The organism is Shewanella sp. UCD-KL12 (genome assembly GCF_001957125.1).
Taxonomy (GTDB): Bacteria; Pseudomonadota; Gammaproteobacteria; order Enterobacterales; family Shewanellaceae; genus Shewanella.
On sequence record NZ_MPHJ01000001.1, the window covers coordinates 518358 to 749043 of the forward strand.

Here is a 230686-nt window from a genome sequence, read left to right on the forward strand (position 1 = left end):
AACGGTTGAAGCGCTGGCTGTCGCAAGCTTGCTCTGAATCGAGGCTTGAGCTGCAAGTGGTGTATCGACGATATGTTGGTAGATATCACGACCACCTAGAGTGACCTGCTTGAGTAGCTGGTGCTTAGCATCAGATTTAAGCTCACTGCTTAAGCGAGCTGTTAGCGCACTGTTTTCAGTTGAGGTTTGGCTGATTAATAGCTGAGAGATTTGATTCTCACTGCTATTAGCAACGATTGCCGCGCCCGCACCTTTATGCGAAAGGCTAAGCAGTCCATGGAGTAGGCTAGCCATACCTGCAGCAGCAAAGCTGTGACCCACACGCATATCGGCACTTGTGCTAACTGCATTGGGAAATAGCGTACTTACAGGTGAAGCCGCTAGGCTACCCGGTGCAATACTGGTTTCAACAACTTTAATTGTGTTGATATCAGCGCCAGCTCGAGTCAGCAAGTTATCGGCAACTAGGTTCGCTTCAGCAGCACGGCCAAAGGCTAACGAATTGATGCTGCCATAAGCGCTATCTGCATCAGCATCATCAGGCACAAGTACTACGGCACCCGCACCTTCACCGACATTCCAGCTGCCACTGTTTTGAGATGTAGAGTGCTGAGCGGCAGTTGCATCAATCGATACTGGCTCGACACTGTTTTTCAGTATTATCTGCTCGAAGCTACCAGAGAGATCAACCGCTGCGATAACGACCGCATCTAATGATTCACTGGCCATCATATTTTGCGCCACATCGATACAGCGACTCACCGACTGCTCGGCAGCAGAGATGGTAAATGCTGGCCCATGGAAATCCCATAAAGAGGCGATTCGAGAGGCCATGATGTTGCCGATAAAGCTGGTGTACTGGTTGAGCTTAGCTGCATCGAGCACACTATCCATAGTGATAGCTTCAAGGGCTTGGTACTCATCACTACTTAAAGTGACACCTAGCGCCGATAGGCTCTGCTCAAGTTGAGTGTGCAGATTCACTCGGCCGCGGAACTGGTGCAGTTCTAGCTCAGTTTCCATGGCAACCAGTACAGCCACTTTCTGACCGGCTTGAAGCTTAGCGTCACGAATCGCTTCGTCAGTCACCTTCATCAGCATCAGTTGCTGTGAGATCAAGCGATCATCTTCATTCGGCGGTAGCTTAAAGCGCAGGAAGTCCAAGTCGAAACTATCGACATAGGCACCCTTTGGCGCAGCCGTAAGGCCAAATTCTGCGAGCAACTCTTGATGTTTATCTAACCCTTTCCAGCGCTTCTTAGGCAGCGAGATAAAGCCATTGCTGTTTGATGCCACGGCATCGCTGAGCTGGTTTATGCTGCTAAGAGGACCAAAGTGAGAGGCAAGACCTGTGATCTTCATCGCTGCTACTTGAGTGATTGGCTTGCTAACCACTTGAACGTCAGCAGTGTCTTTTGAAGGTGAATAGCTCTCTAGCAATAGGTGCGCGTTACAGCCACCGAAACCAAATACCGATACACCAGCATGACGCTTATCGTTACCCGCTTTTACCGGCCAAGGTTGAACCTGATTCGGTAGCGTACCTGCATCAAATAGGCTATTAGGCGAGGATATTGCATCGCTAATATTAATACTTGGCGGCAATGCTCCCTCTTTCATGGCGAAAATCATCTTCATGATCCCCGGCATACCAGCGGCAGTGAGTAGGTGGCCTAAGTTAGATTTCGCTGAACCAATGAGCGGCGCTTTACTGCCGGCGAGCTTATCTTCGAAGAAGGTTTCCATCGAGGTCAGCTCAATCTTGTCACCTAACGGTGTGCCCGTTGCGTGACACTCAATCACTTCGATATCTTTTGGCTCGATATCACTGGCTTCATAGGCGCGCTCGAAGGCTTTTACCTGACCTTTAGGGTTAGGGCTCAGTACAAACTGTCCCTTACCATCGTTAGATAGGCCAACACCACTGACAACGGCGTAGATCTTATCGTTATCGCGCTCGGCATCTTCAAGACGCTTCAGTACAAGAACGCCAGCACCTTCTCCGGCAAACAGACCTTTACTGTCGCTATCAAAGGGCACTGAAACACCATGATCTGGGTAGGCGTGGAAGATTGAGAAGCCCATGTTGATAAAGAAGGGATCTGCGCCAGATACTGCACCTGCTAACATCACATCGGCTTTGCCAGCAGTGAGGTAATCACAGGCAAGCTTGAGTGAGTAGACCGAGCTTGCACAAGCGGCATCTAAGCTAAGCTGCGCGCCGCCTAAACCTAATGCATCAGCCACAACTTTCGAGGCGTTGTGGGCGATAGCACCATTGGCGTTATCCAGTGTTGCTTCACTTTGGGCACGAGTAGTGTGGGCGTTAGTTGGGTTTAGCTTAAATGCATTCGCACCTAGTTTATCCTGCAGCGCTTTTTCGACAGCGCTGTGATAGATAGGCAGAAACAGATCGTTTGAGCGAGTCGTTGGGAACGAAAGGGCACCCATGATGATACCCGTACGTTCAAGGGAGGCATTACCTAAGGTGATACCTGCATCATTGAGAGCCTTACGGCTAGTGTCTAGTGCCCAAAGGAAGCTGTCGTCTAGTCCGGTTAAGCTTTCGCTGGGTAGCTGATAGCCCGTAGCATCGAAGCTGAAATCTTCGATATAGCCGCCTTTATCACAATAAAAGCGGTCAGACTGTCCCTGAACTCCTTGATAGTCTTGGCTAGTCGCACCGAGCTTGTCATTGGTTAAGGTAGTACGTGAGTCTCGTTTATCGAGCAGGTTCTGCCAAAACTCACCTGGCGATTTAGCGTCAGGGTATAGTGTAGCAAGACCAACTATGGCGATCTTGCTTTGCTTAGTGGCCTGTTTGTCTGAAGAAGACATTAAACTTCCCCTTGTAGTGTTAGGTTCGGCATCTGTTCGCTGTTGCGCTGTGTCGTGCTAGCTGCTTTTTGTCGCTGAGACTGTAGTTGCGATAGTGCAATTTCACGATTCAATCCATCGATAAGAGGCTGAGTCGAGAGTGGAACACGATGACTAATGAGTTGGCCTAATGCTTTAAGCAAGGTAGTGATATCATCACCGCCCTTTGCATTGACGGGCACTGTGCAGCAAGGAAAGTCTGTTGACTCGCCGCCGCATTGGCGATCTTGCTTAGCGATTTTGTCGATAAGGGTGCAGTTTTGTCTATCTGCACCTAACTCAACAAATAACTTAGCACCTTGCTTTTGGGCACTATGAACAAGTGCGGTGAAGTCTAAGGTGTTGCAGAAGGTATCGGCAATTGAGTTGGCGACAACTTGGCTATCAAGGCCACCTTGGGGGCTTGATACATGAGTGTCACCAGATGCTGCACTGATAAACTTAATATCAGTTGGCAGTGACTCTTGCAGCGGCTGGTTGTAAAACAGCGCCACATTACCATGCTCTTCCATCGCAGGAGCCGTATGCATAGCTGTTACACGATTAGCGGCAATGCCACGTTTTTTCATCTGTGCTAATAACGCTCTGCATTGGTTCTCACAGCCTGCAATTACACAGGTATCACCCTGAACAATGGCAAGATAGGCGTGGGGGAACTCAGGGAGTAGCTCCTTTATGGGCGCTGCGGGAGAGCGAACCACAAAACTGTTCCAGACAATATCGGCATCGTTATTATCGAGCTGCCACGCCTTACGAACCGCAGTTAACTTGCCTGAAATTGCGCTAGTAAATAGCGGATCAGTCTTAGTTTTTTCAATCAGGGTATGTGGCTCTTTCCACACACCTAGACTTGCCCACATCGACGCTTCACCCATGGAGTAACCCAGAGCAAAGTTTGGCGTGATATTAAACTCTTTGACTAATAGTTGCGTCAGTAGGTAGCTGCTACCTACACCAGCAATTGCCAGATCCCCAAGCGGCATAGCAGGTGCTACCTTAGGGTCTAAATTATAGATGGCATCGGCTTGAAACATGGATTTCAAGTCACCTTCACGCTCAAGTTGAGAATAAAGTGATGGGAAGTAGCCATGTAGCTCACTGAACATATCGCTATAAACTGTGCCTACACCTGGGTAAACAAAGGCAAGGCCATTTTGAGCAGCTGATCCTAAAGGCTCAGCTGTAAAGTAGCTACCAGCAGGCGTTCGATACTGTTGTGAAAGCGCTTGGCCACTTTCAGCCATTATCTTAGACACAGTCACAGCCATGGCATCAAGCTCTTGTTGCATAGCTTCAATGGAGCTTGCCTGCAGCGTGATGGCATATGTGTTTGCGACGTTGCTTGCTTCAAAGGCAAGCAGGTTATCACGCATCAAGATCAGCAATGACTCGGTAGTTGCCGCCGCTAGCAGTTGAGTTTTTAGTGCACTAAGCGCATCAATAAGCCCTGCTTGGCTATCAGCTGAGAGCACAAGCTGTAACCGCTTAGTATCGATAATCGACTTGGGTGCGATAAAGCCAGTGCCTTGGGATACGATGAAGCTGATACAGCTGTGATTGTTAACGCATTCGCTTGGGCTGTGGGCACTTTCGCTTTGAGCTGTAATGCTATTAGTAAGGTTAATGGCCAGCACACGTGCTTGGTGGTGGTCGGTAAACCAGTAGTGGCTAGCGGCCTGTTTTGGGCCAATAGACTCAGTATCTCTATGGTGGGTACGGGAAGCAAGGTCTTTGATCTGCTCACATACGGCATCAAACTGCTCAGTGCTGTTAAGCTCTGGCAGATCAAAGCGCTTGCTGACACTCTCAGGCTTACGCTTTGCTTGGCTTAATGCGCTCTTCATACAAGACAGCATACAAGAGTCAGCAGAGGCTGATGAATCAGCCTCTGATTGGATCTGCATGGCTGCCAGTTGCGCGTGGGGATGAATGCGATTTTGCGCCGCTTTTAGTGCGTGCATCATCAACAGCGAGCTGGTCGGCGTTGAGATTTGCACTATCTTACCTTGCTCAATCGACTCGATAGTGGCAGTTAAGTTAGCTTCAAAATCATCGACCTTGATAGTGACAAGCTCAGTTGTCTCTAGCAATTTAGAGTGATACAGCTCAGGCATTAGCACAGAAAGCTGCTTAGCCGTCTCAGGTAAATCAGAAGCTGAGCTATCCTGAGACTCTTTCGCAGTACTTAAGTCCAGAGATACGGGAAGCACCAAGAGTGCGATGCGCAATGGCATCTCACTCTTGATAACTTGATCACTGACGCTCGCTGCTGAATTACTCACTGTAAAGTGAACAGGAGGTGTCGACTTGACCATTAGGACTTTCCTCCAGTGGCGCTCAAGGCTGCCTCTTTGCTTTCATTGAGAAAAGCGCTATTGAGCTTTTTGCTGATAGTGACTTTCGCCCCTTTCATCATTGCGCTTAGCTCACCATTTTCATGGTAAAGCGCGACATTAGCCTCAAGTGAACGGCTACTTGTCTTAACAACCTCTAGCGTTAGCACTGCTTTATCACCAAATGCTAAAGGCTTGTTTGAGATAAACTCGCCTATAGCTGATGGTAAGCTCGCTGCACCGTACTTAAGCCTTGCCCAAACCAGCATCGCCTGTAGCAGTAAATCTTCAGCAAATGGCTGACTACCACCGATATGCTGCGTGGCAACAAACTGGCCGCAATCACTGTCATCGACTTGTGGAAGCTGACAACTTGCCAGCAGCCCTGCATCATCAAAGCTAAACACCTGCTTTATGCCCTGCAGACGTGGCCCGTGGAATAGGGTTCCGTTGCTGTAGAGCTCAGCATCAGTTGTGACGGCTTCACCAGTTAAATCGAACGACTTAGTGGCAAAGGTCTCACTTGATACTGCAAGCGTCGCTTTGTATTGCGGACGACCTTGACTACTAATTAACGCACTCATTTTAAGAGCCGCTGAAGGCTCGCCATTTACAACTTCTGCTGAAGGCTCTGGCGTTAACTCAAGGGTCATCTCTTGAACATCCTTGCTGTCGAAGATGATCCCTTTAAGAAGCTTATAGTCGAGTACTTTAACTTGAGCGCCGAGCATCTCACTGGCGGCCTCGCGCATCCACTGTATTGCACATACAGTGGGAAGCACTGGATTACCGCTAATGCGGTGGTCTTGAATAAAGACCATAGCATTAGGGGTTAAGGCTCTTGTTAAAGAAACAGGTGCTAGCGGGCGCGATGCAAGTTGCACCTCACCCGCATTAAGCTTTTTTACAGAAGCGTCCTGTGTAGATGAGCCATCAGCGTCTTTGCTTGAGCCGTCGCCACCTTGCATAGAGGTACCAATAAGCAGTTGAGCGCCGGTCTCACTTAGCAGTTGGGTGGCAAACAGCTCAGCCCCTGCTTTTAGTGGGATAACGTAGACACCGCGCTCAGTAAACATCTTCTTAAGTGCATCGGTAACCATGCCGCCATCCCAAGGACCCCAGTTAAAGCTCATCACTTTAGCCTGTGGGTTGCGTGCAGTGAACTGCAGCGCCGCCTTGTTTAGGATGTCGTTAGACATAGCGTAATCGCTCTGACCTGTGTTGCCGTAGAAACCAGCGGCAGATGAGAACATAGCAAGTAGTTTCACCTTGCTTGAATCAAGGGCTGCAAGCAGGGCTTTAAGGCCATTGACCTTAGTGCCGTAAACGCGGCTTAACTCTTCGATTGTCTTATCTTGGATATGCTTATCGGCAAGTACGCCTGCGCCATGGATAAGGCCAGTGATCTCATTTGAGCGGCCTTTAAGTGCTGCTGTGATTGCTGTAGTGTCAGTTACATCCATGCTGACATATTCAGCACTTGCGCCAACCTCTGCAAAAGCATTCAGGGCTGTGTTGATCTCAATTGAGCTCTTAACAGTCCAAACTAACGCTTCAACCTGCTTAGGGGTTGGCTTACTACCTGTTGAGATAATATGCGCAATCGCTGCGGGCTTTAGCTCGCTAATTTGCTTACCTGTTGCCCATGCCGGGATAGCCAATAACTCGCTACGGCCTGCAAGGATAAAGTGAGACTGTGTACGCTTAGCAAGGGCTAGGGCACATTCAAAGGTCACACCTTTTGCTCCCCCGGTCACCAGTATTTTATCTGCACTGTTAAGGTCAGAACCAGCATGTTTACTGTTCGCTTCACCCGCTATAAGCGTTGTACGGACAAGGTTGCCTTTAGCGTCGAGTGAGATACCAGCCTCTGGTAGATTCGTTTCGCTATCGAACAACTCATTGGTGATCGCGTCGCTAAGATGGGTTGCATCTAGGTCAGTTGCAATGTCTAGTGCACGGCAGAAGACCGTTGGCCATTCATGGCTCAGTGTCTTAGTTAACCCTGCAAGTGCTGCTTGGTTTAGCTCAGCATTTTGTAGCTGCTTCGTGTCTAAGTAACCAAAACCACCATCGATACGGCTAACAGTGATGAAGCTGCGACGCTTATCACTTGATGCGTTAAGTTTTGGCTGTAGCAGCTTAGCCCAAAGGAAGGCTTGGCTCACGTGAGTGAAGCTTTCACTGCTCAGGTTTACAGCATCAGCAACATTGTCAGAGTTTGATTCTGGCTGCAGATGAATAAATCCACCAATTTGACCTAGTTGTTGCTCTATTTGAGCAATAACAGCATTGATTCCTGACTCATCAAGGCTCTTTGCTTGGAAGCTTGCAACATCACTGCTTAGCGGTGATTGAGCTGCGCCTTCAGGTAGACGTATAACGGCTACTTTAAGACCTTGCTTAGTGAGTTTCTCTGCTAGTACGCCTGCATTGTGACCATCATCGGTGATCACTAGGCTAGCGTCTGCGGCGAAACAGTTGTTGATTTGATCCGCCGCTTTAAGCTTTTTTAGCGCTACCTCGCTGTGAGGAGGAAGTTCTAGCGTAGAGGTGATTGTCTCAGCGACTGACTTAACAGCACCTGAAACAGCGGCACCTGCTGTAGAAAGTTTGCTGTTCATGTACGACACGATTTCGCCCAGTGTACGACACTCAGCAAGGTCTTCTGGGTTTAGCTCAGGAAGGCCTGGAAGCTCATCTTGAACAGTACCTAGAATTTCAACACGCTTGATTGAGTCGATACCCAGGTCAGCTTCCATATCCATGCTAAGTTCTAGCATCTCAGTTGGGTAGCCAGTCTTGTCGGCAACCACTGACATCATAGTGCCTTGCACTTTTTCTGCGCTAAGACCACTCATCGCAGGCGCTGCGGCGGCACTTGTGTTAGTCAGCTTAGAGTTCATGTAGCTTACGATTTCGCCCAGCGTACGACACTCGGCAAGATCTTCAGGGTTTAGTTCAGGTAAGCCTGGAAGCTCATCTTGAACAGTACCCAAGATTTCAACGCGCTTGATAGAGTCGATACCAAGGTCAGCTTCCATATCCATGCTAAGTTCTAGCATCTCTGTTGGGTAGCCAGTCTTATCGGCAACCACTGACATCATGGTGGCTTGGACTTTCTCTGCAGAAAGGTCATTAGTAACGGGAGCAGCAACTTGAGGCGCTGAAGCAGCAGGCGCCGCGGCGGCACTTGTATTAGCAGAGCCTTCAGCTGCACTGGTATGAGTCAACTTGCTATTCATATAGGTAACGATTTCGCCCAGCGTACGACACTCAGCAAGATCTTCAGGGTTTAGTTCAGGTAAGCCTGGAAGCTCATCTTGAACAGTACCTAAAATCTCAACACGCTTGATAGAGTCGATACCAAGGTCTGCTTCCATGTCCATGCTAAGTTCTAGCATTTCAGTAGGGTAACCAGTCTTATCGGCAACCACTGACATCATAGTGCTTTGGACTTCTTGCGCGCTCAAGGCTGTCTCTGCAGAGAGACCGCTTGTAGCAGCAACTTGAGGCACTGCGCCTTCAGCTGAAGCGCCTGCGGCGTCACTTGTAGAGAGTTTGCTATTCATATAGCTAACGATTTCGCCCAGTGTACGACACTCGGCTAGATCTTCTGGGTTTAGCTCAGGCAGGCCTGGTAGCTCATCTTGAACTGTACCTAGAATTTCAACGCGCTTGATAGAGTCGATACCAAGGTCGGCTTCCATATCCATTTCAAGCTCTAGCATCTCAGTCGGGTAGCCAGTTTTCTCGGCAACTACTGACATCATGGTCGCTTGGACCTTCTCAGCAGAAAGACCATTAGCAACGGGAGCAGCAGCTTGAGGTGCAGCGGCTACACTTGTAACAGTCCCTGAAGCTGGAAGCTTAGAGTTCATATAGGTAACGATTTCGCCCAGCGTACGACACTCAGCTAGATCTTCAGGGCTGAGTTCAGGCAGACCTGGTAGCTCATCTTGAACGGTACCTAGAATTTCAACACGCTTGATAGAGTCGATACCAAGGTCTGCTTCCATATCCATCTGAAGCTCTAGCATCTCAGTAGGGTAGCCCGTTTTCTCGGCAACCACTGACATCATAGTGCCTTGTACCTTTTCGGCACTTAAACCGTTTGAAGCTGGAGAAGTAACTTGAGGAGCCAAGGCGGCACTTGAGCCTTCTGCTGGAAGCATAGAGTTCATATAGCTAACGATTTCGCCCAGTGTACGACACTCAGCTAGATCTTCAGGGCTTAGTTCAGGCAGGCCTGGTAGCTCATCTTGAACAGTACCCAAGATTTCAACTCGCTTGATAGAGTCGATACCAAGGTCTGCTTCCATATCCATCTCAAGCTCTAGCATCTCAGTCGGGTAGCCAGTCTTCTCGGCAACCACTTCAAGCATGGTAGCTTGGACTTTCGCTGCACTTAAACCAGCTGGAGCTGCGGGTGCAGCGACGGCAACAGGCGATACTGTAACTGCTTGTACAGATGCAGCTTGATGGCTAACAGTCTGCTCTGGTTTAGCTACTGGCTTAACTACTGGCTTAGTTACGGGTGCTGGAGCAACTGGGGTAGCTGGAGCTTTTGCAACAGGTGCGCTAACTCTAGGAGCTGGAGCGGCTTGAACTGGTGCACTAACATAAACAGGCGCAGCAGCTGGTTGAGCAATAGGTGCGTTAACTCTTGGAGCCGCGGCGCTAGGAGTGCCGTTTAGCATGCTTAGTGCTGCAGTGTTACTTCCTGCTTGCATCTCAAGGAACTGAGTATGGCTTTGCAATGTCTGTGCTTGTAGCTGGTGGAACTGCTCCATTGAGCGTTGTAGGCTCTCTGGGATGGCAACGCCAGTGCCTGCAAGTTTTGTTTGCTCAGTCATCAAGGTTGTGAAGGTCTCACCATACTGCTGTGGGATCTCAAGGAACTGTTGATGAAGCTCAGCAGCTTGCTGCTGCGCGGCAAAGAAGTTAGTTAATGCATCATTGCTTACGCTAAGAGCCGCTGATGGCTCTCTGGTAGCTGAAGGCGCAACAGAATGATTTTGAGCGGTAGGCGTTTGGCCATTAGACGCTTGGTTATTAGACACTTGCGTATTTGTCATGGGTACAGCAATCTCCACAATCTTTTCTACTTCTACTATTTTTTCAACGACCTTTTCAACTTCAACGACTTTCTCTACCACTTTCTCAACTTCAACTATCTTTTCTTCAACGATAGTAGAGCTGGTGACAGTGCCTGTCTCTAGAGATTTAGCCATCTTAGCGCGCGTCGATTTGCTGATATGGTTAACAGCGTTTAGCGAGATGCTCATTGGAGACTTCTTCTCAGGCGCGGCTATATCGGCTTGGTATGGGTCGATGTTATCGAGCTTGATACCGGCAACCGCTAGCTGCATCGCAGCTTGCTTAAGTTGTAGGTCGCTATCGCCTTTAGGGCTTGGGTTGATAGCGATCGCAGTTACATCTGCTTTTGCTGCAAGTGTACCTTGAACCAGCTTCTGTAGAATGTTTTTAGGACCAAACTCAACAAATACACGTGCGCCAGCGTCATACATAGCTTCAAGTTCAGCGGTAAAGCGCACCGATTGAAGCATATGCTTCTTGAACGAGGCCTTAATCTTAGCGGCGGTGTTATCGTAAAGCTCACCGGTTGCGTTTGAGTAAAGTGCGCGGGTAGGCTTGTTGAACTTAGCGCCATCGATTGCTTTTGCAAAAGGCGCTTGGGCGTGACCAACAAGTTCAGTGTGGAAAGCGCCAGATACAGGCAGGTTAATTGCCTTGTAGCCTTGCTCGCTAAGTGCTTTAGCTGCATCAGCTGTTGAGGTAGTAGGGCCTGCAATGACCGATTGCGTCGGTGCATTGTAGTTAGCGACTTTTACACCATCGAATTTGGCAATTGTTGCTTCAACAGTTTCTAGGTCGCTAGCATCTTTTGTGATGATAGCGTACATAGCACCAGTGTCAGCTTCTACACCATCTTTCGCTGGTGCTTTAGTTGCCATGGCATCGCCACGGGCAAAGGCTAGCTTGTAGTAATCTTCAGTAGAGATAGCGCCAGATGCGCAAAGGGCACTTAGCTCACCGAAGCTGTGACCTGCAACCATATCTGCATTGAAGCCCGCAGCGGTAAACAGCTCGTACTGACCCATAGAGAGAGCACCGATTGCACTTTGTGCATTGGCGGTATTAGTCAAAATAGCTTCTTGAGCTTTAACATCATCTTTATTAAACACAGGCTTTGGATAAAGTGTCTGTGAAAGCGGAGTCTTGTCATTTGCGGCAAAGACTTTATCTGCAGTAACTAGCTGCTGACGCATCTCTGGGTAGTAACAAGCAAGGTCGCGACCCATGTTGAGGTACTGCGAGCCTTGGCCAGCAAATAGTGCGGCAACTTTACCTTCGATGGCGTTAGCGCGGTAGCTAGTGCCACCGGGTAGCTGCCAAGCGTCGTCTGTGCTGCTGGTTAGCTTTGCAATTGCTTGCTTGATCTGTGTTGCTAGCTCTTCGCCTGTATTAGCCACTAAGCCGATACGCGGTGCTTTGCTGTCAAGATCACGCAGTGCATAGTTAGCAGCGCTGTCTTTAAGAATAAACTCAGCTGTTGACGATTGAGCAGCTAGCTTGTTTAGCTCAGCGATTAGCGCATCTTTTGACGCTGCGCTGACTAGGAAGCTTTGGGCAACTTGGCGCTGACGGTACTTAGCTTTCTCGCTATCTAAACGGCTGTGCTCATTGTTGTACTCTTCTAGTACGAAGTGGAAGTTAGTGCCACCAAAACCAAATGAGCTGATACCCGCACGGCGCGGCGTGCCATCAACACGTGGTAACCAAGGGCGAGTCTCTGTGTTGAGATAAAACGGCGAGTTCTCGATATCTAGCTTAGGGCTAGGCTGGCTAACGTTAATCGTCGCCGGCAGTACTTTATGATGCAGTGCAAGCGCTGCCTTAATCAGACCTGCAGTACCCGCTGTTGATTTAGTGTGACCAATTTGAGACTTAACCGAGCCGAGTGCAATATGTTGCTTAGTATCATTACCTTCGCTGAATACAGAGCAAAGACCTGCAAATTCAGCTGCATCACCTGCTGCAGTACCTGTACCATGAGCTTCGATAAGGCCAAGTGTATGCGGTGCAAATCCTGCGTCATCATAGGCGCGGTTTAGTGCTTTAGCTTGACCTTCTGGGCGAGGCGCATAGATAGACTTGAACTTACCATCAGATGAAGAGCCGATGCCTTTAATCACTGAGTAAATTCTGTCGCCATCACGCTCAGCATCTTCAAGACGCTTCAACGCGATCATGCCGATACCTTCACCAATCATCATACCTTTTGAGTCGATATCGAATGGCTGAATAGTTTCATTAGTCGTGAAAGCAGGTGTCTTTGAGAAGCTCATGTACATAGACGGTGAGTTATCGGTACACACACCACCTGTGATCATCATCTCTGAGCGACCTTCAACCAGTTCGCTTAGCGCCATACGCATAGCGGCAAGTGAACCTGCACATGCTGCATCAACCACACAGTTCATACCACCTAAATCGAAACGGTTAGCGATACGGCCTGAGATAACGTTACCTAGAGAACCTGGGAACGAGTTCTCTTCCCAGTGAACATACTGGTCTTGGAACTTCTTGATTAGCATAGCGCTGTCTTCGTCACTGATACCACTGTTAGCAAACACTTTCTTAAGAACTGGGTACTGAAGACGTGCTGTTAAACTATGGCTGATCTTTTGACCACCACCCACACCCAATGTGATACCAATCTTATCTCTGTCATAACCCTCTGGCAGCTTAGCGTCCGCTAATACCTCTTTAGCTACAATTAAAGACAGTAGCTGAGATGAATCCGTTAACTCCAAGATATTTGGTGGCAGACCAAACTCCATTGGATTGAAATCAACATCAGGCAGGAAACCACCGCGCTTACAATAACTCTTATCTGGTGTGCTCTTGTTGGCATCAAAATACTCTTCTGGCTTCCAGTGAGTCGATGGCAACTCTGTAATTGCATCGATTTTCTCGCTGATCAAGTCCCAGAATTTATTCAGGTAACGAGAGTTAGCAAAGATACTTGCCATACCGACAATGGCGATAGGCATATCTTTAAGGCGTTTATTCAGGCGGCTATCTTCAGCAGTATTAGTCGCTTGGGTTTCTTGCTGTTGCTTATCGTTTGCTGCAGGTTTCTTTCCCTTAGCTGACGATACTTTCTTTGAAGGTTTAGAGGTCTGGCTCATTATGAGTCTCCACTGGGTGCCTGATTAGGCGTCTTGTTGTTAGTCTCAACGTTTTCTGTGACATGCCCATGACTAAGCTTGGCACCAGGAAATCGTTGCAAAAAGGTGTGGTAGTTGCGAACAAGCAACTTACGCAGATGAAACGGCCCATGCTTTAACACATAGGCGATGTATCGGTTTGTGGCTTGAGTATTGCCATCTTGATATATATCTAAGTAAATCCAGTCACTGCTACGGTCTATACCCAGCAGTATTGAACTTGGTTTTTCGTCGGTAAGCTGAGGTGGGATAGTCAAAGAGACTACCTGCAGCACATCACTGTTATCATCTTCAGCAATGGTTTTGGCCAATGTGTCAGGGTGCAAGGTATAGGTTTCGATATTGCTGCCTTGCACAATCGGCAACTGGTTAAAATAACGCTCAGGTACCTGCGGGCTTTTGATATCGCCGACTTTAGATACACCATAACGTTTAAGGCATCTCGCTAAACCTGAACGTGAAACATTAGGGTTGATAAATTTCTGTGTCACTTTTAGCAGCTTATCTAACGGAGTTTTAAGCTGGTATCTCAGGCCTACCACTACATATTCTTGCAACGGGGTTAGCGTGGTATTTAGGTGATGGGGGGTATTTGGCGTGTTTTCGACAGAGTCGCGCTTGCGCCACTTTCGCACAGTAGCCTCACTGATATTCAGCACCTTAGAAAGTTGACCCACTGTAAAGTCTGATTCTTGTATGAATCGACGCATCTCAGGAGTCGTAGTGGCATTGCTATGCCGAGTCTCTGTTGCTGTTTGCGTACGCTTAATCTGACTTTGGGTATCAGAGCTAAGATTTTTACGAGTATGCTCTACCATTAAATTAGCGGTGTTCCGTTAATAATGTACTGGGACTAAATGCGATATTATGACTGGAGGACTCTGCAGAAGTTCCCATTCTATCGTGATTTAATCAGTATTGTTTGGCCAATGGTTGAGCACATTACCTGAGCTTGGATAGCAATACAATCACCTGGGACTGAATAGTGCCTCTTCAGACCAGTTTGAGCGTACGCGTGTATGTTTTTTATGATCTGCATTAACAAATCCAAACAAAGTGAGCACATAGTGAGCATGTTTGTTGGAAATGTGTCATGGGTTATATCTGTGCTGCGTAAACAGATTGGTATCTCTTGTTAATTAAAGCAGGCTTTAAGTGATAAACAGTCGGTCTTAAAACCAAGCTTGCTAGTGCTTAAGTCTTAATAAAAAGGTATTAGTAGTAAAATAAACTGTACATTTAATGTTTTTAGCGTGAAACCTCTAAGTTGAGATGTTTGCAAACTAACTGATAGTGTGTAAGTTTGTTGACTGTTAAACCTTTTCTATTGTGAGGCATGAGATAGATTCATTCAGCTAGGAATAGAGAAGTAGGACCGAGAATTCATTTATATGGATTTAATTTAAGGAAGAGTTTAAATAAGGAGAAGTTAGTGTCTATATTAAAGTCCAACTTCATAAAATCAGGGGTTATGGCATCTATTATCTTGGCTGTAACAGGATGCAGCTCGGTTGCTGATGAACCGATGACTGAAGAGCAACGATTATTGAAGGAAAAAAATGATAAAATCCTTGCTGAATCTGGTTATCGTTGTAAAAAAGTAAAGCAAACTGGCTCGAGTATTCCTAAGAGGATCTGCAATACAAGACAGCAACGTGAAGATCGAAAACAAGATGCTCAAAAAATGGTAGATGACATTGTTAATGGTGCGCCACCGCCACAGTCATTGTGATTACCTTTCTTGTTTCTTAACATGGCATAAAGATAAATAAGTCATCTATTTATCTTTATGCTTTATCTATTTAGCCTTTTCTATTTAGATACAGGCCTGAAATCAGTCTATTAGATATTTGATGCTGCAGTTTTAATTCGCCCCAGTAACTCCCATCTAGATTTGTTCATAAAAATGACTCAGGTCAAATAATGAGCAAGCCATCAAGTCTATACTTTTATTACCAATCAGTATAAAGATGTGATCGCTCAGCGAGAGTTTAGCGCTTCAGAGGCAAGGTTATTAATAGCTCCTGCATTAATGACATTCAGAACATCCATGTTCTTTGCAGCGAGTGAAGGGCATAGTTATTCTACGTTCTAGCTCGTTAACACAGCATCTGACGTGCTAAAACTCGCCTTTCAGGAGTGTTTTTGACTGCCTACTTCTTCGTTGAATAGCTTCACAAGGGAATAACGATTCCATCAGCAATTCGCCTTGAATTAGTTGCCAAAATCACTCTGAGCAGTTCACTTTCTTATACTGATTGGTATAAGTCATTTGATTGATCTCACCTATATGGGCTGGTTCTGTCTATTTATTGATAAGAGTTTGCCCTCATAAGCTACAGGAGTTGGTTATGGCGGAGTTTCTTACGGAGCAGATCAGAAATATTGCAGTGTTAGGACATTCAGGGGCAGGAAAGTCGACCCTGATTGAGGCCTTGCTGTACAGGGCAAAAGCGATAACGCAAAAGGGCAGGGTGGATAGGGGCACAAATCATGCTGATTTCACTGCCCAAGAACAATCCCACCACCATAGCCTAGAACCTTCTTTTTTAAATCTTGATTTCAACCAACACCATATTAATCTTATCGACACACCAGGTTTACCGGATCTCTTTGGCCGAGCGCTGCCGCCCTTACCTGGGGTTGAGTCAGTATTATTAGTCATTAATGCTACAAGCGGTATTGAAACGATTACGCACAGAGCGTTTGAGGCAGCCAGAACTCAAGGCAAAGTGATTTTGATAGCAATCAACCACATTGATGGTAATCAAGAAAAACTGCCTGATCTGCTCGACGATATCCAAACTAAGTTTGGCGCTCGTTGCTTGCCGGTGAATCTACCGAGTGCATCACTTGATGACGTTGTAGATTGTTATTTGCACTGTGCAGATAAAGTAGATAATCAAATAGCGCCTCTGTTTCACTCGGCAATAGCGGCTCGAGATGAGCTGATAGATACCGTGCTTGAGGAAGACGAAGCGTTAATGGAGCTATATCTGGAGCAAGGGGAGCTACTAAGCCCTGAACAGCTTCATGAGCCGTTGGAGCTTGCCCTGCGTATGGGGCATCTAGTGCCAGTATGTTTTACCAGTGCAGAATCAGATGTTGGAATAGACGCATTATTAGAGGTGTTCACTAAGTTACTTCCTAACCCGCTAGAGGCTAATCCACCGCAGTTCGTTAATGGTTTTGGTGAAGCCATGGTGCCTGTCGATGTGACTCAAAAAGCCAATGACCATGTATTAGCCCATGTATTTTCTGTTTCCATCGATCCTTTTTTCGGCCGCATGGGGGTAATGAGGCTATATCAAGGCACTATGACGATAGGCATGAAACTATTTATTGGAGAGGGACGCAAGCCCGTTAAAGTCACTCATCTTTTTAAGCTACAAGGTGATAAACATGTCGGCATACCAAGGGCGGTACCAGGGGATATTATCGCACTAGCTAAAATAGATGAACTTGAGGTAGGCGCTGTGCTTCATGATAATCATGATGAAGATAAGTTTCATCTACCTGAAGTGAGTCTACCTCAGCCAATTTTTGCTTTGGCTGTTACGCCTAAGCGCCGCGGAGATGAGCATAAGATAGCTGAAGTACTCAATAAGTTAGTGGTAGAAGATCCTAGCTTGAACATATGCGGCTCTAGTTTGGGTAACGCAGGTTCAGGTCTTAGAGATACTTTAGGGCAGACTGTACTTCAAGGGCAGGGAGAGCTTCACCTGCAAATAGCGATTGAGAAGGCCCATGACTTATTTCATGTGGATATGGATACGGACAAACCCGCTGTTGCTTATAAAGAGACCATTACCGAACCTGGACAGGCGCGGTATCGACATAAGAAGCAATCGGGTGGTTCGGGTCAATTTGGTGAGGTAGAGCTAAGAATTGAGCCGCAATCAAGAGGATCTGGCTTTGAGTTTGTCAGCAAAGTGGTTGGTGGCTCAGTACCTGGCCAGTATATATCGGCGGTTGAAAAAGGAGTCAAAGAGGCTATGTTACATGGTCAACTCGCTGGATTTCCTATGCAGGATATCAAGGTGAGCTTACTTGACGGTAAGCACCACAGTGTTGATTCAAAAGAGATAGCGTTTGTGATGGCAGGTAAGAAAGCCTTCATCGAAGCAGTAAGTCAGGCTTCTCCAGTTATTTTAGAGCCCATAGTCGAGATGCAAATTTGTATTTCGAGTGAGCACGTGGGAGATATAACTGGTGATATCAGTGCGCGCCGAGGCATGGTGTGTGGTACGAGTGCTATGGGTGAGCAGAAGATTGAAGTGAGTGTCGAGGCACCTCTGGCTTCAGTTGATGATTATTCCACGCGGCTTAAGTCATTGACCGGTGGAGACGGTCAATTTTCGATGGCGTTTAGCCGTTATGACATTACGCCTGAGCATGTCCAACGACAGTTAGTGAAAGAGTTTTGTGTGTAATTGTATTAACTCCTTTAGTGTTGCTGGGTAATGTCTTATAGCACTGCCCAGCTTAATATTTTTACATGCTATTCATCCTTTATCGTACGTAGATTTATATTATTCAAATCACTGTTTCGCTTTTTGTTCAATCGTTTATAGTAGCTAATAGTTCGTTGATTGATTCAATCATCTACTGTGCTATGGGGACTTTATATGCGCGATTTATTGAACCTAAACGTTAGGCTTTATGCTGCTTTATTTCTGTTTGCTATTTACCTGTTTTCTGGGCTCGCAGAGGCTAAATCGGCATCTGAAATAGTGGCAGAGTCAGATAAACAGATGCGAGGAGATGCCAGCTATACAGTGGCGACTATGAATATTATTCGCCCCGATTGGACTCGCTCCATGAGCATGAAAAGCTGGACCAAGGGCCAAGACTTGTCACTGGTACTGGTGACAGCTCCTGCTAAAGATAAGGGGAGTGCATCGCTGAAACGTCAAAAAGAGATGTGGAACTGGATCCCAAGTATCGAACGTGTGATTAAAATAGCCCCATCGATGTTGAGTCAATCTTGGATGGGATCTGATTTTACCAATGATGATCTTATCAACCAGTCCTCTATCGTTGTGGATTATGACCATAAACTCATCGAGGAGCAGACTATTGATGGTGATGACAGCTATGTCATCGATGCCATTGCGAAAGCTGATGCGCCAGTGGTGTGGAGTAAAGTGAGATTATGGATCTCCAAAGAGAGTTACCTGCAGCGCAAGGTGGAGTTTTATGATGAGTTCGATGACTTAGTTAATACCATGGAGACTTTCGATGTAAAGCAGATGGGAGGCCGGTTAATCGCCACCCGCATGACCATGACGCCAAAAGATAAGCCAGGCAATAGAACTGAGATGATCACCCATGAAGCCCAGTTCGATTTTGATATTGGTGATGCCTTCTTCTCGCAAAGTCAGATGAAAGCGTTAAGGGATTAAGGTTTTAGTCACGAGCTACGAGCTACGAGCTACGAGCTACGAGCTTTACTCGCTACTCGCAGCTTTCTTAGCTCTATCTTGTACTCGTAGCTGATGTTAGGGAGATCTATGTTAATCAAACTTGCTTGGCGAAATTTGTGGCGACAGAAACGCCGGACGTTACTGACTGCAAGTGCACTGGCCTTAGCGTTAACTCTCTCTTTAGTTATGCGTAGCACCCAGGAGGGAAGCTATGCTAATAATATCGAAAATAGCGCTCGCTTTTCTACCGGCCTCATTCAGCTGCAACACCCAGAATTTGCCCAGACCCAGAGCATTGATGATCTACTGCCACAAAGCGATGCCTTTATCGATATCGCGAAAAATCTGCCAGATGTAGAGCGAGCTTTACCTCGCATTGAGTCATTTTCACTGGCCGCCGCTGCCGATAAGTCTAAAGGCGTTATGGTGTTGGGGGTCATGCCTGAGGAAGAGGATGATTACTCGGGGATTGCCAGTAAGCTGGTGGCGGGGGAGTTCCTTAAGCAAGATGATAAGCAAGTGATGATAGGTCAGGGCTTGGCTGAGTATTTTGAGCTTGCTGTTGGCGATGAGATCGTACTCTATGGCCAAGGGTATCGGGGGCAAACTGCTGCTGGGCTATACACAATTAAAGGCATCTTGCATTTTCCAATCTCTGGGCTCGATAACCAGCTTGTTTATATGCCATTACCACTGGCACAAACGCTGTTTAGCGCAGAGAAACAGGTGACGGCTTGGGTACTACATACCCATGAGCTTATCAATCTTGAGCGCACAGTGACCCAGCTAACCCAGGCCTATAATGAGCAAAGTGCTTCTGCGGGCTTTACTGGGCAAGTTAATGTACGGGATTGGAAGGCGCTATCTCCCGAGATGGCGCAGCAGATAGCCATGGATAAAGCGGGCGGAATTTTTATGATGTACCTGCTCTATGGCGTGGTGGGCTTTGGTCTGTTTGCCACTATCTTGATGATGACATTAGAGCGGCAGCGAGAGTTTGGCGTTATGTTAGCCACTGGACTGTTACGGCCAAAACTGCTTGTTTTAGTCATGCTTGAGTCGAGTTTTATCTCGCTTTTGGGGATCGTGTTCGGCTTACTTGTGGGCACCCCCATACTTGTCTGGTTTAACCTTCACCCAATTGAGCTAACTGGGGAGACTGCGCAGCTGATGTTAGATATGGGCTGGGAGCCGATTATTCCTATGATGCTCGCGCCATGGTTGTTTATCGACCAGATTCTGATCGTACTTATTCTGATGCTAATCTGCTTAATCTACCCATTATGGCGGGTTTACCATTTAGATTTGGTGACCGCGCTAAAGGGAGGTGAACATGCTCATTAAATTGGCTTGGCGTAATTTATGGAGAAACAAACTACGGACATCGATTATGCTCAGTGCCATGGTTTTTGGGCTCATTGGCGTGGTAACCATGATGGGCTTTATGACAGGCATGTACGGCAATATGATTGACAATGCTATTGCCTGGCAAACCAGTGATCTTCAAGTTCATAATCGGCAGTATGTTGATAATCCAGAGCTTAAGTTACTTATTCACTCCCCTGAAAATGTCACGGCAGCGTTAGCGAGTATGCCGGAAGTCAAAGCTTGGTCTTCACGGTTTTTGGTTGATGGCATGGTGGCATCGGCGCGCTCTAGTCGTGGGATCCGTATCAATGGTGTCGATATTGATGATGAAGCTAAGGTCACGCCACTTGCCAGCAAAATGATCGCGGGAACGTGGCTGCCGGCGAAGGGGAGGCACCCTGTGCTGGTATCTGAGAAAACGGCCGAACGGTTGAAGCTACGCTTAGGCTCAAAAGTCGTTTTAACCTTTAGCGATGTGAATAAAGATGTCACAGGTGCCGCTTTTAGAGTCGCTGGCATTTTCAAAACGCCATCGACAGGTTTTGATGATGGCAACCTCTATGTCAGACGAGGTGACTTGATGAAGATGGCAGGGCTTGATGGCGTGCATGAGATAGCCGTCGTGCTCCATCAAACTGACAACCGATTCTCAAATGAAGCAGCGCTTAAGGTGAAGCAACGGCTTGATGAACTAAGTGGTGAACAGGCCAATAGTGTTAGAGATTGGCAGCAGATCCAACCTATGCTGGCGACGATTATCTCTCAAATTGGCGTGAGTAATGCCATTGTGCTGGGCATTTTTATGTTAGCAATGGGCTTTGGTATTATCAATATTATGTTGATGTCGGTATTTGAGCGGACCCGCGAGTTTGGTGTTTTAATGGCTGTTGGTATGCAAAAGCATAAGGTGTTTATGTTGATCATCTTAGAGGCTGGGTTGCTAGGTGTTACGGGGGGAGTTTTAGGCGTTCTCGGCGCATCTATTTTAGTTAATATTTTACAAATTACCGGCATTGAGCTTGGGAGTATGGCTGAAGGTGTAGGAGCATTAGGTGTCGATACCACTTTGTATCCTCACGTCTCTGTGCTGGAGTACAGCGCTACATTCGCCACGGTCATTATTGTCAGCTTGTTGGCAGCGCTTTATCCGGCAAGACAGATCCTAAAGCTTTGCCCGGTTGATGCCATGGCTGAAAAGCATTAAAGACTCGTGGCAAGTTAAGACAAGTGAGGAAGGGACTAAAACTGTGTTGGTCAGTGCCTGTGTTTGTCAGTCGTTATAGAGTAAAGGGTAATTATGAGTATTCAAACAACTCAACTGTGCAAAATTTATAATCAAGATACCGACTTTCCTGTGCATGCGGTTAAGGTATTAGATCTCAATATTGAGCAAGGGGAGTTTGTAGCCGTGATGGGGCCCTCAGGCTCTGGCAAAACCACCTTGCTTAATATGATAGGCGGCATCGATGAGCCAACATCTGGCACGGTTATTATCGATGGCAATGATATCTGTCAGTTAAGTGATAAGGCGTTGATCGCTTTTCGCCGCGATCATGTGGGCTTTATCTTTCAGGATTACAGTTTGCTGCCAGTGCTTACCGCCCTTGAAAATGTCGAGTTTGTGATGCAGTTGCAGGGACATAGCGAAGCAGATTGCCGCGAACGAGCGGCAGATCTTCTTAAGCGTGTAGGGCTTGGTGAACACTTACATAAGGTGCCATCAAAACTATCCGGAGGGCAACAGCAGCGAGTGGCAGTGGCGCGCGCCTTAGCGCCAAGACCGCGATTTGTGATGGCCGATGAGCCCACTGCAAACTTAGATGCGGCTAGCACGTCTGAGCTACTGGATATTATGCAGCAGCTTAATGAAAATGAAGGCACCACGTTTATCTTCTCAACCCATGATCCCCGAGTGATAAAGCGTGCCCGCCGAGTGATTGTTTTTGAAGATGGCCAGTTAACCGAGGATAAGATGCAGTGAGGCTCACAGGCTTACTCATTTTCTCTGTGTTAGTGCTTGTTCAAAGCTTAGCTGTCGCGGCGCCAATTCCAGGGCTCGAGCCTGCTAAGAGCTGGGATCTTGATGGTTATGTGAAGTATATGGGCACGCTTTCCTACCCAGATTCATCATCAGATAGTGTTGACCATCTATTACATCAACGATTTAACTTTGAGTATCGATTCGATAGTGAGCTTAGATTTAATCTCTCGATGCGCAATAGAGTGTTTTATGGCGATAGTGCAAACATCCCGGGATACGGCGATCTTATCGGTTTAGATCCAGGTTACTGGGATATGTCGACGACCTGGTTAGACAAAAATGGTTGGGTCGGTAATGCCCAATTTGATCGCGCCTATATCGATTGGAAGCCCTGTGAACTTGCTGGTGGAGACTGGCAGGCAAGAGTGGGGCGTTTTCGTATTAATTGGGCGATGAGCACGTTGTGGAACCCCAATGATATTTTCAATGCGTATTCTATATATGACTTCGATTATGAAGAACGCTCAGGCGCTGATGCTGTACTTGTTAGCCGTAAACTTGGCTTTGCTAGCTCATTAGATTTTGTTTATAACCCAAATCAAGATAGTCAGTTAACTAGCTATGCGGCGCGTTATTTGACGAACATCGCTAGCTGGGATCTACAGTTTTTAATCGGTAAGTCAGGCTTTGATCATGTTATTGGGGCGGGTTTTGCGGGAGATATTGCTGGCGCAGGTTTTAGAGGTGAGGTGAGCTATTTTGACCCTCAATATGATTATTGGCCCATTGAGGAGGCTGCTCCAAATGGCGCGAGTACAAGCATTACGACTGCGATAAACCCTTTAGTGAATAGGGCGAGTTTATCTTCAGAACCGCAGAGACTAGAGGCAAGCAGTGTTGCCACACTCGAGATGGATTATAGCTTTACCAGCGCGAGAAACTGGATGGTCAGAGGCTCTGTGCTGCATATCTCTGCGCCCACTGAGTCTGATAGCGCGCTGCTTTATTTAAATCTTCCTCTGACTGCGAGAACCTTAAGCTTTACCAACTGGACCAGTTATCTTGAACTTGGCTTTGATATCTCACCACTGAGCCGAGTGACTGTTAGCGGCAGCTTTTATGATGATGGTTCCTATTTTTATGGTGCCAATATGAGCTACTCATTGGCCAACGACTGGACCATGCTGATGGTACTGCAGCGTTTTGATGGCCGCACTGACAGCTTGTTTTCACAGAGCGCATCGACGCTGGGATTTGTGCAGCTAAAATGGAGCTTCTAGCGTTAATGAATCTAAGTCATAATCCTATTTAGTCACGCATTCTCTTATCATTTTAGACCTATTAGTATTACATTCATCCCTTGATGCAGAAACTAGTACTTGACTAGATTAGTCGGAATTAATAACATGCTAAAAAAATGAATGTTTAAAATGATTTTCATAGGGGATCACAATGGCGATATCGGGTGTTGGTTTTTTTAAGAAGAAAGATGCGGCAGAAAAGGTGACTGAAACTGAGCTTGAGCCGATTCAAAGCTTGAAGCAAAGCACTAATGAAGCTGATGCCAAAGTTGAGGCAGATAGTAAGGCCAGTGATAAAAAGCCTAAGCATGGTGAGCCAGGAGTGTGCTGCGGTTCATGTTCATAGGGACGTTCAAAAGGGGGCGGCTCTGAGTGGCCTTAATGAAATCCTAAATGTGTAAATACATTTTAGCCAATTGACAAGCCTCGAGCCGTCGAGCCGTCGAGGCTTTTAATCGCTTAATCTTACATCACTTAAACTTAGTTAAAGCAATGCATACCTCATTTGAAAGAGAGTACTTGCTAAGCTAATGGCTTGTCACTTGAAGAGCTGATCACTTCATCTAAACATGCTTGCATCTGCTGGTTATTGTATTGATGAACAATATTTTGTGCGTTAAGCAATTGAGGTAGCTCAAGCAGGAATATCAGACCATAAATACCAAGCCCTATCCAAGGCGGCTCGACAGTGAAAAGTAAAATAAGCCCTAAAGTAAATAAGCTTAAGTTCACTGCAGCGCGGACAAACTTCTTAAGATAAAAATGATGAAAACCAGCAATAAAGCACCAATTAAGAACAGCATAGTTGTCTGGGTCTTTAATGCTTTTAAGCGTTAACTTATGATATTTTTGCCTTTGTTCATCACTTAATTGACGCACTCTTAGGCGTATGGCTTCCTCTTGCTCAACCAATGCCTCTTTAGATAAGAACATCACTTTTCCTTCAGTAAAGGATCATGGCGGATATTGACACAATCGGGCTCTGAACAGCGCATAATCCGCTTTAAGCCTATTGTGCAACCATTGAGCAAGCCATAATATTCGATGGCTTGCTTAGTGTATTCAGAGCAGGTCGGCGTAAAGTTACATTCTAGATTAAAGTAATGCTTAGAGCCGCCCTTGCGCTGATAGCGATTAATCATAGCGATAGCGAGCTTAGACAAACTCACTAGCTGTTGCGGCCTAGTGTGACTATCACGGCTTCTCGATTCCAAAATAACCAAAAGCGTTTGCGTTCGATCACCTGAAATACAACTTGCCAGCCTTCAGCGGCTTGCTCATTGAGCGTTACTTCCATTTTTTTTAGTGGCAGGCCGCTAGAGCCTAAGAATATTGTGCCGCAACCACCTTCGACAATATGTACTACCTTGTATTCTTTGTAAGCTGTCATTTTTTACCTGAAGATAAATTGAACTCTAATAGAGACAGTAACTTACATCAAATATTATCAAGCGTAAATGGAATTTACCCGATAATCCGTAGTGGTACTTTAGGAGGGGATCGGTTGCATTAATTTCAAACAATAAAGTTAACGTGCCATTTGGTGAGGTATCTCTATCGCCTTGGCTTTGATAAGATCGATTGAGTTTATTTCACCATTTCGGAGTTAGTTTGAGTCAAACCCATTCAGTCTTGGCGCATAGAAACAAAAACCTCAAGCTTTTCTTCTGTCCACTCGATCACGAATCTTTGACATTGAAGCAGGCAGACCTGATAAAAAGCTGGCTGCCTAAAGATGAGCTAACAAAAGTATCGCGTTATATTCAGCGTTCAGATCAAGAGAAAGGTCTGATGGTGAGAGGGTTTCTGCGTGGGCTCTTGTCTATTGTTGCTAAAGATAACCATGCAGATAAACAGTTATTATCTCCTAAATTTTGGCGCTTTGAATATGGAGACAAGGGTAAACCGCGTTTGACGAGTGAGCATGTTGCGAGCAGTGGGCTGACTTTTAATATCAGTCACAGTGGCGAGTGGTTGGTGATCGCTGTGCTAAGTGATACCCATTCACAGGTGAGTGAATTAGGGGTTGATATAGAGCGTTATCGCCAAAGCACTAACATTTATCCTATCTTGAACCACTATTTTACCCATGAGGAAACACAAGCGCTGCTGGCGCTGCCGAGTGCTTTGCAAAGGGACCGTTTTTTTGATTTATGGGCATTGAAAGAATCCTATATCAAGGCCAAAGGGCTCGGTTTAGCGCTATCTCTTAAGTCGTTTAGCTTTGATTTGTCTGAAATGAACAAGACAAAACTGGCATTATTTGAACAAGAGATGTGTATTGACGAATTGGAGATGAATGCAGGTATTCAGTTAAACCTTCATCAAGGGGATTTAGTTAAACCTGCTGATGACTGGACTGTGGTATTGGGTAAATTAAACCAAGATTACCGATTTGCATTAAGTGTGAATATGGCGGCAAACTTTGACGTGCATGCTCAAAAGATGGAGCTTAGCACTTTGTTAACAGGGGTTGAGTCGCGCTAGTTTAATGAAAATGAGTACAATGAAAAAAGAGCAGAGTGGCGATGATTTATCGCCATGTCTGCTCAAAAGGGAGCGAGAGATAAGTTAGTGCATAAGCAGGAAGCACTTAGACCAGAGCTTATCAATGCGCTTTATTGCTCATTTTCCGTTAGTATTTGGCTTGCAGAGTTAGCCATAGCTTATCGGTATCATTCGAGAAGCCATAACCTGCATCTGCGCCACTAAAGCTGGCGTATTTAACACCGACACTGTAATGCTTAGCAAATGGGTAAGTTGCTGCTACTCCCCACTCTTGACCCATGTCGATATCACCAAAATCTGACTCGAAGGTGTGATACTTGGCAAGTAGCTTAAGACCCGCAAGCTTAGCGGTAACAATAAGATGGGTATCTATTAAGCCATTTTCCCAGTTACCTTTACCACCGAATAAGAACTTATCTGTCCAACCGTTAAAGGCATGAAGTGTTGCTAGCGGAGTAATAAAGCCCGCTTTGCCGTCATCTGAGCCTAATACTTCATAACCGACCTTAGCTGTGAAAGCATCGAAGCCAATCCCTGCACCTAGCTTGTAGTAGTTAGCGGTATAGCTTGCCGGGTTATCTCCACCTTCTGATTGCTGTGCGTACTCAGCTTCATAACTGAGTTTTATTGCATCTAGTTTGAGCTTACCAGCAGCGCGCACACCGTAAGTGTCGGTTGAGAATGCGGCAACATCAACATTGTCGATGAGATAGGCGTAACCTGTGATATTGGCTATTTCGCCAGCTTTGTAATTTAGGTTAAGTAGGTTTGTTTCGTTCTTATGTTCATCTTTCCCTGAGCCTTCAGGGAAGATGCGATTAACATTATTGATGTATGAGTAGTACGCAGTGAAGTTTTCAAGGGCGGTATTTTTTACCGAGAAAGCATCGTATGTTTGCTCATTCTGACGGAAGCCTACACCACCTACAAAGCGCTGGTTATCAAGCAAGATACGTTGGCGGCCATATTTTACGAGCGTATCGGCAGGGCCTCTATAGCCTAAAAATGCTTGGTTGATCTGTGTGTATTCGTAATCGGCAATGAGTGCTTCATTATCGGTAGAGCGAACATCATCGACTTCTGTCAATGCGAACAGCTTGTAGATATCGCCAGTTTGATAAGTAAGGCGAGTTCTTAAGGTTGTTTGGTTTTGGCTGTCTACAGTATCGACATCCACATCTTCATAGCGTAATCGGAATTGAAGGTTAACCTTTGAATCATCAATAAAGGCTTTTTTAAGTGGATCAACAGTATCAGCTGTTACTGCAGATGAGGCCAAACTTGCGAGGATAGCGAGTGTTAGAGCACGAACTTTCATGATGTAATCCTTTTGTTTCATCATTGCTTTTGTGCTGTTATAGATGTGAATGGCTCTGTGTTTTTTGATCTAAAACAATGTTACGGATTGATTAATTTTTAGTGTGTTAAAATGTGATAAAGATCAATGGCTTGTACCTATAAAGGTATACCTACAAAGTGGTATTTGGTGTTGATTTTGATATTGATGTTAACAGTGGCATCGGTGTGGTGGATTTGAATTTTTGATTCGTTTGGCTATGAGATAACAGCATCGATTCACATAAAGCTAGACACTGTCGCGCAAAAGGAAAAGGGGCTCAGTGAGCCCCATAATAACCAGATAACACCTTATCTGCTATTTCCTTTTAGTGTTTGTTGTAAAAGTTAGCATCAACTTCGCTGCCTTTTGCTGGGCGAGGGACAATCTCAAAGCTAGTATCAAATTCTACAGAGGCTGCTTTTAGTTTATTTAGCACTTCAGGATCGCCACTTATTGATGCTTTGCCTGTTTTGCTGAGCTCGGCCAAACTAGCATTACCTAAGAGTATTTGAGTGACATCCGCCTTGTTGATAGTAAGGGTCGCATCTGCTTGCTTAACTTCGGTAACCAAGCCGTTGTTTAAGTTACCATTTGACATCTCTACGAAGTGGATCTCTTTAAGGTCTGGTATCACAACATTAAGCGTAAATGGCGTGTGCTGAGCGATACTTGAATCTACTTTAACTGCCATAAAGTCGAGTAAGTTGGTGATAGACATCTCGGCAATCACATCAGCTGACGCTGTTTTAGGCGTGCCAGGTAGTGTACCAACTCTTAGCTCCTGCGCACCGGTCAAATAGGTATTACGCCATCCCATGGTCTCAGACTGATAGCCCAATTGCTCGTAGGTATCTGCAAGCAGTGTACGTGCAGCTTTGTTTTCTGGCTCTGCTATCACGACTTTATTAAGCGCTGTGGCCACAAAGCGATACTCCCCTTGCTTATAGTCAGCTTGTGCTTTATTTAGAATCGCATTAGCGCCGCCCATATATTCGACGAACTTGGCTGCTTCCGGGTGGGTAGGAAGTGGGTTGAGATTGGCTGGGTTCATGTCGAAGTAACCCAGATACATGTTGTATACGGCACGGGCATTGTGACTGTATGAACCGTGGTAGCCGTTGGTATGCCAAGCTTGTTGAATAGAGTTTGGGAGCACTTTTACTATTTCATCGCCAATGTCTTGCATCACTACGCCTTGGTTGGCTAAACGCAACGACTGATTATGAACAAAGCCATAGTTATCTCGTTGTAGCTTCATAAAATCATTAATCTGGTCATTGCCCCAGATAGGTGATGAGTGAGAACCAAATAGGGTGTTTACTTCACCACCCCATGCGTTAATCATTTCGTTGATATCTTTTGACCACTTCAGGGAGTCACGTACTTTTGCACCGCGTAAAGTGTAGATATTATGCATGCCGTGGTACATCATCTCGCCGGTCCAAAGCGATTTCATACTTGGTATATAAGTTGCCATTCCTGCTGGCGCCTCAGTGCCTGCAGTATCGATAAATATCATCTCTAAACCATCGATGGAGATAGTTTCAAATTTACCGTTTTGGTTTAGCTCGTAATCTGGGATCACATAAGTTATCTCGCCTTTTGAGAGTGCTTTACCAAGACCCGCATCAACGATGCCGTGATCATGAGCCCCTAAGGTTGCCCCGTATTGATAGGCTGTACGGCGAGACATGGCATTACCTGCTAGTACATTTTCATCAATGGTCTCTTTAGTGATCCCGTTAGCGCCATAGACTTTGACCTCAGGAAACATCTCCTGAATGGCTCGTGACCCCCCAAAGTGATCAGCATGTGAATGTGAGTAGATCATGGCAACAATGGGAAGCTTATTTCCTTCAGGAACATTGTTAAAGAAGAACTCAGTAGAGGTCTTTGCCGCTTCTTTAGTGAGCAAAACATCGTAGACTATCCAGCCGTTGTCTGAACGGATAAAGGTGATATTGGATAGATCCGTTCCACGTACTTGATAAATACCTTCTCGTACCTCATAAAGCCCGGCAGCAGTCATATTGACCTGCGCTTGACGATATAGGGAGGGGTTAACGGTCGCAGAGACGCTATCTTGATCAATAAACCCATAGTCGTCGAACATAATGGCGGCTGAGGCTTTATCAAGTGGTGCGATAAGCCCGCGCTTATTGTTTTCGAAGGCTTGTCTGTTATCCCAATCTAAGGTTGCTGAAAAGGCTTGGTTTGTATCGAGTGTGGCTTGAGTTGCAGCCTTACCATTAACATTGAGATCACCATGAACGTGGTCATGATCATGTTGCGCTGCATTGGCACTAAATGTAAGTGTATTTAATGACAGTGCGGCGATGATAGATACAGCGAGTCGTGATGTTTTCATATGTTACCTCTATCGAACTGGGTTATTTCAGGCTCTTGTGGTAATAGTCTTAGTTGACTTGCGATGAGCGTGAGTCGATTTTCAAACTGTTGCGCTCAGTTTACCTGTCTTGAATTGATTAATAATTATGGTTAACCTGCAAGTTAATATTTATAATATAAATATTAGGCTTGTTAGTTTGGATGCTGAAATCAGTGTTTGGAGAGTAGATGCCACAGCAAAAAAAATTCGACCTTAACCTTTTACGCGTATTTACTACCGTTTGTAGAACCGCTTCTTTTAGTCGGGCCGCAGAAGAGCTGGATCTGACTCAATCATCGGTGAGCAATGCCATTTCTCGACTTAAACGCGCTGTGGGTGAGGAGTTATTTATTCGAGTTGGTCGCGGGGTTAAGCCGACTGCGGCAGCATTGAGTTTGTATGAGCAGTTTGATACGCCACTTGCGCATATCGAGCAGACCTTGTTAGGACTCGATAGGTTTGATCCACAAACGAGTCAAAGAATATTCCATATCTATGCGAATGAAACAATGATTAGTCTGCTGCACAGCGTAGCGGAGCAGATGTTTAGTCAAACTGGGGTCAAACTCATTTTTCAGGAAACCCCTATTGAAGAGCAAAAACTGCAACTTGACCTTCAACTTGAAGTTGTAGATTTAGCGATTGATATGATTAGGCCTAACTTAGCATCCTTTAAAACCCAGGAAGTTATGACTGATAAGCTAGTCTGCGTGGTGAGAAAAGGACATCCTAGGATCTGTGGCTCTATTACTCGTAAGCAATATTTTTCTGAACGACACATTATTCTTAATATGCGAAGAGGGAATTTAAGTGTGATGGATCTGCTTACCGATGAGGTGTTACCTGCACGAGAGATGTATTCAGAACAAGCATCAATACTTGCCATGCTAGCCACAGCATCAAACAGTGATGCCATTACTCTCGCCTCGAACTCTTATGCTAATCAATATGCAGAGCTGTTTGGTCTGCAAGTGTTACCTCTACCACTGGAGGTTAACCCTATTAAGTACCATATGGTCTGGAGTAGTAAGTTAAGTCGAAACCCAGCTAACCTCTGGTTAAGAGATACAATATTAAATTTGATAGAGTCAAGACTATGAACTTATATCTGAAAAAAGATGAGTGTTAACTCATCTTTTTAATGTGGTTGCTTTGATGTTTCTACTCTCTATTGTCTGGCTAAACGATGGCTCTCTGGCGGATTTTCAAAGTCACTGCGGTATGGATTTATATCTAAACCACCACGTCTTGTATACCTTGCATATACAGTGAGCTTTGCACATTGACAGAAACGTTTAAGGTCGACAAAAATTCGTTCGATACATTGCTCATGAAATTCATTGTGCTGGCGAAATGAGATCAGGTATCTAAGCAGTTTTTCTCTGTCGATTTTTGGGCCTTGGTAGCGAATCATTACGCTGCCCCAGTCCGGTTGAGAAGTAATTAAACAGTTTGATTTTAGCAAGTTAGAGTTGAGTGTTTCAGCAACCATCGCTTTTTCATCGGTGCTATTCTCAAGGTACTCAGGATTAAAGCTGTAATCATCGACTTCAATATCTAAATCATCGATACAGGTTCCAGGAAGCTCGACGATACGTTGAGAGGTAAATTGCTTTGGCTCAATCACCTTTACTATGACTTCACCCTCAGCACAATCTGAAAGATCTTTGGCTAACGTGGTTTGGACGTGTTCGATGCTATCGAATCGAGTCTGGTTAAACGTATTTAGATATAATTTAAACGATTTAGATTCGATTAAATTTTTACTATCAAAACTCAGGTAGAACTCAGCTATTGCGACAACGGGTTTACCTTTGGCGTTTAGCCAGGAAAGTTCATAGCCTGTCCAGATGTCAGTCCCATGGAATGGCAGAGCGTCAGTTAAGGCTATCGCATCACGATTGAGTTTACGCGGAACCCCTTGCAGCAAAGATGCATCATACTCAGCTTGATAGCCCGTTGCTTTACCAAGGGTTAATCCACTCAGTGCTTTTGCATTCTCATAAGGGTCATGAACTTGTGTCATCAATAGATATTCCATGTCAAAATAGACGCACATTATACTCAAATTTTGGATCTCTGCTAAGTGTCTTCTTTACCTGCACTCGATAATTTATTGAAAATATATCACCAAGCATATATGGATAAGCTAGGTGAATCACCTCGATACTATCCCAGAGGGGAAAACTCTGACTGCATTGAGGGGGATTATGCAGATAAAGTGAACTCAGATGATAATGATGATTTGTTGGTATTTTGGAAGCCGGTTAAGCGCGCTGAAGTCGGCAGCTTTGAAAATGTCGAGTCGGCGCTAGAATTAAAGCTTCAAGTTGATATTAATGAATTTTATGGGGCACACTTCTCGGCACCTTTGCTATTCGATAGTCAGTGGGGGGAGGGGGAGCTACTTCAGGCATGGAGTTTGACCGATTTTGAGTACCTCCAGCAAAATATTATCGGTCACTTGATGATGAAGAAAAAGCTTAAGCAACCACCGACTTGGTTTATCGGTGTACTAGGGAACGGTGAGCAGATGCTGACCGTTGATAACAGTGATGGTAGTGTCTGGATTGAGATCCCTGGAGAGGAGCAATCTGAAAAATTATCAGACAATTTAAATGACTTTATCAAGCAAGTCTCTCCTAGAGTCGCCCCTCCAGAACTTCATGTTGAGGAGCCTATGCCCAAGCTTGATCACCCAGGCATATGGAATCGGATTAAAGTCATGTGGAATAACTTAAAAAGATCTTAGGCTCAAGAATCTAAGGCTGTTATCACAAGTGATCCCATGAGATGTTTGACACTATTCTGCAGGTGTCACAGCGAAAATGAAACATATCGAGTAGTGGCTCATCGAGTAGCCACTCCTTATTGCCACATCGTGGGCATGGACGCATCTTCTCTGAGGCTAAGCTCTCACCGCCGACACGATAGAGGTAATAGTAGGTCGGTATTTTGGTCAGGTATTCCAGCCTGCCTCTGAGATCCCAACCACGGCGAAATAGGTCACTTTGGATTGATGTTAACTCATCTAATGCGGCGAACTCTGCTTTAGTACCCGCAGCCATCTGCAACTCATCACAGGCTTGCCACTCAGTCTGCCATCGAATAATTCGTTTATGGTCGCCGTTAAACGTAGCTGGTAGCTGATAAAGTGGGATCGGCTGAAGCGTATCGCCATTCCTAACTGGTGAGCACATATGTACATAGCTTGTGTATAGCAGTTGCCAGCTCGGCGCTTCAGAGCTGCTTACCTCTGAATTGATATCTTGGCCGATGTACTTCTCTCTAGGAGCAAGCAGCTTAGCATCGGTGAGCTCTTCTAAGGCTCGACTCACCCAAGGGCTGTTAAAGCGTTTCGCTAAGCTGCTTTTTTCAGGCATGAGCAATCTAACTTTGAACTCACCATCATTAAAGGCAACGGCAAACTCACGACCTAGTACTTGCCCGTTAGCCCGATAAGCCTCTAGAAGCCCATTGATTGCTTTTTCGGCTGCTGTAATTGTCGTGTTGTCAAAGCATTCAAACCTTAATTCAATAACGTGCATTACTTTTTTCCCTCAAGGTTCAAGGCTTCAAGTTTTGCTAATCGTTTACTCATCTGCTGATAACAGGTCTTTAGTTGAGCGAGTTCCAATCTTAACTCGTCTATTTCACTCTCTTTACCAGTTTTAGCAACTGGTTGTGGCTCAAGTTCAGATAGCTGCTTTATAGCATCACTGTCCATGGATTTGAACTGCTGCAATCCCTGAATAAGGATAGGCATAGGAAGGGTATTACCAAGTTTAGTTTTTATCAGTGCTAGCGTCGGCACCTTACCTTTACTGGCTATCGATTTAGCTGCTGCTAACACTTGCTCAAGAGGGCTCATAATTTGGTTAATCTTCTCATCTGTTTGTGATTCTAACCAACACTAGGCGCAAGTTAATCAGTTAAATTATATGCTTTACAATGTGTTAGTGTTTTGGCCTGTTATTTGCTTTATTCGCCATTAACTATAATAAAGAAATAGGATGTCATAGTGAAAACAAATTTAATTGGTTTAGTATTTATTGGCGCTGCTAGTTTAAGCTTATCTGGTTGTGTACTCAATATCGGTGATGGAGAGTCAGGTTGGAGTGGGCAAGAGGGCTGGGAGGAAACTCAAAACGTAAATAAGGCAAACCTTTCAAAACTCAGTCTAGGAATGACTCGTGAACAGGTTAGCATTTTAATGGGAACTGCAGATTTCAATGAAGCTTACATTGAGAAAGATAAGGAAGTGCATGTACTGTTTTATCGCACCCAGCGAACCAATGGTGATGGAAAGACCACCAAAGATGAGTGCACACCAGTTGTACTTAGTAATAATACCCTCGTAGGCTGGGGGGAGATGGCCTACAAAAATATATAAGCAATACCGATAATTTTATTATCTCAATAGGGCGTCCAAATGGTCGATAAGTTCAGACCATTGGGCATCCTCCTCTAAAGCTTCTTTTAAAAAACTTTTTTGAGCGTCATTCCAAAAATCAGCCTGAAATAGGTGTACGTTTTTCGGAATGCTATGGTTGCCGATAAAGCTTTCAATCCCTTTTTCACTGCTATCTAGACCTAGCTGCTCGAATAGGTGACTGAGATCTTGTGGTGTCGTATCCATATTCTTACCCTCTGATCATTATCTGAAAACATTCACTAGAATTAATATTAGCAGCATGAAAACTTATCGCCTAAGTGCAAGTGGCAAAAGGTGCATATTGTTTAATATTTACACTGCGGATCTTGCTTGTTACATTAGATGTTAATTGATCTAGATCAAAGGATGATAATATATGATGTCTGTGGATAATCCAATATCAGAAACTTATCGAGCTGTATATCTTACGGCTGAAGATCTCCGAGTTGCTGCCTCTATTCTTTATAACGCCTATCATGATGACCCATTTTTTATTGAAACACTTCATTCTGGTGATCTGGCACTTTATGAACAGAAATTACGTGGAGCAATAAGAGAGGAGCTTAACGAGCTATGGCAACAGGAGCAGACTTTAATAGGCTTATTTGAAGGTGAGCGAATGTTAGGGGTTGTATGTATTGTGACTCAGCAACTTCCTTTAGGTGAATCCCGTTACTGGCACTGGCGATTAAAAATGCTAATAAGTACTGGCTGGCAATCTACGCAGGCTTTAATAAACAAGGAGACCTGCTTACTTGAGCATTTACCGAGTTCTCGTTGTGGCATTTTGCAATTTATTGCTGTTTCACCGTCAGAGCAAAAGAAAGGCTTAGGAAGCCAGTTAGTTCAAGCTGTGACTAGTTGGTGTGATGAACAACCTGAAATGGACGGTGTCGCGGTATTTGCTAGTGAGCAAGCCCATGCACAAATTTTTAGTCTGCATGAGTTTGCGGTGCTTGAAAAATTGTTTATCGGTAAGGTCGAGGGTGAATTGCTTTATTACCATGGCGATAATGATTAGCCATACGCATCAGTTACTAAGGGATAGAATAAGATATGAGTGAGAAGAACTCCTGCAGATACCCTTCATTTAAAGCATTTTATCCGTTCTATTTATCACAGCATAGTGACCGTAAATGTAGAGCGTTGCATTATATTGGTAGTTTATCAGTGCTAGCGCTGTTTGCTTTTAGTGTTAGTTTTGGCTTATATCAACTTTTGCTTCTTTTACCCCTTGTAGGTTATGGCTTTGCTTGGATTGGCCATTTTGTTTTTGAAAAAAATAGACCTGCGACTTTTCAGTATCCGCTTTACAGTTTTTTTGCCGATTGGGTAATGCTAGCTCAATGGCTAGTAACTCTAGTTAAGCGTAAAAATGTTAGTTAATGGCTGAGCGTGTTAATCATAAAGACTAAACGCTCTGTGGGGACTTTAGCTATTCACATCACTGCTGCTAGGGCTTACAGTACTTTTAATTGTAAATGTATCGCCATTGTTACCATATGGTTGGTATTCGTCTAATAATTATCTGCTGTTTATGAAATAGCGTTAATCGCTATTTAACACGTCTTACTCTGCTTAAAATTAGACTGCGCAGGTTACTTTAGAAGCTTCTCTCACTTTTTGATCTTATTTTCTATTAAATTACAGCTAGCTAGAATGGAGATGGCTTCTGCTTATTAGGGGGGAACCATGGCTGTATAGCTAAGATTGTGGGGATGATAAAAGAGTGAATGTTGCTTTTTGTTGATATTAATGAAGTGAATTTATTAACATCTGAACAGTCATAATCCTAATTTGCTTGAGTGCGTGTGAGAGATCTCTTACAAGAATGTAGGACAAGTGGATTGTTTTCTTATGGTGAACCCTCACCCCTACACTTAACTCACTGTTTAGTATCATCTTTGTACGTTTTGTTAGCGACTGCATTCGTTATGGATAATGTTAATGTTTAGTATTTAGGCAAATATTTTATCAAGATCACCTAGAATTTAACTCGTACAAGGAAATGTATGAAAGGGATGGAAACAGTGGTCAGGAAGATCATATTGTGACAAAGGGATAGTCACAGAATGGATTCATTCAAGGAAGAGATATTCTAGGATTGAGTATCACTTGCTGATAGTAAGCAAAATTATCCAGGATGGACAGTTTGCAATCTGGAAGACTGCATACACGGAACGTACAGAAAGGAATCGACAGGGATGAAGTTTGGACACGCTTAAGGATGAGTTAGCTCGGTTAAAGGATTTATCGAGCAAAGGGATAACAATGGATCTGCATGGATGAACGTTGGACACGCTTAAGGATGAGTTAGCTCGGTTAAAGGATTTATCGAGCAAAGGGATAACAATGGATCTGCATGGATGGACGTTGGACACGCTTAAGGATGAGTTAGCTCGGTTAAAGGATTTATCGAGCAAAAGGATAACAATGGATCTGCATGGATGAACGTTGGACACGCTTAAGGATGAGTTAGCTCGATTAATGGACTATCGAGTAAATGGATAAATATATGGATATACATGGATGAACTTTTGGACACGCTTAAGGATGAGTTAGCTCGATTAATGGATTATCGAGTAAATGGATAAATATATGGATATACATGGATGAACTTTTGGACACGCTTAAGGATGAGTTAGCTCGGTTAATGGACTATCGAGAATAAGGAAATGTAACCTCAAATATTTTTATTTGTCGATACAGGGAGCTAAAAAGGATGTTACAAGGATGATGCAGGGAGCACATTGAACGCATGGATGGTGCAGGGAGCACAATAAATAGCAGGACTGCTTAACAAAAGAGACAGAAAGCGCGACTTCGATGAAGCCGCGCTTTTTCTTTATCTATAGGTTATCGATTGTGCTGCGCTTAGCGTTCTACCAACCTACTACTAAGGCCTTTATTAGCAGTTTTTCCTGTGTGATTTTATGAATATTTACTTATTCAGGTTGGTATTATTTACATTTACCTGTATTACAACTGCCGCGTGAGCCACAACTTCCACCAACAGAGCCTCTGGACTCTGGGGCATCTATCCACTCAGGCTCAGGGAAAATTGGCCAAGATACTTTAGTGACCTTTTTACCATGCATTGAGATATTAGCGCGAAATTGATTAATGCCATCAGTACTAAACTCAAGAATATATTTGGCTTTCCAAGTAAGCCCACTGCTACCACCTATGCTAGGTCTTGCTGACTCCATTGCAATGGCGAGGAGTTGTACTTTCTGCTTTTGACACTCTCGTTGAGCATAAACACGGCTCAACTCGGCCATTTGTCGTAATTGCCAAAAGAATGCTGCAATAACGACAAGTGCAACTATGAGTAAAAAATCTGTCATCATGATTTTATGACCTTAAATAAGCCACCGATAGCATTTGCTAATTTAGGGCTACGGTTCGGATTGCGTAGTTCTGATAGTATCAGAGTTCGCAACAATGGGATTGCCACAATATCAGCAAAAATTTGATTAAAAAAGTGCTGCTCTTGAGTGGCTAATGCTTCTAAGAAGAGTGTACGAGTTTGATCATGCTTTAACACTGTCCAGTTTCTCGCCGCAATAGTCAGTAAAGCATCTGCATCTAACAGGGATTTTTCATCGAGATGTGCAATCGCCTTTTGTGCTAGTTTATCATTCGATGCTAGAGCGCGCAGGAAAAATAGTTTATGGGTGTTGTCGGCACTAAGTAGTTGATTAAGTAGTTTTTCTGCGAGTTGTTCTTCTATATTTAAATGCTCTAAACACTGGCAAACTGCTATCTGTACTTCTATTGAACTGCTATCAAAACTGCTGATAAGGTGTGCATTATGATCGAGTTCGTTGGCCCGTACACAGATATCTGCAATACCTTGTAAGCCTACTTGTTGCCATTTATCTGCTTCAATCTGACCTGATAGATATTGATAGGCGAATTCATACTGAGGTGAAGCCGTGCCACTGAGTTGCTTTCTAACTAGCGCATTAAAGACTGCTAGCTTTTCAGATGAAGGTTTAAATGCGAAGGGGTGATTTGCAAGCTTTTGTTGCTCCTCTTCGGTGAGTGTTTTATTTGGATCTTTGCCTAAAGCTTCAATCACCATCTTGATAAATTGCGTTCTGGGAGCTGGAGACAGTAAACCACGTTCATCTAAAGGTAGTTTTAAAAACCAAATATAGTGTTGTTGGCTTTTATCCCAAAAGACAACAGCGAACTGTGCATGCCCCTGTATTGGAGATGGGTAAGGAGCTTCTAGGTTCTCAAATTGATGAAACGCCATTATATCTATGCTTTGTACTCTTCGACCCATGTCATACACTTGAAATTGAGTACTTGCTGTCGATAAAAATTGGCTGAGAGTAGTGATTTCTGTCATTTTGTTTTTATTGCACTGAGATCCGTAATGTAGTGACGACTATTATAGGGAGAAGTCAGTTGAGATGGTATTATTGTCAGCTAAATATGATGTGCTAATTGGATATTTCGGCTTTTTCGTTAAATATTGCCATCATTTTGTAAATAGAAGCTAACAGGTGAGAATTTATCTATGGTGCAGGATAGCCGATATGAAGCGACATCCCATATGCTATACAAAATTGAGAATGAGTTAAAAAATCACGCTTTATGGTCTGATCAAGCCCCCTCAATTGAAGCCATGGCTGATACATCGCCTTTTAGTGTCGAAACTATGCCTTTTGAAAACTGGGTTCAATTTATTTTCCTACCGAAGATGCGGTCTCTTATCAATGCAAAGCGTGAACTGCCTTCAAGTATTGCTATAGCACCTATGGCAAGCCATTTATGGAACCATAAAGCTGAATTACAGACGTTGATTACGGTTTTCGAAGAGCTGGACAAATTTTTAAGTGAATCTAGATAATGATAGTGAAACCAAGATGACAGAGTTAGAACGAATTGAAAATGCATCAGATAGTCTAGAAATAGATGAAGAGACAGCGCCAGAGATAGAGGTTTTATATGAAGACGAGGATATTGTAGCGATTCATAAACCGGCTGGGCTACTCGTTCACCGCTCATATCTGGCAAGGCGAGAGCGCTTTTTTGCTATGCAGCTCACTCGTGACAAGGTAGGTTGTCATGTCTTTCCTGTTCATCGACTGGACAGGCCTACATCAGGTGTGTTGCTGTTTGCCAAAAGCAGCGAGATGGCTAATGTCTTGTGTGAACAGTTTGCTTCGAAAACCATCGAGAAGGAATATTTGGCAATTGTCAGAGGCAATATGCATGATGCCGCGACATTAGATTATCCCTTAAAGCAGGAGCTTGATGATCATGGTGATAAAGATGTGGATCCTGATAAGGCAGCTCAAGATGCCGTAACCAGTTATCAACCTCTACTCAATACCGAGATCCCTTTTCCATCTGGTCGCTATGCAACGAGTCGCTATGCTTTGGTGAAATTAAAGCCTCATACTGGACGAAAGCATCAGTTACGTCGACATATGGCGCACTTAAGACATCCTATCATTGGCGATACCACTCACGGGGATGGTAAGCAGAATAAGTTTTTTAGGGAGCACTTTTCAGTCAACCGATTATGGCTAATCGCAAAAAAGTTGTCTTTTTCTCATCCGAGAACGGGGCAGCTAATCTGTATTGAAACAGAATTAGAGGAGCAATGGCTCACACTGTTTTCCGCTTTTGGTTGGGACGAGCAATTGTCGACTGAAGAGCCAGTGCTTATCTGCTAAAGCTAACCATTGCTTTTAGCTAATATGATTGAGTGGTCACGATGTTTCAGCTAATGGGGTTGGAACATCGCTTCTATCTTGATTACTCACATCCATACTTTTTTTCTTTTCAGCGATAAACTTTTCATTCTGAGTGGTTCTGAAATAGCACATTCTTCTGATATGAGCGGATCGGTGTACATGTTTCAGATGTCTCTGTCTACATGAGTGACGCATCAGTAAGGCCCTTGAAGTTTCAGCTGAATGAGTTGGCATGAAGCTATCAATAAAGTATGTTTGAAGTATAAATCGAAATTAGATAGAGGGCGATCTGAATCATGAAAAAAGTGAATCTGGTATTTGGAACTGTGTATGGTAATGCTCAGTTTGTTGCTGAGACCTTATCAGCACTGATGATTGAAGAGGGGAGAGAGGTATCATTGTTGTTAAATGAACAGCTTGAAGGCTTTATTCCTCCTGAAGATGAATTGTTATTAGTTATTTGTTCAACAACTGGACAAGGTGATGTCCCAGAAGACATACAACCTTGGTTTGAAATGTTAAAAAATAAGGCGCCCTATCTTCCAGGACTTAAGTACAGTGTGATCGCTTTAGGGGATTCAAGTTATGAAACCTTTTGTGGTGCCGGAGTTCAATTTGACGATTTGCTGAGTGAGTGTGGTGCTAAGCGAGTTGGTGAGTTATTGAAGATTGATGCGTGTGAAACTATGGAACCCGAGGTGGAAGCAAAAGCATGGCTGCAGAGTTGGAACGCGCTTATCGATATGGAAGTCGTTGCCTAAAATATATTAGTCAACATTGGTTTAAATTTGCTCAAAGGTTAAGTCAGTCCTTACTTATCCCTATTGCTATATTACCTGCAGCGGGAGTCATGATTGGCTTAGCGACTAATCCACTGCCTTTTATTCCCGATGCTGTATCTTTAGTCATGCTTGCTGTCGGCAAGCTGATTTTCTCTATGATGCCTATGCTATTTGCAGTGGCTATATCGATAGGGTTTTGTAAAGATCAAGGTATAGCGGCCTTTACTGCCGTATTCGGTTTTAGCGTTTTTCTGTCCAGTATGGCAGCGCTTGCGCAGGTTTATCACCTGCCGACTAGAATGTTGTGGGGAATAGAGACAATAGACACTGGAATTGCTGGGGGGATGTTTGTTGGCGCAGTAACGTGTTTGGCTGTAAGGCAGAGTGAAAAAGTCAGGCTTCCTGCTGTATTATCATTTTTTGAGGGGAGAAGAAGTGCGCCTTTATTAATGATCCCCCTATGTATATTACTCTCTTATCTCGTTATTCAAATTTGGCCCACGCTATCTCATCAAATAGAGCGATTTTCTGATTGGGTCGTATACCAAAAACCAGCACAAGCATTTGCACTCTATGGCATGGTGGAAAGGTTATTAATCCCTTTAGGCTTACATCACATTTGGAATGCGCCTTTTTATTTAGAGATGGGGCAGTTTCTCAAGGAGGGAGAGGTCGTAAGGGGGGAAGTTGCACGTTATCTAGCTGGTGATCCTCTTGCTGGCAACTTAGCAGGAGGGTACTTGATTAAAATGTGGGGCTTACCTGCTGCTGCGATTGCTATATGGCGCTGTGCAGACAAAGCTCAAAGAAATCGAGTGGCAGGCATTATGATATCTGCAGCTTCAGCAAGTTGGCTAACTGGGGTTACAGAGCCAATAGAGTTTGCTTTCATGTTTGTCGCTCCCTTGCTGTTTCTATTGCACGCTTTAATGACTGGACTTGCCTATGCGGTATGTATCTCACTTGATATTCATCACAGCATTGTATTTTCCCATGGTCTTGTTGATTTTACTTTACTGATAAGCAATGCCAAGAATAGTGAATGGTTTCTTATTTTAGGCCCAATTACAGCTGTTATTTACTACATCGTTTTTCGCAGCTCGATATTGATGTTTAACCTTAAAACACCAGGAAGGGTTGAGGGAGAAGACCAACCCAAAGCAAGCTTACTGACAATCATCAATGCGTTAGGTGGTAGTGATAATATATTAGATTTAAACGCATGCCTGACACGGCTTAGGTTGAGCGTAAAGCAGCCAAAACTTGTTGATAAATTAAGGCTTGAGCAACTTGGTGCTAAAGGTGTGGTGATTGTTGGCAATGGTGTGCAGCTTGTATATGGTACTAAAGCGGAAAGTTTACGTCGGCTATTACAAAGATATATGGATACCCGCTCTTGAGCACATAGCACTAGCGTTTGTAGTTTTAAACATTGAGGTAAAGTAATGGAAAGAAAAGTATTAATAACCGATTGTGCTGATGCGAAGGGACTGATCACAAAAATTACGGGCGTTTGTTTTAATCATCGACTTAACATTATAAAAAATAGTGAGTTTGTTGATAACTCTCAGGGGCGTTTCTATATGAGAACCGAACTTGAAGGCGACTTTAATGACCCGCAAATTTTGGCTGATCTCAATGAGGTGCTTCCCCATGAAAGCCATCTGAAATTGGTGAGTACGAGTAAGAAGCGAGTTGTCATCATGGTGACGAAGGAGGCGCACTGTCTTGGTGATATTTTGATGAAGGCCTATTATGGCGGGTTAGATGTTGAGATCGCGGCGATAGTAGGAAATTATGACTCGTTAAAACCTTTAGCCGATAAATTCGATATCCCGTTTCACTTTATTTCTCATCAAGGTATTAGTCGCCCAGAGCATGAAAAGTTGATGGAGGATGTGATTGAGAGTTACGCACCTGACTACCTAGTTTTAGCTAAGTTTATGCGCATACTAACCCCTGAATTTGTTGCACATTTTCCTAATCGGATTATTAATATCCATCACTCATTCTTACCGGCATTTATTGGCGCATCACCCTATCGTCAGGCATGGGAGAGGGGCGTTAAAATCATTGGAGCAACAGCTCATTTTGTTAATAACTGTCTCGATGAAGGGCCAATTATCAAGCAAGATGTCATACATGTTGATCACTCATTCAGCGCCGAAGACTTAGCTAGAAACGGAAGAGATGTTGAAAAGAGTGTGTTAAGTAAGGCGCTTCAATTAGTGTTACACGAAGAGGTGATTGTTTACGGGAATAAAACAGTGGTGTTCTAGGCAGTCGTTTTTAGCTAAAACTCTTCGCTGTAAAACAGGGAGTAGAGGTTGGCTCCCTCTACTCCTCAGCGTAATAAAGCCTAAAGTTAATAATGTATCAGTTAAAAGTTTACTGAATACTTAGTGTTATTCATGGCAATATCGGTAATTGACGTGCGGCCTTCAGTATATGGTGCAATTTTTTTGGCTACTTTTATCGAACCGTTCGATAGGGCAAAGTCATGGAAACTCTCGCCGTTACAAACTAGGTTGGGGAATATTCTCTTTTTATCAATTCGGTATTCATTCATCGTGCTATTAAATCTATAAATACTATCAGAAAGCGCTGTTTTACAAACGCTTATCAAGGTGTTTTCTAACTTAGGGTCCATTGCTGCACTGGCATTAAAAGTGAGTGAAGTCATTAAAAGTCCAGCTAAAGTAATTACTTTTTTCATCTGTCGCTCCTAGCGTTTAGTATTAACATGCTTGTTCTGTCTATATTAAAGCCAGTTTTTACTAGGAAAGCTGTATAGCAATTGTAGCTATCTGTATCAGAGTGTTGTTTAAGCTTCAGTGGGTTTCCAAAGGTAACAATGTATGTTTTATAGAGAATGAATAATGGATTTAATAATATTGTTAATCTCTATTTTTGTTCATTAATAAGAAAGGGGAACTAAATATAGCTCCCCTTTCTTATGTACTACGTTTTAAATATTAATAATTGATGTAAATCAACTCATCGGTATCATGATTCATAGCAATATCTTTAATCGTGACCTTACCTACAGTGTAGGGGGCGATCTTTTTCGCTGTTTTATCTGCTCCGTGACTAAGAGCAAATTGATGGAAGCTTTCTCCATTACAAACTAAACGGGGAAATATTCGCTGTTTTTTTATTCTATAACTTTTCATTGTATGGCTAAATTGATAAAGGCTATTACTGGCCCCGGCCTTACATACGGCAACTAGCGTGTTCTCCATATGAGAAGACATCGCTGCAGAAACAGAGAAGGCCATGGGACTTAAAGCTATGGTTGCAATTACGAGGAATTTTTTCATCATTTGCTCCGTGTATCATTCTTACAGGGGTGATCTGATTTAAGACTGTTTAGGCTCGTTTTGCTTTGTGGTTTTCACTGTTATATGTATCAAAATGTAGAGATGGGATCAGAGTGTTTCACTGAGTAATAATTTGTGTATTTGTTAGAGTTGGCATAAAAAAACTCCCACAAGGGGTGGGAGTTTTATATCATTTGAGTCTTAATTTTGTGGTGTTTAGTCTACAATTCTCAATAGTTCATTGATACTAACTTTACCACGGGTTTTGGCATCAACCTTTTTCACTATGATGGCAGCTTACCGGTTGTAAGTACCACACTTAGAAGGCAAGGTACCAAAAACGACAACTGAGCCCGCTAGAACAGTTATATTCAATGATAGTAGGGCTAGCTTGAAGCGGCTCTAGAACGCCACCAATGCCTACACCACCAGATAAATACACATTTTTACCTGTTTGAGCGCAAGAACCTACTGTCGCTTATGTGCCAACCATTGTCCCTTCATCACAATATTATTGCCTATGAATGAACCTTAGCTTGCTTATATTAGGCTGAAATTAATCAGCTTGTTTTAGTGCTTGAACTAAGTTCTCACTGAGGTTTTGCTGTTGCTCTTCGGTGAGTTGTTCGCCATCAGCATTTTGCAACATGAAGAAATCTTCAGCTCTTTCACCAATGGTGGTAATTTTTGCTGCCATTAATTTAATATCGCAACGATAAAGGGTTTCACCTATTTTTGCTAGTAAGCCTGGGCTATCAAGTGTGATAAGCTCCATCATGCTGGTTCCATGACGGCGTGAAGGTAAAAAGCTCACGTGAGTCGCCACTTTAAATGGCTTCATCTGCCGAGGTATTTTTCTAAATTTTGGCAATTTTGGTGTGTCTTTACTCAGGGCTTTAGTTAATGCTTTTTTTACCCCTTGAATGCGTGCTATCTGAGAAACAGGACTACCATCCTGCTCTAATATCACAAAAGAATCGAGTGCATAATCATCTTTAGACGTCATGACGCTAGCGTCATGAACATTAATATTTTTGTTATCAAGTACAGCCATCACAGTTGCAAATAACTTAGGCTTATCTGAGCCATAGACAAAAAGTTCAGTACCTCCACGAATGGTATGCTTAGAGATCAGCACGAGCGGCTCATTTTGTTTATGTTTGAGAATGGCTTCTGAATGCCAAGCAATTTGGTTGGGCTGATGCTTTAAAAAGTAATCGGCTTTAAACCTTTGCCATAAGCTCTCTAAGCTTTTTTCCTTTATTCCGCGTCTTAGTAGCTCTTTTTTGGCTTTAGCTTGATGCTCACGAACCCGGGCACGAATATCAACAGGCTTCTCTTTACCTCTGGCTAATACACGTTGTGTGGAAAAATAGAGATCTCGAAGTAACGAGCCTTTCCAACTGTTCCAGGTTTTCTCGTTGGTTGCACAGATATCAGCAACGGTTAGGCAATAAAGGTAGCTTAAGTGAACGGCATCTCGTACTTTTTCAGCAAACTCTGCCACCACATCTGGATCAGAGATATCACGCCGTTGAGCGGTGACAGACATGACCAAGTGGTTTTCAACAAGCCAACTGACGAGTCTACCATCATGGTTATTGAGTCCATGAAACTTACAGAAATTAAGTGCATCAATTGCACCTAGCTTACTATGATCGCCACCGCGTCCTTTACCAATATCATGGAAAATAGCAGCTAAGACTAGTAAGCCTTTCTTCGGAAGCTGATTAATGAGTACTGATCCTAGGGGAAATTCCTCTTTTTGCTCAGGCTGTGAGAAGCGGTCAATATTTTTTAGTAATCGGTGAGTGTGCTCATCGACGGTATAAGCATGAAAAAGGTCGAACTGCATCAAACCTTCAATATCCCGCCAAGCTGGCAGGTAAGCTGATAACACCCCATGTCTATGCATTAATGATAGAGAGGCTATTCCTCGCGGATGGCGGAGGAGCTCTAAGAATACCTCTCTGCAGTCTTCTTGCTCCATTAAGGGCTGTGTGAGCGCGCGTCTTGCTTCTCGTAAATCCCTTAATGTTGGCGCATATATCCCTTTAATGTTGGAGTTTTTGGCAACCAATAGAAAGAGCTTCATGATCTCTACAGGCTTATCAAACATCTTGACTGTCAAAGATTCAATAAAAGTGCCACGCAGCTGATAGTGGCTATTGATAGGGGTAATTGCCAATGCTTTGGTGTGGCCTAAAGTGGCTCTTTTAAAATGCTGTAGCAGCATTTGGTTAAGCTCCATTACTCGCCTAACCGTGCGGTAATAACGCTTCATCATCTGCTCAACACCGAGTTGAGTAGAATCTTCATACCCCATAATATCTGCGACTTGGCGTTGAAGATCGAACAGAAGACGGTTTTCATCACGACCAGCTATCAGGTGCAGAGCAAAGCGTAATTCCCAAAGAAATGACTGACACTCCAGCAGTTCTTCTAGCTCATCCGATTCAAGAAAACCATGAGCAACAAGATCTTCGGCTTTTGATGCATCGAAATATCGCATAGCGACCCAAGCAACGGTATGTATATCCCTTAGGCCCCCCGGACAAGTTTTTAGGTTAGGTTCAAGATCAAAGGCATTAGCTTTGGCATGACGAGCGAGCTGTTCATCTCTTTTAGCGAGGTAGAATTTATCAGCTGGCCAGAAATCATCTTGGCGGATAGCGCTGTAAAGGGCTTGATACAGGTTGTTAGGGCCGCAAAGCAGTCGCGATTCAAGCAGATTGGTTGCTATGGTGACATCTGCTTTTCCCTGATCCAGCGTCTGTTTAATGCTGCGAAAACTATGGCCAACTTCTAATCCCGCATCCCACAAAAATGCAATGTATGCACTTAATGCTTTTTCTGCAGCAGGGCAGGGCTCATCTTCACTTAAGAAGAGGAGGTCGACATCAGATTGTGGGTGAAGCTCTCCCCGCCCATATCCACCAACAGCAATCAGCGCGATGGGAAACTGCTCGAGCTCGTAGGATTGCCATTGTTGTTGAAGTAATCCATCAACAAATTGACTGCGTTCAGCGACGAGGTTTTGAATCGATGTTTCTTGGCGAAATCGAGCTAAGAGGTCATGGTTTTGAGCAAGAAGGGATGCTTTCGCGAGTCGAGCTGATTCTGTGGTCATTGTGATCCTTTATACAAAATGAAACCAACCTACTGTTGTAGATTGGCTAGTATCATTGCCCACAGAATGCAGTCACTAAGCCAGAGTTTAATTACACTCTAAGTGCTTAATGGTTAATAGCTCTTGGGAAGTCTTCTTCAGCACGAAGAGTTAACACTTCTACGCCTGTTTTAGTAACGAGCAAAGTATGCTCCCACTGAGCTGATTTTTTACCATCAGAAGTTGTCACTGTCCAGTTATCTTCTTTATCTAATATGCAAGTATGGCGACCCGCATTGATCATTGGCTCAATAGTGAAGCACATGCCAGGGCGTAGGACTGTCTTATCGCTATTTTTGTAGTGCATGACTTGTGGCTCTTCATGGAAACCTGCGCCAATACCATGTCCACAGTAATCTTTAACTATGCTGTACTTCTCAAGACCCGTCTTTTTAGTTTTTACAAATTTCTCAACAATAGTGCCAATCTCGCCAAGCTTCATTCCTGGGCGGACCTTACGGATACTGGCATAAAGGCTTTCTTGGGCGATACGGCAAAGACGCATATCTTTGGCACTTACATCACCAATGAGAAACATTTTTGAGGTATCACCATGGTAGCCATCTTTAATGACTGTGATATCTATGTTGATGATATCGCCATCCTTCAATTTACGGCCGCTAGGAATACCATGGCAGATGACTTCGTTGATTGAAGTACAAATTGATTTCGGAAATCCGTGATAATTCAGAGGGGCTGAAATAGCGTCATTCTCGGCGGTAAATTTTGCGCAGATATCATTAAGCTCATCGGTGCTCACTCCTACCTTTACAAAGGGAGCAATCATCTCTAAAACCTGAGCTGCAAGCTTACCTGCGGCGCGCATCTTCTCGATCTCTTCAGCTGTCTTTATCACTATACTCATTTAGGCTATCTCTTTTGTCTCAATTATTGAGGAATCTGCTTGCTATTTTTTGTGCAAATTCATCACTAAAATTTGTGTTTGCGCTGGTAATATGGTATAAAGCGCGCCGTTGTGTTTGACTCTATAGACTCTGGAGCTTTTACGAAGAAACACTTTATCAACATGATAGAGGCTCGAGTAAAAATAAAAGAGCTTAGAGCTTAGATGGCGGCCATTATACATGGCAAACTTTAAAATACTAAATCACACACGTGTCGACACATTCTCCGGGGTGCCTAATTAGGTCGGAGATATGGGATACGTGGAGGTCTAACCCCTAATTATTTAAGGTAATAAAATGACTACAGTTTCAATGCGCGACATGCTACAAGCCGGTGTTCACTTCGGTCACCAGACTCGTTACTGGAACCCAAAGATGAAGCCTTTCATCTTCGGCGCTCGTAATGGTGTTCACATCATCAACCTAGAGCACACTGTGCCTATGTTCAATGAAGCACTTGCTTTCATCAGCAATGTTGCATCAAAGAAAGGTAAAGTTCTTTTTGTTGGTACTAAGCGTGCTGCAAGCGAAGCTATCAAAGAATCTGCTATCTCTTGTGATCAGTACTACGTTGATCACCGCTGGTTAGGTGGTATGTTGACTAACTGGAAAACAGTTCGTCAATCAATCAAGCGTCTTAAAGACCTTGAAAGCCAGTCTGTAGACGGTACTTTCGACAAGCTTACAAAGAAAGAAGCGCTTATGCGTACTCGTGAGCTTGAGAAGCTAGAAAAGTCTCTTGGTGGAATCAAGAACATGGGCGGCCTACCTGACGTTATCTTCGTTATCGGTGCTGACCATGAGCATATTGCTGTTAAAGAAGCTAACAACCTAGGTATTCCAGTTGTAGCTGTTGTTGATACTAACTCGTCTCCAGACGGCATCAACTACATCATTCCTGGCAATGATGATGCGATGCGTTCTATCCGTTTATACACTGAGTCTGTTGCTGCTGCCGCTAAAGCTGGCCGTGGTCAAGACCTAGCTGTACAAGCTGAGCAAGACGGTTTCGTAGAAGCTGAATAATTTGGGCGGATGAATGTCATCCCCCCTCATTAACCAAGATACTTGATTGGTGAGCAGGGGCCTTCGGCCCCTGTTTTATATCAAACGAATTTGTAGAATTATCTGTAGAGGATTTAACAATGGCAATTACTGCTGCCCAAGTTAAAGAACTTCGTGACCGCACTGGCGCTGGCATGATGGACTGTAAAAAAGCATTGACTGAAACTGCTGGTGACATCGAGCTAGCAATTGATAACATGCGTAAGAGCGGTGCTGCAAAGGCTGCTAAAAAAGCGGGTAACATCGCTGCTGAAGGTACTATCCTTATCAAGAATGGCGAAGGTTTCGCTGCGCTTCTAGAAGTTAACTGTCAAACAGACTTCGTTGCTAAAGATGCAAGCTTCCTAGCATTCGCTAACTCAGTACTAGATGTTGCTTCTGCGTCTAAAGTGACGATTGAAGATCTTAAAGCACAGTTTGAAGAAACTCGTGTTGCTCTAGTTGCTAAGATTGGTGAAAACATCAACGTTCGTCGCGTTGAGTACATCGATGGTGCAAACCTTTCTTCTTACCGTCACGGTGAGCGTATCGGTGTTGTTGTTGCCGGTGAAGCTGATGAAGAAACGCTAAAGCACGTTGCAATGCACGTTGCTGCTTCTAAGCCTGAGTTCGTTAACCCTGAAGATGTTCCTGCTGATCTTGTTGCAAAAGAAGAAGCACTTCAGATCGAAATCGCTATGAACGAAGGCAAGCCTGAAGAGATTGCTAAGAAGATGGTTCTTGGTCGCATGAAGAAGTTTACTGGTGAGATCTCTCTTACTGGCCAAGCTTACATCATGGAGCCTAAGAAAACTGTTGGTGCAGTTCTTAAAGAGAAAAACGCTACTGTTTCAAACTTCGTTCGTTTAGAAGTTGGCGAAGGTATCGCGAAGAAAGAAGAAGATTTTGCTGCAGAAGTTGCTGCACAAATCGCTGCTACTAAGGCTTAATCTCCTTTTGTAAGCACATCTAAGACCGCGGCCTTTGCTGCGGTCTTATTGTATATTTTACCTATCGGCAAAACATCAGGACTATAAAAATGAGCACGAATCCTAAACCTGCATTTCGACGTATTCTTCTAAAGCTTAGTGGTGAAGCCCTAATGGGCGAAGAAGGCTTTGGTATCGATCCTAAAGTATTAGATCGTATGGCTCAGGAGATTAAAGAACTGGTTGAGCTTGGCATTCAGGTAGGTGTGGTTATCGGTGGTGGTAATCTATTTCGCGGAGAAGGACTGGCACAAGCTGGTATGAATCGTGTTGTTGGCGACCATATGGGTATGCTTGCGACAGTGATGAATGGCCTCGCGATGCGTGATGCGCTACACCGTGCATATGTGAATGCAAGATTGATGTCTGCGATCCCATTAAAGGGCGTATGTGACGATTACAATTGGGCTGAAGCAATTAGTTTGCTAAAGTCTGGCCGTGTTGTAATTTTTGCCGCAGGAACGGGTAACCCTTTCTGTACTACTGATTCAGCAGCATGTCTGCGTGGAATCGAGATTGAGGCTGAAGTCGTAATCAAAGGGACTAAGGTAGACGGTGTCTATTCTGATGATCCTGTTAAAAACCCAGATGCAGTAAAATATGATGAAATGGGTTACGATGAAGTACTTGAAAAAGAATTAAAAGTGATGGATCTTGCTGCGTTTACGATGGCGAGAGATCACGATATGCCTTTATTGGTATTTAACATGAATAAGCCTGGTGCCCTACGTCGTGTCATAATGGGTGAACAGGAAGGTACAATGATTAAGAGTTCTACAGCACCAGAGCAATAAATGCTGTAATATCCAGTCAATAACGAGTACATAGCGATGTACGACTGGCAGTACCTATGATTAAGAATTTAGTGATTCATTGAAAGGATATTTAACGTGATAAACGAAATCAAAACTGATGCTCAAACACGTATGGCTAAATGTGTAGAAGCCACTAAAACTCAAATGGCTAAAGTGCGTACAGGTCGAGCTCACCCAAGTCTTTTAGACTCTATTAAGGTGTCTTACTACGGCTCTCTTACCCCGCTTAAGCAGGTGGGTAACGTTTCAATTGAAGATTCTCGTACTCTTGCTATTTCAGTTTTTGATAGCACTATGATTCAAGCTGTTGAAAAAGCCATTATGACTTCGGACTTAGGTCTGAACCCTATGTCTGCTGGCGCAATTATCCGCATTCCACTTCCAGCGCTTACCGAAGAGCGTCGTAAGGACCTTATTAAGGTTGTACGTGCTGAAGCTGAAAACGGCCGTGTTGCGGTTCGTAACGTTCGTCGTGATGCTAACTCAGATGTTAAAGATCTTGAGAAAGAGAAAGAGTGTACGACTGATGATGTGCACCGTACTGAAGATGAAGTTCAGAAGTTTACTGATGCTCATATCAAGCAGATTGATGAGATCTTGTCTGCAAAAGAAGCAGAGTTGATGGAAGTCTAATCTCGAGCGAAGAAACTAGAGTTCAGACGCCGTGTAGCGGTATACTACACGGCGTTTGCTATTTTAAGGGTTGTAATAGATGTCAATCGGTTCGCAGTCGAGCACAGATTTTTCCTCTGAGGAGATAGCTGAGCTTGTTAAACAGTCAACACCAAAACATGTTGCTATCATTATGGATGGTAATGGGCGTTGGGCCCAAGCTCAGGGGAAACCTAGAGTTATGGGGCATAAGGCTGGTGTTAAGACCGTTAGACGTGCTGTCAGCACTGCCAGAGACATGGGCATTGAATCCTTAACATTGTTTGCTTTTTCAAGTGAAAACTGGCGTCGACCCGATAAAGAGGTCACCTTATTGATGGAGCTGTTTTTTACCGTGCTTCAGCGCGAAATAAAACTGCTTTATAAGAATGGCGTTAGGCTTAATATTATAGGTGACATCAGTCGATTCTCAGAGCGCCTACAAAAGCAAATTGCGGCAGCAGAACAAAAAACTGCCGGTAATTCAGATCTCATCTTAAACGTCGCAGCCAACTACGGTGGGCGTTGGGATATCATGCAAGCTGCACAAACATTAGCTAAAAAAGTAGAAAACGGTGAAATGAACAGCAGTCAGTTTACCGAAGAGGCTATAAGTGAGCATTTATGCATGCAAAACCAGCCTGAAGTTGATTTAATGATACGTACTGGCGGCGATTACCGAATCAGTAACTTTGTGCTTTGGCAGGCTGCTTACGCTGAGCTAGTATTTACCGATACCTTGTGGCCTGATTTTGATGAGAGTGCATTTAAACATGCGATTGCTGTTTTTGCGTCTCGTCAAAGACGATTTGGTTTGACTGGCTGTCAGATAGAGTCGATGCAGTCTGAGTAATAATTTTTTTGAGGGATAGTTTTGCTAAAACAACGAATAATAACAGCAATATGGTTAATCCCCTTGGTTTTGGGGGCTGTGTTTTGGCTCCCTACGGAATACTTTTCATGGGCATTGATCCCTGTATTCCTTATTGCAGCCAAGGAGTGGGGACAGATAATTGATAAGCGCTGCCAAATAACGCAGTGGAGTTTTACTATCACTATCGGTGTGCTTTTGGTGGCATTAAACCTTTTTGTACCAAGCGATGAGCTTTGGTTTAAAGGCCATCTTCATCCGGTATTGTTAGCCATTATCCTGATTGGTGCGTTGTGGTGGGCCATCTCGCTACTCTTAGTGATCACTTTTCCAAAAAGTTCGGCAATGTGGCAAAAGAGCCATATGTTTAAGTCGATGTTCGGTCAGTTAACCTTGATCCCCTGTTTTGCAGCACTCATTGTATTAAAAGGGCTAAGCTCACAAGCTGAACCTTCGTATGGGGGCACACTGATTTTCTTGGTTATGCTTGTGGTTTGGGCGACTGATAGTGGTGCTTACTTTGCAGGCAAAGCGTTAGGCCGCACAAAACTTATGCCAAACGTCAGCCCTGCCAAAACGATTGAGGGCTTAGTTGGAGGCTTATTGACTAGCATGATTGTAGTGGCTGGAGTGATGAGTGTTTCTCCTGAACAGGAGTTAGGTTTAGTTATTGCCGTAACCCTCTTCATCGCACTAGTATCTGCTGTTGGCGACCTCTCAGAAAGTATGTTTAAGCGCGTCGCTGATATTAAAGATTCAGGTACTATTTTACCTGGGCACGGTGGGGTTCTCGATAGGATCGATAGCCTGACCGCTGCACTTCCTGTATTTACGCTTATCTATATCGCATTTTGGATGTAATCTGATGCAAAAAATGGTCATTCTTGGCGCTACTGGGTCAATTGGAGCAAGTACATTAAGTGTCATTGCTAAAAACCCTGAGTCGTTTTCAGCTTATGCGTTAGTCGCTAATACCAACGTCGACAAGATGTTGTCTCTGTGCTTAACACATAAGCCTGAAGTGGCTCATATGGTCGATGCCAAGGCTGCAACTGAGCTTAAACAGCGATTACCAGCAACGCTTAACGTAGAAGTGACGACTGGTGAAGACCAGTTGTTTGATCTTGTTTCTTCGGCGAACGTTGATACGGTTATGGCTGCTATTGTCGGCGCAGCAGGCTTGTTACCAACTCTTGCCGCAGTTAAAGCGGGTAAAAGAGTGCTACTGGCCAATAAAGAGTCGCTAGTGATGTCTGGTCGACTGTTTATTGATGCAATGCAGGCATCAGGTGCACAAGTACTGCCCGTTGACAGTGAACATAACGCTATTTTTCAAGCTTTGCCTGATTCAGTTCAACAGAATATTGGTTTTTGCGAGCTTGAAAGTGCAGGCATTTCACATATCTTATTGACGGGGTCAGGTGGGCCGTTTCTTAACTCTCCTCTCGATTCCCTAAGCTCGATGACACCAGCACAGGCTTGTAAACATCCTAACTGGTCTATGGGGCAGAAAATCTCAGTGGATTCGGCCAGTATGATGAATAAGGGCCTCGAATATATAGAGGCTCGTTGGTTATTTAACGCAAAGCGTGAGCAGCTTAAGGTTGTTATTCACCCACAGAGTGTTATTCACTCAATGGTTCAATACAAAGATGGCTCAGTTATTGCGCAATTGGGTAACCCTGATATGCGTACACCGATAGCTCATTGCATGTCATTTCCAGAAAGAATCCGCTCAGGTGTTGAACCTTTAGACTTTTTTACAGTCGGACAACTTAGTTTCTTAGAACCAGACTTCAATCGCTTCCCCTGTTTATCTTTAGCTATTGAGGCATGTGCCCAAGGGCAGGAAGCAACAACAGTACTCAATGCTGCAAATGAGATATCGGTTGCAGCATTTTTGCAAAACAAGTTAAAGTTCACTGATATATCTAAAATTAATGAAGCATGCTTAAATTATGTTCCTGTGACTTCCCTTGGAAGTATTGATGATATTATTGCTTTGGATAACCAATCGCGTAGATACGCATTAGAGATGGTTGCAAAGGCTTAACGACCTAATAGGATGGTAATGATCGACTTTTTATGGAACTTAGGTTCTTTTGTAATAGCCTTAGGCATCTTAATTGCTGCTCATGAGTATGGTCATTTTTGGGTGGCTAGACGATGTGGTGTAAAGGTTGAGCGCTTTTCTATTGGTTTTGGTAAAGCTATCTGGCGCCGTGAAGGTAAAGATGGCACCGAATATGTTTTAGCTATGATCCCGCTTGGCGGATACGTCAAAATGCTTGACGAAAGAGTCGAAGAGGTACCTGAAGAGTTTAAAGAGCAAGCATTTAACCGTAAGAATGTCTGGCAGCGGATAGCGATTGTTGCTGCAGGACCTTTAGCTAACTTCCTATTTGCTATTGTTGCGCTTTATGCCATGTACCTGATTGGCGTGCCATCAATCAAGCCTGTTATTGATTCAACACGATTAAACTCACCTGCGGCTCAAGTTCAAATTAATGAACCTATGCTAATAACGTCTGTCGAAGGTAAGCCAGTAAAAAACTGGGAAGAGGTGACTTACGCCTTGGTGGGTGAGATAGGTGAGCCTAGTATTGATATTACGCTTACACCACTGAAATATAGTGATACTGTTTCAACAGGGCAAGGTAGAAGTTACACCTTAGATACTCGTGAATGGAAATTTGATCCAGATAAAGAGTCTCCTATTACTTCTCTTGGGCTTGAGACATTCAGACCTGAAATTACGCCTGTATTAGGGCTTGTCAGTGCTGATGGCGCCGCTGCCGCTGCTGGCATAGAGGTAGGTGATACCTTAGTTGCTGTCGATGGTATCGCTTATGATGATTGGGACCAATTTGTTGATAAGGTCAAGGCCTCAGCCAATAAGGCAATCTCGATTACTGTTCGCCGAGAAGGCGAGCAACTTGAGTACAAGGTCTATCCCGCTGAACGAAAAAATCAACAGGGTCAAGTTGAAGGAGTGATAGGTGTTGCCCCAACACAAGCACAGTGGCCAGAGAATATGCAATTGCAGCTTGAGTATGGTGTTTTAGACTCATTTGTTGTTGCTGCAGATAAAACATGGCAACTTATCGCTGTGAGCTTTAAGATGATTGGCAAGTTAATCACAGGTGACTTGTCTGTTAAAAATTTAAGTGGACCAATATCGATTGCACAAGGTGCGGGTAGTAGTGCGAATTACGGTTTGGTTTACTTTTTAGGTTTTCTTGCATTAATCAGTGTTAACTTAGGCATTATTAATTTACTGCCTTTGCCAGTGCTTGATGGGGGACACCTGATGTATTACTTCATAGAAGTGATCACAGGAAGGCCTGTACCGGAGAAGGTACAGGAAATTGGATTCAGATTTGGGGCAGCTATGCTGCTGATGTTGATGAGTGTAGCGCTTTTCAACGATTTCTCCCGACTCTGAGCAAGGACACACACATAATTAGAAGTGCTCTATGAGATTTAATAAACTTTTTGCCTCGATGGTATTAGTCGGTGCGTCTTTATCAGGGAACGGTTGGGCAGAAACATTCCAGCCTTTTGAAGTAACAGATATTCAAGTACAAGGGCTACAGCGTGTTGCCCTTGGTGCTGCCTTGCTGACCATTCCGGTCAAAGTAGGGGATACTGTTGATGAGTTAAAACTCCAACAAGCAATTAAAAGCTTATACGCCTCTACTAACTTCGAGCATATCGAAGTGAGTCGTGATGGTGGCGTGTTGGTTGTTACCGTAAAAGAACGTCCGACAATCAGTACTGTGACGTTTGAAGGTAACAAAGATATCAAAGATGAGCAGTTACAGGAGAGTCTTGATGGCTCTGGTGTGAAGGTCGGTGAATCACTTGACCGTACTATGCTTTCTGGTATCGAAAAAAGTCTACAAGACTTCTACTATGGCGTTGGTAAATATGGCGCTAAAGTTGAAGCAGAAGTCGTTAACCTTCCCCGTAACCGTGTAGAGCTTCAGTTTAAGTTCACCGAAGGTTTAGCTGCTGAAATCAAACAGATTAACGTCGTTGGTAACGAAGTATTTACTGATGCTGAACTTATCGGCATGCTCGAGCTGAAAGATTATGTTGCTTGGTGGGATCTCTTTGGTGAGCGTCGTTACCAAAAGCAGAAACTACAGGCCGATCTTGAGACTGTTAAAACTTTCTATCATAACCGTGGTTATATACGTTTCGATGTGACATCAACTCAGGTTGCCATGACTCCGGATCGTAAAGGCTTATACATCACAATCAATGTTGATGAAGGTGAGCAGTATACCGTTAAAGAAGTTAACCTTACCGGTGACCTAATGGGCCGTGAGAAGGTGATGAAGGCTATTCTTCCTATTACAGAGGGGGATATGTATAACGGTGCTGACGTAACTTTTGCTGAAGAGATGTATGGCAAGTACTTAGGTCGATTTGGTTACGCCTACCCTGAAGTTAAGACTTATCCTGAAATTAATGATGAGACTAAAGAAGTTAGCCTTAACGTTAATATCAAGCCAGGAAAACGCGTCTATGTACGTAGTATTAATTTCGCTGGTAACCAAGTTACAAAAGATGAGGTTATGCGTCGCGAGCTTCGCCAAATGGAGGGAGCATGGCTTAACTCTGCACAGGTCGAGCAATCAAAAGCACGTTTGAATCGTCTAGGGTATTTTGAAACCGTAGATACCGAAACCGTTCAAGTGCCTGGTACTGATGATTTAGTTGATGTTGCCTTTAATGTAAAAGAGCAGCCTTCTGGCTCATTTAACGCTGGTGTTGGTTATGGTACTGAATCTGGTCTAAGCCTGCAGTTTGGCGTACAGCAGAGTAACTTCTTAGGTACGGGTAACCAAGCAGGCGTAAACTTAAATACCAACAAATATTCTAAGAACGTTAACCTCTCTTTCACTGATCCTTATTTTACAAAGGATGGTGTCAGTTTAGGTGGCAGTATCTATTGGAATGAGTTTGATGCACAAGAAGCTAACTTAGAAGCCTATAAAAATAGCTCATATGGTATAGCGATCAACTCAGGTTTCCCAATTAACGAATATAACCGTATTAACGGTGGTATCGGTTATCGCTACAACTCAATCTCTGAGATTTCAGCGTATGAGCAAGCACTGAGGTTTTACAATATCTACCGTGATAGCGATGATCCGAATGCCGATTTAGCGTTTAATAACTTTGAAGCGAACTTAGGTTGGTACCGTAGTACATTAAACCGTGGTACTTTCCCATCAGATGGTTCATCACAGCGATTAAGTACTAAGATGACGATTCCAGGGTCTGATCTGCAGTACTTCAAAGCAGATATGGATACAAGTTTTTACTTCCCAATTAACCGTAGCCATAGCTTCGTATTACTGACAAAAGCTCGCTTAGGTTACGGTAATGGTTATGGTCAGTTTAATGATAATGACCAGATCTTACCTTTCTGGGAAAACTATTATTCAGGCGGAAGTAGTTCACTGCGTGGCTTTAAGTCTAACTCGGTTGGACCGCGTTCATTCTACCTATATCGCGGAAGTGAGCCTTGTTCACCCGATCCTTCTGGTGATGGTTGTTCATTGCCTGGCGATCCTAATAAGATTCAGGTCAATGATGGTCGTTCAATCGGTGGTAATGCTATTGCAACTGCCAGTATTGAGATGATTATACCGACACCATTCTTAGATGAAGCCTACACCAATTCGGTACGTACAAGCTTCTTCGTTGATGCGGGTAACGTTTGGGATACAGAGTTTGATTATGACTCTTACCGATACCTTCCTGCTCATGAGTTTGATAAACTCGAAGATTACGCTGATCCAAGCCGTATCCGTGCTTCTGCAGGTATGAGCGTACAGTGGTTGTCACCGATGGGACCTATGGTGTTCAGTCTTGCTTGGCCTATCAAGGAGTACGAGGATGATGAAACAGAGATCTTCTCGTTTAACATTGGTAAAACTTTCTAGACTAATATTTTAAAAATAGAATAGTTTAAATATAAAATCGGCAAGTTTTGCTGAACAAAGGAGTTAATTGTGAAAAAGATGTTTAATCGCGCGATGATGGTATTGGTTCTTCTTGGTGCACCGATTGCGGCACAGGCAGAGAAGATTGCAGTTGTTGATATGCAGGCCGTTTTCGAGCAGTTGCCACAACGTGAGCAGGTAAGCCAAACACTTAAGACTGAATTTGGCGACCGTGTTGCATCTGTACAGAAGATGCAAGAAGACCTTCGCGGAATGCTAGAAACTCAGCAACGTGATGGCGCTTTGATGAGCGAGTCTCAGAAAACTGAGATGGTTCGTAAAATGGAGTCTATGAAGTCAGAGCTGCAACTTAAAGGCAAGGCGCTTGATGAAGATATGCGTCGTCGCCAAGGTGAAGAGCAGAACAAGCTTTTAGTTAAAGTTCAGCAAGCAATCAACGCTATTGCTGAAAAAGAGAGCTATGACATGGTGCTTCAGCGTGGTGCTGTTATCTATGTTAAGCCAACGGCTGACATTAGCAGCAAAGTAGTCGATGCACTAAGTAAAGGCTAATTGCAAAGGCTAATCATAGATGAAAAGCTACACCTTAAAAGAGCTGGCACAGACGCTAAATGCAGAAGTACAAGGTGATGAGACGCAGGTTGTTTCCAGTGTCGCGACCTTAGAAAATGCGAGAGCCGGCCAGCTCTCTTTTTTAGCAAATTCAAAATACCGCGCTCAATTGGAATCAACCCAAGCGAGTGCGGTGTTGATCTCGGCTAAAGATGTCGAGGGTTACCCAGGTAACGCTCTAGTATTAAATGACCCTTATGTAGGTTTTGCCAGAGTAGCACAGCTGCTTGATACAACCCCAAAGGCGGCGGAAGGCATAGCTCCTTCAGCGGTGATTCACCCAACTGCCAAGTTAGGTGAGGGAGTAGCTATTGGTGCTAATGCGGTTATTGGCGAAAACGTTATTTTGGGCGAAAATGTGCAGATTGGCGCGGGTACTGTCATAGGCCAAGACTCTATCATAGGATCGGGGACTCGTCTTTGGGCTAATGTTACTGTCTACCATGATGTTCACATTGGCCAAGCTTGTATTATTCACTCAGCTGCCGTAATTGGTTCTGATGGATTCGGTTATGCTAATGAGCGCGGTCAGTGGATTAAGATCCCACAAACAGGTGGCGTGCGTATTGGTAACCGTGTCGAAATTGGTGCCAGTACAACAGTAGATCGCGGTGCGATAGAGCACACTGAGATACATGATGGTGTCATACTTGATAACCAAGTTCAGATAGCACATAACGATATTATCGGTGAGAATGCCGCAATTGCGGGTAACTCAACCATAGCTGGCAGTACGCAGATTGGTAAGTATTGCATTATTGGCGGTAACAGTGCAGTTGCTGGACACCTTAGTATTGCAGATGGTGCACATATATCTGGCGGTACTAACGTCACGAGTATCATTCGCAAGCCAGGTGTCTATACTTCTACTACCATTGCGATGGACAATAAGCTATGGCGTAGAAATACAGTCAGATTTAAGCAGTTAGATGAGCTGTTTCAGCGCGTTAAAAAGCTTGAAAAAACGAACCAAACAGAAGATTAACTGCCCATTGGCAGCTTAAGGAAAAACTAGTGTCAAATGAATTAAATACTATGGATATTAAAGAGATAATGAACTCTTTGCCCCATAGATACCCCTTCTTATTAATCGACCGTGTTTTGGATTACACCCCAGGTGAAACCTTGCATGCGATTAAAAATGTCACGATTAATGAACCTTTTTTCCAGGGACATTTCCCGGTTCAACCTGTGATGCCTGGGGTACTTATTCTTGAAGCTATGGCACAGGCTACAGGCTTGTTAGCATTTAAGACTCAAGAGACAGCTACTGACGATTCACTTTATTATTTTGCCGGTATAGACAAGGCGCGTTTCAAACGTGTTGTTGAGCCAGGTGATCAACTGCATTTTGAAGTGAAGATGGTTAAAGAGCGCCGCGGGATTGGGGTGTTTACAGGTATTGTTAAGGTAGATGGTGAGCTAGTTTGCTCAGCAGAGATCATGTGTGCTCGTAGAGAGATTAAAAAGTGATAGATAAATTAGCGTTTGTTCATCCTGATGCCAAAATTGGTAACAATGTTACTATCGGCCCTTGGACCTATATCGGTGCAGATGTTGAGATTGGTGACGATTGTTGGTTTAGTTCTCATGTTGTTGTCAAAGGACCTACTGTCATAGGCAAGGGAAATAAAATTTTCCAATTCGCTTCAGTCGGTGAAGATTGCCAAGACAAGAAGTATGCTGGTGAACCAACGCGATTAATCATGGGTGATAATAATATCATTCGTGAGTCTGTTACTATCCATCGTGGTACAACGCAAGATAAGGGCGAAACAGTTATTGGATCTAATAACCTGTTTATGGCCTATGTGCATATTGCTCATGATTGCGTAGTTGGTAATAACGTGATTATGTCAAACAATGCTTCTATTGCTGGTCACGTTCACGTGGGTGATTTCGCGATTTTAGGTGGCCTCACTGGTGTTCATCAGTTTGTGCATATCGGTGCTCATGCGTTTACTGCGGGTTGTTCATTGATACTGCAAGATGTTCCGCCGTTTGTGATGGCTTCTGGTCAACCTGGTATTCCTCGTGGGCTTAACAGCGAAGGGATGAAGCGACGTGGCTTCTCTAAAGAGAGCCAACTAGCCGTACGCAGAGCTTACAAAACCCTTTACCGTAAAGGCTTATCTGTCGAAGATGCTGTTTCGACAGTTTCATCTGAAACCGATGATGAACAGGTTAAGCTGATGATGGATTTTGTTGTAAACTCTAATCGTGGCATCATCCGCTAACTATCTGCGTTAAAGAGCCCAAATTTTTGGGCTCTCATATCTCCATACAAGATTAAGACTCGTTATCTATGAGCAATAATAAACAGATGATTTTTGCTATGGTTGCCGGAGAGATCTCTGGTGATATCTTAGGTGCAGGCTTAATCAAGTCCCTGCAAAAACACTACCCTGATGCGCGTTTTGTTGGCATTGGCGGCCCTCGTATGGAAGCGCTTGGCTTTGAATCAATATTCTCCTACGAAGAGTTAGCTGTAATGGGCATTGTTGAGGTGCTCTCAAGATTACCCCGTTTATTAAAAGTTCGTAAAACCTTAATAGACCAAATATGCGCCATTAAACCCGATTGCTTTATTGGTATCGATGCACCAGATTTTAATATTGGGCTCGAGTTAAAGCTTAAGGCTCGTGGAATTAAAACCGTGCATTATGTCAGTCCATCGGTTTGGGCTTGGCGACCAAAACGTATTTTCAAAATTGCTAAGGCGACAGATATGGTGCTGTCACTACTGCCTTTCGAAAAAGCGTTTTATGATAAACATCAAGTTCCGTGTACCTTTGTTGGCCATACTCTTGCTGATGATATTCCACTGGAAAGTGATAAGTTAGCTGCACGAGAGCTGTTGGGGTTAGAGCCTGAATCTGAGTACCTTGCTATTTTACCTGGTTCTCGAGGTGGTGAGTTAAAGCAACTTGCAGAACCTTTTGTAAAAGCTGCATGGCTAATTAAACAGCAGTACCCCGATATTAAATTTGTCACTCCTTTGGTTAATGCAAAGCGCCGTGAACAATTTGAGCAAGCGCTTAAACAGTTTGCCCCTTCTTTAGAGATCACTTTAGTTGAGGGGCAATCCCGTGAAGTGATGGCCGCTTCTGATTGCATCTTACTCGCTTCAGGTACAGCAACACTCGAAGCTATGCTAGTAAAGCGCCCTATGGTCGTTGCTTATAGAGTTAGCCCGATAACCTATAAAATTGCAAAAGGCATAATGCAGATAGCGCATTACTCCCTGCCTAACTTACTATCTGGTAAGGCGCTTGTGACAGAGCTTATACAGGAAGATTGTACTGAAGATAAAATTGCTGCCGCAGTAGCCGCCGAGCTCGATGGTGATTTTACGCCATCAAAAGCTGAGTTTATCGAACTTCATAAGCAACTTAAGTGTAATGCTAGTGAAAGGGCTGCAGATGCAGTGTTAGCACTAATTCGCTAACTCATTAATTTTTTTAGAGTACTATTTAATATGGCAATTTTTAAAGGTATTACCCCAGAGCAGGTTGAGTGTTTAACCTCTGGCTTATATGCAGGTGTCGACGAAGTCGGCCGTGGGCCTCTGGTGGGTAATGTTGTTACTGCTGCAGTTATTCTCGATAGCAACAACCCCATTGAAGGTTTAAACGATTCAAAAAAGTTATCTGAGAAAAAGCGTGAGGCCTTGTTTGCAGAGATACATGAGAAGGCCTTGGCCATAAGTGTTGGCTACGCCACGCCTGAAGAGATCGATGAACTGAATATTTTGCATGCCACCATGTTGGCGATGCAGCGAGCCGTAGCTGGATTAGAGATAAAACCAACGAGTGTGTTGGTTGATGGTAATCGCACACCAGTGTTTAGTCATGGTGAGGCAAATGAGACAATCTCTGATTGTCATGCCGTTATTAAAGGAGATGGTCTTATCTCTGGAATTAGCGCCGCTTCGATAATTGCCAAAGTTATTCGTGATCGTGAGATGGATCTACTCGATATGGAGCATCCTCAATATGGTTTTTCTAAGCATAAAGGCTACCCTACTAAGGCGCATTTTGAAGCGCTTGAACAGCACGGTGTATTGCCCGAGCATAGAAAGAGCTTTCGACCAGTAAAAGAGCGGTTAGCTAAGAACTAACCAGCTAAGAGTCAATTTTATCTCTCTCATCCATCGCTCTAGCTTGGTATGTTTGACTCTGTTAATCTTTCATAAGTTGCCACTTCCATCTTTATTACATTAAGTATTCAAAAATATGTCTGATCCAAGTTTTGTGCATCTACGTGTCCACAGTGACTTTTCTATGTCTGATGGCCTAGCGAAAGTTAAACCTATCTTAGCTAAGGTGTCAGAGCTAGGTATGCCTGCTGTAGCGCTAACCGATCAGACCAATTTATGCGGACTGGTGAAGTTTTACGGTGCCTGTCATGGCGCTGGGGTTAAGCCGCTCATAGGGGCAGATTTTTGGGTGAAAGTCCCAGGGTTTGATAAAGACCTTTGCTCGGTAACTGTACTTGCGATGGACAACGATGGTTACCTGAATTTAACCTTGCTTATCAGTGATGCTTACCTTCGAGGTCATATCGATGACAGAGCTGTTATCGACCATGAATGGTTAGCAAAGTATAACAAGGGGCTGATACTGCTCTCAGGTGGCCGCCATGGCGATATAGGCAGAGCACTACTAAAAGGTAATCAGGCACAGGTAGATTCACTGACAGAGTTCTACCAGACTCACTTTCCTGATCGCTACTATCTTGAGCTACTGCGCACAGGGCGCCCAGATGAGGAGAACTATCTGCATCTGGCTGTAGCATTGGCTGAAGAGAAAGGCCTACCTGTAGTCGCCACAAACCAAGTGGTCTTTAACAGTCCAGAATTTTTTGAAGCCCACGAGATCCGAGTAGCGATTTCTGACGGTTTTACCTTAGCTGATCCCCGCAGACCGAAAAAATACAGCGACCAGCAGTATTTTAAGAGTAGCGAGGAGATGTGCGAGCTTTTTGCCGATATTCCAGAGGCCGTTCAAAATACGGTAGAGATAGCCAAACGATGTAGTGTCACGGTTCGTCTCGGTGAGTACTTTTTACCTGATTTCCCCACAGGTGAACAATCCATTGAAGACTTCTTAGTCGCGGTCTCAGAGAAGGGGCTTGAGGAGCGTTTAGAGTTTCTGTTTCCCGATCCTGAGGTGAGAGCAGAGAAACGTCCAGAGTATGATAAACGTCTCGATGTTGAGCTGAAAGTTATTAACCAGATGGGCTTCCCAGGTTACTTCCTTATCGTGATGGAGTTCATTCAGTGGGGGAAAGATCAAGATATCCCTATCGGTCCTGGTCGTGGTTCAGGTGCTGGGTCTTTAGTGGCTTACGCCCTTAAAATTACTGACTTAGACCCTCTTGAATATGAGCTGCTGTTTGAGCGATTCTTGAACCCAGAGCGTGTCTCCATGCCGGATTTCGATATCGATTTCTGCATGGATAGACGTGATGAGGTTATTGACCATGTTGCTGAGCTATATGGTCGTGATGCTGTATCACAGATCATTACCTTCGGTACCATGGCTGCTAAAGCGGTTATTCGTGATGTTGGCCGTGTATTAGGTCACCCCTATGGGTTTGTTGACCGTATCTCTAAAATGGTACCTGCAGAGCCTGGGATGACTTTAGCAAAAGCATTTGAGGTAGAGCCAGCGCTGCAGGAGTCTTATGATGCAGATGAAGAGGTAAAAGATCTTATCGACATGTGTCGTATCCTTGAAGGGGTGACACGTAACGCGGGTAAGCACGCCGGTGGCGTGGTTATCTCGCCTACGACCATTACCGATTTCTCGCCGCTTTATTGTGACTCAGAGGGGCTTAATCCAGTCACTCAGTTTGATAAAAACGACGTTGAAACAGCAGGCTTGGTTAAGTTCGATTTCTTAGGGTTAAGAACCTTGACCATTGTCGACTGGGCGCTGCAGATGGTTAACCCGAAGCAGAAAAGACTGGGCAAGGAACCTGTGCGTATTGAGTCTATCCCTCTCGATGATCCTGCTAGTTTTAGGTTGTTGCAGCGTTATGAAACCACGGCAGTTTTTCAGCTTGAATCCCGTGGTATGAAAGATTTGATTAAGCGGCTCCAACCAGATTGCTTTGAAGATATGATTGCACTGGTAGCACTCTTTAGACCAGGCCCTCTACAGTCAGGCATGGTAGATAACTTTATTGAGCGTAAGCATGGCCGTGAAGCCGTTTCTTATCCTGATGCAGAGTATCAACATGAGTCACTGCAATGGGTGCTTGAGCCTACCTACGGGATTATTCTTTACCAAGAGCAGGTGATGCAGATTGCTCAGGTGCTCGCTGGTTACTCACTCGGTGGTGCAGATATGCTCCGCCGTGCTATGGGTAAGAAGAAGCCTGAGGAGATGGCAAAGCAGCGGGGTACTTTCGAAGAGGGCTCGATTAAGAATGGTGTCGATGGCGAGCTGTCGATGAAAATTTTTGATCTGGTAGAAAAATTTGCGGGTTATGGTTTCAACAAATCTCACTCAGCCGCTTACGCACTCGTATCTTATCAAACCTTATGGCTAAAGACCCATCACCCCGCTGAGTTTATGGCCGCGGTAATGTCTGCCGATATGGATAACACAGATAAGATTGTTATCTTGGTCGATGAGTGTGAACGCATGGAGATGCCACTTCTGCCGCCTGATGTAAATAAGGGCTTACTAAAATTTAATGTCGATGAAGAGGGTAATATCGTCTACGGCATCGGTGCGATTAAAGGTGTGGGTGATGGTCCTGTAGACTCAATACTTGAAGCTCGAAAAGATGGTCCTTTTAAAGATCTCTTTGATTTTTGTGCGCGAGTCGATCTGAAAAAACTGAATAAACGCATTATGGAGAAGCTCATCTGTGCCGGGGCATTAGACAGCCTAGGACCACACCGAGCCTCTATGATGGCGACATTGCCAGAAGCCGTACGCGCCGCGGATCAAAACGCTAAGGCTGAAGCGATAGGCCAGCACGATATGTTTGGTTTGCTTAATGATGATCCTGAAGATACTAAGCAGCAGTTTGTTCAGTGCACACCATGGCCTGATAAAGTTTGGCTTGAGGGTGAGCGAGAAACATTAGGCTTATACCTTACTGGTCACCCAATAAATCAGTATCTCAAAGAGTTAAAGCATTACACCTCTGGGCGCTTAAAGGATGTACATCCAACGGAGCGTGGCAAAACCATGAAAGCGGCGGGTCTCGTGATTGGGACTCGAGTGATGATGACCAAGCGTGGCTCTAAAATGGGACTGGTAACCTTAGATGATAAGAGTGCTCGTCTTGAAGTCATGCTATTCACCGAAGCATTCGAGAAGTTTAATCATCTGCTAGAGAAAGACCGAATTTTGATTATCGAAGGAGAGGTGAGTTTTGATGACTTCTCTGGCGGTAATCGAATGACTGCAAGAAATATCATCGATATGGCCGAGGCCCGTAATCATTTTGCCAGAGCTGTTGAGATTGATTTAGACAGTGATTTGATTGATGAATCTTGGTTAGTGCGCTTTAAAGAGGCTGTTGAGCCATGGAAAGCCGGTGCTGTGCCCGTGATTGTTAATTATGCTCAACCTCAAGCAAAAGCTCAGTTCAAGCTTGGAGAGAATTGGCGCGTAAATCCAACGGATGAGATGATGTTGGCACTAGAGACTTTGACTGGCGCTGGCAAGGTAAGGATCCTCTTTTAGTATGCCAACAAACGGCAAGGCGTTAAGCGGCTTCTCTGTTTATGACCTTATCGATGAGGTTGTAGCGCTTGCAAGTGTCAAGCAAGGCGCTAAGTTAGTCCTTGCTTACAGTGGTGGGGTTGACTCAGAGCTGTTAGCGAGAGGCTTATCAGAGTTTGCCAAAGTACATACTCAGTTTTCTTATCTGCTTATTCATGTACACCATGGCTTAAGTCAAAATGCCGATCTTTGGGCAGAGCACTGCCGAAATCAGGCTAAAAGCTATCGCTTACCTATCAAAGTTAGCTATGTTCATGTTGATACCGGTCCGCGCAAGAGTATAGAGGCTGAAGCGAGAACCGCTCGTTATAACGCCATTAAGGCAGAGATGAATGCTGGAGATGTGCTATTAACAGGGCATCATTTGGATGATCAACTTGAAACGGTATTACTTGCATTAAAACGAGGTCTCGGTCCAAAGGGCTTATCGGCTATGGGAAGCGTTCAGCGCTTCGATAATGATAAACTCATGTTACGCCCTCTACTATCTATCGAGCGTGAACAGATTGAGTCTCAAGCGCTATCACTTGCCCTTAAGCATATTAAGGATGAAAGCAATTTAGATGCTAAGTATGACAGGAACTTTTTACGTCTAGAGATTATTCCAAAGCTCAAGTCACGTTGGCCCTCTATTGCCACCACGGCCAGTCGTAGTGCTTCTTTATGTGCGCAGCAACAGGTTGTCATTGATGAGGAGGTGAGTGCTCGCTTACCCGATTATCTCGTATTGCGACAGGGTGACAGTGTTCAGGCTCTCGACCTAGAGCGGTTATCTAGTCAAAGCCCACATTGGCAAGCTTTGCTGTTTAGAGGGTTTATTGAGCATCTTGGTTTTGCCCCTCTGTCAGTGCAGCAGTTAGAACAAGCGTTATCTCAATTGCTTAGTGCTAAGCCTGATGCAAACCTTGAGTTTAGAGCGGGCGACCTTATCATCAGGCGGTTTAGAGGATTAGCTTATCTCAGCTCATTTCGACAAGAGCACCTTTCTCTTGACCAAGATATGCTTATAGAGCTCGATAGCGCTGCGGTTTTACACATGTTGGACGATATTGAAGTTGCTGTTTCGCCTGTCAGTCAACTGGTTATCTCTAAAACGACAAAGGCAATGGGAGTGCGTTTACCTAAATTGGCTGAGCAGATCTCTATTCGTTTCTCTGTGGTGGGAAGTACTCGGTGCCAGCCTGCTCAAAGAGCGAAGAGGAGGGAGTTGAAGAAGCTGTGGCAAGAGTATGGAATACCACCGTGGCAAAGAGCTCAGGTACCCTTTATCTTTTATAACGAGCAACTTGTCTGTGCTGTAGGCTACTGGGTCGAAAGTGCTTTTGTTGCTAATGACGGTGAAGCAGGTTTAGCCTTTAGCCAAACAGCGCGCTAAAAATTTTAACACTGATTGCTATTAGAGGCTGTTAGCCACTATTCACCGTCGGCTTTATAACAACGTCTTCCTGCTGCTTTTGCACGATAAAGTGCTTTATCAGCTCGTTCATACAAAGAGTTGGCCGATTCATCCTTACTCCATTGAGCGATCCCAAGGCTGGTTTGCACATCATGCTTGTCAAAAAGTGGCTGGCTTTGCATGGCTGATAATATGCGCTCGCACAAGACTTTGGCCGCACTAAGATCGCCACGGACTAAGACGACAAATTCATCTCCACCAACACGAAAAGCTTGATCAGTATCTCGAATCGCCTTTGTTAACAGCTGGCCAAACTGAGAAAGTACGTTATCACCAAATTGATGACCAAAGACATCATTGAGCTTTTTGAAATTATCAAGGTCAAGAATAATAATCGCCATTTTATTACTATGCCTGCTAGATGTTGCGATAGCTTTCTTTAAACTCTCAATATAATAATGTCTATTTCCAAGCCGAGTAAGTGAGTCATACATAGCTTGCTGAGACATCTCTTGATATTGGGTCGCGTTAAATAGTGGCAAAATAACTAAGGTCTGTAACAACTGTAATTGCTTGGCTTGCGACGGCATTAGCGGCGCACTAATACTGTACTCTAATCGAGCCGTTTTACCTTGATGCACTATCTGTTGCTTAATGCTAAGCCCTTGCTGTCTTCCCCAACAAAATTGATATTTGTTATATCTGAGCTTAATACCATCGATCGGCAAGTGTTGGCCCATGATCTTGCCAAAGCAGGCAAAGACTGTCCTTGGATCTAAAGATTCATGTAGCTGTTGGATGATCTGCACAAGATCTGGCTCTTGAGACTGAGAGCCAAGTATTTCTGGTTGATATCTCGGTTCATCAGAATAAAAATCTGTCGCTAGGCCAAAATCCATAATGAGTACTCCATTATCGCCTGTGTTACTGAGGTTAACTATCCTCGTTAATGTGTAATTACTAGCAAATACTGTGCCTAAAATAATGTTAATTAAATTTGTCTTTATTTGTCATTCAGTTAATCTTTCAAGTGTCACTTAAATAAAACCTATGCCAGATTTTTGACTCGGAGTTCAAATTTAGAATGGAACACAGTTTTCTTATTCAAGTTCTTTCGATGCTTGTCATCGCAATAATCTCAATAGCCATTCTGAGACGAGCAGGCTTGCCAGCTATTTTGGCTTACTTAGTTACAGGCGTGATCAGTGGACCTTCTGGATTCAACTGGTTTAGTCAACATCAGATGCAATCGGTGGCGGAGCTCGGTGTCGTACTTTTGATGTTTAGCCTAGGTTTAGAGTTTTCTCTTCCAAGGCTTTGGGCGATGAGGCGAACGGTATTTGGACTGGGTAGTGCTCAGGTCATAGTAACAACGCTTCTTGCTGGTTGTATCGCCTTCTTTAGCTCTTTATCTTTGGTTGAGTCTATTGTTGTGGGCTCAGCGGTGGCACTTTCATCGACCGCTATTGTACTTAAGCTGCTCAATGAGCAAGGCTGGCTAAGGCGACGACATGGTGAGCTGTCGGTCAGTGTACTTCTATTTCAAGATTTAGCCGTGGTGCCACTACTGATTTTGCTACCTTTGCTTGCATCAGGTGGTGAGCCACTCTCGCTTCAAAGTATCGGTTATGCGTTGGCTGAAGGTGTATTAGCCTTTATTGCGCTGATGGCGTTTGGCAAGTGGGGGCTGCCTAGGTTATTTGATGAGGTAGCCCGGTCACGATCAAATGAACTCTTTATGCTATCAACCTTAGTGGTAGCGCTATTGACTGGTGCGTTAACGCAATGGTTAGGCCTGTCTATGGCTCTGGGTGCCTTTATGGCGGGTATGTTGCTTGGAGAGAGTCAGTATAAAAGGCAGTTAGAAGCCGATATCAGGCCATTTAGAGATCTCTTAATGGGACTATTTTTTATCTCTATCGGTATGTTGATTGATTTCTCTTTAGTGCTGCAATTTTGGTGGCAAATTCTAATCATTCTGATCGCAGTCATAGTCGGCAAGGCGTTGGTGATTTTTGCACTGCTTAGATTAGCAAAAGAGTCGTTTAGAATCTCAGTCTCTACGGCATTGAGTCTGGCACAAGTTGGTGAGTTCAGTTTTGTGGTACTCGCTTTAGCCGTAAATTATCAGCTGCTTGAAATTGAGCTGAGTACTAAGCTTGTGATGGTTGCTGTTTTGTCTATGGCTATCGCCCCTTGGCTTGTTAGGCACAGTGTCGATATTGCGCGTCGAATGCAGGGGGTAAGATCTAAAGCCGAAAAAACGATGAAAATTGATCCTCAAGTAGAGCATCAAAATGATCTCGTGTTAATTTTGGGCTATGGACGCGTAGGGCAAACCATTGCACGTTTTATGAAAACCGAAGCAGTCCCTTTCTTAGTGCTAGATTTGGACCCCACAAGGGTCTCAGAGGCGAGAAAAGCTGGAGAGCCTGTTTATTTTGGTGATGTTTGTAAACGAAGTATTCTTAAGCAGGCCAAGATACGAGATGCAAAGCTAATTGTACTGACCTTCAGTAGTAGCCGAATCCTCGAAGAGGTGTTGCCTCTTTGTCGCCAGTTAGCGCCTGAAGCGAAGATATTGGTCCGTACGCGAGATGACACAGGTATGCAAGAGTTAGAGGAAGCTGGGGCGAGTCAGGTGATACCTGAAACCTTAGAGGGAAGCCTGATGTTAGTGTCACAGGTGTTGTATCAATGCGGTGTACCACTAACACGTATCTTGAAACGACTAGAGTATGAGCGCCGAAATCACTATCAATACCTACATGGTTTCTTCTCTGGGGCTGAAACAGACTTTACCCTAGAACACCTACATGCCGTTGCACTGCCAAAAGGGGCCAATGTTGTAGGGCAAACTCTCGCCGATATACCTTGGGATAAACTTAGGGTTGAACTCAGAGCGGTAAGGCGAAGTGGCGCAGAAGTAGAAAGCCCAGATCATGATTGGAGTATACGCTCTGGCGATACCTTAATTCTTTTGGGTAAGCCTCGTCGAATTGAAAAAGCGGAGATCTATCTGCTTCAGGGGTAATCGTCATGGAAGAGAGTCGAATATGCTCTATTATGCAGCGCTAACCTGTTTAGCGCCTTTGCTTGCAGTTCAAGGGCATAGGGTTAGAAAAAATACCCCTAGACTCAGTGAAGCATCAGGTGAGCGAAGTGGTACGACGGGGGATGGAGCAAAGATCCGTGTGCTCATTTTGGGAGATTCAGCTGCGGCAGGTGTGGGGGTTGAACATCAACATGATGCACTAAGTGGCTGTTTGACGCGCAGCTTAGCTAAGCAATGCCAGGTTACTTGGTTATTATTGGCAAAGTCAGGTAATAAAACCTCAGACTTGATTCGTTTGGTAAAGGCGCAGCCAAAGACTGATTATGATGCTGTTTTACTCTCCATTGGGGTGAACGATCTATTAAGTCCGATAACTGAGTATGAGTGGCAGAGGCAACAGCAGGAGCTGCTTAGTCTGATAAAGGCGCAGTTTCAATCACCGCATATTTTATTGACGAGTGTGCCACCTATGGAGCATTTTCCAGCTTTTCCGCAACCCCTTCGCTGGTGCCTAGGGCAAAGAAGTGCCGCTTTTAATCGGCGACTTAAACAGTTGATCTCTACTGAGACTCAATGCAGTTTAATCCAAATCCCACTTGAGCCTAAGCCTACTGATATGGCTATAGATGGTTTCCATCCTGGCGCCAATATCTACATGCTTTGGGGCAGCCATGCCGCGAATGAGATAGTAAAAAGTGTCAAGCTAGGTTAAGTCAAAGTTGACCTTTTCCTAAATTTCAAAAAATGCTCTTATCTCATCAATCTGACACATGGCATCTTGATAACCCAAATCAATGAGGGCGCTACAGTAAGCCTGTTCAAATAATAGGTAAGATACAATACTCGAATCTGTGTCCTGCTTTATGCCTATGGGTCTTAGCATAGCCTTTACGGCCATTGGCATAGCTTGGTAATACTGTGAGGCAAGCTGACTTAAGTCTTCACTAGGTTTAATGACTAAAGTGTCTATATGCGTTAAAGGTAAATTTTTTCGTTTATCTTCAGGGATCAACTTAAGGGTACTGTTAATCCTTTCTAGTCTTTCCAAGTCACTATTTAATGTATCAGAGAAGATAGTATCGAGCAGGTGACCGGTTATGGTGGCCGTTTTAGGATGATGCTCTAACTCTTGTGGTTGCTGTTTATGGGGGCTTTCTAGGTTGATCACCATGATCTTCTTTGCACCTAAGTGAATAGGACTGCTTAATGGTGCAAGTTGGTGGACTGAGCCGTCGCCATAATAGCCCTGATTGAGCTTTATCGATGGAAAAATAAGTGGAATAGCTGAGCTTGCCAAGAGGTGATCGGTATTAAGTTGAGTGCGTTGGCCGTTACGTCTATCTCTATGCCAGTCGGGAATATCTTGGCTGCCTTGAAAAAATGTCACAGACCGAGAGGTGTTATAACAGGAGGTATCTATGCTCAGTGCGTTGAGGGCACCGCTGGCAATATTTCTATCAATTCTGACGAAATTGATAAGCTGGTTCAGTAGATCCCTTAGGGGATCACTGTTAAATAAGCTTCCAGCATTGGTATTAACCCTGTCATCTTGAAGGCTCATCAGCAGCATTTTGCCTAAGTGGCCCAAAATACCTGATGCTGAAGATTTATATATCTTACTGGTATGGAAATTACGCCAAACCCATTCGAGTTTGCGTACCCCTAAATGAAAACAGGAAGCGTGGGTTGCAATTGAGGTGCCATTAATTGCACCTGCAGAGGTACCACAGATTATCTTAAAAGGGATGCCATGGTTGCGTGGGTAAAACTGCACAATCGCCTTAAGTACCCCTATTTGGTATGCGGCACGAGCGCCACCGCCACCTAGTACTAATGCTGTTTTTTCTGGCAAGATTATCTCCATCCATAAGTGACTTAATTAATTAAAGCCTCTTATCTAAAAGAAAATCAAGGATATTTTTAGAATAATTGGTGTAAAAAAACGCATACATAAATAATATGTACGCGTTTAATGCATTACTGTTAGCTTGGATACCCTACATGGGCATGCTGACTACTTAGCTGACTTTAGGAAGTCGACTATCTGATCGAATGGTACTTCTTGCTTTTCACCAGTGCGGCGGTTTTTGTATTCAAATACACCATTATCGATATTGCGATCGCCAATCACGACCACGTGAGGCAGACCAACAAGCTCCATATCGGCAAACATCACACCGGCACGTTCTTTACGGTCATCGAACAGTACTTCAAAGCCAGCCTCATTGAGATCTTTGTATAGCTGCTCAGCTTTATCTTGAACACGATGAGATTTATGCATATTCATCGGTAGGATCCCTACCTTAAATGGTGCAATCGCATCAGGCCAGATAATACCGCGGTCATCATGGTTTTGCTCAATTGCTGCTGCAACCATACGGCTAACACCCACACCATAACAACCCATTAGTAAGGTTTGTGCCTTACCATTTTTGTCGAGCACGTTTGCATTCATCGCTTCTGAGTAGTTGCTACCTAACTGGAAGATATGACCGACTTCAATACCACGAAGTAGGGCAATAGTACCTTGGCCACATGGGCTAGGCTCACCTTCTATAATGTTACGTAGATCAAATGCTTCAGCTTGTGGAAGGTCACGCTCCCAGTTGATGCCAAAGTAGTGCTTGTTGTCTTGGTTTGCACCAGCACCGAAGTCACTCATTACGCTTACGCCGTGATCGATAAAGACTGGGATTTCAAGGCCAACTGGACCGATAGAGCCAGGACCTGCGCCAATTGCTTTGCGGATATCAGCTTCGTCGGCAAACTCAAACGGTGTCAGTACTGCTGGAATTTTTTCAGCTTTAACTTCGTTAAGCTCATGATCGCCTCGGATAACTAGCGCTACCAGAGGTGCTTCTTCTGAATCACCTTTAACGATAAGCGTCTTAACTGTTTTCTCGATAGTGATATCATGCTGTTCAACTAGCTCGGCAATTGTCTTAGCATTAGGCGTATCGACCAGCGTCATTTCGCTAGTTGCTGCTTGACGCGTCTCAGTTGGCATCGGGGCTTCACATTTTTCAATATTCGCCGCGTAATCGCTATCGGTTGAGTAAGCGATTAAGTCTTCGCCGCTGTTAGCAAGAACATGGAACTCATGTGACATGCTGCCACCGATAGAGCCTGTATCTGCCATCACTGGACGGAAGGCTAGACCTAAGCGATCTAGAATATTGCTATAAGCTTGGAACATAGACTCATAGGTTTCATCCATGGTCTCTTGATCTAAGTGGAAAGAGTAAGCATCTTTCATTAGGAATTCACGAGAACGCATGACACCGAAGCGTGGGCGAACTTCGTCACGGAACTTAGTCTGTATCTGGAATAAGTTAAGTGGTAGTTGCTTGTAAGAGTTGACCTCTTTACGAACGATATCGGTGATCACTTCTTCATGAGTTGGGCCAAGCACAAAGTCACGGTTATGACGGTCTTGGAAGCGTAGTAGTTCAGGACCAAACTTTTCGAAACGGCCCGTCTCTTGCCAAAGATCGGCAGGCTGTACCATAGGCATTAGGATCTCAACTGAGCCTGCCATGCTCATCTCTTCACGAACAATCGCTTCTACCTTGCGCAATACGCGTAGACCTGTCGGCAACCAGCTATATAGGCCAGATGCGTTACGGCGGATCATGCCAGCACGTAACATTAATTGGTGACTGATCACTTCTGCATCTGCAGGTGTCTCTTTTTGTGTTGAAAGCAGGTACTTGCTAACGCGCATTACCGATATCCAGTTCAGAAAATAAATTGGCCGACATTTTATCACCTGAGAATATGATGTCACCAAGTTTATTGGCAGTAAAATGGCGCAGGATTATATTTTATCTAGAATGCTGACCTAGGAAACTTGACTGCTTTCTCATTCGAGAAGTACCACCTTGTGATACTTGCCCGAAATCTAACTCCTCTTTCTTGTTTGCAACTGGTTTTAGCTGAGTTTGAATCCTCCGACAACATCGTTGAGCTGTACATTGGCTTGTATTAGGCGCTGTGTACTTTCGACTGTATCTACGGCGTTATTACTTAGCTGACTGATCATTTCGTGTATTTCAATCATATTAATATTCACATCCTCAGTGACTACACTTTGCTCTTTGGCTGAAAATGCAATCTCTGTGGTGAGATCGTTGATACGCGTGATTGATGTTGTCATATTTTCAAGGGAAGTCATGACTTTTGACGTCGTGTCTACTGTATTGCTACAGCTTTTCTTAGTGGCGTCCATAGAGGTGACTACCACTTTGGTTGCCGAGCGTAGATCGCTTAGCATCCTATCAACCTCAGAAGTGCTCTGCTGTGTGCGTGCGGCTAATGCTCTGACTTCGTCAGCAACAACGGCAAATCCACGCCCTTGCTCACCGGCTCTTGCCGCTTCAATCGCCGCATTAAGTGCGAGTAAGTTGGTTTGCTCAGCAATCTCACCGATAACGCGGAGTACGGCATCTATTTTTTCAAAATCTTGGCTCATGGTACCAATTGAATGGGTCATACCATCAACCTGTTCCGCTAGCTGAGACAAACTGTTAGATGCCTGCTGTACAACGACTTTTGAACGCTCAGCCTCTTCGTTAGTCGATTGGGTAAACTCTGCCGCTCTCGCGCCGCTCTGTGCGACAGATTCAGCCGTGGCACTCATTTCATTAATGGCAGTTACAACTTTTTCAGTTTCTTGGGTGTGAGCATTTAATAGCGCTTTATTAGAGTCTGTTTTACCTGTTAGTTCATCAATCTCTTGCTGGATCCCTTGATTGGAATGAGAGACATCGAGCAGCATGCTTTGTAAGTTTTCGATAAAGCTATTTACTCCGCCAGCAATCTTACCCAGATCGTCCTGACTGTATACATCAAGTCGTAGGGTTAAATCAGCATCCCCCCTAGAGAGGCCAACAATGATGCTGCGAAGAGAGCTAAGGTGCTTGAAGGTGCCATTAATAATAAAACAGCTAACAGAGACTGTAATAATTAATACAATAAACAGGGCTAAAGTAATGCGTCTGCTTAAACTATTTGTGTTGTCAGAAATAATTGTGTTATCGAGATAGCTACAGAGTATCCATTTTTTATCCGCAATAATAATGGGATGGTTAAACGCTGTTAACTCACCATCAATTTTATTGGAATATAAAACCTGATTCATAGGGTCGCTAAGTTGGATATACTGACCATCAAGTTTCACTTTAGATAAGCGGTTTTGAATATTCGTCAACGCAATGTAGATAATATTTCCATTTCCATCACCAGTAGGGACTATCACACTTATTAGTGGGGTTTTATTTTTATAAAATATATCACTCACTGTGATGGTTTTATTGCGTGCAAGTAAGGCTTTGATTTCACTAGCATGTGTAGAGTCATTTACAGGCCCCTTATCACTGATTACTAAGCTGTTCATTACTCTGAATATAGAGAAGAAATCACCTGTTCTTGCGGCTTCAGTCAGTGAGGTTTGTTCGAGGTTGAGGCTTTTTGCAAGATATATCTTTCGGTTCAACGTGTCGGTTACTTGAGCCTCAATTAAACTGACATTCGTTGCCATACTTTGCCGTTCTCTTTCTAGAATATAACTGCTGATATAGTAGTTAATACTAAAAAATGAGGTTAATACTGTTGCAATTAATATAAGTAATAGGGTAGAGAGTATTTTTACTTTGAATGATAAGTTGTTGGCCATTATATATCCTTAAAGGAATTTTATTTTTTAGCGTCAGGTACAACCGATAAGCCAAATAAACTACAGAGTTGAATTTAAAATAAATGTCGGGTAGATCGATAAAATGGAAAATATTTGTTGCATAAAACATCAAAACAGTAGTGATTACTAAATATTTGAAAGCAATGGTGAAATTTATTCATAACAAATTAGGATGTGATTTTTACTTATTTTTCTTTGCAAAGTAATGCAGATTTTGGATGAGGTATTAATACTGTTTCTTATTTCAATCGGTTAGTTTTATGCTAGGGAGTGGGTTTGAGAGAGCGTACCTTCATCGTTACCTATAGGCAGCGGATTGCAGGTAAAGACAGTTATATTTACTCGATTACCTGTCTAAATTAGATACAGCTTGATAAACTTACTCATTAACGGATATTTTAAGGATGAAATATGGGCTATCTATTTTTAGGATCCTTTCTAAGAAGACTTTTCGGACGAATAGGACGGATAGAAAGAAAAGAACGGAGAGTGACCTTGAATAAACTGATCTCATTATCGTCCGCTACGATATTACTGGCAGGGCTGTCTGGTTGTGCAACTGAACCTAAGTCCACTGGGCAAGCATTTTATGATGGCATTGAAAGTAATATTGAGCAGAGGAAAAGAGAGGGAATGTATAGTACTCCGCCTCAATATGTTGATGATAATGTCAATAAAGATGATGTTGAGTCAGGCATCATTAATGCCGTAGCCCATGGTGTTGGCAGTTTGTTCTTAAAAGATTAAACCTTATCCCTTCTATCACCAATCACTTTTGCTGGGTTGCCTGCCATAATGGCATACTCTGGCACATCTTTGGTGATGGTGGCGTTCATGCCTATGACTGCACTGTCACCGATAGTGACGCCATCGACTATGGCTGCTTGCGCGCCAATCCAGACATCCTTGCCGATGATAACACCTTTCGAGCTAGCGCTTTGCTGGTAGATAGGTGTGTCTGGATGCATTCCATGGTTAAAGGCATAGATAGTGACATTGTTGGCGATTCGGGTTTGATCGCCTATGGTGATCCCCGCACTGCCGCCATCGAACGAGCAGCCATGGTTAATGGCGACTTCATTACCTAAGGTGATAGGTCCATGCATAAAACTGTCGGCAGCCAGCATGCATTGATCGCCAATGATGATACCACGAGTCGGCTCTGCAAATAGGTTAGTGTCAGGGGAGATGAAACAGTTTTTGCCAAAACTGACAGTTTCAAGAGCCATAAACTGCGCTTGAACTTCCTCTTGCCAGGGCTTCGCCCAAGCCAGTAACTTAGGCTTTAGCGTGAAGTAGAGCCAAGGCATATAGGAGAGACGTTTTTTATGCTGAGCTTGATACGCTTCTTGTGTCATCGGCTTAGCGCTAGTGTTCTGAGCTGGTTGATTTATTGTAGGCTCAGAAGTCACACGGAAATCCCTGCTCTTATCTCTTGTACCACTATTGTCTCTTTAGCATCAGCAGTTTCAGCTGAAACTCGCCATAGAATATCTAAATCATAGAGGGCTACTTGATAGAGCTTTGGATCCGCTTTGGCTTTTTTATAGGCTGGTCTCGGGTCTTGCGCTAGCACATCTGTGATTAACTCTTCTAGGTGCAGGTATTGCTCCAGGCGCTGATATTGGGTCAACTGTTGAAGCGCTGTTTGGCTAAATTCAACCTGCGTAAGCACGGGGGCTTCATGGGCTATACCACCTAAGGCCTCAGGTACTGAATCTGAAAAGGGTATATAGGGTTTAATGTCTATGATTGGTGTGCCATCAAGTAGATCCATCCCTGAGATCTCTAATGCTACATAACCTTTTCGCTGGTGTATCTTGTGCAGCTTTACGACTGACTGGCCTAGACCATTAGGCCTAAAGGTTGAGCGAGTAGCGAATACACCAAGTTTTTCATTGCCACCAAGGCGGGGAGGACGCACAGTGGTTTTCCAACCTTGTTCTAAGTTTTCATGAAAACAGAAAACTAACCAAAGGTGAGAGTATTGCTCTAACCCTCTGACTGTATCGATATGATTAAATGGCGCTTGAAGTTCGACAAAGCCACGAGCGGCACTCGCTAGGCCTGGCTGTCTTGGGATGCCGAACTTCTGTTTATATGGCGTACGGCAGTACGCCACAGCTTGAATTTGACTGCTAAAACTCATGAGTCACAACTTTGATGTCTTGTATTGAGGTTAAATAGTTAATCTTACTCTTGTTCTGTTTCTGGACTCTTAATTGCTTGGCCTACGCAAACCGCGCGGCTAAAGCAGCCTTGTCCTTGCTCCTCAAACACTAAGCATTTTTTGATAATAAGGCCATTAGCCCCTTTGTCTGCTGCGGCTCTTCGAGCAAGCGTGCGCGCTTCACTGATCGCTGCAGGTGCATCATTGGCTTGCTCTTGGCAAGTTTCACCTTCAACTAAACCAATGATTTCATAAGGAGGTTTAGGTGATAAGCTTTTATCATAAACAGTGACATCTGAGACTTTGAAATAGTCATCAATTGCTTCACCACTAAGGTTACTATTAAATTTGTATTCGCCTGCACAGGCACTAAGCAGTATTACGAGGGCTGGGATTAAAAGCTTATTCATTATTCGGGCCTGTGTTTATAAAGCATATGAAAAATGGCTAGATTTCAGATATTAGCCAATAAGAGTGACACAAATTAAATCAAGGTCACCACATGGATGACCTTGTTGCTGAGGGAAGTCTAGCGCTTTAGATACTTTTGATAAAGCTGTTGTTGACGATTATTTAGATCTATCTCTCGGCCATCGATATAGACCTGCTTAATCTTAGTTGCCATTGGATCTAATATGTCACCCTGAGAGAGCACTAAGTTAGCTTTAAACCCTACGGCTATAGCGCCCATATCATCAACCCCCAGCATTCTCGCTGCATCTAAGGTGACACTTTTAAGCGCATCTTGTTGAGTTAATCCATAAGCTACAGTTTGTCCTGCCGCTAATGGCAAGTTTCGGCTGTTCCAATCTGATGAGAAGCCTAAAGCAAACGGGATGTTAGCTTGTTTCAGTAGTGCTGGGATCTTAAAGCTGAGATCGATAGGCTCATCTTTACGCATAGGCAGGCTCAATGTGTGGGTGTAGATAACCTTTGCTTCAATCTCGTTGATAAGTTCAGCCAGACGCCAAGCATCATAGCCGCCAACAATAATCAGCTTAAACTGATATTGTTTGGCAAGTGATACGGCTTCCTCTATCTGTTTTTGTGTATTTGCATGTACAAATAATTGAGCCTGTCCAAGATAAAGGGGGAGAAGCGCCTGCCACCTTAAATCTGTTTTTTTAACTTTCTTTGCTTGGTGCGCCAAGAAGTATCGGTAGCCATTAGAAAAAGCCGTGGTTACAGCTTTCACTTGAGCGTTATATTCATCTAGCTGCTTTTTACGCTTCTCCTTATCTTGAGATAGGGAGCCTTGCTTGGGCCAGTAAAGGTGAAATCCTTTGGTTGAAGGAACTAATGCATCTTCAATCGTCCAGCTATCGAGTGACACCAGAGAAGATTGTCCCGCTAAACTGTCGCCTTGAGGGACGACTTGTGCATGAGTAATACCATTGACACGTATCGTTGGAATTATCTCAGAGTCTGGATTAAAAGCGGTAACGGCTTCAAGTTGCGGATTAATTTCGCCCACTTCATAGCTATCGTTACTTGCCCTCATCATCTCTACTTCAACTAAGCCTATGCTGGTGTCGAGTGCGATAAGCCCAGGATAGATATGTTGCTCTGTGGCATCGACAACAGTGACGTTTGGGGCAACAAGCGCGGTGCCTATAGCGGTTATTTTGCCATCTTCAATGAGAAGGTCGCTATTAGTTTTAACCCCATCGATTGCGGTGTGAATGGTGGCATTTTTAAATAATAATGCTTCTGACTGAGCTGGTGCTGGGATCATGTCGTGAGCATTAGCGGACATACAGACAGACAGGCTTAAGGCTAAAAGTAGCGTGCTTAGCTTATTCTGTATTGGCGCTGTCAGCTTGGTTATTAATGGGTTAATGGTCATTATTCTCGATCGCATATTCGTATTGTTGGCGCTGCTTATCGCTGTAAGTCGCTTCATAATACAGCTCCTGTGTTGTGCGCTTGATGCCAGATATCATATTGGGTATCACAGTGCCACTCTGGTTCATTATCGTCTTGGAGCAACTCTCCATCAGGAAGTAAACTCGGTGTTGATTCGTTAAGTAAAATCTTCTGAATTAAAGCGGCTCTCTCTTGGCTTACTGCAGCTTGAGCTTGCTTATCTGCTTGCCTATCAAAGTACCGCTTACCCTCAATCCAGGTGGCATCGACTTTAGCGTAAACAGACAAGGGAGAGCGATCCCACAATACGATATCGGCTTGCTTACCTCGGGTGATAGAGCCGACATAATCGTCAACGCCAAGTTGAATTGCTGGATTGATAGTGACCATGTTCCAAGCATCTTCAGCGCTCATATCACAGTACATCATAGATTTTGCCGCTTCTTGGTTTAGCCTGCGCTGCATCTCATAATCATCGGAGTTGATGCTGGTAAGTACGCCCTTGTTTTGCATTAGGCAGGTGTTTTGTGGAATAGCATCGTAAACCTCAAATTTATAGGCCCACCAATCAGAGAAGGTAGAGGCAAAAGCTCCATGTTTGGCCATTTCATCAGCCACCTTATAGCCTTCAAGGATATGAGTGAAGGTGTTCACTTTAAAGTCATAAGCTTCGGCAAGCCTCAGGAACATCAATATTTCAGACTGAACATAAGAGTGAATATGAATATCTCTTTTTTGAGCGAGTACTTCGGCAATAGCTGCTAAACGGTAGTTTGGCTTAGGTGCAACGCGTTTACGTTTATCACTGCCTCTTAAACCTTGGTAGTCATCCATCGCTTTTTGGTAAGCAATCGCTTCGTTAAAGGCTTCGGTAAATAGGGATTTAACTCCCATACGGCTTTGTGGAAAACGTCTGTTGAAGTTATCCCCCCAGTGACTTTGTTTAACATTTTCTCCTAAAGCGAATTTAATGCTGGCAGGTGCCTGATTGAATTTTAAATTTGCAGCGTTTTCGCCCCATTTCATCTGGATAACCTGAGCCTGTCCGCCAATCGGGTTAGCACTGCCATGCAGCAACTGAGCAGTGGTGACTCCGCCAGCTAAAGCACGGTAGATGGCGATATCATCTGGGTTAATTATATCGCCAATACGGACTTCTGATGTGATCACATCGGTTCCCTCATTGGTGCCACCATTGATGGCAATATGAGAGTGTTCATCGATAATACCCGCTGTGAGGTATTTCCCCGTTGCATCGATATGACGATAGCCCTGCGGTGTTTTAAGGTTTTTACCTACTCGCTCTACTTTTCCTCTAGAGATCAATATATCGCTATCAGTGAGCACGCCTTGCTCATCTGAGGTCCAGATTGTGGCATTGCTTATATGTAGCTTCTCGCTCTTCGCTTGCTTTATTCTGCCGTAAGCAACGTTAGGGCTGGTGAGTGTTGAGATCAGCTCAATTGACATTTTCTTTGGCTTTTCTAGGGCGTTCTCTACTGGTAAAGTCGCGTTTTGGCTTAATACACCAGCGACTAAGGTGAGGGCACCATCTTTATCTAACATTCTGCCCCTGAGCCCCTGCTCATCGAACCAAAGCGTAAAACGATTGACCCCATCGATACCAGCTTCCGTCATATCAACATTGAATGTTAAGCGCTTATTGTGGAATTTGACCTGAGAGAGGACTAGTTCCTGCTCACCACTTGATAGTGTTCCTGCTAACTTATCTTCTTTCGTTGAGATGATTAAGTCTAGAGCAAGCTGTCCGACATTTATCTGATAGCTAGATTCCAGTAGTAGGTTGTCCGGTTCGACGAGTCTTTGTTCGTCTCCCTGTAACCAGATGCTGTGGATCTTACCATTATCAAAGATATTGCCGTTTGTGATCACTAAGTCTGCAATAAAGCCTGGTTTTAAACGGCCACTAAATTCACTGGTACCAACCATTTCAGCAGCTTCAGTAGTCAATGCTGCTAACGCAGCTTCTTCACTGAGGCCATATTCAATGGCATGTTTTAATCTTGGCCAAAAGTCTTCAGTTTTTATGCCGTACTGGGTCAATGCAAAGGGAAGTTGTGCCTGTTCAATAGTTTGTAAGTTGGCAGGGGCTCTCTCCCAGTGGCGCATTTGGGCTAAAGAGATCTCCCTCTCGCTATCATCATCCCCTACCAAGGGGGCAGCAGGGAAGTTTAGGGGCAATATTAAGCCGTAACCGTAGGCCTTAAGCTCATCTATACGAGCATACTCTTTACCATTACCGAGTAAGTTGGCTTTGAAATCATGTTTGTTTAATAAGTGAGCAGCGCGTAATTGGTTATTTAAATTTTTGCTGTCGAACGTTATTTGCTCGTTCTTAATGTTGTCCAGTGCTGCAAGAGCACTATTAAATTCAATAATGTTCGTTTCGGATTTAGAGAAAGACTTAGACCTGTTCTCTTTATACCAGTTAGCATCTGCAAATGTTTGCCTAATAAGCGCGATACTTCCCATCAAGGAGCTAGGGTAATCTTGAGGAGAGCTGCCTTTATTGAATGCCAGAAAGTGACTTGAGTTCTCACGATAGATAATTTCATTTGCACGTTTATCAGCTAATGACAGTGTTACGCCTTGACCACGAAATATGCCATCTAAATAACTACTTTGCACACTGGTAAAACCATTATTAATCCATGCTTTTGCTTTATCTGAATTTGGGTATACATAATTAAACCATGTTTTTTCTGCGTGTATTGCACCATTATGTGCATTACCACCGATCCGTTTAATCTCGTAAACAGGCGGGATCACTTCTACATCGGGGTAATTAAACTCAATCGCGTAATCAGTATATGGGTCAATAAATCCTGGATAAATAGTATAGCCGTCAAGGTTAATCTCATACGCACCAGCAGGGATGTTATTACTTTTTATTATCTCTATAATTTTATTGTTTTTTATAAGTAGTGTGGCATTTTCAATTGTTTCACCAGGCTCGACCATCAGAGTGGCATGACTTAACGCTGTTAATTTTGGCGTATTATCAGTGAGTTGGTCGTTTGCTTGAACTTGAAATGTTGCAGTAGAAAATAATGCCGAAATTATTATTATCGTTTGAGTTTTGTTATGCATTTTTGACATTAACTAGTGGTGACGGGACATAACAGGAGATTATCTGAAATACGATGTAAATACCAAGCAGTAATTGTAATTTTTCTTATCAAAAATGCTATAAAAAGGATATAAAAAAACCGGCGTGAGCCGGTCTAATATACTACTTCTGCATGAGCGAAGTGATTAGATAAGGAAGTCTTCCATAGTACGACCTTTATCCAGTTGGTTCTTGAATACTGTAGGCATACGACCTTGGCCAGTCCAAGTGATTGTTTCACCATCGACATCGATAGTATATTTAGCTGGACGAGGAGCACGCTTTTTCGGTGCAGCTTTAACTTCGCTTGAACCTAGATCATCAATAGATAGACCGACAGCTTCCATCTGCTTACGAATTTCATCAATTTTAGCGTTTCTTTCTGCATTTGCCGCAGCTTCAGCTTCAGCTTGAGCATCTCTTTCAGAGATAACTTTATCAAGTTTTGCTGCTACTTCTTTTAAATCTTCAACTGATAACTCTTTTACTGCAGCTTTAAAGCGGCGGCCATGAGTAAGTATTTCAAGAAAATCGCTCATAATTATTTGGTCCAATGATGAAATTAGTGGGTTTTTAATTTATGCGACTAATAATAGGAATTATTAGTACAAGGATCAAATATTATTTTAAGTATTCCATTAATATATATTTATGTTGAATAAATATAAGCAAAATAGATTTTATTATATCGGTCTGTGAAGGTGTATTTCGTAGTGTACTAAAAAAAATACAAACAGGTGTTTGAAACTCTGTTGACGTTAACGTTAACAGCACGTAAAGTGGCTCTACTTTGTATAGGTATATAACCTATACTCAACTCCTCAAAATATGACGTAAGAAGGAAGCCCTATGAAAGTATTGGTGCCTGTTAAGCGCGTCGTCGATGCCAATGTAAAGGTCAGAGTTAATGCTGACAATACTGATATCGATACCGCTAACTTGAAAATGGCGATTAACCCTTTTTGTGAGATTGCTGTAGAAGAAGCTGTACGTTTAAAAGAAGCGGGCGTTGCTTCAGAAGTCGTTGTTGTGACTGTTGGGCCTAAAGCATCTCAAGAGCAGCTACGTACCGCTATGGCACTAGGGGCTGACCGAGGCGTTCATATTGAGACTGAAGAAACTTTAGTGCCTTTATCTATTGCTAAGTTGCTTAATGCAGTCCAGCAAAAAGAGCAAGCACAGTTGATCATCTTAGGTAAGCAAACTATTGATGGTGACAATAACCAAACGGGCCAGATGCTGGCTGCCTTGGCTAACTTACCGCAAGCGACCTTCGCATCAGAAGTTAAGGTTGAAGGCGATAAACTTGCTGTCACGCGCGAAATTGACGGTGGTCTGCAAAGTGTGGCAGTCACTCTTCCTGCGGTAGTCACTGCTGATTTACGCTTGAATGAGCCTCGTTACGCCAAGCTCCCCAATATTATGAAGGCAAAGCGAAAGCCACTAGAAACATTGTCTATTGATGATCTTGGTGTCAGCCTGAAGCAACATCAAACAGTATTAAAAGTGACTCCACCAGCAGAGCGTCAAGGTGGAGTGATGGTGGCTTCAGTTGCAGAGCTGGCCGAGAAGTTAAAAAATGAAGCGAAGGTGATCTAATGGCAACTTTAGTATTAGCAGAACATGATAATGCCAGTCTAAAACTGGATACCGCCAAGGTTGTTGCTTGTGGTCACGCCATTGGTGCTGAAGTCGACATTCTTATTGCAGGGCATGAGTGTGCGGCCGCTGTTGAGTCCGCAAGGCAACTTGCTGGTGTGAGAAATATTCTTGTTGCAGACTCAGCTCAATTTGCGCAGGGCTTTGCTGATAACGTGTCGCAACTTATTGTTGATCTTGCAAGTGACTACGAACATATTTTAGCTGCAGCCTCTAGCCAAGGAAAAGACACGCTACCACGTGTGTCAGCCTTACTTGATGTAGCTCAGTTATCTGAAGTTGTTGAAGTCATTAGTACAGACACTTTTGTTCGACCTATCTATGCGGGCAACGCCATGGCGACGGTTCAGAGCTTAGATGCGAAAAAGGTACTAACAGTTCGTTCAAGCTCTTTTGATGCAGTGGCTAATGATGGGGCTGCAAATGTTGTGGCTATCGATAAAGTCTATGAGTCATTGACTCAGTTTGTTTCACAAAGCCTGACTGAATCTGAACGTCCAGAATTAGGCGCAGCTTCAGTGGTTGTGTCTGGCGGTCGTGGTATGGGCAGTGGCGAAAACTTTGCCATGCTAGAGCAGCTTGCTGACAAGTTAGGTGGTGCATTAGGTGCTTCACGTGCAGCGGTAGATGCAGGTTTCGTGTCGAATGACCTTCAGGTTGGACAGACAGGGAAAATTGTTGCCCCAGATCTTTACATTGCGGTTGGTATTTCCGGTGCCATTCAACATTTGGCAGGAATGAAAGACTCAAAAGTGATTGTTGCTATCAACAAGGATCCTGAAGCGCCGATCTTCCAGATCGCCGATTATGGTCTAGAAGCAGATCTGTTTGAGGCCGTACCACAGCTGCTTGAGTTGATATAAACTCTGGTGTTAATGCTGTGAAAATGTAGATTTTTAGTAAAGCACTCGGCTTTACATATAAAAATTAACGTGATCTTGATCACGATGGGCGGCTTTGGGGTAGAATCCCCAAAGCCGCTTATGTTTTTATGAACTTCACGTTTTTCCTACCTAAGATGAATTTTATTTTACCTTAGTGTCGAAAAAGCGTCCTGAGAAGTAGAGGTGCATTAAAGATTAGTAATGATAGCCAGGGTGATACCGCTTATCTATCATGAAAGGATTTAGTGCCGAAGCAGTAATACATATCACGGTTTACTGCTGGGGCTGTATCGAATAGGTACAGCACTGCCATAGTATTTCTTATCTGGATGATAAGAAGATTTTATACCCTTAAATTAATGGTATTACTATGGAGCGCTACTGATAGGACAGGTGTTTTCAGATATCATCAATATCCCACCAGTTCAGCAGCCTCCATTCGTACTTAAAACGAAGATTATAACTAAATGACAACTTTAAGTTACGCCGACTCGGCACTTTCATTGCTGCCGCCTGTGGTTGCTATTCTTATGGCGATCGTTACTCGTCGTGTTCTACTTTCACTTGGATTGGGGATTGTACTTGGCGCGATATTAATTACTGACTTCTCAGCCTTAGGTTCTGGTCAGTATCTCGGTGAGCAAGTGGTCGGTCTGTTTTGGGATGACGGCGCGTTAAATGCTTGGAACCTATACCTTCTTGGTTTCCTCATATTCCTCGGTATGATCACAGCGCTTATTACGGTAAGTGGTGCGGCAAGTGCCTTTGCTGATTGGGCTCGTACTCGCATTAAAAGTAAGCGTGATGCAAAACTACTCACCATGTTCTTAGGTTGTGTGGTCTTTATTGATGATTACTTTAATAGTTTAGTGGTCGGCAGCGTTGCCAGACCATTAACTGATCGCTATTACATTTCGAGAAGTAAGCTGGCTTATTTGCTTGATTCAACTGCTGCACCTATCTGCGTTATTTCACCCGTTTCAAGTTGGGGCGCATACATTATCGCGCTGATTGGCGGTATTTTAACGGCTCATGGTTTTGCTGATACGGGGCACCTGAGTGTATTCGTACAGATGATCCCGATGAACTTCTACGCCATTTTTGCACTATTACTTCTTTTGTGTGTTGCCTTTATGGATCTCAATGTTGGTCCAATGCGCCAACATGAGCTTAACGCTCAGAAAGGTAACTTATATGATGAAAGCAAAGGTCTACCGCCAGGTGCAAATTCTGACTTACCAGAAGCTGATAATGGTAAGATCTTAGGACTATTCCTTCCTATTATCGTTTTGGTATGTGCAACCTTCTATTTTATGGTGAGCAGTGGTGGTGATGCATTAGCAGCGGATGGCAAGCCATTTAGCATACTTGGCGCTTTTGAAAACACTGATGTAGCCTCTTCACTATTCTTTGGTGCCCTCGTTGGTTTCATTGCAACTTTAGCGTTAGTTTTAGTTCAAGGACTCGACAAAGCGTACTTGATTAAAGGTTTAGTGGCTGGTGCACGCTCTATGTTACCTGCTATCTATATCTTACTGTTTGCATGGACAATCGCGGGTGTTATTGGCCAGTTAGAGACTGGGAAATACATGGCAAGCCTAGCATCGGGCAATATACCGTTTGCACTGCTTCCTGCGGTATTATTTATACTTGCTGGTTTAACCGCATTCTCAACCGGTACGAGCTGGGGTACCTTTGGGATCATGTTGCCAATCGCTGCTGATATGGCGATGGGAACCCATACTAATATGATGTTGCCTATGCTTGCTGCGGTTCTTGCTGGTGCGGTATTTGGTGATCACTGTTCACCAATATCAGATACGACGATTCTCTCCTCAACTGGCGCGAATTGTCACCATATTGATCATGTAATTACACAACTGCCCTATGCCTTGATTGTGGCTGGAATAAGCTTAGCGGGTTATACCGTAATGGGCTTCACTGAATCTCTGATGGCAGGCTTAGCAACGTGTAGCATCATCTTTGTGATCAGTGTGTTGATACTCAAGGTTAAGTCTTGCCAACGTAATGCCTAGTTAAAACAAGCTTGTTTTAGATCTTTATACCGCTCAATTGAGCGGTATATTTTTATCTTAGGTCTACCATGTGAGATCCATAGCTTTTGAGGCAAGATTTTTCTCTTAAAAAAGTGTTAAGCTATCCTCGAATTCATCATTAAGGAATATCAGTTTGGCACAGCTCTATTTTTATTATTCGGCAATGAATGCTGGTAAATCCACTTCGCTATTACAATCATCATATAATTATCGTGAGCGTGGTATGAACACCTTAGTGATGACTGCATCAATAGATGACAGGTATGGAGTCGGTAAGGTTGCATCGCGAATTGGTATCGAGACTGAAGCTCAAGTATTTGGTAGCGATGATAACGTGGCGACACTTATTGGCGATGCCCATAAGGCAGAGCACCTTAGCTGTATTTTAATTGATGAATCACAGTTTCTCAGTAAAGAGCAGGTCAAGCAGCTGACATATGTTGTTGATGTGCTTGATATCCCAGTGCTTTGCTATGGACTTAAAACAGACTTCCAAGGTGAGTTATTCACCGGCAGTCAATACCTGCTTGCGTGGGCTGATAAATTGGTCGAGCTGAAAACTATCTGTCACTGTGGTCGCAAAGCAAACATGGTAGTGAGACTTGATGGTGAAGGTAAGCCGATGCGTGAAGGTGAGCAGGTCGCTATTGGTGGTAATGAAAGCTACGAGTCTGTATGTCGCAAACATTTTCGCGAGTTTTTGTGGGACTAAGATAGGTTTGATGATTCTAGGTTCTAGGTTCTAGTGCCTAGGATCTGGCCCTATTCCAACTTCAACAATAACAGTCTTACCTCTTTCCTTGTATCATCAATCCTATCTATCACTTTAGTGACGCTGGTCTCATCATGGTTAATCGTATCCCAGTTTGTTTGCCAGCTTTGCTTTAAAGCGTGGGTTGCAGCTTGTAGGTCGGGCTCAGTGATCATACTTAAGTCCGCAATTAGATTTACTTTTATCCATCCTTTTCTTGGATTGCCTGCGACAGGGTCCTTATCGTAATAGGCAGCATAGATAATCCCTTCAAGCTCTGATAGCTGTAATAGCAACTCAAAACTTGCCGAGCGCATGGTTGAGTTGTACTCACTGACCTCCATTCGCCAGACATTGTAGCTAAAGCCGATAAGCGCAAATAGCATGCTAAAAATTGCCGTTATCTGAAAGATTTGCTCTCTTCTCTTGGTGAGTTTTCGCCGCATATTATCAATAATCGCTGTGTTATTTACATATTAAGATACATATAAAGATAGTGTAATTAGCCTAAATATTTCACAGCGCTTGAATATAAATAGCTCTGTAGGCGGTCTATTGCCATGTGTTTAATCAAATCATTTGATAACCCTTCTAATCAGTAAGAAAAGTGGGCATTAAGGAGTATGAGAATGAAGCATGGAAGAAGTTGGTCTGTATTAGACTGGTTTATATTGCTGTTTAACTTAATATTGATGGTTGCGATGTTTAGCGCCAATGTACTTGAGGCCAAAGAGGTAAGGTTTGCTCCTGATTTTGAGCTTGTTGATCCGCAAGGAGAGCTACATGCTTGGTCAGAATATAAAGGTAAGCCCACCATCATACATTTTTGGGCTACCTGGTGCCCCTATTGTAAGAAGCTGCAACCTGGGCTTGAAAAGTTAAGTGAAGAATACCGAGACACTGACTTACAGGTCTTAGGCATCAGCTTCAACGAAGATGAGGGCGCCCAGCCAGCACAAATGCTTAGAGCACGTGGCATTAACTTTCCAACCTTACTAAAAGGGGAGGGCGCTGCTAAAGCTTATGGGGTTGTCGGAACGCCTACGACAGTTTTTATTAATCGAGATGGTGAGATAATCTGGAAAACCAATATCTCACTGCCTGACGACCCAAAGTTATCTCAAGCAACTGATTATATTTTGAAGCACTAAGGTTTAATAAAACCTGTTGAATGAGATAGCTGGATTAAAAGCAATCATCTGTTACGGCGCGAGTATAATATTCAAATGCTGCAACAGGGGAGCGGTATTCTACGTGGCACTTGAAGGTTCCTTGCTGTATTTCAGCTTGCTTATTGGCAAACTTTTTTGGAATGATGGCAAAAGAGGAGGAGCTACCGATACCAAATACAAAGTCATCGTCAGATAAGCCCATTACTGTTTTATAGTTATCTTCAACAACAGTGTCGGACGATGAGGTCCCTGTAGCTTTCGGGTAGCCATTAGAAACATATAGGCGGGTACCTGAAACATCTATATAGAAGTAACCTATCTTGCTATCCCAATTAGGATGCCCGTTACAAATGCCATCACAATCTTGCTTATCTGCAATATCATCAACTTGCGTTTTTGAATGGACCAGTTGATTCATTGAAGCAATCGAGCCTGCGATACCTTCTAGACTTGCTGCTTGAGCATCACTGCTTAATGACAGGAATTTAGGGGCTGCAATAACCGCCAAAATACTAAGTATGATGATAACGACGACTAGCTCGATTAAGGTAAAGCCATTTTGATGTTTGTTTAAACGCACTGGATAAAAGTTCACTAACAAATTGTGCGCGGAATATACTTAAATCACACTAATCGATCAAGGGTGTATCCAGTATAGATACAAATAAAACTCAACTATTTTAATGTGTTAAATTTTGATTGCACCTTGTTTCTTGCTGGTTTCTATTTTGTGCTGCTTATGTTCGGCGCCTGTGGTTTTATTGTTTCGTGTTAGTGTGTGTTGCCTGATAATTAAGGCAGTACCTCTATACAGGCCGCATATTCAGCTGTTGTATCTGCTATGCTCCCAAGTGCACCCGATACCATATACACATCAGCGTGAGAGCCTCCCCCGACGTCTGTAATACTCCAATAATAATCAACATCAATGCCCCATCCTAAGCCTGCTGAAACGTGTGATGAGGGGATCCCCGGGAATAAGCTCACGATATGATCGTAATACTGCTTTAGCCCGAAAGCATCACTGGTATCACCAATACCATCTACAGTGAGACTGTAGCCTCTCTCAATACATTGAGTATTTGAATTAGGCCAAGTAAATAGGCCCCAAAAAACGCTAGTGCCATTTTCTGCTCTTTGGCTATCAAATAGAGGAGCTGCTGGCTGTGAATTATTCAGTATGCTGGTTTCTATTGTTGTAAGTGGCCTGTGTAAGCGCTTAGTGATCAAACCTATGGTGAGATCTGTATAAGGTATTGGTGCTACTGCCCTTTGAGTAATATTAAAACCTACATCAATAGCCATAGGCAGTCCACCAGTTACCTCAGAAGTATCGAACGATGAAGCCAATGAGCATAGCTCACCTTCTTCAGCTGTGGTTACGCACACTTCAATATCATGACCGACTAAGGCAAAAGCGGATTCAGTTGGCGTTGCTCTGGTTATCGTGAAACTGGTGCTATTGGTTGAGCGAGTGCTCGTATTGGCAGGATTAGTTGAGCGCCAAATCACGCCCAGATCAGTGTACCCTTTAATGTCTAAAGTGAGTGTTTCATCCAGCTGTAAGTTTCCAGTCACTAAAATTGCGGCAATATCGGTGACAATACAGGCATCACTGCCCGCTTTAGGTGTGCCAGTTATGGCAACGGGGGTGATGCAATAGCTTAAGCTTTTACCACCACTGTTGGCTGGTGGGGTATATGAGATATTTTGGCTAACCTCAACACCATCTAATTTCCAGCTATATAAGCTCACACCTTCGTTATCACCATCTGCATCAAGATAATCGTAGCTTACCGTTAAGAAGGTATTAGGTTTGGCAAAGGTATCCCAAGTTAAATTACTTGCTGTAGGTGCACTGCCAGCGTTGGGGTCGACATTTGCAGCAGCGGTACACACTTGGCTGCCTGTCGCATTTTGACCAAAGCTTGCTACAGGGGTGACACAAAAGGTTAAACTCTTACCTTCATCACTGGCTGTTAAGGTAAGGGTTTGGCTTGTGCTGACCTCGACACTGTCTAGCTGCCAGCTAAATAGACTGCTGCCTTCAGGGCGGTTGTTGGCATCACTAAACAGATAACTGCCGTTCAATAATGTGCCAGATACTGGAGTGGGTGTGATGAGTAAACTTGTCGCCGTTGGCGGGGGATAACTACCGATAATGGTTTGCGACAGACACACCTGCACGCCCTGTTTCGGCGAGCCGGTACTGGCTACTGGGGTAACACAAAACTCAAGGGACTTACCTTCACTGTCTATCGGTAGGGTAAAGGTTAATCCAGAGCCACTGTCGGTATTGTCTAGACGCCACTGTATGATGCTTATCCCTTCGATATCGCCATCAGCGTCACTATAAAGATAACTTGCTGTGATACTTTGCCCTGGTTGCAGGGGAGAAGAGAGGACTAAGCTAGTCGCTACAGGAGCGCTACCCTGTTTGGGTGAGATGCTGACAGCAGGAGTACATACTTGGGGTCCTGTTGCATTTTGACCATAACTTGCAATAGGGGTGACACAAAACGCTAAACTTTTCCCTTCATCAATGGCATTTAGGGTAATTGTTGAGCCTGTCATGATACTGATACCGTCTAGTTTCCAATTGAGTATGCTTTCTCCCTCTGTGCGACTCTGAGCATCACTAAATAGATAATTTCCGGTAAGAAGTGTGTTAGTTACTGCACTTGGGGTTATCAATAGATTAGCGGCTGTTGGAGGAGTATAGCTACCGATAATAGCTTTGATATCGCAAACTTCGGCACCTATTTTAGGCTCACCCGTTAAAGATTTTGGCGTGACGCAAAAACTCAGCTCTGCACCTTCTGAATCAATCGGCAATACCAATTGCTTACCTTGACCAACTTCTGAGGAGTTTAAACGCCAGCTCAATACGCTAGCTGCTTCGGCGTCATCATCTGCATCTAGGTATAAATAGGAACCCTCAACTTTATGTCCTGGTTGTAATGGAGAGCTTATAAGAACATCTTCAGCGACAGGAGCTGTGCCCAATGTTGGTAATATTAGCTGTGCGATGGAGCAGGTTAGCGCCCCGATATTGTTGTTTCCATGAGCTGCAATAGCCGTGACACAAAAGTGGAGCCACAGCCCCTCATGGTGCTTACTGGGGGTAAACGTACTACCATAGCTTTGCAACTGATTATCAAGATACCAACTTACTTCACTGTTTCCCTCCGGCCGGTTTGCTGCATCATTAAATTGATACAATGAGGTGACAAGCGTATCGACTTCAGCATCGGGTGAAATAGAGAGTTGTGTTGCAGTTGGTGGTGTGAAGGTTTCATAACTTGGAAAGCCATCACCTTCGCCACAACCTGTTAGCAGCAGAGAGCTAAGAATAACCATGAAGCTCAATAAATGGTTTGCGATGACTTGTGAAACAAGCTGCTGATAATCATTTATCTGTCGGACTAAGGTCACTTCATTTTCCTCATATGAGAAAATAATGGCAATGCAGTCGCATTGCTGAGTGATCCATCACATCCATTACTTTATCTATCACTAAACACAATAGTATAAGATATACAAAGAAGGCAATAAAGAAAAGCTGTCACTCGTCATTTATTTGACGTTTTATAGTGTAATTTAATTCTAGTCGATATTTTTATGAAGAAAAGGCCAGTGAGATTTCACTGGCCTTAGTATTGCGGTACATACTTTGACTAATTATGTTTTGTTAGTTTTTATCCATCATTGAATTGAGGATGTATTAACGACTAACTATTAAAAATGCATCTCTGGTACATGATCTGGAACGATCAACTTACCTGCCGTTTTCTCAACAATCTCTTCGACTGAGACACCAGGTGCACGCTCTAGTAGGTGAAAAGCACCCTCTTTTATCTCCATAAAGGCCAAGTCAGTTAGCACCCGCTTGATACAGCCAAAACCAGTCAGTGGCAGTTCGCATTTAGGCAGTAGCTTAGAGTTACCACGTTTGTCGGCATGCATCATAGTGACAATGATGTTGTCAGCGCCTGCGACGAGATCCATGGCGCCGCCCATCCCTTTGATGAGCTTACCTGGGATCATCCAAGAGGCGATAGAGCCTTGCTCGTCAACTTCAAACGCGCCCAATACGGTTAGATCTACGTGACCGCCACGGATCATGGCAAAGCTTTCACTTGATGAAAAGAATGAAGCACCGTCAACTGCGGTGACCGTCTGCTTACCCGCATTGATAAGATCTGCATCTATGGTCTCTTCAGTGGGGAACTCCCCCATGCCAAGTAGGCCATTTTCTGATTGCAACATGACATCTATTCCCTGTGGAATATAGTTTGCTACTAGTGTTGGAATACCTATGCCTAAATTAACGTAATAGCCATCTTTTAGCTCTTGGGCTACACGTTGTGCGAGTTGTTCTCTTGATAATGCCATACTGTCTCCCTCCTGCTTATGCGTCTGTTGTTGAAGATGGTTTTACTGTTCGCTGCTCGATACGTTTCTCGAAGCTGCCTTGGATCACGCGGTTTACATAGATCCCAGGAGTGTGAATATGGTCTGGATCGAGTTCGCCCGGCTCCACAATATGCTCGGCTTCTACTACGGTGATTTTACCCGCGGTTGCCATCATAGGGTTGAAGTTTGCAGCCGTTTTGCGAAAGACTAAGTTACCCATAGTGTCGGCTTTCCAGGCGCGCACTAAGGCAAAGTCTGCAGTGAGTGAAGGCTCAAGAACATAATGTCTGCCGTCGATTTCGCGTGTCTCTTTACCTTCAGCAACGGGCGTACCGTAACCTGTGGCGGTGAAGAAAGCGGGAATACCAGCACCACCTGCGCGGATCTTTTCGGCCAAGGTGCCTTGCGGGGTTAAAATGACATTGAGCTCGCCCGATAGCATCTGCTGCTCGAAGGTGGCATTTTCACCCACATAGGAGGCGACCATAGTATCAATTTGACGGCTTTTAAGGAGTAAACCTAAACCAAAATCATCAACGCCTGCATTGTTAGAGATAGCTGTTAAGCCAGTAACGCCGGTTTTTACCATTTGAGCGATTAGGCCTTCTGGAATTCCACATAAACCAAAACCACCTACCATCACAGTCATATCATTAGAGAGCCCCTTTAGAGCTTCTTCATAACTGTGTACGACTTTATTCAGTCCTGCCATTATTCTTATCTCCTTTGTATGAGGTACGAGATCTTAGGTTCTCGTATCTAGGATCTGCTATTAGACTTAATTCACTCTTAACTGAGCACTGCCTTATTTACTGATGGCTCTGGCAACTTTAGAGCCCGTTTCTCTGCCAAGCGCCTGACTGATGTTATTACCAGCTTGAGCCAGTAAGTTAAGATCTATGCCGGTTTCTATACCGAGCCCGCGTAACATATAGACCAGATCTTCGGTGGCCAAATTCCCAGATGCTCCCTTGGCATAGGGGCAGCCCCCTAGGCCGGCTACAGATGAGTCAATCACACTAACGCCTGTCTCTAAACAGGCCAAAATGTTGGCTAGTGCTTGCCCATAGGTGTCATGAAAGTGTAGCGCTAACTTTTCGACAGGGACTTTCTGGCTGACAGCTTCCACCATTCTACGGGCATTAGCGGGCGTGCCAACGCCTATGGTGTCACCAAGGGATATCTCATAACAGCCCATTTTGTAAAGGATTTCAGACACTCGAGCGACTTCGCTCACTTTTATCTCGCCTTCGTAGGGGCAACCGAGCACACAAGAAACGTAACCGCGAACACGGATGTTTTCTGCTAAAGCGCGCTCCATCAGAGGTTCAAAGCGTGCAATAGACTCCTCAATAGAGCAGTTAATGTTACGCTGGGAGAAACTTTCAGAAGCAGCGCCAAAGATGGCAACTTCATCGGCATTAGCGTCAAGTGCAAGTTCCAGCCCTTTCATGTTAGGGGTGAGCGCACTGTAGATAACATCAGTCTGTCGATGAATATTGCGCAGAACATCACCGGAATCTGCCATCTGAGGCACCCATTTAGGTGATACAAAACTTGCCGCTTCTATTCGTTGTAGACCTGCTTTCGCTAAATCTTCAATCAAGGCGATCTTATCTTGAGTCGTTACTGGCTTTTCATTTTGAAGCCCATCGCGTGCACCAACTTCAAATATGGAGACCTGTTTTGGCATCTTCATGCTTGTTCCTTCGATTCTGCTGGTTCAACCTCAACAAGAAGATCGCCATCAGAGACAAGCTCACCGGGTTCAAAGAAGAAGGCTGATACTGCGCCGTCAAATGGAGATTCAATGGTGTACTCCATCTTCATTGCTTCCATTACCATTAGGCCTTGGCCAGCTGTGACCTGGTCACCTTTTTGCACTAAGTGGGTCACAATCGTGCCGTTCATTGGCGCTTTAAGCTTATCTTCAAGGCACTCTTGCTCCTCTTCAAGCTCAGTCTGGATAGCTCGATAATGATAACTTGTGGCATTGATAAACAGCGTAAAATCATCGTCAACTTGGCTAACCGGTACTTTCACTTTATGCCCTGATGCCGTGACAGCTCCTTGATTGTCTTGGCCTGATTTGACGGTGATTTCGCTATGTAGCATTTCACCTATCAGCTCACCTTTTAGTTGGTAAGTGATGTCAGCGATTTCAACTTGATAAACCGATTGTCCAGCGATGGATATCTCTGTGACATCTAAGTGCTGAATCTCATGATTATCATCAAGCAGTGCAACTTGATGGGTGCTATCACTGTTTAGTCTAAATCCGCTCACTGTGCCCCAAGGAGAGTAGGGATCTTGCTTGTTTACACAGGCTTTAGCTGCGGCTTTTCGCGAACATAGCTGATATAAAGCTGCAAGGGCGAGAGCATTTTGCTCATCATTTGAAGCCGAAAGGCTACGGCCAATTAACTCATCGCCGTAACGCTCAATAAAGTCTGTGCTGAAGTTGGCCTCGCTAAAAGCTTTATGCTCAGTGATGTTGGAGAGAAATTCGATGTTATGTTTTAAGCCGCTAATTTGGTAGGACTCAAGTGAGTGCACCATGCGCTGTAATGCCCTAGGGCGAGACTCATCCCAAACTATCAGTTTAGAGATCATAGGGTCGTAAAAGTTACTGATCACATCGTTTTCACGGATCCCTGAGTCGATACGTACGAATTTACTCTGCTCAGGCTCACGTAGGAAGTTAAGTTTACCACTGGCTGGCAGAAACTCATTTTGCGGATCTTCGGCATAGATACGTACCTCAAAAGAGTGGCCGTGTACACGTACCTCTTGCTGACTTAATGGTAGTGGGCTACCACTTGCGACCATCAGTTGCCATTTTACTAAGTCTTGGCCTGTGACCATCTCTGTCACTGGGTGTTCAACCTGAAGGCGGGTGTTCATCTCCATGAAATAGAAGCTGTCATCGGTATCGAGTAGGAACTCCACTGTGCCGGCACCGCGATAATCGATAGCTTTTGCGGCTGCAACTGCTGCTTCGCCCATCTTTACTCTCAGCTCATCGCTTAACCCTGGCGCTGGCGCTTCTTCTACCACTTTTTGGTGGCGACGTTGAATAGAGCAATCACGATCGGAAAGGTAGATACAGTTGCCTTGGCTGTCGGCAAATACTTGCACTTCGACATGGCGAGGTTGGCGCAGGTAGCGCTCCATCAGGAGTTTATCGTTGCCAAAAGAGGAGATTGCTTCTCGTCTGGCAGAGTGGATATTTTCTAATACTTCATCACTGCTCTCTACGATACGCATGCCTTTACCACCGCCACCAAATGCAGCTTTAATCAGCAATGGAAAGCCCATCTGGTTAGCTTCATCGACTAACAGCGCATCATCTTGACCGTCACCGTGGTAGCCGGGGACTAACGGCACTTTAGCCGCGCCCATGATCTCTTTTGCAGCACTCTTACTACCCATTGAATCAATGGCATCAGAGCTTGGGCCGACAAAAATGACACCTGCTTGTTCGCACTTTCGGGCAAACTCTGCATTTTCAGAGAGGAAACCATAGCCTGGGTGTATCGCTTGAGAGCCTGAGCGCTTAGCGATATCTAAAATCAGATCCCCTTTTAGGTAAGAATCTGCTGGTGCGCTGCCACCTAAGTAGAAAGACTCGTCGGCTAAGGCGACATGGCGGGCATCGACATCTGCATCACTGTAGAGTGCAACAGTGCGCACTCCCATAGCTTTCGCTGTTTTAATAATGCGACAGGCAATTTCACCGCGGTTAGCGATTAATAGTTTTTTTATGAGTGATTGATTAGGCATTATTCTGTCCTTGCACAGGGAGCTCTTTTGCAGTTGAATCTGATATTTTCCAGTTAGGGCTGCGTTTCTCAAAGAAGGCATTGAGTCCCTCTTGGCCTTCATCGGAGACACGAATACTGGCGATGCGCTCACTGGTGTGATTGCGTGTTGCATCGTCGATAACCCCATCTTCAAGATGAGACAGCAAGGTTTTAACCCAAGCCATCCCCTGGGGGCTATTTGCGAGTAGGGCGCTGATCAATGGTGCTGCAGCGGTATCTAGCTCATCACTCACTTCATGAATGATTTGCAGTTCAAGTGCCTTTTCAGCGCTAAATCTCTCTGCGGTTAACATGTAACGGCGAGATGCGCGTTGGCCCATAGCGCGGACGACATAAGGACTGATAACTGCAGGAATAAGTCCAAGTTTTACTTCAGATAAGCAGAAGCTTGCGCGTTCATTGGCGATGGCAATGTCACAGCAACAGATGAGTCCCAGTGCCCCACCAAACGCTGCACCTTGCACTAACGCTATGGTCGGTTTAGGAAACTTATCTAAGTCAGACATCAGCTTCGCTAGCTCATTGGCGTCGGATAAGTTTTGCTTAAAATCCATCTTGGCTTGCTTACGCATCCAGTTAAGATCGGCTCCAGCACTGAAGTTTTTACCGTTCGCTCTAACGATTAACAGTTGGCAATTATCATTGTGGGCAAAATAAGCCAGAGATTGAATCATCTCGCTAATCATCACTTCATCAAATGCGTTGTGTTTATCGGCTCGATTGAGGATCATCTCTCCCACGCCATTATTCAGTTGGCATGAAATGTATTTAAAGTTTTCTATCAATTCATTGGTCATGTTCAGCACTCACTGCTTAGTCAATACCGCTATCGGTTAGGATGGCCAAAGCCATTACATACGGAATACACCGAACTTGGTCTCTTCAACTGGGGCATTGAGCGCCGCAGAGAGGGCTAAGCCGACAACGTCACGAGTTTGTGCCGGATCGATAATGCCATCATCCCAGAGGCGAGCACTGGCATGGTAAGGGTGACCCTCTTTATCGTACTGCTCAACGATCGGCTCACGGAATTGCCGCTCCTCATCATCGCTCCATTCAACGCCTTTGCGGGCTAAACCATCACGTTTAACTGTTGCTAATACGCCGGCTGCTTGCTCTCCGCCCATTACAGAGATGCGGGCATTTGGCCACATCCACATCATGGTAGGCTCAAACGCGCGGCCACACATGCCGTAATTACCTGCGCCATAGCTGCCGCCGATGATGACGGTAAATTTGGGAACGTTGGCACAAGATACTGCAGTAACCATCTTAGCGCCGTGTTTGGCTATGCCTTCATGTTCATACTTCTTACCCACCATAAAGCCGGTAATGTTTTGTAAAAACAGCAGTGGGATCTTGCGCTGACAGCACAGCTCAATAAAGTGCGCGCCTTTTTGGGCGGATTCTGAAAACAGGATGCCATTGTTAGCGACTATGCCAACGGGGTAGCCGTGGATACGGGCAAAGCCACACACTAATGTGCTGCCGTAGTTAGCTTTAAACTCATCGAAATCAGAGTCATCGACGACGCGAGCAATGACCTCTTTGATATCGAATGGCTTTTTAAGGTCTGTACCGACGATGCCATACAGTTCATTGATATCGAACTTGGGCGGCTTAACCTGACTCAGCTGAGCTTCGATGGTTTTTTGATGATTTAAACGGGTGACTGCTTTGCGGGCTAACTCAAGAGCATGCTCATCATTCTGTGCCATATGATCGGCCACACCGGATATTTTAGTGTGCACCTCGGCGCCGCCAAGTTCCTCTGCGGTAACCTCTTCACCAGTAGCCGCTTTGACTAATGGCGGGCCTGCAAGAAAGATAGTGCCTTGCTCTTTGACGATAATAGACTCATCGGCCATGGCGGGTACATAAGCCCCACCCGCAGTACAAAGGCCCATTACAACGGCAATTTGTGGGATACCTTTAGCAGACATCTGCGCTTGGTTATAGAAGATACGACCGAAGTGATCTCTATCGGGGAACACTTCATCTTGGCGGGGCAGGTTAGCGCCGCCTGAATCGACTAAGTAGATACAAGGTAGGTGACAACGACTCGCTATCTCTTGCGCACGTAAATGCTTTTTGACTGTCACCGGATAGTAAGTCCCGCCTTTTACCGTAGCGTCATTGGCAATGATCATACACTCCACGCCACTAACACGGCCGACACCAGCGATGATGCCTGCTGCAGGGACCACATCTTCATAAAGCTCAAAGGCTGCAAATTGTGACAGCTCAAGGAAAGGGGAGCCTGGGTCGAGTAGCTTTTCGACACGCTGGCGCGGCAACAGCTTACCGCGAGAAAGGTGACGTTCACGGGCAACGGCGCCACCGCCTTGTTCAATTTGATGTAGTTTGAGTTTTAAATCTTGAACAACGGCAGCCATGTCTTCATGTTTAGCTTTGAATTCATCACTGCGGGAGTTAATACGACTACTTAGTTGCGTCACGGTTTCAATCCTTTTGAAGCTAAAAACGAACGTTTCAATAGAGAGTTGAGCGCTGAATGACGGCGAATATTCACCGTCATTGGGCGCTTGCTTACTTAGACTCGTTGAACAGCTCGCGGCCAATCAACATGCGGCGGATCTCTGAGGTACCTGCACCGATCTCATAGAGCTTAGCGTCACGCAGTAGGCGACCTGTTGCGTATTCGTTGACATAACCGTTACCACCTAATAGCTGAATGGCATCGAGCGCCATCTTAGTGGCAAGCTCTGCTGAGTAGAGAATCGCTCCTGCAGCATCTTTACGTGTGGTTTCGCCGCGGTCACAAGATTTAGCCACGTTATAGATATAAGATTTTGCCGCATTCATACCTGTGTACATGTCTGCGAGTTTGCCTTGAACTAGCTGGAACTGGCCAATAGACTTACCAAACTGCTCGCGCTCATGAATGTAAGGAACAACGATATCCATACAGGCTGTCATGATCCCAAGCGGGCCGCCTGAAAGCACCACACGTTCATAATCTAAGCCGCTCATCAGTACCTTAACGCCATTATTCAGGCCGCCAAGTATGTTCTCTTCAGGTACTTCACAGTCTTCAAACACTAGCTCACAGGTGTTTGAGCCACGCATGCCGAGCTTGTCTAGCTTTTGTGCTGTGCTGAATCCTTTAGAGTTACGATCGACAATAAATGCGGTGATTCCGTGAGCACCTTTATCTAGATCTGTCTTGGCATAGATGACATAAGTTTGCGCATCAGGGCCGTTAGTGATCCACATCTTGTTGCCGTTAAGGATATATCTGTCACCCTCTTTACGGGCATGCAGTTTCATTGAAACCACATCCGAACCGGCATTTGGCTCACTCATCGCCAGTGCGCCGATATGCTCGCCGCTGACAAGCTTAGGTAGGTATTTGGCTTTTTGCTCTGCATTACCGTTACGGTTAATCTGGTTAACACATAGGTTAGAATGCGCGCCATAGCTCAATCCGATAGAGGCTGATGCTCGAGAGATCTCCTCCATGGCAACAACATGAGCGAGGTAACCCATATCGGCTCCACCATACTCTTCAGAGACAGTGACGCCCAGTAGTCCCATATCACCAAGTACTGGCCAAAGTTCATTGGGGAAAGCGTTATCACGATCTGTTTTTTCTGCTATTGGGGCAATTTCATTGGCAGCGAAGTGCTGTACTGCATCACGCAGCATGTCGACGTCTTCACCTAAACCAAAGTTGAGAGATGAGTAGAGTTGAGTCATTGCTTGTTGTCCTATCAATTTTTAAATTATTTTTGTGTCGATTGTTAACCATCGACTCTTAATTTTTCTGTTAAATTATTAAGTTACATGGTGCTTGCTCGTGGGCAGAAATGGCTTAACCAATGACTCAGCTTATCTTGCTGTTTTGTTGTCACCTCTATTCCTGCTTTTTATCTTAGCGAATGCCCCTTAGTGAATGTCCCTTAGTGAATGCATTGGTACATTGAACCTATAGTGGGTTTACTTCTCTTGCAGCTCGAGTGCAGCCCTACATTGTTGCTCTGCTGAGTTGAGCTCCATAAGGACAACTTTGATGTCATCCATCTGTTGTTGAAGTGACGATTTTTTCTCCTCAACGAGATCAAGCATAGTATGCAGCTGCGAGCTGCTGTTTTTATCGGCGTCATATAGTTCAAATAGACGACGAGTTTCAGCCAGTGAAAAGCCAAGTCGCTTGCCGCGTAAAATCAATTTCAGACGCACTCTATCTTTGAGGCCATAGATCCGAGTTTGGCCACGGCGCTTGGGCTTAAGTAAGCCCTGATCTTCATAAAAGCGGATACTACGAGTCGTAATATCGAACTCCTTTGATAGATCACTTATTGAGTAAGTCGTTTGTGGACTTTGATTTTCGCTCATTGAATAACACCATAAAATTTAACTTTTCCAGAACGATATATGAAGTTTACGTAAAGGTAAAGCTTGTGGCTATTTTGTCGGCTTAAATTATCTCTTTCTAGCAGAGGATAAATGTCAACGAAATGTGCCACCTTGCCTAGTGAGTCAAGCTGTACCGTCGATTACTCTAGTGTGGACTGCTAGATAAACCTATAGCCAACCTATCCCAAGGTCTAATGGGAATTGGCGCTACTCACTCCATAATGAGCCTATAGGTTGACTGTTTTATAAGCATTCAGCACGTGATGTTTATTACTTGTTGCTGGGGAGAGCACAATGAATAAGTCTGATTATGAAGAGGGATCTAAGTTAAATCTGGCACGACATAAAGCGTTATATCAACATGCCATAGACAATCCACAAGCATTTTGGAGCGATGCAGCTCAATCCATTAGTTGGAATAAACCATGGGAAAAGGTGCTTGATAGCTCGCAAGCTCCTCTTTACTCATGGTTTGAAGGGGCTGAGCTCAACACCTGCTACAACGCTGTTGATAGACATGTTGAGCAGGGGCGCGGGGAACAAATAGCCATACAGTACGTGAGCCCCGTGACAGAGGCTGAATACGGAATCACCTATAAAGAGCTGCAATCACAAGTGAGTCGGCTTGCGGGTTACATGGACTCAATCGGTGTAAAAAAAGGTGATAGAGTGATTATCTATATGCCTATGGTGCCAGAAACGGCCTATGCCATGCTCGCTTGTGCGCGCATCGGCGCGATTCACTCTGTGGTGTTTGGTGGCTTTGCTGCCAATGAACTGGCAAGTCGAATTGATGATGCTAAACCTAAGGTTATCCTCTCAGCGTCTTGTGGCATTGAGCCCTCAGGCGTGGTGCCTTATAAGCCGTTACTCGATGAAGCCCTAGTGCAATCGAGTCACAAAGTAGAAAATTGCCTCATCCTTAACCGTAGTCAATACAGTGCCGAGTTAACCCTTGGTCGTGATATTGACTGGCAACTTGCGATGAAGAGTGCACCGTTTATTGAATGCCAAAGTGTTGCTGCGACCGATCCTCTCTATATTTTGTATACCTCGGGAACGACGGGGCAGCCTAAAGGCGTGGTACGAGATAATGGTGGGCACGCAGTTGCACTGGCTTGGTCGATGAAGCACATCTACAACATAGGGCCAGGGGATGCGTTTTGGGCTGCATCTGATGTGGGCTGGGTGGTTGGTCACTCCTATATTGTCTATGGACCGCTTTTGGTCGGGGCGACGACCTTGATGTTTGAAGGTAAGCCAATAGGTACCCCAGATCCTGGGATTTTTTGGCGAACAATTGAGAAGTATCAAGTGCGTAGCTTTTTCACAGCCCCCACCGCTATACGCGCCATTAAGCGTGATGATCCTGATGGTGACTTTCTAAGAGATGTCGAGCTGAGCTGTTTAAACACCCTATTTCTAGCAGGTGAACGGTGCGATCCAGATACGCTTAAATGGGCGGAAGAGCAGCTGAAAAAGCCTGTTATCGATCATTGGTGGCAGACTGAAACTGGCTGGCCTGTGGCAGCAAACCTTATGGGCAGTGCGCCTGTTGCTGTTAAACCAGGGTCACCAGCACTTGCTGTACCTGGCTATCAGGTAGAGGTGCTCGATGAGATGGGGGAGAGTATTGAAGCCAATGCCTCTGGCAACGTAGTGATAAAGCAGCCATTACCACCAGGAACCTTAACCACCCTGTGGAATAATGAGCAGCGATACCGAGATAGCTACCTCACCATGTACCCAGGATATTATCTAACGGGTGATGCAGGCTATATGGATGAAGATGGCTACCTCTATATCATGAGCCGCATCGATGACATCATTAATGTCGCAGGTCACCGACTGTCAACGGGTCGATTTGAAGAGGTATTATGTCAACATGAGGCGGTTGCTGAAGTGGCTGTTATTGGGGTTGAAGATAAGTTAAAGGGGCAACTTCCTCTCGGGCTTGTGGTGCTCAAAAAAGGAGTAACGCTCAGTGATGAGCAGCTCTATGGAGAGCTAAAATCATTGATCAGGGAGCAGATAGGGCCAGTAGCTTCATTTCGATTAGTCAGCATGATCCAAAAACTACCTAAGACACGCTCAGGAAAGGTACTTAGAGGTACGATGCGAAAAATTGCGGACAATCAAAGCTATAAGATGCCAGCAACCATAGAAGATCCACAAACTTTAGAGCTGGTTCGAAATACCTTAACCAGAATGGGCTATGCCGATGCGCTCGTGTAGCGGGTGCAGGTAAGTCATAATCGCTTAACGGGTAACTTTCTGGTTTTTTCGCTGTAAACTTGGAAAGTTACCTACTTTCTGTTGCTACTTAAATCCTTTAACTGGCTAAAATAGCACTTATTTGCCAATAACCCCTAAAACCTAGTAATTAAGTTACAAAAGTCTGTATAATCCCCGCAAAAATATAATACCAATCAGTATAAGAAAGTGATCTACTCAGAGTTATTTTTGGCAAACTAATTCGAGGTGAATAGCTGAAGGAATGGTTATTCCCTTGTGAAGCTATTTAACGAAGAAGTAGGCAGCCAAAAACACTCCTGAAAGGCGAGTTTTAGCGCATCTGATGCTGTGTTAACGAGCTAAAACGTAGAATAATTATGTTCTTCACTCGTTGCCTTGCCTCTGAAGCGCTAAACTCTCGCTGAGCGATTACATCTTTATACTGATTGGTATGTCCTATCGACTATGCTGCGATATTGAGCAATAGCTAATAAATGGCTTGGCTAATATTGAATGTGATTTGACACATATCTTTATTAGAACCACGCTGAAGATAGGGTTTAAATAATCTCTGTGACCTGCGGAAAAATATTCAATGCAAAACCATACTCCTTTATATGATATAGGCGTTATTGGGCTAGGTGTGATGGGCAAAAACCTTGCGCTAAACATCGCTGACAACCAATACCGTGTCGCCGCTTTTGACCTCGATGAAAATAAGATCCAAGCAATTATCGAACAAGAGAAAACTGAGCGAGAAGCCAGCAAGCAGGCTGCGAGCCCTGCACGCGTTCTTGGGTGTAATAATCTTTCTGAAATGTTATCTAGTCTCGAAAAGCCGCGTGTAGTGGTACTTTCTGTCCCCGCTGGTGCGCCAGTTGATGGTGTATGCAGTGCGCTAATCGATGCTGGTATCGAGTCTGATGATATCGTTATCGATACAGGTAACAGCCTATGGACGGACACCATTGAACGTGAAGCGCGTTACGCGGGCAAGTTTAGCTTCTTTAGTTGCGCTGTTTCTGGTGGCGAGATGGGGGCTAGATTTGGTCCATCTTTGATGCCAAGTGGTGATGTTAAAGCTTGGGACAGAATCAAACCTATTTGGGAGGCGATTGCCGCTAAGGTTGACGCTAAAACAGGTTTGCCAATTGAGCGCCAAGAGCCAGGCAACCCTGTGACTGAAGGTGAACCCTGTACCACCTATATTGGCCCTGCAGGTTCTGGTCACTATGTCAAAATGGTACATAACGGCATCGAATATGCCGATATGCAACTGATTTGTGAAGCTTACCAGCTGCTTAGCGACGGCTTTAACATGACCGCTATTGAGATTGCAGAGCTGTTTGATACATGGAATAAGGGCAGTCTAAATAGCTACTTGATGGAGATCAGCGCCGAGGTATTGAGGCAAGATGATCCAATCACAGGTAAGCCATTAGTTGAGATGATCCTCGACAAAGCAGGGCAAAAGGGCACGGGTCTTTGGACTGCAGTAAGCAGCCTACAGATAGGTTGTCCGGCACCGACTATTGCTGAAGCCGTTTATGCTCGTGCTATTAGTACGCAAAAGTCACAGCGACAGGCTTTGAGCTCGTTGCTCAAAGGTCCACTGTCTGAGCAACCTAGCTTAGCAGAGCGTGAAGCCTTTATCGCTCAATTAGAGAATGCACTCTACTGCGCTAAAGTCGCATGCTATGCACAGGGCTTCCAGCTGATGGCGATGGCAGGAAAAGAGAAAGGGTGGAATTTAGACTTTGCTGAAATTGCTAAAATCTGGCGTGCAGGTTGTATTATTCGCGCTAAGTTTTTGCAATCGATCACTCACGCTTATCAGGCGGCCGAAACTAGCGGGGTCCAATTGGATAACCTACTTATGGCAGAAGCATTTAGCTCTGCATTGTCAGAGAAGCAACTTGATTGGCGTAAAACGGTATCAAGCGCTGTGATGAAAGGTATTCCAGCTCCTTGTATTAGTTCGGCTTTAGCCTATTACGATAGTTATCGCTGTGAAAACCTTCCTGCTAGCCTGCTACAAGGTCAAAGAGACTTTTTTGGTGCACATACGTTTGAGCGCACCGATAAACCAGCGGGTGAGAAGTATCACCTTAACTGGAGTAGTGCAGCGCGAGATCTCATTAAAGTGTAATGGCTTCAGTGAATCTTAATTAGCACCTAAGACATTATTGTTAGTAAAAGCTGTTAGTAAAAGCTGTCAGTAAAAAGGCTTCCCGCGGGAAGCCTTTTTCGTATCTATTACTTGTTATCAAATAGACTAGAAGTCAGCATCGACTTGAAAACTCATCGGCTCTTTTGTGATCGGGTGGTTTAGCGCTAACAGCTCTGCGTGTAGGTGCAGCCTATTGGTTTTCTTACCATAAAGATCGTCACCAAGAATAGGCATATTAAGCCCATCAGAATGTGCACTGTGAACCCTTAATTGATGAGTTCGGCCAGTTTTAGGGTACAGATAGACTTTAGTTTGCTTGTTTTTACGTTCGATAACCTGCCAGCGTGTTTGTGCAGGCTTACCATGTTCAAAGCACACGAGTTGTCTTGGCCTATCATCAAAATCACCTCGCAGTGGTAGAGTGATAACTCCCTCATCCTGGTTGAGTTCACCAGTTAGTAGTGCGACATAGCGCTTCTTAACTGTGCGTGAAATAAATTGCTTTTGTAGACTCTTATTCGATGCTTTATTAAGTGCAATTACCATTAAGCCAGAAGTAGACATATCGAGACGGTGAACGATTAACGGGCCAGTCGCCTTAGGAAACATCAGCTTGATGCGTGAATAGACTGAATCCTCAATATTTTTTCCTGGTACAGACAGAAATTCAGCAGGCTTATTGATCACCAACATATCATCATCTTGGTAGATGATATCGAGCTGTTTCCCCGCTGCCGGGTTGCTTAGTAATGGGTTTTCATCTGTGGGCAGGCCATCTAACATATGCCCTAAAATAGGCTGACATTTGCCCTGACAAGCACCATAAAAGTTCCTGTGCTGCCTAATTTCAGATTTTGGCGCCACGCCCCACCAAAATTCAGCCATAGCAAGAGGTGTCATGCCATTTTTAAAAGCAAAGTGAAGTAGCTTTGGCGCCGCGCATTCACCTGATCCTGCTGGTGGTATTTTATGTACCGTTCCTTTAAATATCTCTCCTAAGCTTTGCAGCTCTCCTTTGATATTCAAGAAGCAGTATTCATCAAATAGACGCTGCTGAAGGGCGGCTGACATGGTCTTACGTTGCTGCTTTAACTCTGTTAAGCGGCCACTGAGCCGCTCAAGTGAGGACTTTGCATCGGAGAGTCGTTCATCCCAATAGTGGTTAAGCGTCTTAAGTTGATTTTTGTCCTGCACGCTTTCACGACTCATTTGAATACCGAGTTGTTTGAGTGCCGCTTCATCGAGGGACTCACCTGCTGCTCGTTGCTGTTTTCTATGTTTACGGTTTTCTATCATCAAGGCGCGATGAGCGGCTATTTGCTCTTGTGCTAACAGTGTTTCATCGGCAAGTATTGATTCACGCTGCGCGAGCTCAGGGTCGGCTTTAAGCGTATTAATTTCAGCATTAATAAGGTTGATTTTGGCCTGCTCTGGTGGAAAGAAGCTTCCCTCTGCCAACATATCAAATACAGGTGGCACGAAGTGAGGCAGCAGGTTTTGATCGGCAAGCTTGCCAGAAAATGCTGATAGGTAGCCCAGCTCACCTCGGCTATTTTTAACCAGCAATACACCAAACATCTTACCCAATGCACCTGTTGCTCCAGCATCTAGGGTCAAGTCATTAGCTTCATGTAAACCTAAGCCTTTAGCTTCACATAAACCAAAGTCATGCTGCCACTCATTTTGAGTTTGTAGATGTTGTTGTAGCTCACTGGCTGCTAATAAACACAGAGGGTGAGGCTCATAATAGAATGGAAAGGTGAAGCGCTCCGGCAGGGTAAATTCTGAGGTCGGTGCTTTAAATGGTGTAAAACAATCTTCTGGAGAGTACATCTGCTGGTCTTTTGTCTGGGTAACTATGAACGTTTAGCGCTTGTAGTGCAGGCCTCATTAGAGCCCAATGCGTTCTATTGGCGATCAATGTCGATATAAAGTGAGCTGATTTTAACCTTTCGCCCATTAGATATCACCTTGCAATGGCATAAATTGCAGTTTTTGTTTTGGAGGTGTGTTTGAAGGTTATATTTCAGCGCAACCTGTCGCTTGCTTTGGGCTAATGTGTAAGAAACATATCGGTATGCTGACGCTTGGTTAAGTAGAACGTCTATTTGGGTCGATCATCGATTTCATCCATGAGGTCTACGCCTCAAGCTCACTTGTACCTGATTATCACTCTCTTCAATATGACTATATTACCTTAGAGTTAGGTTTTGCTATCGGCACTATCGGTATGGGTATTAATTAAGCATCTGACTAGCCTAATGAACGTATTCAAGCAGCTTACAATTTCTCACCCAATAAATACCCCTCATGTGTTTCAAGGTAAAGCGGGAATTTAGTCATCGCTTTTGAAAACAGTGGGCTATCTAAGTGATTTTTAAGCCAGGCTTGAAGCTTGGGATAGGGGGCTTGCAAATACCACTGACGGTCGACTTTGGCAAACTGACGCACAAAGGGGAGTAGGGCGTAATCAACTAAGCTTGGTGACTCACCAAAGATAAATTGATGTTGGTTTAAACGTGCTTCAAGCTGGACAATAAACTGTTCACATTCTTGCCTGTCATCTATTTCTGATGCTTTATGGTAGCGTTTGGCGTTTTTGTATTGCTCAAGCTGAGGCTTAAAAACTTTATCGTTGTGCTCAATCATTACGAGCATTTCAGCTAACAGCTCTGGCTGTTTAGCAAGTAGTAGATCCATGGGATCATTGATTTTTAACGCCCACAGCATGATATCTAGACTTTCATCAATAACTGATACCGTTGAAGAAAAGGCCTCAGTTGCAGAACTGTCAGCAATAACGAGTACCGGCACAGTGCCTTTTGGCGAAAGCTGCAGCATCTCTGCAGGCTTGGTCTTCATAACAATGGCCCGCACCATTACAGCTTGCTGCGCTAGCAACAAGCCGAGGCGAGCTCGCATGGCATATGGGCAATGTTGTAATGAATACAGTATTGGTAATGCCATGTTACATGTAACTCCTGTTTATAGCCCTTGCTTGTATTGTGCATTGGTCGATATCTCAACCATAGCCTTGAGTTGTGCGCTCGCAGGGGCAACTGATTGAACGCTTAAGGTTTCTCTCTGTTGAGGCGTATTGTCGAGTAGTTGCTCAAAATGCTCGATGAGCTGTGTTTTATCAAGTTTAGCCTTAGAGCCTGAACCGATGTCTGTGAGGTCGATAAAAAACTCATCGAATAGATCGCTGAAATCTTCAATCACATCTAGGTTTAAAAACTGCTCGTGGTTATAGATGCTTGGGTAACCGCCTTTTTGCTTATCAACAGCAAAAGAGACCCCTTTGACATTGGTAATCGTGGTCGCTTTCTCACATCGCTGCATACAGCCATCTTCGATGCTCGGTTTATTACAGCCCACAGTTTGCTGGAAGAAACACTGCCTGCTGGTCATCATCAAGATCGGATGATAGACACTATAGAGGAGCTTAAAGCCTTCGGGACGCTTGATATTGCGCATCTGCATTCGGTTGATCTCGTTAGAGATAAAAGCGCCGGCGCAGTTGAGCTCTTCTTGAAGTGTTTTAAGTGCGTAGGAGTTAGTAGTATTCAGCAGGGGGCCTGCAATCCACTCTATACCCATCTCAAAGGCTTTATAGGCAACGCCAGTATTATTACTGACTATACGTTTAGGCTGAAGTGCTTCAAGCAAACGTACTGCAGACGCATAATCCTTACCAATTTGAATCGCAGGAAACCAAGGGATTAGTTGAGGATTGCGCTGTAAAATATCGATAAATTTCGTGCAGCCGCGTTTATAGCTTTCGGGTAGCTTAAAGTAGATATCGGCATCAGTGTGCTCTGCTAGGTAGGCGTCACTTTCATCACTGATCAGTATTGATAATCTTGGCTTTGCAGTGACTTTTTCTTGCTGTTTTAACTTTGGCACATCAACAGGGGCTGCTATCTCTACTGAATTATTGAGCAGAAATGCCAGCTGGTTTTTGAGTGCTGTTAGTGCTTTAAACGGGATGCTTAAACCTAGGTCTAGCTCACTAAAGTCAAAAGCTGTAATGTCATAGTCTACGTTATTAATGTTTTTAAAGCGCTTCTCAAGCGTCTGTTGATCTAATGCTGATTTTTCTACTGAGATCAATGTAGCGCTTGAGCTTACCGTAAACACCTTATCTTTAGAAGATTGAGGGTCTTTAGGAGATTGAGAGTCTTCAAATGATTGTGGAGCATTAGATGCGATCGTTGCCGTGACTGTTAATGGTTCATTGAGCTTGGCTTTAAATGAAAGAGTCAAAGCCTGCTTATCGATATTAAGGTGCTGCACTTTATCTTTTAAGGTCAAGCCTAGCTCATTTTTATCGGCTCTAAGCTCTTGCCTGACTTCCTGGATCTGCACCACTGAAATGGCGTTGCTTTTGTCAATTGCATGTTTAACGCTGTGATCTCTAGGGTTATCGATAAACATCGATTTGGTCAGATCACCCTTTAAAAATGAGTTGGTGAAATCTCGGTTAAACACTTTATGAAGATTTGCGTCATCTTCTAAAAGCTGCCCTGTTTCAACAAAGCGGTTTATCTGTTTACGCCAGCTGTCGACTACTGTGTAAACATAATGGGCACCTTTAATGCGTCCCTCAATCTTAAGTGAGTCAACTTTTGCTTCGACAAGTTCAGGCAGGTCAAAATAGGCTGAGTTATCTTTGAGGTTTAATGGGTACTTGTTACCCGCTTCTGTTTCTTCATACTCATCACGGCATGCCTGACTACATCGCCCGCGGTTACCTGAGTTACCGACACTGACGGAGCTTGAATAGCATTGACCAGAAAAGGCGATGCATAGCGAGCCATGTACAAACACCTCTGTAAGTAGGTCATGTTGATGGGCAAGTGCAGTGAGAGAAGCCACCTCAGCTAAGTTTAATTCTCGAGACAAGTTCACTCGAGAAGCACCGACTTTTGCAAGAAACTCAATCTGGCCTTCGTTATGGGTCGTAAGTTGAGTTGAAGCATGAATATCTAGGGTAGGAAAGTGGTGCTTCACTAGATTAAACAGACCTAAGTCTTGAACTATGATGCCGTCTAGACTGGTATTAACCAGGTGATTGAGCAGCTTAAACAGTGCAGGCAGTTCTTGCTCTAAAATGACCACATTAATGGTCAGAAAAACTTGGCAATTGTGCTGGTGTGCTAATCTGAGTACGCCACAAAGTTGGTCAAATGAGAGGTTCGCTGCGCGGTTACGGGCATTAAAGGTGTCTAACCCACAATAGACGGCATTTGCACCGGCAACAATGGCGGCTTTAATGGCTTCGACATCACCGCCTGGTGCTAATAGTTCTATTTTCTGACTCATCTGTGACTCACTTTTGTGTACTGACTGCTTAATATGCTGAAATAAATATGCTGATATTTTTTTGAGGGGCGATTTTACCCGCATCCACTCAGCATTGCCATACATTAGGAGAGGACGATTTATCAGGGGACAGAAATTGGCTATCAAATAATGATTGGCTAACGAGGCTGATTTAGTCGCTACATCGTCATATCAAGGTGAATTATGGTCATCTTCATTGAAGGTATTTGATTTAGTGTGTGTGAGTGATTAGGTTCAATTTTGGATAGTTACAGACTAGGACTAAATAATACGCCGTGTGCCAGCGTAAGACTGTGGCAATACTTGGTCGTATTTGAAGCTAAGACGCATGACATATAAATTAGAGTTTAAACAGACCCTGACCCATGATGAACAACAAGTATTGTGGAGCGGTATAGAGCAAGCAACGAGCTCGAGTGTTGGTCACACAGGGAGAAATGAGCTGTGTTTCCTGTTGCGAGATCAGCATGGCGTTGTAATAGCTGGGGTACAGGGAAATTGTGACAACTGGGGCTGGCTTTGGATCGATTCATTGTGGGTGTGTGGGTCTCTGCGCGGGCAAGGTATGGGTAAGCAGTTGCTGCAGACTATTGAAAAGCGCGCGATAAGTCACGGGTGTACACATTCACACTTAACCAGTTTTACCTTTCAGGCAGTGGACTTTTATCTACGGCATGGTTATAGCATATTTGGTGAGTTGCCAGATTATCCTCCAGGTCATAGCCGCTGCTGGTTAAAAAAAGCCTTAGTTTAATTAAAAGGCTCCTGACACAATGATGCTCCTGTGAGCCTGTAGTGTAAGCGGTAATCTATGCTTCAATCTGGGCAGTCTGACTGAGTCGTTCGTTTTTCAGCCCATTGCCTTTACCTATCCTCTATCGCTTTCGGTACAGATATGAATGCTATATCATGCAGCGCTATTTTAGGTCGTAGGGTCATCAAGTTTGCAATCTTTAGCAGCATTAGAAAATGGGCAGTTAGCATCAGTAACACGTTTACAATTAGCTGAAAACCTCACTGAATTTCCACAGGCTATCTTTGAATTAGCCGATAGCTTGGAGGTGCTGGACCTTTCTAATAATTGTTTATCAAGCTTGCCTGACGATTTTGGCAGGCTTAAAAAGCTGAAAATCCTATTTTTATCTAATAATCTGTTTGAAACCTTGCCTAAGGTACTCGCTGATTGCCCTTTGCTTGAGATGATAGGGTTTAAGGCAAATAAAATAGTATCAGTTGCAGAGTCTGCTTTACCGATACAGACTCGCTGGCTTATCTTGACCGATAATAGAATCGAGTTTTTACCTGAGTCTATGGGGCAACTTCATCATCTGCAAAAGTTAGCGTTGGCGGGCAACAGGCTAAGCAGTTTGCCAAGCACTATGTCCAGTTGCAAAAGCCTTGAGCTAGTCCGGCTCTCTGCTAATCAATTAACGCACATCCCCGACTGGTTACTGCAATTACCTAAGCTTGCTTGGTTGGCGTTTGATGGTAACCAGCTGCAGGCCCCTGAAGAAGCCGCTTGTGAGTCATTAAACATGCTCAAAGTGAAGATGTCTGACATCAGTTTATCTGAACAACTGGGTGAAGGGGCATCGGGCATCATCTATCAAGGCCGTTGGCTACATCAGCCTACGAGTTTGCTTGGCACTAATACAGACGTTGCGGTAAAGGTGTTTAAAGGAGAGGTGACGAGTGATGGCTACCCTGCAGATGAACTTGCTTGTTGTTTGCAAGCGGGTGAACACCCAAACCTGATTAAAGTTGTGTCGCAGATAAACGAGCAAGATAAGCTTGGTCTTGTTATGGAGCTTATTCCTGCTAGTTTCTTTAATTTAGGCTTACCCCCATCTTTAGTGACCTGTACAAGAGATACCTTCAAGGCTGATACTCAGTATAGTGCTTGGACAATCGCTAACATTTCACGGCAGATGGCCTCGACCATGGCGCACCTGCATCAACAAAAAGTCAGTCATGGGGATCTGTATGCTCATAACACTATGATTAATACACAAGCAGATATGCTATTTGGTGATTTTGGCGCAGCAAGTGATCTGTCTGGACTTCCTTTGTTACAACAAGAGGCGATGGAGGCCATTGAAGTGAGAGCCTTTGGTTGTTTACTCGATGACCTACTCTCCGTATGTCCAGAGGGGCAGAGTCATCAAGCGATGAGTGGTGAACGAGGTGAGTCAAAGGTTCATTTAATTGACGCTTTAATAGGGCTATGCACGCTTTGTATGAATGATGAGATGGGGCTTAGACCTACTTTTTGGGATATAGAGCAGAAGCTAACCGCTGTATTAACTGCACACAATCAGACTACTCAAGCTTGTTAATAAGTCGGTAGCTAAGCACGATTAAGTGAATTGCGAGCAGCCCTGTAAAGCTGATGCAGAAAAAGAGTAGTGCGATAGACTCAACACTTTTAGTATGCCCACTGTAGAGGTACCACCACAACGGCCAACTAATAAGTGACAATATACAGAGCTGCCACATACAGCTCTTACAGCGGCCTATTTTTTGTTTAAATAGTGAGGTTTTACAATCAACACAAGCCATTGTTGCTCCTGTTGCCGCTCTCCCAGTCATTTGTTTTACACGAAGAGCGGTTATGCCAAGCTAGCTTGTTAGTTAAGGAGGCTAGACAAAAAGTAGCCCGAGACTAAATAAGCCGCTAAAGATCATCGTCAATTTAGCGGTTCGACCCAGAAGCGGATTTAATGCTTCTCCTGAGGTTACGCTGAAATCATTATTTAATCGACGAGCAAATATAAGTGCTAAGCCAGCAATCAATACAGGCATTCCTGGGAGAAAACCGAGAAAAAAGCCACCAATTATGAGCGCGAAAGGCATATAAACAAAGGCTTGATACAGAACTCTTGCCTGTCCAATACCGATACGTACAGCGAGTGTCTGCTTACCCGCCTTAAGGTCGGTGTCTATATCTCGAGTATTATTGACGAGCATTATTGCCGCATTGAGTGAGCCTATCGCGCAGCCTAAAATCCAGGCTGCGGTGCTGGTTTCTCCGGCTTGCAGAAAGTAGCTACCTACAACAGCAACAAGACCAAAAAATACAAACGCTGCAACTTCACCTAACCCATGGGAGGCGAGAGGGTAAGGACCGCCACTATAGCCTAATGCGCCCAATATCGCTGCAGCGGCAAGAAAGGCAATTGGCCAGCCACCATGGTAGATGAGTGATGAGCCGACTATCAGAGCCAGTATTAAACATAACACCATGGCATTACGAACTTTCTCTGGGGCTAAAAGTCCACTTTGTGTCACGCGAACTGGGCCAAGGCGCTCATCAGTATCTACGCCACTTTTAAAGTCAAAATAGTCATTAGCCAAGTTCACTGCTATTTGCAATAAAAGTGCACATAACATGGAGGTGCAAGCGATGATAAAAGTGAATTGCTCTAACTGTAGTGCCAGAATATTACCGACCAAAAGGGGCCCAATAGCCGCTGGCAGTGTACGTGGCCTAATAGCCAAAATCCAAGGGTTCATTTACTTGTTTCTTCAGGAGGAGCATCAAGACTAGAGATGCTCGATAACAATTATTGGCGGTATCATATCAAGTTTCTATACCACGATGAAGCCTTGTACAGCTTAGCAAGCCTTAACGTGACTGATATCAACTGGACTTATTTAAAACCTCTTAATTTTTCAGCGTTTTTTTGTGAGTTAGGTATAAAAAATCAATTTGAATTTGTTATCCAGTTCAAAGAATTAGCTGTATATTTATGTTTTTATAACTGTTCTTAGCAAGCTTGCTAAGCCAAACCGGTAAAGTATTGCTCTCACATATACATGCAAATTTATTTCATGTTTATCGCAGTTTGAGGCTATTCATTGAGGAAAAGTATCGATGCGTTTTGATAATCAAGTTGCTGTAGTGACGGGAGCAGGCTCTGGGTTAGGCCGGGCGTATGCATTAGCACTGGCCGAACGTGGCGCCAAGGTGGCATTAATTGATTCGGGCTGCGCAGAGTCTGAATGCCAACAGACATGCCCTAGTGGGCTAAGAGATAGCTATAAAGCCGTAAAAGCCTTGGGTGAGCCATCGCTAATGTTTCATCTTGATGTTTGTGATATTGAGGGGGTCAATCAAGCCATCGATGAAATTGTCGCCCTTTGGGGTAGAGTCGATATTCTCATCAATAATGCTGGTATTCATACCGCTTGCGATTTTGATAATTTAACCACAGATATGTGGCATCAACAGCTTAATACTGACCTAAACGGCAGCTTCTATATGACAAAGGCCGTGTGGCCCCATATGAAGCGCCAAGATCACGGGCGGATCATTATGAGCTGCGGTGCCAGTGGCTTGTATGGTGATATGTATGAAGCATCCTATAGTGCAAGCAAGATGGGGCTAATTGGCTTGGTGAACAGCCTCAGCTTAGAGGGGGTTGATTATAATATTATGGTCAACAGTATTACTCCCCATGCACTGACCTCAATGACAGAGCATCACTTAGCGACATCCGTTAGGCCACTTTTTTCTAAGCCCTCTATCACTGCTTGCATGATGTTTCTTTGTAGCTCTAAAGCGCCCAGTGGTCAGCACCTTCTCGCTGCTGCTGGGAGCGTGAGCCATGGACAGTTTGCCGAGTTTAAATCTTGTTATTTCCCCGGTGCCACATGTAAACCTGAAGCGATAGCGAGCAATTGGCAAAACATTCATCAAGCTCAGCCTGTAAAGTTACACAGAAGTGGAGAGGAGCAAGTACTCGCTTGGGCGCAAAGGGGGGCTGGAGAGCGTCATATTATGATTGAGTGATGGCGCTTATCTGATATTTTTTACAGGCATAACTCTAACTTTTGCTCGATTTTTGCTTGCTCTCATCTGTCTGACGGGTAAATCCCTAGCTTGAACCCTCCGACCTGAGTTAAGCTGTATTCTCATTGAGTACAGGGTGGTGATTAATTTGAGTCAGGTTTTAAATGATCTATTATCTTTGCTCTCTTTAGAGCAGATTGAAGAGGGCTTATTTCGTGGGCAAAGCCAAGATCTTGGCTTCGGTCATGTCTTTGGTGGTCAAGTGATGGGCCAAGCATTAAGTGCTGCCAAGCAAACCGTTTCAGCTTCCCGCCTGGTTCACTCTCTTCACTCCTATTTCCTTCGTGCTGGTGATGAAAAACTGCCGATAGTTTATGATGTTGAAGTGATGCGAGATGGCGGTAGCTTTAGTGCAAGAAGAGTAAAAGCGATTCAAAAGGGACGGCCAATATTTTATATGACCTGCTCGTTCCAAGAGGCTGAGCTAGGCTTAGATCACCAAGCCAAAATGCCCGAAGTTTCTGGCCCTGAAGGATTACTTAATCAGCAAGAACTGGCGATGACATTGCAGGATAAGGTTCCTCAAAAAATGTTAGAGAAGTTTATGGCGGATGCACCGATTGAGATGCGCTTGGTGGATGCGTGTAATCCTATGGTTCCTAAGGTCGTTGAGCCCAAACGTAATGTGTGGATTAGAGCAAATGGCAATGTTCCAAAAGAGCATTCTGCCCATGAGTACTTGTTAGCTTATGCTTCTGACTTTAATTTTCTCGTGACTGCTGCACAACCTCATGGCGTTTCAATCTTGACACCTGGCATGCGTATGGCAACCATAGATCATTCTATGTGGTTTCATCGACCGTTAGACTTAAATGATTGGCTGCTCTATAGCGTGGACAGCCCAAGTGCGAGCGGTGGCAGGGGGTTTGTTAGGGGGCAGTTTTTTAACCAGAAGGGAGAGCTGGTGGCCTCAGCAACACAAGAGGGCTTGATGCGCATAGTCTCATCAAGTTAACTTCATCAAATTAGTCTCAAAATTAATCCCATGAATTAAGTGGCATAAAATAGGTCTACATAAACAGGGAATAAGTTGAAGGCTCGCTTGAGCTATTTTTTTTGTGAATTTAAAGGTATTGAGATGTTAGTCATGTTTAAAAGAATACTCGTATTATTGGTTTGCGCTGTTTCGCTCTCGGCATGTGTCACTGTGCAGGAGGAGAAACCTGTTATCGTTAATGGTGCTGCTGGGTATTTAGAGAAGATCACCTTGCCGCAAGGGAGCTCTATTACCATAGCGATTATCGATATGGATACCCCGGGCGCCATCATAGCGCAGAAGAGTTTTGATATTGCCAGAGCACCTGTGCCATTTAAATTTATCCTACCTTCAGAAACGGTTGAAGATAAGGTTAACTATGGCGTAGTCGCTATGATCTTGTACCAAAATCAGGTGATCTTTCAAACCTATGACAGATTCCCAGTGATCACTAATGGTAAGTACACTACTGAAGTGCTAATGAAGGCGGTACGTAAGTAATACCAGCTTCATTAAACAGTAAACATAGATAAAAGGAGCTTAGGCTCCTTTTTTTATGGGCGAATAAACTTGCGTTCAACGGGAGTGTGAGCCAATTTCAACAACTTGTTACTTGATTGTGAATATTGTATGCAATATGCTGGTGTTAACCTATTCACATGGAGTGTCTTGTGCGATTTATTGGTAGTCATCAAATTATTAAAACTGAAGAATCATCAAACTGGCTTGAGGCTGAGCGTCGTCTGGAACAAGAGACGGGGGCCGAACCGGGGCTTAATCCGAGCATTGGTAATAGCTCTACTCAACTTAATATCGCCGACTCTCCCGAGCAATCTGTGACTCGAGAAACAAGAGTTACACCGCAAGACATTCATGCTCTATTATTGTTAGTTATTGGTTTGATATTTCTTATGATTAGTGGCTGTGAACTCGATAATCGTTCAGCTGTTCAGCCCAAAGAAATCGCCCCAACTAAAGCGCAACCGAAAGCGGTAAACCAGTTTAAGTCTTACTGGAAATTAAGTGAAAATGGCATCAAATGGTCAGTGAACTCACCTCATCACGATCAGCTAGAAATGAGTGGGTTACAAGTATCAGCCGTTATTGATTATGGGTTAAGTACTGAAGGAGCGCTCATTCTTGAGAAAACCTTAGTCTGGCCTATGCTGCGTACTTTGCCAAATGATACCCATGCGAGTTTGATCCGAAAATTTTCTAATCAGCTTATGCCCAATATCTACATTGATGGAAAGCAGATCCAAGCTCCCGCTCTTAAAGAGGTGATATTTGATGGCCAGTTGACACTTATTCAGATGCTTAGCCCTGCGGTAAAGTTAAGCCGTACGCTATCGGTTCACCCGAGTGAACCTGCATTTATCGAACGCTGGCAGTTTGACAATAATAGTGAAAAGTTGCTTGAGTTACGACTGACCGAAGTCAACGACTCTGAAGTTACTCCATCAGATCAAGGTGAGTATGGTAGTTATCAAATATCAGTAAACTCAGATGAGTTAACGACAAGCCTGCAACCTTTCGATGGTGAGGAGCATTTCATTGTTTACAGTGCGAAGCTTGTTGATGAGATGCTTTATATTGAGCCTGCGTCAGCCATTAATCAAAGAGCAGATCAAGTAGAAGCCTGGCGCAATGCGCTTAAGCTTGAAACGCCAGATGCAAAGATTAATCAGATGTTTGAGTTTGCAAAAATAAGGGCTACGGAGTCGATTTTTGCAACCCGTGGCGGCTTAGCACACGCTCCTGGCGGGACTCGATATTATGCGGCTATTTGGGCCAATGATCAGGCAGAGTATGTGAACCCTTTCTTTCCCTATTTAGGTGACAGGAGAGGTATAGAGTCTGCAATAAACAGCTTCAGTTGGTTCGCTAGATATATGAATTCTGAGTATAAACCTCTGCCGTCTTCGATTATTGCTGAAGGAAAAGATATTTGGGATGGCGCTGGCGATCGTGGAGATTGCGCCATGATTGCCTACGGAGCCAGTGATTTTTCATTGAGCCTTGGCGATAAAAATGTGGCAAGGCAGCTACTGCCATTGATCGATTGGTGTCTTGAGTATAATCGGCGTCAGCGATTGGAGAGTGGAGTTATAGCGAGTGATAGCGATGAGTTAGAGGGCCGCTTCCCAGCAGGCAAGGCAAACCTAAGTACCAATATTTTAGCCTATGGTGGCCTCATACGTGCCGCACGTGTAAAGGCTGCACTCGGTGAGCCCTCAGATAAACTACTTGAGGAAGCTGCATCACTTAAATCAGCCATTATTGAATACTTCAGTGCAGAAGTAAGTGGTTTTCAAACTTACCGGTATTTTGATGGCAATAGTAAACTCAGATCTTGGATTGCACTGCCGTTAGCTTTCGGTATTGATGCAAACAAACAGGGAACGATAGATGCGTTACTCTCTGAAAAGTTATGGACAATAGATGGGTTATTGACAGAGGAGGGCGATACAACCTTTTGGGATCGATCGACCTTATATGGTTTTAGAGCCTTAATGAAAGTCGGTGAACTTGAACGAGTCTGGCCCTACTTTGAGCATTATAGCTACAAACGTTTGACTGGTGAGCATGTCCCTTATGCTGTCGAAGCTTGGCCTGAAGGAGAGCAAAGACATTTATCTGCCGAAAGCGGGCTATATGCCAGGGTTATTGTTGAAGGCTTATTTGGTATTGAACCTATTGGGTTTAATGAGTTTCTGTTAGCGCCGCGCTTGCCGGCCCATTGGGATAGTATGTCCCTTCGAGAGATATACGCCTTTAATGGGCCGTTTGATGTTGAGATAAATCGTAATGGTAAAACCCTATCCGTTAGTATTCTGATTCAGGGAAATGTGGTACAAAGCTTTGATTGGGATGGCTCTTCTCCCATCACTGTAAAGCTTTAGCTTAACTCCTGAGGTGGGAGCGCTTTTGAAGCCCCCTTTATTGAGGGACAGCGAGTTTTTTGGGCTATAGATCCCACCTTTTCGATAGTCAACATTTAGCCTGGGGGTTACTTGGGAACAAGATTGGAACATGAGTATCAAATGGAACTGTGGCTGAAACAGGATCCATTGAGAATGGAAGCGGTTCATTTTGCGGCTCAGTTAAACCTGCCTCAGTGGTTATTGTCGGCGGGTTTCCTTAGAGATCTTGTTTGGGACAGACTACACCAACAAACGCCACAAGAACCGCCACAAGAATCAAGCAATCAACTTAATGATATCGACTTAATCTATTTCGATCCTGACGAGCTCAGTGAAGCCCAAGAGAAGATCTATGAAGCTCAGTTAAAGCTATGGTCACCGCACCTTCCATGGTCGGTGAAAAACCAGGCTAGAATGCATATCCGCAACCAAGATGAGCCATATATGAGCTGTGAGCATGCAATGAGTTTTTGGCCTGAATGTGAAACGGCGGTCGGCGTCCATTTTAGTGAGCCAGATAATCAATTTATTTGGGTGGCCCCATTTGGTTTAGACAGCCTGTTTAGCTTAGCATTAACCCATAATACTAAGCGGGATATCTCTCTGTTTAATGCAAGAGTGACTCAAAAATCATGGTTAACACGTTACCCTAAGCTGATTCTTCGCTAACTTTTCCAGCCTTTCTTCCTCCTTTATCCTCAGTTTAGCCTGTGAAAATGTATAAATTTCACATCCACACACCTCTTTTATTTGTTACTTAACTGTTAATCGTTATTGACGGCACTCTTTCATCTCCAGTTCAGCGCATTGGGTAAGCAGATTTATGTAAATGAGATGTAGGTCATAAAATCATAAGGTGCATTGTCAATATGCTTTATAAAAGTGTGACAGAGGTCAATACGCTGTACTCATTAGTGAGTATCTGTGTGGTTTGTTGATTTGGATCAATTTGTTGCGCGTTTGAATCTGGCAGGATGCCCGCAAATGTAAAGAAGTTAATAATAAAAAACGTATTTGTGTTGTATTGATGGAGTAGTATGATGAAAAAAAGTATCGTTTCAGGCCTAATCGCTGCCGCCCTACTATCGACAGGTTTCGCCTCTTCAGTTTCCGCTCACCAGGCTGGTGATTTTATCTTCCGTGCTGGTGCCGTAATGGTTACCCCTAACGAATCAAGCCAGAATATCATGACACCAGATCTAGGCGATTTAGGTGAGTTCTCTGTGAGTGATAATACTCAGATAGGTTTGAATTTCGGTTATATGTTGACTGATAACATAGGTATCGAGCTACTTGCAGCGACACCTTTCAGTCACGATATCTCAATCGCTGGTGTGGGAAAAGTTGCTGAAACTAAGCACCTGCCACCAACCTTAGTCGCGCAGTATTACTTCGGCTCTTCAGATTCAAAGCTACGCCCATATATCGGTGTTGGTGTTAACTTCACTAACTTCTTTGACAATGAAATTACTAATGATGTTGATGGAAGACTGTCTGATCTGAGTATGAGTAACTCATGGGGTGTTGCAGGGCAAGTTGGTATCGATTATCAAATTAACAGTAACTGGCTAGTAAACGCATCAGTTTGGTATGCGCAGATAAGTACTGATGCTAACTTCAACTATACTTTTGATGATGCTGGCACTGCGACAACTGTACCTGTAACAATCGAAACAGATATTAACCCTTGGGTTTACATGGTAAGCATCGGTTATACGTTCTAAGATTTTCTTAGTAGTAAAAAGATAGCTGTCAAAAAAGGAGCCAAATGGCTCCTTTTTAGTTTTAAGTGTTTAGTTAGCTTTCTTCGCCGCTTTTTCTGCTTGGCGTTCAGCTTTGGTCTTCCAGTGGCGGGTATTATAGATAAACTCAGGCAGTAACTTGGTCAACCAAGCAACCAGTCGCCAGCGTTTAGTCACATAGACCTTTCTCTTTGCCTTTTGCATCGCTTTAATTATTTGGCTGGCAACTTCACCAGGTGGTGATAACCAGAGTTTACTTTTTTGCATAGCCGCTTTATCAAGTAAGCCGAGCTGAATATCTGTGATGGTAATTGGTAACTTCAGACGCTGAGCATGCATGCTCAAGCCTTCAAGATAGTTTGTCGCAAAGGCTTTTGAGGCATGATAAGCCACACTAGGGCCGCCACGCAGTCCCGCAATAGAATTTATGGCGGCAAGTTGGCCATAACCCTGCTCACGAAATAGGTTGAACGCAGTATTACAGATCGCGGCATAGCCTTGTACATTAACAGTGATCATATCCTGCTCAGGCTGCCAAGGAAGCGCTGCATCGTAGCTATTTAAACCTGTATTAACGAGTAGCAAGTGTGCTCCGCCCATCTGCTGCCACACCTCATTAATGGTTGAGATAATAGCTTGAGGCTGTTCTATTTGCAGTGGGAACAGTTCGGCTTTAGTTGGCAGTGAGTCGGCAAACTCTTTCAAAGAGTCGGGGTTTTGAGCAAGCAACGCTAATTCAACACCTTGGTCGGCAAGTTGTTTAGCGATCTCACGGCTTAGTAGTGAGCTTGCGCCCACAATTATGGCTGTTGCTTGTGACATAGGACTGTTCGACTAGAATTGGGAGACCTATGATAGGGAGATATCTAATTTAGAACAAGATATATAGCGCAAAGCTGTGACTCTGGTAGGTAGAGTCAATGAGAAAACAGCATTACTTGCTTTGTGCTTGCCCTAAGGAAACAGTTCTTTGAGTAAAGTGTAGTTATTTTAGTATGGACGTATGGACATCTAGAGGTCTTGATGTATGATTAGGAGATATACAATGAAAAAATGGGTGAAACCGATCTTATCTATAGCCATAGCGGCAATGGCGCTAACAGGTTGTGCTACGCCAAATGCTGGCGTCGAGATCATGGGTGAGGTTTGGTATAGAGAGCGTATCGCTTTGCCACAAGATGCGGTGTTAACGGTACAAGTGAAAGATGTCTCTTTGATGGATGCACCCGCTGTTGTATTGGCTGAAATCGAGAGGGGTGGGGTAACGTCTCCAACACCATTTCATTTTTTGATCAACCGTGATCAGTTTGAGTCTGGGCATACCTACGCTATTGGGGCTCGCATCGAACACAATGACAAGCTGATGTTTATTAATACGCAAGCTTTTCAGATAGATTTAGGCTCAACAGAGCCGTTATCAATTAGGGTAGACAAGGTTAGTCGTTAAGTCAGTTAAGTCAGTTAAGTTTATCTGCGCCTAACTTCTTGTCAGTTGTTTAATGAATCAATAGATAGAGGATAAGGCGCAGTATGCCGGTTAAAATTCCCGATAATCTGCCTGCTGCAGGCATTTTAGAGTCAGAAAATATCTTCGTTATGTCCGAAACTCGGGCAGCTAATCAAGACATTCGTCCAATGAAGGTGCTGATCCTTAATCTAATGCCAAATAAGATTGAGACAGAGACACAGCTATTGCGTTTACTCGGTAATACCCCGCTGCAAGTGGATGTCGATCTACTGAGAATTCATGATAAAGAATCTAAACATACCTCTATCGATCATATGAACAACTTCTACCGTGACTTTGAGGCTGTTCGGCAAAAAAACTATGATGGCTTGATTATCACTGGAGCGCCTTTAGGCCAGGTCGAGTTTGAAGATGTGACCTATTGGGATCATATCAGGGAGATTATTGACTGGTCACAGCAACATGTTACCTCGGTGCTGTTTCTTTGTTGGGCTGCACATGCAGCGCTGTATCACCTTTATGGCTTGAACAGGAAGTTACTGACGGCCAAACGTTCAGGTGTGTTTGTGCATAGTCGAACCTGTAAGCACTTTCCGCTGCTAAGAGGGTTTGATGATGAGTTTCTCGCACCACACTCTCGCTTTGCTCAGGTCGATATTGAAGAGCTAAAAGCTCACCCAGCTTTGCAAGTGTTAACTGAATCAGAGCAAGCCGGTGCTTATATGGTACTCAGTACCAATAGCCGCAATCTATTTGTCACTGGGCATCCAGAATATCAAAAGACCACGTTAAAAGAGGAGTACTTGCGTGATCTTGCACAAGGGCTTAATCCAGATATTCCGCAAAATTACTTTAGAGACGATGATCCAGATAAAGAGCCTATTGCTCGCTGGCACGGCCATGGCAGTTTGCTTGTGAGTAATTGGCTTAACTATTATGTTTATCAGCTAACACCTTATAACCTAGACGATATGAGTGCGATAACCCCTTGGGAAGCTGATATATAGAGAAGTATGCGACTTATCTATCAGTTCACATCTGACAAAGGCAACATTTACATTTAAGCCAATTCAGCGCCCATAAAGCCACTGATTAGTATCAGTGGCTTTTATTTTTAGCCCATAGGGCTTTGGCCATTTAGTCCCTTCATTCTGCTGGTTCCAGCCCTGCTTGCCAGATTAAATTTGGCTGTGTAAATTTTGAGTGACAACCTGAGTTATTAGTTTCCAATCTTATATTACTATTTCCCCTTGCTTTACGTTCGCGTAAACGTCAGAGTGCTATTCTAAGATTAATAATATGAACTAGATCACCTTATTGGGCTGATAAACATAAAATGATGGAGTAGATAATGAGTACAGAACAGTTGAGCCAAGAGATTGTTATTGTGGCTGCAAAGCGTACCCCGATGGGTGGCTTTCAAGGATCGCTATCTACGGTTGCATCGCCAAAGCTTGCTGCTACAGCGATTAAAAGCTTAATCGAACAAACCGGTGTTGCCGCTGACGCTGTAGATGAAGTTTTAATGGGCTGTGTACTGCCCGCAGGTCTTGGCCAAGCGCCTGCACGTCAAGCAACCTTAGGGGCTGATTTGCCGCTTTCGGTTGGCGCTACCACAGTCAATAAAGTGTGTGGTTCAGGCATGAAGACCGTTATGTTAGCGCATGATCTGATTAAAGCAGGCAGCGCAGATATCGTTGTTGCTGGTGGTATGGAGAGCATGAGTCAGGCGCCATACTTGTTAGATAAAGCCCGTGGTGGCATGCGTATGGGACATGGCAAGGTGATGGACCATATGTTCCTTGATGGGCTAGAAGATGCCTATACTGGCGGCGCTATGGGAACATTTGCACAAAATACTGCAGATGAGTTTAAGCTGACTCGTGAGCAGATGGACGCTTTCTCATTAAGCTCTTTAGAAAAAGCCAATAAAGCGATTGAAACAGGCGCATTTAAAGATGAAATCGCCCCTGTGACAGTATCAAGCAGACGCGGTGACACAGTTATCGATACTGATGAGCAACCAGGTAATGCTCGCCCAGATAAGATCCCATCGCTTCGTCCAGCTTTTGCCAAAGATGGCACCATTACCGCGGCAAATTCAAGTTCCATCTCAGATGGCGCAGCAGCCTTAATGCTGATGACCGCAAAGCAAGCCAATGTACTCGGCTTGCCTATTCTTGCCACGATTAAGGGGCATAGCACTCATGCGCAAGAGCCATCGATGTTTACCACAGCACCCGTTGGCGCAATGAATAAGTTACTCGATAAGGTGAATTGGAGTAAGGATGATGTTGATCTATTTGAGATCAACGAAGCCTTTGCCATGGTAACCATGTTAGCTATCTCAGAGCTATCTCTAGATGCAGCTAAAGTGAACGTCAATGGCGGAGCTTGTGCGCTAGGGCACCCAATTGGCTGCTCAGGCTCACGCCTGCTCGTGACACTAATACATGCACTTAAAGCGAGAGGTCTTAAGCGAGGCGTTGCTTCATTGTGTATCGGTGGCGGTGAAGCTACTGCGATGGCAATCGAAGTATAGGGCGCTTTCTAGGCACTAGGTTCAACCTATAACTTAAACTTAGCGCCTAAATTCTAGACTGTGGTTTTTATGAGAAAGGGATAGCAAGATGACGACTCAAGTAAAACATTACATAGATGGTCAATTTATCGATGGCCTTGGCAATGTGCAGATTTCGGTGACAAACCCAGCTAACAACCAAGCTATTGCAACGATTAATGCAGCCACAGCTCAAGAGGTTGAAACCGCGGTAGCTAGCGCTAAAACAGCTTTTAAAACTTGGAAAGAGGTACCGGTATCGGAGCGCGCTCGGGTCATGTTCAGATACCAGCACCTGTTAAAAGAACATCATGATGAGCTCGCGACCCTATTAGCTGCAGAGACAGGTAAAACCTTTGAAGATGCAAAAGGAGATGTGTGGCGCGGAATTGAAGTGGCTGAGCATGCCTGTAATATCGCGACCCTGTTAATGGGTGAAACCGTTGAGAATGTCGCCAGAAGTATAGACACCTACAGTTACACACAACCATTGGGAGTCTGTGCCGGTATTACCCCGTTTAATTTTCCTGCCATGATCCCTTTGTGGATGTTCCCGCTTGCTATCGCCTGTGGCAACACCTTTGTACTTAAGCCTTCTGAGCAAGATCCCATGACGCCTCAGCGTTTAGTTGAGTTATTTGAAGAAGCTGGCGCTCCTAAAGGTGTGCTGCAGCTCGTACACGGTGACAAAACAGCGGTTGATGTATTGCTCAGTCATCAAGATGTTAAGGCTATCTCATTTGTTGGCTCAGTGGGTGTCGGCCAATATATCTATAAAACGGGTACAGATAACCTTAAGCGTGTGCAAGCGTTTGCCGGTGCTAAAAATCACTGTGTCATCATGCCAGATGCTAATAAACAGCAAGTGATTAATAACTTAGTTGGCGCCTCTGTCGGTGCTGCAGGTCAACGCTGTATGGCGTTATCGGTTGCTGTATTTGTTGGCGCTGCCAAAGAGTGGATCCCAGAGCTCAAAGAGGCGATTGCTAAAGTGAAGCCTGGACTTTGGGATGATAAAGATGCCGCTTACGGTCCGGTGATAAGCCCTGCAGCTAAAGCGCGAGTGCTGTCATTGATTGCTCAAGGTAAGGCAGAAGGCGCTGAGTGTTTGCTTGATGGATCTGATTTTACTGTACCAGGCTATGAGGCAGGTAATTGGGTTGGCCCGACTATGTTTAGCAAAGTCACTACTGATATGACTGTCTACAAAGAGGAGATTTTCGGTCCTGTTCTTTGCTGCATGGAAACTGAAACTCTCGAAGAAGCCATTAGTATCGTCAATGATAGCCCCTATGGTAACGGTACATCAATCTTTACCGCCAGTGGCGCAGTCGCGCGTAAATACCAACATGAGATAGAAGTGGGGCAGGTGGGGATCAATGTTCCTATTCCTGTGCCACTGCCATTTTTCTCTTTCACTGGTTGGAAGGGCAGCTTCTATGGCGATCAGCATGCCTATGGTAAACAAGCGGTGCGTTTTTATACCGAAACCAAAACCATTACAGCGCGTTGGTTTGAGTCGCAGATAAGTGATGCTGAACACGCTGAGCCCAATATGACGATTACGCTTAAATAGTCGAGCTAGCAATCGAGCTAGTAGTCGAGCGATAGTTACGTATTTAAGCTGGGTTATAGCCCAGCTTAAGTGATTAAAATTATGATACTTACAAAAGGCTGGCACACATTACAACAAAGCGCTTAGCGCTATTAAAAAACGTGCCGAAGGAGACCTAGAATGGATTTTAACCTCAGTGATGATCAGCGACAGTTTGCCGATTTAGCCCAGCAGTTTTCACAAGACGAACTCGCTCCCTTTGCGGCTAAATGGGATGAAGAGCATCACTTCCCTAAAGATGTCATACAACGCGCAGGAGAGCTTGGTTTTTGCTCCCTCTACTCTCCAGAAAGCGAAGGCGGCATGGGGCTTTCACGCCTAGATTCATCGATCATTTTCGAGCAACTCTCAATGGGCTGCACTGCAACCACTGCCATGTTGACCATACACAATATGGCGACCTGGATGGTGACCAGCTTTGGCTCTCAAACATTAAAAGATGAGTGGTCTGAGTCACTTACAACTGGACAAAAACTGGCATCTTACTGTTTAACAGAAGCTGGTGCGGGTAGTGACGCGGCGTCCCTTAAAACTAAAGCGGTGAGAGAGGGCGATGAGTATGTGATCTCTGGTGCCAAGATGTTTATCTCTGGCGCTGGTGCCACTGAAATGTTGGTGGTCATGTGCCGTACTGGTCAAGAGGGCCCTAAAGGGATCTCTGCTATTGCCGTGCCTGCAGATACGGCAGGTATCTCCTACGGCAAAGCTGAAGATAAGATGGGCTGGAATGCGCAGCCAACTCGTGAGGTGACTTTCGATCAGGTGCGTGTGCCTGTAACTAACCTTTTAGGTGAAGAGGGCCAAGGGTTTACTTTTGCGATGAAAGGGCTCGATGGCGGACGCATCAATATTGCCACCTGCTCAGTGGGAACAGCGCAAGCAGCGTTAGAGCGTGCCACACAATATATGAATGAGCGTAAACAGTTTGGTAAACCAATTGCTGCGTTTCAGGCATTGCAGTTTAAGTTAGCCGATATGGCAACCGAGTTAGTGGCGGCCAGACAGTTAGTGCGTTTAGCTGCATTTAAACTCGATACTGGTGATGCAGAGGCCACAGCATATTGCGCCATGGCGAAACGCTTCGCCACCGATATCGGCTTTCAGGTGTGTGATGCCGCGCTGCAGCTACACGGTGGTTATGGTTATATTCGTGAATATCCTTTAGAGCGTCATGTGCGTGATGTACGTGTACATCAGATTTTAGAGGGCACGAATGAGATCATGCGTTTAATTATTGCCCGCCGTCTACTCGATGAGAGTGCAGGGCAGATAGTGTAGTGCGCAACGGGCAAGCCGGAACTGATTAAAAAGGAAATAATAGATGACAGCCTTAATAGAAAAGATAGTAGGTAACACAGCAGTTATCACTATGAACAACCCTCCAGCGAATACTTGGACTGCAGAAAGTCTTCAGCTGCTTAAAGTTAGAGTTGAAGCCCTCAATGAAAACCCACAGGTTTATGCCTTAGTGATCACAGGCCAAGGTGAGAAGTTTTTCTCTGCTGGGGCAGATCTTAAGTTGTTTGCCGATGGCAATAAAGAGAATGCTGCCAATATGGCAGACTGTTTTGGTGAAGCGTTCGAAGCTTTGAGTGAATTTAATGGTGTTTCAATTGCAGCGATTAACGGCTATGCCATGGGCGGCGGTTTAGAGGTGGCATTAGCCTGTGATATTCGTATTGTTGAAACACAAGCTGTGATGGCCTTACCTGAAGCGACTGTCGGTTTACTGCCCTGTGCTGGCGGCACTCAAAACCTTGCCGCTCTAGTCGGAGAGGGCTGGGCTAAGCGGATGATTCTATGTGGTGAAAGAGTTGATGCTCTCAAAGCGGAGCGACTTAACTTAGTCGAAGAGGTGGTTGAAACGGGTGCTTCTCTTGATGCGGCAATGCAGTTGGCGAGTAAGGTCGCGAATCAAAGTCCAAGCAGTGTTAAGGCGTGTAAAACCTTGATCCAGGCGGGAAGAAGCATGCCACGTGAGCAGGCGCTGCCATTAGAGCGAGAGTTATTTGCCAATCTGTTTGACACCCAAGATCAAACTGAAGGGGTCACGGCATTTTTAGAAAAGCGTAAGCCAAGCTGGAAGAACTGCTAATGACGAATTCAGCCAATAAGAGTAACAGTGTGGTATTTCAAACCTTAGGTACAGCCTCGGGTAAGCAGATAGGGGTCATGACCCTAAATATGGAAAAAGCACTCAACTCAATTAATCTTGAGATGGTTCAGTCTATGTTTGCCCAGCTTAAGCTGTGGCAAAGCGACACGAGTATTGCCTTTGTGCTACTAGACGGTGCGGGTGAGAAAGCCTTTTGTGCGGGGGGCGATGTCCGTGCCATCTATCATGCTTCCATCGAAGCCCCTGGTGAATTAACTGAACAAGCCACTGATTTTTTTGAGCAGGAGTATCGCCTCGATCATCTTATTGATACCTATGCTAAGCCTATTCTAGTCTGGGGCAATGGAATTGTTATGGGTGGCGGCCTTGGGTTGATGATGGGCGCGAGTCACCGCGTTGTCACTGAGCATTCACGTATCGCCATGCCTGAGGTGACGATTGGTTTATATCCTGATGTGGGCGGTAGTTACTTTCTAAATCGTATGCCAGGTAAAACGGGACTGTTTTTGGGGCTTACTGCTTATAACATGAACGCCGCTGATGCTATCTATGTTGGGATAGGTAACCATTACCATGAGCATGATGACAAGCAGCCGTTGTTGGATAATTTAGCCACCTTGAACTGGAGTGATGAAGCTGCGAGTAATCATCAATTACTGACAGATGCGTTGAGCCTGATGGGAGAGCAAGCTGCAACGCCTCAGTCTAGTAACCTTGAGCGCTGCAGTGATGAGATTGATCAGCTTATGACGGGGTCACTCGATGAGATTGTTAGCAAGACCAGCGAAATGGGTCACTCAGAATCATGGTTGGCTCGACCAATAAAGACCATGTTATCGGGTAGCCCTATAAGCTTGCAGCTTATCTATCGTCAAGCGCAGTTAGGTACAGAATTGAGTCTAGCGGAAGTGTTTCGCTTTGAATTGGGGTTAAGCGTCAATTGCTGCGCTATGGGAGATTTCTCTGAAGGTGTTAGAGCCTTATTGATAGATAAAGATCGTAGCCCTAAATGGCAGTATCAAGGTATTCAAGATATACCTACAGAGCTGATAGACAAGATGATGAGTTCACCATGGAAGTCGCAGTCACACCCCTTAATGAACTTGAGCTAGCTTAAGCTTATTTTAGTAAAGGGAATATAGGCTTGGCGAGCAGAGATGCGGCAACACATTAAGTGTTAACAGGGATCACTTCAGATTTAAGGAGCATAAAGATGACAACAATTGCATTTATCGGTTTAGGACATATGGGCGCGCCAATGGCGGCCAACTTAGTAAAATCAGGTGCGACAGTAAAAGTGTTTGATCTTGTGCCTGAAACGATGAAGTCGCTGACAGACCTTGGCGCATTAAGTGCTCCGACGGCTTGCGGCGCAGCGGCAGGTGCCGATGTGGTGATAACCATGTTGCCTGCGGGTAAACATGTGCGCTCTCTCTATTTAGGAGAGGGGGGCACTAACAAGGGACTTGTCGAGGTTGTCGCTGATGGCACCCTGTTAATTGACTGCTCAACCATAGATGCTCAGAGTGCCAAGCAGGTTGCCCAAGTGGCTAAAGCGAAAGGATTGGAGTTTATCGATGCGCCAGTTTCTGGTGGCACAGCGGGCGCTGCAGCTGGTACATTAACTTTTATCTGTGGTGGCAGTGATACTGCATTCGAGCAAGCGTCTAAAGTGTTAACCCATATGGGGGCTAATATCTTGCATGCAGGCGGCCCAGGCGCTGGTCAAGTGGCAAAAATCTGCAATAACATGCTGTTGTCTGTATTGATGATAGGGACCAGTGAGTCTTTGCAGATGGGAATTGACCATGGTTTAGACCCAAAAGTACTTTCTGAGATAATGAAGGTCAGTAGTGGTGGTAATTGGACGCTAGATAAATATAATCCTTGTCCAGAGGTTATGGAGTCAGTGCCTTCATCTAACGGTTATCAGGGTGGTTTTATGGTCGATCTTATGGTTAAAGATCTCGGCTTATCCCAAGAAGCTGCGCTGCTCACAAACTCCAGTACTCCGATGGGAGCGCTGGCTCGAAGTTTATATGTGAATCATGCCCGTCAAGGTAATGGTGAACGTGATTTCTCTAGTATTTTTGAGCAGTTTGCTAATGCTCAACAGATTTCTAATACTCAACAAATTAAAAGCAAAGGGTAAGACAATGGATTTAAAAGATAAGGTAGTGGTCATTACTGGCGGCGCTGGTGGGTTAGGTTTGGCAATGGCAATGGATCTAGCTGAAGCAGGCGCTAAGTTGGCCCTTATCGATGTGGATCAAGAGAAGCTTGAGCGAGCTTGCGCCGATATCGGCGACAGAACTGAAGTTCAAGGTTATGCGTTTGATATTACTGATGAAGAAGATGTTGTTGCCGGATTTGGTTACATTTTAGAAGACTTTGGTCAGGTCAACGTGCTAGTTAACAATGCAGGTATTTTGTTCGATGGCATGCTAGTGAAAGCTAAAGACGGCAAGGTGACAGACCGTATGTCATTCGAGCAGTTCCAAGCGGTGATCAATGTTAACTTGACTGGTTCATTCCTATGTGGGCGAGAGGCTGCTGCTGCGATGATAGAATCTAAGCAAGAGGGAGTGATCATTAATATCTCTAGCTTAGCCAAAGCGGGCAACATGGGACAAACTAACTATTCAGCGTCTAAAGCGGGTGTTGCTGCTATGTCTGTTGGTTGGGCAAAAGAGCTGGCAAGATACAATATTCGTAGTGCCGCAGTTGCGCCTGGTGTGATTGAAACAGAGATGACGGCTGCGATGAAGCCTGAAGCCCTTGAGCGTATGGAGAAGATGGTGCCAGTTGGCCGGTTAGGTCAACCGTCAGAGATCTCATCTACGGTTAAGTTCATCATCGAAAATGACTATGTTAATGGTCGTATCTTCGAGATTGATGGCGGCATAAGAATCTAGGCTTAACGCTAGATTTTTATTTGGGTTTCTTATTTTAGCTTCTCAAAAATATGATTGTAATAAACGGGCTTAGGCCCGTTTATTGTTTTCAGCGCTAAACCACCTATTTCTGTAGGTGGTTATCATCGATAGGCTTTGTTTGAAGTCGTTAATGTCGCTTTTTTATGCCAAATGTTGTGCAGGTGCATGCTAGCTAAAACTCTCTTTCTGGGAGTAACTTTGAATCCCTCTTCTTCAAAAGGCGGATATTGACTTTCCGTAGACTATTTAAGAACCATAAAACGATCTGTATTAAACCCTTATTAACAGTGTTTAGTTATACCAATCAGTATAAAGATGTGATCGCTCAGCGAGAGTTTAGCGTTTCAGAGGCAAGGCAACGAGTGAAGAGCATAGTTATTCTACGTTTAAGCTTGTTAACAGAGCATATGAAACGCTAAAACTCGCCTTTCAGGAGTGTTTTTGGCTACCTACTTCTTCGTTGAACAGCTTCACAAGGGAATAACCATTCCATCAGCTATTCGCCTTGAATTAGTTGCCAAAAAACACTCTGAGTAGATCACCTTCTTATACTGATTGGTATTAGACTTACACAAGTACTTACATAACCGATGATGATAAGTGATAATGTTATTTGTATGCACCGGGGGGGAGTGAGTTGAGGTTTGATAAGAAGATGGTTTGGTTAGAGAAAGCGACTAGAAATTTAATGTTACTCGTTGGGGTATTTGGTGTTCTGGTCATCTACTTTGGATTTTTTTACCTCTTGTTTAGTGGACGAAATACTGCCGCTTTGCCTTGGTACTTACTCCTATCACCTTGGGTCTGTATTTTTTATGGGCTGCCAAGTGAGAAAAAGATTGAAGTGATTGAATGGTTTAGAAAAAAGTTTGTTAAAAAATAATAAATCTAAGTGCCATAACAGATTGGGAAGTGTGTAATGGAGCGTGTAATAAGATCCCCTATTAAGGTTGCCCATATTATCTATGGCTTGCTTCTAGTATTTCTTTGCGCCTGCGGCCAGCCTGAGCCTACCCAAAAACTGGATAAAAAAAGTGGCCGTCAGCTTGTTGAGTATGGCAGTTGGGTATCCCCTATTTCAGCCAAAGATGTTTATGGGCTTTCTGACAGCTTCGGTGAGCTACAAAGCGTTAATGGTGCACTCTATTTTATCGAGACAGATTCACAAGCTGCTGGGCGTGTCGGCATCAAGCGTCTTGCAACTGATGGCACAGTTGCAACTGCGGTGAGCTCAGCGTTCGATGTCCGATCACGGGTTCATGAGTATGGCGGGTCGCCATTTCTCGGTATCGGTCAGAGTATTTTTGTCTCAAAAGCTGATGACCAATTACTTTATCGAATCGCGCCAAATCAAGAACCTGTAGCGCTGACTCTGGATGGTACTCGCCATGCTGATTGCGCTTCATATCCTAAAGGCTCACGTATTATCTGTGTGCGTGAAGATCATCGAGAGGCTGGTGAGCCTGTTTCAAGCCTGGTTGCACTGAACCTGAATTTTGCTGATGAGGGAGAGGTGCTTAAACTCGGTGACGATTTTTATTCATCTCCTAAAGTCTCCCCTGATATGAAAAAGCTGGTTTGGCTGGCGTGGCAACACCCGAATATGCCTTGGGACAACACGGAGCTTTGGATAGGTGATATAGAGCCCAAAGGTGGCCTTCATAATGCGACTCGGTTACTTCCGGAGCTGGAAGGAGCGATTACTCAACCACTATTTAGTCCTAGTGGGGAGCTCTATTTTGTCGCCGATTTTGATAATTGGTGGAATCTATATCGCATTACTCCTGAAGGAACGTTGGAACAAGTGTTAGACAAGGATGCTGAGTTTGCAATCCCTGATTGGAAGCTTGGTAATCATAATTATGCCTTCGAATCAGATAATACCATCATAGCTAGCTATAGTGCTAAGGGCTTAGCTTCACTGATACGTATCTATCTTGATACGGGAATAGTGGAGGAGGTTGCAGTTGATTTTGGTGAAATATCTCAGGTAGTTAAAGGTGAAAGTGGTGTGTACTTTGTCGGTAACAAAGTAACGCCAGAGAAGGGCATTTATCGTGTTAACGGACGTGGTACCGAGCTTATCTACTCTCCGGATTTAACCGTCGTCGACCCTCGCTATATCTCTCGGGCCGAAAGTATCAGCCTAGAAACAAGCGATCATGAAACCATTTTTGGTTATTTTTATGGCCCTAGGAATCCAGACTATCTTGCGCCGAATGATACTAGGCCACCTCTGATCGTGATGTTACATGCTGGCCCTACAGCAAAGGCCAGCTTGGCATTTAGGCGTGATATTCAGTATTGGACTAGCAGAGGTTTTGCCGTACTGGATCTTAATTATCGCGGCAGTTCAGGTTTTGGGCGTGAATATCGTCAAAGTCTTTATGGGCAGTGGGGAGTTGCAGATGTTGAAGATGCGGTTCGTGCTGCCGGTTACTTGGTCAATAAAGGTTGGGTTGATGGCACTAAGTTAGCAATAAGAGGTTCAAGTGCTGGTGGGCTTACCGTTTTATCTGCCTTAGCTTTTTATAATACGTTTAAGGCGGGTGTGAGCTATGCGGGGGTGAGCGATATGGAGATTCTGAGTAAAGAAACCCATAAATTTGAATCAAGCTACCTTGAGTTATTAGTTGGCAAAAATACCGAAGAAAACAATGTCTATAGACAACGCTCTCCGCTGCATCATCTTGAAGAGCTGAAGGAGCCGCTATTGCTGATCCAGGGAGGGGACGACCCTGTAATATCAACTAAGCAGTCCATTAAAGTATTTAATGCACTTAAGGCGAGGGGCGTGCCTACCGCCTACCTAGAGTTTGAAGGGGAAGGGCATAGGTTAAGAGATCCGAGTAACAAGATGACTGCGCTTGAAGCTGAGTTGTCATTCTATGGCAAGGTATTCGGTTTCTCTCCTGCTGGGAATATTCAGCCACTTAAACTTGAAAACGCGCACCGATTAAAGAAACATTAAGGATATGTACTGAGTAAAGCGGCGCTACGTTTTGTCTCCAGCTAGTGGATACTTTTTGGGTTACAGCTTTTGAGAACTATTTGTTATAACTATGGCGTCTCGGGATCTTGGCTTAGACCTGACAATATAGCGCAATCGGGCTGATGTCCGCCACGACACTCTTTGATAAGACCTTTTAGCTGGCTCTCTAAGGTCTTTAGCTTTTTTACCCTATCACTCACGATTTTAAGGTGAGTCTTAGCTAATTGTTTTACATCTTCTGCACTTCTATCTTGATTCATCTTGAGATCGAGTAAAGAGCGGCAATCATCCAGAGAGAAGCCAAGCCCGCGACAGTGATTGATAAATTTAAGGAACTCAATCTGAGGTTCGTCATATTCTCGATAACCATTCTCACCGCGCGCAGCACAGATAAGCCCTATATCATGATAATAACGAATACTTTTTACTGTTAAACCAGTCAGCTTTGCTACTTCACCAATCTTCATTTGATATCTCCAGAGCTTATTCACATCGAAGCGCGAGGGTTTAAGTTCATTATTTTTTCAATAAGCGTTTGACTCTCCTATTAGGGGAGACATTAACCTAAGTGCAGTGGAATGGGAACAACCTATTTAAAGTCGTCTTGATCTAAACTCAATATCTTGAGTGTGGGGAGTCAATGATTATGAAAAGTAGCAATAGCATGACCTTGTATGTGCCTCAAATGAATTGCGCCAGTTGTGTCGCCAAAATTGAGGGTGCATTCGAAAAATTAACACTGCCTGATGGGGCTAATGTCAGCGAAAAAGTGATTGCACGGGTAAATCTGGCCGATAAGCAGGTACAGCTTCAAGGTGCGATAAACAGTGACCTTGCAATCAAAACGGTAGCCAGTGTTGGCTACGACAGTGAGCTCGTGATCGATGCTAAGGCCGCCATTGAGAATAAGTCGAAAACAGAACAGGCTGAATACCGCACTCGTATCATTCAGTCGATGCTAGGCTTGGGACTTGGTGTACCTATGATGTTATGGGGGCTATTGGGTGGTGAAATGATGGTCAACAACTCAGAGCAGCAGTTCGCTTGGGGCGCGATGGGCATTGTCACCTTTATCTTACTTGTCACTACTGGTGGACACTTTTATAAGGGAATGTGGCGTGCGATTAAGGCTCGAACTGCCAATATGGATACCTTGATTGTTCTCGGTACTACAACGGCATGGGCTTACTCTATGTTGGTGGTGATTATGCCAAGCTTTTTCCCCGCCGATACTCGCCATGTTTACTTTGAAGCCAGCGTAATGATTTTGGGTCTGATTAACTTAGGCCATGCGCTAGAGTTGAGAGCAAAGGGAAAAACCAGTGAAGCAGTGCAGCGTTTAATCGGCTTGCAGGCAACAACCGCTTTTAGGATCGCAGAGAGTGGCGATGAAGAGGTAGAGATTAGCGCCATAAATATCGGTGATATGTTGCGGTTAAAGCCAGGTGGACGAGTCGCGCTTGATGGCGAGGTGGTGAGTGGCAGCTCTAACCTCAATGAATCTATGCTGACTGGTGAACCTGTTCCTGTGTCTAAAGCTATTGGCGATACACTCAATGCTGGTACGGTCAACGGTAACGGCAGCATCATCTACCGTGTGACAGCGGGAGCCACCGATACGCGTTTATCGAAAATAATCAGCTTAGTGCAACAAGCACAAACCTCCAAGATGCCAATTGGGCGTTTAACAGATAAGATCTCAGCGTATTTTGTGCCTGTTGTTGTGCTCATTGCCATTACAGCCTCAATAATCTGGTTCTTGGCAGGACCTGCGCCTCAGATCTCCCATGCATTAGTCGTTTTAACCAGTGTGTTAATCATTGCATGCCCTTGTGCTCTGGGCTTAGCGACACCTATGTCAATTATGGTTTCTGTAGGACGAGCTGCGCAGATGGGCGTATTGATAAAAAATGGTGAAGCGCTGCAAACAGCCAGTAAAGTGACTACTGTTGTACTGGATAAAACGGGAACCATCACAGCCGGTACACCTAAAGTGACCTGTATGCAGTTAGTTCAAAATTTGGTTGGTGAAAACGCAGATCCAGCTTTAGATAACAGTACAGATTTGGATAGTTTAATGATTCAAATCGCCAGTTTAGAGCAGCACTCTGAGCACCCGCTTGCCCAGGCTATTCTTGATAAAGCAGAGGAAAAGAAACTCAGCTTAGTAGAGCCTGGAAGCTTTAACAATATTCAAGGGAGAGGCATTGTTGGTAACATAGATGGCGTGTCACTGGCGATCGGTAATATGGCGTTGATGGATATGCAAGAGGTATGTATTGCTGATATTGGCGCTGAGTATATTGCCTCACTATCACAAAAAGGCATAACGCCAGTGTATGTGGCAAAAGACAGCAGACTTGTGGCAGTAATGGGCATTAGCGACCCGATAAAGCCAGATGCTGTGGCTGCGATAAGGGCACTTAAAAAGTTAGGTAAACGTGTGGTGCTACTGAGTGGAGACAAGCAAGCAACGGTGCAAGCTGTGGCTAGTCAAGTTGGTATTGAGGAGGTGATAGCGGAAGTGTTGCCTGAACAAAAGCAAGCTCAAGTAGTAGCGCTAAAAGCTGAGGGAGAGATAGTTGCTATGGTTGGTGATGGTATCAATGATGCGCCAGCACTGGTGAGTGCCGATGTGGGGATAGCCATGGGGGATGGTACTGAGGTTGCGATAGAGAGTGCGGATCTCACTTTTCTTACAGGGCGACTCTCGGTATTAGCTGAGACCTTTGTCTTAGCGAATGCAGGAATGAGAAATATCAAACAGAATCTATTCGGCGCGTTTGTTTATAACACTTTAGGTATCCCCATTGCAGCTGGAGTGTTATTTCCTTTTACTGGAATGTTGTTGAGCCCAGTTGTTGCCGGCGCTGCGATGGCGCTTTCATCGTTGACCGTGGTGACAAATGCTAATCGCTTGAGGCATGTGAAGTTAACTCGGTAGTTTATCGCTAGTGTAATAGGTGCATGACATCCCAATAAAACCTAAATAAACCTAAATAAAACCTATTCGAGCTGTTATCTATCTATAGCTCTTTAGGTGATCCTGTATCCGCAGGTGTCATGTTCCCACTGACAGGTATGTTACTCAGCCCGGTAATAGCAGGCGCTGCGATGGCACTCTTATTTCAGTTAGCACCTTTGACGGTGGTCTCAGGTGCTAACTGATTGAGTTATTCCATTAAATAAGCATTTAAAATGCAATTACTAATAGGCAAAGTAGCTACTATAAAAGTCATTTCTTAAGTGTAAGTGAGCGTATTTGTAATGTCGCTAAACCGCCATCTTTATCTGTCAAACTTGGCGTTAAATACAGCGCGTTAACCTTCTCAAGTACAATGCCGTAATCTATAGAGTCCATTGGAGTCCAGTCTGGGCGTGCAAAGTCGTTTAACTCGACTTCTTGGGGGCGCCATTGTGAAGCTGCTGGTAGCTTTACTTGGTAATGGGCATAACTCTTATCACCTTGCTTACCATAATGGGTTTGTGACAATTTTATCAATAATGGAGTATCACATTTATAAGTAAGGGTAATTTTGTTTGTTCCCAATAGTAAAGCTGGATCTGGAGTGTAAATTACTTCTATCCATGAGTTACGCTGAGGATCAACGCGGGGGATACGGTTAAAGTTAATCCAAACCCCCTCTTCAGTGATTAATTTATTCTTAACCTTAGCTATACTCCCGTAAGGGTCAGTTGCATAACTCCATTGTGCTGCTTCTAAGGCCGGATACTGCTCGTTGGCATATAATGTGGTGGGGAATAGTAGGACGCACACTAAGTTAAATAGGATGGCTTTCATATATTTCGGCATAATTACCCTTGATAAATTAAAATGCACAAAGTGTTTAAACAACGTTTCGTTAGCTGGGCTATATAATAACAAACAGTTACTTGTGCCATTAAACTTAAAATTAGAACAAAGTTACTCTTAGAAAAGCAGACCTACCTATTTCAGTTAACTCAAATAGAGGAAAAGTGAGATAGTGGTAATTCACCTTGTAAAATAGGCTAATGAGAATGCTTGGTAGGGGAAAGTAGTCTAATAGTACAGGGAACAAATGGTTTGAAAACGAAGTCTTAATATGGGGTTCAAGTTGATAATTTGAGCTGAAATGCTATAGTACCGCGCTTAAAATTTTTGAGTAATGCCTCTATTCCTGGTGTTACTTAATCCAGTCAGCTTCAAATACTCAAAAATTGCTGAATTGGCTGGTTCTGTTTTATCTTTAAATCACTCGAATTTTGGAATTTTACACTTGATTACTACAGCTAATATCACCATGCAGTTTGGCTCTAAGCCACTGTTTGAAAACATCTCAGTCAAATTTGGCGGCGGCAACCGATACGGTCTGATCGGCGCTAACGGCTGTGGTAAGTCAACCTTTATGAAGATCTTAGGTGGCGAGCTTGAGCCGACAGGCGGTAATGTCTCTTTAGACGTGAACGAGCGCTTAGGTAAGTTGAGCCAGAACCAGTTTGGTTACGAAGAGTTCAATGTCGTTGATACTGTGATCATGGGTCATACCCAGTTATGGGAAGTCAAAAAAGAGCGTGACCGTATCTATTCACTGCCAGAGATGAGTGAAGAAGACGGTATCAAGGTGGCTGAGCTTGAGATGGAGTTTGCTGAGATGGACGGTTATACCGCCGAATCTCGTGCTGGTGAGCTACTAATGGGTGTAGGTATTGGTGTCGAACAACACTTCGGCCTTATGAGTGAAATTGCACCAGGCTTCAAGCTTCGTGTGCTACTTGCCCAAGCGCTTTTTTCAGATCCAGATGTACTGCTTCTCGATGAGCCAACCAACAACTTGGACATCGATACCATTCGCTGGCTACAAGAGATGCTGAACCAACGTAACAGTACTATGATCATCATCTCTCACGATAGATACTTCCTTAACTCCGTGTGTACTCATATGGCTGACTTGGATTATGGTGAGCTTCGTCTGTTCCCTGGTAACTATGATGAGTACATGATGGCTGCGCAGCAGTCACGTGAGCGTTTGATGTCAGATAACGCTAAAAAGAAAGCGCAAATTGCTGAGCTTCAAGGCTTCGTTGCCCGTTTCTCTGCGAACGCATCAAAAGCTAAGCAAGCAACGTCTCGTGCAAAACTTATCGATAAGATCAAGATTGATGAAGTAAAAGCATCAAGCCGTGTGAATCCATTTATTCGTTTTGAGCAAGAGAAAAAACTGTTCCGTAATGCGCTAGTGGTAGAACAGTTAGAGAAAGGCTTTGATGAAGGTCCACTATTCAAGGGGATGGATTTAATCGTTGAAGTTGGCGAGCGTATCGCTGTTCTTGGTGAGAACGGTGTGGGTAAGACAACATTACTACGTACTCTTATTCATGATATCCCACAAGATAGTGGTACGATTCAATGGTCTGAAAACTCAACCATTGGCTACTATGCACAGGACCATGAGTCAGACTTTGAAAATGATATGACCCTGTTTGACTGGATGAGTCAGTGGCGCAAGCCAGAAGATGATGACCAATCTGTACGTGGTTACTTAGGCCGTATGCTGTTCAGCTCAGATGACATCAAGAAGTCGGTTAAGGTACTTTCTGGTGGTGAGAAAGGTCGTATGTTGTTTGGTAAGCTTATTATGCAGAAGCCAAACATCTTGGTAATGGATGAGCCAACGAACCACATGGATATGGAATCGATTGAATCTTTGAACAATGCGCTAGAGCTGTATGAAGGTACATTAATCTTCGTCAGTCATGACCGTGCATTTGTATCATCGATTGCCAATCGCATCATTGAAGTTAGCAAAGATAGCATTAACGACTTTAAGGGCTCTTATGATGAGTTCCTTACTAGCAAAGGTGTTGAGGGATAGTTTTCTTAACATTTCTTTGAGTCACCATAATGAAAACCAGTTAGTTTGCTAACTGGTTTTTTTTTATAAAATATTAGCGAGGTGATAGCTATTGCATTAGCAGGCCTTCAAGATTAATTCTTTAACCATATAGATTGTGATTATCCAGTACTTTTTCGAGTAGCGAGCTGCGATGACTACGATTACTCTCTCCTGTTCAACTTAGCGCAACCTTCGCCCTGTTAGTCTCTGCGCAAGTATCACTCTCAACTTTCAACCCTAAATCTGGTTAATCAATGAAAATCACCGCAGTAAACCTCTCTAAACTTTCTTTATACAGTTTGTTTGTCACGTCAGTCGCTTCATCATTATGGTCAACTTCACTATCGGCACAAGAAAGTGAAGCGACTGAAGAGGAGCTAAGTGTCGAGGATGAAAAGCATATTGATGATCCTACCCGTATATTGACTCGCTTTGGTGTTGGTTATGATGGGCAACTGACCTTTAACGGCACACTTGGGCTTGATGAGACTCGAATGCTGCGAGTGCAAGTGAATGAAGATGCCAGTGAGTGGCAATTAGGTGGCTCGTGGTTGTTTGATAAAGGTATCGTTAATGTGTTTATGAATGGCCATGAAGAGCGCAATACATACAGTATAGGCACTTTTGTGCCTCTAAATAAGCTTGGATTCGATACCGGTAAATGGCAAGTGTTTCCTATGGCTGGAGCCAACTTTGTTGAAGGTAAAAAAGGTAACTCAAATAGTACTGGTGCCTATGTTGGTGGCTTTGTCATTCGTCCTATCGATGAACATTGGTCTGTTCTAGGCTACAGTGGGGTTTCAGTTGGCAGCAGTGACTACCTTGGTGTGTGGGGGGGAGTGGGTGGCAGCTATAAAATCACCAGCAAACAGAGTATTCGGTTAATGGCTAGCTATTCGGAAGATAGTTATCGAACTGACAATAAGCTAAGCATATCCTATAGCTATGAACTGTAAACGAGTTACTGCTAGACGTTAGAATAGAAACCTAGGGCTAAGCCCTAGGTTTCTCGCTTTAATCTTACTTATCGAAGCGTGTCTCTAGGTAGTCAAATACCGCACGAATACCGAAAGACTCACCACCGACAGGGCGACCTGGCAGTTTGCGGCTGTTCCAACCCATTACATCGAAGTGGCTCCAGCTGATATCTTCATCAACAAAGGCTTCGAGGTAGAGTGCTGCAGTGATAGCACCGCCTTGAGGTACACGGCCACAGTTGGCTAGATCAGCAATATCACTGCTTGTTAGCTCAAGGTATGGCTTATGTAGCGGCATACGCCAGATAGGGTCTTGTACGTTAAGCCCTGATTGAGTCATGTCCAGCGCCACTTGGTCATCATTACTGAAGAAACCTGGTAGCTCAGTACCTAGGGCGATACGCATCGCGCCAGTTAACGTAGCAAAATCAATCATCAGCTCAGGCTTATCATTACTCGCTTCGGCTAATGCATCACATAACACTAAGCGGCCTTCTGCATCGGTATTATCGATTTCAACTGTGATCCCTTTACGGGTTTTAATCACATCACCTGGGCGGAATGCATTGGCCGATACTGCATTCTCAACAGCCGGAACCAATACACGTAGTCGAATAGGTAAGTTACTGGCCATGATCTGGTGAGCAAGACCAATAACATGAGCGGCGCCGCCCATATCTTTCTTCATCAAACGCATACCTGCGCCAGGTTTTAGATCTAAGCCGCCCGAGTCAAAACAGACACCTTTACCGACCAAAGTCACTAGAGGCGCGTTTTCATCACCCCAGGTTAGATCGATAAGGCGAGGTTTATTCTCACTGGCGCGGCCTACCATATGAATCGTTGGGTAATTTTGTGCTAGTAGCTCATCACCGACGATTTGAGTCACTTGGCCACCAAACTCTGAGGCCAAGTTCTCCATCACCTCACCAAGATGCTGAGGCATCATATCGGCTGCGGGGGTGTTGATTAAGTCGCGTACGATAGAGACTGATCGAACCAGTTTTTGTGTTTCATCTACTTGCGCTTGTGTCGGTAATACAAGTTGAGGGTAGCGCTTGTCATTCTTCTTATAACGGTCGAACTTATATGCGCCAAGGCCCCAACTAAAAGCCGCTATTTTTACTTGTTCTTCGGTACCGTTAATGCTGAATTGTCCAGCAGGAAGTTGGTTAACTAGATCGCCACAAACCCAGTACGACTCGGTCTCTTTAGTGACAAAAATAGCTTGAGCCAGTTCACCACTGCTTGCAGGAATAAGACTTAAGCCTTTGCCGTCGAATTGAGTTGTCGACAACCAGTTGGTGGTTTGCTTGTCTTGTTCGGCTAACCAAGTTGAGTATTCATCTGTGTGTAAAATGGTAAGAGGGGTGCCAGAGACACCTGAGATCAATAGTTCAGTCATGTTGGAGTTATGCTCGCTGCTGCTTATTTTAATTTGAGATAGGGATGAAATTAACGCTCGTTCTTAAAACAAGTTATTACACTTTTATAAAAAATAGTGATTAAACTTGTTATCAAAGCTGATGCAACAGAATAGCAGGCTATGGGGTGAGGGGAAAGGCGAGGGGCCGTATAGGCTAAGAAAAGTGACGGTTTATTCGCTCTTACATTGAGCGCTATGAGCGATAATTTTGCTATGGCTAGTTTTCATTTTAGCTCGTTTCGTTTTAGTTGTTTTTCGTTTTAGCCAGCTTGGCAGAATCTCGCAGCCTTTTCTTCTCTGCCATATTGTTAAATGAGCTGGGCAGTACATCGACGCCGACTATCTTGCCAAGCTTAACAACTAAGGGAATAGTGATGGGCGCAAAAGGTAAAACGGCAAACACACCTAGGCCTAAGCCTTTGAGTAGATCGGCAAATTGCTTGTTGGCTTCTTTAAGATCTTCTCTACTCGCCTGCTTTTTGGTGTAACGCTTATAGGTGACCAACATATCTTTGGTCTCCTTCTTCTCTTGGGCTAATGCCTCTTTCAAGATCAGCATGTCGCGTTTTAAACGCATCGAAAAGCGCTTTCTTCCAATACGAAAAACGCGTATCGGTGCTTTATGTGTATGGTGGTAAATTTTCATGGCGCGGATTGTCTCATAGCCGTCCTTAGGGAGATAGGGGCGATACTGTTTTTGTTGCAAGCATTTGTCACAAGTTTTCCCAAACAATCACTTCTGCTTAACGATAGCCTAAAAAGTTAATAGCGTGTGTTTAATGTAAAGCTAGCTCTACAACTATTTTGTCGACAATCTGTCGGTTTTAGTTTGACCAAGACAATTTATATGGCTATATTGTCGACAATCGAATAAAAAAGAAGCACTAATTAAAGGTATGACATTTTTTAGCGAACAGCCAGTCACTGCGGCAGATAAGACCTTTATTCAATTACGAAAAGATATCGTTGAAGGTCAGATCCCGTCAGGCAGTAAGTTAAGTGAGACTGATTTGTCGACAAAATATGCCGTGAGCCGCGCTATCGTACGAGAAGCAATCAATCGCCTTGAGTCGTGCCATATTGTTGAGCGTAAAGCCAATGTGGGAGCCCGAGTCGTCTCTCTGACAAATGAAGGGTTAATTGAGCTTTATCAAGTTCGCGAATCGTTAGAGGGGATGGCGGCTAGGTTAGCCGCTAAAAATATGACAACTGCCGAGATTGATGACCTCAACGCGCTACTTAGCGCCCATTTCGATGAGGTTAAAAGCGGCGAGTCTTACTATCAAGAAGCTGGAGATGTCGACTTTCATTATCGCATCATCTTAGGCAGTAAAAATAAACACCTTATCTCTATGCTCATCAATGGCATCTATCACTTAGTTCGCATGTATCGGGTACAGCTCGGCATGGCAGGCCCTAGAGTCACCACAGCGTTTGATGAGCATAAACATATCGTACAAGCCATATCTAATCGTGATGAGGAGCTCGCAGAAATATTGATGCGACGCCACATCATGTACTCAAAAAATAACGTAGAGAAAAATTTAGCCGAAAGCCGTTAATTAGACGGTCAACGGGTTTTATCGCATTTGATATTCAACATGAATAAAGAGAGGGAATGATGAGCGCAGGTAAGAAGTTTCGTCAGGCATTAGCCGATAACCAGCCACTACAGATAGTAGGCACGATTAACGCGTACAGTGCCATGATGGCCAAGCAGATTGGTCACCAGGCTATCTACCTGTCGGGTGGTGGTGTGGCAAATGCTTCATACGGTTTACCAGATTTGGGCATGACGTCACTCAATGATGTGATTGTGGATGTGCAGCGCATCACCTCAGCGTGCGATCTACCTTTAATGGTGGATATTGATACGGGTTGGGGCGGGGCATTTAATATTGCCAAAACCATACGTGATATGGAAAAGGCCGGTGCTGCTGCGGTACATATGGAAGATCAAGTGGCGCAAAAGCGCTGTGGTCATCGCCCGAATAAAGAGATTGTTTCAACTGAAGAGATGGTTGACCGCATTAAAGCTGCAGTTGATGCCCGCACCGATCCAGACTTCTTTATCATGGCGCGCACGGACTCTTTTGCACAAGAAGGCCTCGACGCTGCAATTGAACGTGCTAAAGCTTATGTGGCTGCTGGCGCTGATGGCATATTCGCCGAAGCGGTAAAAACTGAGGAGCATTACCGTGCATTCTCACAAGCCCTTGATGTGCCAATTTTGGCCAATATTACTGAGTTTGGTCAGACTGAATTGTGGAATAAAGAGCAACTTGGGCAGTGGGGCTGCGCTATGGTGCTTTACCCATTATCGGCATTTCGCGCCATGAACAAGGCGGCAGAGATGGTCTACCAAACGATCCTTAGTGATGGCGATCAAAAAGCGGTCACCGATAAAATGCAGACCCGTATGGAGCTGTATGATTACTTAGGTTATCACGATTATGAGCAGCAGCTTGATAGACTCTTTAGCGAAGGCAAGAACAAGTAATCGTTGAATAATACTGTAAATATTACAGCTTAAGTTAGCAAGATAGCAGTCCGGCGAGTGTGAACACTTTAACTGCTTGCCGGCAAGTTAAGCGTCATAAAACCTTACAAAAAGCATGATAAAAATAGATGACCCGTTATCAAAACTCTGTGAAGGAATACAGAGGCGAGTGCGCAGAGACGAGGTCACAATAAACAAATTGAGGAGAGAGCAATGGTTGATAAGAAATTAAGTGGTGCAGGTTTACGTGGTCAAAGCGCAGGTGAAACAAGCCTTTGTACTGTAGGCAAGTCGGGCAGTGGTTTAACTTACTGTGGTTACGATGTGTCAGACTTGGCCGATAATGCCACATTTGAAGAGGTGGCTTACCTCCTGTTTAATGGCGAGCTGCCAACAGTGGATCAGCTGGCCACCTACAAGGCTGAGCTTAATACCATGCGCGATCTCCCTCAGGCATTAAAAGAGGTGTTGCAGCGTATTCCGCAAGATGCTCATCCTATGGATGTGATGCGCACAGGCTGCTCATTTTTAGGTAATCTTGAGCCAGAGAATGACTTCACTGAACAAAACCGAGCCGCTAACCGTTTGCTGGCCGCGTTTCCTGCCATCATGTGTTACTGGTACAAGTTCTCTCACGAAGGCGTCGAGATAGATTGTATTACCGATGAAGACTCGATTGGCGGACATTTTCTGCACTTGCTAAATGGCAGCACACCGTCAGAGCAGCATCGCCGCGTGATGGATGTGTCGCTCATTCTTTATGCTGAGCATGAGTTTAACGCCTCGACCTTTACCGCACGGGTTTGTGCATCAACCTTATCGGATATGTTCTCTTGCATAACAGGGGCTATCGGTACCTTGCGCGGGCCACTACATGGCGGTGCTAACGAAGCTGCTATGGATATGATCCAGAAATTTAGTTCACCTGCTGATGCTAAAGCTCAGATGGCAGGTATGCTTGAGCGCAAAGAGAAGATCATGGGCTTTGGTCATGCGATTTACCGCACTTCAGATCCCCGTAATGTGATCATTAAAGCCTGGTCTGAGAAGCTCGCTCAAGAGCATGGTGATACTAGCCTTTATGATATCTCAGTCGCTTGTGAAGAGTTTATGTGGGACAGCAAGAAGCTGTTTTGTAACGCGGATTTCTTCCACGCTTCGGCTTACCATTTCATGGGCATTCCGACTAAGTTATTTACCCCAATCTTTGTCTGTTCACGCCTAACAGGCTGGGCAGCCCATGTGATGGAGCAGCGCTCTAATAATCGTATTATCCGCCCAAGCGCCGATTATACCGGTAGTGAGCCACGTAAAGTGACCCCAATCGCAACAAGATAAACATCGGCAACTAAGGCCCTAATCGCTAGGGCCTTCACCCCTCTCTTTATCTTGCGCAAACTGAGTAAATAACCATGAACACCCAATTTCGTAAACCGCTTCCTGGCAGCACGCTCGACTTTTTCGATACCCAAGCCGCTGTCGATGCTATCTCTCCAGGCGCTTTTAGTAAGCTGCCATATTGCTCTCGTGTCTATGCCGAGAACCTAGTGCGCCGCTGTAACCCTGAGACACTAAATGACTGTTTAAGTCAGATCATTGAACGTAAACGCGATCTTGATTTTCCTTGGTACCCTGCGCGCGTAGTGTGCCATGACATTCTTGGCCAAACGGCCCTGGTTGACCTTGCGGGTCTGCGTGATGCCATTGCCGAAAAAGGCGGCGACCCGTCTAAAGTGAACCCTGTTGTGCCGACGCAGCTGATTGTCGATCACTCGCTTGCAGTGGAGCATGCAGGTTTTGAGAAAGATGCTTTCGAGAAAAACCGCGCCATTGAAGATAGACGAAATGATGACAGGTTCCATTTTATCAACTGGACAAAAACCGCATTTGAAAATATCGATGTGATCCAGCCGGGTAACGGCATCATGCACCAGATAAATTTGGAGAAGATGTCACCTGTTGTGCAGTCTCGAGACGGGGTAGCTTTTCCTGATACCTTAGTGGGTACTGACAGCCACACGCCTCATGTTGATGCACTTGGGGTGATAGCTATCGGCGTGGGAGGGCTTGAAGCTGAAAGCGTGATGCTTGGTCGTCCGTCATATATGCGTTTACCGGATATTATCGGTGTTGAGCTGGTGGGCAAGCGTCAGAGTGGTATAACCGCCACCGATATCGTGCTGGCCATCACTGAGTTTTTACGTGGTGAGAAAGTGGTCTCAAGCTACTTAGAGTTCTTCGGCGAGGGAGCAAATGAGCTCACCCTTGGCGATCGCGCTACCATCTCAAATATGACGCCAGAATTTGGCGCCACAGCAGCTATGTTCTATATCGATGATAAGACCATAGACTACCTTAAGCTGACTGGTCGCGACGATACTCAGGTGAAGCTAGTAGAGACCTATGCTAAGCAAGCGGGTTTATGGGCGGATACCTTAACCGAGGTTGAGTATGAGCGCGTGCTGCGCTTCGACCTTTCATCGGTTGGCCGCAACATTGCTGGGCCTTCAAATCCCCATAAGCGGGTGGCCACTAATGCACTGGCCGAAGCTGGGATCACTGGCGAAGTTGAGCAGCATGAAACGTTAATGCCAGATGGCGCCTGTATTATTGCCGCGATTACCAGTTGTACCAATACCTCAAACCCACGTAATGTGATTGCAGCGGGCCTTATTGCCCGTAATGCAAATGCCAAAGGGTTAACGCGTAAGCCTTGGGTGAAAACCTCTCTAGCACCTGGCTCTAAGGCGGTGCAGCTCTATCTTGAAGATGCCAAACTGCTGCCAGAACTTGAGCAGTTAGGTTTTGGTATTGTGGGCTTTGCCTGTACGACTTGTAACGGCATGAGCGGCGCACTGGACCCAGTTATTCAGCAAGAGGTGATTGACAGAGACTTGTACACCACCGCAGTACTTTCGGGCAACCGTAATTTCGATGGTCGTATTCACCCTTACGCCAAGCAAGCTTTCTTAGCCTCGCCGCCTTTAGTTGTGGCTTATGCCATTGCCGGTACGATCCGTTTTGATATCGAAAACGGTGTTTTAGGTCAAGATCTTCAAGGCAATGATGTCACCCTTAAAGATATCTGGCCATCGGATGAAGAGATTGATGCTGTGATTGCTCAAAGCGTTAAGCCTGAGCAGTTCCGCAAAGTGTATGAGCCTATGTTCGATCTGAAAGTCGACTATGGCAACAAAGCGGCAATCGATCCGCAATATGCGTGGCGTCCACAAAGTACCTATATCCGTCGCCCTCCCTATTGGGAAGGTGCACTTGCCGGTGAGCGCTCCATGAAGGGCATGCGTCCGCTAGCAGTGCTGGGCGATAACATCACTACAGATCACCTGTCGCCATCAAACGCGATTATGCTCGACAGTGCCGCTGGAGCGTATCTTGATAAGATGGGCTTACCTGAGGTGGACTTTAACTCCTATGCGACTCACAGGGGCGATCACTTAACGGCTCAACGTGCGACGTTTGCAAACCCTAAGCTATTTAATGAGATGGTTAAGGAAAATGGCGCGGTTAAGCAGGGCTCATTAGCCCGCCTTGAGCCTGAAGGGACGGTAGGACGCATGTGGGAAACCATTGAGACCTATATGGAGCGCAAACAGCCGCTGATCATCATCGCAGGCGCTGATTACGGTCAGGGCTCATCACGAGACTGGGCGGCAAAAGGCGTACGTCTTGCTGGGGTTGAGGTCATCGTAGCCGAAGGGTTTGAGCGAATTCATCGCACCAACCTTGTTGGCATGGGGGTGCTGCCACTTGAGTTTACCGCTGGCGAAACCCGACATACCTATGACATCGATGGTACAGAAACCTATGATGTTATCGGCGATTGCGCGCCGGGCGCAGCCCTGAGCTTAGTCATTACCCGTAAAAATGGCGAGCAAGTCACTGTGCCGGTGAAGTGTCGATTAGATACCGCCGAAGAGGTTTCTATCTATGAAGCGGGCGGCATTTTACAGCGCTTTGCTCAGGACTTTTTAGAAAAAGGCGGTGAGTGATGGCTATTCAGTCAAGCTTTGCGCCGCAGATAAAAGTACCTGCAACCTATATGCGTGGTGGCACCAGTAAGGGGGTTTTCTTCTCCTTAACGGATTTGCCACAGGCAGCTCAGCAAGCGGGGGCTGAGCGTGATGCACTCTTGTTGAGAGTTATCGGCAGTCCAGACCCTTATGGTAAACAGACCGACGGCATGGGCGGGGCGACATCGAGTACCAGTAAAACGGTGATCTTGTCGAAAAGCACGCAAGATAATCACGATGTGGATTATCTATTTGGTCAAGTGGCAATAGATAAGGCCTTCGTCGACTGGAGTGGTAACTGCGGTAATCTATCAGCGGCCGTTGGCGCTTTTGCGATTCATGCAGGCCTTGTCGATGCTGAGCGCATTCCTGAAAATGGTGTTGCTGTGATACGCATTTGGCAGGCAAACATCAGTAAAACCATTATTGCCCATGTGCCCATTACAAATGGTGAAGTGCAGGAAACTGGCGATTTTGAGCTCGATGGCGTCACCTTTGCAGCTGCTGAAATTGGGGTCGATTTTCTCGACCCTGCAGATAAGCCAAAAGCGGGTGAGCCGGGTATGTTTCCCACGGGCAACTTAGTCGATGAGATAAGCCTGCCTGCTGGTGTTTTTAATCAAGGCGCTGATGTAAGAAAAATAAAGGCGACCATGATTGATGCTGGCATTCCGACTATCTTCGTAAATGCCGAAGATATTGGTTATCGCGGGGATGAGTTGCAAGAGGCGATAAATGGTGATGCCAATGCAGTGGAGATGTTTGAAGCCCTGCGCGCTATCGGGGCGGTGCAGATGGGCTTAATTGGCCATGTCGATGAGGCTCAATCTCGTCAACATACGCCCAAAATTGCCTTTGTTTCGCCAGCTATGGATTACATCTCATCCAGCGGTAAGCAAGTTGCAAGCAGTGACATCGACCTTAATGTGCGCGCCCTGTCCATGGGGAAGTTACATCACGCTATGATGGGCACAGCGGCCGTTGCCATAGGCACGGCAGCAGCGGTTCCCGGCACCTTAGTGAATCTGGCGGCTAATAGTGGTTCTAGCGCTAGTAGCATCAAGCCACTTGATGTGGTTAATTTTGGCCACCCCTCTGGAACATTAAAAGTGGGCGCAGAGGCTGAGCAAGTTAATGAGCAATGGACAGTGACTAAAGCGTCGATGAGCCGCAGTGCCAGGATCTTGATGGAGGGATGGGTGAGGGTGCCCCAAGATAGTTTTTAACTTCGAATGAAGTTAAATGCTATTTTCTTGTTGCTGAAATTAGGTTGTATTGGTACTTGAACAATTGTTGAAGGCCATAGCTTCATTGCTATCTATCGCTTGCAGCGGGCTTATATGCACTCTTGTTTTGAGAAAGTTCTGCGAGACGCTGCAAGTCCGTCCATGGAAGCTCACAGCCGCACCTACATTTGGTTTTCCACAATAAGGTTCTATTTTTCTTGAGCCGGAATCCCGTCTTTAATGTAGGAGCAGCTTTAGCCGCGAATTTGTAAGTTTCAACAAGATCAGTATTATTATCTAAATCGACTAGAGTCGTGTTACGTTGTTAATGCCATTATCAATTTAAAAAGGAGTTAAAATTGAATATTAACGCGACATTAATTGGCCAAGTGTTTTTCTTTATATTATTGCTGATCCCACTGTTTGGGTTTATCTGCTACAAGCTAGGTAAGAAGAAAACCACCAACCCTAAAATGGTTGGGTTTATCGGAGCCGCTTTGTCACTTTTCCCGCCATTAAATTTTGTATTCCTTGCTGTGTTGGTGTTAAAAAATGATCTGCCTCTAGAGTTAAGTGATACTTGAGTCATAAAGGTGGTTGTTTAGAAACATGCTAACCAGCAGGGATGTGTCATGAAAATACTTATAGTTTCTGATATTTTTGGTAAAACAGATGCATTAGAGCAATTGGCTTTAGCGCTTAATTCTCCTGCTGAAATATTTGATCCATATAGTGCAGAAATGATGAATTTCAGCGACGAGAAACAAGCCTATGATTATTTCTCATCAGAAGTTGGGCTAGACAAATATACGCAAGCATTAGTTGAGCGTATTAGCGCATGCAGTGAGTCTTTATATCTTATTGGTTTTAGTGTTGGCGCTGCTGCTATTTGGAATATGTCGAATCTGAATATGGTCAAAAATGTCTCTAAAGCAACTTGCTTTTATGGATCTCAAATTCGTAATCACAGAGGCGTAAGACCAAGGTTTCAGATTGATTTAGTGTTTCCTATATCAGAGCTTCATTTTTCCGTGGATGAGCTTATTGCTGATCTTACTACTGAGCTAGCCGCTGATCACAGGGGAATCGATAAAGTATCAATCCGGCAAGTCTCCTTTCTACACGGATTTATGAACAAATATTCCAAAAACTATGATCAATCAGGTTTTGAACAGGAAATGTACCTATTGCAAGAAAGTATCATGTCACCAATAAGTTAGTGGCATTAAAACTGCTTCTCAATATCATGTTTTAGCCGAGTCCCTTAGTTTCAATTAAATCCATGGAGTAACTATTGAACCTATTTCAAGAGTATGAAAAACAGCAGGGCTGGAGAGATTGGGCGCGTTTTATTGCAGATATCCCATTAACTGCTAACGATACAGTTATCGATCTCGGCTGCTCGGTGGGTGATGTTTCTAACTTGCTCTCTCATAAAGTGAAGCATGTGGTTGGGGTTGATATCAACAGTGAGTTTATTGCGTTTTGTGATTCCAGAAAAACCTGCAACCAAAGCTTTGCAGAGAGTGACTTTCAAAATATCGATTATCTTGACATACAGCGTACTTTTGGCGGGGTGAACGGTGTTTGGGCGAGCTACTCTTTGTCCTACTTAAGCGATCCTCTCAGTTATCTAACATCATTATATTCGGTACTCAATGAAGGAGGCTGGATTGCCCTGCTCGATGTGTCCTGCTTTATCTCAGGTAACCTTGCCAAAGAGAGTAAATACTTTGACAGAGTGTTGGCGTTCGAGCAGGCATCATATCGCTCTGGTTTATATGATTTTAATTTCGGCGCTAAGATGCCAGGTATGTTACAGCAGGCCGGCTTTGATATTGTTCATCTTGATGAAGATGTCTTCGACCTTGAACTTAATTTCTCTGGCGCGGCAACCCTTGAGGTTATCGAGGGCTGGACAGCCAGACTTGCCAGAATGAAAAAACTACAAGCCTTTCTAGGTGAAGAGTACCCCAATTTTTGTGATGAATTTCTCGGGAACCTTAGCTGTGAGACTCATGAAAAACGCGGTAATGTCAGGTTTGTGGTAGCAAAAAAGTAGCTTATTGTCTTGTCCTCATAGGAAAGCTAAATATATGAATCGGATGTTACTCCTCATTATTGTCATTTACCTTGCTTTTGGTGCTCTGCTGTATTTAAAGCAGCGCAGCTTTATCTATTTTCCAACACAAGCAGTGGCACATAAGTTCGATGAGCTAACCTTTGATAACGCTGGTGTATCGACGACGAGTATCTTGTTAAATAAAGGCCAGAATAAGGCGATAATCTATTTTGGCGGAAATGCTGAAAATGTTGCCTTTACCGCCCCTGAAATTGAGCAGGAATTTGGCGCTTACTCGGTATATTTAGTCAATTATCGAGGTTACGGCGGCAGCGAGGGCTCACCAAGCGAAGCTGAATTATTCTCAGATGCCTTGACACTGTATGACCACCTGATGTTAACCCATGAGCGTGTATTCGTTATTGGTCGAAGCTTAGGCAGCGGAGTTGCCTCTTACGTGGCTTCACAGCGCCCGGTGGAGAAGTTGGTGTTAGTGACGCCATTTGACAGTATTCAGAGCATCGCTCAAAAACAGTTTCCGATTTACCCTATGTCCATATTACTCAAAGATAAGTTCAATTCAGTAGCGCGTGCTGGGAACATCAATTCAGATATACTGATTTTAGCAGCTGAGAATGACACCATTGTTCGTCGCCAGCACACTGATAAGCTAATAGTGTCATTGATTGATACTACTCCAGAGGTGGTCTTTATAGAAGATGCCGGGCACAATGATATTTCACAGTATTCTACCTATTATCAGTCAATGAGAGCATTTCTTAACGCTCGCTAATTGCTCTCTGTTTGCTCACTGTTGTGTCAGTTTAATAATTTATCTCTATGGAAAGAGTGCTGATATGGAAAGAGCACTGATGTTATTTGAACCATCTCGTCACATTCACACATTCAAACCGATGCCAGCTGACTAACAGTTCCAATGGATGTGCCATTAACCAAAAAGGAAAAGTCATGTTAATCGTAAGAGAAGCCTGCGAGAAAGATATCGATACTGTTTATGATTTGATCATCGCAATAGCGAGGCATCATGATCAGGCGCACTGTGTTGTCACTGATAAAAGTGAATTGCTCAAATCTGGCTTCAGTGAAACCCCACTGTTCGGCGTGTTACTTGCAGAAATTGATGGTGAAGTGGCAGGCTACGCCTCCTATACCTGGAACTACTCTATCTGGCTGGGAGCATCATACATGAATATCGATGATGTGTTTGTATGGGAGAGCTTTAGAGGCCAGAAGGTCGGTGAAGCCTTGATGCAAAAGGCGAGAAGTGTTTGCCAAGTCAAGGGCGTTAATCGAATGAAGTGGGAAGTGGAGCAAGATAACCTGCAGGCGATTAAGTTCTATGAACGTCTGGGGGCAAGTGTTGATATCAAAGGCGTGTGCCGATGGTCTGTAAATTGAGTCGATATTAATAAATACCTCTTTAATAAATCACAATTGCCTCTTTGTTTACACTCTGTTAACTCACGCATACAGCAGAGTGTTTTTTAATATTTAGCCATACCTGACTTCACCTTATGTTCATGCTTAAATAAAACTCAGCTGACATTTTATGCAGCAATAACTATTTCATAATAACAATTAGAAGATTAATAGGAGCTACCAGTATGAGCTGTCCGCACAATAACTATCGGGCCATGGAAGATGATATCCATACAGATTTTAAAGATGATATGTCCTATGGCGATTACCTTAAATTAAATCAGGTGCTAACGGCCCAGCAGCCTTTATCTAATCAACATGATGAGATGTTGTTTATTGTGATCCATCAGTCCAGTGAGCTATGGCTCAAGTTAGCCGGACATGAATTGAGTAGCGCGGTGAAAAATATTCAAGAGGGGGACTTTGGTCACGCGTTTAAAGTGATATCTCGGGTGAAACAGATCCTCAATCAGCTGACGCAATCTTGGAATATTCTTTCGACACTGACCCCAGTGGATTACCTTAAATTTCGTGATGCTTTGGGGCACTCTTCCGGTTTCCAGTCATACGGCTACCGCAAAGTGGAGTTTTTACTGGGCAATAAAAATGAATCTCTGCTAAAAGTTCATGAAAGCGATCCTGTCGTGCATCAGGAGCTAAAAGCTATTTTAGATGCGCCGAGCCTCTATGATGTGACCCTTAAGGTATTACATGACAATGGCCTTTCTATAGACGCAGATGTGCTAAGCAGAGATTTCAGTCAAGCCTATCAGAGTAATGATTCAGTGTTAAAAGCTTGGATAAATGTCTACCAAAATGCCGATGAGCATTTTCAGCTTTATGAACTTGCTGAAAAGCTGATTGATATTGAAGATAGCTTTCAGCAGTGGCGATTTAAGCATATGTACACGGTGCAGCGAATTATCGGTAATAAAATGGGCACAGGGGGGTCATCGGGTGTTGGCTTTTTGAAAAAAGCATTAGATATCAGCTTTTTCCCTGAGCTATTTGAGCTTAGAACTCATTTGTAAGCTCACGTATAACTCATTTATAAAAAAGCTTATTCACCATAAATAACAATGACACTCGCTTTGAAAGAGAGGAAAGTATGAGCCAAGATATCGCGCTAACCCTGCAGCCACACTACAGCCAATTTAACGTCAGTGAACGTATCTTGTTGTCGGGGCATTCTCATCAAGCTTGGCCCGATGTGGCGAAACAGGGCTTGTTAAATTGCTTTGATGACGCAGCAAAGCATATTGATGATAAGTGGCAGGCAGCTTTTGAGAAAGCTGACAGAGTGCGAGATTTTTATCGCTCTTTGCTCGGAGAGCCTAATGCACAGATAGCCTTAGGGGCATCCACCCATGAGTTATTACTGCGTTTTTTGTCAGATCTAAATTGCTTTAAACAGTCAATGGCTAGGCCAATTAAGATAGTGACTACCGATGGCGAGTTTCACTCACTGCGCCGTCAGCTTAACCGCTTAAAAGACCTTAATGTCGATATTGAGGTGGTGCCTGTTCAACCAAGCAGCACCTTAGCTGAGCGTATCAACAATAAGCTTGATGATAAAACCGATGCCGTCATGGTGTCCGCTGTGTTCTTCGGTACTAGTGAGATATTCAAAGAGGTGGGTTTAGTGGCAAAGGCCGCCGAAAGCTTGAATATTCCCTGTTTAGTCGATGCCTATCATGCGCTGAATGTGGTGCCCTTTAACCTTAAAGCGTGGCAGCTAGACTCAGCATTTGTGGTCGCTGGTGGCTATAAATACTGCCAAGCAGGTGAGGGGAACTGCATGCTTAGGATCCCCGAAAACTATCAAGGTAGCCCAATTATCACAGGCTGGTATGCCGAGTTTGATGTGCTCAATCAAGCGCCTGGTAAAGTCGGTTTTGGTCCGGGTCAGAGTGCATTTGCAGGCTCGACCTATGATCCAAGCAGCCATTACCGCGCCGCTGAGGTATTTGATTTTTTTGAGGAACAACACCTTAGCGATACTAAGCTCAGAGAGAGTAGTCAGCGGCAGATAAGCCTGCTATGGCAAGGGATTGAAGCTATGGGACTCAGTCAAGAATGTCTAGGCTTACCGTCACATGCTATTGCCGATAATGCTGGCTTTCTAGCACTGACTACAGCGAAAGCGAGTGAATGGGTGGCAGAGCTGGCTCAGCTAGGGGTTTTATGTGATAGCCGTGGCAATCAACTCAGATTTGGCCCAGCGCCTTATGTGACAACTTCTCAACTTGAGCAAGCACTCAATGTGGTTGAAGCTCTAGCAAAACGGATTGGCTAGCCGGTGTGCAGAATAGTTCAAACACTGTGTTAGGAGAAGGTATGCTTAAGTTTATTGAGTGTCAGGTCCCGTTAGATAAGCAAGAAGCATTTTCTGTGGCGCAGGGCTGTTGGCGTCAGACGATGCACAGCCCTGGTTTTATCAAACAATATGGTGGCTGGGACCAGAAAACGGGCCGCGCTATCATTCTTGCTCATTGGCAGAGTAGGGCGGCGTTAGATGAGTTTATGGCGAGCACCCATGACAAGATAGCCGAAGAAAACCAGCAATACCTCACATACGAAAGTTGTAAAGTGAGCTATTTCAAGGTGATTAACATTATGCCTAGCACTAACATGGCTAAAGTTAGTGAGGTCGGTTTTGTCAGAGTTGCAGGCTGTCAGTTGAAACCCGGTGGTGCGCCAGCATTTTTGCAAGATCAGGCTCAAATTTGGACGCCTGCAATGAGCCGTTGTGATGGGATGCTTGGTGGTTATATTGCTCTGTCGGTAACAGACCCCCTGCATTATAGGGTTATTTCACTATGGCGCGATGAGCAGAGCCACAGTGATTATATCAAATTGCAGTTTACATCAGCTCGTGCCCAGGTGAACCTTGAGGCCTATATCGATGAGCTCGTGGGTTATCAACTGCCGACTCTCACCGCATGGGATATAGACACGTTAGAGCGTTAGGCTAATAATTAGTTTTAGACACCTATAGCCCGGATCTGGTTAACGTTACGGTTCATTAGATGGCGCAGTAGGTAACGAAATAGGAACTTCTTCACACCAGATAAGTTACTGCCATATTGTGAATAAAAATCATCGGGTTGAATATATAGGCCAAAGTCATCGGCAATGCCTTCGCTTTGAATATAGGTATCTTGGCCGTTCCAATCGATATCTGGATTTGCTAGGCACTTAGTCGCTATACCAAAGCCTGAAAACTGTTGACACTGGTCACTGAAGCTTTGCTGTACCTGAGTCAGGTAGTCTCGGTCGATAATATAACCCTCTAAGTTTATCCAGCGGCCATCTAGCTCGACCTCTACCCAGCTATGGATGATACGCTTGGGGGCAATTGCAAAGAGGTAATTGGGGATGGCGCCGCGCTGCAGTTCATTAAAGATGGTAAACCCGTGGAAACGGCTTGGGATCCCAACGGCTCTTAACAGTGCCATAAGCAAGGTGCCTTTGGTATTGCATTGGCCGTAACCATCTCGTAAAACTTGGCTAGCAGAAAGCCTATCATCGGCATTATAGCCAAACTGAATGTCATCACGTACATAGTGATAGATAGCGCCAATAGCATCGTATTCACTTAACTTTTCCCAGCCTTGCTTCTCGATGAGTGCCCTAATGCTTGGGTGCTGAAAGTCTAACATTGCAGTGGTCTGTAGGTGTTGTTGGGTTATCTCAGTTTGCGTTGATGCTAGTGTGTTCATGGTTAACTCCTGATCCAAGCTGGTTTATCGCTTTGGCGTCTATCGATTAAGTGTCTATGTGCTGATAATAGGAGTTTGCGCGGTTGATAAATTGAATAAACTGGCTAACTTACGCGGAAATTGCGTTTACTGACTTTTGCTAGGTGAGGAGTTTTGCTAGGTGAAGAGTTTAGTTAGATGAGGACTTTAGTTGAAATAGGTTTAACGCGTGGCGAATCGTCATACCAAACTGACTCTTAAAGGTGCGGCTAAGGTGGGCACTGTCAGCAAAACCCGCTATATATGCAGCTTGAGTAGCACTCTCTTGTCGTCTCAACGCATTAATGGCACAAAACATACGACGCCATAACAGGTACGGACGCCAGGCTATACCCATCTGCTCTCGAAACAGATGCAGAAAGCGGCTTTCGGATAGGGCGAGTTGCTCTGCAACTTCTGCAGCACGCCAGCTGCTGGGTTTGATGCAGTTGCCATCGAAGCATTTGTCCAGTTGTGAAATCAGCGCCTTTATACGTTTGTCAGTGGGCTGACTCGTCCATCTGTCGGGATAACTGCCCTGGTCTAGCCGTTCAAACTGTGGCGATAACTGTGATGATAAGAGAGGCGATATCAATGACGATAATAGCGGTGATAACAGTGAGAAGGGCTGGCTGTCGTAGCTAGAAATTGATGGCATTACGGATGATTTGAGTGCTATTTCACACGTTGTGCGGCCAGCAAGTTGAGCTTGTAAGGTCTTGCCCCAGGCACTCAGCGGCTCAATAAGGAGTATCCAACCCTCCTCCATTGAGAGTTGGTGCTCGACGTCAGCATCGATGAGCAAAGCGCCAGTAGCGAGGTTGCCATTGAGTTGATAACTTGAGTCATTGCTTGGCCATATCAGCTGAATCGCATGGTGTTTATGGGCTGCAGCATCTAGGGCAGCGCCATAGATAATAAGCATACCTGGCTCAAGCCAAACCGTTGGGCGCATCTCTATCTCTTTCATTAACTTATAGATACAATCTATACCTTAATTGGTGTGCGTAAAAGTGCTTTGTTCACTTATTCTAAGGAGTGGTTATGGCGTGGAACTGCCAACATTGTCATATTGAGGTAGAGGATGACAGCTTTGAAATTTGCTGGAACTGTCAAGCGATTAAAGGACAAAGCAAACCCATAGCGGAACGTAAATCACATGCGTGCCTAAGATGCAAAACCCCGCTGAGCTTCGTGGGGAGTAAAGAGTTCCATGAAGGAATGCGTTGGGGGGCGTTAGGTAATCTTGCTGAGCTATTTGTCAGCAAGGAGCCTCTAGATATGTTTGCCTGTAAAAGCTGCGGGAAGGTCGAGTTTTTCTTATCAGGCTTTAATGAGTATTCAGGGCCTAAATTCAAGGATTAAATTCAGGGCGTAAGGGTTTACCTTGCACTTTTACTCTGGCGGTTCTCTTTTACACTGTCGATCCTGCCATTGTTGGTGGACTCAACTTTAAGTGGGTGTTTGATCTGTTTCCAAAATGCGACTTTTTTACCGATATTCACATGTTCAAATGTCTGCTGTGGATCTATCCCGGTTACCCCTAAAAAGTCAGCAAGTTGTTTAAAGCTACCGACCTTAGAGACATCTATGGTGAGGAGATCTTGCTCTCGTCCTTTAAAATACGCGATAGCCTCATTGTAGTGGCGATTATAGCAATCGAGAAGAAACGCATCTTTAGCTATGTTCTCAAGCGTCAATGGCGAGAATGTATGATTAAAGCAACGCTTCATAATGGGGTTTGAGCCGCCATCAGTGCGTTGAAGGTTGGGGTACATGCGCTCTAATAGCTGGCGAATCGAGGGTAACCACTTATCAAACTCTCGTGACAGATAGATAAATTTAGCCCCAGGGTATTGGTTATCGAGCTGCTGATAATCACAAAAAATAGGCGCGTCAGAGATAACCTGAGCCTCCTGCATCGCTTTTTGGGTGTAGGCGGTATGGGCTGTTTTAAAGCCTAAAGATAGCGTTGCGATACTGGTACTGGTAGTGGCTGTACGTGGTAGCCCGATAATAAAAACTTTTTGCTCTGTCACTGACATATTGCTCTTTCAATGGGAATGCATGAGATGGTAAAAGCGGTACGATTGTGCTATTTACTATTTCGCTCTAAGAGGGGCTATCCTGCTCTTAGGCTCAGAATCTCTGATAATACGATTGGATCTGGGTATCTACAAAACGCTTCATCTTTTTTATCGATGGCATAGATAGACATTCTGTCAGCGAGCTCGTTACCTTCAATACCGATATGGGCTGCTACATGAGAGATAACCAACCTCTCTTTTATCTCTTCATACAAGGCGTGTGATGCCTGAATGATATCTAGGTTCTTAATATCACCAGCAGTCTTTCGCTTCCAACCTTTGGTTTTCCAGCCATAGGCCCAATTGGTAATGCAGTTGATGGAGTATTGGGAGTCACTTCGAATATGTACGCTTTTGTTTTGAGCAAGGTTATCTTTAGCGATCAAAAGCGCTTGATGTAGGGCATTAAGCTCAGCAGAGTTGTTGGTGCCATAGCTGTTATATAAGCCGTACCAAAGCTCAGCAAGTTGATCGTCTCTATAAACTGCAACGCCGGAGCCCGCTTTACCTGGGTTGGGCTCGCAGCCACCATCGGTGTAGATCACCACATCATAGTCGGCGTTTGAAGCCGATGTTTTACCTGTTGGTGAGCTCTTACTTTTACTCGCACTAGACGTGCTTGATGATTTGGCCGCATAGGTTCGAGGCGCTCCACCAGAAAATGCGGCGTCGGCTTCGGCTTTAGTTTTAAAAGATTTGTACTTTGCCTTAGGGAATTTATCGACCTGGCGCTTAGCATCATCCCAAGTGGTAAAGATCCCTGTTTCACGTCCTACCCATACCACATAAAACTTTTTAGCCATTTGATACTCTATTTTTTAATCAAAGAAGTTGTTGAACAGAAGAAAATATATTCTGCCAAATACTACGGTTAGCCAGCGCAAAAGTCACTTAATCAGAGGCAAGAAGCGATAAGATTGGCGTGTTTGCGCAATCTTACTGCATTTTTATAGAGACAACGCACTTTCTTCAGCGGCTAGGTAAGGCCATTTATTCCTCTAGATTGACTCTGGTGAGAATAACTGTGAAATTAAGAGCACAAAACAGTCAGTTAGAAACAGTCGACTTGAGGATAAGCCATGCTCATAACCCGCGCCGTGACCAAAAAAGACATACAGCGTATATGGCAGCAATACCAGTTCCATTAAATAAGTGAGTATTCAGCGGGAATTAAAAATACTGTAGGCAAGTAAGGGGATTGAAGCTAATAGTTATTCTATATCGAGAACCGCTTGCGCAGGATAAAGTCTTTTTAAACCCGCACTACGTGAGCGTCTCAGGACTTCCACTTCTGCGTTGCATTATCTTAAAAGGGAATAACCATTTCTTCAACAATGCGCCTTGAATTTAAAGCCCTGAGAATGCTCTGAATAGGTCATAAATTTAATGGGATTGGTATTATAGGAACCGATGCCATCTTGCAGGGCTGTGCGAGTCATTATACCAAGTATGAATGTGAAACTTGGTCAGGCTCACCCATGCCGGAAAACTTCACTGAGATCTTGCTATCTCTCGGTGCAATTGTTGCTATCGAAACGCTTGAATCACCAATGGAAAAACTAGGCGCTAAGGGCTTAGAAGAAAGCGTTAGCGGTATTCAAGCAAAGGGGCTGGAGAGGATATTGGGTTTTGGTTTTATCGATACAGCCCGATGCCAATTAGAGGCAGCCTTTGTTGACCCTAAAGCCGTTGGTATGGGGATAGGCAAGTTGCTCGCGACCGAGCTCGAAGCGCAGGCTAAAAAAGCGGGTGTTGAAGCATTACGTTTATCATCTTCATTAAACGCGGTGGGTTTCTACCAAAAACTTGGATATGTCGCAGGTGATGAGACGCAATGGCAGCACCCCAGTGGCATCAAACTCATGTGCGTCCCTATGTGTAAATTACTGTGATCCACAAAGCTTTACATCTCCTTAGCTATTCAGGCTGTAGACTGACTCACAGAATTCCCCTTACTCTTAGGTAAACTCTTTTACCAGTTAGATTTATTGTATGACCACTTAGGTCCTTTTTTGAATTTTCAGGAGTAAATAGTATGACCCGTCGTCCCATTATCTGTGATTGCGATCCAGGCCATGATGATGCCATCTCCCTAATTCTTGCTTTCAGTACACAAGCTTTGGATGTGTTAGCTGTGACCACGAGTGCTGGCAATCAGACACCCGATAAGACACTCAACAATGCTCTGCGAATACTGACTTTACTGGAGCAATATGATGTGCCTGTTGCTGGCGGAGCCTTAAAGCCGTTGGCGAGAGAGCTGATCATCGCCGATAACGTGCATGGCGAGTCTGGCCTAGATGGACCTAAGTTACCCGATCCTGGGTTCGCTCCCGTAGAGCTTAATGCGGTGGAGCTAATGGCACAAAAACTTCGCGCCAGTGAAGTGCCTGTCATTTTAAATCCTACAGGCCCCTTAACCAATATAGCCTTGCTACTCGCCAGTTATCCTGAGTTGCACACTAAGATAGACAGTATTGTGTTAATGGGAGGCGCCGCGGCTGCAGGTAACTGGACACCCGCTGCCGAGTTCAATATTTTTGTCGATCCTGAATCGGCCGATATGGTGTTTAAATCAGGTATTCCTATCGTCATGTGCGGGTTGGATGTTACTCATCAAGCTTATATCGTACAGCAAGATATAGAGCGAATTCGCGCCATCGATAACCCTGTTGCTCAGTGCGTCGCAGGTTTGTTGGACTTCTTCATGATCTACCATCAAGACCCTAAGTGGGGACTTAAGGGCGCACCACTACACGACCCATGCACTATCGCTTGGTTGCTAAAGCCTGAGCTATTTACTGCCCAAGACGCTTGGGTTGGGATAGAGACTAAGGGGGAGTATACCCAAGGTATGACAGTGGTAGACAGGTATCAATTAACGGGCAATAAACCTAATGCCAAGGTGTTGTTCGATGTGAACCGCGAAGGTTTTGTCGACCTTATCGTCGAATGCCTTAAGGCTTACAATAACTAGTTTAAACACGGTATAAAAAAGCGAGCTAAGCAATATGACAAAACTTTTGGTCATTGGCAGCGCCAATATCGATCACGTGATGGAGTTTGACTGTTTACCCAAGGCGGGTGAGACCCTGATGAGTGAGGGGTACCGTATTGAGCACGGTGGCAAAGGGGCAAACCAAGCGGTGGCTTGCGCCAGACTCAAAGGCGATGAGGCTGAAGTGAGTTTTATCTGTGCTTTAGGCTGTGATGATGCCGCCGCTGCCATGATGAATAGCTGGCGCCTGGACGGTATCGCTCTGGAGCAGGTTAAGCAGTTTGACAATGTCGCTACCGGGAGTGCGATGATTTTTGTCGGTGGTAACGCAGAGAATTCAATCGGAGTTGCCTCAGGCGCAAACTCGCGTCTTTCAGCACAATGGATAGGTGAATGTGAGTCAGTGTTCGAAAGCTCTGATAGTCTGCTTATCCAGCTGGAAACCCCGCTGGAAAGTGTTAAAGCGGCATTGCAGCTGGCACGTAAACACAAGTGTAAAACCATACTTAACCCAGCGCCTGCTGCGAGGCTAGACGCAGGCTTGCTATCTTTGGTCGATATTATTACGCCTAATGAGACTGAGGCCGAAGCTTTGACGGGAGTGAGAGTGACCGATCTTGAATCTGCAGAGCGCGCCGCCGCAGCCTTGCATAGCGCGGGTGTTTCTGTGGTGATTATCACCTTAGGAGCTCAGGGTGCTTTTTTGAGTGAGGTCGGGGATCACGCATTTAAAGGTTTAATTAAGGGGTATGATGTAACGCCTGTTGATACCGTTGCTGCTGGAGATACATTCAATGGTGCACTAATGGTGGGGCTATCAGAAGGTATGGAGATGATAAAAGCAATCGATTTTGCCAATCAATCAGCCGCCATTGCTGTAACGCGTCATGGAGCCCAGCGCGGGATACCTAAGCGCAGTGAGTTAAGCGAAGTGAAATAGGCTCAGTGAGTTAGACTCAGTGAAATAAGCGCCATAAAGTCATAGGGAAAATAGCTAGACATAAAAATGGGCTGATGATCAGCCCACTTTTTATCTACCATTGATTCTCATCAAGTCATTATTTTACCCGTTACTTCTTCATGCATTCCGATAATAGCTTAGCGAAAAACTCACTGCCTTTGCGTTGGGAAAACTCAATATTACGTTCAGGAATGGTTTCTGGCTCATCATAGTCAGCCAAGGCTTGCTCCATACTTGCTTCACGTATGATATGCAGCACTGGGTGAGGTGAGCGGTTGGTATAATTTGATGGCTCATCCATAGGTTCACCGTCGAAACAGTAATCAGGATGCATACTTGCTAGCTGATACACACCTTCATAACCTTGGTCGATAAGCAGGTCATTGGCTAAATCGACTAAGTCCAGATAAGGATAGAAACCTTCAAATCCTCGTGGAATGATAAACAGGGTCGTTTCAACTTCTGGGTTTTCATCGAGCAACTTGCACTCGGTTATCAGGGCCTCTAGCACCATGTGCATTTTAGATTCATCAATCACAGCGTAGCGAATACTGCCTCGCTCGACTTCGCGGCGAGCAAATGGGCAAATATTATATTTCATGATGACACGCTCAACCCAATTTTGAGTCTGCTGGGCAATGAGTTGCAGTTCCTTGTCCTGTTCGTGTTGTGACATGATAGCTAGCCTTTTATCGATTAGTTGAAGCATTAATGGGACGCAAGGATAGGGAGGAATGCCTTGAGGTGCAAGTGCCTATTTTAGTCTCACTTTCCGTTAGCTTAACCCAGCCAAAACTCTAGCGTCCAAAAGCTATGGCAATATCATCGGAATAATGGACGCGACCAATAGTAAGGCCATAGTGACATTGAAAATCCTCTGTTGACGTGCATTTTTCAACAGGCGTTTTAAAGCGACGCCAAAACCAAGCCAGGTAATAGCACAGGGAAAGGCTACTGCGAGGAATACTAGCGCTATGGTAATAACTTGTGGCGTGATTGCGGTATCTACACTGGTAAATGTTGCAACAGCACCTACGGCCATTATCCAGCCTTTTGGGTTGACCCATTGAAAAGCAGCAGCCTGAAGAAAACTCAAAGGGTTGGCGTTGTCTTTGCCCTCCATTTTACTGCTACTGTTAGCGATGAGCCAAGATAGGTATAACAGATAGCCTATACCGATATATTTTATGATCGTATGTAGTACGGGGTAGGCCTGAAACACAGTACTAAGCCCTAGGCCGATGGCGAGTACCATACAGGGGAAGCCGATACAGATCCCAGTTAAGTGTGGCAGGCTGCGCTTAATACCAAAGTTCACCCCTGAACTCATCAGCATGACATTATTGGGGCCTGGAGTGATACCCGAAGAAAAGGCAAACAGGGCAATAGCAAAAATCAGTTCCATTGGTACCAACATTATTAATGAGACAAGAAGAGAGATGCAATTTGGCGAACAAAGCGATTCACTATTCTAATTAAAAATGTTTACTTAGGAATAGCTGATTGAGTTTTTCTTTTTTGGCTAATTGGCCTCTATGGGAATGTTTGTAATTATGGTTACTTATGAGTCAGCTTAGGTTAACCTTTGCTAGGTTATTGTTGAAGCATTGAAAAAATGTTGAAACCCTATCAGACGATATCGAAAAGGAACCTCATTATCAAAAAACTAATCTGTTTATGTATCGCGCTACTTTTGAGCGCTTGTGTCACAGTCGATGAAGTAGAAATAAGCCCTATGCGTACCACTATGGTCACAACAGGTGATCTAGGTTTCGTTTCTGAACATACAACTCGCTTTGCATGGCACCCTTCGTTGGCAAATGTGGTTGCGGATGAGAGAATTGACAGCGCAAAAGTAGTTCGTCATATGCAAGTCGCTTTAACTCAGGTGATGGAGTCGAAAGGCTATCATCTTGTTAATATTAATGAGTCTCCCGATCTTCTATTAGGTTTTGGCTTAGCACTTGAGTCAGATATGAGTGATGCTGAAATTCTAAAAAAAGCAGGTTTAGTGCCAGGCTTATCGACTGCTGGGCTGGATCCCGACCAGTATGAAAAAGGCTCTGTGCTTGTTGCGGTATTTCACCCTATGAAGCTTGAACCAAGCTGGCGTGTATTGGCCCAAGGGTTTACTGACTTTGAGCAGTCAGCCGAGGAGCGACAAGCGCGTTTTGACGAACTTATATCATTAATGCTGGGAGGTGTTCCTAGCGTGTAGTTTTAACTTATACCTTTTGGTCATAAGAGTAATAAGTGATTAGAGTTTCCACATTTTCAATAGCATATGTAAAAAAGGCGCCCTAAGGCGCCTTTTTCACGCTCGCGCTTACCGTTGGGGCGATAAGCATGAGCAAATTGCTTGTTGTATTAGAATGTCGCTTTTACGCCAAGGTTAACAGTTGTGCCAAGTCCTTTGGTGTTATAGCCAGAGTAGGTATAGGCTTGCGAGCGAGCCGAGTAATAATCTTCATTGAGTAAGTTTTCAACACCAAGAGAAAGTAACCAGTTGTCGATCTGATAGCTGCTGCTCAAGTTAACTAAGCTATAGCTGCTAACAGGACCTTGAGTGCCGACATACTTATCATTGATAGGTTCGAAGCGTTTACGGTCGCCAACATATAGGTAGTTGATGCCGATACTTGCTTGTTCAACGGGCTGCCAGTTAAGTGTTGCAGTAAATTTAGGTGCTGAAATTGTTTTACCGTCTAGATAGGTATCTTTATCGGTATTCTTGCCCTCTATCCAACTATAGCTAGCACTAGTACTTAAGTTATCTTGTATCTGATAATTGATCTGTCCTTCATAGCCCCAAATTTTTTGTGGCTCACGCACTGGCATATAGACGCCTGTTTCTTCGATATATTCGCTGCCTGTCCCTAGCTCTGATTCACTGCGATATGCAGCAATTTCATAGCTAAAATCGTCAAAGGCACCTGAAATTCCTATCTCGTAGTTGTCTACAATTGAGGCTTCAGTTTGAATTAATGAGATATCGTTAACCGTTGCTGTACGCAGTAAACGGCCAAGATCTGAGATGTCAGAGCCCTGGGAGAAGCTGACGAATGGGCTAAAGTACTCATTCATATTGTATCTAAGGCCGACATTAAATGTCGTCGTGTCATAGTCAATCGTGCCCCCAGTGACATCCATAGGCACAGAGCAGGTATCTGCATCGATACACATTTTGAGCGCCTGATAATCATCGACCTTAAGGTCTACACTGTCTTGACGAATACCGGCTTTTACAATCCAGTCATCATAGATCACTATTTTGGTTTGTAAGTAGGCGGCCAAGTTTGTCATGTCCATCTCTGGTACCCAGATCCGGCCATCATCTAAGGGTTGTGAGCTGACATCGTTGAGTGCATCTAATCCATAGATAAAGCTGACCTCGACATCGTCCCAATCGACTTGTGTATTGAAGTTAACGCGCAGGCCTTTTTTATCTGACTTAATATAGGATTGTCCGCCAGCATAACCTTCACTGGGATTTGATAGACGCGTCGAGTAGAAGAACATGTTTTCTATTATCTGCGCATAACCATCAACAGTCAGTTGTGTATTGCTAAACAGTTCATCATCAACATATTTGAGCATCAGGTTATGGTTGCCTCGCGGCCCCTGAGGCTCGCCTATTTTAGGTACCCCTGACGTATCTTTGATAGCATAAGTTTTAACCCCAGAGTTGACACTGCCGACCACATCAACATAGTCAGTTTCTTGCTGAGATTCGTAATAGTTGTAAGTTAACTGCAGGTACTTTTCTTCATCGAAAGCATAACCCAGCTTAGTAAACAGATTTTTTGATTGGGTTTCAGATAAACCATATTTAAGGCCGATAACATCGCCTTCTGCATCACGTTGCAAGCCCGTCTCTTCGATGGCACCACTGACGACATAACTGAAATCATCGACTGTGCCATCAATTGAGGCATCGAAACGATAACCGGGTGTATCTTCAAACTTCACCGCACTGAATTTGCTCGAAGCGCCCAGTTGCACTCTGGCTTCGTTATCGCTAGTGGCTTTTTTGGTGATGTAGTTGATGATACCGCCTGAAGCGCCGTTACCATAAATTGAGGTGGCGCCCTTAATCACCTCGATACGCTCAATCGTCGCAGCATCAATCGATCGAATACCTAACTGACCGTTTCTAAGTGGCGTAGATTGAGGCACACCATCAATCATGATCAATGCTTGGCGGCCACGCAGGGTTTGCCCTGAGTTACTAGAGGTGCCAGAGCTTGGCGCCATACCAGGAACGCGGAACGCCAGTATGTTCTGCAGCTCTGAGCTGACCAAGATATCTTGTTTAAGCATCTTTTCATCGATCAATGTGACCGAAGAGGGCACTTCATCGATACGTTCAACGCTTCGGCTGCCGGTGATAATCATCCGCTCCATCGAATTATCTGATGCGTTATGTTCATCGGCGATGACTGGCAGTGAGGGAAGTGCGAGGCAAAGCAGCGCGCAGCGTGTGGCGATGGCTGTTTTGCTTAAAGAAAGAGGCATTGTAAATCCTGACAATGTAAATAATGTGACGCGAATGATATAGATTATCAATCTCATTTGAAGTTTATTTACATTTGTTCTGTTTGTATCGCGCTTACTCTCTCTTTTTTAAGTTAAATTGTGCTGTAGGTCACACTTTTGTGCGAGCCAGATAGATGGTAAGTTATCTGAATTGTTTGTTGCCTCATACCAATCTGGACAGTTAATAGACTGAAATACTTGTCTCTCTGTTAATCTATTACCGAATAAAAGGATGTTTTCATGCTTAAGCTCTGTTGTCTCACTTTGCTGCTTGGTTCACTCTCCGTAAGCGCTGCTACCTCTAAAGATCTGATTAAATCGACTGAGTCATGGGATGGCAATAAGTTACCTGCCTACTCGTTAACTCAGCCAGAAGTGACCATTAAGGAGATTGTGATTGCACCAGGTGAAAAACTGCCTTGGCATCAGCACCCAGTGATCAATGCAGGCGTATTAATGAGTGGCGAATTGATGGTGTATACCAAAGAGGGGAAACGCAAACACTTAAAGGCGGGTGAAGCATTGATAGAGTTAGTGAATACTTCGCACTATGGCGAGAATATCAGTGAAGAACCTGCAAAAATAATCGTGGTCTATATTGCAGAAGCGGGAAAGAAAGTGACTGTTATAGAAGATTAATGTTTGCGGATCATCACAAAAAGCTTATGGATTTCATAAGCTTTTTGATTTGTGCCTGTCCCGTATTGAGTTACCTTGCATGAGTGTTATTCAGTATCACTTATCTTATTGGCGCTGAACTCTCACGCAGTTAATAGCGCAGTTATTGATGCAGTTAATGGCACAGGGATTGATGCAGTTATTAATACTTAGGCAATCTGATTTTCAATCAAGGTGACTAGGTAGACGCTTTTTCATTGCCTTAACATGCTAGCGGGCAGTAAGAATCATCCGCGCCATCGCATTATCTGGAATGTAAATTTTGTTTTATGGCTGCCTATGCACTCAGAGTTAATTGCTTTAAGGTAATGACACTATTTTTTAGGCTTAATAATTGATGTGGTGACATGAGAATAAGGGTAGAGCAGCGGATCATTATTGATTTCTCAACGAATAAAATCTTAGATTGTCCAACGGGCTATGAGAAAGAGATAGGCACCAATGAAGCCCTGTTACTTAAGCTACTCACCAGCCGACCAAACCAGTTATTGTCTAAAGAGGAGATCATCGCCTGTGTTTGGAAAGACAGAGGCATAATCGTTGAAGAGGGCAGCCTGCTGCAAAGTATTTCTGCTTGCCGCAAGTTGCTCGATGATAAATCCAATCAGTTGATTAAAACGGTTAGGGGAAAAGGCTATCAATTTGAAGGGGAGGTGAGTGCTGAGTCACCGCCTTTTGTTAAGCATTATCAGCAAGACAGTTCACTCGATGCCGAAGCACTAAAAACAGTAGCACCTGAATCAGTCGTGCCAGAATCAAAAGTATCTGAATCTGCAGTGCCAAAGATGTCTTGGGTAAAATCTGGCTTGTATTTTGTTCTCCCCTGTATCGGCGTTATTGTGTTGGGCATGGTTTTTATGCCGTCGACCTCCTATCTACCAGGAAAAACCTACCAGGAATGTTCTCTTGTGTTACCCGAGCAGGGGATTGCACAGCGTTTAACCTCACCTGTGATCTATGAATCTGGTAACTCTCAACTCTTGCTCAGCGAGCAAGGAGCTTACGGATTTAAAAAGGGCGTTGAAGGGGTTAGTTGCAGTGAATAAAATCATGCTTATTATTTTAGGTTGCTTGAGTGGCGGCCTGGCGCTGTTTTTTCTTGCAGAGGACACTCTACCGAGCGGCAGTTTCGAGTCTAATACTCAGGTCTATTTAAATGAGAAGAATACACGTCTGTTAGTGCCTACTTTCGTTAAAATAGAGTTTACAGATGACAGGTATCATCTTTTCTTCTTGCTAGATGGTCGAACCGGCTTTAATTCAAACGGCACCGTTTCTTTGTCCGGTGATCGGCTTAGATTTATTCAAGAAGAGCATCAGCGTATATTCCCAGAAAAAGCGGTGACGGTCACAGAGCAGGCGTTTATTCGCAACGGGGCTTTCTCTGATAGTTTCGAGTTGCAAGCTATCGATAAAGACGCATTTTTACTCAGCGGAGACTACTTAACACTCTATTTTGAAAGCATAGACAGCGATTAACTTTACCAGTTTGGCGACTATTTTACCCCTTGATAATGCAGGTCTAGCGTTATCAAGTCGCTCTGCTTCATTCATTGAATCACCTCTGTATAAACACTCGCACTCAATTTAAGCACTTGAATTTAAGTGTTTTATACTTTTGTTAACCTCCTCAATTAATTATCAATAAGGATCATTGATAAGTCATTTTTGTTAAATCCTCCTAATCTGCACAGCTCCTAAACATAAATTAGCAATAGGTAATACCGTTCGATATCAGTGTGCGGCTCACCGAGCTATCACCGCTTAATATCGATGCCTGTCTCGCTTATTTATCTGTGCTCTACCAATGAAAGAGGAATGGATTGTATGAAGACTAAGCTTTTAGCCCCTTATGCATCTGTGTTAATCGGCAGTCTATTAGTGACGGGCTGTGGGTCTGAAGAGAATGTGAGTGAGGCTCCGATTTCGGTGTATGTCCCATTTTCAATAAATGCGCTGCCAATGCCCAATGACGGCTATGGTCTTGACTCAGACCTGACCATAGCTTTACCCGGTGAAGACCAGCTTGAAGGTGCCGATAGAGAAAACTTTTACCGCAGTTCAGATACCGTCTTCGCCGCGCTAGATGGCTGGGGCTTATGTGTTGAGCCAATCAGGATCCCTATTGCAAGCATTGATGCCGATGAGAGGTACCCGCTAGATAGTGCCAGTTTAGTGAACAATATCATGTTGATAGAGGCGCGAAGCGCTCAAGCTGTGCCAACAGAGGTAACCGCCAGTGGCGAAGAGATTAGCATCGCCTGTCAGCAAGCCCTGAACAGTGAGAGTCGTTACTTTTTAGCGGTTAGCGATGGAGTGAAAACCCAATATGGTGAGCCGTTAATGGCCGATGCTAGCTTTACAAGCTTATTGTCGAGGGATGAAGACGAACTCAGTGAAACAGAGTTATTAATCAAGCAACAAATAACATTGGCCACTGAAGCTTATCAACAAGCTTCTGGGCAAGGCAATGTGATCTATGGGGCGCAATTTACCACTCAAAGTGTGTACCCGATCTTAGATTCAATCATAGAGCATGATGCCACGGCCTCCTTGGGGGAGCTGACGAAAATAAAGGATGCGAGAAAATATGATACCTATCAAGCCAGCTTAACCATGCCCTATTACTTGCCCTTTACCAAAGAAGATGAGGCGAGTTGTCTGGTCGATGAGTTCGATCCTATAGCAGCTTGTCCAGATCTCTACAGGTGGATGAAGCCTGAGTCCGGTGGTGAGCATTTAACTAAAGCCAATACCTTGCCTCAATCTACACCACTGGATGTTGTTGCTGACATTCACTCTCCAACGGATTGGGATGGCAAACAGCCGCTGCCTGTGGTGCTGTTTATTCATGGTATTACGGCGGATAAGAGCGCTGCTTCTTTGATGGTAAAAGATTATGTCGATCAAGGCTTCTTAGTTGCCGCCATTGATATGCCCTATCACGGAGAGCGGATCATGTTTGACCGAGAGGGCAATGAGATCAGCGCGCAAGTTGATAAGGCTAACTTCATCAATATTGCTTCACCGCTTACCTTGAGAGGAAATTTACATCAGGCGGTATCCGATAACTTAAGTTTGCGTTATGCCTTGAGCAAGGTCGCCTGGACAGATCCAACGAACATTCATTTAGTGGGCCACTCACTTGGTGGCATCGTCTCTGTGATGGTGAGTGAGATGTCTCAGCAGGTCGAAGCCCTGCATTTTAATACGGTTAACTTTGTTGTGCCGGGCCAAGGGCTAGTTAATCTGACGTTAACCTCTGACACCTTAGGTGAAGAGACCGAGCAAGCGATAAAGCAATCGCCAGATATTCAAAGAGGTATCGCAGAAACCTTAGTGCCTGAATCTTGCCAACCAAGCGATAGTAACGAAATCTGCATCTTGGCATTGCGAGAATTTGAGAGTGCCTCTGAGCACAATCAAATCACAGTGTCGGAACTAGAAGAGGATATCTATGCGCTGCTCCTGCCTGACTTTAAGCAAGGCATTCAAGCAAGTACCGACAGCGCAGACCCCGCCAACTTTGTTCAGAGACAAAACATGGCGATGCAACCGACGCTGCTTATCGAAGCGGTAGGAAATTGTCATGCTAGCTGCGAAGTGGGTGAGTACTTACCCGATTTTGTGGTGCCTAACGCCAGCCCCGATAATGTGATGACAGGTACGGATCCGCTCGTTTCAGCCTTAAATCTTAGCGTGATAAGAGACAGTGTAATAGATGACTCAGGCGAAGGGCTCAGAGTCATTATCAGAGCCACTGTTGGCGGTCACGGTACTTACCTTTTCCCCTATGAAGGCCCGATGGATGAAGAGGGCAAGCCGGGTATTCCCGATGCTGAAATTTTGGATGAAGTCTGGAATGCCACCGATACCCAGCAAGTTGCTGTCGCCAGTATGGTGGGCTCCAATGGCGGCGAGGTGATGATCAATAACCTAGATAATGTTGAGCAGGAGTCTGCACAATGAAACACTTTCCTAGAATATTTACATGTCTTACAACTCTTTTGGCTACTCATCAGGTGGTAGCTGCAGGGTTTCAAATTAATGGGCAATCGGCGACAGGCCTTGGCCGTGCCTTTGCCGGTGATGCGATAATCGCCGATAACGCTTCAGTGATGGCTAAAAACAGCGCCGCTATGTCATTGATTGAAACCCCTGAACTGTCATTCGGTGGCGTGGCTGTATTAAGCAATGTTGATGTATCTGAAGCACTTTATACCCCAATTGTGGGGGATACGGTCGATGCCAGTGTCGAGGATATTGCAGAAGATGCTTTTATACCGAACGCCTATTACGTTCACCCGATAGAGGGGACTGGGTTTACCTTAGGTGCGTCAGTGTATTCTAACTTTGGTACTAATATTGTGTTTCCTGAGGATTATGTTGCCAGTGAGTTTGGCGGCGAAACCTCGTTAACCAGCGTTAACTTTGGCATTGCGCTCTCCTATCAAGTGACCGAGCAATTAAGCTTAGGTGGCGGTATTGATGTGATCTATGGCGATGGCGATATCAAACGTAAAGGATTGCTCGATGTCGAAGCCGATGGCGTTGGCTATGGATTTAACTTAGGGCTGGCTTATGAATTTGACCAAAACAATCGTGTCGGCTTGAGCTACCGCTATAGTCCTGATATCGAAGCGAAAGGCGAAGTATCGATGGGCGGAGAGTCAGCCGATAGCATTAATATTCCTCTGCCCGATATGCTTGAGCTGTCTGGATATCATAAGTTAACGGAACAATTTGCGCTTCATTACAGTGTGCAATATGTCACATGGTCTGAATTTGATGCATTAACATCAGAGGCGCTTTCATCGAGTATTAAAGAGTATCAATGGGCCGATGCTGGGCATATCTCGATAGGAGGGACTTATTATCTGTCGCCTCAAGTTGAGTTAAGAGCTGGGTATATGTTTGATAAAGCCCCCACCGATAGCTTGAGTTCTTTGTCGATCCCTGATTCAAACAGACATTGGGTCTCTGCTGGAGCAAGCTATCATCTGTCGGATAAACAGAGTGTCGATCTTGGCGTGAGTTACGTGCTGGGGGAAGATGAGATAGTTGAAGAGTCATTGACTATAATTCCAGGCACGCAGTCGAGTATTCAGGCGCTCACAACAGCCCAGGCTTGGCTAGTTGGCGCCCAGTACACCTATCGTTTTTGATGTCCAAGATGCATTGGCGCAGAGCCAATTGAAGGAATAAAAAAAGCTCATGGTCGGTATGCCATGAGCTTTTTTATTGAAGCCATTTATCGTGTTAGCTTAGCCAACGCTTATTTCGTAAGAGGTGAACTTTCGCAAGTTAATCACGCCTGTATCGAAGATAAGGTACTGACCCTTGATACCAAGTAACACACCACTAACTACGGGCTCTTTATCGAAATTATGTGAACTGATTTTGGTTGGAAACTCGGTAACCGGGAAGCGAATATCCTGAATCTCTTCATCTAAACGCTCAATGGCATATTCACCATGGGCCATGCATATCTCATGAATTTTACTTTCGACTGCAGGCAGCAGTTCGGCAGCTTTAGCCTTGAGATCGATATCTTCTGCATTGCCTTTAAGCATAGTTCGCCAGTTAGTTTTATCGGCGATCATCTTAGCGAGTTCGACTTCAACAAGTCCTGAAATCTGTCTAGTAGACACTTTCAAAATAGGCAAGCCTTGAGTCGCGCCTTGGTCTATCCAACGTGTTGGCAGCTGGGTATGACGAGTGATACCTACCTTTAATCCTGAAGTGTTTGACAGGTAGACATAATGCGGCACGAAGCAGTTGGCTTCTCCCCACTCTGGCTCACGACAAGTCCCCTCGGCAAAGTGGCAAGTCTCTGGCTTCATGATACACATATCACAGCTGGCCAGCTTCTTCATACAGACAAAACAGTGCCCTTGTGAGTAACTTTTTTTGGTTTTCTTGCCACAATTACTACAACTAATTTTACCGGTATGGGTCAAAGTTACTGTGGTGCCGATGAGTGGGTTCATCTCTAACAGATCGTCACCAACGGGCAGTTTATACTGCACTTGCTGGTTATCATCCAGCGTAGCGCGCATTTTCTTAATGCTTCCTAACATAGTGGTTCCTAGCATGACTGTTTTAACCAATACCCATAACCACTGCCTATTCATCAATATTCATTGAATTAAGGGGCTTTGGTTGGGTTTAGCGTGACATTGACTTGATGGGATAAATTCAAAATCTACTGTTTTGATAAAATCCATCAAGTGGATAATTCCTGCTAGTCTAACAGATTGTTACAGGCATCTTTGATTGATTTTTCCGATTGTATGACTTAACAGCAGTTCACTTGGTATCGACTGCATTGAGCGGAAAAGTTGGCTGGCTGGGATCATGTAAAATGTAGATTGAGGGAGGTGAAACCCTCCCCGCAATAAAAACAATTAGACCTTGTCTAATACGACATCATCGCCAATGGCATAAAGCGCTTCTGTGAGTAGCTCCTCTTGCTCATCGTTTTGTAAACCTACTTCGAAGTTTGCTCTAAATAGGGCGATCCCAGTATGGCTTGCACTTTCATAACGGGTGCCAAAGTGTTCTATGTTGATACCAAGTGAGCTGATTTTATTAGATATATCATGCACAAGGCCTGGTCTGTCATAGGCCACGAGTGAAAAGTTTAACGCTGTTTGCTCATTGGCTTGCTTGGTGGTTTTTGCATAGGTGAGGCTTAAACCGTCGATACATTCTAAGTTCTCAATTAATGTATCCCAGTTCGCCGCCGGCACCTCTAATAACAAGATAGCAGCAAAGATCCCGTCGATATGGCGCAGCTCAGAATCTAACCAGTTTCCGCCATGGCGACTCACTGCATGGGCTATTTGTTCGACTAATCCTTTTTTATCTGCAACTTGCAAGGTAACTAAATACCGTAACATATTGATATTTCTCCTTTCTGTATTAAATCCTCTGCTGTAACACTAGTGTCATCTTTACGTCATATAATGCCACACATCAGAATAATGAGATTGAACCTAAACTATTGTTAGCATAGCAAATGGAACAATCACAGTTAAAAATTACTTGGCGATTTAATAAACGAGGTTCTAATGGAAACTCAGGCTGCAAAACCTGATTCTAAGGCTCAAAATATACTGATGGGTAGAGGGTCTAGTAGAAGGGCAATTACGGACAAATTGACTCAGGTTGGAGTGACATTAGGCGGGACAATGGTATTTGTCGCGCTGCTTCTGATCTTCTTTTATTTGCTTTATGTCGTCAAACCTATCTTTGATGCTGCCGAAGTAGAGCCTGTGATGAGTGTGCCATTAGCTGAATCGGTTCCAGCGCTTATGGTTGGCAGTGACGAACAAAATGAAGTCATTTATCGCGTCTCTCAAACAGGTCATGTCGATTTTTATGATGTTAGCGCATCAAAATTAATTGAAACTGAACAACTAAACCTACCTCAAGGAACCGAGGTAGTGAGCAGTTCGGCATCAGTACCAAGTGAACAACGCTTTGCTCTTGGTTTAGATAATGGCCAAGTGATTATTGCTGGTGTCGAGTTTTCAGTGACTTATCCAGACAACAAACGTCTTATCACGCCTAACTTACGTTTTCCGAATGGCAAGGCGCCGCTCACTGTTGATGCTGGTGGCAGTGGGATCCACAACCTAGCATTCGATTACAGCAGCGATAAGATGACGTTCGCTTACCAAAATGACAACAAGGTGTGGCAGCTCTCTCGTCAAGAGGGCGAAGAGAACATGATGACCGAAGAGGTCGAGTGGTTCGCCTATAACGGTACGATTAGCGATGCGCCTACCCAAGTTCAGCAGCAACTGATGACACCAGACCAACGCCAACTCTTGCTACGTTCTGACAATAAGTTGTTTATCTATAACATTCGCGATGTCGAAAGTATCTCGCTGCTGCAGGTGCTTGAACTTGGCCGTACTGGCGCCAATGTTACCAATGTGAGCCTACTTGCTGGGGCAAGCTCAGTACTCGTGAGTTATGACTCAGGCTTAGTGCAGCAATACTTTCAGGTGAACGGTGAGCAAGGGCGTCTTTATCAAGAGATCCGAGACTTTAAAAATGATGCGGGTATCAAGAGTGTTGCCTCTGAGTTTTATCGTAAAAGCTTCGTAACCATCAGCGATGATGGCTACCTATCTCTGCTTTACACAACCAGTCAAAGAAAACTATTTTCAGAAGATTTTAAGCTATCGAATATCGGTTCGATGGGCTTTAGTCCACGCTCAAATGCATTAGTCGTTGAAGCTGATAATCAGCTGCATCTCTTCAGTGTGGAAAATACTCACCCTGAAGTGTCATGGAGCGCGATGTGGAGCAAGGTGTGGTACGAAGGCTATCCTGAGCCTAAATATGTATGGCAATCGACTTCAGGCTCAGATGATTTTGAAGCTAAGTTGAGTTTGATGCCACTAGCTTTCGGTACGATGAAAGCGGCTCTGTATGCGATGATTTTTGCCACGCCATTGGCGATTGCTGGTGCCATCTATACCGCATACTTTATGTCGCCAAAGGTACGTTCAATCGTTAAACCTACGATTGAAATTATGGAAGCTCTGCCTACCGTTATCTTGGGCTTCTTAGCCGGACTCTGGTTAGCGCCGCTGATAGAGGAAAACTTGCCCGGTATTCTAGTGCTGCTTGTACTCTTGCCCTTATCAATACTGACCACAGCGTTCGCTTGGCACAACTTGCCAGAGAAGGTTAAACAGCGTTTACCTGAAACTTATCAAGAGTTGATGCTGTTACCTGTGATTATCTTTGTGGGTTGGTTCTCGTTTGCGATTAGTCCGACGATTGAGATTGCATTTTTCCATGGTGATTCACGCATGTTTATTACCAATGAGCTAGGTATCACCTTCGATCAACGTAATGCATTGGTTGTCGGTATCGCGATGGGATTTGCAGTTATTCCAACTATCTTCTCCATTGCCGAAGATGCGGTGTTCTCTGTGCCTCGCCACTTATCAAACGGAAGCTTAGCGTTAGGGGCGACTAACTGGCAGACCTTAATTCGGGTTGTGTTGCTCACGGCAAGCCCAGGTATCTTCTCAGCAGTCATGATGGGCCTTGGCCGGGCTGTAGGTGAAACCATGATTGTACTGATGGCGACAGGAAACACCGCCATTATGGAGTGGAGTGTATTTGAAGGTATGCGAACGCTCGCGGCTAACATCGCTGTAGAGATGCCTGAATCAGCTATCGGTAGTTCACATTATCGAGTCCTGTTCTTAGCGGCCTTTGTACTGTTTATCTTTACCTTCCTGTTTAACACCATAGCTGAAGTCGTTAGACAACGTCTTCGCGAACGTTATAGCTCACTTTAAATAGCGATGAACATGATGATTAGAAATATAAATTTAGATATGAGTGTTTTTTTGCAAGGTTTTAACGGTATGGGTGTAGGGAGTATGAGTCATGGGTAATTGGTTTAAATCTGGCTCTCCATGGATCTGGATGACAGGTGGTGCGGTGAGCATCAGCTTGATTGCCGTTTTAGGCTTGCTTTTAATGATCGCTTGGCGAGGCTTAAGTTACTTCTGGCCTGCTGAGATCTACCAGTGGGAGATGCGCGATCAGCAAGGTCAAACCTATAGTTTAATCGGTGAAATCTACGATACCGAAGAGGTGCCGACTGAGCAGCTAGAGTCTGCAGGGCATGTTTTTGAAACATCACCTGGTGACAGTGTAACCAGATATCTGGTTAAAACCGGTAACCGAGAGTTTGTAGGATTAGATTTTCGCTGGATTTTAGCAACCGATATTATCTCACGCCATAAGCCTGAAGGCATTGCCGTCATCGAGCGTACTAAAAATGGTGACTTTTACGGTTACCCTGTTGCTGTTGTTGAAAAGGGCGAACGTCTTGAGCTTGATGATGTTGAGTCTTCGCTGAATGTACATGTTGAGCGCGCGGTAGCACTCAATGATGAAGCGGTAAAATTGCAAAAAAGTGAGATCGGTTCAATTAACTATGCGCTTGAGAAGTTAAGGCTTCAAGAGCGACGTTATGAACTCGACGGCAAGCTGACGCAAGCGAGAAAAGATGAAATAGCAGCAAAGCAGGCGAGCTTACAGGCTGACTATTTGGTGCTAGAGAAACAGTTCTTTGGATTAAGAAGCGAAGCCGCACGAGACTCTTTGATTATCAAAGATATGCGCGGCGTCGAAGTGACACTTAAGCTTGATAGCATATTAGATGTGACCTACTCAAATCGACTTAATGTGTTGAGTAAAGTTGGGCACTGGTTTGTAGGTGTTGGCCGCTTTGTCAGTGACGACCCCCGTGAAGCGAACACCGAAGGCGGCGTATTTCCAGCTATCTTCGGTACGGTATTTATGGTGATGCTAATGGCCGTTATTGTGACGCCTTTTGGTGTTATCGCCGCAATATACCTGCATGAATACGCCAAAAAGGGCCCAATTACTAAGATGATCCGTATCGCGGTGATTAACTTAGCGGGTGTACCTTCGATTGTTTACGGTGTGTTTGGCTTAGGCTTCTTTGTCTATATGTTTGGTGGCACTTTAGATCAGCTCTTCTATCCAGAGGCGCTGCCTGCACCGACATTCGGATCTCCTGGTGTTATCTGGTCGGCATTAACCTTGGCCATTTTGACTTTGCCTGTCGTTATTGTATCGACAGAGGAGGGCTTGAGCCGTATACCAAGCTCGGTACGTCAAGGTAGTTTGGCGCTAGGGGCGACTAAGGCTGAAACTCTGTGGCGGATCATCATCCCTATGGCCAGCCCTGCAATTATGACCGGACTGATTTTAGCCGTTGCACGCGCAGCAGGTGAGGTTGCACCTTTGATGTTGGTGGGGGTGGTAAAACTTGCGCCGACACTGCCGGTAGATATGAACTTTCCCTTTGTGCATCTAGAACGTAAGTTCATGCATCTAGGCTTCCATATTTATGATGTGGGCTTTCAAAGCCCTAATGTAGAGGCAGCCAGACCTTTGGTTTACGCCACCTCATTCTTGCTAGTCTCTGTCATTGTGTCTTTGAACCTGACAGCTATAGCAGTTCGAAATCACCTACGTGAAAAATATCGCTCCCTTGAGCACTAAAATCTCGTTAGTGAACAGATTAAATCGGCTCATGAGTATTGTGAGCCGCATAAAACAGTTAAAGTGGTAGGAAATAAAATGATTTCGATAGATAAGTCTGCAATGAACACAAACCCAATCGATCTGAATAATTTGAGCCAGGAAGAAACTGCCCTGGAGATCCGCAACTTAGACCTTAAATACGGTGAGAAACAGGCACTGTTTGATGTGTCGATGAAAATCCCACAAAAGCAGGTGACAGCCTTTATTGGTCCAAGTGGTTGTGGTAAGTCGACCTTGCTACGCTGCATTAACCGTATGAATGATCTGGTTGATCACTGTCATATTAGCGGTGAAATCTTACTTCACGGGCAGAACATCTACGATAAGAAAGTCGATGTCGCCGCGCTACGAAGAAATGTCGGTATGGTGTTCCAGCGCCCAAACCCGTTCCCTAAATCAATTTATGAGAATGTGGTTTATGGGTTACGTCTGCAAGGGCTGAACAACCGCCGCGATCTTGACGAAGCCGCCGAGCGCTCTTTGCGTGGTGCCGCGATTTGGGATGAAGTAAAAGACAGATTACATGACAATGCATTTGGTTTATCTGGCGGTCAACAGCAGCGTTTAGTGATTGCTCGTGCCATTGCGATTGAGCCTGAAGTCTTGCTACTCGATGAGCCAACTTCAGCGTTGGATCCAATTTCAACCTTGACCATTGAAGAGTTGATCACTGAGCTCAAGTCTAAATATACCGTGGTGATAGTGACGCACAACATGCAACAAGCGGCGCGAGTGTCTGATCAAACTGCCTTTATGTATATGGGTGAGCTGATTGAGTACGCCGATACCAACACTATCTTTACTACGCCGCAAAAACGTAAAACAGAAGATTACATCACTGGTCGTTACGGTTAATACAGCACTCACTCCTTCGATAATGGGTGAATGGCACAAACAAGGGTTAAACTGATGGATAACGTAAACTTAAACAAACACATCTCAGGTCAATTTAACGCTGAGCTAGATGATATTCGTAACCGTGTGCTGGCAATGGGTGGCTTGGTTGAACGTCAACTTGAGCAGTCGCTTGATGCGATAGCGAGTCTTGATGCCGAGTTGGCACAGAAGGTGATTGACGGCGACCATAAAGTTAACGGCATGGAAGTGGCTATCGATGAAGAATGTACCCGTATCATCGCTAAGCGTCAGCCAGCAGCGAGTGATTTAAGATTGGTGTTAGCCATCTCTAAAACGATTACCGATCTAGAGCGTATCGGTGATGCGTGTGTGAAAATTGCCAATGCAGCACTCGATAAGCGTTTAAAAAGCCAGCAACCTTTGCTTGTTAGCTTAGACAGCATGGGGCGTCATGCAACCCGTTTTTTGCATGGTACCTTAGATGCATTGGCTCGCATGGACGCCGATGAAGCGTTTGAGCTACATAAAGAGGATGCCAAGTTAGACAGAGAGTATGAAGGTACGATTCGTCAACTGATGACCTATATGATGGAAGATCCGCGCTCAATCCCTGAAGTATTAGATGTACTTTGGGCGGCGCGTGCCATTGAGCGTGTGGGCGACCGTTGCCAGAATATCTGCGAATACATCATCTATTATGTAAAAGGTAAAGACGTTCGTCATGTCTCATATGAAGAGATGGAGAAAGATCTTAACCTCAGGAAGAGTAAATAGTATTTACCTTTCAAGTATATAAATGCAGCGTWWACGCTGCATTTTTGCTTTTAGCTTCCTCTTAATTACCTCGTAATAGATTAGTGCTATCTGCTACTCAGTTTTATTCATAATACTAGCGTATAGTTAACGTATCTTTGTGTGTACACAGATTGTATTTAATAGAGGCGAGCCTTCGCTTGTGCAGACTTGCGGAAGTTTGGTCACTATTCAATGGGATTTGTTGTTCAGTTTTTACTTCTGTATGAGATGCCCGCATCGAGTTGCGGACCTGTTTAGGTAAGAGCTTATGGGTGACTGCATTTGAAGCTAAGCCCCAAAGGGCTGCTAAGTCTTAAATAATGTGGATGAAAGGCCTGAGTATATAGCCTTTTGGCGTGCACAAATTGTGATTTCCGGCACAGATACAGATTAATAAAACTGTATGATGCCTCACCGTCTAATGTTGGCCGGGATCTCTTGTAGTTGAGTGAGTTGTATCAACTATTTGCTAATTTGCGAGAGTAATATGTCGATCAAATCCAGTATTAACCCCCCAGTTTTTTTCCCCTCCGTTATTTTAATTGCGTTAATGGTGTTTGTCGGTGCCGTTTGGCCTGAGCAAGCACAAGTGGTTTTTAAATCAGCTCAATCTTGGTTTGAGATGAAAACCGGTTGGCTCTACATCTTAGGTGTAGCCATCTTTTTGCTTTTTATCATTTTTGTTATGGTCAGCCGCTTTGGCGATATCAAGCTTGGGCCTGATCATGCAGAGCCCGATTACAGCTATAAAAGCTGGATAGCCATGTTGTTTTCAGCAGGTATGGGTATCGGGCTGATGTTCTTTGGTGTGGCAGAGCCTGTGATGCACTATTTAGCGCCGCCAGATGCAACGCCAGAGTCTATTCAAGCAGCGAAAGATGCCATGAAGATCACCTTCTTCCACTGGGGCATTCATGCCTGGGCTATCTATGCAGTGGTTGCACTGAGCTTGGCGTACTTTTCATACCGCCATAAGCTGCCATTGCTACCGAGAAGCGCACTGTATCCACTAATTGGTGAGCGTATCTATGGCCCGATTGGCCATGCCGTCGATACATTTGCAGTGCTGGGCACCATGTTTGGTGTGGCAACATCATTGGGTTTTGGTGTGCTGCAGGTCAATTCAGGCCTTAACTATCTGCTAGATGTCCCCGTCAATACTGGCGTTCAGGTCGGTTTGATTATAGGCATCTCATTGATTGCGACCATTTCAGTGTTTTCAGGTCTAGATAAAGGGGTGAAACGTCTCAGTGAGTTGAACTTAGGGCTTGCCGTTTTACTGCTGATATTTGTGCTTATCTTCGGCCCAACCGTTGAGCTATTACAATCCTTTGTACAAAACACAGGTGCTTATCTGAGTGATATCGTCGGCAAGACGTTTAACTTATATGCCTATGAGCAAAAGAATGATTGGATAGGGGGCTGGACGCTACTTTATTGGGGCTGGTGGATCTCTTGGTCCCCATTTGTCGGCACCTTTATCGCGCGCGTTTCACGCGGCCGTACAATCAGAGAGTTCCTTGTCGGTGTCTTGTTTGTTCCTTCGGCGTTTACTTTCCTCTGGATGACCGCCTTTGGTAACAGCGCCATCGATGCAATCATGAATCACGGTGCAACCTACCTGTCTGATGCCGTTTCATCAGATGTCTCAGTGGCCTTGTTTGTGTTTTTTGAGCATATGCCATTTTCGACACTATTGTCTGCTATTGCGCTTTGCTTAGTGATCACCTTCTTTGTGACCTCATCAGACTCTGGCTCATTGGTCATCGATAACCTCACCTCTGGTGGCGATCATGATGCGCCTGTGTGGCAGCGTGTATTTTGGGCGCTACTACAAGGTGTGGTGGCATCTGTGTTATTGCTTGCGGGTGGCCTGCAAGCACTGCAAACCGTGGCGATTGCCAGTGCATTACCATTTTTACTGGTGATGTTGTTGATGTGCTTTGGCCTGTATAAAGCACTGCAAGATGACTGGTTAAAAATCAACAGCGTACAGCAGCATAATACTAGCGTGCAGTTTACTAAAACCAACGTACATTGGGAAGATCATATCGATGTATTAGTGTCTCACCCCAGCCAAGCCGATGCTCAAAGCTTCCTTGATAATGTCGCCACGCCTGCACTTAACAAGGTGTGTGAGAGCTTCATTAGTAAGGAGATCCCAGCTGAGGTGATACAGTTCGAAAATCGCATTCGCTTTGTTATCGCCAATGAAGAGTATGACGACTTTGCCTACGGCTTAAGGGTACGCGCCTTTACCATTATCAACCCTATCGAGAGTGAAGTTGATGAGGGAGAGACGGATTACTACCGCGTTGAGGTGTTCCTAGAGCATGGTGGTCAACACTATGACGTGATGGGCTTTACCCAAGATCAGATATTGGCGGATGTAGTAACGCAGTATGAGAAGTATCTACACTACCTGCACTTGTCGAGCTCAGAGTATTTAGGCAGTGGGGTTGAGCGTTAACCGTTTAACGCCTTAGAACGTATTTATCGCTGGTTAGAAGTTAGCAGCCCTGATGGTTTCATCAGGGCTTTTTTATCACTTCGAGATGAGAGTGCTTCAAATGAAGCTGGTGTGCATTTCTTGTTTCATTGGGCTTACTTTGATGCTTGGAAGTTTATTTGAAGGTTGAACCTTCATTGTTATCTATCACCTGCAGTGGGCTTATGTGCAGGTGCTTCTGCGAGTCGCCGTGAACACTTCCATGTGGGCTCTACCAAAACATCCCTGTTTTGGAAGCTCGCAGCCGCACCTACACTTGGTGATTTACAGCAAGGGGGCTTCTTCGATTTGAGTTTTTTGATATAGGTGGTTTCACCCATTAGTTAAAATCAAAGTTGGTGAAAGTAAAAATTAACGGAATTGAATATTATCGTGCAGCTCTACTTTGTCGGCCTTCTATCAGCTAATTACGCTCATTGCTATAAAATAAATTCCATTGCAGCAATCACTTAGCCTTGATACTGTACAGATACAAAAATACGAAGCAGAACATTATCGAGCATGTCTGCTGTATAATAATCTGTTATATGGCCAAGGGAGTCGGCAATTGAAATCTAAAATTGACTTAATGAAAGACGAGTTAATAGAACTAAGAGAAAGAGGCCATCATCTATATTTATCTATGATGGATAATGTCAGAGGGTTGCCTGAAGACTTTAAGGAAGATCTAAAAAAGCAAGATATAGAACTACCCAACTTTAACGTTCATTACGACTCTTGGTATTCCGAAGCTTTAGTTGTCATAAAACAAATACTACCTGATCGAGTTGATGACTTTGTCAAACAATACAAGCAAGAAAAGCGTAAAGAAATAGACTTTCTGACATATAGCATTTCAGATTATATTCTGGGAGTACGGACAACAAAAGGGTATGAAAAAACAGTTGTTGCAGATCAATCTGCAGCAGTAGGGAAAATGGAAATACAAAACTCAATACTTTCAGCTGTTAGTAAGCGGTTTGAAAGTAAACTATTTGATATACAGGAAGTTTTGCAGTCTGATATTTTTGATAGCGAGCTCGATGCAGCTAGAGAACTTTCAAAAAAAGGCTTTGTACGGGGAGCAGGAGCAATAGCTGGTGTTGTACTTGAAAAACACCTTGGTCATGTATGTGAAATGCATAGTTTAAAGTCTAGGAAAAAGCATCCCTCCATTTCTGATTTTTATCAAATGCTAAAAGAAAATGAAATTATCGACACTCCTAAATGGAGGTTTATACAACACCTTGGAGATTTAAGAAATTTGTGTGACCATCCCAAAGATAGAGAGCCGACAAAAGATGATGTGTTGGAGTTAATCGAGGGTGTAGAAAAGGTAATTAAAACTGTTTTCTAAAGGCCTTATAACAAGTCGCTCAAAGTGGACGCAAAACAGTTGGCTTGCGCTCATTCTTCGCTAATTTTAGCCAACAATTTTGCGTCCGTTAGCGAGGCGTTATGCTGAAGTTTAAGCCTCGGAGTAAAGGATTATGATAAAACTTAATAAAGTTGGCGATTCTTGGAAGGATTGGGAGATCTATTTTAAAGGGATGAAATATAATATGGGTTCTGGTGCTGCAGTTGATAAAAACCTATATGATTTCCCTTCAGATTCAGAATTGAAAATATCAATCATGGATATTGATAAGCTATCTTTTCTTGATATCCCTCAAGAGCTATATATATGTTTGGAAAATGTAAATAATTCTCTAGGTTATGCAGTCCAAAGGTTATGGATTGATTGCCGATTTCAAAAGGTTAAATTAGTTTATTCTTGGTCTATAGAAGTTGAAGCTTGGAGTGACCCCCTTAATCCTGTTTTATTAAGGAATGAGGCGCATAAAATACTAGGAGAGAAATCAATTGATAATAAACTCTTATTGCATAAAATCGATGATATGGATGCAGGGTATGTCGATTTGTACTTTGAGTTTACTGAAAATATAAATGCTAACATCGGGGATACAATTGATACTATAAAGTTTTTATTAGATGAAACGTATGAATTAGCAAGACTTAAAGTAATCAATACTAGTTTTCCTGAGGCGTTACTTGCCAAGTTTTCATTTGATCCAGTAGTTCAAGATTCATGTATTAGATATTTACATTTCTTTATTGAATTCCTAAAAGATATGGGGATTCATGCTGACAGCTCCATCAATAAAAAAGGATGTGATGTTCTTTTTTCAATATCTCCTACAAGTAAAGAAGCTTCTTTATCAAAAATTAAAGAAGTACTCGCTATGTACCTGAATTTACCTGAATTTAATTTAGGGAATTATGACGTATCACTTCTAGATCCAGTTACCGAATTAAAAATAGAAAAAATTTCAGCAGAAATATCTCGTTTAAAAACTGATATAAAGTTAAACCAAGCTATTCTTAAATACGAACAAGCCGCAATCTCTTCTGAAAAGAACATTACATCTAAAGGTCTATATCAGAACCCTTCCCTGGGCATAACACCATTGACAGGGCTTGAAACAATAACAGCTGATAATAAAGTAGAGACTAAAGAAGAATTTTTAGGTGGTTTTATTAAATTAGGCATTTTCAAGAAAGCAGGAGTTGAATTTGACTGGGCAAAATTAGCTCAAAGATTAAAAAAGTAATGCGTACTTTCTGCATAACAAGTAGTTTAAAAGGACAAAAACAGTTGGCTTTTGCTCCTTCGTCGCTTATTTTAGCCAATAACTTTTGCCTCTTAACTAGGCGCTCCTCTTTTTCGTCACCTGTAGACCTATACATGAAAATAAAATCTAAATTAATATTCGTAGTTTGTTCTTTATTGATAGCTTGCTCTTCAAGCAACAGTATAGAGCCTAAAAATGTTGTACTTACTTTTGGTGAGTCGTCTGCTTCTGCTCAGATTCTCGATGGTAATGATATCGACGGTGAGGGCAGCGTCTTTCAGGGGAGCAAGGATGCAGAAATTGAGACTGTGGAGTTTTCTGGAACAATCCAAAAGCAAGACAATAGCTATGTCGTAGATATCAGAGCTGTCAGGGAGGCGAAAGATGGTAGTTATCGGCAAGCGTTGAATACAATTGTGCTGTTAAGCTTGGATGAAAAAATGGTTATTGGTGGCGTTAATGATGACTTAGTAAGCATCATTTTGAAAAAGTAACCATTAAATGATGCGAGAATTTTATTCACTTGCTGTACCCGCCAAAATGGTCATAAAATTTTATACACAAGCATGATAGATGATTAATAGCTGGCTTATTTTACAGAGTTAAAAACGGTTTTAAATTAATAGGGAATGTTGATGAAAATGGAAGTGTTGATTGCGGATTATTTAGATGAGCAGCATGGGAGAGATATTGGTTACCTTCTTAATAACTATGCTGAAGATCCTATGGGTGGGGGAGAGCCGTTAGCTGATTATGTTAAGCAGAATCTGGCTCATGAATTATCAAAAGTGCCCCATGCGTTTAGTGTGATCTGTTATGTAGAAGGCAAACCTGCGGGACTGATTAATTGCTTTGAAGCCTTTTCTACTTTTAAGTGTAAGCCGCTAATAAATATCCACGATATCGTGGTGGTTGATGAGTTTAGAGGGCTGGGGATTAGTCAGTCGATGTTGGCTAAAGTTGAAGAACTCGCGATAGAGAAAGGCTGCTGTAAAATCACCTTGGAAGTGCTCGAAGGTAACGAAATAGCACGCAACTCCTACATCAAATTTGGTTTTGACGGCTACGAGCTAGACCCCAACATGGGCAAAGCCCTATTCTGGCAAAAAGTGCTTTAACTCAAGCTCTATAAACCTAAGACAAACAGTAACGCTTCTTGTAAATAACGAGTGTGAACGCGGCTGTTACTTTCCGTGACAGGGCCAAAAATGTTCCCTCGGTAACTGCTCCCTGCGTTACTCTACCTTCTGAATCCTTTCAGTCGTACATTTTTCGGCATTCCCTATATCCATATAGGTCAGATGTCACGGTAGAGCTCACATCCCTCGCCGGGCAGGCGTTTGACAACAATTGTGGCTTCGGTGTTCAGCTAGCCACCTAAATAGCTACCTACCCCCAACTCTTAGCAACAAAACCAAAACAGCCCAATGACCCCACTACAGATATTTAAGTAACTTGTTATCCGACAAGTACGATACAATGACATTATTAATAAGCCACTCAACAGCAGTGGCAGATCAAATTGTGAGTAAAGAGGGCATATGTCTCAGAGTAAGTTAGATAGAGTGCTGGCTGAGGCCAGAGATTATAAGGCTAAGCGTGAAACGGGTTACCGTGAGCAGGCGCTAAAGCTATACCCTTGGGTATGTGGCCGTTGTACGCGTGAGTTCAATAACTCAAATTTGCGTGAGTTGACAGTACATCACCGCGATCATAACCATGATAATAATCCATCTGATGGTTCAAACTGGGAGCTGTTGTGTCTATTCTGTCATGATAACGAGCATTCAAAGTTTGAAGAGTTGATTCAATATGGCGCGACAACTGAGACTAAGGTTGATGCTGCGACCTATAACCCATTTGCTGATTTGAAGAGTATGTTGAAGAAGTAACTCGCGTCGTGCAAGTTCTCGTAGAGTGAAAGAGTTAGCTTGAAAGATAAGCTAACTCTTATCTGTAGTGGCTCAGACCTGATTAAGCTTCAGCAGTTTCCTTTACTGTTTCTTTCAAGTCAGCCGCGACCTGCTGCCAGCGCTCTTTACTGATCTTTTCGCTGTTCTCGCCTTTACCTAGCTCCGCTTTTCGCCCTGGGATCTTTTTCCACACGTCGGCTTTAAACGCATTATCAGCCTTACTCCAGCCTACAATCTCTTCGATACTGCGATAACAGCCCATGCAGATATCATCTTCATTTACACCGCACTTGGCTACACAAGGTGACTGGATCATTGCTTTTACTCATAGTTCTAATTTTTTGATGTGGCGATTTTAATGATCTAGATCAACTTTTTCAAGCTGTGATTATTTCGCAATGCAGTTTCAGTGTTATAGATAGCGACTAAAATATAAGCTCGACAGTATAAGTCGTGCTAATGATGGTAACCATGCTGAGTGATAGGTGATATTTACCGAAAATGTTAAACTTAAAGTAATCTATTTAATGGCTATATTTAATGACTAAGTGTTACTTTTCATAAGGATAATGAAAAGATTAGGGGAGTTTATGAAGTCACTGTTTCGTTTATCTTTTTTTATTGTTGCTGTCATGACAGTAACAGGGTGTTCACTGTTAGAAGTTAAGCTCGAGAGCGGAGTGGTGCCACTGCCGCAAGAGCAGCTTAATATGCGGGTCTTTAGCCGAGATTTCAGCCGAAGCTTTTATAGCCAAGTTGAGCAAACTGCCGATCAAATCGCCGCCTCAGAGAGCCCTGATGGCCAGGAGCTATATCTGAAGTCGAATGCGCTCATGTGGAAGATATACTCTGAGCAGGCACTGCAGCGCAGTATTTTTCAGGCATCCCCCGTGGCTGCCATGGTAGATACGTGGGCATTGACGGCGCAGATGACAGACTTTTACGAATCAGGCGCCGGAAAAGAGCTTTTTGGCGTGCATCAAGGGTTAGCCATAGAAACCAGTAAAGCACTTGAGGCTGAGTTTGAAAAAACAGCCAAGGGCTTTCTTCCTCGTGGTGATTTCAAAAAGAACCATGCATTTATCCAGCAATATGCGGCTGAGCACCCGATCATGGATATGACCTTTAGCCGTCAGTCTGCTTTTAATAATTGGTTAGCGTTTAGAGAGATTAACGAATTTGAGGCGGTGACGACTTTTGGATCTGTGCCTGAAGTGATGAGCGATATCTCCGACAGAATGGCGATGATTTCAGAGCAGATGCCAAAGATTTTAGGCTGGAAAGCTGAGCTTTATGCGCTGCATTCGAACATCAATGCCGATGAAGTGCAGGCCACGTTAGTGAGCATAAGTGAAACCTCGGCGCGTTTTCAGGAGTTGATGGCACAAAGCCCTGAAATGATGCAGGCACTCGCTGTCGATATGCGTCGAGAACTGAGCCCTCTACTGCAACAGCTTAGTGACTCGACCGACGATAAGTTAGCTCAATTATCTGTCGAGCGTAAGGCGTTAGAGTTGATGATCAAAAATGAGCGTCAGGCACTGGAAGAGATGGTGGCAAGAGAGCGGGTCGCTGCGGCGGCTAATCTTGATGATATCTCTAAGCATACGGTTGAGGTGGTATTTCAGGAGCTGACTAAGACACTCAAGAGCTTGATCCTCTACTTTGTGCTCTTCTTACTGGTTGTGTTTTTCGCGCCACTTGGTTTAGGTGTATGGCTAGGTAAGCGCATGGTTAAAAGAGAAAGCAGCGCCGCTAATTAGGAGCGAGGTTCTGTTTTCTTGCTCCCGTATCTGCTTTATACTTTCTGTATATTGCTAACTGTTCTCTTGAGTTTGAGGTAACAGTTAGCGCCTCTCATTTCTTCTTGTATTAAAGAGTAATAGCACCTTGCCACAAAGCTCTCCGTCAGATAAAGCGACACAACTCAATCAACTTAGCTTTAATCAACTTGGCTACAATCAACTTAGCCATTTAGCGCAATTTGAGCGACTCGATTCCCTGTTGATGAAGAGCCGTGCACTGTGGCAAGTGAAAGCATTTGAGTGTACTGAGTTACCGTGGGCTGACACATTTCCATCTTTAGCCGATAAAGTATGGTCCATCGATGATGCTGATATTGATGCACTCGACCAACAGCAAGAGAGGCTCAATGCTGAGCTATTACCAGCATTGCTTAATGATTTAACCAATCTTGATGACTCTGCAGCTAATGAATTCATTTGCCAATTGGCGTTACTGCAACAGGTGGAATCTCAGGTATCTACTCCCGCTGTAAACAAGGCGGGTGATGAGCTGTTACCAAGCCAGCAAGCCAGTCATTTTAGCGCGGGGATTAAAGGCCGTAAGTGGCAGCAAATCACCTCGTTTGCGGCTCAAATTAAGCCAACAAACACTGAAGTGTTAGAGTGGTGCGCAGGCAAGGGGCATTTAGGACGATTAATTGCTAAAGCACACGCAAGACCTGTTGTGAGTCTTGAGTGGCAACAGAGTCTCTGCGATGCGGGCACTGAATTTGCGCAGCAATGGCGCTTACCCCAAACCTTTATCTGCGCTGATGCCTTCGAGCCCCATCAATCAAAGTTACAAGCCAAGCAGCAAGCTGTGGCGCTGCATGCGTGTGGCGATCTGCATGTGCGTTTGTTGTATTTAGCGTCTAAAGCCAATACTGAGTCTATTGCCATCTCACCTTGTTGTTATCACCTGATACAGGCAAAGCAGTATCAAGCTATGTCTGCTGCCGCCAAAAGCAGCGGCCTTGTGTTATCAAGGCACGATCTGCAGATGCCATTGCAGCAAAGTGCTATCGCCAACCCTAAACAGAAAGCGTATCGTCACAGAGAGATTGCCTGGCGCCTTGGTTTTGACTCTCTACAAAGGGAGATAAATCAAAGCCAGCAGTATTTGCCTATCCCCTCAGTGAAGCAGAGCCAGCTCAATCAAGATTTTGAAACCTTCTGTCGCTGGGCAGGCGTTCAAAAATCAGTCCCCATACCTGCAGTGCTAGATTTTGCACATTATCAAGAATTGGGGATTGCGAGGCAGCGACTCACCCGACGCATCGATCTTGTGGCTCACCTATTTCGCAGGATACTTGAGCACTGGTTACTGCTCGATAGGATCTGTTTTTTAGAAGCGCAGGGGTATCACGTTAACCTAAGTCGTTTTTGCTCTGAGACGGTGACTCCGAGAAATTTTCTAATATTGGCTGAAAAATCTACAAACTAACATTTCTTATATAATTATTGCACTAAGTCATTGTTTACATAGCCTAGTTATTAATATTTATGTTTATTTTGTTTTACTGGCACTGAGAAAGTTTGAACAAACTTGTAGTTTATTAGTGAAAAAACCGCACTAGAGACGGTTTTTTATTGAATCATTAGCCTTTTCTTGCTCAAATGTCGGGTTAATACTAAATAACAATACTTATTGGCTGATGTCGCGCCGATACAGTGAGCGAAATAATACTGTTTCATGAAATATTCCCAAGTATTTATCAACAGCCTGGCTTATGAATTGGCCCCTGAAGTGGTGTCCACTTCTGAACTAGAATCTCGTTTGGCGCCGTTATATAAAAAGTTTCGTATTCCAATGGGGCAGCTTGCTGCACTCACAGGGATCACTGAGCGTCGTTGGTGGCCTAAAGGTCATCGATTATCTGACGGTGCATTGGCTGCTGCACATAAAGCCATTGATGAAACGGGTGTCCAGGTCAGTGATTTAGGCGCTGTGGTTTATACCGGCGTATGTCGAGATCAGCATGAGCCTGCGACGGCTTGTCGTATTGCGGCCGAGCTAGGCGTATCGAAAGATACGGCTATCTATGACATCAGTAATGCATGCCTTGGCGTGTTATCAGGCATATTAGATATCGCAAACCGCATTGAGCTAGGCCAGATCAAGGCCGGTTTAGTCGTGTCATGTGAGTCAGCCCGTCATATTGTCGATATCACTATTGATAACATGCTTGCAGAGCCAACGATGCAAAACTATGCCCAGTCTTTAGCAACCTTAACCGGTGGCTCTGGCGCTGTTGCTGTATTGCTAACTGACGGTAGCTTACCTTTGAAGGGAGACCGTCAGCACCAGTTGCTTGGCGCGAGTCATCTATCTGCGCCTGAGCACCATAACTTATGTCAGTGGGGCTTACAGGAAGCGGGCTTACAGTTATACCGTGAGTTTATGCGTACCGACGGTGTTGCACTGCTCAAAGAGGGTGTAGAGCTTGCTCGTCATACTTGGAGTCATTTCTTAGAGCAGCGTGACTGGGTGGTTGAGCAGGTCGATAAGGTCATCTGTCATCAGGTGGGCGCGTCAAATCGACGCCAGGTGCTTAATGCACTGAATATCCCCCATGAGAAAGAGTTTCCGACTTATCAGCTACTAGGCAACATGGGAACCGTTTCTTTGCCTGTAACTGCGGCGATTGCCCATGACCAAGGCTTTTTACAAAAAGGTGATCAAGTCAGCTTTTTGGGAATAGGCAGTGGTCTTAACTGCATGATGCTTGGAATCAAGTGGTAGCGAGTTAGTAGCAGGGTACGCCTCTATAACTGCTCTCATATCGGATGGGAAGCTAATGTCTTAATGCTTAACTGCGATTAGAACCTTAGTAACTTGCCCAAATCTCCAAAGAATTAACTTTATGCGCCGCTTAATCGCGGCGTGTTAATGATAAGAATATTTAGGAAGTGTCATGTTAGATACTCTGTTTCCCTTCAAGCGCAACTATCTCGATAGAAACGGCCATAAGCTTCAATATGTGAATGAAGGTCAAGGCGAGCCCGTTGTGATGGTGCATGGTAATCCGAGCTGGTCTTTTTATTACCGTAATGTCGTGTCGGCACTGAGCGCAAATCATCAATGTATTGTTCCGGATCATATTGGTTGCGGTCTGTCTGATAAGCCTGACGACAGTGGCTATGATTACACATTAAAAAATCGTGTCGATGATTTAGAAGCCCTGCTTGAACATCTTGATGTGAAAGAGAACATCACCTTAGTTGTACATGACTGGGGTGGAATGATAGGTATGGGCTTTGCGGCTCGTTACCCTGAGCGTATTAAAAAGCTGGTCATTCTGAATACTGGCGCTTTTCATTTGCCACAGAGCAAGCCGTTTCCATGGCCGCTTTGGATCTGCCGTAACACGCTACTCGGTACGGGGTTAGTGCGTGGATTCAATGCTTTTTCATCTATTGCTTCCTATGTTGGCGTTAAACGTAAGCCGATGGCAAAAGAGATACGCGAAGCCTATGTTGCGCCATTTAACTCTTGGGCGAACCGCATCTCAACCTTGAGATTTGTGCAAGATATCCCGCTTAAAGAGGGCGATAGAAACTATGAGCTTGTGTCGGAGATCGCCGCAAGTTTACCTAAGTTTGCTAATGTGCCGACAATGATCTGTTGGGGCTTAAAAGATTTTGTGTTCGATAAGCATTTCTTAGCGCAATGGAAAGTTGAAATGCCCCATGCAACAGTGCATGAGTTCGCCGACTGTGGTCACTATATTCTTGAAGATGCCAGTGATGAAGTTGTTGGTCATATCACTCAATTTATGAGTCGTGATTCGGTATCTTAATTCTCGCACAGAGTTGATAGCGAGCGGGGTAATCCCAATAGGTATAAATACAATTAAGCGGTCAAGATTGACCGCTTTTTTCATTTTTAGTGATAACAAAGGTCATAGACATGCCAGCTTCTTTTACGACCAACGATACTTCAAACGACCAAAACTCAAATGAAAACATGAGTGATTCTGTCGATATTCATATCGAACAGGGCGCTAATCTTTGTCGTCATCTTCATCATGCGGCGAATCATATTCCCGATGAACTTGCTGTGGCGGTACAAAAGGCTTCAGGCTCATTCTTCAGCGCCAAAACACTCAATTATCAAGAACTCAGCTTTTTATCCTTAGATAAGCAAAGCGATCGTATTGCCCATGGTTTAACTGCCTTTGGTATCAAGCGTGGTATGAAGGCGGTGTTGATGGTTACGCCGAGTGTTGATTTTTTTACGCTGACTTTTGCGCTGTTTAAAGCGGGTATAGTGCCTATCTTGGTCGACCCTGGTATGGGGGTTAAAAACCTTAAACAATGTTTTGAGGAGTCTCAGCCCGACGCTTTTATAGGTATTCCTAAGGCACATATTGCGCGTAAGCTGTTTGGCTGGGGTAAAGAGTCGGTCAAGTATTTGATTAGTGTTGGTGGTGGCTTGTTCGGTGGTAAGCAACTTGATGCGATAAAAGCATTGGGTAGTGATGCGCCTTACGAGATGGCTTGGCTTGATAAAAATGAGATGGCGGCCATCTTATTTACCAGTGGTAGCACTGGCACCCCAAAGGGCGTGGTCTACTCCCATAAGATGTTTGAAGCGCAAATTACTGCGCTACGGGATGATTATGGCATTAAACCCGGTGAGCGAGACTTAGCCACTTTTCCGCTGTTTTCACTATTTGGCCCCGCATTGGGTATGGCTTCAATTATTCCTGAGATGGATGCCAGTAAGCCGATTACTGCTAACCCTGAATACCTGTTTGCCGCTATTGAAAAGTACCAATGTAGTAATATGTTCGTAAACCCAGCTTTGATTGAACGATTAGGCCAGGCAGGCGTGCAGCAAGTCGATGATAGTGAGGTTCGTCTCCATAAGCTAAACAGTATCCAGCGAGTTATCTCAGCGGGCGCGCCTGCGACTATCGCGTCAATTAAGCATTTCAGTAAAATGCTCAATGACGGTGTAGAGGTGCTTAACTCCTATGGGGCGACTGAATCTCTGCCGTTAAGTAAGATGGGCAGCCAGGCGTTATTTAAGACCACAGAGGTGACAGATAGCGGCGGCGGGATCTGTGTCGGCGATGCCATCAATGGTGTTGATATTGCCATTATTGAGATCACCGAGCAGCCTATAGCACAGTGGAGTGACTCGCTGAGATTGGAGGCGGGGCAGATAGGCGAAATTGTTGTTAAAGGCCCTATGGTGAGTCAAAGCTATTACCGCCGAGATAGTGCAACAGAGCAGGCTAAAATTAAAGACGGTGAACTTAGTCGTCATCGAATGGGCGATCTCGGTTACCTCGACAGTGAAGGCAAGCTGTGGATGTGTGGCCGTAAAGCCCATAGAGTGGATGCCAGTAGCGGTAAACGTTACTTCTCTATTCCTGCAGAGCGAATATTTAATACTCACCCGCAAGTTAAGCGTTCGGCGCTAGTTGGGGTTGAAGTGCGTAATCAATCAGGTAGTGAAATCGTGCCGCTACTTTGCATTGAGCTTGAACAGTCTCTCTCTTGCTCCCTTGGTGCAGGGCTTTATGCTGAGCTTAATGCAATTGCTGAGCAACATAGTCAAACCGAGGGAATAACGCGTTTTCTTATCCATCCGGAATTTCCGGTGGATATCCGCCATAACGCTAAAATCTTCAGAGAAAAGTTGGCCGTCTGGGCCCAAAACAAGCATAAGGAATAGTCCATGACCGCTACACTCGAAACTTTGCAGCCTCTAGAGGCATTCGATGCTTTAGAGCAACAAGCCTTGCTCACTTTGAAGGCGTCGGCTAAGCAGGCATTTGTCACCGGCGCGGGCGGTTTTCTTGGTAAAGCAATATGCCAACGCCTTATCGCAGCGGGTATAAAAGTGACAGGTTTTGCGCGAGGTGATTACCCAGAGTTATCCGCTATGGGCGTGACTATGGTGAAAGGCGATATTGCCGATAAAGCGTGCGTACTAAACGCCATGCAAGGGTGCGACCTAGTGTTTCATGTCGCATCTAAGGCCGGCGTTTGGGGCAGTAAGCAGAGTTATTTCTCACCAAATGTTGATGGTGCGGCGAATATTATCTCAGCTTGCCAGCAGCTTAATATCGATAAACTGGTTTATACCAGTACCCCAAGTGTTACCTTTGCGGGTGTTGATGAGTCCGGCATCGATGAGAGTGCGCCTTATGCTGAGACTTATCTGAATTATTATGGTGAGTCTAAGGCGATTGCCGAGCAGATGGTGATTAAGGCCAACTCCAGCACACTGAAAACGGTTTCACTAAGGCCGCATCTTATTTGGGGGCCGCAAGACCCTCATCTTGTACCGCGTGTGATAGAGCGGGCAAAGGCGGGCAGGTTAAAGCTTGTTGGCAAAGAGGATAAGCTGGTAGATACCATCTATGTCGGCAATGCTGCCTATGCACATATTTTAGCGGCAGTTAATCTCTCGAGTGACAGTGCGACTGCTGCCGGTAAGGCCTATTTTCTGAGTAATGACGAGCCAATTACCATGGCAGCTATGCTGAATAAGATTTTGGCTTGTGTCGATCTGCCTGAAGTGACTAAGCGCGTGCCGTCAGGTGTGGCCTACGCTGCAGGTGTCGTACTCGAAAGCGCTTATGGGGTGTTAGGCAAGCAAGATGAGCCTATGATGACTCGGTTTGTCGCAAGACAGTTATCGACCAGCCATTACTTCGATATCACCGCTGCGAAAACAGATTTCGGCTATTCACCTATTATCAGTATTGACCAAGGGATGGTAAAACTGAGAGAGTATCTAACCTCTTAATTTAGTTGGGCATCTTAGACTTTATCTTAAGCTCGAGATGCCCAAGTTTCACCTCAAGGATGAAGTATGTCAGTTCGCTCCCTCTTTCGTATCACAACCCCATTGTTTGCGTTTTCAGCGTTAGTCTTACTGTTTACCGCTACAGCCAATGCCCAAACTAATGAGATTAACATCAACCCCTTTATCGGCAGCTGGCAGCTAGCGTCCGGCAAGTATCTCGATGATAAAGGGGAGTGGCAAGATTATGCGGCGCTTAATCTCAAGGCGATTAAAGTGATCTCAGCGTCTCATTTTAGCTTCACTACCATGAAGGAGGTTGAAAAGGAGGGGGTAACCAAACAAGAGTTTTGGGCGGCGGGTACCGGGCATTATGAGTTTACCGATAGCCGGTACATTGAATATCCTCAACTTAACTCTTTCGGCGTCGCTGAGGGAGAGTCATTTGCCTTCGAATATGAGATTAAAGGTCAAGAGCTACACACTAAGCGAGTTGAAAAGGACGTGCTAAAAGAGGTTGAAGTGTGGCTGCGGTTGGATTGAACCGATTGGTATAAAGACCACTGCCAAGCCCTAGAGCTTAGGCCTTAACCTCTGGGGAAGCTCGAACTCTTTCATATCACCTGTAATTGGGCAGGTGAACTTGAGGTAACAGGAGGTCAGTTGTAGGTTAACTGCTCCTTCTGTTGCAACGCCATGAAGTCTATCTCCCACGACAGGGTGACCCGTTGAGGCCATATGGATACGGATCTGATGCTTACGTCCAGACTCAATTTTAACCTGAACTAAAGAGCGGTTATTCTGTTCATCAAAGGCTAATAATGTAGCGTGTGAACGAGCCGCTTTACCATCGACATCAGAGTCTATGGTGACTGTTTTCTTAATCTCTGAATCATGAAGCCCTGAACTAAAGTGGCCTTCAACTATCACTTGGTAGTACTTTTCCAGCTCTCTTATTTCAAAGAGTCTTGCCAATGCAGCAGTGGTTTTTTTGCTGTGACCGATAAGGACCAAGCCACTTGCTGCTCTGTCTAGTCGGTGGATGATAAAAGCGGGTCTGTCAGGGCTGAGATGAGTTTCAGCATAACGATTTATAGTGGTGTGGTCGCCCCATTTAGAGCCTTGGCACAGCATGCCATAAGGCTTGTACCAGATACTATATTGGCCGCCATCGAATATGAGTTCTGCACAATCGACCTTGTGCTCAAGCACTTCCTGGTTGTAATACAGGTGAAGTTCATCACCTAACTTCAATGCGCGCTTTGCTCGACGTAGCCTCTGAGTTTGCTTACCGCGTGTCAGCCACACAGCGCCTTTGTTCATTGCCTGTTTAATTTGCTGCTTCGATAAGCCTGTCTCGGTGGCGAGCATCGAAGCTGCGTCAGTGTCGACGGATGTAATTGTAAGATGAGATTCGATCACAGTTGGGCTGATAGGCGGCATAAAATAAAGGCGTAGCTGATAATGTGCCGTTATTTTACATTAATTGCTTAAGAAGGCTCGCTTATTATATTGGCTGAATCAAGGTTGACGGCATTTCAGTATTCAACACAGAGATCCTGCATTCAGCACATAAGCTCTGCATTCAGTACATAAGTCCAATATTTAGCACGTAGGATCAGTATTCATATTGATTAAGGCGACCCCTATGACGATCAGTATCATGCCGAAAATAGTATCCATGTTAGGTATGCCTCCCTTAATCGCACCGATTAATGCAATCAGCACAATTCCCGCGCCACACCAGATAGCGTAAGCCACTGCGGTAGGAATATCTGTGGTGGCTAAAGAGAGAAAATAGAAGGCACTGGCATAGCCGATAGCGCAGCCAAGGGTTGGCAGTATACGGGTAAAACCATGCGTAGCAGGCAGTAAAGTGGTAGCGATAACCTCAGAGACGATAGCAATGCTGAGATAAAGGTAACTGTTCATCTTAAAGTCCTTTTTATTTCTTTTAATTGTCTATTGCTGGAGTGAAGCTGAAAATCTGTTTAAAAAAAGCGGCCCAGCTTTAGAGCAGGGCCGAAACAAGCATATAAATAAAGGGAGAAGCAGAGGACGAATAAACGTTTCTGCAATACCAGACTCGGTAAGCTCTGGTCGACTTCGAGATTGATAATGCCTTGATATTATTTATCAGGCACCACTAAGAAAATTGGAAAGCGTTAATCATTAGTTACATGCTGGTAGTTAGCTGAAGCGAGTAAAGTGCTGGCCACTATTTTTTAGTAAAGAGTTTGTACCGTTTTTGGGGTTAGAAATAACAAATGCAAATTTACTTGTTATCAGCGTTTTCGAGGTTTAGGGTTAATGATACGCATTTATCATAACGGACATCACTGCCAAAGCTGGTTGTGATATCGACGCTAGGTGAAATTATTATGGATACACAATTATCCTTTAGGGTTAAGCATTGGCTTGAAAACGATCCCGATCCTCGGACACAGCAAGAGTTACAGGCGTTACTCGATAGCGGTGATGAGCTGGAGTTACAAAAACGATTCTCAGCAAGATTAGCCTTTGGCACCGCAGGACTTAGAGGTGTGGTAAAAGCTGGCCCTATGGGGATGAACCGCTTAGTGGTACAGCAAACATCTGCTGGCCTTGGGGCTTATCTTAAGCAGCAAGTCAGCGACCTTGATACTCGCGGCGTGGTGATAGGGTACGACGGTCGTCATGATTCAAAACAGTTTGCCAAAGACGCTGCTGGTGTGCTTAGTGCAATGGGGATTAAGGTCTACCTTACATGTAAAATTGCGCCGACGCCGTTAGTCGCATTTGGTGTTACGCATCTTAATGCAGCTGCTGGCATAGTGGTGACAGCAAGTCATAATCCGCCGCAGTATAATGGCTATAAAGTCTACTGGGGCAATGGTGCGCAGATCATCCCACCCCATGATTCAGGTATCGCAGCGTGTATTGATATGGCCGCCTCTGAGAAGGTTCGTATAGAGTCTCTAGATGAAGCTAAAGCTGGTGGCAAGCTTGTCATGCTCGAAGATGACTTTTATCAAGATTATCGCCAAGGCATTAAAGATGCTGCAGTCCTTCAAAACCACACTCAACCTGAACTTGTCAGCCTATCTTATACCGCTATGCATGGTGTTGGCGCCCAGATGGCTGAAACGGTATTAAAAGATGCTGGGGTTGATAAGGTTTATTCAGTTGCGGCTCAGCGTGAGCCAGATGGTGATTTTCCAACGGTGAACTTTCCGAACCCTGAAGAGAAAGGGGCGATGGTTCTTGTTATCGCTGAAGCTAAAAAGCACAATGCTATGCTCGCCTGTGCAAATGATCCCGATGCCGACCGTTTTGCTGTTGCGGTTAGAACTGACTTAGGTAAAGAGCCTGGTGAGTATCAAATGTTAACTGGCGATCAGGTTGGCGTACTCTTTGGTCACTACTTGATGAGCCATGCCGCTGCAAATAACCGCTTAACCTGCACGACGATTGTCTCCTCAAGCCTTTTATCAAAAATAGCTGCAAGTTTGAATGCCACCTGTTTAACGACATTAACTGGCTTTAAGTGGCTAACCAATGTGGGTATGGCTGCGCAGAATGACGATAACCGATGTCTTTTTGCCTATGAAGAAGCGCTGGGCTATATGATTGGCTCTATGGTGTGGGATAAAGATGGATTGTCTGCGTTAGTGGCTTTTGCTCAGTTGACCGCCGAGCTTGCCAGCAAAGGGCAAACGATTTGGGATAGATTAGAAGCTATCTACCGAGAGCATGGCTTTCATCTTAACGCGCAGGTGAGTATTGCATTAAAACCGACAACCCCCAATATTGGTGAGCACCTGCGTAAAGCATTGCCGACAATCATTGCAGATAAGTCTGTACTCAGCACCGACGATATCAGCTGCGGCAAGCGTACTTTTAATGACGGTACAACCGAATCTATCGAGCTACCTGCAAGTGATGTGCTTATCTTTAATCTCGAGGGCGGGGCACGTGTCATTGTCAGGCCGTCTGGGACAGAGCCTAAGATAAAGTGTTACTACGAAGTGGTCGAAGCCATGAGTGATACTGACACGCTGCAAAGTGTTCAAGCACGAGCACAAGTGGTGATGGATAAGTTTATTGCTGCGCATCAAGCATCGTTACCACAATGAGGAGTTTACTTGTCCGATAACAAGCTTTAGGACTGGTTTATTGGACTGGGTCGATTGAAGTCGCTAGCTGTTTGACTCGCTAGCGACTTTCCAAGGCTACAAGTGCACGTATTGCCTGCAACAGGCTTATGTTTGCTTTGAGCTTGAGACCGCTCTGTCACTCGCCAGTACTTGAGTTAATAGAAAGTATCCCTTTTGCTTTCGTTAACAAAGCATGATGTTGATGTTATTATTTAAGTCACTGACATGATGTAACACACTCAATAAAAAGGGATAACAGCTGTTGCAGGCTAAAAGCTTACTCTTCCAACTCTCACTGCTATCACTTGGTCTTATCGCCTTGGCTCACCTTCAAGTGCAGGCTCAAGAAACGCCACATGCTCAAGGTCAGTCACCTGATGACAATCAAGCTATTGTGACAGCTAAAGCGGTGGGGCAGGCAGAAGTAAAACCGCCAGAAGAAGAGCCGACAGAAGAGTCTGAGGTGTCGGGAGCTGACGCAAGTCCTGAGCAGGTCTCTGAAAACAGCTCTTCTGATCGGGTTAGTGAAGAGCCTGATCCCTGTTTAACACAATCTGCTGAAGATACCGCTTTTGATCACGCCTTTGACTACCTTAATACCAAGTTTTGTCAGCCAGCTATCTGGTTTGACAGCTTCTTTGTTGATGAACGAACCCAAGAGGATGCTCATGCTGGCACTGTAGTGCGCTGGAGCAATGATTTTTCCTATTATGGCGTTGAGGGATTTAAGTATCGGGCTCATCTTAATACGCGTTTTAACCTGCCTGGTGTCAATAAGAAGATTAAGGTGATTATCGACTCCCAAGGGGAGGATGATCCTTTTGCTTTTTTGAAGGGGCCAGACGATGAAGGCGAGCGTGATATCGGCTTGAGGTATGACTGGTACGCTAAAGACAGAGTCAGTTTTAATATAAAGGCAAACTTTAAACCTAAACTAGAGGCGAGGTGGCGCTACACTTATCCCATCTCACAAGATACCATTACCCGACTTACACAGAAGATCTATCAAGAGAAAAAGGTGACCGGAGAGTCGACTGAGTTCGATATTGAACACTCTTTTGATGAAGACTTTCTACTTCGTTGGAGCGCAGTCGCACAATATGAAAATCGAGATAATGGCTGGGAATTTGGTAGTAGTTTGAATCTCTACCATTACATCAGTAGTAAGCAGGCGCTAAATTATGTTGCCAGCATCTATGGTGTCGATACCCCCTATCACTATGTTGAAAATGCTCGTATTGCAGTAACCTACCGACAAAATATTCTACGTGACTGGTTATTTTATGAGATCACGCCTGAATATAACTGGAGTAAAGAGGTAGATAAAGACAGGTTAGATCAAGTCATCATCACATTGAGATTAGAGGTGATGTTTCAAAATATCTAACAAGCAGTGTCATTTCCCCTTTCGTCATATCTTCTCAATTACCCATTTGTGTAAGCAGTGAAGTCTACTGACACTATGCTGTCAGTAGCCCTGTTTTATGCTTGTTTCATCGCTAAGGAATAAAGCATTCATGTCGAATGTTAGCTTAGCTTTTAATAAGCATTTACAAGGAGTTAAACATGTTACAACAAGCACCGTTAGTCTGGGGTGAAATAGCTGTCGAGAATATGGATAGAGCCGTTGAGTTTTATGGAAAACATTTTTCTGTCAGCTTTAGACGTGAAACCATGAATGATATGGAGATGGCGATTCTTGAAACCGAAGATCAAGAGGCGGCCAGTATAGGTTTAGTTAAACATGAGATGATGAAGCCATCAGCCCATGGTAGTGTGTTATACCTTCACTTGAGTGAGAAGCTGACGCCATTGGTAGAGAGCATTGCTCAAGCAGGTGTAAAAGTGCTGTTACCTGTCATGCCGATTAAAGAGGGGGAGTGTGGTTTCATTGCCCTGTTTGAAGACAGTGAAGGTAATACCGTTGGCCTCTGGTCAAAAGACAAGTAGCAAATGTTTTAAAAGATTATGCGAGGGAGCCAGCTTGGCTCCTTGTTGCATGATGTCTAGTGCATTCAGTCAAATGGCTTTAAGGCAAAGGAGAGAAGATGTCAGAGGTTAAGGAAGATAGGGTTTCACCAGTACTTGTTAATCAAGCGGCGGTTGAGTTAAACGGCTTGGCGGTAAGAACATCTAATCGGGCAGAGCAAGATGTTGCTAGCCAGAAAATTGCCCCCTTGTGGCAGCAGTTTATGGGACATGAGGCAGTGAAGATGAGCGCATCACCTGTCTATGGCTGCTACTACGATTATGAGTCTGATCATAATGGTGAATTTTCAGTGCTAACGGGCTTAGCCTCTACAGCGTTAGTCTCTACAGCGTTAGCAGGCTCAGAGCTAGCCAGTAGCGAGTCAGAAGGTGTGGAGTTTGTTGGGCTAACATTAGCTGCCGGTGAGTATCTACGCTTCAGTGCAGCAGGGGAAATTCCAGCAGTTATTTTTAGCCTTTGGGGGCAGATATGGCACTATTTTGCAGACGCTAATTGCCCGTTTGAACGTAGCTATAAGACGGATTATGAATGTTATACCTCTATGGATGGGGTTGATATCTATATTGGTGTGAAACAAAAGTAATGTAAGCCGAGTTATTCGTTTTTTAATCTATAACCATCAATTTCAAGGAAAGTTATGCGCCGAGCGGACCGGTTATTTCAGATAGTTCAAATCCTTCGTAGTCGGCGTTTAACCACCGCGCAGCAGCTTGCCGAGCGGTTAGAGATATCTACGCGCACCGTATATCGTGACATCCAAGACCTCTGTTTAAGTGGTATTCCAATTGAAGGTGAAGCTGGGGTTGGTTACCTGCTTCGTCAAGAGGTCAATGTGCCACCACTCATGTTCAATGAAGCTGAGCTTGAGGCGATTCAGGTGGGGATGCGTATGGTGCAGGCTTGGGGAGGCAGTGAGTTATCTAGCGCTGCTAAACAGGCGATGATAAAGGTTGAAGCTGTATTGCCTGAGCGCTTGCAAGAGTATCAGTCATTGATGTTTGCCCCCGACTTTTATATCGATAACGATGAATTTAAGTTTCTTGATGTGTTGAGAAAAGCATCAAGATTGCGGGAATACCTCTTGATGGATTATCGCGATGCTAAGGATGAGTCTAGTCAAAGGGAGATCCGGCCTTTGGCTATCTACTTTTGGAAAGGTATTTGGACTCTGCTGGCTTGGTGTGAGTTAAGAGATGACTTTCGTAATTTTCGTGTCGATAGGATAGTTGGCATAACAAACCTTCAGCGACATTTTGCGGTGTCGCCGGGGCAAGAGATGCATGATTACATCGCTATGATGGAAGAAAAATATGGGAACGATTAGCACTGATGTTTTATTTCAAGCGCTCTTATTTTAAGTGCTCTTACTTTTATAAGCAGTCTTAGCGTTAGCTGAGTACTGGCCGCATAAAGCTTCGCTCATACCTTAAGATAAATTTGTGCTTTTTAGCGTAGTCAAAGGCAGCAAGACAATCGGTATCTTGAGCCGAGTCATTACGATAGTGCTCATAAGCCGCAAGGCTTGGAAATGAGAACAGGGCTAATGCGATATCATTAGCGCCTTCGCTGGGTAAAAAGTAGCCATGGTGTTGACCACCAAACTTTTCAACGAGCGGGATCCAAAGTTTGGCGTAGTGTTCAAACTCCTCAATCATCTCTGGGTTGATGATATATTTCACATGACAGCTGACCTTCATGGTCGATGGTTCCAAGTTGTTTTGTGGCGTCATTGTAGGTAATTCCAATCGGTATTATTGAGTAAAAACGAAAGCTATAAGCTTCTGCTAATGCGTTGCTCTAGGGCTTTATTGCACAAACCTTTTGAAGGCTTTGTCGACAGTACCATCTTTGATTGCCAGCTCTAGCCAAGTATCTACATATTCTTTCCAGATAATATCTCGCGGCATCAAATACGCTTTACTTGAATAGCTTAATGTTTCTTCTGGCATAGTGGCGCAAAGCTCTGGATGTTTACTCATCTGCAACTGCACCTCTATTTTGTCGGTTATCATCACATCCGCGCGCTTGGCAATGATCTCATCGAAGATGGTGACATTGCTATCATGTACTGTGACTTTAGCTTGCTGGATATGGGCATCAACAAACTTTTGGTTGGTTCCGCCTTTATTAACTATGATGCGAGTGCTGGCTTTGTCTATTTTGGCCAGAGAACTGAATTTAGTGACCTGTTCACAACGGGCTATTGGTGTTTTGCCATCTTCTAAATAGATATCAGACATCAGGCCTTGCTGCTGTCTGAACAGTTTTTTGGAGATACCACTCATCATAATATCGTATTTATATGTGGCTAAATCATCGAGCATGCTGTGCCAGCTGGTGGGTAAGAATACGGCTTGAGCACCCAATGAATGAGCCAAATGCTTTGCCAAATCAATATCAATGCCTGTTACTTGATGACTTGTTTCTTCTGATATTGGCGTCTTATAAAAAGAGAAAGGCTCATAGTCGCCAGTGGTCCCGACATAGAGAATCTTTTGTGCTGTAATTCGGTCTAGTTGACTTGGGTATTGCAGAGGATTTATTGAGGTCAGCGCAGCGAAAACTTGTGCCTTGTCATTGATATCTAAGGCTGGTGAAGACAAACTTTCATTTAGCAGTGAGAAGTCATGCTCCCCTTGATGACTGGCAATGCTGGCGATAATCTCTCTGCCTAAGCTGATTAACTGTGGGCGTATTTCGGCCAGTGTGGGCGCCTTTGATTGAGATCCTTGCGCTTGTTTATTCTGGTTGTTTAGTTGTTGGCTTTCCTCCTCTTGTTGCCATTGTTGGTGATAGTGACGTTGAATTTTCTTCGCCAGTGCTATTTGTACTTTAAAGAACTGTTCGACCTCTACGGGGTTTAGACCATACTCCTTGGCCATAGCCATGCTTTTATCCAGTACTAACCTGTCTCGTTCTAGTACTTCGATAGGGATCTGGTGTTGCCATTTATAGCGGGCAACGGCTTTCATATAGCCTAGGCGAGTGTTGATCTGGGTATAAAGCAGCTGGTTATTGGCCTTGGTTTCATTAAGCTGATCATTAGCTGACACGGGCAAGCTTAGCAGGCATATGGCAAAAACTAGCGCAGTAAATAGTGAACGTGAAGGCAGCGGTTTTATCAGGGTTATGCTCGAAAGTTGTGTCATTAGCGAATAGGCCAAAATTGAGTGAAAGTAACTATGCCGACTATATGGGTAAATACTAATAAATGGTATAACTAAGAGGATTAATAGTCGCAATTAATTTGTGCGGCAAAATGTCTAACGTGAGTAATAACTGTATGGGATCAAAAAATATTATTATTTTTGATGGGGTGTGTAACCTTTGTAATAGTGCAGTCAATTTCATCATTAAACGAGATCCTCAGCAGCACTTCTGTTTTGCGCCTATGCAAGGTGAGGCAGCTCAAGACTTGATGGCTAAATATGCGCTTGAGGATGAGTTCGGTGACAGCTTGTTTTTAATTAAACAAGGTAGCTGTTACAAACGCAGTGATGCCGTGCTAGAGATCTGTAAGGATCTATCTGGAGCTTGGAAGTTATTGTTAATTTTTAAGTTGTTGCCCACTTCATTTAGCGATCTGTTTTATAACTGGCTTGGACGGCGGCGTTATTCGCTTTTTGGTAAGCGTGATGCTTGTATGCTGCCAACTGCTGAGCTAACTGACAGGTTTCTAGGTTAAGAGCAGCACCTAGTGCAAACAAGCGTTAAAGATAAGCATCATAAATACATATTAAAGAGACATATTGATGGAAAATACTCAAAATCGCCTTGCTCACTGTCAGTTTTCCTCATCAAGGCTAGATGTTTCTGCTTGTCCTAACCTTGTCCAATATGATGCATTTGATGAGTTGGCGCGCAGTGTTATCGAGATTCTCACGCCAAATGTGACGACAAGCTTGCCGCCTGGCTGGGATAATATTCACTCCCTTGAGCAAGCTAAGTCATGGCTCAAAGACAGAGTAGAAGAGTGCACTTGCTTGCTAGTACGTAAGCGAGAAAGCGGTCAAGTAATAGGGTTTATCTTCTTGTACTCTGAACATAACGGCGCTGAGCCGTTAACACTTCATTTAGGCTATCTCATTGCTGAGACAGAATGGGGTCAAGGCTTTGCGAGTGAAATTATTCAGGCGCTGGTGCAGTGGCTCAAAAGTTTAGCGAAAGAGAGCCAAACCAAGCAAGATTTGCCCTCAATAAGAGGCATCATTGGCGGCGTTGAAAGCAGTAACTTGGCCTCGATAGCAGTGCTAGTAAAAAATGGGTTTAGTCTGTGCGAGCAAGCATCTACCTCTATTGATGAAGAAGAGGACCTAGTGCACGCCGCTGATGGAGCCAGTACACAGGCCTTTTATCAAATCATTTTTTAAGCGTCTTGATTGTTTGCCAAAGCCAGTAGCTGAGGCAAGAATTTATCATCTTGGCTGGCTATCTCAATCTGCTCAGCTAAAACCTGTTGCAGTATTTCATGAGTGGTTAACGGGTTGGCCAGTACCACACGAAAAACAATCGACTTGATATTAAGTCCCATTGCACTTTCTGGGTTAATTCGCGTTCTAGAAACAAATGAGGTTCCCTGTTCACGCTGACGTTTTTGCACAAACTTAGTTAGGCCATCGAGTAAGCGGTTAAATTCAGTGAGCTTGTGAATATCGCCACTATCTCTCGCCTGCTGCATGGCAACTTGTACCAGCTTAGGCACATAGCGGTAAGTTAACAGACAAAGCTCAGGCTCTGATACCAGCTCGAAGTATGCATTTTGGGTAATAAGCTCTGAAAAATAGCGCGCCTTCTCTAGACTGTTGTTGATCAGGATTTCGTAACCATCACGGCCAATAACTTGTAGACAAGCATGCACCAGCATAGCCATACCAGGGCGGGAGCCCTCTAATGTTTGGCTGCCTAAATCTTTAGAGCCTTTTCGCAAAATATATTCGGCATGATGCTTAATGGCGTTAGCAAAAGCTGGGTCTTTGAAAATCACCATACCAGCTCCCATAGGGACATACATCTGCTTATGAGCATCTATGGTGACTGAATCGGCTCGTTCAATGCCTTTAAGCAGGTGACGATACTTATTCGACAGCAAAGATGCGCCGCCCCATGCCGCATCGACATGGAAGTGACATTCAAGCTCTTCGGCTAAGGTCGCTAGCTGTTCGAGTGGGTCTATATTGCCTGTCTCAGTCGTGCCAGCCACGCCAACAATCGCCATGACTTTTATATTGTCGTCATTGAGTTGCTTAGCCATGGTTCGCATCTGCTCGACATCAACCTTGTTATCGTTTGATGTCGGGATCTGAATGATATTTTCACGGCCAATGCCAAGTAAGTCAGCCGTTTTGGCTAAAGAGTAGTGGCCACGTTCTGAGACTAAAATGGCCAGATCGTCATAACCATAATGACGTAGCCCTTTCATCATGCCTTGCGCGGAGATCCCTTTAAAATCACCGTCTGCTTTTAATAACTGGTTACGCGCGGTCCAAAGTGCTGTGATATTGGCGACTGTACCACCTGAGCAAAATGCCCCTAAAGAGTAGTTAGCGCTGTGCATCCAGCTTTTATAAAAATCATCATCTTCATTGTAAATAAGGTGATGCATCATGCCTAACACTTGGCGCTCAAGCGGTGTGAAAGCCTTTGAGGTCTCGATTTTAACCAAGTTTTGATTCAGTCCCACCATCATCTTAGACAATGGCAGTACAAAATAGGGGAGGGCTGAAGTCATATGACCAATAAAGCTTGGCGATGATGTATGCACTGAGTGAGCGACTAAGGTCTTCATCATATCGTCAGCATAATCAGACACAAATTGTGGCGCCGAGGGGATCTGGTGTTGCTGAAAGTCCAGCTCGACTTCAGACAGTGGTTTTTCGACAGCGACGACACTCTCTTGAAGGAAACCCATCAAGTTTTGTGAAATATTCTGCTCAATGACACTTAAGGTAGAATCAGGGGCTTCGGGGACCGTGAAGATGCGCAGTAATGCCTCTTCAGAAGCTGTCGCTCGTCTTGCTGTCATGCTATTACCAATCACTCTGTTCAACAGGAACTGCTATTTGTTGCAGTTTTCCAAAGGGGGGTCACTTTACTTGATGATCTAAAGTGCATCAAGTAGCAAACTTAAATCGATCTGTTAGGAATGTAAAGCCAGGAGGAGGGTTTTGACTGAGCGTGGAGGTGCTATAAATGAAGACGATAAACACACCAAGGCATGGTATCGTCTTCAGGTAGGGCGTTTTATTTTTTTACCTTCATTGCATAAAGGGCGGCAATATTTTGCGAAGTGGTAAGCAAATTATGCTTAGCATTAGCCAGCACTTCATCAAGCGGTAATGCCCTTGGCGTGATTGAGAAGAGAGCGTCAATGCCATGTTCAAGCAGTATGTTGGCGTCATCACTGACACAGCCTGCTATCGCTATTACCGGTATGTTTTGGCTGTTGGCAACCCTAGCAACCCCCATAGGTGTTTTGCCATGAAGTGTTTGACTGTCGAGCCTACCTTCGCCTGTTATGACTAAATCAGCGCCTTTTACCTTGTCATCAAGTTTCACTGTTTCCATGACGATATCTATGCCAGGCCTGAGAGATGCGCTAAGAAAAGCCATCACACCGAGCCCCATGCCACCAGCCGCACCGGCGCCGGGGGTATTACGTTTATCGTCAATCGTGTCGTGATTGAGCTGTTTGTTGACAGCGGTGCTGGCAATAATGTCGGCGTATTGGCTCAAGGCTGCATCGAGATCGGCTACCATCTCAGGTGTCGCGCCTTTTTGCGGGCCGAAAATGGCTGAAGCCCCTTTATCACCACATAACGGATTGTCTACATCGCAGGCGACAATAAATTCGCACTGTTCAATAAGGGGGTGTCTATCTTGCATCTCTATGCTGTGAAGCTGATTTAATGCTAAACCGCCAACGCTCAACGCCTTGCCAGATTTATCTAGCAGGTGAATCCCCAAAGCTTGGGCCATGCCCGCGCCGCCATCGTTCGTTGCGCTACCACCTAAACCAATAAGAATGCGGGTGATACCACGGTTAAGGGCATCACAAATCAGTTGACCTGTGCCATAAGAGGTTGTGATTCGAGGGTCACGTTTTTCCACTGACACATGGTGCAGGCCAGAGGCCGCGGCCATTTCGATAATGGCGGTTTTTTTATCTGATTGAAATTCATCGCCTAAAATGCCGTAGTGAGCTTGTACTCGGTTGCCTAACGGGCCGATAACATCCAGCTCAATAATTGTGCCTTTGGTTGCATCAACCATAGACTGCACAGTACCTTCACCGCCATCGGCGACAGGGACCTTGATATATTCAGCATCAGGGAGTGCAGATTTAAAGCCTCGCTCTATTTCGTTGGCGACATCCATAGCACTTAGGCTTTCTTTGAAGGAGTCTGGGGCGATAACTATTTTCATTGGTTTGGATCCTAAATGCGGCCTGAAGATGAACTGATATGCAAAAATGAATCAGTGGCTGCTGTGACAGCCACTGAATTCGGGGGTGTTTAGTCTTTAAAGAAGCACTAAACTTAAGATATAGACCAAGGTCATTGCGGTTAGACCCTGAACTAAGGTTGCCATGGTTTGCGCCTTATAAGCTTGTTTAACGCTCATGCGGCTAAATTGAGTGACTACCCAGAAGAAACTGTCGTTGGCGTGAGATACTGTCATTGCACCAGCACCAATAGCCATCACAGTCAGCACTCGACCCATATCGCTGGCAAGGCCGATATCACCAAGCATTGGAGCGACTAAAGCCGATGTAGCCACAAGTGCTACAGTCGATGAACCTTGCGCAGATTTGAGCGCAGCAGCAACAACGAATGGCATAAAGATACCTATACCTAAGGCTGATAGTGATGTACCAAGGAAGGTTCCGATCTCAGTAGCTTTTAGTACGGCACCAAATGCACCACCTGCACCAGTGATTAATAGAATTGGCGCTGCAACCACAAGCCCTTGGCTAATACGCTCGCTGAACTCTTTCACTTTATCACTGCTTTTAAGCAGCGAAAGCGACAGAAACAGGCCAATCATCAATGCATTGACTGGCTGACCTAAGAAGGCCAGTACATCAAATAACACACCATCACCTAAAGGCGCTGATGGGAAGTTTGCGATAGAGCCAAAACAGATAAGTAAAATAGGGACGAAAATAGGGGCAAAGGCGCGAGTAGGGCTTGGTAGCTTGCCATAGGCTTCTTTGAGTTTATCAAAGTCTTCAACCTTAGTTTTTAGCTCGTCAGCACCTTCACCGTCAGGCTCGACATTTGCAAAGCGGTTAGCCCATAGCGTACCAGCAAGTGCTGCAATTGCGGCAACAAAGACACCAACGGCGATAACTAAACCAAGATTTGATTCAAGGCCTAAGTTACCCGCAGCGGCAATCGGACCAGGCGTTGGTGGTACAAAGGTATGAGTCGCATATAGACCCGTTGCTAATGCTACGCTCATGGAGACGCTTGAGACCTTCATGCGGTTCGCCATAGATTGTTTCAGCGAGTTTAGGATCACAAAGCCAGAGTCACAAAATACTGGGATTGATACTAAGTAACCGATGATCGACATGGTTAAAGTTGGGAAGCGTTTTCCCAGTACCTTGATAACCACATCAGCCATAGTGATGGCTGCACCGCTCTTTTCTAAAATGGTTCCGATAATGGTACCGAGTACGATAACCAGACCGATATAACCCAAAATACCACCAAATCCAGAGGTGATAGTTTTGGCTATATCTGCACTCGGTAAACCGTATGAGAAGGCGGTGATAAACGACGCTAATATTAGTGTTAAAAATGGATGGAGCTTAAATTTTGAGGTCGCGATAACAATGAATAAAATCACTGCTAACAAAATTAGAACTTGGCTCATAGGGTGTCCCTGTTTGGGTTTTAATTGCTATTTTGGGTTAACCCGGTTTGTTAACCATAGATGAGGTCGATGGTTAAGGTATTTCAGGCTTTGGCTATTATCCTGTGATAAGTACAATCAGGCATCGTGACTAGTGACTAATTTTCCCACTTTGTAAGGTTCGTTTTTGTGCGTATGCACTAAAATCTGCGGGTAGATTGCAAGTCGACGCAGAAATTGAATCAAAAGTCACAATAATGAGCTTGTCTGTGGATTGTGTTTTAAGCGATTACGATCAATTTAGCGCTGAGTTATGCCTTAGCTGTTCTGCTAATAAATCAACCAAGGCGCGCACCTTAACGGCACCGTTTGGTCCCTCTCTATGTATGATATGCACAGGTCTTGGCTCTGGCTCATACTCTGCCAAGATGATTTTTAGTGTCCCTGCAGCAAGCTGAGGTGCTATTTGATATGAGAGTAAGCGGGTAATGCCGAACCCTTCAATGGTTGAGGAGATAGCGGCGTCATTAGTGGTGACGGTCAGGCGAGGCTTAACTTTAATCGTTATATGCTCTTTACCGGCTGGAAAGCGCCAATCTAAGCCGTTGTTACCAGCTTTTGAAGCTATGATGGTGTGTTGTGCTAGTTCATCGGGGTGATTAGGTATACCGTGTTTATGAATATATTGTGGTGATGCACAAAGTACTTGTCTGACCGATCCAACACGTTTTGCTCGCAAACTGGAGTCTGGCAGTTGCCCGATACGTACGCCAACATCGATCCCCTCTTCAAGCATATTAACGACTCTGTCGAGAAAAATAGCCGAAACCTCCATCTTGGGATATTTCTTCAGGTAATCGACGATAGTAGGCATGACGAACAGGCTACCAAAAAGAACTGGAGCGGTGATGGTCAGCTGCCCTTGAGGCTCAGCATTTATTCCTGTTAGCGCATCATCAGCGGCTTTTAATTCAGCCAAAATACGTTTGGCATCGTCTAAATATCTGAGCCCTATATCTGTGGTCCTAACAAAGCGGGTAGTGCGGTTGAGAAGTTTTACATTTAACTGTGTTTCGAGACCTGCGATGGCGCGGGTGACTGCGGGCGGTGACATATTCAATCTTCGCGCTGCCGCAGCAAAGCCTTGCTCTTCAGCAACGGCAATAAATACCTTGAGTAGATGAAACCTATCCATTATCTGTTCCGATCTTCAAATTAATTATTTCACTTAATGAAATTGTTAAGTTAAATATACGGGTATTCTTCTAATAAGTGAAATTTGGCAATCTAGTTCTCAAGCAAGCAGGGCTTGTTACTGATACACCTTAAATCAAATGAGTCTTAAATTTTGAGTCATTTAACTTTAGACAAATAAATAATGGAGAACGACTATGAGCCGGATTAACCTAATCGAAATAGAAACTGCAAATGAAGAGCAAAAAGCCCTGCTAGAGGGGATTCAATCACAGCTAGGCATGGTACCCAACTTTTTGAAAGTGTTTGCTAACTCACCAGCCGCACTGCGTGCTTTCTTAGGCTTACATGGCATTGCTGGGGAAGGGAGCTTGACCGCGCCAACGCGCGAGCGAATAGCATTAGCCTTAGCGGAACAAAATGCCTGTGAGTATTGCCTATCTGCGCACACGGCATTAGGTCGAAAAGCTGGGCTAAATGGTGATGAAATAGAGGCTAATCGCGCTGGAACGAGCCATGATGCGAAGGCTGCTGAGGCGGTTAAGTTTGCTCAATCTCTTGCTGAGCATAATGGTGATGTGACTAATGCTGAGCTCTTAAAGGTGCGTGAAGCTGGCTACAGTGAGGCTGAAATTGTGGAGATTATTGCCCATGTCGGCATGAATGTACTGACCAATATTCTCGGCAAAGCAAGTCAACTCGATATCGATTTTCCGAAGGTCTCCTTGAATAAGGTCGCCTAATGTTGCGTGAGTTGAAAATAGTTAAAACTTGACATCTGTGTCAGATAAATGTTTTTCATAGATGTTAGTGAGTATCTGCGAGTGGCTTGTTGAAGCGGCTAAGCAGGTTGAGTAACTGCAAGAGTTATCGTGTTATTGGAGATAGAGTCATGGGTCATAAATTTGCTGAGATAGGATTCACTCAAGCCGTGAAAGCGGTCCAAACCCAGCTGGGCAGTCGCAAAAGCTATGAGCGGATGGAAAGTGGAGAGGATGTTAATGACCGTCTAGGTGTTGCTGAAACTGCGTTTATTTTGGCCCGTGATAGCTTTTACATGGCCAGCGTCAGTGAAACTGACTGGCCCTATATTCAACATCGAGGTGGGCCTCAGGGCTTTATGAAGGTGATTGATGAAAAGACTATCGGATTTGCTGATTATACCGGTAATCGTCAGTACATCAGCACAGGTAATGTTAAGAATAATGACAAGGTGTCACTGTTTTTTATGGATTACCCCAACAAGACCCGACTTAAGCTGTTTGGCAGGGTAAAGCTTGTAGATGTGAATGACTCATCAACGCTGAGTCAACTGCAAGATGATGAATATCGCGCTAGAGTCGAGCGGGCTTTTATTATCCACGTTGAAGCCTTTGATTGGAACTGCCCTAAACATATCACTCCGCGATACAGCGAAAAAGAGATCGTCGCGGCTAAACTTGCCGAAGCAAATGCTTTAAATGCTAATGCTTCAAAAATGAGTGTCTTGAATGCAAGCAGTCATTTGCCAATACAGAGTCCAGCAGTACTTGGTGAGGGGCCACTAAGTTTGGTTATTAGCGGAATACGCCAGTTGACACCTGAAATACGAGCCTTTGAATTTAAAGCTGCTGACGGGGGCGAGCTGCCTTTAGTGACTGCGGGCTCACATATCAAGATTCCGGTTATTTTAAGTGATGGCCAGCAAGTGTATCGCTCTTACACACTTTGCTCGAACCCGTCGCGGCGAAATTTCTATGAGATCGCGGTACTCGCCAAACGACAACACAGTGAGTCAGATGTTGCTACGAATCGAGATATCCGTAATAGTGCATCTCATGCGATTCACAACCACTTTCAACTTGGTATGGTAATAAATTGTGAGCTACCAGCGAACCAGTTTGATGTGCACTCAGGCACGGAGCCGGCGATCTTGATTGCGGGTGGAGTGGGGATCACTGTTATAAAGCCGCTTTCCCAATACTTAAAGTCCAGAGGTGTCACCCTGTCACTACATTATAGTGGGCGAAGTATTAAAGACATGGCCTTTAGGGACAGGTTACAGCGAGAGTTTGGTGAGTCGATAACTATTTATCCTAGTGATGAAAGCAGGCGATTGAGCTTACGTTATCTACTCACGACCTCTCCTCAAAATGCCATCTTCTATATTTGCGGTCCACAAAAGATGCTACATGAGATGCAGTTCATAGCAAACGAGTTAGGTATAGATAGTGACCGAATTAAACGTGAAGGCTTCGGCCTTGATACCGCTCAAAGTATCGAGGATAGCGCATTCACAGTAGAGCTCACTAAGTCTAAGTTGAAACTTGAGGTTGGTGCTGATGAAACGGTTTTAGATGCACTGCTAGCTGCTAAAATAGATACTCCTTTTAGTTGCCAGTCTGGAAGTTGCAAACAGTGCGCGCTCCCTGTCGTTAAGGGAATACCTGAGCATAGGGACACTGCGCTAACTGATATTGAAAAAGAGCAACTTCAATTGTTTTGCCCATGTGTATCCAGAGCGGCAAGCCCAACACTGACTCTGGATCTTTGATAATCTTATTTGACCGCTATGGCGTAGCGTGGATGAGGGCTCAGCTCATTTAGCCTACTGAGCCCCTTTGGTCCTATCACTTGGTATTTTTAGCTGCGATCCACTGAGACATATACTTAGTGCTCGCCATAGAGTGGTGCTTAAGCATGGCGCCGGTGAAGTTATTTAGCCTGTGCTCAGCTAAATTATCTAAGGTATCACTGAGCTTTTTCATCCAATCAATCCCTAAGGTCTCGCCATTGTACCTTGCCGTTAATAGCGTCGATGCATTGCCCTGAGCTTCAAGCCAGCGTGATTCCTCTTGGTACAATCTGACTGCTGAGTGTGCGAACTCTTGATAATCATCAGTGATATCCCCCGGCCACGGCTCATCGCTAAGCATGCCTTCACTGCCCACCGATGTGGTCACGCTTGGCGTTTGCATGATCATCGCATCGAGCAATTTGCCCTTAATGCCAGCCCCAAAGCGAATTGGGGCTAAACAGACGCGTGATTGCTCCATCACTTGATAAGCATCTTCCGCCCAGCCCTTGATTAAAAAGCCGGTCTTGGGGTTATTAAGTGCAGTAGCTTTCGGTGGTGGGTAAGAGCCATAGATATGCAGCTCAGCCTCTGGGAGCTGTTTTCTAATTAATGGCCAGATTTTTTGCAGGTATAAAACAGCGTCCCAATTTGGGGCGTGGCGGAAATTACCTATGGTCATAAAGTGCTGACGTTCAGTGAAGCTTTTTGTCTGAGTCGGGCACTTGTTTAGATCCACCATAAATGGCAAATGATGCAAAATACTGGGGTCAATTTTGAACTGGCTTTGTAAAAGTTCCATCTCGTAACTTGAGATGATAAGCGAGATATCGCAGCGAAGGATTGCGGCAATTTCACGTTTGGCGATATCACTAAACAGATCCGCTTGAGTGAGCGTACGCTCACCTTTAACAGCTTGATGACGTGCATTGCGCAGACATTGTAGATCTTCGGTATCGAGTACCTTTAAGGCATTCGGGCAATTTTTTTCGACGCGCCATCCAAACTGCTCCTCCATCATAAAGCGGTCAAACATGACGATGTCAGGTTGATATTCAGAGATATAAATATCGAAGCTGTCACAGTTAAGGCTAATGTTCTTACTGCTTATGCCTTCTAAATTTAGGTCTATCATATGATCGGAAGGCTGAGCAGGTGTGGCAAATTCAACCTGCCAACCCTGCTGTCTGTAGAGCCTCAATAGCGACAACATATGGGTACCTGCTGCCGATGAGTTTGGCTCAGGCCAGACATAGCCAATCACTAATACTTTTTTCATTACTTCTCACATAATAGGTACTTTACTGGGAGGGTATTGTATACCCGATGAAGGTTCAAGCTTGTCGGATAACAAGTTGGTTAAATATCTTTTGTGGGTTTCATTGGGGAGGTTTGGTATTTGGTTAGTTTGCAGATCACCAATCTAGTATTGTTATCAAACGCCTGCCCGGCGAGGGATGTGAGCTCCTATTACGAGAAGGTTCTGTGACACGCTGTGGCTTTTGATCTCATAAGAAGTATCCCTATAGCCTCTACGACAGCATCTGACCACCATGGATAGTGGAAATGCCAAAAAATGTATGGAACATTTTTGGCCATGCTGTCGAAGGTCACAGCCGCGTTCACACCTGAGTGTTTGTCTCTTCGATTGTAACTTTACTGGCTAGAGGTAAAGTTTAATTTGGCCCTGGAGACACTCATCTGTCTTTTTTATGTTGAAAAAAGTAATCAGAAAGAAAGTCTACAAACGAGCGAATGCTCTGTGGTTGGTAATCAACATCTTTATAAATTAGGTACATAGGCAATTTGGAAGATTGATATTGATGTAATACTACTTTTAGTTCATTTGATTTCAGCTCTTCCTCTACCATCCATCTAGGCATTGCAGTCACACCTTGACCAAGCTTTGCCATTTTCACTAACATTTCTGGATTATCACATCTAATTCGTTCATGAACTTTTATTTTCAGCTCTTCATTTCCATCATTAAACCGCCATAGGTTTGTTGGGGGAGATAAGGAATAGGTAAGGCATTTATGCTGCTCTAGATCCTTTGCTTCAGTAATTGGTGGATTGTTGGCTAGGTATTTGGCTGACGCAAAATAGACGAGTTCATTGTCCATCAACCACTTGGCTTTTAATCCAGAATCTTTGAGATAGGTAGCTCGAATTGCAATATCAATCTCATCTTCAACTAAATTGACCAGCTTATCCGATACCGACAAATCAACAGTTAGGTTAGGGTTAAAGTTCATAAACTCATTGAGTGGTGAAGAAAGTAATCGCACGCTAAATGCGCTGGGTACAGAAAGCTTCAATGTACCCGATACAATAGTTTGCTCTTGCCTTATCTGAGATTCAAATGTACTTAACTCTTCTGTCAACTTTATGGCCAACTTCAAATATTGTTTCCCACCATTTGTCAGGCTGATTGCGCGAGCATGACGGTGAAACAAAGTGATGCCAATATCTTGTTCCAACCAAGCTATCTTTTTGCTAACAGCGCTTTGAGTGATGTTAAGTTCATTTGCAGCAGCAGTAAATGTCCCATGAAAAGCAACACGGCTGAAAACGGTCAAGCATTGAATCTTATCCACTTGCATTCCTATTTGGAATCATAATAAGTCAAATACTAGTCTACTAATGATGATTTAGGAATGCTTAAATGATGATACTAAATTAATGTGGAGATAAACTTATGTCGATTATTCAAGGGTTGCTGATTTCATTTTTTCTGTTTGCAAGTTCTATTAAAATACTGGGATGGATTAAAGTCGTGTATGAACCTCAATTGGCTTTCTTTCATAAGTATGGCCTCAATCGAGCTTCAATGGTTGCTGTTGGAGTCATTGAAGCCACAGGTGCGATAGGAATGCTAGTAGGTATGATTACCGAAGAGTTGCTATTAAGCGCACTAAGTGCAGGATTAATTACATTAACCTCAGTTGGAGCTATGTACTTCCATTTTAAATTCGATACTTGGAAAGAGGCTATTCCTTCAATGCTGACATTGTTACTTTCTCTGCCGCTGCTTTCACCATTACTAGGGATAGTGATTAACCGTTAGTATGAAAAAATAAGCGCAGTGACTCTTCGGTGAAACAATAGGCTAAAGCCTCGTAAGAAGGAGTGGGACATATACGTGTTACCAATAAAACATCAATCGAATAAGAGACAGAACAACGGGGGAAGATGAGTTGTGGACTTAGGCTTCAAGGCCAAAAATGTTCCCTCGGTAACTGCTCCCTGCGTTACTCTACCTCCTGAATCCTTTCAGTCGTACATTTTTCGGCATTCACCACATCTGACCCATAGGGATATGGGGAATGTCTTAAAAGTGTCTGGAACGCTTAAGACCATGTGGGTCAGATGATGCCGTAGAGTGTATAGGGATGACGGTTATACCAACAACAAAAAATGTAATCAGCCTTCATTCGAAGGCCGAAATCATTTTTTACTCAATACCTGCCCAAGATATAGCTGAAGTAGGCCGTCGAGTTCTTGTATATCAACGCCTGTTACTTGCTTGATCTTATCAAGGCGGTATCTCAGCGTGTTTCTATGGATAAATAACTCGTTGGCGCACTGTTGCAGGTCGCCAAAATGCTGTAGATACGCCGTTAAGGTCTTTCTGAGTTGACCATTTTTATCGGATGCTATGAGTGACTGATAAGGGGTGATTAGCTCATCTCCACGCCAATCGCCTCTTAGGCCCGATAGGAGTACAAGCAGTGAGAAATCTTCATAGAGATACTTGTTGTCGGCCGGTCTGAGTTGTTGGCCTAACTTTAGGGTTTCTCTGGCGGTAAAGTAGGAGCGACTGATGTCGGCAGGCGTTGGGAAGTAGTGACCTAAGGCTATCTTTAATCTCACGTTCATCTCTGCTGGGATGCGTGTAAGTAGTTGGTCAATGCGTTGGCTCTCAAGGTGAGGATCCCACTTATTACCATCTAAAAATGCTGGCTTTAAGATCACCAGCTCAGTCATCGAAGTCATGGCGACTAAGTTACCACGCGATGGATTTTCTAATAAGTTAAGCACTTTCTTTAGAAGGGAGTTTACTGAGGTTTGCTCCTCGTCACCCTGGACTTGAATAACGGCAACCACACGGGGGGTATCGAGCTCAATATTGAGTTGCATTGCCCAGTCTTTGAGCTGAGGTGAAAACTCAGTATCAGACCTAATTAGTTGTAGAATAAGCTCCTCTTTTTGCCGGTATTGCCATTGAGCTAATTCTAAAGAGTTAGCTTGTTCGACAATCATTTCGGCGGTCATCTTCAGTAACTCACCGTAATGCTTCAAGGTGTCGGGCTCACCTGTGATGCCTATTACGCCAATGATCTCACCCTTGTAATGCAGGGGTAAGTTGATGCCCGCTTTAACACCGTGGAGGTTGGCCGCTGTGGCTGAATTTATCTCGACGGTGCGATTTTGGCTAATGGCAAGTAAAGCGCCTTCATGGGTCGAGCCAATACGGTGGGGATCGCCAGAGCCCAAAATGACGCCCTTATCATTCATGACATTGATATTGTGAGCGATAATTTTCATGGTTCGCTCGACTATCTGTTGGGCTAAGTCGGTGTCTAAAAAATACACATTAAGGGTCTCAAGGGAGTTTGTATTAGCTTAAGGTATTTTTGAGAGGCTAACTATGAGATACGGCAAACTTTGTCGTTTATAAAGAAATTGTGGCATCGAAGCGCCTGTTGTCTTTGAGGTAACAAGAGCCGCCAAACCATCAATTTCACTCGATACGCTTACTGGATAGTTTTTACTCGGCATTCTTACTCGATAGTTTTACTCGGGATAGTGCTTGAGCTGCCAGCCGGACGCTGTGCCTGGTTTAGCTATAAGTACACTGAGTGTGTGACTTGATTCTTGGGCTATTACAGCCTGTAAAAGGTAGTCAGCGGTATTGGTGTAATCTGGGGTTGTACCTGTAGGTATAACGAAGATATTGCTCTGGGCGATGTTTGGGTCAAATTTAATTGGCGCAGATAGTTGGTTAAAGGCCAGATTAGTTAGGATCGCGGTTTGAGTATCGGCGTTATAGATATCTATGTTGCGGCTATCTAAGGCATTAGCATGGAACAGGCGGTAGCTGCTTTGCGCTTCAGTGAGTTTGTTTACGCGGAAAACCGATACGGCATGTGTCGATGGCTTTTCGCCTGTTGCGATTAAAAAGTGTGCTTGTTGAGCACTACTATAGCTCATGGTGTTCTTGCTGATTAGCGACTGATTATTGAATGAATCTCTGATGATGAAACTAAGATTAGCCTGAGATAAACCACTCCAGCCAAATTGAGCTGTTTTTTGAGCCGATAAATAATCGACATTCGAGGCAACCTCTATTTCATCTATACCAATATGCTGATAGAAAAGGTCGACCTTAGCCCCTGTTTGAGTATTGTCACTTTGGATAAGATTGATAAATTGAGCATTGAATTCGTGTGTACTGCTGCTATTGCCAGTGTTTTTTTCATCACTAGAGTTGGCACCACCGCCACCACATGCAGCGAGAAGACAAGCAAATAGCAAAGCAATTAAAAGGGGCAGGTATATCTGTATCTGGCGAGAGGAGGCCGAAAGTGTCATAGGTATAGGTTCCGTCTATATGTGATCCATTTGTGAGTGATTTTATATGAGTGGTGGTGGGCACATCAAGGCTGAAGAGTTGTTCAACATCAAATATTAGTGGTTTATTCTGTTTTAGTGTTGATTGCTAGATTCTATGGGCGTTAAGGATGAGGTTTTTTAGCTAATTTGTTTTGATACATATATTCATCAGCAATCTTTAACAAGGCTTCTAGTTCAGTTCTCTCCCCAGGCTTTAATACTGCATAACCAAATGAGAATTGTATCTCAGTCTTGATGGGACAAGCGGATAAATGTGCAGCCATTCTATTGTTAAAAATCTCAACACAGTTCTCGTTTTCAGCATGGATCAATACTATGAATTCATCTCCTCCCCATCTTGCCACTAAGTCACAGCTTCGACTGTTCATTTTTAATGTTTTGGCGAAGGTTTTTAAAATATCGTCACCAATATCATGACCAAAGTTATCGTTGGCCTCTTTGAAATGGTCGAGATCAAAATACAGCAAGATAAGCTGTCTATTGAGCCTTTGGGCTAAGTCTTGAGTGCTGATTAACAGGTCTTCAAAGCCACGGCGATTATAAATTTGGGTGAGGGGGTCGGTGTAACTAAGCGTGAGGAGCTGATTTTCTTTGTATAGATGGCGAAGATCACTGTCGACGACCTCTTTAATCACTGACAATGCTTTGATATAGGTTTCAGGGTAATCGGTGACTTTAGTATCAAGTACACACAAGGTGCCGAAAATGCTGCCATCGGGCCATGAAATTGGCAGGCCGAGATATGACACATAGTTGTCTTCGGTATATTCAGGGTTATTACTCCATTGGGGATCTTGTTTGGCATCTTTGACATAAAGCTCGCTGGAGTTTTTTACTACGTGATGACAATAGATATTGGTGTCTAGATCGACGCTGCCCGGCTGATAGTGGGTTTCCGGTTTCTCAGAGGCGATGATCACTTCGATACCTTTGAGATTAGCTTGGTTGATAAAAGTTGCTGGTGCATTGAACATATCGGCGACGGTATTAACCAGACGTTGCCAGCGATGCCAATCAATATCTTCAATTTCAAGTTCTAAAATTGAGGTGTAGGGATAGGGAGTTGGAACTGTCTTGACTTGCTGGCCCACAAGCGCCTCTGCAGTACGTTATTTTTATTAAGTTTAGCAAGCACTGACTATTTTGGGAGTGCTTGATTCAGAATATTCGACTGACTAGGGAATATGAGACTTTTTACTGATTAATGAGTGAAAATCATTAAGTGTTAGTATTGATTAATAAGCGCTGCAACCCTTTGCTTAAGTACAGGTAAAACCTCTATTTCAAATTCGGGATGACGTTTTAACCAGATGTTATTTCTCGGGCTTGGATGGGGCAAAGCTATTTTTTGCGGCCAATACTCCTGCCAGTTCATGACAGCTTCTGTGACAGATAATTTTGGCTGCTTATTTTTTGTTAAGTGATAGTCGATTGCATATTGACCCAGCACAATCACCAGCTCGACTTGGGTCAGCTGCTTCAATATCGCCTGTCGCCAGGTTTCTGCACATAGCGGTATCGGTGGTTTATCACCTGACTTTTTGCCATTTCGAATAATCGTGCCTGGAAAACAAAATCCCATGGGAAGAATGGCAAAAATACGCTCATCAAAAAACTGCTCTTCAGTGACTCCGAGCCAGTCTCTTAATCTTTGACCACTGGGATCATGAAAAGGCGCACCTTTGTCATGGGCCTTAATGCCGGGAGCTTGGCCTGCAATCAGTATTTTAGCTTGGCTGGACAGTTGGATGATCGGTTTCGCCGGAAGAGGCAGTTCAGCCTGACATAAAGTACAGGCTGAGATTTGCTGTATAAGCGCGTGTAGCTCCTCTGACTTACTCATATTGGCTCAACGATAGTGACTCATGCTGCATGTAATTTATGTTGAAACTGACTTACAAAGCAGCAATGACTGTTGCTGTTTGATATAGCCAGTAAGCAAGTACCGGGTAGCTAATAAGCAAAGAGGCAAAGGCAAAGATACGCGCACTATTTGCCTGCTTATCACTATTAAGTTGGCCCATGAGTGATACATGAGCTGCAACGATGGCAAAAATCGCAATCGGTTGTATGAAGTAGGATAACCCGAGAAAAGCCAGTGAACCGATACTCAGAATGAGGCTCGTATAGCTATGCTCACTACGTTGATGCAGTGAGAGCTGTATTGGCAGTAGTGCTAAACCTATGGCGACTATGATTAGACCGATATTTAACGCCAAGTCGGCAAAACCCACATGATCAACCAGCGTCCAGATAAGGGCTACAACTGGCAAAATAAGACTGACAATAGTGTGAGCTTTACTAAAGCGCTTGCTTTGATATTTACCCGCAAAAAAGAATAACCCATTGAGTACAAGGTTCATCAAGATAAACCCACCCAGTACCAAGATGATAAAAGCTGTCGCGGTATAAGCGGTGCCATCCATTGCATGAGCTGAAAAAGAACTAGTAAGCAGTACTGTAAAAAAAGTGATGAGCGATACAGAGGATTTATTGGCAGACATATCAATTCGATGAAGAAAAAATTAGGTGGGTAACCTTCTCCTAAATTAGTCATTATTTCAAGGCTTGCGTACCTATTCTGAGAGATGTGAGCTAACAGCTTATCTGGTGTGAGTTGCTGTGAGAGTTAAGAGTTAAGCCCAATAAAAATGCCAGCTCCTAATATAGGAACTGGCATTTATCTTATGAAGTACTAGCTAGAAGCTATCTACAGCCTAAAGACTTACAGTCTGTAGCTCATACTTAACATGATCATGTGGGCGTTATAGTCGTGGCTGTTAGAGCCAAAGCTAACTACGTTCCAGATCTCATCAGGTGCGATCTCATTGGCCGCATCATTGTCTTCGTACTTCTCCATCTTGTAGTCTAAACGCAGTGCCATCTTTTCAGTAGCTTGGTATAGACCATAGATGTTGACGTTATGAGACTTGGCATAGTAATCGCCATAATCACCAGTAATACCTTGAGTGACCTGCGTGGTGCTGTCTGACTTAGAGTAAGTGTAATCTACGCCTAAACGTAGTTTCTTCTCCATCAGGTTGTTGTAACTCCAACCTGCACCAATCACATCGACCTGATCTTCAACAACGCCAAACCAGTTTGGTGTGCTCATGTTAGAGCTACCAGCCTGATCGGATTCGATATTTTGACGATTGTAGAATGCAGTGACTGTCATATCATCATTGATGAGGTAACTTGCACTAATGTCATAGCTAAGATCAGTTGATTCAGTTAAACCAATTTGAGTATCGCTATAATCATCAAGGGCATAACGGGTACCAAAATCAATCGTTAGCGTTTCTATTGGGCTGTGTGTTACACGGGCCTCGAGCATAGTACGCTTACGATCGGCGATGTTGTACTTACGTAGCAAGTCGTTAGATTCACTTGACGTCCACTCTGACGCTTGGTACTCAGAGCCATCACGTTCGCCATAGCTACCTTTAATCCACATATCCCAGTTATCGAACTTGCTAAGACGGAATTTACTCCACAGCGTGTGCTCGTTAGTGGTTTCGCGATCTTGGTAACTACGCTCATCTTGACGGTAGTCATAACCGGCCTCAAGACGCATGCCACGTGCGATGCGGTAATCGGCACCTAACTTAGCGCGCTGAGTGGTGATGTCATAAGGTGTGTTATAAGCCACTTGACCTGTTGTTGAGTCGATGCTGATCTGCGTCCACTCTTCAATATTGGTCTTGTTATCACGGTCGCTATAATCATAGCTGGCGTTGACGCGAACGCTGCGATTTAGACGTGAAACTACCTTTAAGTTAACGCCCTTCATATCAACGCGTGCATCGAGTGATTCAGAAGGTAGCTGATAGCCATAACCTGAAGTGACAAACTCTTGATCTTGAGTCATCTGTCCGTAGTGAACGCGACCACTTAAGATAGTTTTATCGGCAGTGACTTGACCCAGTACTGAAACAGTATGTGCTTCATTGTCTGGATCGAGTGCCATAGTCCCTTGAGTTTGCGCACCAAACGTTGGGTTAAATGCGTTTTCAAACGTAAGCTGGCTATACTGGTTTTTAAAGCTTGAACCTGAGTAGTTCAGGGCTGTAAACCAGTTATCACCTCTAAGCTTGATGCCTGCTTCTACTGTATCTGTTGTGTAATCAACAGGTTCAGCGAGCATCATTGACTGGTTGTAGAAACTACCAGAAGTTTGCTTAAGGCCAGTCTTATCTTCACGTTGATAGTTGATATAAGTTGACCATAACTCTTCGCCTTGGTACTCAAAACCTAGACCTGTACGCTTACGTTTAAGCGATAGCTCTAGTGGGTTTAGGCTGCTATTAAGCTGAGTCATATCTTGACTCGAACCTGCAGTCTCCCAGTTGTCAGGTAAGGTGAGGTTATCACTCCCTGCGCCTTGATAAGGAGACATAGCACTGTCTGTTTTATAGGTGGCAATTTGACGATAGTTTAGGTTCAAATTGTATTGACCTGTTTTACCTGCATTGACATCTAAACGGCCATTTTCCATGCCTAAGTTATCGGCTTCAACAGTCGCACGGTAACCTGATTCGCTGACATATTTAAGGTCTGCATCGACCTTAGCGGCGAACTCATCTTCTGCTGCAAAAGCGTTGGCTGAGCGAATATCATCGCTGTTGTTGTAACCCATGCCGACACCAACCGTGCCGTTTACACCGGTTTCAACTGCACAACGCTTACAATCCCACTTTTCGAACTTAACTTTGTCAGTATTCGCATTTTGAATACCGTATCCGCCAGCGGCCATCGCAGTGCTGGCGATACCAGCATTAGCAAGGAGGGCGAGGGTGACTAAATTTAATTTGAATTTCATCTTCTCGACTCCGTTAGCGCTGGAATAGCTTGCCAGATGGATGGTTTGAACCATGAACCTGGGTATGACAGTTCAAACAGCTGCGTCCACCAGTCATGGCGCTACCGCCTACTGATGATCCTTGATCTGTATTACCGAATAGTGCTTGACCACTATGGGCGCTTGAGTGACATTGCTGACAAAGTTGAGGAGCACGAGTTTTCAGCATCCCTTCGTTCACCGAACCGTGTGGATTATGACAAGTGACACAATCTTCAGTTACCGGTGCATGCTCCCACAGTTTTGGGCCACGTTTCTCTGCATGACACTCATAACAAGTTTCATTAACAGTTGGCTTAACAAGATCTGAGTCACTCATAGTACCGTGTGGATTATGACAATCGCTACAGACCATTTGTGCCCACTTCATTGGGTGGCTTGAGCGCTTGTTCATGTCAGCTTTTTGCTTAGTGTGACAGCTAGTACACACTTCCATCTCTGTGTTCTTAGAGAGCACAGGATCTTTGTCGGTATGTATTGAGTGACATGATGCACAGGCTACATCAGCATTGTCATGATGACCGCCGTTCCAAGACATACGTTTATCATCTTGGTGACAGCTCATACAGACACTGTTTTGTAGTTCTGCGGTCAGTGTTGAGTCAGGACCAAAGGCGATCATTGGCTCATTACCACCACGGTTGTGGCTTCCCATTGGACCATGACAAGCTTCACATTGAAGGCCAGCCATCGGGCTCTTGCTTGAGTCTACAGAGCCGTGAACACCTTTGAAGATATCCATGACTTTTTCAGATTTACGGTGACACATTAAGCAAGAGTCTGCCCCTTTCGGAGAGTATTTGCCTTCAGCAAACTTTTTATCCAGTGTGGCTTCAACTTCATCTGGGGTCATCTTAGCATCCCACTTAGACGCGTGAGCGGCTGAAGTCATGCCTAATGACAATACTGCTGACACTAGAAGTGCGGGTAGCACTGACAGTGAAACAGATTTTAGTGTTTTAATGATTTTCATATTTGGCTTCCTAATCTGCACAAATTCGCTTGAAACTAGGGGGAGAGGACTCCCCCTTCAAACTCTTTCCTGCTAGGGCGGCTAAAATCGCCTTAACAAGCGTTGAGCAAATTACATCTTCACAGAAGTGTGATTTTCGATGCTTGGGTTGTGACACATGAAACATGTTTCAAGTTGAGTCGCATCATTGGCAGCTTCATAGCTTCCATTAACAACAGCGCCTTGACCTTCAGCGTGATTCTTAAATGAATCACCGCTGTAGCTATGACATGAGTAACAAGTTGCTGCGATTGGTGTTGTATAACCACCATCAGTAGCAAGTGCACGTTTGCTAGCGAAAGCACCTTCATTGAAGTCATTGTGACACTGACTACAGTTCATTCCAGGAACAG

196 protein-coding genes, 2 pseudogenes and 1 riboswitch (2 of these 199 only partly in view) are annotated in these 230686 nt (G+C 44.4%); of the genes and pseudogenes, 118 read left to right on the forward strand and 80 right to left on the reverse strand.

Annotated features, from left to right (window positions below):
• The 4 genes in view from BM736_RS02230 to BM736_RS02245 are tightly spaced (each overlapping or abutting the next) and all read right to left on the reverse strand, a layout consistent with a single transcriptional unit that may run on beyond the window.
• Positions 1-2838, reverse strand: the start of a protein-coding gene (locus BM736_RS02230; protein ID WP_076408093.1) for a beta-ketoacyl synthase N-terminal-like domain-containing protein. The gene continues 3033 nt to the left of window position 1, outside the view; only the first 2838 of its 5871 coding nucleotides appear in the window; the start codon lies at positions 2836-2838; the stop codon falls past the left edge of the window.
• A complete protein-coding gene (locus BM736_RS02235) occupies positions 2838-5192 on the reverse strand; it encodes a PfaB family protein (protein ID WP_076408095.1) in 2355 nt (784 codons plus the stop codon). The genes BM736_RS02230 and BM736_RS02235 overlap by 1 nt, the downstream gene beginning before the upstream one ends.
• Positions 5192-13429, reverse strand: coding sequence for a type I polyketide synthase (locus BM736_RS02240; protein ID WP_083699794.1), 8238 nt, complete (start codon positions 13427-13429; stop codon positions 5192-5194). The genes BM736_RS02235 and BM736_RS02240 overlap by 1 nt, the downstream gene beginning before the upstream one ends.
• Complete coding sequence (locus BM736_RS02245; RefSeq protein WP_143562299.1) at positions 13429-14286, reverse strand: helix-turn-helix domain-containing protein; 858 nt, start codon at positions 14284-14286, stop codon at positions 13429-13431. Before BM736_RS02245 ends, BM736_RS02240 begins: the two co-directional genes overlap by 1 nt.
• Before the next feature lie 614 nt (positions 14287-14900).
• On the opposite strand from BM736_RS02245, the gene BM736_RS02250 reads away from it, so the two are divergent.
• The 8 genes from BM736_RS02250 (at position 14901) to BM736_RS02290 (ending at position 23890) form a co-directional block, all read left to right on the forward strand.
• Entirely contained in the window at positions 14901-15200 is a 300-nt protein-coding gene (locus BM736_RS02250) for a hypothetical protein (RefSeq protein ID WP_076408097.1), read from the forward strand.
• Positions 15201-15819: 619 nt separating this feature from the next.
• Positions 15820-17901, forward strand: coding sequence for an elongation factor G (gene fusA, locus BM736_RS02260; RefSeq protein WP_076408099.1), 2082 nt, complete (start codon positions 15820-15822; stop codon positions 17899-17901).
• A gap of 195 nt (positions 17902-18096) precedes the next feature.
• The gene (locus tag BM736_RS02265; RefSeq protein ID WP_076408101.1) at positions 18097-18873 is read left to right on the forward strand and encodes an outer membrane lipoprotein-sorting protein; all 777 of its coding nucleotides are present in this window, start codon (positions 18097-18099) and stop codon (positions 18871-18873) included.
• Between the two features lie 108 nt (positions 18874-18981).
• A complete protein-coding gene (locus BM736_RS02270; RefSeq protein ID WP_076408103.1) occupies positions 18982-20238 on the forward strand; it encodes an ABC transporter permease in 1257 nt (418 codons plus the stop codon).
• Complete coding sequence (locus tag BM736_RS02275) at positions 20228-21466, forward strand: FtsX-like permease family protein (RefSeq protein WP_076408105.1); 1239 nt, start codon at positions 20228-20230, stop codon at positions 21464-21466. Before BM736_RS02270 ends, BM736_RS02275 begins: the two co-directional genes overlap by 11 nt.
• A 93-nt stretch (positions 21467-21559) precedes the next feature.
• Positions 21560-22243 carry an ABC transporter ATP-binding protein gene (locus BM736_RS02280; protein WP_076408107.1) on the forward strand — a complete coding sequence of 228 codons (684 nt, stop codon included), beginning with the start codon at positions 21560-21562 and terminating at the stop codon, positions 22241-22243.
• Complete coding sequence (locus tag BM736_RS02285; RefSeq protein WP_076408109.1) at positions 22240-23523, forward strand: hypothetical protein; 1284 nt, start codon at positions 22240-22242, stop codon at positions 23521-23523. The genes BM736_RS02280 and BM736_RS02285 overlap by 4 nt, the downstream gene beginning before the upstream one ends.
• A 172-nt stretch (positions 23524-23695) precedes the next feature.
• The gene (locus BM736_RS02290; protein WP_076408111.1) at positions 23696-23890 is read left to right on the forward strand and encodes a CCGSCS motif protein; all 195 of its coding nucleotides are present in this window, start codon (positions 23696-23698) and stop codon (positions 23888-23890) included.
• A gap of 176 nt (positions 23891-24066) precedes the next feature.
• Here the strand turns inward: BM736_RS02290 and BM736_RS02295 are convergent, their stop codons facing one another.
• From BM736_RS02295 to BM736_RS02305, 3 genes are read right to left on the reverse strand one after another with little or no spacing between them, the layout of a single operon-like run.
• On the reverse strand, positions 24067-24477 hold the full coding sequence (locus tag BM736_RS02295; protein WP_076408114.1) for a hypothetical protein: 411 nt from the start codon (positions 24475-24477) through the stop codon (positions 24067-24069).
• Complete coding sequence (gene yidD / locus BM736_RS02300; RefSeq protein ID WP_256717673.1) at positions 24477-24713, reverse strand: membrane protein insertion efficiency factor YidD; 237 nt, start codon at positions 24711-24713, stop codon at positions 24477-24479. The genes BM736_RS02295 and yidD overlap by 1 nt, the downstream gene beginning before the upstream one ends.
• The gene (locus BM736_RS02305) at positions 24713-24934 is read right to left on the reverse strand and encodes a DUF4177 domain-containing protein (protein WP_076408117.1); all 222 of its coding nucleotides are present in this window, start codon (positions 24932-24934) and stop codon (positions 24713-24715) included. The genes yidD and BM736_RS02305 overlap by 1 nt, the downstream gene beginning before the upstream one ends.
• 221 nt (positions 24935-25155) lie before the next feature.
• Between BM736_RS02305 and BM736_RS02310 the strand changes: the two genes are divergently transcribed.
• Positions 25156-26031 (forward strand): 4'-phosphopantetheinyl transferase superfamily protein, encoded by an 876-nt coding sequence (locus BM736_RS02310; protein WP_083699796.1) that lies wholly within the window; start codon positions 25156-25158, stop codon positions 26029-26031.
• Between the two features lie 148 nt (positions 26032-26179).
• Here BM736_RS02310 and BM736_RS02315 read toward each other — a convergent pair whose 3' ends face one another.
• Positions 26180-27370 (reverse strand): alginate export family protein, encoded by a 1191-nt coding sequence (locus BM736_RS02315; protein WP_076408119.1) that lies wholly within the window; start codon positions 27368-27370, stop codon positions 26180-26182.
• A gap of 346 nt (positions 27371-27716) precedes the next feature.
• Complete coding sequence (locus BM736_RS02320) at positions 27717-29759, reverse strand: alkyl/aryl-sulfatase (RefSeq protein ID WP_076408121.1); 2043 nt, start codon at positions 29757-29759, stop codon at positions 27717-27719.
• Between the two features lie 209 nt (positions 29760-29968).
• On the opposite strand from BM736_RS02320, the gene BM736_RS02325 reads away from it, so the two are divergent.
• Positions 29969-30880 (forward strand): LysR family transcriptional regulator, encoded by a 912-nt coding sequence (locus BM736_RS02325; RefSeq protein ID WP_076408123.1) that lies wholly within the window; start codon positions 29969-29971, stop codon positions 30878-30880.
• Positions 30881-30948: 68 nt separating this feature from the next.
• Here the strand turns inward: BM736_RS02325 and queF are convergent, their stop codons facing one another.
• Positions 30949-31806 (reverse strand): NADPH-dependent 7-cyano-7-deazaguanine reductase QueF, encoded by an 858-nt coding sequence (queF, locus tag BM736_RS02330; protein ID WP_179079003.1) that lies wholly within the window; start codon positions 31804-31806, stop codon positions 30949-30951.
• 60 nt (positions 31807-31866) lie between these two features.
• Here queF and syd point away from each other — a divergent pair, with 60 nt between their 5' ends.
• The gene (gene syd, locus BM736_RS02335) at positions 31867-32532 is read left to right on the forward strand and encodes a SecY-interacting protein (RefSeq protein WP_076408127.1); all 666 of its coding nucleotides are present in this window, start codon (positions 31867-31869) and stop codon (positions 32530-32532) included.
• 22 nt (positions 32533-32554) lie between these two features.
• On the opposite strand, the gene BM736_RS02340 is transcribed toward syd, so the two are convergent.
• Both BM736_RS02340 and BM736_RS02345 read right to left on the reverse strand, forming a co-directional pair.
• Positions 32555-33328, reverse strand: a complete 774-nt coding sequence (locus tag BM736_RS02340) for a Zn-ribbon-containing protein (RefSeq protein WP_076408130.1) — start codon at positions 33326-33328, stop codon at positions 32555-32557.
• Entirely contained in the window at positions 33328-33651 is a 324-nt protein-coding gene (locus BM736_RS02345; protein WP_076408132.1) for a hypothetical protein, read from the reverse strand. Before BM736_RS02345 ends, BM736_RS02340 begins: the two co-directional genes overlap by 1 nt.
• Before the next feature lie 150 nt (positions 33652-33801).
• On the opposite strand from BM736_RS02345, the gene BM736_RS02350 reads away from it, so the two are divergent.
• Positions 33802-34173: a DUF3192 domain-containing protein gene (locus tag BM736_RS02350; RefSeq protein WP_076408134.1), complete on the forward strand. Its 372-nt coding sequence runs from the start codon at positions 33802-33804 to the stop codon at positions 34171-34173.
• 18 nt (positions 34174-34191) lie between these two features.
• Here the strand turns inward: BM736_RS02350 and BM736_RS02355 are convergent, their stop codons facing one another.
• Positions 34192-34419: a DUF2789 domain-containing protein gene (locus tag BM736_RS02355; RefSeq protein ID WP_076408136.1), complete on the reverse strand. Its 228-nt coding sequence runs from the start codon at positions 34417-34419 to the stop codon at positions 34192-34194.
• Positions 34420-34600: 181 nt separating this feature from the next.
• Between BM736_RS02355 and BM736_RS02360 the strand changes: the two genes are divergently transcribed.
• Both BM736_RS02360 and BM736_RS02365 read left to right on the forward strand, forming a co-directional pair.
• A complete protein-coding gene (locus BM736_RS02360) occupies positions 34601-35236 on the forward strand; it encodes a GNAT family N-acetyltransferase (protein WP_076409837.1) in 636 nt (211 codons plus the stop codon).
• A 35-nt stretch (positions 35237-35271) separates the two neighbouring features.
• Positions 35272-35601, forward strand: coding sequence for a DUF962 domain-containing protein (locus BM736_RS02365; RefSeq protein ID WP_076408138.1), 330 nt, complete (start codon positions 35272-35274; stop codon positions 35599-35601).
• A gap of 1574 nt (positions 35602-37175) precedes the next feature.
• On the opposite strand, the gene BM736_RS02370 is transcribed toward BM736_RS02365, so the two are convergent.
• Together BM736_RS02370 and BM736_RS02375 are read right to left on the reverse strand one after the other, a co-directional pair.
• Positions 37176-37565, reverse strand: a complete 390-nt coding sequence (locus BM736_RS02370; protein ID WP_076408140.1) for a DUF3301 domain-containing protein — start codon at positions 37563-37565, stop codon at positions 37176-37178.
• Positions 37562-38575, reverse strand: a complete 1014-nt coding sequence (locus tag BM736_RS02375) for a DUF3549 family protein (protein WP_076408142.1) — start codon at positions 38573-38575, stop codon at positions 37562-37564. Before BM736_RS02375 ends, BM736_RS02370 begins: the two co-directional genes overlap by 4 nt.
• A 171-nt stretch (positions 38576-38746) precedes the next feature.
• Here BM736_RS02375 and BM736_RS02380 point away from each other — a divergent pair, with 171 nt between their 5' ends.
• The 5 genes from BM736_RS02380 (at position 38747) to purU (ending at position 42993) form a co-directional block, all read left to right on the forward strand.
• Positions 38747-39079: a YqcC family protein gene (locus tag BM736_RS02380; RefSeq protein ID WP_076408144.1), complete on the forward strand. Its 333-nt coding sequence runs from the start codon at positions 38747-38749 to the stop codon at positions 39077-39079.
• 16 nt (positions 39080-39095) lie between these two features.
• The gene (truC, locus tag BM736_RS02385) at positions 39096-39911 is read left to right on the forward strand and encodes a tRNA pseudouridine(65) synthase TruC (RefSeq protein WP_076409839.1); all 816 of its coding nucleotides are present in this window, start codon (positions 39096-39098) and stop codon (positions 39909-39911) included.
• A gap of 317 nt (positions 39912-40228) precedes the next feature.
• The gene (locus tag BM736_RS02390) at positions 40229-40693 is read left to right on the forward strand and encodes a flavodoxin (RefSeq protein ID WP_076408146.1); all 465 of its coding nucleotides are present in this window, start codon (positions 40229-40231) and stop codon (positions 40691-40693) included.
• Positions 40645-42114: a PTS transporter subunit EIIC gene (locus tag BM736_RS02395; protein ID WP_076408148.1), complete on the forward strand. Its 1470-nt coding sequence runs from the start codon at positions 40645-40647 to the stop codon at positions 42112-42114. The genes BM736_RS02390 and BM736_RS02395 overlap by 49 nt, the downstream gene beginning before the upstream one ends.
• A gap of 45 nt (positions 42115-42159) precedes the next feature.
• The gene (gene purU, locus BM736_RS02400) at positions 42160-42993 is read left to right on the forward strand and encodes a formyltetrahydrofolate deformylase (RefSeq protein WP_076408150.1); all 834 of its coding nucleotides are present in this window, start codon (positions 42160-42162) and stop codon (positions 42991-42993) included.
• A 101-nt stretch (positions 42994-43094) separates the two neighbouring features.
• Here purU and BM736_RS02405 read toward each other — a convergent pair whose 3' ends face one another.
• The 6 genes and pseudogenes from BM736_RS02405 to map all read right to left on the reverse strand — a co-directional run bounded on the left by BM736_RS02405 (position 43095) and on the right by map (position 48068).
• The gene (locus BM736_RS02405; RefSeq protein ID WP_076408153.1) at positions 43095-43430 is read right to left on the reverse strand and encodes a DUF3718 domain-containing protein; all 336 of its coding nucleotides are present in this window, start codon (positions 43428-43430) and stop codon (positions 43095-43097) included.
• A gap of 259 nt (positions 43431-43689) precedes the next feature.
• Entirely contained in the window at positions 43690-44034 is a 345-nt protein-coding gene (locus BM736_RS02410) for a DUF3718 domain-containing protein (protein ID WP_076408155.1), read from the reverse strand.
• A gap of 216 nt (positions 44035-44250) precedes the next feature.
• Positions 44251-44391 (reverse strand): annotated as a pseudogene (gene dapD, locus BM736_RS25525) (2,3,4,5-tetrahydropyridine-2,6-dicarboxylate N-succinyltransferase); the annotation flags it as partial.
• 4 nt (positions 44392-44395) lie between these two features.
• Positions 44396-44545: pseudogene (gene dapD / locus BM736_RS25530) on the reverse strand (2,3,4,5-tetrahydropyridine-2,6-dicarboxylate N-succinyltransferase); the annotation flags it as partial.
• 45 nt (positions 44546-44590) lie between these two features.
• Complete coding sequence (gene glnD / locus BM736_RS02415) at positions 44591-47164, reverse strand: bifunctional uridylyltransferase/uridylyl-removing protein GlnD (RefSeq protein ID WP_076408157.1); 2574 nt, start codon at positions 47162-47164, stop codon at positions 44591-44593.
• Positions 47165-47270: 106 nt separating this feature from the next.
• Positions 47271-48068: a type I methionyl aminopeptidase gene (gene map / locus BM736_RS02420; RefSeq protein WP_076408160.1), complete on the reverse strand. Its 798-nt coding sequence runs from the start codon at positions 48066-48068 to the stop codon at positions 47271-47273.
• Between the two features lie 337 nt (positions 48069-48405).
• Here map and rpsB point away from each other — a divergent pair, with 337 nt between their 5' ends.
• From rpsB to tilS, 17 genes are all read left to right on the forward strand, one after another.
• Positions 48406-49134 carry a 30S ribosomal protein S2 gene (gene rpsB / locus BM736_RS02425; RefSeq protein ID WP_076408163.1) on the forward strand — a complete coding sequence of 243 codons (729 nt, stop codon included), beginning with the start codon at positions 48406-48408 and terminating at the stop codon, positions 49132-49134.
• Positions 49135-49253: 119 nt separating this feature from the next.
• The gene (tsf, locus tag BM736_RS02430; protein WP_076408166.1) at positions 49254-50102 is read left to right on the forward strand and encodes a translation elongation factor Ts; all 849 of its coding nucleotides are present in this window, start codon (positions 49254-49256) and stop codon (positions 50100-50102) included.
• Positions 50103-50191: 89 nt separating this feature from the next.
• Positions 50192-50935, forward strand: coding sequence for a UMP kinase (pyrH, locus tag BM736_RS02435; RefSeq protein WP_076408168.1), 744 nt, complete (start codon positions 50192-50194; stop codon positions 50933-50935).
• A gap of 96 nt (positions 50936-51031) precedes the next feature.
• Positions 51032-51589 (forward strand): ribosome recycling factor, encoded by a 558-nt coding sequence (gene frr / locus BM736_RS02440; RefSeq protein ID WP_076408172.1) that lies wholly within the window; start codon positions 51032-51034, stop codon positions 51587-51589.
• 79 nt (positions 51590-51668) lie between these two features.
• Positions 51669-52460, forward strand: coding sequence for a polyprenyl diphosphate synthase (uppS, locus tag BM736_RS02445; RefSeq protein WP_076408174.1), 792 nt, complete (start codon positions 51669-51671; stop codon positions 52458-52460).
• A 21-nt stretch (positions 52461-52481) separates the two neighbouring features.
• Positions 52482-53339 (forward strand): phosphatidate cytidylyltransferase, encoded by an 858-nt coding sequence (locus BM736_RS02450; protein WP_076408177.1) that lies wholly within the window; start codon positions 52482-52484, stop codon positions 53337-53339.
• Positions 53340-53343: 4 nt separating this feature from the next.
• On the forward strand, positions 53344-54531 hold the full coding sequence (ispC, locus tag BM736_RS02455; RefSeq protein WP_076408179.1) for a 1-deoxy-D-xylulose-5-phosphate reductoisomerase: 1188 nt from the start codon (positions 53344-53346) through the stop codon (positions 54529-54531).
• Between the two features lie 18 nt (positions 54532-54549).
• A complete protein-coding gene (gene rseP / locus BM736_RS02460) occupies positions 54550-55923 on the forward strand; it encodes a sigma E protease regulator RseP (protein WP_076408182.1) in 1374 nt (457 codons plus the stop codon).
• 31 nt (positions 55924-55954) lie between these two features.
• Positions 55955-58438, forward strand: a complete 2484-nt coding sequence (gene bamA, locus BM736_RS02465; protein ID WP_076408185.1) for an outer membrane protein assembly factor BamA — start codon at positions 55955-55957, stop codon at positions 58436-58438.
• A gap of 78 nt (positions 58439-58516) precedes the next feature.
• Positions 58517-59011, forward strand: coding sequence for an OmpH family outer membrane protein (locus BM736_RS02470; RefSeq protein ID WP_076409841.1), 495 nt, complete (start codon positions 58517-58519; stop codon positions 59009-59011).
• 19 nt (positions 59012-59030) lie between these two features.
• Entirely contained in the window at positions 59031-60056 is a 1026-nt protein-coding gene (gene lpxD, locus BM736_RS02475) for a UDP-3-O-(3-hydroxymyristoyl)glucosamine N-acyltransferase (RefSeq protein ID WP_076408187.1), read from the forward strand.
• Positions 60057-60085: 29 nt separating this feature from the next.
• Entirely contained in the window at positions 60086-60544 is a 459-nt protein-coding gene (gene fabZ, locus BM736_RS02480) for a 3-hydroxyacyl-ACP dehydratase FabZ (RefSeq protein ID WP_076408190.1), read from the forward strand.
• A complete protein-coding gene (lpxA, locus tag BM736_RS02485) occupies positions 60541-61308 on the forward strand; it encodes an acyl-ACP--UDP-N-acetylglucosamine O-acyltransferase (RefSeq protein ID WP_076408193.1) in 768 nt (255 codons plus the stop codon). Before fabZ ends, lpxA begins: the two co-directional genes overlap by 4 nt.
• Positions 61309-61376: 68 nt before the next feature.
• Positions 61377-62519 (forward strand): lipid-A-disaccharide synthase, encoded by a 1143-nt coding sequence (gene lpxB, locus BM736_RS02490; RefSeq protein ID WP_076408195.1) that lies wholly within the window; start codon positions 61377-61379, stop codon positions 62517-62519.
• Between the two features lie 30 nt (positions 62520-62549).
• Positions 62550-63191, forward strand: coding sequence for a ribonuclease HII (gene rnhB, locus BM736_RS02495; RefSeq protein WP_076408197.1), 642 nt, complete (start codon positions 62550-62552; stop codon positions 63189-63191).
• Positions 63192-63306: 115 nt separating this feature from the next.
• Entirely contained in the window at positions 63307-66780 is a 3474-nt protein-coding gene (gene dnaE / locus BM736_RS02500) for a DNA polymerase III subunit alpha (RefSeq protein WP_076408200.1), read from the forward strand.
• Between the two features lies 1 nt (position 66781).
• Positions 66782-68194: a tRNA lysidine(34) synthetase TilS gene (tilS, locus tag BM736_RS02505; RefSeq protein ID WP_076408203.1), complete on the forward strand. Its 1413-nt coding sequence runs from the start codon at positions 66782-66784 to the stop codon at positions 68192-68194.
• 38 nt (positions 68195-68232) lie between these two features.
• On the opposite strand, the gene BM736_RS02510 is transcribed toward tilS, so the two are convergent.
• The gene (locus tag BM736_RS02510; RefSeq protein WP_076408205.1) at positions 68233-69114 is read right to left on the reverse strand and encodes a GGDEF domain-containing protein; all 882 of its coding nucleotides are present in this window, start codon (positions 69112-69114) and stop codon (positions 68233-68235) included.
• A gap of 185 nt (positions 69115-69299) precedes the next feature.
• Here BM736_RS02510 and BM736_RS02515 point away from each other — a divergent pair, with 185 nt between their 5' ends.
• Positions 69300-71249 (forward strand): monovalent cation:proton antiporter family protein, encoded by a 1950-nt coding sequence (locus BM736_RS02515; RefSeq protein WP_076408207.1) that lies wholly within the window; start codon positions 69300-69302, stop codon positions 71247-71249.
• A gap of 22 nt (positions 71250-71271) precedes the next feature.
• Positions 71272-71982 (forward strand): SGNH/GDSL hydrolase family protein, encoded by a 711-nt coding sequence (locus BM736_RS02520; RefSeq protein WP_076408210.1) that lies wholly within the window; start codon positions 71272-71274, stop codon positions 71980-71982.
• Between the two features lie 18 nt (positions 71983-72000).
• On the opposite strand, the gene BM736_RS02525 is transcribed toward BM736_RS02520, so the two are convergent.
• From BM736_RS02525 to BM736_RS02535, 3 genes are all read right to left on the reverse strand, one after another.
• The gene (locus BM736_RS02525) at positions 72001-73122 is read right to left on the reverse strand and encodes a patatin-like phospholipase family protein (protein ID WP_076409843.1); all 1122 of its coding nucleotides are present in this window, start codon (positions 73120-73122) and stop codon (positions 72001-72003) included.
• A 162-nt stretch (positions 73123-73284) separates the two neighbouring features.
• The gene (locus BM736_RS02530; RefSeq protein WP_076408213.1) at positions 73285-74994 is read right to left on the reverse strand and encodes a proline--tRNA ligase; all 1710 of its coding nucleotides are present in this window, start codon (positions 74992-74994) and stop codon (positions 73285-73287) included.
• A gap of 207 nt (positions 74995-75201) precedes the next feature.
• Positions 75202-76944, reverse strand: coding sequence for a methyl-accepting chemotaxis protein (locus BM736_RS02535; RefSeq protein ID WP_076408216.1), 1743 nt, complete (start codon positions 76942-76944; stop codon positions 75202-75204).
• Between the two features lie 516 nt (positions 76945-77460).
• Here BM736_RS02535 and BM736_RS02540 point away from each other — a divergent pair.
• Positions 77461-77712 carry a hypothetical protein gene (locus BM736_RS02540; RefSeq protein ID WP_143562302.1) on the forward strand — a complete coding sequence of 84 codons (252 nt, stop codon included), beginning with the start codon at positions 77461-77463 and terminating at the stop codon, positions 77710-77712.
• Here BM736_RS02540 and BM736_RS02545 read toward each other — a convergent pair.
• From BM736_RS02545 to BM736_RS02570, 6 genes are all read right to left on the reverse strand, one after another.
• Positions 77709-78323 (reverse strand): DapH/DapD/GlmU-related protein, encoded by a 615-nt coding sequence (locus tag BM736_RS02545; RefSeq protein ID WP_076409845.1) that lies wholly within the window; start codon positions 78321-78323, stop codon positions 77709-77711. The two genes, BM736_RS02540 and BM736_RS02545, sit on opposite strands and share 4 nt — an antisense overlap.
• Positions 78324-78373: 50 nt before the next feature.
• Entirely contained in the window at positions 78374-79114 is a 741-nt protein-coding gene (gene tsaA / locus BM736_RS02550) for a tRNA (N6-threonylcarbamoyladenosine(37)-N6)-methyltransferase TrmO (RefSeq protein ID WP_076408221.1), read from the reverse strand.
• Positions 79115-79158: 44 nt separating this feature from the next.
• Complete coding sequence (rcsF, locus tag BM736_RS02555) at positions 79159-79545, reverse strand: Rcs stress response system protein RcsF (protein ID WP_076408224.1); 387 nt, start codon at positions 79543-79545, stop codon at positions 79159-79161.
• Between the two features lie 119 nt (positions 79546-79664).
• Positions 79665-80981: an amidohydrolase family protein gene (locus BM736_RS02560; RefSeq protein WP_143562337.1), complete on the reverse strand. Its 1317-nt coding sequence runs from the start codon at positions 80979-80981 to the stop codon at positions 79665-79667.
• Positions 80982-81034: 53 nt separating this feature from the next.
• Positions 81035-84112 carry an amidohydrolase family protein gene (locus tag BM736_RS02565; protein ID WP_076409848.1) on the reverse strand — a complete coding sequence of 1026 codons (3078 nt, stop codon included), beginning with the start codon at positions 84110-84112 and terminating at the stop codon, positions 81035-81037.
• A 165-nt stretch (positions 84113-84277) separates the two neighbouring features.
• Positions 84278-84670: an H-NS family nucleoid-associated regulatory protein gene (locus BM736_RS02570; protein WP_076408227.1), complete on the reverse strand. Its 393-nt coding sequence runs from the start codon at positions 84668-84670 to the stop codon at positions 84278-84280.
• 310 nt (positions 84671-84980) lie between these two features.
• On the opposite strand from BM736_RS02570, the gene BM736_RS02575 reads away from it, so the two are divergent.
• From BM736_RS02575 to BM736_RS02590, 4 genes are all read left to right on the forward strand, one after another.
• Entirely contained in the window at positions 84981-85730 is a 750-nt protein-coding gene (locus BM736_RS02575) for an electron transfer flavoprotein subunit beta/FixA family protein (RefSeq protein WP_076408230.1), read from the forward strand.
• A complete protein-coding gene (locus BM736_RS02580; RefSeq protein WP_076408233.1) occupies positions 85730-86653 on the forward strand; it encodes an electron transfer flavoprotein subunit alpha/FixB family protein in 924 nt (307 codons plus the stop codon). Before BM736_RS02575 ends, BM736_RS02580 begins: the two co-directional genes overlap by 1 nt.
• A gap of 191 nt (positions 86654-86844) precedes the next feature.
• A riboswitch (Lysine riboswitch) is annotated at positions 86845-87063 on the forward strand.
• Positions 87064-87141: 78 nt separating this feature from the next.
• Positions 87142-88710, forward strand: coding sequence for a Na+/H+ antiporter NhaC family protein (locus BM736_RS02585; protein ID WP_076408236.1), 1569 nt, complete (start codon positions 87142-87144; stop codon positions 88708-88710).
• Positions 88711-88864: 154 nt separating this feature from the next.
• The gene (locus BM736_RS02590; protein WP_076408238.1) at positions 88865-89443 is read left to right on the forward strand and encodes a thymidine kinase; all 579 of its coding nucleotides are present in this window, start codon (positions 88865-88867) and stop codon (positions 89441-89443) included.
• Between the two features lie 50 nt (positions 89444-89493).
• Here the strand turns inward: BM736_RS02590 and BM736_RS02595 are convergent, their stop codons facing one another.
• Positions 89494-89928: a hypothetical protein gene (locus BM736_RS02595; RefSeq protein ID WP_076408241.1), complete on the reverse strand. Its 435-nt coding sequence runs from the start codon at positions 89926-89928 to the stop codon at positions 89494-89496.
• Between the two features lie 183 nt (positions 89929-90111).
• Between BM736_RS02595 and BM736_RS02600 the strand changes: the two genes are divergently transcribed.
• Positions 90112-90633, forward strand: a complete 522-nt coding sequence (locus BM736_RS02600) for a peroxiredoxin (RefSeq protein WP_083699798.1) — start codon at positions 90112-90114, stop codon at positions 90631-90633.
• 34 nt (positions 90634-90667) lie between these two features.
• Here BM736_RS02600 and BM736_RS02605 read toward each other — a convergent pair whose 3' ends face one another.
• The 10 genes from BM736_RS02605 to BM736_RS02650 all read right to left on the reverse strand — a co-directional run bounded on the left by BM736_RS02605 (position 90668) and on the right by BM736_RS02650 (position 103253).
• Positions 90668-91234, reverse strand: coding sequence for a type II secretion system protein (locus tag BM736_RS02605; protein ID WP_076408244.1), 567 nt, complete (start codon positions 91232-91234; stop codon positions 90668-90670).
• Positions 91235-91446: 212 nt separating this feature from the next.
• Entirely contained in the window at positions 91447-94089 is a 2643-nt protein-coding gene (locus BM736_RS02610; protein WP_076408247.1) for a hypothetical protein, read from the reverse strand.
• A gap of 303 nt (positions 94090-94392) precedes the next feature.
• Entirely contained in the window at positions 94393-95049 is a 657-nt protein-coding gene (locus tag BM736_RS02615) for a 3-oxoacid CoA-transferase subunit B (protein ID WP_076408250.1), read from the reverse strand.
• 16 nt (positions 95050-95065) lie between these two features.
• Positions 95066-95782 carry a CoA transferase subunit A gene (locus BM736_RS02620; RefSeq protein ID WP_076408252.1) on the reverse strand — a complete coding sequence of 239 codons (717 nt, stop codon included), beginning with the start codon at positions 95780-95782 and terminating at the stop codon, positions 95066-95068.
• A 93-nt stretch (positions 95783-95875) separates the two neighbouring features.
• Positions 95876-96769 (reverse strand): hydroxymethylglutaryl-CoA lyase, encoded by an 894-nt coding sequence (locus BM736_RS02625; protein WP_076408254.1) that lies wholly within the window; start codon positions 96767-96769, stop codon positions 95876-95878.
• A complete protein-coding gene (locus tag BM736_RS02630; RefSeq protein ID WP_076408256.1) occupies positions 96766-98853 on the reverse strand; it encodes an acetyl/propionyl/methylcrotonyl-CoA carboxylase subunit alpha in 2088 nt (695 codons plus the stop codon). The genes BM736_RS02625 and BM736_RS02630 overlap by 4 nt, the downstream gene beginning before the upstream one ends.
• Positions 98846-99691, reverse strand: coding sequence for an enoyl-CoA hydratase-related protein (locus BM736_RS02635; RefSeq protein ID WP_076408258.1), 846 nt, complete (start codon positions 99689-99691; stop codon positions 98846-98848). Before BM736_RS02635 ends, BM736_RS02630 begins: the two co-directional genes overlap by 8 nt.
• A gap of 54 nt (positions 99692-99745) precedes the next feature.
• Entirely contained in the window at positions 99746-101353 is a 1608-nt protein-coding gene (locus tag BM736_RS02640; protein WP_076408260.1) for a carboxyl transferase domain-containing protein, read from the reverse strand.
• 91 nt (positions 101354-101444) lie between these two features.
• On the reverse strand, positions 101445-102614 hold the full coding sequence (locus BM736_RS02645) for an isovaleryl-CoA dehydrogenase (RefSeq protein ID WP_076408262.1): 1170 nt from the start codon (positions 102612-102614) through the stop codon (positions 101445-101447).
• A 240-nt stretch (positions 102615-102854) separates the two neighbouring features.
• Positions 102855-103253, reverse strand: a complete 399-nt coding sequence (locus BM736_RS02650; protein ID WP_076408265.1) for a MerR family DNA-binding transcriptional regulator — start codon at positions 103251-103253, stop codon at positions 102855-102857.
• A 315-nt stretch (positions 103254-103568) separates the two neighbouring features.
• On the opposite strand from BM736_RS02650, the gene BM736_RS02655 reads away from it, so the two are divergent.
• Complete coding sequence (locus tag BM736_RS02655; RefSeq protein ID WP_076408267.1) at positions 103569-105509, forward strand: propionyl-CoA synthetase; 1941 nt, start codon at positions 103569-103571, stop codon at positions 105507-105509.
• 595 nt (positions 105510-106104) lie between these two features.
• Positions 106105-107658 carry an NADP-dependent phosphogluconate dehydrogenase gene (gndA, locus tag BM736_RS02665; protein ID WP_076408269.1) on the forward strand — a complete coding sequence of 518 codons (1554 nt, stop codon included), beginning with the start codon at positions 106105-106107 and terminating at the stop codon, positions 107656-107658.
• A gap of 126 nt (positions 107659-107784) precedes the next feature.
• Here gndA and BM736_RS02670 read toward each other — a convergent pair whose 3' ends face one another.
• The 3 genes from BM736_RS02670 to BM736_RS02680 all read right to left on the reverse strand — a co-directional run bounded on the left by BM736_RS02670 (position 107785) and on the right by BM736_RS02680 (position 113004).
• Positions 107785-109512: an RluA family pseudouridine synthase gene (locus tag BM736_RS02670; RefSeq protein WP_076408271.1), complete on the reverse strand. Its 1728-nt coding sequence runs from the start codon at positions 109510-109512 to the stop codon at positions 107785-107787.
• 447 nt (positions 109513-109959) lie between these two features.
• Positions 109960-110646 carry a glutathione S-transferase gene (locus BM736_RS02675; protein WP_076408273.1) on the reverse strand — a complete coding sequence of 229 codons (687 nt, stop codon included), beginning with the start codon at positions 110644-110646 and terminating at the stop codon, positions 109960-109962.
• Positions 110647-110664: 18 nt separating this feature from the next.
• Entirely contained in the window at positions 110665-113004 is a 2340-nt protein-coding gene (locus tag BM736_RS02680) for a peptidase U32 family protein (protein WP_076408275.1), read from the reverse strand.
• A 349-nt stretch (positions 113005-113353) separates the two neighbouring features.
• On the opposite strand from BM736_RS02680, the gene BM736_RS02685 reads away from it, so the two are divergent.
• Complete coding sequence (locus BM736_RS02685) at positions 113354-113779, forward strand: N-acetyltransferase (RefSeq protein WP_076408277.1); 426 nt, start codon at positions 113354-113356, stop codon at positions 113777-113779.
• A 190-nt stretch (positions 113780-113969) separates the two neighbouring features.
• Complete coding sequence (locus BM736_RS02690) at positions 113970-115361, forward strand: leucine-rich repeat-containing protein kinase family protein (RefSeq protein WP_076408279.1); 1392 nt, start codon at positions 113970-113972, stop codon at positions 115359-115361.
• Here BM736_RS02690 and BM736_RS02695 read toward each other — a convergent pair.
• Positions 115345-115584, reverse strand: coding sequence for a DUF3624 domain-containing protein (locus BM736_RS02695; RefSeq protein ID WP_076408281.1), 240 nt, complete (start codon positions 115582-115584; stop codon positions 115345-115347). The two genes, BM736_RS02690 and BM736_RS02695, sit on opposite strands and share 17 nt — an antisense overlap.
• A gap of 81 nt (positions 115585-115665) precedes the next feature.
• Positions 115666-116538 (reverse strand): 1,4-dihydroxy-2-naphthoate polyprenyltransferase, encoded by an 873-nt coding sequence (locus BM736_RS02700; RefSeq protein ID WP_076408283.1) that lies wholly within the window; start codon positions 116536-116538, stop codon positions 115666-115668.
• 361 nt (positions 116539-116899) lie between these two features.
• Here BM736_RS02700 and BM736_RS02710 point away from each other — a divergent pair, with 361 nt between their 5' ends.
• From BM736_RS02710 to ompW, 6 genes are all read left to right on the forward strand, one after another.
• Complete coding sequence (locus BM736_RS02710) at positions 116900-117817, forward strand: SDR family NAD(P)-dependent oxidoreductase (RefSeq protein WP_076408289.1); 918 nt, start codon at positions 116900-116902, stop codon at positions 117815-117817.
• Between the two features lie 148 nt (positions 117818-117965).
• Positions 117966-118832, forward strand: coding sequence for an acyl-CoA thioesterase II (tesB, locus tag BM736_RS02715; protein WP_076409852.1), 867 nt, complete (start codon positions 117966-117968; stop codon positions 118830-118832).
• A gap of 123 nt (positions 118833-118955) precedes the next feature.
• Positions 118956-119354, forward strand: coding sequence for a YbaY family lipoprotein (locus BM736_RS02720; RefSeq protein WP_076409854.1), 399 nt, complete (start codon positions 118956-118958; stop codon positions 119352-119354).
• Positions 119355-119524: 170 nt separating this feature from the next.
• Complete coding sequence (locus tag BM736_RS02725; protein WP_083699800.1) at positions 119525-121756, forward strand: hypothetical protein; 2232 nt, start codon at positions 119525-119527, stop codon at positions 121754-121756.
• Positions 121757-121897: 141 nt separating this feature from the next.
• The gene (locus tag BM736_RS02730) at positions 121898-122446 is read left to right on the forward strand and encodes a nucleotidyltransferase family protein (RefSeq protein ID WP_076408291.1); all 549 of its coding nucleotides are present in this window, start codon (positions 121898-121900) and stop codon (positions 122444-122446) included.
• Between the two features lie 368 nt (positions 122447-122814).
• Positions 122815-123501 carry an outer membrane protein OmpW gene (ompW, locus tag BM736_RS02735; protein WP_076408293.1) on the forward strand — a complete coding sequence of 229 codons (687 nt, stop codon included), beginning with the start codon at positions 122815-122817 and terminating at the stop codon, positions 123499-123501.
• A gap of 69 nt (positions 123502-123570) precedes the next feature.
• Here ompW and BM736_RS02740 read toward each other — a convergent pair whose 3' ends face one another.
• Entirely contained in the window at positions 123571-124341 is a 771-nt protein-coding gene (locus BM736_RS02740) for an SDR family oxidoreductase (RefSeq protein WP_076408295.1), read from the reverse strand.
• Positions 124342-124564: 223 nt separating this feature from the next.
• On the opposite strand from BM736_RS02740, the gene BM736_RS02745 reads away from it, so the two are divergent.
• The 11 genes from BM736_RS02745 (at position 124565) to BM736_RS02800 (ending at position 137185) form a co-directional block, all read left to right on the forward strand.
• Positions 124565-124966 (forward strand): YbaY family lipoprotein, encoded by a 402-nt coding sequence (locus BM736_RS02745; RefSeq protein WP_076408298.1) that lies wholly within the window; start codon positions 124565-124567, stop codon positions 124964-124966.
• An 83-nt stretch (positions 124967-125049) separates the two neighbouring features.
• The gene (gene metA / locus BM736_RS02750; protein ID WP_076408300.1) at positions 125050-125994 is read left to right on the forward strand and encodes a homoserine O-succinyltransferase; all 945 of its coding nucleotides are present in this window, start codon (positions 125050-125052) and stop codon (positions 125992-125994) included.
• A 344-nt stretch (positions 125995-126338) separates the two neighbouring features.
• Entirely contained in the window at positions 126339-127529 is a 1191-nt protein-coding gene (locus tag BM736_RS02755) for an acetyl-CoA C-acyltransferase (RefSeq protein WP_076408303.1), read from the forward strand.
• An 88-nt stretch (positions 127530-127617) separates the two neighbouring features.
• Positions 127618-129123 (forward strand): CoA-acylating methylmalonate-semialdehyde dehydrogenase, encoded by a 1506-nt coding sequence (locus BM736_RS02760; protein ID WP_076408305.1) that lies wholly within the window; start codon positions 127618-127620, stop codon positions 129121-129123.
• 159 nt (positions 129124-129282) lie between these two features.
• A complete protein-coding gene (locus BM736_RS02765) occupies positions 129283-130440 on the forward strand; it encodes an acyl-CoA dehydrogenase family protein (RefSeq protein ID WP_076408308.1) in 1158 nt (385 codons plus the stop codon).
• Positions 130441-130483: 43 nt separating this feature from the next.
• Positions 130484-131257: an enoyl-CoA hydratase gene (locus tag BM736_RS02770; RefSeq protein ID WP_076408311.1), complete on the forward strand. Its 774-nt coding sequence runs from the start codon at positions 130484-130486 to the stop codon at positions 131255-131257.
• On the forward strand, positions 131257-132390 hold the full coding sequence (locus tag BM736_RS02775) for an enoyl-CoA hydratase/isomerase family protein (protein WP_076408314.1): 1134 nt from the start codon (positions 131257-131259) through the stop codon (positions 132388-132390). The genes BM736_RS02770 and BM736_RS02775 overlap by 1 nt, the downstream gene beginning before the upstream one ends.
• Positions 132391-132491: 101 nt before the next feature.
• The gene (gene mmsB / locus BM736_RS02780) at positions 132492-133430 is read left to right on the forward strand and encodes a 3-hydroxyisobutyrate dehydrogenase (protein WP_076408317.1); all 939 of its coding nucleotides are present in this window, start codon (positions 132492-132494) and stop codon (positions 133428-133430) included.
• A gap of 4 nt (positions 133431-133434) precedes the next feature.
• Positions 133435-134193: an SDR family oxidoreductase gene (locus BM736_RS02785; protein WP_076408320.1), complete on the forward strand. Its 759-nt coding sequence runs from the start codon at positions 133435-133437 to the stop codon at positions 134191-134193.
• 658 nt (positions 134194-134851) lie between these two features.
• On the forward strand, positions 134852-135097 hold the full coding sequence (locus BM736_RS02795; RefSeq protein WP_143562305.1) for a hypothetical protein: 246 nt from the start codon (positions 134852-134854) through the stop codon (positions 135095-135097).
• A 36-nt stretch (positions 135098-135133) separates the two neighbouring features.
• Complete coding sequence (locus BM736_RS02800; protein WP_143562307.1) at positions 135134-137185, forward strand: prolyl oligopeptidase family serine peptidase; 2052 nt, start codon at positions 135134-135136, stop codon at positions 137183-137185.
• Between the two features lie 89 nt (positions 137186-137274).
• Here BM736_RS02800 and BM736_RS02805 read toward each other — a convergent pair whose 3' ends face one another.
• Complete coding sequence (locus tag BM736_RS02805; protein ID WP_076408325.1) at positions 137275-137673, reverse strand: MerR family transcriptional regulator; 399 nt, start codon at positions 137671-137673, stop codon at positions 137275-137277.
• A 173-nt stretch (positions 137674-137846) separates the two neighbouring features.
• Here BM736_RS02805 and BM736_RS02810 point away from each other — a divergent pair, with 173 nt between their 5' ends.
• The gene (locus BM736_RS02810) at positions 137847-140150 is read left to right on the forward strand and encodes a heavy metal translocating P-type ATPase (protein WP_076408328.1); all 2304 of its coding nucleotides are present in this window, start codon (positions 137847-137849) and stop codon (positions 140148-140150) included.
• 291 nt (positions 140151-140441) lie between these two features.
• Here the strand turns inward: BM736_RS02810 and BM736_RS02815 are convergent, their stop codons facing one another.
• Positions 140442-141020, reverse strand: a complete 579-nt coding sequence (locus tag BM736_RS02815; RefSeq protein WP_256717684.1) for a hypothetical protein — start codon at positions 141018-141020, stop codon at positions 140442-140444.
• A 445-nt stretch (positions 141021-141465) separates the two neighbouring features.
• Here BM736_RS02815 and BM736_RS02820 point away from each other — a divergent pair, with 445 nt between their 5' ends.
• A complete protein-coding gene (locus BM736_RS02820; protein WP_076409862.1) occupies positions 141466-143061 on the forward strand; it encodes an ABC-F family ATPase in 1596 nt (531 codons plus the stop codon).
• A 275-nt stretch (positions 143062-143336) separates the two neighbouring features.
• Positions 143337-144038, forward strand: coding sequence for a hypothetical protein (locus BM736_RS02825; RefSeq protein ID WP_083699802.1), 702 nt, complete (start codon positions 143337-143339; stop codon positions 144036-144038).
• A 64-nt stretch (positions 144039-144102) separates the two neighbouring features.
• On the opposite strand, the gene BM736_RS02830 is transcribed toward BM736_RS02825, so the two are convergent.
• Both BM736_RS02830 and BM736_RS02835 read right to left on the reverse strand, forming a co-directional pair.
• Positions 144103-145464, reverse strand: a complete 1362-nt coding sequence (locus BM736_RS02830; protein WP_076408331.1) for a M17 family metallopeptidase — start codon at positions 145462-145464, stop codon at positions 144103-144105.
• Between the two features lie 265 nt (positions 145465-145729).
• On the reverse strand, positions 145730-146131 hold the full coding sequence (locus tag BM736_RS02835) for a hypothetical protein (protein ID WP_076408334.1): 402 nt from the start codon (positions 146129-146131) through the stop codon (positions 145730-145732).
• A gap of 250 nt (positions 146132-146381) precedes the next feature.
• On the opposite strand from BM736_RS02835, the gene BM736_RS02840 reads away from it, so the two are divergent.
• From BM736_RS02840 to BM736_RS02900, 13 genes are all read left to right on the forward strand, one after another.
• Positions 146382-147047, forward strand: coding sequence for a GntR family transcriptional regulator (locus tag BM736_RS02840; RefSeq protein WP_076408337.1), 666 nt, complete (start codon positions 146382-146384; stop codon positions 147045-147047).
• Positions 147048-147106: 59 nt separating this feature from the next.
• Positions 147107-147985 carry a methylisocitrate lyase gene (gene prpB / locus BM736_RS02845; protein ID WP_076409866.1) on the forward strand — a complete coding sequence of 293 codons (879 nt, stop codon included), beginning with the start codon at positions 147107-147109 and terminating at the stop codon, positions 147983-147985.
• Between the two features lie 213 nt (positions 147986-148198).
• On the forward strand, positions 148199-149323 hold the full coding sequence (gene prpC, locus BM736_RS02850) for a 2-methylcitrate synthase (protein ID WP_076408340.1): 1125 nt from the start codon (positions 148199-148201) through the stop codon (positions 149321-149323).
• Positions 149324-149397: 74 nt separating this feature from the next.
• Positions 149398-151995 (forward strand): Fe/S-dependent 2-methylisocitrate dehydratase AcnD, encoded by a 2598-nt coding sequence (gene acnD, locus BM736_RS02855; RefSeq protein ID WP_076408343.1) that lies wholly within the window; start codon positions 149398-149400, stop codon positions 151993-151995.
• The gene (gene prpF, locus BM736_RS02860) at positions 151995-153242 is read left to right on the forward strand and encodes a 2-methylaconitate cis-trans isomerase PrpF (RefSeq protein ID WP_076408345.1); all 1248 of its coding nucleotides are present in this window, start codon (positions 151995-151997) and stop codon (positions 153240-153242) included. The genes acnD and prpF overlap by 1 nt, the downstream gene beginning before the upstream one ends.
• Before the next feature lie 359 nt (positions 153243-153601).
• Positions 153602-153826 (forward strand): hypothetical protein, encoded by a 225-nt coding sequence (locus BM736_RS02865; RefSeq protein ID WP_076408347.1) that lies wholly within the window; start codon positions 153602-153604, stop codon positions 153824-153826.
• A 48-nt stretch (positions 153827-153874) separates the two neighbouring features.
• On the forward strand, positions 153875-154462 hold the full coding sequence (locus BM736_RS02870) for a dienelactone hydrolase family protein (RefSeq protein WP_076408350.1): 588 nt from the start codon (positions 153875-153877) through the stop codon (positions 154460-154462).
• Positions 154463-154536: 74 nt separating this feature from the next.
• Complete coding sequence (locus BM736_RS02875; protein ID WP_076408353.1) at positions 154537-155304, forward strand: class I SAM-dependent methyltransferase; 768 nt, start codon at positions 154537-154539, stop codon at positions 155302-155304.
• A gap of 34 nt (positions 155305-155338) precedes the next feature.
• Positions 155339-156097 (forward strand): alpha/beta hydrolase, encoded by a 759-nt coding sequence (locus tag BM736_RS02880; protein WP_076408356.1) that lies wholly within the window; start codon positions 155339-155341, stop codon positions 156095-156097.
• Positions 156098-156273: 176 nt separating this feature from the next.
• Positions 156274-156723 (forward strand): GNAT family N-acetyltransferase, encoded by a 450-nt coding sequence (locus tag BM736_RS02885; RefSeq protein ID WP_076408359.1) that lies wholly within the window; start codon positions 156274-156276, stop codon positions 156721-156723.
• 206 nt (positions 156724-156929) lie between these two features.
• Positions 156930-157775 carry a tryptophan 2,3-dioxygenase gene (gene kynA / locus BM736_RS02890; RefSeq protein WP_076408362.1) on the forward strand — a complete coding sequence of 282 codons (846 nt, stop codon included), beginning with the start codon at positions 156930-156932 and terminating at the stop codon, positions 157773-157775.
• Between the two features lie 77 nt (positions 157776-157852).
• Complete coding sequence (locus tag BM736_RS02895; protein WP_076408364.1) at positions 157853-159040, forward strand: aminotransferase class V-fold PLP-dependent enzyme; 1188 nt, start codon at positions 157853-157855, stop codon at positions 159038-159040.
• A gap of 41 nt (positions 159041-159081) precedes the next feature.
• Positions 159082-159714: a DUF4937 domain-containing protein gene (locus BM736_RS02900; RefSeq protein WP_076408367.1), complete on the forward strand. Its 633-nt coding sequence runs from the start codon at positions 159082-159084 to the stop codon at positions 159712-159714.
• A gap of 14 nt (positions 159715-159728) precedes the next feature.
• Here BM736_RS02900 and BM736_RS02905 read toward each other — a convergent pair whose 3' ends face one another.
• Entirely contained in the window at positions 159729-160466 is a 738-nt protein-coding gene (locus tag BM736_RS02905; protein ID WP_076408370.1) for a transglutaminase family protein, read from the reverse strand.
• A 169-nt stretch (positions 160467-160635) separates the two neighbouring features.
• Positions 160636-161439 carry a helix-turn-helix transcriptional regulator gene (locus tag BM736_RS02910; RefSeq protein ID WP_076408372.1) on the reverse strand — a complete coding sequence of 268 codons (804 nt, stop codon included), beginning with the start codon at positions 161437-161439 and terminating at the stop codon, positions 160636-160638.
• An 89-nt stretch (positions 161440-161528) separates the two neighbouring features.
• Between BM736_RS02910 and BM736_RS02915 the strand changes: the two genes are divergently transcribed.
• Complete coding sequence (locus BM736_RS02915) at positions 161529-161849, forward strand: hypothetical protein (protein WP_076408375.1); 321 nt, start codon at positions 161529-161531, stop codon at positions 161847-161849.
• Positions 161850-161866: 17 nt separating this feature from the next.
• Here the strand turns inward: BM736_RS02915 and BM736_RS02920 are convergent, their stop codons facing one another.
• Positions 161867-162529, reverse strand: coding sequence for a sulfotransferase (locus BM736_RS02920; RefSeq protein WP_076408378.1), 663 nt, complete (start codon positions 162527-162529; stop codon positions 161867-161869).
• Between the two features lie 77 nt (positions 162530-162606).
• On the reverse strand, positions 162607-163374 hold the full coding sequence (locus BM736_RS02925; RefSeq protein WP_076408380.1) for a ribonuclease H family protein: 768 nt from the start codon (positions 163372-163374) through the stop codon (positions 162607-162609).
• Positions 163375-164049: 675 nt separating this feature from the next.
• On the opposite strand from BM736_RS02925, the gene BM736_RS02930 reads away from it, so the two are divergent.
• The 3 genes from BM736_RS02930 (at position 164050) to rbsK (ending at position 166509) form a co-directional block, all read left to right on the forward strand.
• Positions 164050-164463, forward strand: coding sequence for a GNAT family N-acetyltransferase (locus BM736_RS02930; protein WP_143562308.1), 414 nt, complete (start codon positions 164050-164052; stop codon positions 164461-164463).
• Positions 164464-164606: 143 nt separating this feature from the next.
• Positions 164607-165548: a pyrimidine-specific ribonucleoside hydrolase RihA gene (gene rihA / locus BM736_RS02935; protein WP_076408385.1), complete on the forward strand. Its 942-nt coding sequence runs from the start codon at positions 164607-164609 to the stop codon at positions 165546-165548.
• Between the two features lie 34 nt (positions 165549-165582).
• Entirely contained in the window at positions 165583-166509 is a 927-nt protein-coding gene (gene rbsK, locus BM736_RS02940; RefSeq protein ID WP_076408388.1) for a ribokinase, read from the forward strand.
• 130 nt (positions 166510-166639) lie between these two features.
• Here rbsK and BM736_RS02945 read toward each other — a convergent pair whose 3' ends face one another.
• Both BM736_RS02945 and BM736_RS02950 read right to left on the reverse strand, forming a co-directional pair.
• Entirely contained in the window at positions 166640-167206 is a 567-nt protein-coding gene (locus BM736_RS02945) for a DUF1415 domain-containing protein (protein WP_076409868.1), read from the reverse strand.
• Between the two features lie 135 nt (positions 167207-167341).
• Positions 167342-167935, reverse strand: a complete 594-nt coding sequence (locus tag BM736_RS02950) for a LysE family translocator (RefSeq protein ID WP_076408391.1) — start codon at positions 167933-167935, stop codon at positions 167342-167344.
• 210 nt (positions 167936-168145) lie between these two features.
• Here BM736_RS02950 and BM736_RS02955 point away from each other — a divergent pair, with 210 nt between their 5' ends.
• Positions 168146-168748: a DUF4136 domain-containing protein gene (locus BM736_RS02955; RefSeq protein WP_076408393.1), complete on the forward strand. Its 603-nt coding sequence runs from the start codon at positions 168146-168148 to the stop codon at positions 168746-168748.
• Positions 168749-168897: 149 nt separating this feature from the next.
• Here the strand turns inward: BM736_RS02955 and BM736_RS02960 are convergent, their stop codons facing one another.
• Positions 168898-171045, reverse strand: a complete 2148-nt coding sequence (locus BM736_RS02960) for a TonB-dependent receptor (protein ID WP_076408396.1) — start codon at positions 171043-171045, stop codon at positions 168898-168900.
• Between the two features lie 261 nt (positions 171046-171306).
• Between BM736_RS02960 and BM736_RS02965 the strand changes: the two genes are divergently transcribed.
• From BM736_RS02965 to BM736_RS02985, 5 genes are all read left to right on the forward strand, one after another.
• The gene (locus BM736_RS02965; protein WP_076408399.1) at positions 171307-171705 is read left to right on the forward strand and encodes a cupin domain-containing protein; all 399 of its coding nucleotides are present in this window, start codon (positions 171307-171309) and stop codon (positions 171703-171705) included.
• A 386-nt stretch (positions 171706-172091) separates the two neighbouring features.
• Complete coding sequence (locus BM736_RS02970) at positions 172092-172790, forward strand: transcriptional regulator (protein WP_076408402.1); 699 nt, start codon at positions 172092-172094, stop codon at positions 172788-172790.
• Positions 172783-173223 carry a hypothetical protein gene (locus tag BM736_RS02975; RefSeq protein WP_076408405.1) on the forward strand — a complete coding sequence of 147 codons (441 nt, stop codon included), beginning with the start codon at positions 172783-172785 and terminating at the stop codon, positions 173221-173223. The genes BM736_RS02970 and BM736_RS02975 overlap by 8 nt, the downstream gene beginning before the upstream one ends.
• A 348-nt stretch (positions 173224-173571) precedes the next feature.
• Complete coding sequence (locus BM736_RS02980) at positions 173572-175713, forward strand: hypothetical protein (protein WP_076408407.1); 2142 nt, start codon at positions 173572-173574, stop codon at positions 175711-175713.
• Entirely contained in the window at positions 175710-176909 is a 1200-nt protein-coding gene (locus tag BM736_RS02985; protein WP_076408410.1) for an outer membrane protein transport protein, read from the forward strand. The genes BM736_RS02980 and BM736_RS02985 overlap by 4 nt, the downstream gene beginning before the upstream one ends.
• Before the next feature lie 99 nt (positions 176910-177008).
• On the opposite strand, the gene BM736_RS02990 is transcribed toward BM736_RS02985, so the two are convergent.
• Positions 177009-177824 carry a DUF2797 domain-containing protein gene (locus BM736_RS02990; protein WP_076409870.1) on the reverse strand — a complete coding sequence of 272 codons (816 nt, stop codon included), beginning with the start codon at positions 177822-177824 and terminating at the stop codon, positions 177009-177011.
• A 327-nt stretch (positions 177825-178151) separates the two neighbouring features.
• The gene (locus BM736_RS02995) at positions 178152-178646 is read right to left on the reverse strand and encodes a glycine cleavage system protein R (RefSeq protein ID WP_076408412.1); all 495 of its coding nucleotides are present in this window, start codon (positions 178644-178646) and stop codon (positions 178152-178154) included.
• Positions 178647-178817: 171 nt separating this feature from the next.
• Here BM736_RS02995 and BM736_RS03000 point away from each other — a divergent pair, with 171 nt between their 5' ends.
• The 10 genes from BM736_RS03000 to BM736_RS03045 all read left to right on the forward strand — a co-directional run bounded on the left by BM736_RS03000 (position 178818) and on the right by BM736_RS03045 (position 191525).
• The gene (locus BM736_RS03000; protein WP_076408415.1) at positions 178818-181073 is read left to right on the forward strand and encodes an ABC transporter permease subunit; all 2256 of its coding nucleotides are present in this window, start codon (positions 178818-178820) and stop codon (positions 181071-181073) included.
• Positions 181074-181164: 91 nt separating this feature from the next.
• Positions 181165-182817, forward strand: a complete 1653-nt coding sequence (pstA, locus tag BM736_RS03005; RefSeq protein ID WP_076408418.1) for a phosphate ABC transporter permease PstA — start codon at positions 181165-181167, stop codon at positions 182815-182817.
• A gap of 78 nt (positions 182818-182895) precedes the next feature.
• Complete coding sequence (gene pstB, locus BM736_RS03010; RefSeq protein ID WP_076408421.1) at positions 182896-183714, forward strand: phosphate ABC transporter ATP-binding protein PstB; 819 nt, start codon at positions 182896-182898, stop codon at positions 183712-183714.
• 54 nt (positions 183715-183768) lie between these two features.
• Positions 183769-184491, forward strand: a complete 723-nt coding sequence (gene phoU / locus BM736_RS03015; protein WP_076408423.1) for a phosphate signaling complex protein PhoU — start codon at positions 183769-183771, stop codon at positions 184489-184491.
• A gap of 508 nt (positions 184492-184999) precedes the next feature.
• Positions 185000-186982: a BCCT family transporter gene (locus BM736_RS03020; protein WP_076408426.1), complete on the forward strand. Its 1983-nt coding sequence runs from the start codon at positions 185000-185002 to the stop codon at positions 186980-186982.
• A 586-nt stretch (positions 186983-187568) separates the two neighbouring features.
• On the forward strand, positions 187569-188357 hold the full coding sequence (locus BM736_RS03025; protein WP_076408428.1) for a hypothetical protein: 789 nt from the start codon (positions 187569-187571) through the stop codon (positions 188355-188357).
• A gap of 133 nt (positions 188358-188490) precedes the next feature.
• Positions 188491-189612 carry a hypothetical protein gene (locus tag BM736_RS03030; protein ID WP_076408431.1) on the forward strand — a complete coding sequence of 374 codons (1122 nt, stop codon included), beginning with the start codon at positions 188491-188493 and terminating at the stop codon, positions 189610-189612.
• A 134-nt stretch (positions 189613-189746) separates the two neighbouring features.
• Positions 189747-190127 (forward strand): hypothetical protein, encoded by a 381-nt coding sequence (locus BM736_RS03035; RefSeq protein ID WP_076408434.1) that lies wholly within the window; start codon positions 189747-189749, stop codon positions 190125-190127.
• 141 nt (positions 190128-190268) lie between these two features.
• Complete coding sequence (locus tag BM736_RS03040) at positions 190269-190751, forward strand: GNAT family N-acetyltransferase (RefSeq protein WP_076408436.1); 483 nt, start codon at positions 190269-190271, stop codon at positions 190749-190751.
• 423 nt (positions 190752-191174) lie between these two features.
• Positions 191175-191525 carry a YajD family HNH nuclease gene (locus BM736_RS03045; RefSeq protein WP_076408439.1) on the forward strand — a complete coding sequence of 117 codons (351 nt, stop codon included), beginning with the start codon at positions 191175-191177 and terminating at the stop codon, positions 191523-191525.
• A gap of 82 nt (positions 191526-191607) precedes the next feature.
• On the opposite strand, the gene BM736_RS03050 is transcribed toward BM736_RS03045, so the two are convergent.
• A complete protein-coding gene (locus BM736_RS03050) occupies positions 191608-191862 on the reverse strand; it encodes a DUF1289 domain-containing protein (protein ID WP_083699804.1) in 255 nt (84 codons plus the stop codon).
• Positions 191863-192136: 274 nt separating this feature from the next.
• Here BM736_RS03050 and BM736_RS03055 point away from each other — a divergent pair, with 274 nt between their 5' ends.
• The 7 genes from BM736_RS03055 (at position 192137) to BM736_RS03085 (ending at position 200636) form a co-directional block, all read left to right on the forward strand.
• Entirely contained in the window at positions 192137-193309 is a 1173-nt protein-coding gene (locus BM736_RS03055) for a chemotaxis protein (RefSeq protein WP_076408442.1), read from the forward strand.
• Positions 193310-193436: 127 nt separating this feature from the next.
• On the forward strand, positions 193437-194774 hold the full coding sequence (locus BM736_RS03060; RefSeq protein ID WP_306170157.1) for a methyltransferase: 1338 nt from the start codon (positions 193437-193439) through the stop codon (positions 194772-194774).
• A 249-nt stretch (positions 194775-195023) separates the two neighbouring features.
• On the forward strand, positions 195024-196073 hold the full coding sequence (locus BM736_RS03065; protein WP_076408444.1) for a 3-oxoacyl-ACP synthase III: 1050 nt from the start codon (positions 195024-195026) through the stop codon (positions 196071-196073).
• Between the two features lie 172 nt (positions 196074-196245).
• On the forward strand, positions 196246-197130 hold the full coding sequence (locus BM736_RS03070) for an alpha/beta fold hydrolase (RefSeq protein WP_076408446.1): 885 nt from the start codon (positions 196246-196248) through the stop codon (positions 197128-197130).
• A 167-nt stretch (positions 197131-197297) separates the two neighbouring features.
• Positions 197298-199016: an olefin beta-lactone synthetase gene (oleC, locus tag BM736_RS03075; RefSeq protein ID WP_076409876.1), complete on the forward strand. Its 1719-nt coding sequence runs from the start codon at positions 197298-197300 to the stop codon at positions 199014-199016.
• 3 nt (positions 199017-199019) lie between these two features.
• Complete coding sequence (oleD, locus tag BM736_RS03080; RefSeq protein ID WP_076408449.1) at positions 199020-200096, forward strand: 2-alkyl-3-oxoalkanoate reductase; 1077 nt, start codon at positions 199020-199022, stop codon at positions 200094-200096.
• 66 nt (positions 200097-200162) lie between these two features.
• Positions 200163-200636 (forward strand): hypothetical protein, encoded by a 474-nt coding sequence (locus tag BM736_RS03085; protein ID WP_076408452.1) that lies wholly within the window; start codon positions 200163-200165, stop codon positions 200634-200636.
• A gap of 30 nt (positions 200637-200666) precedes the next feature.
• Here BM736_RS03085 and BM736_RS03090 read toward each other — a convergent pair whose 3' ends face one another.
• Positions 200667-201464, reverse strand: a complete 798-nt coding sequence (locus tag BM736_RS03090) for an RluA family pseudouridine synthase (RefSeq protein ID WP_306170158.1) — start codon at positions 201462-201464, stop codon at positions 200667-200669.
• 234 nt (positions 201465-201698) lie between these two features.
• Positions 201699-202025, reverse strand: a complete 327-nt coding sequence (locus BM736_RS03095) for a multidrug efflux SMR transporter (RefSeq protein WP_076408467.1) — start codon at positions 202023-202025, stop codon at positions 201699-201701.
• Positions 202026-202474: 449 nt separating this feature from the next.
• Here BM736_RS03095 and BM736_RS03100 point away from each other — a divergent pair, with 449 nt between their 5' ends.
• The 5 genes from BM736_RS03100 to BM736_RS03120 all read left to right on the forward strand — a co-directional run bounded on the left by BM736_RS03100 (position 202475) and on the right by BM736_RS03120 (position 207543).
• Positions 202475-204208, forward strand: a complete 1734-nt coding sequence (locus tag BM736_RS03100) for a phospho-sugar mutase (protein ID WP_076408470.1) — start codon at positions 202475-202477, stop codon at positions 204206-204208.
• A gap of 283 nt (positions 204209-204491) precedes the next feature.
• A complete protein-coding gene (locus tag BM736_RS03105; protein ID WP_256717687.1) occupies positions 204492-205616 on the forward strand; it encodes a hypothetical protein in 1125 nt (374 codons plus the stop codon).
• Between the two features lie 179 nt (positions 205617-205795).
• Positions 205796-206179: a VOC family protein gene (locus BM736_RS03110; protein ID WP_076408473.1), complete on the forward strand. Its 384-nt coding sequence runs from the start codon at positions 205796-205798 to the stop codon at positions 206177-206179.
• A gap of 98 nt (positions 206180-206277) precedes the next feature.
• A complete protein-coding gene (locus BM736_RS03115; RefSeq protein ID WP_076408475.1) occupies positions 206278-206802 on the forward strand; it encodes a GyrI-like domain-containing protein in 525 nt (174 codons plus the stop codon).
• A gap of 54 nt (positions 206803-206856) precedes the next feature.
• Positions 206857-207543, forward strand: coding sequence for a YafY family protein (locus tag BM736_RS03120; protein WP_076408477.1), 687 nt, complete (start codon positions 206857-206859; stop codon positions 207541-207543).
• 64 nt (positions 207544-207607) lie between these two features.
• Here the strand turns inward: BM736_RS03120 and BM736_RS03125 are convergent, their stop codons facing one another.
• Together BM736_RS03125 and BM736_RS03130 are read right to left on the reverse strand one after the other, a co-directional pair.
• The gene (locus BM736_RS03125; protein ID WP_083699806.1) at positions 207608-207949 is read right to left on the reverse strand and encodes an NIPSNAP family protein; all 342 of its coding nucleotides are present in this window, start codon (positions 207947-207949) and stop codon (positions 207608-207610) included.
• Between the two features lie 75 nt (positions 207950-208024).
• The gene (locus BM736_RS03130) at positions 208025-209368 is read right to left on the reverse strand and encodes a transporter substrate-binding domain-containing protein (protein ID WP_083699808.1); all 1344 of its coding nucleotides are present in this window, start codon (positions 209366-209368) and stop codon (positions 208025-208027) included.
• 134 nt (positions 209369-209502) lie between these two features.
• Between BM736_RS03130 and BM736_RS03135 the strand changes: the two genes are divergently transcribed.
• Positions 209503-209904 carry a thiol-disulfide oxidoreductase DCC family protein gene (locus BM736_RS03135; RefSeq protein ID WP_076409882.1) on the forward strand — a complete coding sequence of 134 codons (402 nt, stop codon included), beginning with the start codon at positions 209503-209505 and terminating at the stop codon, positions 209902-209904.
• Positions 209905-209971: 67 nt separating this feature from the next.
• Entirely contained in the window at positions 209972-210589 is a 618-nt protein-coding gene (locus tag BM736_RS03140; RefSeq protein ID WP_076408483.1) for a GNAT family N-acetyltransferase, read from the forward strand.
• Here the strand turns inward: BM736_RS03140 and panP are convergent.
• The 4 genes from panP to BM736_RS03160 all read right to left on the reverse strand — a co-directional run bounded on the left by panP (position 210586) and on the right by BM736_RS03160 (position 216270).
• Entirely contained in the window at positions 210586-212241 is a 1656-nt protein-coding gene (panP, locus tag BM736_RS03145; RefSeq protein ID WP_076408486.1) for a pyridoxal-dependent aspartate 1-decarboxylase PanP, read from the reverse strand. The genes BM736_RS03140 and panP overlap by 4 nt on opposite strands.
• Before the next feature lie 218 nt (positions 212242-212459).
• Positions 212460-213641, reverse strand: coding sequence for a glycerate kinase (locus BM736_RS03150; protein WP_076408489.1), 1182 nt, complete (start codon positions 213639-213641; stop codon positions 212460-212462).
• Positions 213642-213737: 96 nt separating this feature from the next.
• A complete protein-coding gene (locus tag BM736_RS03155; RefSeq protein WP_076408492.1) occupies positions 213738-215096 on the reverse strand; it encodes a GntP family permease in 1359 nt (452 codons plus the stop codon).
• A gap of 274 nt (positions 215097-215370) precedes the next feature.
• Positions 215371-216270, reverse strand: coding sequence for a LysR family transcriptional regulator (locus BM736_RS03160; RefSeq protein WP_076408495.1), 900 nt, complete (start codon positions 216268-216270; stop codon positions 215371-215373).
• A gap of 196 nt (positions 216271-216466) precedes the next feature.
• Here BM736_RS03160 and BM736_RS03165 point away from each other — a divergent pair, with 196 nt between their 5' ends.
• Together BM736_RS03165 and BM736_RS03170 are read left to right on the forward strand one after the other, a co-directional pair.
• Positions 216467-217012: a carboxymuconolactone decarboxylase family protein gene (locus BM736_RS03165; protein ID WP_076408498.1), complete on the forward strand. Its 546-nt coding sequence runs from the start codon at positions 216467-216469 to the stop codon at positions 217010-217012.
• Positions 217013-217161: 149 nt separating this feature from the next.
• Positions 217162-218802, forward strand: a complete 1641-nt coding sequence (locus tag BM736_RS03170) for a 2Fe-2S iron-sulfur cluster-binding protein (RefSeq protein ID WP_076408501.1) — start codon at positions 217162-217164, stop codon at positions 218800-218802.
• A gap of 76 nt (positions 218803-218878) precedes the next feature.
• On the opposite strand, the gene BM736_RS03175 is transcribed toward BM736_RS03170, so the two are convergent.
• Together BM736_RS03175 and BM736_RS03180 are read right to left on the reverse strand one after the other, a co-directional pair.
• Positions 218879-220102: a glycosyltransferase gene (locus BM736_RS03175; RefSeq protein WP_076408504.1), complete on the reverse strand. Its 1224-nt coding sequence runs from the start codon at positions 220100-220102 to the stop codon at positions 218879-218881.
• Between the two features lie 418 nt (positions 220103-220520).
• Entirely contained in the window at positions 220521-221420 is a 900-nt protein-coding gene (locus BM736_RS03180) for a LysR family transcriptional regulator (RefSeq protein WP_076408506.1), read from the reverse strand.
• Positions 221421-221521: 101 nt separating this feature from the next.
• Between BM736_RS03180 and BM736_RS03185 the strand changes: the two genes are divergently transcribed.
• Positions 221522-221890, forward strand: a complete 369-nt coding sequence (locus BM736_RS03185) for a DoxX family protein (RefSeq protein WP_076408508.1) — start codon at positions 221522-221524, stop codon at positions 221888-221890.
• 380 nt (positions 221891-222270) lie between these two features.
• Here the strand turns inward: BM736_RS03185 and BM736_RS03190 are convergent, their stop codons facing one another.
• From BM736_RS03190 to BM736_RS03225, 8 genes are all read right to left on the reverse strand, one after another.
• Complete coding sequence (locus tag BM736_RS03190; RefSeq protein ID WP_076408511.1) at positions 222271-223419, reverse strand: sugar diacid recognition domain-containing protein; 1149 nt, start codon at positions 223417-223419, stop codon at positions 222271-222273.
• A gap of 201 nt (positions 223420-223620) precedes the next feature.
• Complete coding sequence (locus tag BM736_RS03195; protein WP_076408514.1) at positions 223621-224418, reverse strand: hypothetical protein; 798 nt, start codon at positions 224416-224418, stop codon at positions 223621-223623.
• Positions 224419-224561: 143 nt separating this feature from the next.
• Positions 224562-225551 (reverse strand): sensor domain-containing diguanylate cyclase, encoded by a 990-nt coding sequence (locus BM736_RS03200; RefSeq protein WP_083699810.1) that lies wholly within the window; start codon positions 225549-225551, stop codon positions 224562-224564.
• A 134-nt stretch (positions 225552-225685) separates the two neighbouring features.
• On the reverse strand, positions 225686-226303 hold the full coding sequence (locus BM736_RS03205) for a uracil-DNA glycosylase family protein (RefSeq protein WP_076408517.1): 618 nt from the start codon (positions 226301-226303) through the stop codon (positions 225686-225688).
• A 52-nt stretch (positions 226304-226355) separates the two neighbouring features.
• On the reverse strand, positions 226356-226964 hold the full coding sequence (locus BM736_RS03210; protein ID WP_076408520.1) for a hypothetical protein: 609 nt from the start codon (positions 226962-226964) through the stop codon (positions 226356-226358).
• A 221-nt stretch (positions 226965-227185) separates the two neighbouring features.
• Positions 227186-229282, reverse strand: a complete 2097-nt coding sequence (locus tag BM736_RS03215) for an MtrB/PioB family decaheme-associated outer membrane protein (protein WP_076408522.1) — start codon at positions 229280-229282, stop codon at positions 227186-227188.
• Positions 229283-229295: 13 nt separating this feature from the next.
• Positions 229296-230294 (reverse strand): DmsE family decaheme c-type cytochrome, encoded by a 999-nt coding sequence (locus BM736_RS03220; protein ID WP_076408524.1) that lies wholly within the window; start codon positions 230292-230294, stop codon positions 229296-229298.
• Between the two features lie 111 nt (positions 230295-230405).
• A protein-coding gene (locus BM736_RS03225) for an OmcA/MtrC family decaheme c-type cytochrome (protein WP_076408527.1) crosses the window boundary here: on the reverse strand, positions 230406-230686 show its final stretch. 1723 nt of this gene lie beyond the right edge of the window; the window shows 281 of its 2004 coding nt (coding positions 1724-2004); its start codon lies off the right edge, out of view — the gene reads right to left on this strand; it ends in the stop codon at positions 230406-230408.

Bases quoted from the DNA above. Each gene is read 5' to 3' on its own strand.
- map (WP_076408160.1), bottom strand. From the start codon at position 48,068: ATGAGTATAGTGATAAAGACAGCTGAAGAGATCGAGAAGATGCGCGCC.
- oleC (WP_076409876.1), top strand. From the start codon at position 197,298: ATGAGTGATTCTGTCGATATTCATATCGAACAGGGCGCTAATCTTTGT.
- BM736_RS03125 (WP_083699806.1), bottom strand. From the start codon at position 207,949: ATGACGCCACAAAACAACTTGGAACCATCGACCATGAAGGTCAGCTGT.
- BM736_RS02910 (WP_076408372.1), bottom strand. From the start codon at position 161,439: ATGCGCCCAACGGTTTGGCTTGAGCCAGGTATGCTTATTATCTATGGC.
- BM736_RS02895 (WP_076408364.1), top strand. From the start codon at position 157,853: ATGAGCCAAGATATCGCGCTAACCCTGCAGCCACACTACAGCCAATTT.
- BM736_RS02920 (WP_076408378.1), bottom strand. From the start codon at position 162,529: ATGTCAGTGACAGAGCAAAAAGTTTTTATTATCGGGCTACCACGTACA.
- BM736_RS02315 (WP_076408119.1), bottom strand. From the start codon at position 27,370: ATGAAAGTTCGTGCTCTAACACTCGCTATCCTCGCAAGTTTGGCCTCA.
- BM736_RS02395 (WP_076408148.1), top strand. From the start codon at position 40,645: ATGGCTGCAGAGTTGGAACGCGCTTATCGATATGGAAGTCGTTGCCTA.
- pyrH (WP_076408168.1), top strand. From the start codon at position 50,192: ATGAGCACGAATCCTAAACCTGCATTTCGACGTATTCTTCTAAAGCTT.
- lpxB (WP_076408195.1), top strand. From the start codon at position 61,377: ATGAGCAATAATAAACAGATGATTTTTGCTATGGTTGCCGGAGAGATC.
- BM736_RS02410 (WP_076408155.1), bottom strand. From the start codon at position 44,034: ATGAAAAAATTCCTCGTAATTGCAACCATAGCTTTAAGTCCCATGGCC.
- lpxD (WP_076408187.1), top strand. From the start codon at position 59,031: ATGAAAAGCTACACCTTAAAAGAGCTGGCACAGACGCTAAATGCAGAA.
- BM736_RS02275 (WP_076408105.1), top strand. From the start codon at position 20,228: ATGCTCATTAAATTGGCTTGGCGTAATTTATGGAGAAACAAACTACGG.
- fusA (WP_076408099.1), top strand. From the start codon at position 15,820: ATGGCGGAGTTTCTTACGGAGCAGATCAGAAATATTGCAGTGTTAGGA.
- BM736_RS02365 (WP_076408138.1), top strand. From the start codon at position 35,272: ATGAGTGAGAAGAACTCCTGCAGATACCCTTCATTTAAAGCATTTTAT.
- BM736_RS02325 (WP_076408123.1), top strand. From the start codon at position 29,969: ATGCCACAGCAAAAAAAATTCGACCTTAACCTTTTACGCGTATTTACT.
- BM736_RS02390 (WP_076408146.1), top strand. From the start codon at position 40,229: ATGAAAAAAGTGAATCTGGTATTTGGAACTGTGTATGGTAATGCTCAG.
- BM736_RS02825 (WP_083699802.1), top strand. From the start codon at position 143,337: ATGAAAATCACCGCAGTAAACCTCTCTAAACTTTCTTTATACAGTTTG.
- BM736_RS02380 (WP_076408144.1), top strand. From the start codon at position 38,747: ATGGTGCAGGATAGCCGATATGAAGCGACATCCCATATGCTATACAAA.
- bamA (WP_076408185.1), top strand. From the start codon at position 55,955: ATGAGATTTAATAAACTTTTTGCCTCGATGGTATTAGTCGGTGCGTCT.
- BM736_RS02625 (WP_076408254.1), bottom strand. From the start codon at position 96,769: ATGAAGATGCCAAAACAGGTCTCCATATTTGAAGTTGGTGCACGCGAT.
- mmsB (WP_076408317.1), top strand. From the start codon at position 132,492: ATGACAACAATTGCATTTATCGGTTTAGGACATATGGGCGCGCCAATG.
- BM736_RS02915 (WP_076408375.1), top strand. From the start codon at position 161,529: ATGGCGTGGAACTGCCAACATTGTCATATTGAGGTAGAGGATGACAGC.
- BM736_RS02720 (WP_076409854.1), top strand. From the start codon at position 118,956: ATGTTAGTCATGTTTAAAAGAATACTCGTATTATTGGTTTGCGCTGTT.
- BM736_RS02405 (WP_076408153.1), bottom strand. From the start codon at position 43,430: ATGAAAAAAGTAATTACTTTAGCTGGACTTTTAATGACTTCACTCACT.
- BM736_RS02240 (WP_083699794.1), bottom strand. From the start codon at position 13,429: ATGAGCCAGACCTCTAAACCTTCAAAGAAAGTATCGTCAGCTAAGGGA.
- dnaE (WP_076408200.1), top strand. From the start codon at position 63,307: ATGTCTGATCCAAGTTTTGTGCATCTACGTGTCCACAGTGACTTTTCT.
- BM736_RS02970 (WP_076408402.1), top strand. From the start codon at position 172,092: ATGAGAATAAGGGTAGAGCAGCGGATCATTATTGATTTCTCAACGAAT.
- BM736_RS03220 (WP_076408524.1), bottom strand. From the start codon at position 230,294: ATGAAAATCATTAAAACACTAAAATCTGTTTCACTGTCAGTGCTACCC.
- BM736_RS02295 (WP_076408114.1), bottom strand. From the start codon at position 24,477: ATGTTCTTATCTAAAGAGGCATTGGTTGAGCAAGAGGAAGCCATACGC.
- BM736_RS03150 (WP_076408489.1), bottom strand. From the start codon at position 213,641: ATGAAAATAGTTATCGCCCCAGACTCCTTCAAAGAAAGCCTAAGTGCT.
- BM736_RS02645 (WP_076408262.1), bottom strand. From the start codon at position 102,614: ATGACTCAACTCTACTCATCTCTCAACTTTGGTTTAGGTGAAGACGTC.
- rseP (WP_076408182.1), top strand. From the start codon at position 54,550: ATGATCGACTTTTTATGGAACTTAGGTTCTTTTGTAATAGCCTTAGGC.
- BM736_RS02880 (WP_076408356.1), top strand. From the start codon at position 155,339: ATGAATCGGATGTTACTCCTCATTATTGTCATTTACCTTGCTTTTGGT.
- BM736_RS02545 (WP_076409845.1), bottom strand. From the start codon at position 78,323: ATGACACAAGAAGCGTATCAAGCTCAGCATAAAAAACGTCTCTCCTAT.
- BM736_RS03135 (WP_076409882.1), top strand. From the start codon at position 209,503: ATGGGATCAAAAAATATTATTATTTTTGATGGGGTGTGTAACCTTTGT.
- BM736_RS02585 (WP_076408236.1), top strand. From the start codon at position 87,142: ATGACAACTTTAAGTTACGCCGACTCGGCACTTTCATTGCTGCCGCCT.
- BM736_RS03095 (WP_076408467.1), bottom strand. From the start codon at position 202,025: ATGAACAGTTACCTTTATCTCAGCATTGCTATCGTCTCTGAGGTTATC.
- BM736_RS03030 (WP_076408431.1), top strand. From the start codon at position 188,491: ATGATAAAACTTAATAAAGTTGGCGATTCTTGGAAGGATTGGGAGATC.
- BM736_RS03210 (WP_076408520.1), bottom strand. From the start codon at position 226,964: ATGTCTGCCAATAAATCCTCTGTATCGCTCATCACTTTTTTTACAGTA.
- BM736_RS02905 (WP_076408370.1), bottom strand. From the start codon at position 160,466: ATGAACACACTAGCATCAACGCAAACTGAGATAACCCAACAACACCTA.
- BM736_RS03040 (WP_076408436.1), top strand. From the start codon at position 190,269: ATGAAAATGGAAGTGTTGATTGCGGATTATTTAGATGAGCAGCATGGG.
- BM736_RS02670 (WP_076408271.1), bottom strand. From the start codon at position 109,512: ATGTACTCTCCAGAAGATTGTTTTACACCATTTAAAGCACCGACCTCA.
- tilS (WP_076408203.1), top strand. From the start codon at position 66,782: ATGCCAACAAACGGCAAGGCGTTAAGCGGCTTCTCTGTTTATGACCTT.
- rbsK (WP_076408388.1), top strand. From the start codon at position 165,583: ATGACAAAACTTTTGGTCATTGGCAGCGCCAATATCGATCACGTGATG.
- uppS (WP_076408174.1), top strand. From the start codon at position 51,669: ATGTCAATCGGTTCGCAGTCGAGCACAGATTTTTCCTCTGAGGAGATA.
- BM736_RS02765 (WP_076408308.1), top strand. From the start codon at position 129,283: ATGGATTTTAACCTCAGTGATGATCAGCGACAGTTTGCCGATTTAGCC.
- BM736_RS02960 (WP_076408396.1), bottom strand. From the start codon at position 171,045: ATGCCTCTTTCTTTAAGCAAAACAGCCATCGCCACACGCTGCGCGCTG.
- BM736_RS02965 (WP_076408399.1), top strand. From the start codon at position 171,307: ATGCTTAAGCTCTGTTGTCTCACTTTGCTGCTTGGTTCACTCTCCGTA.
- BM736_RS03170 (WP_076408501.1), top strand. From the start codon at position 217,162: ATGGGTCATAAATTTGCTGAGATAGGATTCACTCAAGCCGTGAAAGCG.
- rcsF (WP_076408224.1), bottom strand. From the start codon at position 79,545: ATGAATAAGCTTTTAATCCCAGCCCTCGTAATACTGCTTAGTGCCTGT.
- BM736_RS02305 (WP_076408117.1), bottom strand. From the start codon at position 24,934: ATGACAGCTTACAAAGAATACAAGGTAGTACATATTGTCGAAGGTGGT.
- BM736_RS02320 (WP_076408121.1), bottom strand. From the start codon at position 29,759: ATGAAAACATCACGACTCGCTGTATCTATCATCGCCGCACTGTCATTA.
- BM736_RS02870 (WP_076408350.1), top strand. From the start codon at position 153,875: ATGAAAATACTTATAGTTTCTGATATTTTTGGTAAAACAGATGCATTA.
- rnhB (WP_076408197.1), top strand. From the start codon at position 62,550: ATGGCAATTTTTAAAGGTATTACCCCAGAGCAGGTTGAGTGTTTAACC.
- BM736_RS02745 (WP_076408298.1), top strand. From the start codon at position 124,565: ATGAAAAAATGGGTGAAACCGATCTTATCTATAGCCATAGCGGCAATG.
- metA (WP_076408300.1), top strand. From the start codon at position 125,050: ATGCCGGTTAAAATTCCCGATAATCTGCCTGCTGCAGGCATTTTAGAG.
- BM736_RS02375 (WP_076408142.1), bottom strand. From the start codon at position 38,575: ATGACAGAAATCACTACTCTCAGCCAATTTTTATCGACAGCAAGTACT.
- BM736_RS02565 (WP_076409848.1), bottom strand. From the start codon at position 84,112: ATGCATAACAAAACTCAAACGATAATAATAATTTCGGCATTATTTTCT.
- tsaA (WP_076408221.1), bottom strand. From the start codon at position 79,114: ATGAGTTTTAGCAGTCAAATTCAAGCTGTGGCGTACTGCCGTACGCCA.
- ispC (WP_076408179.1), top strand. From the start codon at position 53,344: ATGCAAAAAATGGTCATTCTTGGCGCTACTGGGTCAATTGGAGCAAGT.
- BM736_RS03100 (WP_076408470.1), top strand. From the start codon at position 202,475: ATGGATACACAATTATCCTTTAGGGTTAAGCATTGGCTTGAAAACGAT.
- BM736_RS02655 (WP_076408267.1), top strand. From the start codon at position 103,569: ATGAATAAGTCTGATTATGAAGAGGGATCTAAGTTAAATCTGGCACGA.
- BM736_RS02510 (WP_076408205.1), bottom strand. From the start codon at position 69,114: ATGGATTTTGGCCTAGCGACAGATTTTTATTCTGATGAACCGAGATAT.
- BM736_RS02950 (WP_076408391.1), bottom strand. From the start codon at position 167,935: ATGGAACTGATTTTTGCTATTGCCCTGTTTGCCTTTTCTTCGGGTATC.
- BM736_RS02620 (WP_076408252.1), bottom strand. From the start codon at position 95,782: ATGGCAGGACTGAATAAAGTCGTACACAGTTATGAAGAAGCTCTAAAG.
- BM736_RS03045 (WP_076408439.1), top strand. From the start codon at position 191,175: ATGTCTCAGAGTAAGTTAGATAGAGTGCTGGCTGAGGCCAGAGATTAT.
- BM736_RS03090 (WP_306170158.1), bottom strand. From the start codon at position 201,464: ATGCTCGCCACCGAGACAGGCTTATCGAAGCAGCAAATTAAACAGGCA.
- BM736_RS03185 (WP_076408508.1), top strand. From the start codon at position 221,522: ATGTCGATTATTCAAGGGTTGCTGATTTCATTTTTTCTGTTTGCAAGT.
- kynA (WP_076408362.1), top strand. From the start codon at position 156,930: ATGAGCTGTCCGCACAATAACTATCGGGCCATGGAAGATGATATCCAT.
- BM736_RS03110 (WP_076408473.1), top strand. From the start codon at position 205,796: ATGTTACAACAAGCACCGTTAGTCTGGGGTGAAATAGCTGTCGAGAAT.
- BM736_RS02575 (WP_076408230.1), top strand. From the start codon at position 84,981: ATGAAAGTATTGGTGCCTGTTAAGCGCGTCGTCGATGCCAATGTAAAG.
- BM736_RS03020 (WP_076408426.1), top strand. From the start codon at position 185,000: ATGTCGATCAAATCCAGTATTAACCCCCCAGTTTTTTTCCCCTCCGTT.
- oleD (WP_076408449.1), top strand. From the start codon at position 199,020: ATGACCGCTACACTCGAAACTTTGCAGCCTCTAGAGGCATTCGATGCT.
- BM736_RS03000 (WP_076408415.1), top strand. From the start codon at position 178,818: ATGGAAACTCAGGCTGCAAAACCTGATTCTAAGGCTCAAAATATACTG.
- BM736_RS02680 (WP_076408275.1), bottom strand. From the start codon at position 113,004: ATGAGTCAGAAAATAGAACTATTAGCACCAGGCGGTGATGTCGAAGCC.
- BM736_RS02885 (WP_076408359.1), top strand. From the start codon at position 156,274: ATGTTAATCGTAAGAGAAGCCTGCGAGAAAGATATCGATACTGTTTAT.
- pstB (WP_076408421.1), top strand. From the start codon at position 182,896: ATGATTTCGATAGATAAGTCTGCAATGAACACAAACCCAATCGATCTG.
- BM736_RS03035 (WP_076408434.1), top strand. From the start codon at position 189,747: ATGAAAATAAAATCTAAATTAATATTCGTAGTTTGTTCTTTATTGATA.
- BM736_RS02700 (WP_076408283.1), bottom strand. From the start codon at position 116,538: ATGAACCCTTGGATTTTGGCTATTAGGCCACGTACACTGCCAGCGGCT.
- BM736_RS02760 (WP_076408305.1), top strand. From the start codon at position 127,618: ATGACGACTCAAGTAAAACATTACATAGATGGTCAATTTATCGATGGC.
- BM736_RS02945 (WP_076409868.1), bottom strand. From the start codon at position 167,206: ATGTCACAACACGAACAGGACAAGGAACTGCAACTCATTGCCCAGCAG.
- BM736_RS02580 (WP_076408233.1), top strand. From the start codon at position 85,730: ATGGCAACTTTAGTATTAGCAGAACATGATAATGCCAGTCTAAAACTG.
- BM736_RS02805 (WP_076408325.1), bottom strand. From the start codon at position 137,673: ATGAAGATTGGTGAAGTAGCAAAGCTGACTGGTTTAACAGTAAAAAGT.
- BM736_RS02755 (WP_076408303.1), top strand. From the start codon at position 126,339: ATGAGTACAGAACAGTTGAGCCAAGAGATTGTTATTGTGGCTGCAAAG.
- BM736_RS03050 (WP_083699804.1), bottom strand. From the start codon at position 191,862: ATGATCCAGTCACCTTGTGTAGCCAAGTGCGGTGTAAATGAAGATGAT.
- BM736_RS02290 (WP_076408111.1), top strand. From the start codon at position 23,696: ATGGCGATATCGGGTGTTGGTTTTTTTAAGAAGAAAGATGCGGCAGAA.
- BM736_RS02740 (WP_076408295.1), bottom strand. From the start codon at position 124,341: ATGTCACAAGCAACAGCCATAATTGTGGGCGCAAGCTCACTACTAAGC.
- BM736_RS02930 (WP_143562308.1), top strand. From the start codon at position 164,050: ATGCCGGAAAACTTCACTGAGATCTTGCTATCTCTCGGTGCAATTGTT.
- BM736_RS03130 (WP_083699808.1), bottom strand. From the start codon at position 209,368: ATGACACAACTTTCGAGCATAACCCTGATAAAACCGCTGCCTTCACGT.
- BM736_RS03115 (WP_076408475.1), top strand. From the start codon at position 206,278: ATGTCAGAGGTTAAGGAAGATAGGGTTTCACCAGTACTTGTTAATCAA.
- BM736_RS02630 (WP_076408256.1), bottom strand. From the start codon at position 98,853: ATGCCTAATCAATCACTCATAAAAAAACTATTAATCGCTAACCGCGGT.
- BM736_RS02815 (WP_256717684.1), bottom strand. From the start codon at position 141,020: ATGCCGAAATATATGAAAGCCATCCTATTTAACTTAGTGTGCGTCCTA.
- BM736_RS03160 (WP_076408495.1), bottom strand. From the start codon at position 216,270: ATGGATAGGTTTCATCTACTCAAGGTATTTATTGCCGTTGCTGAAGAG.
- BM736_RS02695 (WP_076408281.1), bottom strand. From the start codon at position 115,584: ATGGCTTGTGTTGATTGTAAAACCTCACTATTTAAACAAAAAATAGGC.
- BM736_RS02515 (WP_076408207.1), top strand. From the start codon at position 69,300: ATGGAACACAGTTTTCTTATTCAAGTTCTTTCGATGCTTGTCATCGCA.
- BM736_RS02595 (WP_076408241.1), bottom strand. From the start codon at position 89,928: ATGCGGCGAAAACTCACCAAGAGAAGAGAGCAAATCTTTCAGATAACG.
- prpB (WP_076409866.1), top strand. From the start codon at position 147,107: ATGAGCGCAGGTAAGAAGTTTCGTCAGGCATTAGCCGATAACCAGCCA.
- BM736_RS03055 (WP_076408442.1), top strand. From the start codon at position 192,137: ATGAAGTCACTGTTTCGTTTATCTTTTTTTATTGTTGCTGTCATGACA.
- BM736_RS02685 (WP_076408277.1), top strand. From the start codon at position 113,354: ATGACATATAAATTAGAGTTTAAACAGACCCTGACCCATGATGAACAA.
- BM736_RS02355 (WP_076408136.1), bottom strand. From the start codon at position 34,419: ATGGATACGACACCACAAGATCTCAGTCACCTATTCGAGCAGCTAGGT.
- BM736_RS02535 (WP_076408216.1), bottom strand. From the start codon at position 76,944: ATGGCCAACAACTTATCATTCAAAGTAAAAATACTCTCTACCCTATTA.
- BM736_RS02270 (WP_076408103.1), top strand. From the start codon at position 18,982: ATGTTAATCAAACTTGCTTGGCGAAATTTGTGGCGACAGAAACGCCGG.
- glnD (WP_076408157.1), bottom strand. From the start codon at position 47,164: ATGACCACAGAATCAGCTCGACTCGCGAAAGCATCCCTTCTTGCTCAA.
- BM736_RS03070 (WP_076408446.1), top strand. From the start codon at position 196,246: ATGTTAGATACTCTGTTTCCCTTCAAGCGCAACTATCTCGATAGAAAC.
- BM736_RS02985 (WP_076408410.1), top strand. From the start codon at position 175,710: ATGAAACACTTTCCTAGAATATTTACATGTCTTACAACTCTTTTGGCT.
- gndA (WP_076408269.1), top strand. From the start codon at position 106,105: ATGCAAAACCATACTCCTTTATATGATATAGGCGTTATTGGGCTAGGT.
- BM736_RS02615 (WP_076408250.1), bottom strand. From the start codon at position 95,049: ATGGCATTATCAAGAGAACAACTCGCACAACGTGTAGCCCAAGAGCTA.
- BM736_RS02345 (WP_076408132.1), bottom strand. From the start codon at position 33,651: ATGAGCCCTCTTGAGCAAGTGTTAGCAGCAGCTAAATCGATAGCCAGT.
- purU (WP_076408150.1), top strand. From the start codon at position 42,160: ATGGAAAGAAAAGTATTAATAACCGATTGTGCTGATGCGAAGGGACTG.
- prpC (WP_076408340.1), top strand. From the start codon at position 148,199: ATGGTTGATAAGAAATTAAGTGGTGCAGGTTTACGTGGTCAAAGCGCA.
- BM736_RS02840 (WP_076408337.1), top strand. From the start codon at position 146,382: ATGACATTTTTTAGCGAACAGCCAGTCACTGCGGCAGATAAGACCTTT.
- BM736_RS02370 (WP_076408140.1), bottom strand. From the start codon at position 37,565: ATGATGACAGATTTTTTACTCATAGTTGCACTTGTCGTTATTGCAGCA.
- BM736_RS02810 (WP_076408328.1), top strand. From the start codon at position 137,847: ATGATTATGAAAAGTAGCAATAGCATGACCTTGTATGTGCCTCAAATG.
- BM736_RS02835 (WP_076408334.1), bottom strand. From the start codon at position 146,131: ATGAAAATTTACCACCATACACATAAAGCACCGATACGCGTTTTTCGT.
- BM736_RS03215 (WP_076408522.1), bottom strand. From the start codon at position 229,282: ATGAAATTCAAATTAAATTTAGTCACCCTCGCCCTCCTTGCTAATGCT.
- BM736_RS02925 (WP_076408380.1), bottom strand. From the start codon at position 163,374: ATGGCTAAAAAGTTTTATGTGGTATGGGTAGGACGTGAAACAGGGATC.
- BM736_RS02635 (WP_076408258.1), bottom strand. From the start codon at position 99,691: ATGACCAATGAATTGATAGAAAACTTTAAATACATTTCATGCCAACTG.
- BM736_RS02730 (WP_076408291.1), top strand. From the start codon at position 121,898: ATGGAACTGTGGCTGAAACAGGATCCATTGAGAATGGAAGCGGTTCAT.
- BM736_RS02710 (WP_076408289.1), top strand. From the start codon at position 116,900: ATGCGTTTTGATAATCAAGTTGCTGTAGTGACGGGAGCAGGCTCTGGG.
- BM736_RS02770 (WP_076408311.1), top strand. From the start codon at position 130,484: ATGACAGCCTTAATAGAAAAGATAGTAGGTAACACAGCAGTTATCACT.
- BM736_RS02980 (WP_076408407.1), top strand. From the start codon at position 173,572: ATGAAGACTAAGCTTTTAGCCCCTTATGCATCTGTGTTAATCGGCAGT.
- BM736_RS02830 (WP_076408331.1), bottom strand. From the start codon at position 145,464: ATGACTGAACTATTGATCTCAGGTGTCTCTGGCACCCCTCTTACCATT.
- BM736_RS02650 (WP_076408265.1), bottom strand. From the start codon at position 103,253: ATGAGCGAAAATCAAAGTCCACAAACGACTTACTCAATAAGTGATCTA.
- truC (WP_076409839.1), top strand. From the start codon at position 39,096: ATGACAGAGTTAGAACGAATTGAAAATGCATCAGATAGTCTAGAAATA.
- rpsB (WP_076408163.1), top strand. From the start codon at position 48,406: ATGACTACAGTTTCAATGCGCGACATGCTACAAGCCGGTGTTCACTTC.
- BM736_RS03120 (WP_076408477.1), top strand. From the start codon at position 206,857: ATGCGCCGAGCGGACCGGTTATTTCAGATAGTTCAAATCCTTCGTAGT.
- BM736_RS02280 (WP_076408107.1), top strand. From the start codon at position 21,560: ATGAGTATTCAAACAACTCAACTGTGCAAAATTTATAATCAAGATACC.
- BM736_RS02990 (WP_076409870.1), bottom strand. From the start codon at position 177,824: ATGTTAGGAAGCATTAAGAAAATGCGCGCTACGCTGGATGATAACCAG.
- BM736_RS02800 (WP_143562307.1), top strand. From the start codon at position 135,134: ATGGAGCGTGTAATAAGATCCCCTATTAAGGTTGCCCATATTATCTAT.
- acnD (WP_076408343.1), top strand. From the start codon at position 149,398: ATGAACACCCAATTTCGTAAACCGCTTCCTGGCAGCACGCTCGACTTT.
- BM736_RS02785 (WP_076408320.1), top strand. From the start codon at position 133,435: ATGGATTTAAAAGATAAGGTAGTGGTCATTACTGGCGGCGCTGGTGGG.
- BM736_RS02265 (WP_076408101.1), top strand. From the start codon at position 18,097: ATGCGCGATTTATTGAACCTAAACGTTAGGCTTTATGCTGCTTTATTT.
- BM736_RS03195 (WP_076408514.1), bottom strand. From the start codon at position 224,418: ATGACACTTTCGGCCTCCTCTCGCCAGATACAGATATACCTGCCCCTT.
- BM736_RS03155 (WP_076408492.1), bottom strand. From the start codon at position 215,096: ATGAGCCAAGTTCTAATTTTGTTAGCAGTGATTTTATTCATTGTTATC.
- rihA (WP_076408385.1), top strand. From the start codon at position 164,607: ATGACCCGTCGTCCCATTATCTGTGATTGCGATCCAGGCCATGATGAT.
- prpF (WP_076408345.1), top strand. From the start codon at position 151,995: ATGGCTATTCAGTCAAGCTTTGCGCCGCAGATAAAAGTACCTGCAACC.
- BM736_RS02340 (WP_076408130.1), bottom strand. From the start codon at position 33,328: ATGCACGTTATTGAATTAAGGTTTGAATGCTTTGACAACACGACAATT.
- BM736_RS02675 (WP_076408273.1), bottom strand. From the start codon at position 110,646: ATGGCATTACCAATACTGTATTCATTACAACATTGCCCATATGCCATG.
- BM736_RS02560 (WP_143562337.1), bottom strand. From the start codon at position 80,981: ATGACCATTAACCCATTAATAACCAAGCTGACAGCGCCAATACAGAAT.
- BM736_RS03085 (WP_076408452.1), top strand. From the start codon at position 200,163: ATGTCAGTTCGCTCCCTCTTTCGTATCACAACCCCATTGTTTGCGTTT.
- BM736_RS02470 (WP_076409841.1), top strand. From the start codon at position 58,517: ATGTTTAATCGCGCGATGATGGTATTGGTTCTTCTTGGTGCACCGATT.
- BM736_RS02955 (WP_076408393.1), top strand. From the start codon at position 168,146: ATGTTGAAACCCTATCAGACGATATCGAAAAGGAACCTCATTATCAAA.
- BM736_RS02775 (WP_076408314.1), top strand. From the start codon at position 131,257: ATGACGAATTCAGCCAATAAGAGTAACAGTGTGGTATTTCAAACCTTA.
- BM736_RS02600 (WP_083699798.1), top strand. From the start codon at position 90,112: ATGAAGCATGGAAGAAGTTGGTCTGTATTAGACTGGTTTATATTGCTG.
- BM736_RS03065 (WP_076408444.1), top strand. From the start codon at position 195,024: ATGAAATATTCCCAAGTATTTATCAACAGCCTGGCTTATGAATTGGCC.
- BM736_RS02570 (WP_076408227.1), bottom strand. From the start codon at position 84,670: ATGAGCGATTTTCTTGAAATACTTACTCATGGCCGCCGCTTTAAAGCT.
- pstA (WP_076408418.1), top strand. From the start codon at position 181,165: ATGGGTAATTGGTTTAAATCTGGCTCTCCATGGATCTGGATGACAGGT.
- panP (WP_076408486.1), bottom strand. From the start codon at position 212,241: ATGACAGCAAGACGAGCGACAGCTTCTGAAGAGGCATTACTGCGCATC.
- BM736_RS03165 (WP_076408498.1), top strand. From the start codon at position 216,467: ATGAGCCGGATTAACCTAATCGAAATAGAAACTGCAAATGAAGAGCAA.
- ompW (WP_076408293.1), top strand. From the start codon at position 122,815: ATGATGAAAAAAAGTATCGTTTCAGGCCTAATCGCTGCCGCCCTACTA.
- BM736_RS02245 (WP_143562299.1), bottom strand. From the start codon at position 14,286: ATGGTAGAGCATACTCGTAAAAATCTTAGCTCTGATACCCAAAGTCAG.
- BM736_RS03175 (WP_076408504.1), bottom strand. From the start codon at position 220,102: ATGAAAAAAGTATTAGTGATTGGCTATGTCTGGCCTGAGCCAAACTCA.
- BM736_RS02900 (WP_076408367.1), top strand. From the start codon at position 159,082: ATGCTTAAGTTTATTGAGTGTCAGGTCCCGTTAGATAAGCAAGAAGCA.
- BM736_RS03140 (WP_076408483.1), top strand. From the start codon at position 209,972: ATGGAAAATACTCAAAATCGCCTTGCTCACTGTCAGTTTTCCTCATCA.
- BM736_RS02530 (WP_076408213.1), bottom strand. From the start codon at position 74,994: ATGCGCGTTAGCAAGTACCTGCTTTCAACACAAAAAGAGACACCTGCA.
- BM736_RS02235 (WP_076408095.1), bottom strand. From the start codon at position 5,192: ATGGTCAAGTCGACACCTCCTGTTCACTTTACAGTGAGTAATTCAGCA.
- tsf (WP_076408166.1), top strand. From the start codon at position 49,254: ATGGCAATTACTGCTGCCCAAGTTAAAGAACTTCGTGACCGCACTGGC.
- BM736_RS02520 (WP_076408210.1), top strand. From the start codon at position 71,272: ATGCTCTATTATGCAGCGCTAACCTGTTTAGCGCCTTTGCTTGCAGTT.
- BM736_RS02995 (WP_076408412.1), bottom strand. From the start codon at position 178,646: ATGTTACGGTATTTAGTTACCTTGCAAGTTGCAGATAAAAAAGGATTA.
- queF (WP_179079003.1), bottom strand. From the start codon at position 31,806: ATGACACAAGTTCATGACCCTTATGAGAATGCAAAAGCACTGAGTGGA.
- BM736_RS03205 (WP_076408517.1), bottom strand. From the start codon at position 226,303: ATGAGTAAGTCAGAGGAGCTACACGCGCTTATACAGCAAATCTCAGCC.
- phoU (WP_076408423.1), top strand. From the start codon at position 183,769: ATGGATAACGTAAACTTAAACAAACACATCTCAGGTCAATTTAACGCT.